Source organism: Pseudomonas sp. FBCC-B545, from assembly GCF_059134095.1.
This window is the reverse complement of sequence record NZ_CP101441.1, coordinates 2,627,303-2,857,988: the sequence shown is the minus strand read 5'-3', so window position 1 is coordinate 2,857,988 and position 230,686 is coordinate 2,627,303. Positions and strand designations below refer to the sequence as shown.

General features: G+C 60.7%; 198 protein-coding genes and 1 pseudogene (2 of these 199 cut by a window edge). 97 read left to right on the top strand and 102 right to left on the bottom strand.

The annotated features are described in order from the left end of the window. Positions 1 to 241, top strand: the 3' end of a protein-coding gene (locus tag NMB39_RS13230) for an NAD(P)/FAD-dependent oxidoreductase (RefSeq protein WP_494339093.1). It extends 812 nt beyond the left edge of the window; the window shows 241 of its 1,053 coding nt (coding positions 813–1,053); its start codon lies off the left edge, out of view; its stop codon occupies positions 239 to 241. Here the strand turns inward: NMB39_RS13230 and NMB39_RS13225 are convergent. From NMB39_RS13225 to NMB39_RS13215, 3 genes are read right to left on the bottom strand one after another with little or no spacing between them, the layout of a single operon-like run. Beyond that, positions 238 to 687, bottom strand: a complete 450-nt coding sequence (locus NMB39_RS13225; protein ID WP_494339094.1) for an NUDIX hydrolase — start codon at positions 685 to 687, stop codon at positions 238 to 240. The two genes, NMB39_RS13230 and NMB39_RS13225, sit on opposite strands and share 4 nt — an antisense overlap. Continuing rightward, the gene (locus NMB39_RS13220) at positions 680 to 1,477 is read right to left on the bottom strand and encodes a nucleotidyltransferase domain-containing protein (RefSeq protein ID WP_494339095.1); all 798 of its coding nucleotides are present in this window, start codon (positions 1,475 to 1,477) and stop codon (positions 680 to 682) included. The genes NMB39_RS13225 and NMB39_RS13220 overlap by 8 nt, the downstream gene beginning before the upstream one ends. Beyond that, positions 1,474 to 1,953 carry a P-loop nucleotide/nucleoside kinase family protein gene (locus tag NMB39_RS13215; RefSeq protein WP_464006834.1) on the bottom strand — a complete coding sequence of 160 codons (480 nt, stop codon included), beginning with the start codon at positions 1,951 to 1,953 and terminating at the stop codon, positions 1,474 to 1,476. Before NMB39_RS13215 ends, NMB39_RS13220 begins: the two co-directional genes overlap by 4 nt. 223 nt (positions 1,954 to 2,176) lie before the next feature. Here NMB39_RS13215 and NMB39_RS13210 point away from each other — a divergent pair, with 223 nt between their 5' ends. From NMB39_RS13210 to NMB39_RS13200, 3 genes are all read left to right on the top strand, one after another. After that, a complete protein-coding gene (locus tag NMB39_RS13210; protein WP_057024085.1) occupies positions 2,177 to 2,500 on the top strand; it encodes a hypothetical protein in 324 nt (107 codons plus the stop codon). A gap of 88 nt (positions 2,501 to 2,588) precedes the next feature. Next, positions 2,589 to 3,014: a DUF2231 domain-containing protein gene (locus NMB39_RS13205; protein ID WP_494339096.1), complete on the top strand. Its 426-nt coding sequence runs from the start codon at positions 2,589 to 2,591 to the stop codon at positions 3,012 to 3,014. Further along, positions 3,011 to 4,303, top strand: a complete 1,293-nt coding sequence (locus NMB39_RS13200; protein ID WP_494339097.1) for a PQQ-dependent sugar dehydrogenase — start codon at positions 3,011 to 3,013, stop codon at positions 4,301 to 4,303. Before NMB39_RS13205 ends, NMB39_RS13200 begins: the two co-directional genes overlap by 4 nt. 30 nt (positions 4,304 to 4,333) lie before the next feature. Here the strand turns inward: NMB39_RS13200 and NMB39_RS13195 are convergent, their stop codons facing one another. Next, positions 4,334 to 5,242 (bottom strand): LysR substrate-binding domain-containing protein, encoded by a 909-nt coding sequence (locus tag NMB39_RS13195; RefSeq protein ID WP_198720707.1) that lies wholly within the window; start codon positions 5,240 to 5,242, stop codon positions 4,334 to 4,336. A gap of 92 nt (positions 5,243 to 5,334) precedes the next feature. On the opposite strand from NMB39_RS13195, the gene NMB39_RS13190 reads away from it, so the two are divergent. Both NMB39_RS13190 and NMB39_RS13185 read left to right on the top strand, forming a co-directional pair. Then, positions 5,335 to 6,321: a DMT family transporter gene (locus NMB39_RS13190; protein ID WP_494339098.1), complete on the top strand. Its 987-nt coding sequence runs from the start codon at positions 5,335 to 5,337 to the stop codon at positions 6,319 to 6,321. A 58-nt stretch (positions 6,322 to 6,379) separates the two neighbouring features. Next, positions 6,380 to 6,703, top strand: a pseudogene (locus tag NMB39_RS13185) (alpha/beta fold hydrolase); the annotation flags it as partial. Here NMB39_RS13185 and NMB39_RS13180 read toward each other — a convergent pair. Next, on the bottom strand, positions 6,690 to 8,093 hold the full coding sequence (locus NMB39_RS13180) for an MFS transporter (protein ID WP_494339099.1): 1,404 nt from the start codon (positions 8,091 to 8,093) through the stop codon (positions 6,690 to 6,692). The pseudogene NMB39_RS13185 and the gene NMB39_RS13180 overlap by 14 nt on opposite strands. A gap of 143 nt (positions 8,094 to 8,236) precedes the next feature. Next, complete coding sequence (locus NMB39_RS13175) at positions 8,237 to 8,767, bottom strand: GNAT family N-acetyltransferase (RefSeq protein WP_494339100.1); 531 nt, start codon at positions 8,765 to 8,767, stop codon at positions 8,237 to 8,239. 384 nt (positions 8,768 to 9,151) lie between these two features. Between NMB39_RS13175 and proP the strand changes: the two genes are divergently transcribed. Further along, positions 9,152 to 10,654, top strand: coding sequence for a glycine betaine/L-proline transporter ProP (gene proP / locus NMB39_RS13170; protein ID WP_043051797.1), 1,503 nt, complete (start codon positions 9,152 to 9,154; stop codon positions 10,652 to 10,654). 52 nt (positions 10,655 to 10,706) lie between these two features. After that, positions 10,707 to 11,210: a GAF domain-containing protein gene (locus NMB39_RS13165; RefSeq protein ID WP_057024091.1), complete on the top strand. Its 504-nt coding sequence runs from the start codon at positions 10,707 to 10,709 to the stop codon at positions 11,208 to 11,210. A 186-nt stretch (positions 11,211 to 11,396) separates the two neighbouring features. Here the strand turns inward: NMB39_RS13165 and NMB39_RS13160 are convergent, their stop codons facing one another. Both NMB39_RS13160 and NMB39_RS13155 read right to left on the bottom strand, forming a co-directional pair. Beyond that, complete coding sequence (locus NMB39_RS13160) at positions 11,397 to 11,750, bottom strand: hypothetical protein (protein WP_057024092.1); 354 nt, start codon at positions 11,748 to 11,750, stop codon at positions 11,397 to 11,399. 514 nt (positions 11,751 to 12,264) lie between these two features. After that, positions 12,265 to 13,038: an AraC family transcriptional regulator gene (locus tag NMB39_RS13155; RefSeq protein ID WP_046068351.1), complete on the bottom strand. Its 774-nt coding sequence runs from the start codon at positions 13,036 to 13,038 to the stop codon at positions 12,265 to 12,267. 144 nt (positions 13,039 to 13,182) lie between these two features. Here NMB39_RS13155 and NMB39_RS13150 point away from each other — a divergent pair, with 144 nt between their 5' ends. Next, positions 13,183 to 14,394, top strand: coding sequence for an MFS transporter (locus NMB39_RS13150; protein ID WP_046068352.1), 1,212 nt, complete (start codon positions 13,183 to 13,185; stop codon positions 14,392 to 14,394). A 502-nt stretch (positions 14,395 to 14,896) separates the two neighbouring features. On the opposite strand, the gene NMB39_RS13145 is transcribed toward NMB39_RS13150, so the two are convergent. Next, positions 14,897 to 15,211: a DUF2834 domain-containing protein gene (locus NMB39_RS13145; RefSeq protein ID WP_057025302.1), complete on the bottom strand. Its 315-nt coding sequence runs from the start codon at positions 15,209 to 15,211 to the stop codon at positions 14,897 to 14,899. Between the two features lie 192 nt (positions 15,212 to 15,403). Between NMB39_RS13145 and NMB39_RS13140 the strand changes: the two genes are divergently transcribed. After that, on the top strand, positions 15,404 to 17,113 hold the full coding sequence (locus NMB39_RS13140) for an amidase (RefSeq protein WP_494340593.1): 1,710 nt from the start codon (positions 15,404 to 15,406) through the stop codon (positions 17,111 to 17,113). A gap of 134 nt (positions 17,114 to 17,247) precedes the next feature. On the opposite strand, the gene NMB39_RS13135 is transcribed toward NMB39_RS13140, so the two are convergent. After that, a complete protein-coding gene (locus tag NMB39_RS13135; RefSeq protein WP_494339101.1) occupies positions 17,248 to 17,463 on the bottom strand; it encodes a DUF6434 domain-containing protein in 216 nt (71 codons plus the stop codon). Positions 17,464 to 17,620: 157 nt separating this feature from the next. Between NMB39_RS13135 and NMB39_RS13130 the strand changes: the two genes are divergently transcribed. Continuing rightward, the gene (locus tag NMB39_RS13130; RefSeq protein ID WP_046068361.1) at positions 17,621 to 18,052 is read left to right on the top strand and encodes a nuclear transport factor 2 family protein; all 432 of its coding nucleotides are present in this window, start codon (positions 17,621 to 17,623) and stop codon (positions 18,050 to 18,052) included. 7 nt (positions 18,053 to 18,059) lie between these two features. Here NMB39_RS13130 and NMB39_RS13125 read toward each other — a convergent pair whose 3' ends face one another. After that, positions 18,060 to 19,385 (bottom strand): aminotransferase-like domain-containing protein, encoded by a 1,326-nt coding sequence (locus NMB39_RS13125; protein WP_494339102.1) that lies wholly within the window; start codon positions 19,383 to 19,385, stop codon positions 18,060 to 18,062. 89 nt (positions 19,386 to 19,474) lie between these two features. Here NMB39_RS13125 and NMB39_RS13120 point away from each other — a divergent pair, with 89 nt between their 5' ends. Further along, positions 19,475 to 20,365 (top strand): DMT family transporter, encoded by an 891-nt coding sequence (locus NMB39_RS13120; protein ID WP_494339103.1) that lies wholly within the window; start codon positions 19,475 to 19,477, stop codon positions 20,363 to 20,365. A 51-nt stretch (positions 20,366 to 20,416) separates the two neighbouring features. Beyond that, on the top strand, positions 20,417 to 20,911 hold the full coding sequence (locus tag NMB39_RS13115) for a PaaI family thioesterase (RefSeq protein ID WP_494339104.1): 495 nt from the start codon (positions 20,417 to 20,419) through the stop codon (positions 20,909 to 20,911). A 345-nt stretch (positions 20,912 to 21,256) separates the two neighbouring features. Here NMB39_RS13115 and NMB39_RS13110 read toward each other — a convergent pair whose 3' ends face one another. Continuing rightward, the gene (locus NMB39_RS13110) at positions 21,257 to 22,168 is read right to left on the bottom strand and encodes a LysR family transcriptional regulator (protein ID WP_494339105.1); all 912 of its coding nucleotides are present in this window, start codon (positions 22,166 to 22,168) and stop codon (positions 21,257 to 21,259) included. A 131-nt stretch (positions 22,169 to 22,299) separates the two neighbouring features. On the opposite strand from NMB39_RS13110, the gene ampC reads away from it, so the two are divergent. Then, positions 22,300 to 23,442, top strand: a complete 1,143-nt coding sequence (gene ampC / locus NMB39_RS13105) for a class C beta-lactamase (RefSeq protein ID WP_494339106.1) — start codon at positions 22,300 to 22,302, stop codon at positions 23,440 to 23,442. 122 nt (positions 23,443 to 23,564) lie between these two features. Here the strand turns inward: ampC and dctM are convergent, their stop codons facing one another. The 8 genes from dctM to NMB39_RS13065 form a co-directional block, all read right to left on the bottom strand. Beyond that, positions 23,565 to 24,845 carry a C4-dicarboxylate TRAP transporter large permease protein DctM gene (dctM, locus tag NMB39_RS13100; RefSeq protein WP_043051820.1) on the bottom strand — a complete coding sequence of 427 codons (1,281 nt, stop codon included), beginning with the start codon at positions 24,843 to 24,845 and terminating at the stop codon, positions 23,565 to 23,567. Then, positions 24,845 to 25,477: a TRAP transporter small permease gene (locus tag NMB39_RS13095; RefSeq protein ID WP_057025294.1), complete on the bottom strand. Its 633-nt coding sequence runs from the start codon at positions 25,475 to 25,477 to the stop codon at positions 24,845 to 24,847. The genes dctM and NMB39_RS13095 overlap by 1 nt, the downstream gene beginning before the upstream one ends. Positions 25,478 to 25,641: 164 nt before the next feature. After that, complete coding sequence (locus tag NMB39_RS13090; protein WP_056846166.1) at positions 25,642 to 26,625, bottom strand: TRAP transporter substrate-binding protein; 984 nt, start codon at positions 26,623 to 26,625, stop codon at positions 25,642 to 25,644. A gap of 155 nt (positions 26,626 to 26,780) precedes the next feature. Next, positions 26,781 to 27,596: an HpcH/HpaI aldolase/citrate lyase family protein gene (locus NMB39_RS13085; RefSeq protein WP_057025293.1), complete on the bottom strand. Its 816-nt coding sequence runs from the start codon at positions 27,594 to 27,596 to the stop codon at positions 26,781 to 26,783. Positions 27,597 to 27,611: 15 nt separating this feature from the next. After that, complete coding sequence (locus NMB39_RS13080) at positions 27,612 to 28,805, bottom strand: CaiB/BaiF CoA transferase family protein (protein ID WP_494339107.1); 1,194 nt, start codon at positions 28,803 to 28,805, stop codon at positions 27,612 to 27,614. A gap of 10 nt (positions 28,806 to 28,815) precedes the next feature. Next, positions 28,816 to 30,165, bottom strand: coding sequence for an MmgE/PrpD family protein (locus NMB39_RS13075; protein ID WP_494339108.1), 1,350 nt, complete (start codon positions 30,163 to 30,165; stop codon positions 28,816 to 28,818). 10 nt (positions 30,166 to 30,175) lie between these two features. Then, positions 30,176 to 31,339: an acyl-CoA dehydrogenase family protein gene (locus NMB39_RS13070; protein WP_057025290.1), complete on the bottom strand. Its 1,164-nt coding sequence runs from the start codon at positions 31,337 to 31,339 to the stop codon at positions 30,176 to 30,178. A 28-nt stretch (positions 31,340 to 31,367) separates the two neighbouring features. Beyond that, entirely contained in the window at positions 31,368 to 32,186 is an 819-nt protein-coding gene (locus NMB39_RS13065; RefSeq protein WP_494339109.1) for an HTD2 family dehydratase, read from the bottom strand. 214 nt (positions 32,187 to 32,400) lie between these two features. Between NMB39_RS13065 and NMB39_RS13060 the strand changes: the two genes are divergently transcribed. From NMB39_RS13060 to NMB39_RS13045, 4 genes are all read left to right on the top strand, one after another. Further along, positions 32,401 to 33,291, top strand: a complete 891-nt coding sequence (locus tag NMB39_RS13060; RefSeq protein ID WP_046068375.1) for a LysR family transcriptional regulator — start codon at positions 32,401 to 32,403, stop codon at positions 33,289 to 33,291. 33 nt (positions 33,292 to 33,324) lie between these two features. Beyond that, entirely contained in the window at positions 33,325 to 33,813 is a 489-nt protein-coding gene (locus tag NMB39_RS13055; protein ID WP_494339110.1) for a GFA family protein, read from the top strand. 177 nt (positions 33,814 to 33,990) lie between these two features. Next, a complete protein-coding gene (locus tag NMB39_RS13050; RefSeq protein WP_494339111.1) occupies positions 33,991 to 35,814 on the top strand; it encodes a serine hydrolase domain-containing protein in 1,824 nt (607 codons plus the stop codon). 16 nt (positions 35,815 to 35,830) lie between these two features. Further along, positions 35,831 to 36,622 (top strand): MipA/OmpV family protein, encoded by a 792-nt coding sequence (locus NMB39_RS13045; protein ID WP_059397856.1) that lies wholly within the window; start codon positions 35,831 to 35,833, stop codon positions 36,620 to 36,622. Positions 36,623 to 36,701: 79 nt separating this feature from the next. Here NMB39_RS13045 and NMB39_RS13040 read toward each other — a convergent pair whose 3' ends face one another. Both NMB39_RS13040 and NMB39_RS13035 read right to left on the bottom strand, forming a co-directional pair. Beyond that, positions 36,702 to 37,979, bottom strand: a complete 1,278-nt coding sequence (locus tag NMB39_RS13040; protein ID WP_057025285.1) for an ATP-binding protein — start codon at positions 37,977 to 37,979, stop codon at positions 36,702 to 36,704. Then, entirely contained in the window at positions 37,980 to 38,687 is a 708-nt protein-coding gene (locus tag NMB39_RS13035; protein ID WP_043050936.1) for a response regulator, read from the bottom strand. A 157-nt stretch (positions 38,688 to 38,844) separates the two neighbouring features. On the opposite strand from NMB39_RS13035, the gene NMB39_RS13030 reads away from it, so the two are divergent. Then, positions 38,845 to 40,044, top strand: coding sequence for an MFS transporter (locus NMB39_RS13030; RefSeq protein WP_494339112.1), 1,200 nt, complete (start codon positions 38,845 to 38,847; stop codon positions 40,042 to 40,044). On the opposite strand, the gene NMB39_RS13025 is transcribed toward NMB39_RS13030, so the two are convergent. Beyond that, positions 40,000 to 40,602 carry a MiaE family protein gene (locus NMB39_RS13025; protein WP_056846174.1) on the bottom strand — a complete coding sequence of 201 codons (603 nt, stop codon included), beginning with the start codon at positions 40,600 to 40,602 and terminating at the stop codon, positions 40,000 to 40,002. The two genes, NMB39_RS13030 and NMB39_RS13025, sit on opposite strands and share 45 nt — an antisense overlap. Positions 40,603 to 40,749: 147 nt before the next feature. Between NMB39_RS13025 and NMB39_RS13020 the strand changes: the two genes are divergently transcribed. Next, positions 40,750 to 41,613 (top strand): universal stress protein, encoded by an 864-nt coding sequence (locus NMB39_RS13020; protein WP_043050938.1) that lies wholly within the window; start codon positions 40,750 to 40,752, stop codon positions 41,611 to 41,613. Between the two features lie 123 nt (positions 41,614 to 41,736). Here the strand turns inward: NMB39_RS13020 and NMB39_RS13015 are convergent, their stop codons facing one another. Beyond that, complete coding sequence (locus NMB39_RS13015; protein ID WP_057025283.1) at positions 41,737 to 42,207, bottom strand: DUF1289 domain-containing protein; 471 nt, start codon at positions 42,205 to 42,207, stop codon at positions 41,737 to 41,739. Between the two features lie 396 nt (positions 42,208 to 42,603). On the opposite strand from NMB39_RS13015, the gene acnB reads away from it, so the two are divergent. Further along, the gene (acnB, locus tag NMB39_RS13010) at positions 42,604 to 45,213 is read left to right on the top strand and encodes a bifunctional aconitate hydratase 2/2-methylisocitrate dehydratase (RefSeq protein ID WP_034119870.1); all 2,610 of its coding nucleotides are present in this window, start codon (positions 42,604 to 42,606) and stop codon (positions 45,211 to 45,213) included. Positions 45,214 to 47,288: 2,075 nt separating this feature from the next. On the opposite strand, the gene NMB39_RS13005 is transcribed toward acnB, so the two are convergent. Beyond that, positions 47,289 to 48,566: a serine/threonine transporter gene (locus NMB39_RS13005; RefSeq protein ID WP_494339113.1), complete on the bottom strand. Its 1,278-nt coding sequence runs from the start codon at positions 48,564 to 48,566 to the stop codon at positions 47,289 to 47,291. 479 nt (positions 48,567 to 49,045) lie between these two features. Between NMB39_RS13005 and NMB39_RS13000 the strand changes: the two genes are divergently transcribed. The 7 genes from NMB39_RS13000 to NMB39_RS12970 all read left to right on the top strand — a co-directional run bounded on the left by NMB39_RS13000 (position 49,046) and on the right by NMB39_RS12970 (position 55,172). After that, positions 49,046 to 49,564 (top strand): DUF4822 domain-containing protein, encoded by a 519-nt coding sequence (locus NMB39_RS13000; protein ID WP_494340594.1) that lies wholly within the window; start codon positions 49,046 to 49,048, stop codon positions 49,562 to 49,564. A 73-nt stretch (positions 49,565 to 49,637) separates the two neighbouring features. Then, on the top strand, positions 49,638 to 50,069 hold the full coding sequence (locus tag NMB39_RS12995; protein WP_306958067.1) for a hypothetical protein: 432 nt from the start codon (positions 49,638 to 49,640) through the stop codon (positions 50,067 to 50,069). A gap of 173 nt (positions 50,070 to 50,242) precedes the next feature. Beyond that, complete coding sequence (locus NMB39_RS12990) at positions 50,243 to 51,196, top strand: 2-hydroxyacid dehydrogenase (protein ID WP_494339114.1); 954 nt, start codon at positions 50,243 to 50,245, stop codon at positions 51,194 to 51,196. A gap of 129 nt (positions 51,197 to 51,325) precedes the next feature. Further along, positions 51,326 to 52,393 (top strand): phosphotransferase family protein, encoded by a 1,068-nt coding sequence (locus NMB39_RS12985; protein ID WP_494339115.1) that lies wholly within the window; start codon positions 51,326 to 51,328, stop codon positions 52,391 to 52,393. 21 nt (positions 52,394 to 52,414) lie between these two features. After that, the gene (locus NMB39_RS12980; protein WP_043050946.1) at positions 52,415 to 53,182 is read left to right on the top strand and encodes an SDR family oxidoreductase; all 768 of its coding nucleotides are present in this window, start codon (positions 52,415 to 52,417) and stop codon (positions 53,180 to 53,182) included. 70 nt (positions 53,183 to 53,252) lie between these two features. Next, positions 53,253 to 54,686: a MocR-like pyridoxine biosynthesis transcription factor PdxR gene (gene pdxR / locus NMB39_RS12975; RefSeq protein WP_198720667.1), complete on the top strand. Its 1,434-nt coding sequence runs from the start codon at positions 53,253 to 53,255 to the stop codon at positions 54,684 to 54,686. An 84-nt stretch (positions 54,687 to 54,770) separates the two neighbouring features. Beyond that, a complete protein-coding gene (locus NMB39_RS12970; RefSeq protein ID WP_057025275.1) occupies positions 54,771 to 55,172 on the top strand; it encodes a cupin domain-containing protein in 402 nt (133 codons plus the stop codon). A 539-nt stretch (positions 55,173 to 55,711) separates the two neighbouring features. On the opposite strand, the gene NMB39_RS12965 is transcribed toward NMB39_RS12970, so the two are convergent. Next, on the bottom strand, positions 55,712 to 56,341 hold the full coding sequence (locus NMB39_RS12965; RefSeq protein ID WP_057025274.1) for a DNA-3-methyladenine glycosylase I: 630 nt from the start codon (positions 56,339 to 56,341) through the stop codon (positions 55,712 to 55,714). 232 nt (positions 56,342 to 56,573) lie between these two features. Between NMB39_RS12965 and NMB39_RS12960 the strand changes: the two genes are divergently transcribed. The 4 genes from NMB39_RS12960 (at position 56,574) to NMB39_RS12945 (ending at position 60,524) form a co-directional block, all read left to right on the top strand. Next, positions 56,574 to 57,884, top strand: a complete 1,311-nt coding sequence (locus NMB39_RS12960; protein WP_043051317.1) for a C4-dicarboxylate transporter DctA — start codon at positions 56,574 to 56,576, stop codon at positions 57,882 to 57,884. A gap of 80 nt (positions 57,885 to 57,964) precedes the next feature. Then, complete coding sequence (locus tag NMB39_RS12955; RefSeq protein ID WP_494339116.1) at positions 57,965 to 58,666, top strand: FadR/GntR family transcriptional regulator; 702 nt, start codon at positions 57,965 to 57,967, stop codon at positions 58,664 to 58,666. A 16-nt stretch (positions 58,667 to 58,682) separates the two neighbouring features. Beyond that, positions 58,683 to 59,375, top strand: coding sequence for a GntR family transcriptional regulator (locus NMB39_RS12950; protein WP_494339117.1), 693 nt, complete (start codon positions 58,683 to 58,685; stop codon positions 59,373 to 59,375). A gap of 102 nt (positions 59,376 to 59,477) precedes the next feature. After that, complete coding sequence (locus NMB39_RS12945; protein WP_494339118.1) at positions 59,478 to 60,524, top strand: SEL1-like repeat protein; 1,047 nt, start codon at positions 59,478 to 59,480, stop codon at positions 60,522 to 60,524. 100 nt (positions 60,525 to 60,624) lie between these two features. Here the strand turns inward: NMB39_RS12945 and NMB39_RS12940 are convergent, their stop codons facing one another. Continuing rightward, positions 60,625 to 65,484, bottom strand: a complete 4,860-nt coding sequence (locus NMB39_RS12940; protein ID WP_057025270.1) for an NAD-glutamate dehydrogenase — start codon at positions 65,482 to 65,484, stop codon at positions 60,625 to 60,627. A 480-nt stretch (positions 65,485 to 65,964) separates the two neighbouring features. Between NMB39_RS12940 and NMB39_RS12935 the strand changes: the two genes are divergently transcribed. The 11 genes from NMB39_RS12935 to NMB39_RS12885 all read left to right on the top strand — a co-directional run bounded on the left by NMB39_RS12935 (position 65,965) and on the right by NMB39_RS12885 (position 81,038). Next, the gene (locus NMB39_RS12935; protein ID WP_494339119.1) at positions 65,965 to 67,656 is read left to right on the top strand and encodes a dermonecrotic toxin domain-containing protein; all 1,692 of its coding nucleotides are present in this window, start codon (positions 65,965 to 65,967) and stop codon (positions 67,654 to 67,656) included. Between the two features lie 126 nt (positions 67,657 to 67,782). Further along, positions 67,783 to 68,133 carry a hypothetical protein gene (locus NMB39_RS12930; protein ID WP_057025268.1) on the top strand — a complete coding sequence of 117 codons (351 nt, stop codon included), beginning with the start codon at positions 67,783 to 67,785 and terminating at the stop codon, positions 68,131 to 68,133. A 252-nt stretch (positions 68,134 to 68,385) separates the two neighbouring features. Then, positions 68,386 to 69,345: an AAA family ATPase gene (locus tag NMB39_RS12925; protein WP_494339120.1), complete on the top strand. Its 960-nt coding sequence runs from the start codon at positions 68,386 to 68,388 to the stop codon at positions 69,343 to 69,345. A 5-nt stretch (positions 69,346 to 69,350) separates the two neighbouring features. Further along, positions 69,351 to 70,280 carry a DUF58 domain-containing protein gene (locus NMB39_RS12920; RefSeq protein ID WP_057014814.1) on the top strand — a complete coding sequence of 310 codons (930 nt, stop codon included), beginning with the start codon at positions 69,351 to 69,353 and terminating at the stop codon, positions 70,278 to 70,280. Beyond that, on the top strand, positions 70,280 to 70,774 hold the full coding sequence (locus NMB39_RS12915) for a DUF4381 domain-containing protein (protein WP_057025267.1): 495 nt from the start codon (positions 70,280 to 70,282) through the stop codon (positions 70,772 to 70,774). Before NMB39_RS12920 ends, NMB39_RS12915 begins: the two co-directional genes overlap by 1 nt. Beyond that, the gene (locus tag NMB39_RS12910) at positions 70,767 to 71,855 is read left to right on the top strand and encodes a vWA domain-containing protein (RefSeq protein ID WP_057025266.1); all 1,089 of its coding nucleotides are present in this window, start codon (positions 70,767 to 70,769) and stop codon (positions 71,853 to 71,855) included. The genes NMB39_RS12915 and NMB39_RS12910 overlap by 8 nt, the downstream gene beginning before the upstream one ends. Further along, entirely contained in the window at positions 71,852 to 73,591 is a 1,740-nt protein-coding gene (locus NMB39_RS12905) for a tetratricopeptide repeat protein (RefSeq protein ID WP_198720674.1), read from the top strand. The genes NMB39_RS12910 and NMB39_RS12905 overlap by 4 nt, the downstream gene beginning before the upstream one ends. Next, positions 73,588 to 75,228 (top strand): BatD family protein, encoded by a 1,641-nt coding sequence (locus NMB39_RS12900; protein WP_306958079.1) that lies wholly within the window; start codon positions 73,588 to 73,590, stop codon positions 75,226 to 75,228. The genes NMB39_RS12905 and NMB39_RS12900 overlap by 4 nt, the downstream gene beginning before the upstream one ends. Positions 75,229 to 75,571: 343 nt before the next feature. Further along, positions 75,572 to 76,813: an exonuclease SbcCD subunit D C-terminal domain-containing protein gene (locus tag NMB39_RS12895; RefSeq protein ID WP_306958080.1), complete on the top strand. Its 1,242-nt coding sequence runs from the start codon at positions 75,572 to 75,574 to the stop codon at positions 76,811 to 76,813. After that, positions 76,810 to 80,448: an SbcC/MukB-like Walker B domain-containing protein gene (locus tag NMB39_RS12890; RefSeq protein ID WP_494339121.1), complete on the top strand. Its 3,639-nt coding sequence runs from the start codon at positions 76,810 to 76,812 to the stop codon at positions 80,446 to 80,448. The genes NMB39_RS12895 and NMB39_RS12890 overlap by 4 nt, the downstream gene beginning before the upstream one ends. Beyond that, a complete protein-coding gene (locus NMB39_RS12885; RefSeq protein ID WP_057025261.1) occupies positions 80,445 to 81,038 on the top strand; it encodes a glutathione S-transferase in 594 nt (197 codons plus the stop codon). Before NMB39_RS12890 ends, NMB39_RS12885 begins: the two co-directional genes overlap by 4 nt. Before the next feature lie 56 nt (positions 81,039 to 81,094). Here NMB39_RS12885 and NMB39_RS12880 read toward each other — a convergent pair whose 3' ends face one another. The 3 genes from NMB39_RS12880 to NMB39_RS12870 form a co-directional block, all read right to left on the bottom strand. After that, positions 81,095 to 81,274, bottom strand: a complete 180-nt coding sequence (locus tag NMB39_RS12880) for a hypothetical protein (RefSeq protein ID WP_043050891.1) — start codon at positions 81,272 to 81,274, stop codon at positions 81,095 to 81,097. Positions 81,275 to 81,430: 156 nt separating this feature from the next. Beyond that, the gene (locus NMB39_RS12875; protein WP_494339122.1) at positions 81,431 to 82,606 is read right to left on the bottom strand and encodes a lactonase family protein; all 1,176 of its coding nucleotides are present in this window, start codon (positions 82,604 to 82,606) and stop codon (positions 81,431 to 81,433) included. After that, a complete protein-coding gene (locus NMB39_RS12870; RefSeq protein WP_057025259.1) occupies positions 82,593 to 82,889 on the bottom strand; it encodes a DUF5629 family protein in 297 nt (98 codons plus the stop codon). Before NMB39_RS12870 ends, NMB39_RS12875 begins: the two co-directional genes overlap by 14 nt. A 290-nt stretch (positions 82,890 to 83,179) precedes the next feature. On the opposite strand from NMB39_RS12870, the gene NMB39_RS12865 reads away from it, so the two are divergent. Next, positions 83,180 to 88,288: a dermonecrotic toxin domain-containing protein gene (locus NMB39_RS12865; protein WP_231989026.1), complete on the top strand. Its 5,109-nt coding sequence runs from the start codon at positions 83,180 to 83,182 to the stop codon at positions 88,286 to 88,288. Between the two features lie 55 nt (positions 88,289 to 88,343). Here NMB39_RS12865 and NMB39_RS12860 read toward each other — a convergent pair whose 3' ends face one another. Beyond that, a complete protein-coding gene (locus NMB39_RS12860; RefSeq protein WP_057025257.1) occupies positions 88,344 to 90,719 on the bottom strand; it encodes an efflux RND transporter permease subunit in 2,376 nt (791 codons plus the stop codon). A gap of 16 nt (positions 90,720 to 90,735) precedes the next feature. Further along, on the bottom strand, positions 90,736 to 91,776 hold the full coding sequence (locus tag NMB39_RS12855) for a WD40/YVTN/BNR-like repeat-containing protein (RefSeq protein ID WP_494340595.1): 1,041 nt from the start codon (positions 91,774 to 91,776) through the stop codon (positions 90,736 to 90,738). Positions 91,777 to 92,107: 331 nt separating this feature from the next. Here NMB39_RS12855 and NMB39_RS12850 point away from each other — a divergent pair, with 331 nt between their 5' ends. Together NMB39_RS12850 and NMB39_RS12845 are read left to right on the top strand one after the other, a co-directional pair. Further along, positions 92,108 to 93,223, top strand: a complete 1,116-nt coding sequence (locus NMB39_RS12850; protein WP_057025255.1) for a Gfo/Idh/MocA family protein — start codon at positions 92,108 to 92,110, stop codon at positions 93,221 to 93,223. A gap of 383 nt (positions 93,224 to 93,606) precedes the next feature. Beyond that, complete coding sequence (locus tag NMB39_RS12845; RefSeq protein WP_232923738.1) at positions 93,607 to 95,694, top strand: M10 family metallopeptidase C-terminal domain-containing protein; 2,088 nt, start codon at positions 93,607 to 93,609, stop codon at positions 95,692 to 95,694. 24 nt (positions 95,695 to 95,718) lie between these two features. Here NMB39_RS12845 and NMB39_RS12840 read toward each other — a convergent pair whose 3' ends face one another. From NMB39_RS12840 to NMB39_RS12795, 10 genes are all read right to left on the bottom strand, one after another. Further along, positions 95,719 to 97,422 (bottom strand): AMP-binding protein, encoded by a 1,704-nt coding sequence (locus NMB39_RS12840; RefSeq protein WP_494339123.1) that lies wholly within the window; start codon positions 97,420 to 97,422, stop codon positions 95,719 to 95,721. A gap of 32 nt (positions 97,423 to 97,454) precedes the next feature. Then, on the bottom strand, positions 97,455 to 98,753 hold the full coding sequence (locus tag NMB39_RS12835) for an acetyl-CoA C-acetyltransferase (protein WP_494339124.1): 1,299 nt from the start codon (positions 98,751 to 98,753) through the stop codon (positions 97,455 to 97,457). Beyond that, positions 98,750 to 99,640: a MaoC/PaaZ C-terminal domain-containing protein gene (locus NMB39_RS12830; RefSeq protein ID WP_494339125.1), complete on the bottom strand. Its 891-nt coding sequence runs from the start codon at positions 99,638 to 99,640 to the stop codon at positions 98,750 to 98,752. The genes NMB39_RS12835 and NMB39_RS12830 overlap by 4 nt, the downstream gene beginning before the upstream one ends. A gap of 4 nt (positions 99,641 to 99,644) precedes the next feature. After that, a complete protein-coding gene (locus NMB39_RS12825; RefSeq protein ID WP_198720684.1) occupies positions 99,645 to 100,988 on the bottom strand; it encodes a 3-oxoacyl-ACP reductase in 1,344 nt (447 codons plus the stop codon). 95 nt (positions 100,989 to 101,083) lie between these two features. Next, positions 101,084 to 103,609, bottom strand: coding sequence for an acyl-CoA dehydrogenase (locus tag NMB39_RS12820; RefSeq protein WP_494339126.1), 2,526 nt, complete (start codon positions 103,607 to 103,609; stop codon positions 101,084 to 101,086). Positions 103,610 to 103,862: 253 nt separating this feature from the next. Beyond that, positions 103,863 to 105,320 (bottom strand): outer membrane protein transport protein, encoded by a 1,458-nt coding sequence (locus NMB39_RS12815; protein WP_057025136.1) that lies wholly within the window; start codon positions 105,318 to 105,320, stop codon positions 103,863 to 103,865. A gap of 134 nt (positions 105,321 to 105,454) precedes the next feature. Further along, positions 105,455 to 105,949 (bottom strand): alkane oxidation protein activator PraB, encoded by a 495-nt coding sequence (gene praB / locus NMB39_RS12810; protein ID WP_057025135.1) that lies wholly within the window; start codon positions 105,947 to 105,949, stop codon positions 105,455 to 105,457. 134 nt (positions 105,950 to 106,083) lie between these two features. Beyond that, a complete protein-coding gene (gene praA, locus NMB39_RS12805; protein WP_057025134.1) occupies positions 106,084 to 106,578 on the bottom strand; it encodes an alkane oxidation protein activator PraA in 495 nt (164 codons plus the stop codon). A 124-nt stretch (positions 106,579 to 106,702) separates the two neighbouring features. Beyond that, positions 106,703 to 107,983, bottom strand: coding sequence for an alkane 1-monooxygenase (locus NMB39_RS12800; protein ID WP_198721056.1), 1,281 nt, complete (start codon positions 107,981 to 107,983; stop codon positions 106,703 to 106,705). A gap of 308 nt (positions 107,984 to 108,291) precedes the next feature. After that, a complete protein-coding gene (locus NMB39_RS12795) occupies positions 108,292 to 109,290 on the bottom strand; it encodes an alpha/beta fold hydrolase (protein ID WP_494340596.1) in 999 nt (332 codons plus the stop codon). A 285-nt stretch (positions 109,291 to 109,575) separates the two neighbouring features. On the opposite strand from NMB39_RS12795, the gene NMB39_RS12790 reads away from it, so the two are divergent. Genes NMB39_RS12790 through NMB39_RS12780 form a run of 3 tightly spaced genes read left to right on the top strand, consistent with a single transcriptional unit; the run spans position 109,576 to position 112,859 of the window. Continuing rightward, a complete protein-coding gene (locus NMB39_RS12790; RefSeq protein ID WP_494339127.1) occupies positions 109,576 to 111,114 on the top strand; it encodes a flavin-containing monooxygenase in 1,539 nt (512 codons plus the stop codon). After that, positions 111,111 to 112,001, top strand: coding sequence for an SDR family NAD(P)-dependent oxidoreductase (locus NMB39_RS12785; protein WP_057025130.1), 891 nt, complete (start codon positions 111,111 to 111,113; stop codon positions 111,999 to 112,001). Before NMB39_RS12790 ends, NMB39_RS12785 begins: the two co-directional genes overlap by 4 nt. 15 nt (positions 112,002 to 112,016) lie before the next feature. After that, positions 112,017 to 112,859 (top strand): metal-dependent hydrolase, encoded by an 843-nt coding sequence (locus NMB39_RS12780; RefSeq protein ID WP_057025129.1) that lies wholly within the window; start codon positions 112,017 to 112,019, stop codon positions 112,857 to 112,859. Between the two features lie 441 nt (positions 112,860 to 113,300). Here the strand turns inward: NMB39_RS12780 and NMB39_RS12775 are convergent, their stop codons facing one another. Next, on the bottom strand, positions 113,301 to 115,370 hold the full coding sequence (locus tag NMB39_RS12775; RefSeq protein WP_494339128.1) for an EAL domain-containing protein: 2,070 nt from the start codon (positions 115,368 to 115,370) through the stop codon (positions 113,301 to 113,303). A gap of 315 nt (positions 115,371 to 115,685) precedes the next feature. Here NMB39_RS12775 and NMB39_RS12770 point away from each other — a divergent pair, with 315 nt between their 5' ends. Both NMB39_RS12770 and NMB39_RS12765 read left to right on the top strand, forming a co-directional pair. Continuing rightward, the gene (locus NMB39_RS12770; protein WP_057025127.1) at positions 115,686 to 115,964 is read left to right on the top strand and encodes a hypothetical protein; all 279 of its coding nucleotides are present in this window, start codon (positions 115,686 to 115,688) and stop codon (positions 115,962 to 115,964) included. Between the two features lie 11 nt (positions 115,965 to 115,975). Beyond that, the gene (locus tag NMB39_RS12765; RefSeq protein WP_057025126.1) at positions 115,976 to 116,305 is read left to right on the top strand and encodes a DUF6388 family protein; all 330 of its coding nucleotides are present in this window, start codon (positions 115,976 to 115,978) and stop codon (positions 116,303 to 116,305) included. 8 nt (positions 116,306 to 116,313) lie between these two features. On the opposite strand, the gene NMB39_RS12760 is transcribed toward NMB39_RS12765, so the two are convergent. Genes NMB39_RS12760 through tssA form a run of 15 tightly spaced genes read right to left on the bottom strand, consistent with a single transcriptional unit; the run spans position 116,314 to position 133,590 of the window. Next, the gene (locus tag NMB39_RS12760) at positions 116,314 to 117,153 is read right to left on the bottom strand and encodes a serine/threonine-protein kinase (RefSeq protein ID WP_494339129.1); all 840 of its coding nucleotides are present in this window, start codon (positions 117,151 to 117,153) and stop codon (positions 116,314 to 116,316) included. Then, positions 117,150 to 117,881 (bottom strand): PP2C family protein-serine/threonine phosphatase, encoded by a 732-nt coding sequence (locus tag NMB39_RS12755; RefSeq protein WP_494339130.1) that lies wholly within the window; start codon positions 117,879 to 117,881, stop codon positions 117,150 to 117,152. Before NMB39_RS12755 ends, NMB39_RS12760 begins: the two co-directional genes overlap by 4 nt. Then, a complete protein-coding gene (gene tssM / locus NMB39_RS12750; RefSeq protein WP_494339131.1) occupies positions 117,878 to 121,228 on the bottom strand; it encodes a type VI secretion system membrane subunit TssM in 3,351 nt (1,116 codons plus the stop codon). Before tssM ends, NMB39_RS12755 begins: the two co-directional genes overlap by 4 nt. Before the next feature lie 15 nt (positions 121,229 to 121,243). Then, positions 121,244 to 122,104, bottom strand: a complete 861-nt coding sequence (gene icmH / locus NMB39_RS12745) for a type IVB secretion system protein IcmH/DotU (protein WP_057025122.1) — start codon at positions 122,102 to 122,104, stop codon at positions 121,244 to 121,246. Between the two features lie 5 nt (positions 122,105 to 122,109). After that, positions 122,110 to 123,438, bottom strand: a complete 1,329-nt coding sequence (gene tssK / locus NMB39_RS12740) for a type VI secretion system baseplate subunit TssK (protein WP_494339132.1) — start codon at positions 123,436 to 123,438, stop codon at positions 122,110 to 122,112. A 1-nt stretch (position 123,439) separates the two neighbouring features. Next, positions 123,440 to 123,925 carry a type VI secretion system lipoprotein TssJ gene (gene tssJ / locus NMB39_RS12735; protein ID WP_198720718.1) on the bottom strand — a complete coding sequence of 162 codons (486 nt, stop codon included), beginning with the start codon at positions 123,923 to 123,925 and terminating at the stop codon, positions 123,440 to 123,442. Positions 123,926 to 123,930: 5 nt separating this feature from the next. Beyond that, the gene (gene tagH, locus NMB39_RS12730; RefSeq protein ID WP_494339133.1) at positions 123,931 to 125,121 is read right to left on the bottom strand and encodes a type VI secretion system-associated FHA domain protein TagH; all 1,191 of its coding nucleotides are present in this window, start codon (positions 125,119 to 125,121) and stop codon (positions 123,931 to 123,933) included. 17 nt (positions 125,122 to 125,138) lie between these two features. After that, positions 125,139 to 125,270: a hypothetical protein gene (locus NMB39_RS12725; RefSeq protein ID WP_043050517.1), complete on the bottom strand. Its 132-nt coding sequence runs from the start codon at positions 125,268 to 125,270 to the stop codon at positions 125,139 to 125,141. A gap of 35 nt (positions 125,271 to 125,305) precedes the next feature. Continuing rightward, entirely contained in the window at positions 125,306 to 126,835 is a 1,530-nt protein-coding gene (locus NMB39_RS12720) for a sigma-54 interaction domain-containing protein (RefSeq protein ID WP_367236518.1), read from the bottom strand. A gap of 12 nt (positions 126,836 to 126,847) precedes the next feature. Then, the gene (gene tssG / locus NMB39_RS12715) at positions 126,848 to 127,855 is read right to left on the bottom strand and encodes a type VI secretion system baseplate subunit TssG (protein ID WP_494339134.1); all 1,008 of its coding nucleotides are present in this window, start codon (positions 127,853 to 127,855) and stop codon (positions 126,848 to 126,850) included. Continuing rightward, positions 127,819 to 129,606 carry a type VI secretion system baseplate subunit TssF gene (gene tssF / locus NMB39_RS12710; protein ID WP_494339135.1) on the bottom strand — a complete coding sequence of 596 codons (1,788 nt, stop codon included), beginning with the start codon at positions 129,604 to 129,606 and terminating at the stop codon, positions 127,819 to 127,821. The genes tssG and tssF overlap by 37 nt, the downstream gene beginning before the upstream one ends. After that, the gene (gene tssE, locus NMB39_RS12705; RefSeq protein ID WP_367236523.1) at positions 129,596 to 129,997 is read right to left on the bottom strand and encodes a type VI secretion system baseplate subunit TssE; all 402 of its coding nucleotides are present in this window, start codon (positions 129,995 to 129,997) and stop codon (positions 129,596 to 129,598) included. Before tssE ends, tssF begins: the two co-directional genes overlap by 11 nt. 14 nt (positions 129,998 to 130,011) lie before the next feature. Further along, positions 130,012 to 131,490: a type VI secretion system contractile sheath large subunit gene (gene tssC, locus NMB39_RS12700; protein WP_494339136.1), complete on the bottom strand. Its 1,479-nt coding sequence runs from the start codon at positions 131,488 to 131,490 to the stop codon at positions 130,012 to 130,014. Between the two features lie 15 nt (positions 131,491 to 131,505). Then, positions 131,506 to 132,015, bottom strand: a complete 510-nt coding sequence (gene tssB / locus NMB39_RS12695; RefSeq protein ID WP_057025113.1) for a type VI secretion system contractile sheath small subunit — start codon at positions 132,013 to 132,015, stop codon at positions 131,506 to 131,508. A 24-nt stretch (positions 132,016 to 132,039) separates the two neighbouring features. Then, positions 132,040 to 133,590 carry a type VI secretion system protein TssA gene (gene tssA / locus NMB39_RS12690; protein WP_494339137.1) on the bottom strand — a complete coding sequence of 517 codons (1,551 nt, stop codon included), beginning with the start codon at positions 133,588 to 133,590 and terminating at the stop codon, positions 132,040 to 132,042. 466 nt (positions 133,591 to 134,056) lie between these two features. Between tssA and NMB39_RS12685 the strand changes: the two genes are divergently transcribed. Beyond that, positions 134,057 to 134,572, top strand: coding sequence for an Hcp family type VI secretion system effector (locus NMB39_RS12685; RefSeq protein ID WP_494339138.1), 516 nt, complete (start codon positions 134,057 to 134,059; stop codon positions 134,570 to 134,572). Between the two features lie 53 nt (positions 134,573 to 134,625). Here the strand turns inward: NMB39_RS12685 and NMB39_RS12680 are convergent, their stop codons facing one another. Then, on the bottom strand, positions 134,626 to 135,447 hold the full coding sequence (locus NMB39_RS12680; protein WP_494339139.1) for an aldo/keto reductase: 822 nt from the start codon (positions 135,445 to 135,447) through the stop codon (positions 134,626 to 134,628). A 106-nt stretch (positions 135,448 to 135,553) separates the two neighbouring features. Between NMB39_RS12680 and NMB39_RS12675 the strand changes: the two genes are divergently transcribed. The 12 genes from NMB39_RS12675 (at position 135,554) to NMB39_RS12620 (ending at position 151,019) form a co-directional block, all read left to right on the top strand. Next, complete coding sequence (locus NMB39_RS12675; RefSeq protein ID WP_198721169.1) at positions 135,554 to 136,048, top strand: DUF1543 domain-containing protein; 495 nt, start codon at positions 135,554 to 135,556, stop codon at positions 136,046 to 136,048. A gap of 108 nt (positions 136,049 to 136,156) precedes the next feature. Next, positions 136,157 to 136,438: a peptidylprolyl isomerase gene (locus NMB39_RS12670; protein ID WP_044274278.1), complete on the top strand. Its 282-nt coding sequence runs from the start codon at positions 136,157 to 136,159 to the stop codon at positions 136,436 to 136,438. Positions 136,439 to 136,567: 129 nt separating this feature from the next. Then, positions 136,568 to 138,427 (top strand): extracellular solute-binding protein, encoded by a 1,860-nt coding sequence (locus tag NMB39_RS12665; RefSeq protein WP_367236522.1) that lies wholly within the window; start codon positions 136,568 to 136,570, stop codon positions 138,425 to 138,427. Beyond that, the gene (locus NMB39_RS12660) at positions 138,427 to 139,485 is read left to right on the top strand and encodes a microcin C ABC transporter permease YejB (protein WP_057025108.1); all 1,059 of its coding nucleotides are present in this window, start codon (positions 138,427 to 138,429) and stop codon (positions 139,483 to 139,485) included. Before NMB39_RS12665 ends, NMB39_RS12660 begins: the two co-directional genes overlap by 1 nt. Next, positions 139,485 to 140,507 (top strand): ABC transporter permease, encoded by a 1,023-nt coding sequence (locus NMB39_RS12655; protein WP_043050504.1) that lies wholly within the window; start codon positions 139,485 to 139,487, stop codon positions 140,505 to 140,507. The genes NMB39_RS12660 and NMB39_RS12655 overlap by 1 nt, the downstream gene beginning before the upstream one ends. Before the next feature lie 10 nt (positions 140,508 to 140,517). After that, a complete protein-coding gene (locus NMB39_RS12650; RefSeq protein ID WP_494339140.1) occupies positions 140,518 to 142,089 on the top strand; it encodes an ABC transporter ATP-binding protein in 1,572 nt (523 codons plus the stop codon). Between the two features lie 22 nt (positions 142,090 to 142,111). After that, on the top strand, positions 142,112 to 143,521 hold the full coding sequence (locus NMB39_RS12645) for a sigma-54 interaction domain-containing protein (RefSeq protein WP_494339141.1): 1,410 nt from the start codon (positions 142,112 to 142,114) through the stop codon (positions 143,519 to 143,521). A gap of 275 nt (positions 143,522 to 143,796) precedes the next feature. Next, complete coding sequence (locus tag NMB39_RS12640) at positions 143,797 to 145,188, top strand: GntP family permease (RefSeq protein WP_057025105.1); 1,392 nt, start codon at positions 143,797 to 143,799, stop codon at positions 145,186 to 145,188. A 7-nt stretch (positions 145,189 to 145,195) separates the two neighbouring features. After that, positions 145,196 to 145,969: a 3-hydroxybutyrate dehydrogenase gene (locus NMB39_RS12635; RefSeq protein WP_367236510.1), complete on the top strand. Its 774-nt coding sequence runs from the start codon at positions 145,196 to 145,198 to the stop codon at positions 145,967 to 145,969. 97 nt (positions 145,970 to 146,066) lie between these two features. Then, a complete protein-coding gene (locus NMB39_RS12630; protein WP_494339142.1) occupies positions 146,067 to 148,022 on the top strand; it encodes an acetoacetate--CoA ligase in 1,956 nt (651 codons plus the stop codon). A 140-nt stretch (positions 148,023 to 148,162) separates the two neighbouring features. Beyond that, a complete protein-coding gene (locus NMB39_RS12625; protein ID WP_306958116.1) occupies positions 148,163 to 150,700 on the top strand; it encodes a PAS domain-containing hybrid sensor histidine kinase/response regulator in 2,538 nt (845 codons plus the stop codon). Between the two features lie 43 nt (positions 150,701 to 150,743). After that, a complete protein-coding gene (locus NMB39_RS12620; RefSeq protein ID WP_003174397.1) occupies positions 150,744 to 151,019 on the top strand; it encodes a peptidylprolyl isomerase in 276 nt (91 codons plus the stop codon). 120 nt (positions 151,020 to 151,139) lie between these two features. On the opposite strand, the gene NMB39_RS12615 is transcribed toward NMB39_RS12620, so the two are convergent. The 8 genes from NMB39_RS12615 to NMB39_RS12580 all read right to left on the bottom strand — a co-directional run bounded on the left by NMB39_RS12615 (position 151,140) and on the right by NMB39_RS12580 (position 157,704). After that, positions 151,140 to 152,045, bottom strand: a complete 906-nt coding sequence (locus NMB39_RS12615) for a sugar kinase (RefSeq protein WP_494339143.1) — start codon at positions 152,043 to 152,045, stop codon at positions 151,140 to 151,142. Between the two features lie 109 nt (positions 152,046 to 152,154). Beyond that, positions 152,155 to 153,363 (bottom strand): amino acid deaminase, encoded by a 1,209-nt coding sequence (locus tag NMB39_RS12610; protein ID WP_494339144.1) that lies wholly within the window; start codon positions 153,361 to 153,363, stop codon positions 152,155 to 152,157. Between the two features lie 9 nt (positions 153,364 to 153,372). Further along, positions 153,373 to 154,137: an IclR family transcriptional regulator gene (locus NMB39_RS12605; RefSeq protein WP_046072489.1), complete on the bottom strand. Its 765-nt coding sequence runs from the start codon at positions 154,135 to 154,137 to the stop codon at positions 153,373 to 153,375. Between the two features lie 145 nt (positions 154,138 to 154,282). Then, positions 154,283 to 154,672, bottom strand: coding sequence for a RidA family protein (locus tag NMB39_RS12600; RefSeq protein ID WP_057025099.1), 390 nt, complete (start codon positions 154,670 to 154,672; stop codon positions 154,283 to 154,285). A 15-nt stretch (positions 154,673 to 154,687) separates the two neighbouring features. After that, the gene (locus NMB39_RS12595; protein ID WP_043051427.1) at positions 154,688 to 155,470 is read right to left on the bottom strand and encodes an amino acid ABC transporter ATP-binding protein; all 783 of its coding nucleotides are present in this window, start codon (positions 155,468 to 155,470) and stop codon (positions 154,688 to 154,690) included. Further along, the gene (locus NMB39_RS12590; RefSeq protein ID WP_046068496.1) at positions 155,467 to 156,129 is read right to left on the bottom strand and encodes an amino acid ABC transporter permease; all 663 of its coding nucleotides are present in this window, start codon (positions 156,127 to 156,129) and stop codon (positions 155,467 to 155,469) included. The genes NMB39_RS12595 and NMB39_RS12590 overlap by 4 nt, the downstream gene beginning before the upstream one ends. Positions 156,130 to 156,140: 11 nt before the next feature. Continuing rightward, positions 156,141 to 156,803, bottom strand: coding sequence for an amino acid ABC transporter permease (locus NMB39_RS12585; RefSeq protein WP_494339145.1), 663 nt, complete (start codon positions 156,801 to 156,803; stop codon positions 156,141 to 156,143). A gap of 52 nt (positions 156,804 to 156,855) precedes the next feature. After that, positions 156,856 to 157,704, bottom strand: a complete 849-nt coding sequence (locus tag NMB39_RS12580) for a transporter substrate-binding protein (protein WP_057025097.1) — start codon at positions 157,702 to 157,704, stop codon at positions 156,856 to 156,858. Positions 157,705 to 158,044: 340 nt separating this feature from the next. Between NMB39_RS12580 and NMB39_RS12575 the strand changes: the two genes are divergently transcribed. After that, on the top strand, positions 158,045 to 158,380 hold the full coding sequence (locus NMB39_RS12575) for a thioredoxin family protein (protein ID WP_057025096.1): 336 nt from the start codon (positions 158,045 to 158,047) through the stop codon (positions 158,378 to 158,380). Here the strand turns inward: NMB39_RS12575 and NMB39_RS12570 are convergent. The 3 genes from NMB39_RS12570 to rpiB form a co-directional block, all read right to left on the bottom strand. After that, on the bottom strand, positions 158,367 to 159,929 hold the full coding sequence (locus NMB39_RS12570; RefSeq protein ID WP_494339146.1) for a TerC family protein: 1,563 nt from the start codon (positions 159,927 to 159,929) through the stop codon (positions 158,367 to 158,369). The genes NMB39_RS12575 and NMB39_RS12570 overlap by 14 nt on opposite strands. A 392-nt stretch (positions 159,930 to 160,321) precedes the next feature. Further along, entirely contained in the window at positions 160,322 to 161,302 is a 981-nt protein-coding gene (locus NMB39_RS12565) for a sugar-binding transcriptional regulator (RefSeq protein WP_005788844.1), read from the bottom strand. Positions 161,303 to 161,365: 63 nt separating this feature from the next. After that, positions 161,366 to 161,827 carry a ribose 5-phosphate isomerase B gene (rpiB, locus tag NMB39_RS12560; RefSeq protein WP_057025093.1) on the bottom strand — a complete coding sequence of 154 codons (462 nt, stop codon included), beginning with the start codon at positions 161,825 to 161,827 and terminating at the stop codon, positions 161,366 to 161,368. A gap of 283 nt (positions 161,828 to 162,110) precedes the next feature. On the opposite strand from rpiB, the gene NMB39_RS12555 reads away from it, so the two are divergent. From NMB39_RS12555 to dhaL, 7 genes are all read left to right on the top strand, one after another. Then, entirely contained in the window at positions 162,111 to 163,598 is a 1,488-nt protein-coding gene (locus NMB39_RS12555) for a sugar ABC transporter ATP-binding protein (protein ID WP_198721088.1), read from the top strand. Beyond that, a complete protein-coding gene (locus NMB39_RS12550) occupies positions 163,595 to 164,572 on the top strand; it encodes an ABC transporter permease (RefSeq protein WP_494339147.1) in 978 nt (325 codons plus the stop codon). Before NMB39_RS12555 ends, NMB39_RS12550 begins: the two co-directional genes overlap by 4 nt. Positions 164,573 to 164,606: 34 nt before the next feature. Further along, a complete protein-coding gene (locus tag NMB39_RS12545) occupies positions 164,607 to 165,614 on the top strand; it encodes a substrate-binding domain-containing protein (RefSeq protein WP_124400928.1) in 1,008 nt (335 codons plus the stop codon). 149 nt (positions 165,615 to 165,763) lie between these two features. Then, the gene (locus NMB39_RS12540) at positions 165,764 to 166,519 is read left to right on the top strand and encodes an SDR family oxidoreductase (RefSeq protein ID WP_057025090.1); all 756 of its coding nucleotides are present in this window, start codon (positions 165,764 to 165,766) and stop codon (positions 166,517 to 166,519) included. Positions 166,520 to 166,547: 28 nt separating this feature from the next. Further along, positions 166,548 to 167,663: an MDR/zinc-dependent alcohol dehydrogenase-like family protein gene (locus NMB39_RS12535; RefSeq protein ID WP_056846222.1), complete on the top strand. Its 1,116-nt coding sequence runs from the start codon at positions 166,548 to 166,550 to the stop codon at positions 167,661 to 167,663. 168 nt (positions 167,664 to 167,831) lie between these two features. Then, positions 167,832 to 168,833, top strand: a complete 1,002-nt coding sequence (locus NMB39_RS12530) for a dihydroxyacetone kinase subunit DhaK (RefSeq protein ID WP_217882791.1) — start codon at positions 167,832 to 167,834, stop codon at positions 168,831 to 168,833. Between the two features lie 2 nt (positions 168,834 to 168,835). Beyond that, on the top strand, positions 168,836 to 169,483 hold the full coding sequence (dhaL, locus tag NMB39_RS12525) for a dihydroxyacetone kinase subunit DhaL (protein WP_057025087.1): 648 nt from the start codon (positions 168,836 to 168,838) through the stop codon (positions 169,481 to 169,483). On the opposite strand, the gene NMB39_RS12520 is transcribed toward dhaL, so the two are convergent. After that, positions 169,440 to 170,336: a LysR family transcriptional regulator gene (locus tag NMB39_RS12520; RefSeq protein WP_046068505.1), complete on the bottom strand. Its 897-nt coding sequence runs from the start codon at positions 170,334 to 170,336 to the stop codon at positions 169,440 to 169,442. The genes dhaL and NMB39_RS12520 overlap by 44 nt on opposite strands. Before the next feature lie 150 nt (positions 170,337 to 170,486). Between NMB39_RS12520 and NMB39_RS12515 the strand changes: the two genes are divergently transcribed. After that, complete coding sequence (locus NMB39_RS12515; protein ID WP_367236505.1) at positions 170,487 to 171,995, top strand: MFS transporter; 1,509 nt, start codon at positions 170,487 to 170,489, stop codon at positions 171,993 to 171,995. 462 nt (positions 171,996 to 172,457) lie between these two features. On the opposite strand, the gene sohB is transcribed toward NMB39_RS12515, so the two are convergent. Beyond that, positions 172,458 to 173,483 carry a protease SohB gene (sohB, locus tag NMB39_RS12510; RefSeq protein ID WP_046068507.1) on the bottom strand — a complete coding sequence of 342 codons (1,026 nt, stop codon included), beginning with the start codon at positions 173,481 to 173,483 and terminating at the stop codon, positions 172,458 to 172,460. Positions 173,484 to 173,676: 193 nt separating this feature from the next. Between sohB and NMB39_RS12505 the strand changes: the two genes are divergently transcribed. Both NMB39_RS12505 and NMB39_RS12500 read left to right on the top strand, forming a co-directional pair. After that, positions 173,677 to 174,387 carry a histidine phosphatase family protein gene (locus NMB39_RS12505; RefSeq protein ID WP_198721092.1) on the top strand — a complete coding sequence of 237 codons (711 nt, stop codon included), beginning with the start codon at positions 173,677 to 173,679 and terminating at the stop codon, positions 174,385 to 174,387. Between the two features lie 56 nt (positions 174,388 to 174,443). Next, positions 174,444 to 174,758 carry an SCP2 sterol-binding domain-containing protein gene (locus NMB39_RS12500; RefSeq protein WP_124412483.1) on the top strand — a complete coding sequence of 105 codons (315 nt, stop codon included), beginning with the start codon at positions 174,444 to 174,446 and terminating at the stop codon, positions 174,756 to 174,758. Between the two features lie 66 nt (positions 174,759 to 174,824). Here NMB39_RS12500 and NMB39_RS12495 read toward each other — a convergent pair whose 3' ends face one another. Together NMB39_RS12495 and NMB39_RS12490 are read right to left on the bottom strand one after the other, a co-directional pair. Beyond that, positions 174,825 to 175,454 (bottom strand): hypothetical protein, encoded by a 630-nt coding sequence (locus NMB39_RS12495; protein ID WP_494339148.1) that lies wholly within the window; start codon positions 175,452 to 175,454, stop codon positions 174,825 to 174,827. A gap of 126 nt (positions 175,455 to 175,580) precedes the next feature. Further along, entirely contained in the window at positions 175,581 to 178,217 is a 2,637-nt protein-coding gene (locus NMB39_RS12490; RefSeq protein WP_494339149.1) for an MGH1-like glycoside hydrolase domain-containing protein, read from the bottom strand. Positions 178,218 to 178,454: 237 nt separating this feature from the next. On the opposite strand from NMB39_RS12490, the gene hglS reads away from it, so the two are divergent. After that, positions 178,455 to 179,831, top strand: coding sequence for a 2-oxoadipate dioxygenase/decarboxylase HglS (gene hglS / locus NMB39_RS12485; protein WP_057025079.1), 1,377 nt, complete (start codon positions 178,455 to 178,457; stop codon positions 179,829 to 179,831). Positions 179,832 to 179,970: 139 nt separating this feature from the next. Here hglS and NMB39_RS12480 read toward each other — a convergent pair whose 3' ends face one another. Then, complete coding sequence (locus NMB39_RS12480) at positions 179,971 to 180,195, bottom strand: HP1242/YdcH family protein (protein ID WP_057025078.1); 225 nt, start codon at positions 180,193 to 180,195, stop codon at positions 179,971 to 179,973. 175 nt (positions 180,196 to 180,370) lie between these two features. Here NMB39_RS12480 and tkt point away from each other — a divergent pair, with 175 nt between their 5' ends. Continuing rightward, a complete protein-coding gene (tkt, locus tag NMB39_RS12475; RefSeq protein WP_494339150.1) occupies positions 180,371 to 182,425 on the top strand; it encodes a transketolase in 2,055 nt (684 codons plus the stop codon). A 935-nt stretch (positions 182,426 to 183,360) separates the two neighbouring features. On the opposite strand, the gene uvrA is transcribed toward tkt, so the two are convergent. From uvrA to NMB39_RS12440, 7 genes are all read right to left on the bottom strand, one after another. Beyond that, positions 183,361 to 185,880 (bottom strand): excinuclease ABC subunit UvrA, encoded by a 2,520-nt coding sequence (uvrA, locus tag NMB39_RS12470; RefSeq protein WP_198720316.1) that lies wholly within the window; start codon positions 185,878 to 185,880, stop codon positions 183,361 to 183,363. Next, complete coding sequence (locus NMB39_RS12465) at positions 185,877 to 187,589, bottom strand: ATP-binding protein (protein WP_057025075.1); 1,713 nt, start codon at positions 187,587 to 187,589, stop codon at positions 185,877 to 185,879. Before NMB39_RS12465 ends, uvrA begins: the two co-directional genes overlap by 4 nt. Positions 187,590 to 187,696: 107 nt before the next feature. Further along, positions 187,697 to 190,789 carry an error-prone DNA polymerase gene (locus tag NMB39_RS12460; protein WP_494339151.1) on the bottom strand — a complete coding sequence of 1,031 codons (3,093 nt, stop codon included), beginning with the start codon at positions 190,787 to 190,789 and terminating at the stop codon, positions 187,697 to 187,699. After that, positions 190,765 to 192,180, bottom strand: a complete 1,416-nt coding sequence (locus NMB39_RS12455) for a Y-family DNA polymerase (protein ID WP_494339152.1) — start codon at positions 192,178 to 192,180, stop codon at positions 190,765 to 190,767. The genes NMB39_RS12460 and NMB39_RS12455 overlap by 25 nt, the downstream gene beginning before the upstream one ends. 7 nt (positions 192,181 to 192,187) lie before the next feature. Next, positions 192,188 to 192,802 (bottom strand): translesion DNA synthesis-associated protein ImuA, encoded by a 615-nt coding sequence (imuA, locus tag NMB39_RS12450; RefSeq protein ID WP_057014782.1) that lies wholly within the window; start codon positions 192,800 to 192,802, stop codon positions 192,188 to 192,190. Next, positions 192,802 to 193,419 carry a transcriptional repressor LexA gene (gene lexA, locus NMB39_RS12445; protein ID WP_124400944.1) on the bottom strand — a complete coding sequence of 206 codons (618 nt, stop codon included), beginning with the start codon at positions 193,417 to 193,419 and terminating at the stop codon, positions 192,802 to 192,804. The genes imuA and lexA overlap by 1 nt, the downstream gene beginning before the upstream one ends. A 279-nt stretch (positions 193,420 to 193,698) precedes the next feature. After that, positions 193,699 to 194,286 (bottom strand): NUDIX domain-containing protein, encoded by a 588-nt coding sequence (locus tag NMB39_RS12440; protein WP_057025071.1) that lies wholly within the window; start codon positions 194,284 to 194,286, stop codon positions 193,699 to 193,701. A 184-nt stretch (positions 194,287 to 194,470) separates the two neighbouring features. On the opposite strand from NMB39_RS12440, the gene NMB39_RS12435 reads away from it, so the two are divergent. After that, entirely contained in the window at positions 194,471 to 195,397 is a 927-nt protein-coding gene (locus NMB39_RS12435) for an alpha/beta hydrolase (protein ID WP_494339153.1), read from the top strand. Positions 195,398 to 195,589: 192 nt separating this feature from the next. Here the strand turns inward: NMB39_RS12435 and NMB39_RS12430 are convergent, their stop codons facing one another. The 4 genes from NMB39_RS12430 to NMB39_RS12415 form a co-directional block, all read right to left on the bottom strand. Continuing rightward, positions 195,590 to 196,750, bottom strand: a complete 1,161-nt coding sequence (locus NMB39_RS12430; protein WP_494339154.1) for an alpha-hydroxy acid oxidase — start codon at positions 196,748 to 196,750, stop codon at positions 195,590 to 195,592. An 81-nt stretch (positions 196,751 to 196,831) separates the two neighbouring features. Beyond that, on the bottom strand, positions 196,832 to 197,578 hold the full coding sequence (locus tag NMB39_RS12425; RefSeq protein ID WP_231989024.1) for a DUF72 domain-containing protein: 747 nt from the start codon (positions 197,576 to 197,578) through the stop codon (positions 196,832 to 196,834). After that, entirely contained in the window at positions 197,575 to 198,006 is a 432-nt protein-coding gene (locus tag NMB39_RS12420; RefSeq protein WP_057025068.1) for a hypothetical protein, read from the bottom strand. The genes NMB39_RS12425 and NMB39_RS12420 overlap by 4 nt, the downstream gene beginning before the upstream one ends. A 1-nt stretch (position 198,007) precedes the next feature. After that, positions 198,008 to 198,232 carry a hypothetical protein gene (locus NMB39_RS12415; protein ID WP_057025067.1) on the bottom strand — a complete coding sequence of 75 codons (225 nt, stop codon included), beginning with the start codon at positions 198,230 to 198,232 and terminating at the stop codon, positions 198,008 to 198,010. A gap of 196 nt (positions 198,233 to 198,428) precedes the next feature. Here NMB39_RS12415 and NMB39_RS12410 point away from each other — a divergent pair, with 196 nt between their 5' ends. The 3 genes from NMB39_RS12410 (at position 198,429) to NMB39_RS12400 (ending at position 200,322) form a co-directional block, all read left to right on the top strand. Then, positions 198,429 to 198,932: a DUF4142 domain-containing protein gene (locus NMB39_RS12410; protein WP_043050416.1), complete on the top strand. Its 504-nt coding sequence runs from the start codon at positions 198,429 to 198,431 to the stop codon at positions 198,930 to 198,932. A 30-nt stretch (positions 198,933 to 198,962) separates the two neighbouring features. Continuing rightward, positions 198,963 to 199,523 carry a type 1 glutamine amidotransferase domain-containing protein gene (locus tag NMB39_RS12405; protein ID WP_057025066.1) on the top strand — a complete coding sequence of 187 codons (561 nt, stop codon included), beginning with the start codon at positions 198,963 to 198,965 and terminating at the stop codon, positions 199,521 to 199,523. 322 nt (positions 199,524 to 199,845) lie between these two features. Further along, entirely contained in the window at positions 199,846 to 200,322 is a 477-nt protein-coding gene (locus NMB39_RS12400) for a PA2171 family ribosome-binding persister protein (RefSeq protein ID WP_043050414.1), read from the top strand. Between the two features lie 158 nt (positions 200,323 to 200,480). Here the strand turns inward: NMB39_RS12400 and NMB39_RS12395 are convergent, their stop codons facing one another. The 3 genes from NMB39_RS12395 to NMB39_RS12385 all read right to left on the bottom strand — a co-directional run bounded on the left by NMB39_RS12395 (position 200,481) and on the right by NMB39_RS12385 (position 201,752). Then, positions 200,481 to 200,687: a PLDc N-terminal domain-containing protein gene (locus NMB39_RS12395; protein ID WP_043050413.1), complete on the bottom strand. Its 207-nt coding sequence runs from the start codon at positions 200,685 to 200,687 to the stop codon at positions 200,481 to 200,483. 73 nt (positions 200,688 to 200,760) lie between these two features. Next, the gene (locus NMB39_RS12390; protein ID WP_367236493.1) at positions 200,761 to 201,306 is read right to left on the bottom strand and encodes a putative natural product biosynthesis protein; all 546 of its coding nucleotides are present in this window, start codon (positions 201,304 to 201,306) and stop codon (positions 200,761 to 200,763) included. A gap of 62 nt (positions 201,307 to 201,368) precedes the next feature. Beyond that, positions 201,369 to 201,752, bottom strand: coding sequence for a DUF2946 domain-containing protein (locus NMB39_RS12385; RefSeq protein ID WP_494339155.1), 384 nt, complete (start codon positions 201,750 to 201,752; stop codon positions 201,369 to 201,371). A gap of 194 nt (positions 201,753 to 201,946) precedes the next feature. Between NMB39_RS12385 and NMB39_RS12380 the strand changes: the two genes are divergently transcribed. Together NMB39_RS12380 and NMB39_RS12375 are read left to right on the top strand one after the other, a co-directional pair. Continuing rightward, the gene (locus tag NMB39_RS12380; RefSeq protein WP_494339156.1) at positions 201,947 to 202,555 is read left to right on the top strand and encodes an SCO family protein; all 609 of its coding nucleotides are present in this window, start codon (positions 201,947 to 201,949) and stop codon (positions 202,553 to 202,555) included. Further along, on the top strand, positions 202,555 to 203,037 hold the full coding sequence (locus NMB39_RS12375; protein WP_306958136.1) for a copper chaperone PCu(A)C: 483 nt from the start codon (positions 202,555 to 202,557) through the stop codon (positions 203,035 to 203,037). The genes NMB39_RS12380 and NMB39_RS12375 overlap by 1 nt, the downstream gene beginning before the upstream one ends. A 244-nt stretch (positions 203,038 to 203,281) precedes the next feature. Here the strand turns inward: NMB39_RS12375 and NMB39_RS12370 are convergent. Next, positions 203,282 to 204,813 (bottom strand): IS3 family transposase gene (locus tag NMB39_RS12370; protein WP_494339157.1). Its coding sequence is split into 2 segments (ribosomal slippage): positions 203,282 to 204,372 and positions 204,372 to 204,813, totalling 1,533 coding nucleotides; the frame shifts between segments, so codons are not numbered across the junction. A gap of 421 nt (positions 204,814 to 205,234) precedes the next feature. Then, positions 205,235 to 205,717, bottom strand: coding sequence for a GNAT family N-acetyltransferase (locus tag NMB39_RS12365; RefSeq protein WP_494339158.1), 483 nt, complete (start codon positions 205,715 to 205,717; stop codon positions 205,235 to 205,237). A gap of 175 nt (positions 205,718 to 205,892) precedes the next feature. Here NMB39_RS12365 and NMB39_RS12360 point away from each other — a divergent pair, with 175 nt between their 5' ends. After that, the gene (locus NMB39_RS12360) at positions 205,893 to 206,228 is read left to right on the top strand and encodes a hypothetical protein (RefSeq protein WP_046068533.1); all 336 of its coding nucleotides are present in this window, start codon (positions 205,893 to 205,895) and stop codon (positions 206,226 to 206,228) included. Here NMB39_RS12360 and NMB39_RS12355 read toward each other — a convergent pair. Then, positions 206,218 to 207,831, bottom strand: coding sequence for an ATP-binding response regulator (locus NMB39_RS12355; protein ID WP_057025639.1), 1,614 nt, complete (start codon positions 207,829 to 207,831; stop codon positions 206,218 to 206,220). The two genes, NMB39_RS12360 and NMB39_RS12355, sit on opposite strands and share 11 nt — an antisense overlap. Before the next feature lie 101 nt (positions 207,832 to 207,932). Between NMB39_RS12355 and NMB39_RS12350 the strand changes: the two genes are divergently transcribed. The 5 genes from NMB39_RS12350 (at position 207,933) to argE (ending at position 212,334) form a co-directional block, all read left to right on the top strand. Then, entirely contained in the window at positions 207,933 to 208,535 is a 603-nt protein-coding gene (locus NMB39_RS12350; protein WP_057025638.1) for a LuxR C-terminal-related transcriptional regulator, read from the top strand. Between the two features lie 202 nt (positions 208,536 to 208,737). Continuing rightward, positions 208,738 to 210,069: a flavin-containing monooxygenase gene (locus NMB39_RS12345; RefSeq protein WP_494339159.1), complete on the top strand. Its 1,332-nt coding sequence runs from the start codon at positions 208,738 to 208,740 to the stop codon at positions 210,067 to 210,069. A 23-nt stretch (positions 210,070 to 210,092) separates the two neighbouring features. After that, positions 210,093 to 210,503: a RidA family protein gene (locus NMB39_RS12340; RefSeq protein WP_057025636.1), complete on the top strand. Its 411-nt coding sequence runs from the start codon at positions 210,093 to 210,095 to the stop codon at positions 210,501 to 210,503. 11 nt (positions 210,504 to 210,514) lie between these two features. Further along, a complete protein-coding gene (locus tag NMB39_RS12335) occupies positions 210,515 to 211,192 on the top strand; it encodes a DUF1028 domain-containing protein (RefSeq protein ID WP_057025635.1) in 678 nt (225 codons plus the stop codon). Beyond that, positions 211,189 to 212,334 carry an acetylornithine deacetylase gene (argE, locus tag NMB39_RS12330; protein WP_494339160.1) on the top strand — a complete coding sequence of 382 codons (1,146 nt, stop codon included), beginning with the start codon at positions 211,189 to 211,191 and terminating at the stop codon, positions 212,332 to 212,334. The genes NMB39_RS12335 and argE overlap by 4 nt, the downstream gene beginning before the upstream one ends. A gap of 119 nt (positions 212,335 to 212,453) precedes the next feature. Here argE and NMB39_RS12325 read toward each other — a convergent pair whose 3' ends face one another. Next, on the bottom strand, positions 212,454 to 213,365 hold the full coding sequence (locus NMB39_RS12325; RefSeq protein ID WP_046068540.1) for a LysR substrate-binding domain-containing protein: 912 nt from the start codon (positions 213,363 to 213,365) through the stop codon (positions 212,454 to 212,456). A gap of 251 nt (positions 213,366 to 213,616) precedes the next feature. On the opposite strand from NMB39_RS12325, the gene NMB39_RS12320 reads away from it, so the two are divergent. The 3 genes from NMB39_RS12320 (at position 213,617) to NMB39_RS12310 (ending at position 216,984) form a co-directional block, all read left to right on the top strand. Then, on the top strand, positions 213,617 to 215,032 hold the full coding sequence (locus NMB39_RS12320; RefSeq protein WP_057025633.1) for a purine-cytosine permease family protein: 1,416 nt from the start codon (positions 213,617 to 213,619) through the stop codon (positions 215,030 to 215,032). Positions 215,033 to 215,827: 795 nt separating this feature from the next. Beyond that, complete coding sequence (locus NMB39_RS12315) at positions 215,828 to 216,319, top strand: GNAT family N-acetyltransferase (protein ID WP_198731002.1); 492 nt, start codon at positions 215,828 to 215,830, stop codon at positions 216,317 to 216,319. A gap of 419 nt (positions 216,320 to 216,738) precedes the next feature. Beyond that, positions 216,739 to 216,984: a hypothetical protein gene (locus NMB39_RS12310; RefSeq protein ID WP_057025631.1), complete on the top strand. Its 246-nt coding sequence runs from the start codon at positions 216,739 to 216,741 to the stop codon at positions 216,982 to 216,984. Positions 216,985 to 217,097: 113 nt separating this feature from the next. Here the strand turns inward: NMB39_RS12310 and NMB39_RS12305 are convergent, their stop codons facing one another. Further along, complete coding sequence (locus NMB39_RS12305; protein WP_494339161.1) at positions 217,098 to 218,339, bottom strand: TPM domain-containing protein; 1,242 nt, start codon at positions 218,337 to 218,339, stop codon at positions 217,098 to 217,100. Between the two features lie 131 nt (positions 218,340 to 218,470). Between NMB39_RS12305 and NMB39_RS12300 the strand changes: the two genes are divergently transcribed. Continuing rightward, the gene (locus tag NMB39_RS12300) at positions 218,471 to 219,283 is read left to right on the top strand and encodes an alpha/beta fold hydrolase (RefSeq protein WP_494339162.1); all 813 of its coding nucleotides are present in this window, start codon (positions 218,471 to 218,473) and stop codon (positions 219,281 to 219,283) included. Then, complete coding sequence (locus NMB39_RS12295; RefSeq protein WP_494339163.1) at positions 219,276 to 220,409, top strand: PAS domain-containing sensor histidine kinase; 1,134 nt, start codon at positions 219,276 to 219,278, stop codon at positions 220,407 to 220,409. Before NMB39_RS12300 ends, NMB39_RS12295 begins: the two co-directional genes overlap by 8 nt. Here the strand turns inward: NMB39_RS12295 and dapF are convergent. Next, complete coding sequence (dapF, locus tag NMB39_RS12290; RefSeq protein ID WP_494339164.1) at positions 220,406 to 221,209, bottom strand: diaminopimelate epimerase; 804 nt, start codon at positions 221,207 to 221,209, stop codon at positions 220,406 to 220,408. The two genes, NMB39_RS12295 and dapF, sit on opposite strands and share 4 nt — an antisense overlap. A 157-nt stretch (positions 221,210 to 221,366) precedes the next feature. Here dapF and NMB39_RS12285 point away from each other — a divergent pair, with 157 nt between their 5' ends. After that, positions 221,367 to 221,885, top strand: a complete 519-nt coding sequence (locus NMB39_RS12285; RefSeq protein WP_494339165.1) for a P-loop nucleotide/nucleoside kinase family protein — start codon at positions 221,367 to 221,369, stop codon at positions 221,883 to 221,885. Between the two features lie 6 nt (positions 221,886 to 221,891). Here NMB39_RS12285 and NMB39_RS12280 read toward each other — a convergent pair whose 3' ends face one another. The 3 genes from NMB39_RS12280 to NMB39_RS12270 are packed head-to-tail and all read right to left on the bottom strand — an operon-like array spanning position 221,892 to position 224,156. After that, positions 221,892 to 222,308 carry an SRPBCC family protein gene (locus NMB39_RS12280; protein WP_057025625.1) on the bottom strand — a complete coding sequence of 139 codons (417 nt, stop codon included), beginning with the start codon at positions 222,306 to 222,308 and terminating at the stop codon, positions 221,892 to 221,894. Positions 222,309 to 222,335: 27 nt separating this feature from the next. Next, positions 222,336 to 223,133 (bottom strand): SDR family NAD(P)-dependent oxidoreductase, encoded by a 798-nt coding sequence (locus NMB39_RS12275; RefSeq protein ID WP_494339166.1) that lies wholly within the window; start codon positions 223,131 to 223,133, stop codon positions 222,336 to 222,338. An 18-nt stretch (positions 223,134 to 223,151) separates the two neighbouring features. Next, positions 223,152 to 224,156, bottom strand: coding sequence for an aldo/keto reductase (locus NMB39_RS12270; protein ID WP_494339167.1), 1,005 nt, complete (start codon positions 224,154 to 224,156; stop codon positions 223,152 to 223,154). Positions 224,157 to 224,267: 111 nt separating this feature from the next. Between NMB39_RS12270 and NMB39_RS12265 the strand changes: the two genes are divergently transcribed. Then, on the top strand, positions 224,268 to 225,164 hold the full coding sequence (locus tag NMB39_RS12265; protein ID WP_057025622.1) for a LysR substrate-binding domain-containing protein: 897 nt from the start codon (positions 224,268 to 224,270) through the stop codon (positions 225,162 to 225,164). 221 nt (positions 225,165 to 225,385) lie between these two features. Here the strand turns inward: NMB39_RS12265 and NMB39_RS12260 are convergent, their stop codons facing one another. The 4 genes from NMB39_RS12260 to NMB39_RS12245 form a co-directional block, all read right to left on the bottom strand. Beyond that, a complete protein-coding gene (locus NMB39_RS12260; RefSeq protein WP_494339168.1) occupies positions 225,386 to 226,270 on the bottom strand; it encodes an EamA family transporter in 885 nt (294 codons plus the stop codon). A 215-nt stretch (positions 226,271 to 226,485) separates the two neighbouring features. Further along, the gene (locus NMB39_RS12255) at positions 226,486 to 227,778 is read right to left on the bottom strand and encodes an NAD(P)/FAD-dependent oxidoreductase (protein ID WP_494339169.1); all 1,293 of its coding nucleotides are present in this window, start codon (positions 227,776 to 227,778) and stop codon (positions 226,486 to 226,488) included. Then, entirely contained in the window at positions 227,775 to 228,863 is a 1,089-nt protein-coding gene (locus NMB39_RS12250; protein WP_057025619.1) for a polyamine ABC transporter substrate-binding protein, read from the bottom strand. Before NMB39_RS12250 ends, NMB39_RS12255 begins: the two co-directional genes overlap by 4 nt. A gap of 25 nt (positions 228,864 to 228,888) precedes the next feature. Next, positions 228,889 to 230,247: a glutamine synthetase family protein gene (locus tag NMB39_RS12245; protein WP_306958153.1), complete on the bottom strand. Its 1,359-nt coding sequence runs from the start codon at positions 230,245 to 230,247 to the stop codon at positions 228,889 to 228,891. Positions 230,248 to 230,385: 138 nt separating this feature from the next. Between NMB39_RS12245 and NMB39_RS12240 the strand changes: the two genes are divergently transcribed. Further along, positions 230,386 to 230,686 carry the beginning of a helix-turn-helix domain-containing protein gene (locus NMB39_RS12240; protein ID WP_198720542.1) on the top strand. The gene runs 596 nt beyond the window's last position, so 301 of the gene's 897 nt are visible here — the first part of the coding sequence; it begins with the start codon at positions 230,386 to 230,388; the stop codon falls past the right edge of the window.

Sequence of the window (230,686 nt, the reverse complement as noted above, 5' to 3'; positions counted from 1 at the left end):
GGTCACGTTCATCGAACCACAATTGGCCTGCGTCGGGCTGCGGCCCATCCCGGCCGATGGCATTCCGATCATTGGCCAATTGCCAGGCATCAGCGGTGTGTACGTCTGCGCGATGCATCCTGGCGTGACGCTGGCAGCCATCGTGGGGCGTCTTGCCAGCGAAGAGATCATGGAGGATAGGGTCTGCCCTGCCCTGGCGCCTTGCCGGCCCGAGCGGTTCTTCCAAGCTGAAAACGGTTAGAAGGCGCCGGCCTCCTCGAGCATTTCCACCAGCCCCTGCGGCCACACCGTGTCCGTCGTAGTGCGCAGCTCCTCTGCCGACCACCAACGATGATCCGCCATCACCTGGGTCTCTTCCGCCGTCCACTCGGCCCTGGACAGCGCCTCGCTGGGCGCCTGCACCACGAAATAGCGCTCGATCGCCAACACGGTTTCGCCGCTGGGCAGCATCAATGGGAAACTGCGTTCTGCCACGGATTCGCCAACGCTGCTGACAGTGATGCCAGTCTCTTCGCGCAGTTCACGGATTGCGGCGCTGTGATAGGTTTCCCCGGCTTCAACACCACCGCCCGGCGTAGCCCAGTAATTCCTGCCAGCCAATGCGCCGTCTTTATGCACGAAGCGGAACAGCAGCACCTGCTTTGCAGGACTTATCACCAATAGTCGTGCGGCTTTGCGTTCACGCATTTGATTGATTCCTTTCCCTGAGCACCGAAACCATCCAACTCAAAAACGCCCGTAGCCGCGTGGAAAACACCTCGCACTCAGCGCTGGGGTTACGCGCTTCAAACAGGAAGTACGCGATTTGCACGCGCATCGAGGGGTACTGCTGAACAAACAGCGCGACGTACTCTTCCAGGGTATGCGGCCACATGTGCGCATCGTCTGCGCGCAAGGTGTGAGTGGCCCGGATCAAGGCTCGCGATGCTTCACGCTGCAGGCGATGACGTGCGTGTTCAGTGCGGGCCTGTTCGATACGCACGAGATACGCCGTGAGCGCTTGCTCGAAGTCACCATTGACCGCCATGGCGATGGCGCGGGACGGGCAAAACGGGTCGAAGTGCCGTGCAAGGTCTTCGCCCCATACACAGCGGCAATGATGCTTGAGCCAGAAGCCCCAACTGTTGCGATTTTCCGGCGCCAACACTTGAGCGTGATGACCGATATCGAAGTCGATCTTGGTCACTTGCGGATGCCGTTGTTCCAAGGCAATTCGGGTCGTTTCAATTTGCTCGAGCACCGAGGCATCCGGGGGATCGTTGAGTATCAACGAGAGGTCGAGATCAGAAAACCCGACCTCGGCCTGGCCTCGTGCGACGCTGCCATACATATAAATCCCATGCAGCCCGAACGCCGCCTGGGACAGGGTTGCGCAGACATCCGCCAGCACGGGCTGGAACTCGATTTGTACGGGAACATCGGCGACGGTGAGGATAAACCCGTCGGCATCGACGCCCGTGGTTTGCAGGAGGGTCACGGGCGATGCACCTCAATCACCAGGCCTTCCTCTTCACTCGGCACACTAAAGTGGCGAGTGATCAGGTCAAATTCGACGTCAGTCGCAGCAAAGTCATGCTCGCCCTGGGCGTTGCGCGCATGCAGGCGGGCACGACAGGTCGCATCGTCCAGTTCCAGATAATGCAGGCGGTGGGGCACTTTGGCCGTTTGGGCCAGGCCGAGCAACCACTCACGGTTGGCCAGGGTGTTGGCCGGGAAATCCAGGACCACATTCACGCCGGATTCCAACAGATTGACCACCAGCGGCCCAAGTACACCGCGCACCCGCTGGGCACAGCGCAGGTAGTCGGCGATGGCCTGGATTTCACCGGGGTAAAGACTGGCCAGCCAGTGGTCTTCGCTGAGCACAATGGCTCGGTGCTTGGCGCCCAGGGTCTTGGCGAGCGTGGACTTGCCGGAGGCGATCTTGCCGCACAGCAGATGCAGGGTTGGCATAAGGCGTTTCCTCTTGTCGGCCCGGCAGGATGAATCATGCGGCCGCGGCCGTAAACACATCCAGTTGAATCCTGGTTTGCAAGCGAGGTCACCTATAAAGAGACGACAACGCAATGGGAGACCGTGATGAACCTTGCAATGACACTCTTCAGCCTGTTTGCCGGTTGGATGGCAATTGTAATGTCGATGCTGTGGGGTGTGCTGCGGGTGCTACATCGGCACCATGCTTAGCACACCGGACGGCCGCTATTTTGTGGTCAAGGGGCAACTGTGGCGCTGCACCAATCCGGCCTTGGACGAGGCAACCCGGCTACATTGGGTCAATGCACTGATGGATGCACGCCGGGCGGTCAAGGCGGCCAAGGGCGCCGCTGACGCCCAGGCATTGAAAGCCGCTCGGCAGCAGGTGCAGCATGCCAAGGTCGCATTGGGCGAGCGTGGGCCGGCGTGGTGGCACGATGGCGCTCCGGATTACAACCGTTGCAAAGTCAGCAATACCCCTTATGCGGCATGGTTCGAAAAACATCTCGACACGACCTCTCAGTGAACTTTCTTACAAATGCCACGCTCCTTTCCTATGCGAAGTCAGTGCGCCCTGACCCCAGGGTGCAGAACGATAAGGAGCCGCCACCCCCATGACTACCCTCCCCACTTACCCCGCCGTCAGACCTGGCCCATTGCATGGGACCTTGCTGGCAGGCACCGTGCCACTGTTCCTCGGGACTTTGCTCAGTGATATCGCCTACGGCCAGACCTACCAGATCCAATGGGCCAACTTCGCCTCTTGGCTGATCGCCGGGGCGCTGGTGTTCTGCGGTCTCGCCCTGCTGTTTGCGCTGGTCAATCTGGTGCGCGCCGAGCACAAGGGCGGGCGCCCTGTGGCTTACTTCCTGCTGTTGCTGGGCACCTGGGTGCTTGGGCTGGTCAATGCGTTCCAGCATGCCAAGGACGCCTACGCCATGATGCCCACCGGCTTGATACTGTCAGCGATTGTCACGGTGCTGGCGATCATCGCGACTTGGATCGGCTTGACCAACCTGCGCTCAGGAGCTGCCCGATGAAACCACTCAATACACTGACCTTACTCAGCGCAGCCCTGCTGCTCAGTGCCTGTGGTGGCGAAGGCGACAAGACCCAGGCCCGCGGCCCTGACCCTAAACTGCCTGAACAACAAAGCAGCCTGTTGCCGAGCATGAAGATTGCGCAGCCCACCCCGTGGGGCGAGCAAAAGCCCAGGGTGCCCGAAGGCTACAGCGTGACCGCCATCGCCACCGACCTGGCGATCCCGCGCCAGACCCTGGTGCTGCCCAACGGTGACATCCTGGTGGCCGAAGGCCGTGGCGGCAGTGCGGCCAAGCTCAAGCCCAAGGATGTGATCGCCAGCGTGATCAAGGCCCAGGGCAATACCAAGGTCAAGGGCGGCAACCGCATTACCCTGCTGCGCGACGCCGACGGTGACGGCACCTATGAGCTCAAGACGGTGTTCGCCGATAACCTCAACGCGCCCTATGGGCTTGCGTTCGCCGACGGCAAACTCTATGTAGCCAACCAGGACGCACTGGTGCGCTTCGACTATGCCGACGGCCAGACCAAGGCCAGTGCGCCGCCGGTCAAAGTCACCGACCTGCCAGCGCAGATCAACCACCACTGGACCAAGTCATTGGCCGTGAGTGACGACGGACGCCAGCTGTATGTGGGCATCGGCTCCAACAGCAACATCACCGAACGCGGCATGGAAGTGGAGATTGACCGCGCCATGGTCTGGCAGATCGACGCGACTACCGGGGCTCACAGGCCCTACGCAACCGGCTTGCGCAACCCCACGGCGCTGACCATTCAACCTGGCTCCGGGCAACTGTGGACGGTGGTCAACGAACGCGATGAACTCGGCCCCGACCTGGTGCCGGACTACCTGACGTCGGTGCAGGAAGGCGCCTTCTACGGCTGGCCGTACAGCTACTGGGGCCAGAACGTCGACCCACGCGCGCAACCGCAGAACCCAGCCAAGGTGGCCGCGGCGATCAAGCCCGATTACAGCCTGGGCTCCCATGTGGCTGCATTGGGCGTGGATTTTTCCATCCCGGCCATGGGTGAAAAATTTGCCGATGGCGTGTTTGTCGGCGAACACGGCAGCTGGAACCGCGATAATCCGGTGGGCTACAAGGTGATCTTCGTGCCGTTCAGCAATGGCAAGCCTGCTGGCGAACCCATCGACTTCGCCACCGGATTTCGGGGTGACGATGGCAAGACCCGTGGGCGCCCGGTGGGCGTGACGGTGGACCCCAAAGGTGCGCTGATCATTGCCGATGACCTGGCCAATACGGTTTGGCGAGTCACCCGTAACCGTTAACCGGATATGACAGGGGTGGCGACGCCCCTGTCAGCCGTCACTGTGCAATTGCGCTTGCAGCCACGCCAGCAGCGCTTCGACCTCGTCCCGACTGCCCGCCCCTTGCTGCCTGTAGACCGAAATTGCCTCAGGCAAAAATACGCTTTCAGCACAGGGCCGGACCAACGCCCCACTGTCAATCAGCCGGCTTGCGGTACGACGCCAGCCCATGGCGACACCGTGCCCTTCCACCGCGGCCTGCAACATCAACGGGTAGCTGTCGAAAGTGGCACTGCGCGCATCCCTGGCCAACACCCGACCGAACACCTGCAGCCACTCATCCCACTCCATCAGGTGCGGAGGTTCGGAGCTGTGGTGCAAAAACGTGCAGGACTGTAATTGCGTCAGCGGTAACGGCTGTTCCGGGCAAAGGTAGGCCGGGCTGCACACCGGGAACACCTCGTCGGAGGCGGTGAACATCAGCCTATGGGCGCCACTGGCGCGCCGGGTACTTTGCAGGGCCACATCGAAATGGCCATCGAACTGGGTGATAGGCCGCGTGCAGGTCACTACCTGGATTTCAATCTGCGGGTATTGCTGGTGAAACGTCGACAAACGCGGCATCAGCCAATAGAACGCCTCGCACAACTGGCACAACAACACCACCCGGTTGCGTTGCGGGGAGGCGCGCAGGTTAGCCGCGCCATCACTGATGCTTCGCAACGCAAGGCTGACCACCCGCCCCAGCTCACGCCCCTCTTGCGTGAGGAACACCGCACGGTTGCGCCGGATGAACAGCTTCACCCCCAGGTTGTCTTCCAGCCCCCGAATTTGCCGGCTCACAGCCGCCTGGGTGATGTGCAGCTCATCGGCCGCCCTGGAGAAACTCTCCAGGCGCGCCGCCGCTTCAAACGGCAACAAACTGGCAAGGGGCGGTAGGGTTTTGCCGAGTAGATTCATAATCTGAGGTTATGCATTCAAGACCGAGAACTCGTTTGTAGCACACCCATGTGGCTGGGCACCATGGATGCATTACTTCATGGATCAGCCTGATGAGCACTTCCCCAGCCTCAGTTTCTATCGGCGTGATATTCGCGGTGGTCGCCACCCTCGGCTGGGCGCTGAATTTTATTGCGCCCTACGTCACCGGGGCTTACAGCCTCTACGACCTGATGGCCGTGCGCTTCTTGATAGCCGGTGGGCTCGGTGTCGTCTGGATGATCCTGTGCCGGGCGCAACTGCGTGTGCTAAGCCCAGGCCAGCGGCTGTTCGCGGCGGTACTGGGCGCATTGGGGTGCCTGGGCTATGGCGTCTGTATTGCCGCCGGCGTGATATTCGGCGGCCCGGTATTGGCGCCAGCCTGCGTCGGCATGGTCCCGGTGCTACTGGCGCTGGTAGGCAACGCCAGCCATAAGACCCTGCGCTGGCGCCAGTTGGTGATGCCGCTGTCTTGCCTCACGGTGGGGCTGTTGCTGGCCAACATCAGCAGCCTGCACCAGCCCTCGCTGGGTGCTGGTTCCTGGCTGGCCGGGCTGTGCTTCTCGTTGGGTGCGGTGGCTTTATGGCTGGGGTTCAGCGTGATCAACCAAAAGCAGCTGGCGCGCTTGCCGGCCAGCGCAACCGGCCTGTGGACGGCCCTGATGCTGGTGGGTGCAGGCGTCGCGGCGCTGTGCCTGCTGCCCTGGATATACGCGCTAGGCTTATTGCAGTTGCCAACCCTTGGCGCTGGCTGGAGCCAGGCATGGCCGTTGTATGCCTGGAGCCTGGTGATCGCGGTGATGTCCACCGTCGTCGGCGCGTGGGCCTGGAACGCAGCGACGCGGCGCCTGCCCATGGTGCTGAGCGGTCAATTGATTGCCCTTGAATCCTTGTTCGCCACCCTGCTCGGCCTTTGGTTTCACCAGCGCTGGCCGACGCCCCTGGAAGTCGCGGGCCTGGCCGCCGTGCTGATTGGCGTGGTGATGGCGGTGCGTATCATCCTGGCGCAGGCAAAACCTGCGGCAACCCACCCAACCTTGGGGGAATTCCAACATGACTGACTCAAGTGACGCCCTGGCACTGCCCGAAACCTTTGATTTTCATGGCCACGCCGAGGTGCTGCACGCCTATGTCACGCCATGGACAGGCGAGAGTGGCCAGGCAGCCTTTTACCGTCAGATTGCACAAATGGATCAGCGTTATACCGACGCCATTGAAGTGCAGCTTGCCAGTATCCGCTGCCCGGTGCAGCTGCTCTGGGGTGAGGAGGATCAGTAGATCCCGGTGGCGCAAGGCGATGCACTGGCTGGCAGATTGGCTGGGGCACGCTACCTGCGTGTCCCCCATGCCGGGCATCTGGTGCAAGAAGATGCTCCAGAGTCCATAGTTGCCGCGCTGATGGCGTTTCTACACTTGCCCGCAGTGGTCACTAGAGATCAGTGATTTCCTTGTGGCGCGGCACCAATGCCTTCATCACGCTCCAGGCCACCAGATAGGCCAGGGCGCAGATGGCAAACATGATCATGTAGCCGGTGTGGATGTCGTTGATCGACTTGTAGTAGTCGAACACCCAGCCGCCGATCTTGGTCATGACTACACCGCCCAGGCCACCGGCCATGCCACCGATGCCGACCACCGAGGCCACGGTTTTCTGCGGGAACATGTCGGACACGGTGGTGAAGATATTGCACGACCATGCCTGGTGCGCCGAGGCGCCCACGCCGATGAGCAGCACTGGCACCCAGAAGCTCAGGTAGCCCAACGGCTGCGCCAGCAACACCACCAGCGGGAACAGCGCAATCACCAGCATGGCTTTCATGCGTCCGTCATAGGGTGCATCGCCACGCGCCATGAAATAGCTGGGGAACCAGCCGCCACCGATGCTGCCGACCATGGTCATGCTGTACAGCACCGCCAGCGGCATGACGATATCGGCGCCTTTCATGCCGTACTGTGCCGACAGGTAGGTGGGCAGCCAGAACAGAAAGAACCACCACACGCCATCGGTCATGAACTTGCCAAAGGCGAACGCCCAGGTCTGGCGGTAAGTCAGCAGCTTGAACCAGGAGATTTTCTTTGCGGTGGTGCCTGTAGGCACTGGGGTGAAAGGTTGTACGGTCTGGTCGCTGCGGATATAGGCCAGTTCTTCGGCCGACAGGCGTTTTTGCTGTTCCGGTTTTTCGTACACCGCAGCCCAGACCGCGACCCACAAGAACCCCAGCATGCCGATGACCATGAAGGCCGCTTCCCAGCCCCAAAGGCCGGCAAGCAGTGGCACGCAGATCGGTGCCAGGATCGCACCGACGTTGGCACCGGAGTTGAAAATGCCGGTGGCCAGTGAGCGTTCTTTCTTGGGGAAATATTCGGCAGTCGCCTTGATCGCAATGGGAAAGTTGCCTGCTTCGCCAATCGCCAATACAGCGCGGGACAGCATGAAACCGGCAATCGACACCGGGATCACCGCCAGGCCGATTGCCCCGCTGATCGCGGCGATGCCCTCGCCCATCGGCACCGAAAACGCATGCATGATCGCCCCGGTGGACCAGATCCCAATCGCCACTACATACGCGGCCTTGGTTCCGATCTTGTCGACGAAGCGCCCGGCAAACAGCATGGAGATGGCATAGACAAACTGGAACACCGCCGCGATGTTGGCGTAATCGGTGTTGCTCCAGCCAAATTGTGTCGAGAGTTGCGGTGCCAACAGGCTGAGCACCTGGCGGTCGAGGTAGTTGACCGTGGTGGCGAAAAACAGCATCGCGCAGATCGTCCAGCGATAGCTGCCGACTGCCTGGCCGACACGATGGGCACTGATGGGCTCGTTCAGATTCATGGCATCACTTTTTATTTTTGTTAGGTAGGACATATGTAACGTCATATGTCGTCGTACAACTGCGACTTTTATATCGGGACGCCCACGCAGTGTCAATCGGAAAGAGTGCCGCTTATCGAGGAGTTAGAGCGATATGAAAAAAGTCAGCTTTGTGCAGTTGTAGGATGACAAACCCGCATCACCAAGCTAGGTGCCTGGCCTGGCACGTCGTCCAACAGGCCGAAAGGTTGCATGCCGATCTTTTCCAGCACACGGATCGACGCAACATGGTCGGGTCGTACCAGGCCGAAGACTTCCGGCAGACCGAAGGTTTCAAACGCCAGCACCAACGCATCACGCCCCACCTCGGTGGCGTAGCCCTGCCCCCAGGCTTCGACGGCAAAGCGATAGCCGAGGTTGACGCGTCGTTGTGTCAGATAGTTGAGCTGCGCAATGCCGCCAAACCCGATGATGTGTCCGGGCGCTTCTTTGCGGGCAATCGCCCACCAGCCGTAGCCATGAGTAGCCCATTGTTCCATCCAATGGGCCAGCAAGCGCTGGGCCGCCGCGAGATCCGGCATGGGCCCGGCCGGGTTGAACAAATTGGTCTGCGGGTCGCCGAAGATCGCGAGCAATCGCTGAACATCAGCCGGCTGCGGTTGGCGGTAGCTGAGGCGTGAATGGCGGTTTGGCATACAAATGGCGTTCCTGTTTGCGGCATAGGCCTGCGAGCCGAGTTTAGCCAATATCGCCATCGTCGCCGCAGTCAGTTAAGCGAACGAAATGCTCAAAACAGCGACGACCCAATGTGGGAGGGGGCTTGCCCTCGATAGCGGTGTGCCAGACGCCTATTTGTTAACTGACCCACCGCCATCGGGGGCAAGCCCCCTCCCACATTTAAATTTGGTTAAGCCGTGGATTCGCACGCCGGCGCGAGGGCACTGATAACGATATTTTCGCAAACGCGAGAAAAAGTACCCGACGGGGTGAATTATTTCGTGTCCTCTTGTATCTGAACTGACAGAGTGGTGCCATCGTAGCGATGGCACCTCCCCTGTTCAGCTTTAAGAGTGGCCCGCATGAAACTACGGAAAAAACGCGTCAAACCCATCGGTTTGAAAGACATCACCATTGTCGACGACAGCAAGATGCGCAAAGCGATCACTGCCGCCGCACTGGGCAATGCCATGGAATGGTTCGACTTTGGCGTGTATGGCTTTGTCGCCTATGTGCTGGGCAAGGTGTTCTTCCCCGACGCGTCCCCCAGCGTGCAAATGATCGCTGCACTGGGTACCTTCTCTGTGCCCTTCCTGATTCGTCCACTGGGCGGTCTGTTCTTTGGCGCATTGGGCGATAAGTACGGGCGGCAAAAAGTCCTCGCCGCCACCATCGTGATCATGTCCTTGAGCACCTTCGCCATTGGCTTGATTCCCGGCTATGCCTCCATCGGCATCTGGGCGCCGATTTTGCTGCTGTTGTGCAAAATGGCCCAAGGCTTCTCGGTGGGTGGCGAGTACACCGGCGCGTCGATCTTCGTCGCCGAGTACGCTCCGGACCGCAAGCGCGGTTTCCTCGGCAGTTGGCTGGACTTTGGTTCGATTGCCGGTTTCGTGCTTGGCGCTGGTGTGGTGGTATTGATCTCCACCGTGCTCGGCGAAGCGGAATTCGAATCCTGGGGCTGGCGCCTGCCGTTCTTCCTCGCCCTGCCCCTGGGCATGATCGGTCTGTACCTGCGCCATGCGCTGGAAGAGACCCCGGCGTTCCAGCAACACGTCGACAAGCTCGAACAGGGCGACCGCGAAGGCCTGACCCACGGCCCTCGAGTGTCGTTCAAGGAGATCGCCACCAAGCACTGGCGCAGCCTGTTGACCTGCATCGGTATCGTCGCGGCCACCAACGTGACCTACTACATGCTGCTCACCTACATGCCGAGCTACCTGTCCCACAACCTGCACTACGCCGAAAACAGCGGCGTGTTGATCATCATCGCAATCATGGTCGGCATGTTGTTCGTGCAGCCGTTCATTGGCTTTGTCAGCGACAAAATCGGCCGCAAGCCGTTCATCATCGCCGGCAGCATTGGCCTGCTGTTCCTGTCGATCCCGGCGTTCATGCTGATCACCAGCGGCAAGACCGGGCTGATTTTCAGCGGCCTGCTGATCCTGGCCATTGTGCTGAACTTCTTTATCGGCGTGATGGCCTCCACCTTACCGGCGATGTTCCCTACTCACCTGCGCTACAGCGCCCTGGCCAGTGCATTCAACGTCTCGGTGCTGATCGCCGGCGTCACGCCAACCGTCGTCGCCTGGCTGGTGGAAAGCACCAACGACCTGTACATGCCCGCCTACTACCTGATGGTGTTCGCCGTAGTCGGCCTGGTCACTGGCCTGACCATGAAGGAAACCGCCAACAAGCCCCTACGCGGTGCGGCCCCTGCGGCGTCCGACATGGCAGAAGCCAAGGAGCTGCTGCAGGAACATCACGACAATATCGAGCAGAAAATCGAAGACATCGACGCCGAGATTGCCGCGCTGCAAGCCAAGCGTGAAAACCTGGTGCAGCAGCATCCACGGATTAACTAAGACCTGACTGTGCATGGCCGCTGCGAGCGGCCATGCCACTGGAGTGTTCAGCATGATTCCAAGCGTCACTGCACAATCGTTACTCAGCGCAGATGAACGCGCTGCTATCGCCGAAATCGAAGCCACAACCAACATTCTCAAGCTGGTCACACGCTTGACCGGCATGAGATTCGCCGGCATCGCCAAATTTACCGACCTGGAATGGGTGGTGTGTTCGGCCTACGACCCTCTGCAAATGGGCATCAACGTCGACGACGTGCTCGACCTGGAAACCACCCTGTGCAGTGAGTTCTGCATCGACCCTCAAGTCTTGTTCATCCCGCAGATCAGCCAGAACGGCCGCTTTGCGGCGCGCCCGGTGGTCAAGCAATACGCCATCGAAAGCTATGCCGGCGCGCCGATCTTTCTGCCCGATGGGCGTCTGTTTGGAGCGCTATGTGCGCTGGATTCGCGGGCGATGCTGTTCGACGACCCCAATCTGCCCGAGACCCTGAGCCTGTTTGCGCGGCTTATCGGCTGCATTTTCTATGCTAACTTGAACCCGGCAGATCAGTAACGCCCCATTGGCTTCGTAACAATCAGCTCACCGGTTTTGCAGAACATCAGCCTGACTGAGTCTCAACGCTTGGCCTATGGTTTTTTGAAAAGAAAAGGCTGCAAGAAAAATGTCGCTCAGCAGCCTCTTTGCAATCGAGATCAAACGAATTCGACAAGCCATTCAACCGGTGGAATTCAAAAGCTATTACTCGCGTTTATTTTCACTGGTCGCTTCGATATGGTACTGCGCACCAGGGGGACTGAACGTCAAATCCATCGCCTCATCCCTACCTAAAACTTTAGTCTCTGCCCCCCTGATGTTGAGCTCAAAACCACTCAAGTTCAAAATCGTTACCTTCTGGGCCTCTTTCAGATCAACGAAACACCCCTTCATCACCAAGTATTGCCCATTGGGCCCATGCTCTACTTCACGCCAGATGGAATAATCTACCGTCCGGCCTGAAAATGTCACAAGTTTCACAACATTTCCCAAATCCTCATAAAAAAGCTCCAAAGCTTCAGAGGTATTGAAAGTGAATTTCAGGTTTATTATAGACATAAAAAATCTCCTTTCATTCTTTACTTTCACTTACAGCAAAAAACCATGAATAGATAATATTTAATCGATCTTTCTCTTTTTGATTAAAAGCTTTGCAACCTGACAAAAGCGAGTCCGTCGGGGCTGCCATTCTTCAAGGACCTTAAGCACACATGGGCATTCGCTGATAGCGTACAAGTCAACATTACAGACTGCGGATCAACCAAGTTGAATAACAGTTCTATAGGCAGATTTAATCTGCGCACTATCAAGCACAAACTTTAAACATTAATGACATCAGGAAATCGTGTCGCCGTGATTAAAGTATCTTTTTTATGATGCTTACCCAAATATTGCATTTCGAATTTCTCATTGATCGTCAAATCTTTTTACGCTTACCCTTAGCTAACAGCTGCACTTCATGCGAAATATCGGCTATCCAAAGTTTATGCATATCCTTAGTATTTGGCACCTGTCAACATTCACAGTTCTCTAGACATTTTTGAAATAATGGAGATGCAATTTCAGGTTAGCGCTACCTGAAAAACTGACTCGGCGTGCGCCCAAACTGCTTCTTGAACATACTGGTAAACGCACTCGGGCTTTCATACCCCAGCTCAAACGCCACATCGATAATCTTCTCCCCCACCGCAATGCGCTCCAGCGCCAGCAGCAGCCGCGCCTGCTGGCGCCATTGGCCGAAGGTCATGCCGGTTTCCTTGCGGAACAGGCGCTGGATGGTGGTTTGGTCCAGCCCCAGGCGCGCACTCCAGTGCGCGACGGTGGAGGCATCTCCCGGTTCGTTCTGCAACGCCAGGCAGATCTGGCTCAGGCGCGGGTCGGCAGGCTGTGGCAAGGACAGTGGCAAGGCGGGTAGGTTGGCCAGCTCGTCGAGGATCAGGTGCATGATCCGGGCATCGCGTGAGTCCTCGGCATAGGGCGGTTTCAGGCTGACCGAGGCCTTGATCAGCTCGCTCAACAATGGGGAAACCGTCACCGTCTTCGGCTCGGCCGGCAGGTTCGGGAAGCTGTCCGGGCGCACGAACACACTGCGCATCTTCAACGTGCCTACGCAGCGCAATGAGTGAACTTGACCACAGGGCATCCAAAAGCCACGATTGGGCGGTACCGTCCATTGCCGCAGGGCCGAATACACCACCATGACGCCGCCGATGGCGTACAGCAGTTGATGCTTGTTGTGGCTGTGTTCAGGGATCACCCAGTTTTCCGGATAATCGGTGGCCGAGCTGATGACAGCCCAGTCGCCCTCGTCAATATCCCGAAGAAATTTATCCAGTGATCTGATCATTTTGCCCTTTTTGCGATGGTTTCTGCCCGAATTGCGCGAGACAGGCTTTTTCTTCGAATTTAGCATAGCTTTCGAAACAATTAGAAATGGCTGCCAGCTAAAGTACTGTCTGCCCCTGTTTGCTGCCTTGTATGGAATGCCTGCATGTCGAGCCTTACTGCGACACCCGCCGCTGCCACAACCACGCCCCAGATAAGCCCCCTGGTGATGCGCGTCCTCGGCGCCTGTGCCCTGGCGCATATGATCAATGACCTGATCCAGGCCGTGCTGCCGTCGGTCTACCCGATGCTCAAGGCCAACTACGGCCTGAGCTTCACCCAGGTCGGCCTGATCACCCTGACCTTCCAGTTGACCGCCTCCTTGCTGCAACCCTGGATCGGCTATCACACCGACCGTCATCCCAAGCCGTGGCTGCTGCCAGCGGGCATGGTGTGCACCTTGGTCGGTATTTTGATGCTGGCGTTTGTCGGCAGCTTCCCGGCGATTCTGCTCGCGGCGGGGTTGGTGGGCGTTGGCTCGTCGACCTTCCACCCAGAAACCTCCCGCGTCGCCCGCCTGGCCTCCGGTGGCCGCTATGGCCTGGCGCAATCGACCTTCCAGGTCGGTGGCAACACCGGCAGCGCCTTCGGCCCGTTGCTGGCGGCGGCCATCATCATTCCCTACGGCCAAAGCCATATCGCCTGGTTCGGCCTGTTCGCGGTGTTCGCGATCCTGGTGCTGTACGGCCTGAGTCGCTGGTACCGCCACCACCTCAACCTGTTCAAGCTCAAGCAAGGCAGCCAGGCAACCCATGGCCTGTCCAAGGGCCGCGTGACCTTTGCCCTGGTGGTCCTGGCCGTGCTGGTGTTCTCCAAATACTGGTACATGACCAGCCTGACCAGCTACTTCACCTTCTACCTGATTGAGAAGTTCCAGCTGTCGGTTGCCAGCTCGCAGATGTACCTGTTCCTGTTCCTCGGCGCGGTGGCGGTCGGCACCTTCGCCGGTGGCCCGATCGGCGACAAGATCGGCCGCAAGAAAGTCATCTGGTTCTCGATCCTCGGTGCCGCGCCGTTCACCCTCGCCCTGCCCTACGTCGACCTGTTCTGGACCGCCGTGCTCAGCGTGATCATCGGCTTTGTCATCGCCTCGGCGTTCTCGGCCATCGTGGTATTTGCCCAGGAGCTGGTGCCAGGCAATGTGGGCATGATCGCCGGGATATTCTTCGGCCTGATGTTCGGTTTCAGCGGGATCGGTGCGGCGCTGCTCGGCATGCTCGCCGACCATCATGGCATCGAGTACGTCTACAAATTGTGCTCTTTCCTGCCGTTGGTGGGCATCCTGACAATATTGCTGCCGTCGACCAAGGGGGTTTGATTGCTGGGTGCACCCAATCCAAATGTGGGAGAGGGCTTGCCCCCGAAGAGCATGGGTATCTACACAACTTTTCAGCAGTCAACGGTAACCACGATGCGCAGCGAGCCGCTCTTGATCTTGATCTGCTTTTGATCTTAGGCGCCCCGTTAAACCACGCTGGCCGAACGCAGGCTTGAAGCCGTGGGTAACCCGGCAGGACGCCGGGTTAGCCGTCCTGGGCCAGGGATGGCCCATGACGGCGGCCCACGGATTCAAGCCGGAGTGAGGGCACACCGAGCCTGGGCGAGGTGCCGAGTGGTGGGGCAAGAGCCTTTTGCTTACTTTTGGGCTTTTCAAAAGTGAGCCGCTGTAAGAGCGGAACCATAAGAGGCCGTTGCCCAAATAACGGATATGTACTCGATCAAAGCCCAACATCCTGGTCGGCTATCAGGCCGCCATCGGGAGCAAGCCCCCTCCCACATAATAAGTCCCACCACAGGTCATAACGAACCACCACATCAGCTCAGTTACGTGCTCGCCGGGAAAACCCATTGACCACGATGTAAAGCAGCGGCCCCACCGACACAAACACCGCCGTCAACAAAAAGTACGGCAACACCGACGCCAGTGACCGCCCTCGCCCACGCGCATCGCGGTACATCCACACACACGCCAGCACCGCCATCAAATACAGGTCGATCACCACCTGCGCCGTATCGGGCCGCGACATCAGTTCCCGTCCAAACGCCAACAGCGATTGCTCAGCCGTGAGCATCGTCCCCACCGTGTAGAGGGTAAATCCCAGCAAGGCAGCCAGGGCGATATAGGGTCTGTGCATGGTCTCTTCCTTGAAGTGCAATGGTAGTCATCGCGCCCACCATAGCGACAAAGCTCTATCGCTCGCAATCGCGCTGACGTGTTCATCTGGCCGATCATGCACGCCGCCTACCCAGTGCATGCCACGCTGGTTTTGTGAAATATCTGTACGTAGACTGCCGCCATACCCCCACTTGAAGGCGGCGAAAAAAACCTGATGCAAGTTACTGAAGTCTCCATTGCCCAATTGCGCGCTGCGCTGGAAGCCGGTCAGACCACGGCAGTTGAACTGGTCCAGGCCTACCTGGCGCGGATCGATGCCTACGATGGCCCGCACACCGCCACCGCATTGAATGCCGTGGTGGTACGCAACCTCGACGCCCTCAAGGAAGCCGAAGCCTCTGACGCGCGCCGTGCCAAGGGCCAGACCCTGGGGCCGCTGGATGGCATTCCCTACACCGCCAAGGACAGCTATCTGGTCAAGGGCCTGACTGCTGCATCCGGCAGCCCGGCGTTTGCCAAGCTGGTCGCCCAGCGTGACGCCTTCACCATTGAACGCCTGCGTGCGGGCGGCGCCATCTGCCTGGGCAAGACCAACATGCCGCCGATGGCCAATGGCGGCATGCAGCGTGGCGTGTATGGCCGCGCCGAAAGCCCCTACAACGCCGACTACCTCACCGCGCCGTTTGCCTCTGGCTCCTCCAATGGTGCCGGTACCGCCACTGCCGCCAGCTTTGCAGCGTTTGGCCTGGCCGAGGAAACCTGGTCGAGCGGTCGCGGCCCGGCCTCCAATAACGGTCTGTGTGCCTACACCCCTTCCCGTGGCGTGATTTCGGTACGCGGCAACTGGCCGTTGACCCCGACCATGGACGTCGTGGTGCCCTATGCGCGCACCATGGCTGACCTGCTCGAAGTGCTCGATGTGGTGGTGGCCGAAGACCCCGACAAGCGTGGCGACCTGTGGCGCCTGCAGCCCTGGGTGCCGATCCCCAGCGTCACGTCGGTGCGCCCGGCGTCGTACGCCGCCCTGGCGGCCGGCAGCGCAAGCCTGGCCGGCAAACGCTTTGGCGTGCCGCGCATGTACATCAATGCCGACCCTGAAGCCGGCACCAGCGAAAAACCCGGTATCGGCGGGCCGACCGGGCAAAAGATCCACACCCGTGGCACGGTGATCGAGTTATGGCAAGCCGCGCGCCAGGCCCTGGAAGCTGCCGGGGCCGAAGTGATCGAGGTGGACTTCCCGCTGGTATCCAACTGCGAAGGCGACCGTCCCGGCGCGCCGACGGTGTTCACCCGTGGCCTGGTGTCCAAGGAGTTTCTTCACGATGAGTTGTGGGAGCTGTCCGCGTGGGCGTTCGACGACTTCCTGCGCGCTAACGGCGACCCGAGCCTGAATCGCCTGGCCGACGTGGATGGGCCGAAGATCTTCCCCCACGACCCTGGCACCCTGCCCAACCGCGAAGACGACCTGGCCGCCGGCATGGACGAATACGTGCGCATGGCCCAACGCGGCATCACTCCATGGGACCAGATCAGCGCCCTGCCCGATGGCCTGCGTGGCCTTGAGCAAACCCGGCGTATCGACCTGGAAGACTGGATGGACAACCTCGGCCTCGACGCCGTGCTGTTCCCGACCGTGGCCGATGTGGGCCCGGCGGATGCCGATGTGAACGAAGCGTCTGCCGACATCGCCTGGAGCAACGGCGTATGGGTAGCCAACGGCAACCTCGCGATTCGCCACCTGGGCGTGCCCACCGTCACCGTGCCGATGGGTGTGATGGCGGATATCGGCATGCCGGTGGGGCTGACGTTTGCCGGGCGTGCCTATGACGATTCGGCGCTGCTGCGCTTTGCCTCGGCGTTCGAAGCCACCGGCAGTAAACGGATGATCCCGCCGCGTACGCCACCATTGGCGGCCAGCTAAACGCAATTCAACTGTGGGAGGGGGCTTGCTCCCGATAGCGGCAGTTCAGTCAGCACATCGGGTACTGACACACCGCTATCGGGAGCAAGCCCCCTCCCACATTTTGAGCGTATTTTCACATCAAGCACCCTGGCTCAGGAGCGCGGAGCCTCGCGACGCCGCCACTCGTCCACCACATCCCCCAAGGTCTTGGGTGCGCCATTACGAATCCACGCCATGAATGGACGGTTGAACTTGAATGTCGGGCCGCACTGTTCAAGCATGAAGCGGCGGACGTTCTGTGTGTTTTTGTAGTTCGCAGTCACGGGTGTAGCGCGGGTGAGACGGTCGCTGTGCCAATCAAAATCCATTTTGCACCTTGGCTTATGGAGGGGGGTTTACCCACCCTAACCTCTAATCACTTCACACCGCTGCAAAATTTCACTTTCCTTCCACGCCGAAACTATTGCATGGTTGTACGACGACACACCTCGTCGTATCCACCCCAACAAAAACAAGGAAACACCCATGCCCAAGCTCAAAGTGCTGATCGGTTTTCTGTGCCTGTTCTGCGGCTATGTCGCCGCCGCGCCTGCTACCGCAGAAAAGGATGTGGCCCAGGCAGTCGATCAATTGACCCAAGCCATGCTGCACCTGGACCTCAAACAGCTTCACGCATTGACGTCCGACAAGCTCACCTACGGCCACTCCAGCGGCAAGGTGCAGAACAAGGCGCAATTCATCGCCGACCTGGAAACACACACCAGCGCCTTCAAAACCCTGGAAATGCAGAACCAGACCATCACTCTCAATGGCGATACCGCCCTGGTGCGCAACCACTTCCATGCCCTGGCGGTGAACAGCGGTGTGGACACGCCAACCGATATCGATAACTTCCAGGTCTGGCAGAAGCAACATGGAAAATGGCTGCTGATCGGGCGCCAGGCTTACAAATACTGAGGACTGCTCACCACGCCACCACCTTGCGCACCTTCATCAGGGCTTCACGCAACTGCGCCATTGTCACCGAGCCCAGGGCCAGGCGCAGTGCGTGGGGCACCTGGGCCGAGACCGCGAAAGGCTCGGCGGTGGAGACGCAAACGCCGTCGCGCTGCAAGGTCATGGCGACTTGATCGGCGCGCGCATCCTCCGCCAGTGGCAACCACAAAAAATACGATGACGGATGGCTGATATACCTCACCCCCGTCAGCACCTGCGCCGCCAACACCTGGCGGGCCTGGGCATCCTCGCGCTTTTGCGCTTCCAGTTGCGCCACCGTACCGTCTTCGAGCCAGGCCACCGCAATCGCACTCATCACCCCCGGTACGTTCCAGGTGGTGGCCATGATCACGCGTTCCAACGTGTTCACCCAAGCCGACGGCGCAGCGATAAAACCCACGCGCAAACCGGTGGCGACGCTCTTGGACAGCCCGCCGATATACACCGTGCGCTCCGGGGCCAGCGTCGCCAACGGCGCGGGCGCTTCGTCGGCGAGAAACGCATAGGCGCCATCTTCGATGATCATCAGGTTGTGCTGCCGGGCAATCGCCACCAAGCGCTCGCGCTGTTCCAGGCTCAGCACCCAGCCCAGCGGGTTATGCAGGGTCGGCATGCTGTACACCGCACGTACCGGGCGCCTGCGACACAGGTTGTGCAGGTGGTCCAGGTCCGGGCCGCTGGCCGTGACCGGGATGGCGACGATTTCCAGGTGCAGGGTTTCAGCCAGCACCTTGAAGCCTGAGTAGGTCAGCGCATCCACCGCGATCACATCCCCAGGCTTGAGCAATGCCATCAGGGCCACCGCCAGACCATGCTGGGCGCCGCTGACCACCAGTACTTGATCGGTATCCATCGTCAGCCCTCGGTTCAACAAGTGTCGCGCCACAGCGGCGCGCTCATGCACACGCCCGGCATGGGGCTGGTAACGCAGCAGCGCCTCCAGGTCGCCGGACAGTGCCAGTTGACGCAACGCCGTGCGCAACAGTTCGGCCTGGCCCGGCAAGGACGGGTAGTTGAAGTTCAGATCCAGCAGGCCCGCCGCCACCGTCATCTGCCCACTGCCCTGCCCCGGCGGCAACGCAATCTCGCGCACGAAGGTGCCGCGCCCGGTCTCGCCACTGACCAGGCCCATGGCTTCCAACTCGCTGTACACCCGGCTGGCAGTGACCAGCGCCAAGCCATGCTCGGCGGCCAATTGCCGATGGGTGGGCAGGCGCGTACCGGGTGGCATCTGGCCGCTGCGAATGGCCTCGGCGAAGGTATCGACCAGCGACTTGTAGCGGGCACGGGGCATAGGGCTGTATCCATGACAATTTTTTGATTGCCCTAATCTTCGACCCTAGGATAGCCGACACGCAACCTCCCTTTTTTGGACAGGCCCTCATGGAACGTACCTTCCCTCTCCGCACCCTGGACAGCAGTACCCAGGGCTGGATCAACGGTTTTATCGGCGTGGTGATTTTCAGCGGCTCGCTGCCGGCCACGCGCCTGGCGGTGATGGAATTCGACCCGGTATTCCTGACCATGCTCCGCGCGACCCTCGCCGCCTTGCTGGGCATAGGCCTGTTGTGGCTGTTCAAGGAGCAACGCCCGGCCCGCCAGCAATGGGCACCGCTGATCATCGTCGCCCTCGGCGTAGTGATCGGCTTCCCACTACTGACGGCCCTGGCCCTGCAATACGTGAGCTCGGCCCACTCCATCGTCTTCATCGGCCTGCTGCCACTGGCCACGGCGGTGTTCGGCGTGCTGCGCGGCGGTGAGCGGCCCAGGCCGGTGTTCTGGTTGTTTTCGACCCTGGGCAGCCTGTTGGTGATGGGTTATGCCTTGGCCCAAGGCTTGAGCGCCGCTCCTGCGGGCGACTTATTGATGCTGTTGGCAGTGCTGGTATGCGGCCTGGGTTATGCCGAAGGCGCCAAACTGTCGCGCAGCCTCGGCGGCTGGCAGGTGATCTGCTGGGCGTTGGCGGTGTCGCTGCCGGTGGTGGTGCCACTGAGCCTGCTGCTGGCGCCTTCGTCCTTCAATGGCATCAGCCTGCCGGCGTGGCTGAGCCTGGGGTACGTGTCGCTGTTCAGCATGTTGATCGGCTTTGTGTTCTGGTACCGCGGCCTGGCCCAGGGCGGTATTGCTGCAGTCGGCCAGTTGCAGTTGCTGCAACCTTTCTTCGGCCTGGCGCTGGCGGCGGGCCTGCTGCACGAACAGGTCAGCCTGGGCATGGTGCTGGTGACGGTGGCGGTGATCGGCTGCGTGGCCGGGGCGAAGAAGTTTGCTCGCTGACGCGCAGCCTGCTAAACAGAGGCGTCGCCCCAAGAACAACAAGGACTCTACATGCACAGCGCATCTCTGCAGGACACTACCGCGCCTGAAGGCATCTGCTATGGCTGCGGCAGCAGCAACCCCCACGGCCTGCACATCAAGAGCCGCTGGGCCAACGATGGCGTGCACGTCATCGCCGAGCATCAGCCCGAGGCTAAATACAGCGGCTGGCCGGACTTGGTCTACGGTGGCCTGATCGCCATGCTGGTGGACTGCCATTCCAACTGGACCGCCATGGCCTACCACTACCGTGCCGAGCAACGTGAACCCGGCAGCCTGCCACGCATTGACTGCGTCACCGGTAACCTCGGTATCAAGTTCATCAAGCCCACCCCCATGGGTGTGCCCCTGACCCTGCGTGCGCGGGTCGAAGGCGAGGTCGGACGCAAAAGCCGCGTAGTCTGCGAGGTGTATGCCGGCGACGTACTCACCGCCATCGGTGACTCGGTGTTCGTGCGCGTCGACACCGGCCAACTGGCCGCGTCCGCCCATGGTCGCGAGGTGTGATCCAGGACTGAGTTGATCAGAAATGCCCTACTTGCTTTTGCTGCGGGCACAGCCATGATCTGACACCCTGCATTGAAGAGCATTTAGAGATGACATGTGAGATTTGTCTGGGGCTCAATGAGCAATTTTCCGAGGGTCATAACCTGACCTGGCTGAACTTCGGCCTCCAGATCACGAGCGTGCCTTACGCCGAGATCAGCCTGCAGGAACAGTGTTTCTATCGGTTCCTCTTCGAGAGCGGCCTGGTATGGAAAATCGACCACGTCGATGCTTATGGTGATTACTGGCTGTGCGTGCAACATGACGAACGCAGCTATGAAATGCTCGCACCCGTTGCGGGCAGCTTCAAAAAAGTCCCCTGTGACCGCCCCTACCCAGTGACCGCACACTCGCCTCTTCACGCAACCACCCCTTGAACGCCAACATCGCCGGTGTCTCATTGCGCGACTGCAAACGCGTCAACCAATAGCTGCCGGTGGTGATCCCCACCGCGAACGGCTGGCGGAACACATTGCTCTCTAACTGTCGCGAAAACATCAGCGCCGGCGCCAGCGCCACGCCGCTGCCTTGCAGGGCGGCTTCCATCATCGCCAGCGAGGAGTCGAACACGATACTGCGCGGCACCCGCGTGTCAAAGGGCAAGCCGGCGGCCTGGAACCACAGGTTCCACTCATCGACACGGTAGGAGCGCAGCAAGGTGTGCTTCAACACGTCCGCCGGACTGTGCAGTTGCTCGGCAATCTGCGGTACACACAACACCGTCAACGGCGCCTCCAGCAATGGGCAGGCGTCGGTGCCGTGCCAGGCACCGGCGCCAAAGCGGATCGCATAATCCAAGCCTTCAGCGGCCACATCCACGCGGTTGTTGTGGGTGGACAGGCGCAAATCAATAAACGGAAAGCGACTATGGAAATCCGCCAGACGTGGCAACAGCCAGCCCACCGCAAAGGTGCCGACCGCCCCCACCGTCAGCACTTCACGGTAATGCCCGCCCTCGAACTGGCCCAACGTCAGGGCAATGCGATCAAAGGCATCACGCAGCACCGGCAGCAGGGTTTCGCCTTCGCTGGTGAGCATCAGGCCCCGAGGCAAGCGCTTGAACAACGTAACATTGAGTTGGGCTTCGAGGCTTTTGACCTGGTGGCTGACGGCCGCCTGGGTCACGCACAGCTCAATGGCCGCACGGGTAAAGCTCAAATGGCGCGCCGAGGCTTCGAAGGCACGCAGGGCATTGAGCGGCAGGTGGGAACGCAGCAAGGCTTACCCCAAATTTTTCTAATGGCTGGTGCGAGATATCATCGTTTGCCCGCGTCCTGAAATCCACCTAGATTTGCCACGCCTGCGCAGGTTCTGATCGTCATCACTCTTTTACATGGAAGCGAGTCACCATGAAGCGTAACTTACAAACACTGCTGGTTTCCGCGTTATTACTGGGGTCTGGCAGTTGCATGGCCGCCGCCGATATACGCCAGGTCGTGGACAGCAACGTCAAAGCCTTGATGCAGCAGCAAGCTATCCCGGGCTTGTCGGTGGCCGTCGTCAACCAAGGCAAGGTGCAATACTTTAACTACGGCGTCGCTGCCAAGGACACCCAGGCCCCAGTCACCGAAGACACCCTGTTCGAAATCGGCTCGGTGAGTAAAACCTTCACCGCCACCCTCGGCGGGTATGCCCAGGCCATCGGCAAGCTCAAGCTGTCGGACATGGCCAGTCAACACCTGCCCGCCCTGGCCGGCAGCGCGTTCGATCACATCAGCCTGCTGCAATTGGCGACCTATACACCAGGCGGCCTGCCCCTGCAGTTCCCGAAAAAAGCCGACAGTGCCAACACCATGCTCGGCTACTTCCAACACTGGAAGCCCACTTATGCGCCGGGCGAACAACGCCTGTACTCCAACCCCAGCATCGGCCTGTTCGGCTACCTGGCGGCGCAAAGTCTGGGCCAGCCGTTCAACCTGGCTATGGAGGAAACCCTGCTGCCCAAGCTGGGCTTGCACAACACCTACATCAGCGTGCGCACCGACAAAGCCGGCCTATATGCCCAAGGCTATGACAAGCAGCAAAATCCCGTACGCGTTAGCCCCGGCGCCCTGGACAGCGAAGCCTACGGCATCAAGACCAGCAGCCAGGACCTGGCCCGCTACGTGATCGCCAACATGCACCCGCAGACTCTGGAACAGCCGTTACAACAGGCCATTGCCGCCACTCACGCCGGCTACTACACCGTCAACGGCATGACCCAGGGCCTGGGCTGGGAACGCTACCCCTACCCCATCACCCTGAAAGCCTTGATCGACGGCAACTCCACGCCGATGGCGATGGAGCCGCATAAGGTCAACTGGCTGAGCCCGGCCCAGGCGCAACCTGCCAACGTGCTGTACAACAAGACCGGCTCCACTGGCGGCTTTGGTGCGTATGTGGCGTATGTGCCGAGCAAGGACATGGGCGTGGTGATCCTGGCGAACCGCAACTACCCGAATGCCGAGCGGGTGAAGGTGGCGCACGCGATCTTGAGTGCGTTGGGCCAATAAGGCCGAACACAGTACATAAAATGTGGGAGGGGGCTTGCCCCCGATGAGGGCGTGTCAGTAATGCATCTGTAACTGACCCACCGCCATCGGGAGCAAGCCCCCTCCCACATTTTTGACTGCGTTTACATTCCGAGCCACTGCGGCAGTGCGAGGGAAATGAACGGTAAATAAGTGACCATGATCAGGAACACCAACAGAATCATCAACCACGGCATCGCCGCGCGGATGGTTTGCCCCAGCGTCAACCCGGTCACCGCCGAGGTCACGAACAGGTTCAACCCCACAGGTGGATGCACCAGGCCGATTTCCATATTCACCACCATCACGATGCCCAGGTGAATCGGATCAATGCCCAGCTTCATCGCAATCGGGAAGAAGATCGGCGCCAGGATCAGCACGATGGCCGACGGTTCCATGAAGCTGCCGGCAATCAGCAGCACCACGTTGACCATGATCAGGAAACCAATCGGCGTCAGCCCTTCGGAGATTACCCACGCAGTGATTTCCTGGGGGATCTGCTCAGTGGTCAGCACATGGGCAAACAGCATGGCGTTGGCAATGATGAACATCAGCATGATCGACAGCCGCCCGGATTCCAGCAGCACCTTGGGGCAATCGCGCAGCTTCATGTCCTTGTAGATGAACAGCGCGACAAACGCCGAATACACCGCCGCCACCGCCGCCGCTTCGGTGGGGGTGAACATGCCGCTGTAGATGCCGCCGAGGATGATCACCAACAACAACAGGCCCCAGAAAGCCCGGCGTGCGCAACTGAGCCACTCGCGGAACGTCGCCCGTGGTTGCGCCGGTAATTTCTTGATGCGTGCGACGATATAGATCGCGATCATCAGCATCAGGCCCAGCAACAGTCCGGGGATCACCCCGGCCATGAACAGCTTGCCCACCGAGGTTTCGGTCGCCGCCGAATACACCACCATCACGATCGACGGCGGAATCAGGATACCCAAGGTCCCGGCGTTGCAGATGATCCCCGCACCAAACTCCTTCGGATAACCGGAACGCACCATGCCTGCCACGGCAATCGAGCCCACCGCCGCCACCGTGGCTGGTGACGAGCCGGACAGCGCCGCAAACAACATGCAGGCCAGCACCGCCGCAATCGCCAGGCCGCCACGAATGTGGCCCACACAGGCATTGGCAAAGTCGATCAGCCGCTGGGCTACGCCGCCGGTGGTCATGAACGCGCCGGACAGCAGGAAGAACGGAATCGCCAGGAAGGTGTAGGCGTCGGAGGTTTCAAACAGCTTGATCGCCAGGGAACTCACCGAGTCCTGGCTGAACATCAGGATCGACACCGCACCGGACAGCCCCAGGGAAATCGCAATCGGCACGCCGAGGAACATGAACACAAACAACAGCAGAAACAGACAGAGCACGGCCATCAGTGACGCTCCTCATGGCTGCCGGCCAACTTGCTGGCCTCACCGGCCTCGTCGGCCAGCCCCAACCCCACTTGGCGGTGGGTAAAGATGCGGTAGAAAATTTCCAGGTAGCGGATGAATACCAAGGCAAAGCCGATGGGCACGATCACCACGATGTCGCCCACATCGACGCCGAACTGGTCGAGGTCTTCGGCGCCGATATGTGCGGTCATCACTGCACTCACCCACTTGTAGCTGGCCACCATGAACAACCCGGCATAGGCCAGGCAGCACAAGCAAGCGAGCATGCCGAGCAGGCGTTGCACCGGGCGCTTGGTCAGTCTGACCAACGCGTCCACGCCGAGGTGGCCGGCGGTGCGTACACCGTAGGAAATACCGAAGAAAATCAGCCAGCCGAACATGGCCTTGGTCAGCGCCACGCTCCAGGTCATGTCCTGGGCCCAGGTCATGGTGCCGTCGCCCAGGACGGTGAAGAAATTGCTGCTCCACGCCCATTTATCCGCCAGGGCGAAGAACAGGGTGTAGATGTTGTTGAGCATGACGTAGACGAATGTCACCAGAGTCATGGCGGCGAGCAGGAAGGCAATAAAGCCTTCCTCCAAGTGCTCCCAGACGCGCCTTAGCGTTTGCATGGCAAAACCTCGCGAGGCAAATGAAATACCAGGGTGGAACTTGCCCGAAATGTGGGAGGGGGCTTGCTCCCGATAGCAGTGTGTCAGCTTGCAGATCTGTCTCTGATCCACCGCTATCGGGAGCAAGCCCCCTCTCACATTGGATCTCAGTACACCCTGGGGGATTACTGGTTGGAGGCGTCCGCCGCCTTGATCAGGTCAGCCCCGATCGCACCTTCGAACTTCTGCCACACCGGGCGCATGGCTTCGCGCCAGAGCGTGCGTTGCTCAGGAGTCAGTTCGATGATTTCGCTGGTCTTGGCGTCGATGATCTTCTGCTTGGCCGACTGGTTCAGCGCTTCGGCCTGTTTGTTCACCTCGACGGTGACCTCGGCCATGATCTGCTCAAGGGTACTGCGGGTATCCGGTGGCAGGCCATTCCAGAACTTGGCGTTGGTGATCACCATGTAGTCGATCAAGCCATGGTTGGATTCGGTGAAGTACTTCTGCACCTCGTTGACCTTCTGGCTTTCATAGTTCGACCAGGTGTTCTCGGTACCATTCACGGTGCCGGTCTGCAGCCCTTGATAGACCTCGGCGAAGCTCATCTTGCGCGGGTTGGCACGGATCGCCTTGAACTGTTCTTCGAGCACGCTGGAGGCTTGCACGCGGAACTTCAGGCCACGGGCGTCCTTGGGTTCATGCAGGGCCTTGTTGGCGGAGAGCTGCTTGAGGCCGTTGTGCCAATAGGCCAGGCCGAGGATGTTCTTGTCCTGCATCGAGGTCAGCAGTTGCTTGCCCTCGGCGGCCTGGAAACGGTCGACGGCGGCCAAGTCGTTGAACAGGAACGGCAGGTCGTAGATCTGCACTTGCTTGGTGTACTGCTCGAACTTGGCCAGGGACGGCGCCAGCATCTGCACATCGCCCAGCAACAGCGCTTCCATTTCCTTGCCATCGCCGAACAGCGACGAGTTCGGGTACACCTCGACCTTGACCTTGCCGGGCAGGCGTTCTTCGGCGAGTTTCTTGAACAGCAACGCGCCCTGGCCCTTGGGGGTGTTTTCGGCGACCACGTGGGCAAACTTGATCACAATCGGGTCGGCCGCCTGGGCCAGGCCTGCGGCAAACAAGGTGGCGGCGCACAGCAGCGCCCGAGAAAACTTGAGCATGGGAAATCACCTTCTTATTGTTGTGTTGTAAGGCAAGGTGCCTGATGTGACGCGTGTTGAGAATTTCGAAATCTAGATACCTGCGTTCGGCCTGGCCGAACACCAATCTCAAGAACAATGGAGAACCCTGTGGGGGCTTGCTCCGGGTTATCCAGTCAAAGTTGGGCAGCCAGCAGTCTTTGTGCCCGTAACAGCACCGGCGCATCCACCATCTGCCCATCAATCTGATACGCCCCTGCCCCATGGGCTCCGGCCTCCACCACGCGCTTGGCCCAGGCCAGGTCTTCGGCGCTGGGCGCCAGCGCCTGGTGAATCACCGGAACCTGCTTGGGATGGATACACAGCGCCCCGGCAAAGCCCATTTCATAAGCATGCCGGATCGAGCAGCGCAGGCCCTCGGGGTCGTCGATGGCGGGGTGTACGCCGTCCAGCGGTGCGACCAGCCCGGCGGCGCGCGAATGCACGATCAGCGCCAGGCGCGCCTGGTCAAGGGCAAACTCAGCGGCGCGGGAATGGCTGCTCAGGTTGAGGTCCAGGGCCAGGTCCAAGCCACCGAACGACAGCCGCTCCACCAGCGGAGCGTGGGCAATGTCGGCCACCGCCAACAAGCCGCGAGCGCTTTCGATGATCGGCCAGATGGGTTTGCCGGTGGCAGCTACTACGGCGACCTGGGCTGCGCTCTCAACCTTGGGTAGCAGCACACCCGCGACATTTGCATGGGCCTTGCAGAACGCCACATCCTCAAAATGCTCGGCGTGCTCCGGCGCATTGATACGCACCCACACCTGGGCCCTGGGATGGGCGTGCAAGAACTCCCCCAGGTTGTCCCGGGCCTGGCGCTTGAGCGGTTCTTCCACTGCGTCTTCAAAATCCACGATTACCGCGTCGGCGCCACTGGCCAGGGCTTTGGCAAACCGCTCCGGGCGGCTGCCCGGCACAAATAACGCTGAACGTACTAAGGGCTTTGGCATCGCTGAAATTCCTGGTTAGATAACGCCGCGTGCACGCAGGCTGTCAATGGTGTCGGCGCAATAACCCAGCTGGTCGAGGATACCCTGGCTGTGTTGTCCCAAGGCCGGCACGCCATCCATGCGCGGGGTAAACGCGGCATTGCGTGCCGGTGGTATCAGCGACGGCAACGGCCCGGCCGGGCTATCGACTTCGCGCCAGCTGTCACGGGCCTTGAGTTGCGGGTGGTCCCACACGCCTTGCATATCGTTGACCCGGGCGCTGGCGATCTGCGCGTCCTCCAGGCGCTGGATCACCGCCTCGGCGTCCAACTGGGCAAAGCTTGCGACAATGATCTGGCGCAGCGCGTCGCGATTGGCCGAACGCTTGAAATTGGCGCTGAAACGTTCGTCCGTCGCCAGCGCTGGGGTGAGCAATACCTTGTCGCAGAACGCCGCCCACTCACGCTCGTTCTGCAACCCGAGCATCACCGTACCGCCGTCACCGGTGGGAAACGGCCCATACGGGTAAATTGTCGAATGCGCCGCGCCGGCACGCGGTGGCGGTGGCGCGCCGTCGAAGGCGTAGTACATCGGGTAACCCATCCACTCCACCAGGCTTTCGAGCATGCTCACGTCGATGCGGCTGCCCTTGCCGGTCTTGCCACGCAGCAGCAGCGCCGAAAGGATGCCGCTGTAGGCGTACATGCCAGCGGAGATATCGGCGATGGAGCAACCGGCCTTGGCCATTTGCTCGTCACCCGGGCCACCGGTCACCGAGAGAAAGCCGCCTTCACTCTGGATCAGCAGGTCGTAGGCTTTCTTTTTCTCGTAGGGCCCGCCTTCGCCGTAGCCGGAAATATCACAGACGATCAGCCGCGGGAAACGCTCATGCAGCGCCTCGAACGACAAGCCCATGCGCGCCGCCGCACCCGGGGCCAGGTTCTGCACCAGCACATCGGCATCGGCGAGCAGCGCCTCGAGAATGGCGCCCGCCTCGTCCTGCTTGAGGTCCAGGGTCAGGCTTTCCTTGGAACGGTTGGTCCAAACGAAATGCGACGCCAGGCCGCGCACGCGCTCGTCATAGCCCCGGGCAAAGTCACCGGCACCGGGGCGCTCGACCTTGATCACCCGGGCGCCGAGATCGGCCAGTTGGCGGGTGCAGAATGGCGCGGCAATCGCGTGTTCCAGGCTGACGACGGTAATGCCGTCCAGCGGTCGTTGATTACTCATGACAAATCCCTCAAAGCCAATGGGCCATGGACGCGGTGTGACGCAGGTTCCACACCTGCTCGATCAGGTCGGTGGCCTGGGCCGGTGTGCGGGCAGCGCTGAAGTGGGTCAGGCGCTGGAACTTATCCGCCAGTTCGGCGCGACTCAGGGTGTTGCCCGGGTCGCCCTTGGGCTCGTCGATGGCGCCGTGCAACGTGCGGCCATCGGTGGTGGTGACGGTGACGCGGCCCAGCCAGCGCTGCGGGTAGGCAGCATCGACCTCGGGGTCGAGAGTCATGCTGACCTTGTCGCGAAAGGCCGCGACAGCAGGATCGCTCAACGCCAGTTCATGGAATTCAGGCAGCCCAGCCTTGCCATGCACGGCGATCAGGCCGAGCACGGTGCCCATGGAGAATTTGGCCTGGTGCACCGTGGTCGGCACCGTCACTCGACCGAGCACATCGATGGCGCCTTGATGCACGCGGGTCTGTACCCGAGCAATCTGTACCGCGCTCAAACCTTCGCGCTGCATCACCGCCAGCAGCGCATCGGCGGCTGGATGGGTGTGGCGACAGGAAGCGTAGAATTTGAACGAGGTTTCCACAAGCGCCCAACGGCTGCCCAGGCCGGCGGATAATTTGCCTGGCTCGGCATCAGTAGACATGCCCGCCGCCAGCCCCTGGTCGCCTTCCAGGATATTGCGTGCGCCGGTCAAGCCATCGGCGGTGAGATAGGCCGCCAGCAAGCCGTCCGCCGCCGCCTTGGCCGTATGCAGTTGCTTGGAGTCGGCGGCATCGCGCAAGAACTCCCACAGCCCGGCCGCCTGGGTGCCGGCGCTGCCGAGCAGATTGATGAACTGTTCCTGGTTGAAATCGAGCAACTTGCCCACCGCGACCGCCGCCGCCAGTGTGCCGACCGTGGCCGTGGTGTGGAAGATGCGATAGTGGGAGCGACCCATGAATTCACCGATGCGAATCCCAGCCTCATAACCGGCCACCGAGGCCAACAACAACTCGCGGCCTGACTTGTTGAGGTCCTGGGCGGCGGCCAAAGCGGCAGGAAACACCACCGTGGCCGGGTGCAGCACCGAGCTGTTGTGCAGGTCATCCTGCTCCACCAGATGGGATGAGGCCGCGTTGACCAACGCGGCAAAATACGCGCTGGTGCCGGTGCCGTTGACGATCACCTGGGCCGGGCCGCTGCTCGGGCCCATCTTCTGCGCATAGCGTTCGAACAGTGGAATCGGGTGTGCGCCCCGGCTGGCCAACGCCGAAGCGAGCCAATCCAGATACAGCTCTTCGATGCGCGCCAGTACCGGCTCGGGCACCTGTTGGTACGTCAGATCGGCGAGGAAACGGCACAGGGCCTGGGTATCACGCATGCTCAGGCCCTCAGAAGCTACGTGGCAGTTCGAGCAAATGCTCGGCCACGTAGGACAGGATCAGGTTGGTGGAGATCGGCGCCACCTGGTACAGGCGGGTCTCGCGGAATTTGCGCTCCACGTCGTATTCGCAGGCAAAGCCAAAACCGCCGTGGGTTTGCAGACAGGCGTTGGCCGCTTCCCAGGACGCCTTGGCCGCCAGGTACTTGGCCATGTTGGCGCTGGCCCCGGCGTGCTTGCCGCTGTCGTATTCCTCACAGGCGCGCCAGCGCATCAGGTCGGCCGCTTCGATCTCGATATGGGCCTCGGCAATCGGGAATTGCACGCCCTGGTTCTGCCCGATGGGCCGGCCAAACACCACGCGGTCGCGCGCGTAGGCGCTGGCCTTTTCAATAAACCAGCGACCATCACCGATGCATTCGGCGGCGATCAGGGTGCGCTCGGCATTCAGGCCATCGAGAATGTACTTGAAGCCCTTGCCCTCCTCGCCAATCAGACTGTCAGCGGGCAACTCGAGGTTGTCGAAGAACAGCTCGTTGGTCTCGTGGTTGACCATATTGGCGATGGGTTGCACGGTCAGGCCGTTACCGATGGCGTCACGCAGGTCAACCAGGAAGATCGACATGCCTTCGGACTTTTTCTTCACCTCGGCCAAGGGCGTGGTGCGCGCCAGCAGGATCATCAGGTCGGAATGCTGCACCCGCGAGATCCAGACTTTCTGACCGTTGATCACGTACTTGTCGCCACGCTTGATCGCGGTGGTCTTGATCTTGGTGGTGTCGGTGCCGGTGGTCGGCTCGGTGACGCCCATCGATTGCAGGCGCAGCTCACCGCTGGCCAGCTTGGGCAGGTAGAAGCGTTTCTGCGCCTCACTGCCGTGACGCAACAGCGTGAACATGTTGTACATCTGGCCGTGCACGGTGCCGGAGTTGCCGCCGCAGCGGTTGACTTCCTCGAGGATCACCGAGGCTTCGGCCAGCCCCAGGCCGGAGCCGCCGTACGCCTCGGGAATCATCGCCGACAGCCAACCGGCGTCGGTCAGCGCCTTGACGAAGGCTTCGGGGAAGCCCTTTTGTTCATCGATGCTGCGCCAATAGGCGGCATCGAACTGCGCGCACAAGGCACGCACGCCTTCGCGGATGGCAGTGAGTTCTTCGTTGTCATTGGGGTTCATTAACGGCTCTCCGCCTATTGTTCTTGGATTATTCGAAATGCACCTGGGCGGTCTGCGCCAGGCCTTCGGCATTGCCGGCCCAGAGTTCTGCGACCCCGGTTGCGGTGAGGCGCCCGCCCACCTCAAATGGCTGCGGCGCGATCAACGGGCGTATGCCGCGATAGCTGAAACGACGCAGCGTCGCGTCGGGATGCGCCCGGCAGAACGCCCGCAGGTTCAAGGTGGCGATCAGCGGGCCATGCACCACCAGGCCGGCATAACCTTCGGTACCGGTGACATAGGGGTAGTCGTAGTGGATGCGGTGGCCGTTGAAGGTCACGGCGCTGTAACGGAACAACAAAGTTGGCGTCGGCTCGACCGTCTCCGTCCATTCGCCCTGGGCCGGGGCATCGCCGCTGCCGGGCTTGGGCGGTGTCGGTTCGCGGTAAACGATGTCCTGTTCCTCGCGGATCGCCAGGTGGCCGTCCTGGGAGTAGTCATGGCGCACAGTGACAAACAGCAACGAGCCGGTGCGCCCGGCCTTTTCTTCGACCTGGGTGATGGTCGACACACGGGTGGCCGCCTCGCCGGCACGCAGTGGCTGCAGGAATTCGATACGCCCACCGGCCCACATGCGATTGCGATTATCGGCCGGCGGCAGGAAGCCGCCGCGGGCCGGGTGACCGTCGCTACCCAAGGCCGATTCCGGCAGCGCGTCCTGGAAAAAGCACCATTGCCACAGTGGCGCAACGGCTTCGCCCTCGGCGGGCACAGTTTCTCCGAACGTAGCGGCGATACGCTTGAGCAGGTTATGGCTCAGGTGGTCGTGGGCGGTTTCACTTCGGCCGATCCAATCAGTGGCACTCATCGGGTGCAGATCCTCAGGCAGTGGGTGTCTGCTGCCGATCATGCAAGGGCCTGGCCGTTCTGAGAATTTGCATTTCAATAAACCAGCGTTCGGTTATGCTGAACGCCAACTTACAAAAAAACGCCGCATCTCCAATGTGGGAGGGGGCTGGCTCCCGATGGCGGTGTATCAGCTAGCACATTGGGTACTGACCCACTGCTATCGGGAGTTTTTTATGCATTTTGATCTCGCCGACCTGCGCCTGTTTATCCATATCGCCGAATCCCCCAGCCTGACCCAGGGCGCCAAGCGGGCGTTCCTCTCGCCGGCCGCCGCCAGTGCGCGAATCAAGGCCCTGGAAGGCCAGCTCGACACCCGCCTGTTGTACCGCGACAGCCGTGGGGTGGAGATCACACCGGCAGGCGAGCGCCTGCTGCACCATGCGCGGTTGATCATGCGCCAGGTGGATTACCTGAAAAGCGAGTTCACCCAATACGGCGTGGACTCGGCCGGGCATATCCGCATCTTCGCCAACACCACGGCGGTCACCGAGTTCTTGCCGGAAGTGCTGGCGGGCTTTTTGTCCCAGCGGCCGGGGGTGACCGTTGACCTGCAGGAGCGCCTGTCCCGGGATATCGTGCGCGGCGTGCTCGATGGCACCAGTGACATGGGTATCATTGCCGGTCCCGTAGAAGCATCGGGTTTGCAAGTGCTGCATTTCAGCACCGATGAACTGGTGCTGATGGTGCCGGTCGGGCATCCCCTGGCAGACCAGCCGTCGGTCACCCTGGAGCAGACCCTGGCGTACCAGCATATCGGCCTGCATGAAGGCAGCACGCTGTTGAGCTTTTTGCGTGAACACGTTGAGCGCCTGGGCAAGCAGTTGTCGCTGCGCATCCAGGTCTCGAGCTTCGAAGCGATCTGCCGGATGGTCGAGGCCGGGGTGGGCATTGGCATCATTCCCGAGTCCGCTGCCCTGCGCCACAGCCGCACCATGCAGTTGGTGACCGTGAAGCTGGACGAGCCCTGGGCGATTCGCGAGCGCAGCATCCTGGTGCGCGAATTGGAGGCGCTGCCGGGGACCATTCGCGCACTGATCGCTACCTTGATGCCGGAAAACGCCTAAGCTTGAACGTCACCTTGCCAGAGGAGATGCCCCATGCAACTCGAAGGATCCTGCCATTGTGGCGCTGTGACATTCAGCCTGACCAGCGCCCACCCCTACCCTTACCAGCGCTGCTACTGCTCGATCTGCCGCAAGACCCAGGGCGGCGGCGGTTATGCGATCAACCTTGGTGGTGATGCCAAGAGCTTGAAGGTACGCGGGCGCAAGCAGATTTCCATCTACCACGCCGAGCTCAAGCCCGAGGGCGCCAGCCGTGCCCATGCGAGCAGCGCCGAGCGGCATTTCTGCTCCCGGTGCGGCAGCGGCCTGTGGCTGTTCAGCCCGCAGTGGCCGGAGCTGACCCACCCGTTTGCCTCGGCCATCGACACGCCGCTGCCGGTGCCGCCGGAACACACGCACCTGATGCTGGGCTCCAAGGCGCCGTGGGTGGAGGTCAGTGTGCGCAAGGGTGACTTGCGGTTCGATGAATACCCTGAGGAATCGATTGCCGATTGGCATGAGCGTTTGGGACTTGTGGGTTAACAGAGGCTTGAAAGGTGGGAGGGGGCTTGCCCCCTCCCACAGTGTTGCGCCGTACTTAAGTAGTGTGGAGCGGTAGCCGTTAACAGTCTTTGACAGTTTCTCGACAAAGCACTCAAAGATTGTTGGCCCCCGCAGCCCTAGCATTCGAGCATCCAAATACCAATCGGGTGCTCTTCCATGTTTCGCAGATTGCGCGGTATTCCGCTGTTGGGTTGCCTGTTGGGCAGTATCGGTTGCCACTCGCAGCCGCCTGCCCCGCCGGCGATTCAAAAAGGCGATTACGGCGCGATCATCCGTTACCTGCAAGCCCGCATTCCCAAGGACATGGCGAGGGAAAATGTAGCGGGCTTGTCGATTGCCCTGGTCAACGGCCAGGAACTGATCTGGGCCCGTGGCTTTGGCTTGGCCGATAAGGCCCAAGGGGTACCGGTCACTGCCAATACGGCGTTTCGTGCCGGCGGCATCTCCAAACTGATCACCGCCGCCGCGGCGTTGCAACTGGTAGAGCAACAACGCCTGGCACTGGATGCGCCGATCCAGCAAACCCTGCGCGAATTCTACGTACGCTCACGTTTTCATAGCGACCAGGCCGAGGCTGATCGTGCGATCACTTTGCGGCGTTTGCTCAGCCATCAATCCGGTTTACCCAGCGAACACTTGCGCGACCTGCACAGCACCTACGCCATGGGGCAGATGCCGATGCGCGTATCGGGCGTGTGGCTGAGCAGCCTGCCAGGTTCCCAGGTGGCTTATTCCAACCTCGGTTATTCACTGGTGGGCGCCGCCATCGAACGCAGCAGCGGCAAAAGTTTCGAAGCGCAATTGCAAAGCAGCCTGTTCAAACCCTTGCAGATGAATCAGTCCAGTTTCCTCGGCACCGGCGCGCACTTGAGCTTTCGCGCCCTGGGCTATGAGGACGGCAACGCGAGCACCGACGCGCAGGTGCGCGACCTCGCCGCCGGCGGCCTGTGGGCCAGCCCCAAGGACCTCAGCCACTATGTGCAGATGCTGTTCGCCAAAGGCCGCTACAAAGGCAACCAGGTGCTGGACAGCACATCGATTGACGCGATGTTCACCCAGCAAAACACCGGCAACGCCCTGGACTTCGACTGCCAGATGGGCCTGGGCTGGTTCCTGGCGCCCTGCGGTGACGAGCCGATTGGTCCAGGCGTGCGCACCTATCAGCACAGCGGTGGCGGTGACGATTTCGCCGCGCAATTGACCCTGCTGCCGGACCAGCAACTGGCCGTGATCATCATGGCCAACGACAGCAATGCCGAAGAGATGGTGGTGTCGCTGTCCACCGACAGCCTGCGCCTGATGCTTGAGGCCCAGACCGGCAAACCCGTCTGCGCCGACGACTGCCAGGCCCCCAGCCACGGCCTCAAGCTGCGTCATGTACCGGCAGCCATTGATCGCAAGCGCCTGGCCGGATTCTACGCGACCGCCTGGGGCGTGTTCCGCATTAAGGATGACCATGAACGCCTGGCCGGTGAACTGGCCGGCTATGACTTCGAGTTATTGCGCGATGACCAAGGCTGGTTGCGCGCGCAGAAAAAGGTCCTCGGTTTCTGGCTCAAGGACCTGGGCGACCTGGGCCGCATCCAGCTTGATGTAGTGAAAGTACAAGGCCGGCAGATACTCACTGCACGCAGTCACGGCCAGCGCATCGCCATTGGCGAGCGCATCGAGGCACCGCCCTTGCCCACGGCCTGGGCCGACACTATCGGCACCTACCAAGTGCTTAACACCCATGAACCCGACGCGCCATTGAGCGGCATCAGCGTGCGCCTGGAAGAGGGGTTCCTGGTGATTCGCGGCCAATTGCATGACGAGCCGCTGACCGACTACATCCTGCTGCCCGTGGACAACGCCCATGCGGTGTTGGCCGGCAGCGGCTACGGCCTGGGAGACACCGTCAGCCGCCAGATCAATGGCCTGAGTGCCTCGGGCTACTCCTTCAAACGTACGCATTCCCCCAACACCCCCCTGAATTTCTAACCAGGAGCATCCCCTGATGTACCCAAAGAACCTGTGCCTGTCATTCACCTCCTTGTGCCTGCTGGCCACTGCCGGCACGGCCCTGGCCGAAGACTGGCAATACAGCCTCAAGGCCGGCGTAGCCAATGCGCCGCGCTACAGCGGTAGTGACGAACGCATGACAGCCCCCGTGCTGGGCGGCAAAATCATCAGCCCCTGGGGCATCTTCCTCGACACCGACACGGGGCTGGGCTGGGGCTATGAAGGCAATGCCTTGAGCCTCAGCGCCTACGTCGGCGCAAGCGATTCTCGTAAAGATAAAAACCAAAGCATGCACGCCGGCTCCAAACGCCTCAAAGGCATGGGCGAGATCAAATCACGCCCGCAACTGGGAGTGAGCGCGGCCTATAACCTCGGTGGCGTGATCATCGGCGCCAGCCTGGAACACGCGCTCAAGGAAGATGACCACAAAGATACCGGCAAGGCCTACACCCACCTGGAGCTGAGCCTGGGCACCAACCTGTATGAAGGCCGCTTCGGTTCCGTCGATGCCAGCCTCAATAGCCATTTCGGCGACCGCGACTACCTGCAGACCTGGTACGGCGTGACCACTGGCCAGGCCGCCCGCAGCCGCTTCAAGGAATATAAGGCCACAGGCGGCAATATCAGCAATGGTATGAACCTGGTGTGGAGCTTACCGATCAACGAGCACACTCAGTTCTCCACCTTGCTGGATGTGCAGTACCTGGCGGATAAAGCGGGCAAGAGCCCGATTGTAGAGCGGCGCTTGCAGACGTCGGTGATGGGGATGGTGGAATACACCTTCTGATTCAAGTTGGTAACCCAATCAAAATGTGGGAGGGGGCTTGCTCCCTCCCACATTTGAGCCGCGCAGTATTCAAAAGGTGTTACTCGGCATACGCCCAGGTCATCCGGAATGACGCCCCGCCCCACTCCGAGTCCAGCACTTGCACCTGCCCGCCATGCCATTGGCTTACGCGCTTGACCAGCGCCAGCCCCAGGCCAAAGCCGCCGGTGCGGCGGTCGCGGCTGGTGTCGAGGCGCAGGAAGGGTTCGAAGATCTTGGTGCGGCCCTCCAGCGGTACGCCTGGGCCGTCGTCATTGACCCGCACTTCGTAACCGCTGCCGAACTTGACCAGCGACACTTCCACACGGCGGTCGGCATAACGAATGGCGTTGCGCAACAGGTTGATCACTGCGCGCGCCATAAAGCGTGGCTCGATCCGGATAAAGTCGACCTCACAGGTGCGCAGTGACAACTGCACCCCTTCCGCCTCGGCCTCCAGGGCCACGCTGCCGATGACGCTGTCGAGCCAGCTGTGGGCCTCGATATTCTCGCGGGTCACCTGGGTGGCGCCGCGCTCCAGGCTGGCATAGGTCAACAGCTCGGAGACCATTTCCTCCAGCTCGCCCAGGTCGGAATACATATCGCTGATCAGCTCACGGCTCTGGCGTGGATCACTTTGTTGCCTGAGCTGATCGAGCTCGAACGACAAACGCGCAATGGGTGTGCGCAATTCATGGGACACGGCATTAGTCAGTTCGCGCTGGTTGGCGATCAGGCTTTCGATGCGCTCGGCCATCTGGTTGAAGTGCCCCGCCAGTTCGCGCACGGTGGAACGACGCGGCAGCAGGATGCGCGAACCGAGGTCGTTGTCACCAAAGCGTTGCGCGGCCAGGCGGATGTGCTCCAGGTCGCGCCAGTGCGGGCGCACCCAGAAATACAGGACAACGGCCAGGCTCACGCCCAGAAAGCCATAGGCCCACAAGTACAGCCATTTGGGCTCTTCCGGCAGTTGGATCTCAAGCAATTGCGGGCCGTCGTCGATAGGTGCCAGGAACTTCATGAAGTCCTCGCGCACCACCACTTGGTCATTGGCCAGGAGCTTCTGTTCGCGCTCGCTCAGGTGCTGTGCGTCGCGCGGCACCAGTTGCAGGCGCAAGCCATAATGCGGTTGCAGCTCATCCAGGCGTGCCTGGCGCGCTTCACCCCGCACCGGCCGCAGTTGCTCCACCAAAGCCCAGGCCGGGCCGCGCAGGGCTTCACGGTTATAGGTCTCGTTGGACTCTGGCATGTACGCGTCCAGGCCGTAGTTGACCAGCCAGATCGACCCGGCCAGGCCGAGCGCGAGGATGACGTAGAGGCGCAGATACAATCTCAGCATCTAGGCCTCCCACGCGAACGGATTGAACAGGTAACCCTTGCCCCAGATGGTCTTGATGCACACCGGCTCGCGGGGGTTGTCGTTGAGCTTGCCGCGCAATTTGCTGATATAGACGTCGACGCTGCGATTGAGGCCGTCGAAGGCAATGCCGCGCATGCGATTGAGGATGTCATCGCGCGAAAGAATCTTGCCCGAGCTGCTGGCCAGCAACCACAGCAGCTCGAACTCCATGGTGGTGAGGTCAATGTTCTCGCCACCCAGGCTGACCACCCGGCAACTGCGATCGATCGACAAGCGGCCGAACTCCAGGGCACCGCGCACCGTGGGTTCGGGCACTTGACGGCGTTGCAAGGCGCGCAGGCGAGCCAGCAGTACCGGTGGCTTGATCGGCTTGATCACGTAATCGTCAGCGCCGGACTCAAGGCCGAGGATATGGTCCAGGTCATCTTCCTTGGCGGTGAGGATCACGATGGGCGTATCCGACACATTGCGAATCTCGCGGCATACATGCAACCCGCTCTGGCCCGGCAGCATCAAGTCGAGCACGACAATCTTCGGCTTGAACTCAATGAACGCCGCCAAGGCTTTATCGCCCCGGTGGACCACCCGTACCTCAAAACCATGTTGCGATAGAAAATGTGCGATCAGCCCTGCCAGCTTCTCATCGTCCTCAACGAGCAGGACCTTGCCCAGACCCAGGTTTTCCATAAGTTCTCAGTGTGGATAGGCGGATTGAAGTGTGGGCATTATAGGTGGCAAGCTGGCCAACAGAAGCCGCTGGCCAGTACGCACCGACGAAGCTTCATGCTTTTAAGAGTTTTTAACAAATAACCTGCAATCTTTTACGCCATTCACAGGGAGTTCCATGCGCAAGGATTACCTGGCGTTCTTCGTTTCGCTGTTCCTGTCTCGGCTGGCCGACCAGATCCTGCTGTTCATCGTGCCGCTGATCGTGTTCCAGACCACCAATAGCGTGTCATGGGCGGGCCTGGCATTCTTTGTCGAGTCGCTGCCGCGCTACCTGGCGTTTCCGGTGTGCGGAGCGCTCTGCGACAGGTTTTCACCGGTGCGCATCCTGCACATCAGCCAGGTGTACCGGGCATTGGCCTGTGTGGCGGCGGTGGCGCTTTACGGGCTGTTCGAGGGTATCTATTGGCTGGTGATCCTGTCCGCGTTGTGCGGAGTATTGACCACCCAGGGCATCATGGCGCGGGAAGTGGTGATGCCGCATATCTTCCAGCATTACACCTACGCCAAGACCTTGTCCTACTCACAGATCGCCGATCAAAGCGGCCTGGTGCTCGGGCCGTTGCTGGCAGCGCTGATGCTGGAAGTCTGGGCGTGGCCCTGGGTAGTGCTCGGTGTCGCCGCACTGTTCGTGCTGGCAGACCTGGCAATGCTGACCTGGCAGCGCAACACCACGGCGAACCTGCAGATCCATGAGCAGCACCCGGGTATCTGGCTGCAACCCCTGCGCACCGCGTTCGGCCACATCCGCAGCCGGGTGGAGTTGAAACGCATCATCACCCTGGCGGTCGGCGTGAATCTGATTGTCGGGGTGACGCTGGCCACTTCGGTCGCGATGGTCACCGGCCATTACGCCGCCGACAAAGATGCCTACGCCCTGCTGCAAGCCGCCGGGGCGCTGGTCACCATCGTGATTCTGTTTTATCTGGCGCGCTCAGCGTTGCCGCTGAAGGTGATGGGCGGGCTGTCGTATTCGATGATTGCCGTCGGCGCGCTGATCACTGCGATCAGCCCCGGCGTGTGGACCTACGCCGTGGGCTTCCTGCTGGTGACCGGCTTCGACAAGATGTTCAACGTATACCTGCGCAGCACCCGCCAACGGGTCATTCCAGTACAGGATTTCGGCAAGACGGTGGGTGTGATCACCTTGCTCAACAACCTGGCCCAGCCATTGGCGGGCCTGATGATTGCCGTGCTGGCAGCGCCCCTGGGCATGCGAACGGTGATCCTGCTGCTGGCCGGCATCACCGCCTTGCTCGGTGTGGCCGTGGCCTCAGGCTGGCACGCCACTGTGAAAGCGGAACTCGATGTCGGGTGATTCGATCAGTTCCTGCTCGGCCGCCCTCACCCGCTCGATCACCTGGGCGATGTCCTTGGCATCGCCATACTGGTACGCCAGCTTCAAGTACCCCTGGAAGTGCCGCGCCTCGCTTTTCAACAGGCCGAAGTAGAACTTGCCGAGTTCTTCGTCCAGGTGCGGCACCAACGCTTCGAAACGCTCGCAACTGCGTGCTTCGATAAAAGCGCCGACCACCAGGGTATCCACCAGCTTGACCGGCTCATGGCTGCGCACCACCTTGCGCAAGCCCGAGGCATAACGGCCGGCGTGCAGTTGGCGCAGCTCGACCTTGCGCTTTTTCATCAGGCGCATGACTTGCTCATGGTGCACCAGCTCTTCGCGGGCCAGGCGCGACATCATGTTGATCAGGTCAACGTGGGCGTGATACTTGGCCATTAGGCTCAGGGCGGTGCTGGCCGCTTTGAATTCGCAGTTCTTGTGGTCGATCAGCAGGGTGTCCTGATCGGCCAGGGCAGCCTGCACCCAGGCGTCAGGGGTGCGGCAGCCGAGGAATTCATGGATTTCGGGCAGGTTCATCGGGCTCACGGGCAAAGGATCACAAAAGGCCGCCGATTATACCGACCCCGTCGAAGACCACCAGCCACCGGCCTTGATGTGTATCAACATGACGTCTGGCGGGCAGCAACTATAGTTGTTGCATGCCCCTTCCTGGAGATCCTGATCATGCAAGCCATCCGCAGCATTCTGGTGGTCATCGAGCCCGAGCATTCGGAAAGCCTGGCCCTCAAGCGCGCCAAGCTGATCGCCGGGGTGACCGACGCACACCTGCACCTGCTGGTCTGCGACAAGAACCATGAGCATTCGGCGCTGTTGAGCGTGCTCAAGGAAGGTTTAAGGAACGACGGCTACAGCGTCTCCACCGAACAGGCGTGGAACGACAGCCTGCATGAAACCATCATCGATGTGCAGCAAGCCGAGGGCTGCGGCCTGGTGATCAAGCAACACTTTCCCGACAGCCCGCTGAAAAAGGCCCTGCTGACGCCGGCGGACTGGAAACTGCTGCGCTATTGCCCGACGCCGGTGCTGCTGGTCAAGACCGCCACGCCATGGGCCGGCGGGGTGATTCTGGCGGCCATCGATGTGGGCAACACCGACGGCGAACACCGCTCGCTGCACAATTCGATCATCGACCACGGGTTTGATATCGCCAGCCTGGCCAAGGCGCAGCTGCATGTGATCAGCGCCCACCCGTCGCCAATGCTGTCGGCGGCGGATCCTACCTTCCAGCTCAAGGAAACCATCGAGGCGCGCTATCGCGAGCAGTGCCGGGCGTTCCAGGCTGAGTTCGACGTGGACGAAAGGCACCTGCATATCAAGGAAGGCCCGGCCGATGTGCTGATCCCGCACATCGCCCATCAGTTGCAAGCGGCAGTGACCATCATCGGCACCGTGGCGCGCACCGGGATTTCCGGGGCGTTGATTGGCAATACGGCGGAGGTGGTGCTGGATGCGGTGCAAAGCGATGTGCTGGTGCTCAAGCCGCAGGAGTTGATGGATCATCTGCAAGAACTGGCAACCAAGCCCTGAAGAACAATAGAGGGCAAAATGTGGGAGGGGACTTGCTCCCGATTGCAGTGGGTCAGTGAAGGATGGGCTGACTGACACACTGCTATCGGGAGCAAGCCCCCTCCCACATTTGGATGCATGCTGTCAGGTAGACAGCGCATCTCTCAGGAACCCCGGCGCGATATAGCGCTGGTAATGCGCCTCGGACAAGATAAAGAACTCCCGATCAATGGCATCGCGCAGGTCCGGCAAGGGCCAATCGCGAAACTCCGGCAACAGCACCATTCCATACGCCTCCAGGTTGTTGATCACCCGCGCCCCGCGCGCAATCAGTTGGTAGGCCCAGCAGTACTCGGATTGGTGCGGCACAAAGCGAATCTTGCGTTGCTCCAACTGCCCGCGCAGGGTCTTGGGGTCGAAGACCTCCACTTTGCCGGCCATGACCTGCACCAGCAGTTGCTCAAGCCTGCGCCAGACTGCGCGTTTTTCCTCTTCGTTATAGCCGTTCCACTGGATCACTTCGTGGTGGAAGCGCTTGCAGCCGCGGCACACGAGATCGCCGTAGACCGTGGAGCACAGGCCGACGCAGGGGGTCTTGATGGTTTGGTTGGGCATGGTCAACAACACGCAAATCAGCGAAACAGTGCGCCATGTTAGCCCTTTGTCTAAGGTTGATCACCCAGCAAACTTGGACAGGCAACTTACCTTTAGATTTTTTTTGCCGTAGAATCACCCGGCCTTGTAAGGCGCCAATAATCCGCTGGAAGCTGTTTTCAAAGCGTCACGAGCACAGTCGTTCCTTCAGAACGGTGTTGGCGTGGGCTCGACCCGGTAGGTCAGAACCCGCGCCAACCCTCATCAGCTCCGTTCTGCAGGCGTAAAACTTTGAAAGCAGCTTCTGTAAAGGAATGACGGCAGCGCTGGCTTTGCGGCTCAAAAAGCCCCCGAGCGCATGCGTGCCGTTCATGCCTGGATGAGCGTCCCGTGGGACCACTGATGAGGGTAATAACTGTGCTTGAAGCCTACCGCAAACATATCGAAGAGCGTGCCGCCCTGGGTATCGTTCCCCAGCCGCTTAACGCCGAACAAACCGCAGGCCTGGTCGAGCTGCTGAAAAATCCTCCGGCTGGCGAAGAAGAATTCCTCGTTGACCTGATCACCAACCGCATTCCACCGGGCGTTGACGAAGCTGCCTACGTCAAGGCCGGCTTCCTGTCTGCCCTGGCCAAGGGCGAAGCCACTTCCCCCCTGATTGACAAAAAACGCGCTGTTGAACTGCTCGGCACCATGCAAGGCGGCTACAACATCGTGACGTTGGTCGAGCTGCTGGACGACGCCACCCTGGCGCCCGTCGCGGCCGCCCAGCTCAAGCACACCCTGCTGATGTTCGATGCGTTCCACGACGTGGCTGAAAAAGCCCGCAATGGCAACGAGCATGCCAAAGGCGTGATCCAGTCCTGGGCTGACGGCGAGTGGTTCCGTAACCGCCCTACCCTGGCCGACAAGATCAGCCTGCGCGTGTTCAAGGTCACCGGCGAGACCAACACCGACGACCTGTCCCCTGCGCCTGACGCCTGGTCCCGCCCTGACATCCCGCTGCACGCCCTGGCTATGCTGAAAATGGCTCGCGAAGGCATCGTGCCGGACGAGCAAGGCAAGACCGGCCCGATGAAGCAGATCGAAGAGATGCGCGGCCAAGGCTTCCCGATCGCCTACGTCGGTGACGTGGTCGGTACCGGTTCGTCGCGTAAGTCGGCAACCAACTCGGTACTGTGGTTCTTCGGCGACGACGTGCCTTACGTGCCGAACAAGCGTGCCGGCGGTTTCTGCTTCGGCAGCAAGATCGCTCCGATCTTCTACAACACCATGGAAGATGCGGGCGCACTGCCGATCGAATTCGACGTGACCAACATGAACATGGGCGACGTGATCGACCTGTACCCTCATGCTGGCAAAGTCTGCAAGCACGGCACCGATGAAGTCCTGACCACCTTCGAAATGAAGACCCCGGTGCTGTTGGACGAAGTTCGCGCCGGCGGCCGTATCCCGCTGATCATCGGTCGTGGCCTGACCGACAAGGCCCGTGCCGAACTGGGCTTGGGCCCTACCGACCTGTTCAAGCTGCCTGAAGCGCCTGTCGACACCGGCAAGGGCTTCACCCTGGCACAGAAAATGGTCGGCAAGGCCTGCGGCCTGCCAGAAGGCAAAGGCGTTCGTCCTGGCACCTACTGCGAGCCGAAGATGACCACCGTGGGCTCCCAGGACACCACAGGTCCGATGACCCGTGATGAACTCAAGGACCTGGCGTGCCTGGGCTTCTCGACCGACCTGGTGATGCAGTCCTTCTGCCACACCGCGGCCTATCCAAAGCCGATCGACGTGACCACCCACCACACCCTGCCTGACTTCATCATGACCCGTGGCGGTGTATCGCTGCGTCCAGGCGACGGCATCATCCACAGCTGGCTGAACCGCATGCTGCTGCCGGACACCGTCGGTACCGGTGGCGACTCCCACACTCGTTTCCCGATGGGCATCTCGTTCCCCGCAGGTTCCGGCCTGGTCGCGTTTGCCGCAGCCACTGGCGTGATGCCACTGGACATGCCGGAATCGATCCTGGTGCGCTTCAAAGGCAAGATGAAGCCTGGCATCACCTTGCGTGATCTGGTGCATGCCATTCCTTACTACGCGATCCAGGCTGGCCTGCTGACCGTAGAGAAGAAAGGCAAGAAGAACGCCTTCTCCGGGCGCATCCTGGAAATCGAAGGCCTGAACGACCTGACGCTGGAACAGGCTTTCGAGCTGTCCGACGCCTCGGCCGAACGTTCGGCTGCCGGCTGCACCATCAAGCTGTCCAAGGACTCCGTCACCGAGTACCTGAACTCCAACATCACCCTGCTGCGCTGGATGATCGGTGAAGGCTACGGTGATGCGCGTACCCTGGAACGCCGCGCCCAGGCGATGGAAGCCTGGGTTGCCAACCCGGAACTGATGGAAGCCGATGCCGACGCCGAATACGCCGAAATCATCGAGATCGACCTGGCCGAGATCAACGAGCCGATCCTCTGCGCGCCAAACGACCCGGACGACGCCCGTCTGCTGTCCAGCGTTGCCGGCGAGAAGATCGACGAAGTGTTCATCGGTTCGTGCATGACCAACATCGGTCACTTCCGCGCTGCCGGTAAGCTGCTGGAACAGGTCAAGGGCCAGCTGCCAACCCGCCTGTGGCTGTCGCCACCGACCAAGATGGACGCGCATCAGCTGACCGAAGAAGGCTACTACGGCATCTACGGCAAGGCTGGCGCACGCATGGAAATGCCGGGCTGCTCGCTGTGCATGGGTAACCAGGCACGGGTAGAGCCGAATTCGACCGTGGTGTCGACCTCGACCCGTAACTTCCCGAATCGCCTGGGTGATGGTGCCAACGTCTACCTGGCTTCGGCTGAGTTGGCGGCAGTCGCTTCCACTCTGGGTCGCCTGCCGACCGTCGAAGAGTACATGGGCTACGCAGCGAAACTGGACACCATGGCCAGCGACGTCTATCGCTACCTGAACTTCGACCAGATCGCTGAGTTCCGCAAGATCGCTGCAAGCGCCAACATCCCGGTGATTCAAGCTTAACGGTGTGTTGATGTGAAAGACGCTGCGTATCGCAAGATACGCGGCGTTTTTTATGCCCGTAATACTGTGGGAGGAGGCTTGCCCCCGATGGCAGTGGCTCAGTCAATTGATGGGTGACTGATACACCGCTATCGGGGGCAAGCCCCTCCCACATTTGGATCTGTGTAGTCCTTGCAGGCTGTGTCAGGCCTTGAGCAATCAGCGAATACACCAACCAGGCTGTAATTCGGCATCAGCAACACCACCAAACAACTGTGGGAGGGGGCTTGCTCCCGATAGCAGTGGCTCAGTCAATTGATGGGCGACTGATATACCGCTATCGGGGGCAAGCCCCCTCCCACATTGGATCTGCTTAACCCTTGCAGGCTATGTCAGGCCTTGAGTAATCAGCGAATACACCAACCAGGCTGTAATTCGGCATCATCAACACCACCAAACAACTGTGGGAGGGAGCTTGCTCCCGATAGCAGTGGCTCAGTCAATTGATGGGTGACTGATACACCGCTATCGGGGGCAAGCCCCCTCCCACATTTGGATCTGTGTAGTCCTTGCAGGCTGTGTCAGGCCTTGAGCAATCAGCGAATACACCAACCAGGCTGTACTTCGGCGTCAACACCACCACCAAACAACTGTGGGAGGGGGCTTGCTCCCGATGGCAGTGGCTCAGTCAATTGATGGGCGACTGATACACCGCTATCGGGGGCAAGCCCCCTCCCACATTGGATCTGCTTAGCCCTTGCAGGCTATGTCAGGCCTTGAGCAATCAGCGAATACACCAACCAGGCTGTAATTCGGCATCAGCAACACCACCAAACAACTGTGGGAAGGGGCTTGCTCCCGATGGCAGTGGCTCAGTCAATTGATGGGTGACTGATATACCGCTATCGGGAGCAAGCCCCCTCCCACATTTGGATCTGTGTAGTCCCTGCAGGCTGTGTCAGACCTTGAGCAATCAGCGAATACACCAACCAGGCTGTAATTCGGCATTAGCAACACCACCAAACAACTGTGGGAAGGGGCTTGCCCCCGATAGCAGTGGCTCAGTCAATTGATGGGCGACTGATACACCGCTATCGGGAGCAAGCCCCCTCCCACATTTGGATCTGTGTAGTCCCTGCAGGCTGTGTCAGACCTTGAGCAATCAGCGAATACACCAACCAGGCTGTAATTCGGCATCAGCAACACCACCAAACAACTGTGGGAGGGGGCTTGCTCCCGATGGCAGTGGCTCAGTCAATTGATGGGCGACTGATACACCGCTATCGAGGGCAAGCCCCCTCCCACATTGGATCTGCTTAGTCCTTGCAGGCTGTGTCAGGCCTTGAGCAATCAGCGAATACACCAACCAGGCTGTAATTCGGCATCATCAACACCACCAAACAACTGTGGGAGGGGGCTTGCCCCCGATAGCAGTGGCTCAGTCAATTGATGGGTGACTGATACACCGCTATCGGGGGCAAGCCCCCTCCCACATTTGGATCTGTGTAGTCCTTGCAGGCTGTGTCAGACCTTGAGCAATCAGCTGATACACCAACCAGGCTGTACTTCGGCGTCAACACCACCACCAAACAACTGTGGGAGGGGGCTTGCCCCCGATAGCAGTGGCTCAGTCAATTGATGGGCGACTGATACACCGCTATCGGGGGCAAGCCCCCTCCCACATTGGATCTGCTTAGCCCTTGCAGGCTGTGTCAGGCCTTGAGCAATCAGCGAATACACTAACCAGGCTGTAATTCGGCATCAGCAACACCACCAAACAACTGTGGGAGGGGGCTTGCCCCCGATAGCAGTGGCTCAGTCAATTGATGGGCGACTGATACACCGCTATCGGGGGCAAGCCCCCTCCCACATTTGGATCTGCTTAGCCCTTGCAGGCGGTGTCAGGCCTTGAGCAAGCAGCGGATACACCAACCAGGCTGTACTTCGGCGTCAACACCACCACCAAACAACTGTGGGAGGGGGCTTGCCCCCGATAGCAGTGGCTCAGTCAATTGATGGGTGACTGATACACCGCTATCGGGGGCAAGCCCCTCCCACATTTGGATCTGTGTAGTCCTTGCAGGCTGTGTCAGGCCTTAGGCAATCAGCGAATAGACCAATGCCGTAATGGCAATCAAGCCGACTGCCGTAACAAACACATTCGAAGCCTGCCCGCGGTACTTGGCCATGGCCGGCACCTTGCGGATCGCGTACATCGGCATCAGGAACAGGATCGACGCAATCACCGGCCCACCCAGGGTCTCGATCATGCCGAGGATACTCGGGTTGAGCGTGGCGACGATCCAGCACACCACCAGCATGAAGGCGGCGGTCATGCGGTCCAGGGTCTTCGGTGCCGGGCGGCGACCGGTCTTGACCACCAGGCCCTTGAGGCCCTCGCTGGCACCGATGTAGTGGCCCAGGAACGACTTGGCAATCGCCACGAACGCAATCAATGGCGCAGCGAAGGCGATAGTCGGGTTGTCAAAGTGGTTGGCCAGGTACGACAGGATCGACAAGTTCTGCGCCTTCGCCTCGGCCAACTGCGCGGGCGACAGGGTCAGCACGCAACTGAACACGAAGAACAGCACCATCGCCACCATCAACAGGTGCGCGCGGGACAGGATCTGCGAGCTGCGCTCCTCGGCATGTGCGCCGTACTGGCGCTTCTGGTCCACCGCAAAGGCCGAGATGATCGGCGAGTGGTTGAACGAGAACACCATCACCGGAATCGCGAGCCACAGCGTGTTAAGCAATGCCGACGGAGCCGGCACTTCGCTGGCGGTGCTGAGAATGCCACCGTTCCAGTGCGGCACCAGGTACACGGCCAGGAACAGCAAGGCGACGATAAACGGATACACCATCAGGCTCATGGCCTTGACGATCACCTGCTCGCCGCAACGCACCACGGCCAGCAAGCCGAGGATCAGCACGAACGCCAGGATCGCCCGGGGCGGCGGCATGATGTGCAGCTGATGCTCCATGAAACTGCTGACGGTATTGGTCAGGGCCACGCTGTAGATCAGCAGGATCGGGAAGATCGCGAAGAAGTACAGCAACGTGATCAGCGCACCGGCCTTGATGCCGAAATGCTCTTCGACCACATCGGTGATATCGGAGCCTTCACGGCCCGACAGCACGAAACGGGTCAACCCACGGTGGGCAAAGAATGTCATCGGGAAGGCCAGCAGCGCCAGGATCACCAGTGGCCAGAAGCCCCCCAGGCCCGCGTTGATCGGCAAGAACAAAGTACCGGCGCCAATGGCGGTACCGAACAGCCCAAGCATCCAGGTCGTGTCCTGGCGGCTCCAGCTTGTGAGGGTTGCAGGTGTCGTTGCATAGCGTTCGTCGACGCTATTGGCCTGATCATTCATCCGGTCGGATCTCCGCATTCACACGGCCAGGACGAGTCAGAAAAACCTGACAGGCAGCGCCCTGACCATAACAAGGCCCGGATTGTCCGGGATTCTCTTGAATAAGCAAAGACTTAGCTGAGCAATGGTCAGGCTGCCCGCGCGCATGGGACAGATGCGCAGTGCCCTCGACAGCGACCATTAGCCGCAATTGAGCAGCTGCCAGCACAGACATTGGCCTGGTTGACTCTATTAACCAGATTCTGATCGACGCGAAGTTACAGAAAAAATAGTTAAGCTTTAATCAGATATAAAAACCTGTAAGAAAAAACCTACTTACAGCGCTTTGAAATAATATTTTTTAATGTGGTTTTCATTATTAACCGCAGCTTTTGTTACAAGGATTTTCGCGAGCATTGAGCGGCCAAGTTATCACGCTTATATTGCAAACCAACAAGCCACCAACACCACAATATCCATACTTCGCAAGGTCTATTGGTATGCAAAAGCGCAGATTGCTCTTCACTGCTGTACTTTTCGCCGGACTCCTTAATCCACTCGTGAGTCAGGCACGACAAACAACCGAACATGCTGACAGCCACGCACTGGGCACATCGCCCCAATGGCTGACCACAAAAGTTTATATAGAAGGCGCCCCTGATGTAGACGTCAAGGACAAGTACCCGGGTGTGGTCGGCATCTCGATGTGGGATCCCGAACGCAACCGTTATGAATTCTTTAATACCGACACCGGGCGATCAAAATATGAACAGGGCGGTGGTGGGTACTTCCTGGTCACAGGCGACAGGAAAACCCATATCCTCGTGCCTGATAAAGGCCCGCACAGGTCCATCGTCAGACGCCTGGAAGCACTCAACACCGAGGAATTCACTTATTCCCGGGAAGTACCTCGCGACATGGTCGAGACCAACGAAAACGTACGTATCTATGTCGTTCACGCACCTTACAAAGGGCCGATAAAAACCACCACGACCCACTCGCTACATCCGCATTATTAAAGCAATCGACGTTGTCCCGCGCCAATCATTAACGTGCGCCCTTTATAAACTACTAACAAGAAGATACGTCCCCATGAAAAACCCACTCAAATCGTTGCTGATATCCACAGTCGTTGCATCAGCTTTAATTTCAACCAGTGTTGTTGCACAAGCCAAGGCACCTGCTGCTGTTAAAGAGTCTGCTGCCACTCCCGACAATGCATTGATGCTGACTGTATTCCTGAAACATGATCAATCACGCCCACTGGGTGAACTAAGGGCCCAACTCGAAAAGCAGGATTTTTTCAAGACATTTCCTCCAGCAGGCGTAGAGATCGTCAGCTGGAATATCACCATGGGTATCGGCCACGTTATCGTTCTGCGCTTGCCGGCATCGCGGTTGGCGGCTGTAAACCTGGCGCTGGAAAATACCGCCTGGGGTCCTTACAAAACGGAATTCTTTCCTAGCTATGATTACCGGGAAATCTTCCAGGCGGCACAACAGAAGGCTCGAGAAAGCAAATAACCCTGTCAGCGTCTCCTGGGCACCGAGGCGCTATTACCTTGTGCTGCCAGCCGGCTCGGCGTCAGCGGCACGCCCCCCATTCAACCAGGCAAACATTCTTTTGGCCCCCCGGTTTTAGTGCCACAAAAATCCCGCATAATCCCAGGATCGAACCCCACAGTAAGAGCTGCCCCATGCCCAACACTGTCCTGGTCCTGGTTGAAACCATCAACGAATACCTGCAAATCATCGAGAGCAACGACTTTCACGTGATCCTGGCGCCGACGCCCGCAGAGCGGGCCCAGGCGATCAAGGCCCACGCAGGGCAGATCAAGGCCGTGCTGACCCGCGGGCCGCTGGGGCTATACGCTGAGGAAATCGCCGCGTTGCCGTTGCTGGAGATCATCTGCGTGATCGGTGCCGGCTACGAGCATGTAGACCTGCAGGCGGCGAGTAACCGTGGGATCGTGGTGACCAACGGCGCCGGGGTGAACGCGCCCTCGGTGGCCGACCACGCCATGGCATTGCTGCTGTCACTGGTGCGCGGCATTCCTCAAACCGATGCGGCCGTGCGGCGCAGCGAATGGCCGAAGGTCATGCGCCCTTCCCTCGCGGGCAAGCAATTGGGGATTCTCGGGCTTGGCGCCGTGGGCATGGAGATCGCCAAGCGTGCCGCCCTCGGCTTCGGCATGGAGGTCAGTTACCACAACCGCCAACCCCGCGATGACGTGGAGTACACCTACTGTGCAACCGCCGTGGAGCTGGCCCGCAACTCCGACTTCCTGATGTTGGCGACACCCGGCGGCGCCAGCACCCGCCACCTGATCGACCGCCATGCCTTGGACGCACTGGGGCCGCACGGCTTCCTGGTGAATATCGGCCGTGGCAGCGTGGTGGTGACCGCCGACCTGGTGGCCGCGCTGGAACAACGGCGTATCGGCGGCGCCGCGCTGGATGTATTCGACGATGAGCCCAAGGTGCCGGACGCCCTCAAGCGCCTGAACAATACCGTGCTCACCTCCCACGTGGCCGGCCTGTCACCGGAAGCTACCCACGATACGGTGCAACGGGTGGCGGACAACCTGGTGGAATACTTTGCCGGCCGCCCCGTACTGACCCCGGTCACGTTGCCAGCGCCCGCAAAATGACCAATCAGGCACGCTGATCACCCTTCAACACGCTAACCTATTAAACCGCCCCGACCTTGTCGCTGGGCGGTGGTGCGCATTAGATTAGGAAATAGTCCAAGGCCTTTAGAATAAGCAGAAGGGATAAGCATGGCGCTGAACGACCAATCGACCCAGATTCGCCCCGGCGAAGAGCTTGATGCCAGCCTGATTGATCCCTACCTCAAGGCTCATATCCCAGGCTTGCAGGGAACGCTCAAGATCAGCCAATTCCCCGGTGGCGCCTCGAACCTGACTTACCTGCTGGAATACCCGGGCCAGGAGTTCGTGCTACGCCGCCCACCGTTTGGCCACAAGGCCAAGTCCGCCCACGACATGGGCCGCGAATACCGCATTCTCAATCAACTCAAGGATGGCTTCCCGTACTGCCCCAAGGCCTACGTGCACTGCACCGATGAGTCAGTAATCGGCGCCGAGTTCTATGTGATGGAACGGGTCAACGGCATCATCCTGCGTTCCGACCTGCCGACCGAACTGGGGCTGGACGCGACCAAGACTGAAGCCTTGTGCAAAAGCTTCATCGACAAGTTCGTCGAGTTGCATCAGGTCGACTATGCGGCCTGCGGCCTGGCCGACCTGGGCAAGCCCGAAGGCTACGTGGCAAGGCAGATTCGCGGTTGGAGCGACCGCTACGAAAAGGCCCTGACCCCCGACGCGCCAAAATGGGAAGCAGTGTGCACCTGGCTCAATGACAAAATGCCCGCCGACCACCCGACCTCCAGCATCGTGCACAACGACTACCGCTTCGATAACGTGATCCTCGACCCACACAACCCGATGCAGATCATCGGCGTGCTGGACTGGGAACTGACCACCCTGGGCGACCCGCTGATGGACCTGGGCAATACCCTCGCCTACTGGATCGAAGCCGCCGACCCGGCGCCGGTGCAACTGATGCGACGCCAGCCGAGCAACGCCCCGGGCATGCTCACCCGCCGCCAGTTCGTCGACTACTACGCCGAACGCTCCGGCATCCAGATCGATAATTTCGATTTCTATTACACCTACGGCCTGTTCCGCCTGGCCGGCATCGTGCAGCAGATTTACTACCGCTTCTTCCACGGCCAGACCCAGGACAAACGCTTTGCGCAGTTCATCCATATGAACACATTGCTTGAGCAGATGAGCCTGAATGTCATCGGCAAATCCGCGCTCTGATTGCAACCACAAGGAACCCTCATGTCCAAGACCAACCTGTTCGACCTTGACGGCAAGATTGCTTTCGTTTCCGGCGCCAGCCGTGGCATCGGCGAAGCCATCGCCAAGTTGCTGGCCCAGCAAGGCGCCCATGTGATTGTTTCCAGCCGCAAACTGGAAGGTTGCCAGCACGTGGCCGATGCAATCATCGCCGACGGCGGCAAGGCCACCGCCATTGCCTGCCACATTGGGGAAATGGAGCAGATCGCCCAGGTGTTTGCCGGCATCCGCGAGCAGTTCGGGCGCCTGGATATCCTGGTCAACAATGCCGCGACCAACCCACAGTTCTGCAACGTGCTGGACACGGACCTCGGTGCATTCCAGAAGACCGTTGACGTCAACATTCGCGGCTACTTCTTCATGTCGGTGGAGGCCGGCAAGCTGATGCGCGAAAACGGCGGCGGCAGCATCATCAACGTGGCTTCGATCAACGGCATCTCGCCGGGTGTGTTCCAGGGCATCTATTCGGTGACCAAGGCCGCCGTGATCAACATGACCAAGGTGTTTGCCAAGGAATGTGCGGCGTTCGGCATCCGTTGTAACGCACTGCTGCCGGGCCTGACCGACACCAAGTTCGCCTCGGCGCTGGTCAAGAACGACTCGATCCTGAAAACTGCCCTGGCCCAGATCCCGCTCAAGCGCGTGGCCGCCCCCAGCGAAATGGCCGGCGCGGTGTTGTACCTGGCCAGTGATGCGTCGAGCTACACCACCGGCGTGTCGCTGAATGTGGATGGCGGCTTCCTGTCCTGACATCGCCTGGGTTTCTTCGGATCGGTTTGCGCGTAACCTTGGCGCAGATCGATCTGTCCCAGGATGAAACATGGAACTGCACCTCGTCATCACCGGCCGCAAGGACCTGGCTGCCCAGCTTTACCAGCAGTTGCGCGAAGCCATCGCCACCGGGCGACTCTCGGCCGGTGCACAACTGCCTCCCAGCCGGCTGCTCGCCGAGCAACTGGGCATATCGCGCAAAACTGTCTCCGACACCTACGCCACCTTGACTTACGAAGGCCTGCTGGTCGGCAAGATTGGCCGGGGCACCTTCGTCAATGCGTGGGCGCCACAGCCCGACCGCGTGCAGAGCGCCACCGACCTGGCCTGCGCCGCCAACCTGAGCAAGTGGGCGGCACTGCCCTCGCCCATGCGCCACCCCACCGACGACGATATCCTGCGCTACGAATTTATCGGCGGCGCCACCACGCGCAATCAATTCCCCCAGGAGGAATGGCGGCGCTGCACCCAGCATGCCCTGCGCCGTATCGCCCAGCACAGCGGTTTCTACAGCCAGCCCGAGGGCCTGCCCGCCCTGCGCAGTGCCATCGCCGGGCACATCGCGTTTTCCCGCGGGGTCAAATGCCTCGACCACGACATCGTGGTCACCAATGGCGCCCAGCAGGCCCTCGACCTGATCGCCCGTGTGGTGCTGGAGCCGGGCAGTATCGTGGCCATGGAAGACCCAGGCTACAGCCCCGCACGCCAACTGTTCATGGCCATGGGCGCGAGCGTCGCCAGTGTGCCGGTGGACGACCAGGGCATCCGGGTCAAGGACATTCCCGAGGGAACCCGGCTCATCTACGTGACCCCGTCCCACCAGTTCCCCCTCGGCATGCCCATGAGCCAGCCACGCCGCGAAGCCCTGCTGGAACGGGCCATCGAGCTTGGCGCGATCATCATCGAAGACGACTACGACAGCGAGTTTCGCTACGCAGGCCGCCCCACCGACTCCCTGCAAAGCATGGACACCCGTGGCGTGGTGGCCTATGTCGGGACCTTCTCGAAAACCTTGCTGCCGCAGTTGCGCCTGGGCTACGCGGTGCTGCCGCCGGCGATTTATGCCGCGGTGCTCAAGGCCAAGCAACTGACCGACCAGCACTGTTCGACCCTGCCGCAATGGGCACTGGCCAAGTTCATCAGCGAGGGCTATTTGCTCAAGCATATCCGCCGTTGTCATAGCGTCTATGCTGGGCGCCGCGAACGCATCCTGCAGCGCCTGGCCGGTGATCTGTCACCCTGGTTTGAAGCAGTACCCACGGTGGCCGGCTTTCATATGGCAGCGTTGTGCAAAGTGCCGGTGGATATCACGCTGCTGATAGAAATGGCACGCCAGGCTGGAGTGGGCTTGTATCCGCTGGACGTGTTCTACCACGACGCACCTGCTCGCCCGGGCCTGATCATCGGTTTCGGTGCCATTGAAACCCTGGACATCGACCCGGCGCTGGACAAGGTCCGCGACATCCTCCAGCAGATTGGCTAAGGTTTTTTCCGGCGCATTGGTCATTGGTGGCGTGTAGGCTACGGCGTAGGGTGAAGAGGTCTCGAACTACCTGGAACCCTCACCATGAAACGACTGCTCGTCACTACGCTGATGCTCGCGTCCCTCAGCGCCCACGCCCACGACCCGGTCTATAACAAAGAAACGCTCAAGGTGTTGCACGAGCATGCCTTGAGCAACGTACCCGGCAAGAAAGTCCTCATGCTGACCGTGGATTACGCCCCCGGCCAGGCCACCGTACCTCACAGCCACACCGGTACTGCCGTAGCCTATGTGCTTGAAGGCCAGATCACGTCGCGGGTCAACGAGGAAAAGGCGATCACCTACAAAGCCGGGGAATCGTTCTACGAACCGGCGGGCTCACGGCACTTTGAGTCGAGCAATGCCAGCCAGACCCAACCGGCGAAACTGCTGGTGGTGATGGTGATGGATGACAAGGCTGAAGTGCTCACACCCCTGCCACAGTAAGCCGCCGCACCACTGAACCAATGTAGGGGCTCGCCGCCGATGAGCACGGGTATCTACACAACTTTGTAGCAGCCGACCGTAACCACGATGCGCAGCGAGTCGCTCTTGATCTTGATCTTGATCTGCTTTTGATCTTAGGCGCCCCGTTAAACCACGCTGGCCGGAATTCGACAGGGATTTGGGGGGTAAACCGGCAGGGATGCCGGTTTAGCCGCCCAAATCCCTGGCGGATTACGGGTACACCGAGCCTAAGCGAGGTGCCGAGTGGTGGGGCGAGGACCTTTTGCTTACTTTTGGCTGGGCCGGCATTCCGGTCCTTCCAAAAGTGAGCCGCTGTCAGAGCGGACCCCTAAGTGGCCGTTACCGCAGCAATGGATATGTACTCGATCTGATCCAACATCCTGGTCGGCCCCAAGGCCACCATCGGGGGCAAGCCCCCTCCCACATTTGGATCGCGGCGCATCAGTCAGATAGCTATAAGCTGTCAGGCAGCAAACGGGAGCAAGTCGGATCGTCGCACCGCCCCTTTACACGCCGATTCAAGGGCGCTTGAACGTGCACCGTAGCGCTTCGATGCGCGGGCGGCAAACGCAGCCTTCCAGATGATCATTGACCATCCCCATCGCCTGCATCAGCGCGTACATGGTGGTCGGACCGACAAAGGTCCAGCCGCGCTTCTTCAGGGCCTTGGACAAGCGCACCGACGCCGGCGAGGTCGGATTGGCGGCCCAGTAAGCCATATCTACCCGCGTCGGGCGCTCATCTTCGGCAGGCTCAAATGCCCACAGCCAACGTGCCAATGATCCAGTCTCATCCACCAACTCACAGGCCCGCCGCGCATTATTGATTGCGGAAATAATCTTGGCCCGATTGCGCACGATGCCCGGGTCACGCATCAAGCGCTCGACATCCGCCTCGCCATACTGCGCCACCCGGCGAAAATCAAAGCCCTCGAACGCCTGCCGAAAGCTTTCACGCTTGCGCAGGATGGTGATCCACGCCATCCCCGCCTGAAAGCCCTCCAGGCAGATCTTCTCGTACAACTGGATGTCATCGGCCACCGGCACGCCCCACTCGTGGTCGTGGTAATGCGGGTATTCGGGGGCGGCGTTGCGCCAGGTGCAATGGCGAAGCCCTGCTGCGTCGGTGGTCAGCCCTGATTGGTCCATCCATCACCTCGTGTGCCGAGGGCGGATGATACGCAAAAAAATTCAAACCCCGCCAACCGCTCAAGCACCGGACTTACCGACCCACTGGTCAGACCGGGACCCGCCGACCGTCGAATATTTACTTGTGATTTGAAAAAAGCCAAGCGTAGACTGGCCGCGCACTGGACTTACCGGTAAGACCACAACAATTAAGCCCTGGACCCACCAGGGCACCCGAATAGAGATCCTTCCCATGCTCAGATGGTGCTCGCGTTCGATTTTCCTGCAAGTCGTGATTGGCCTGATCCTGGGCATAGTCTGCGGCCTGGCCCTTCCCGAATTCTCCTCGCAACTCAAACCCCTGGGCGACGGCTTTATCAAGCTGATCAAAATGCTGATTGGCCTGATCGTCTTCTGCGTGGTGGTCAGCGGTATTTCCGGCGCCGGCGATTTGAAGAAAGTCGGACGCATCGGCCTCAAGTCGGTGATCTACTTTGAAGTACTCACCACCGTCGCCCTGGTGCTCGGGCTGATCATGGCGTTCAGCACCGGCATTGGTAGCGGCGCCAATATTCACTTGGAGCAACTGTCGTCTGCTGGCTTGAACGAATTGGCCGACAAGGGCCAGCACATCAAGGGCACCAGCCAGTTCCTGATGGACCTGATCCCCAACTCGGTGATCGGCGCATTCGCCGACAACAACGTGCTGCAAGTGCTGCTGTTCTCGGTGCTGTTCGGTAGTGCGCTGAACCTGGTGGGCGAAGCGGCCAGCGGCATCTCCCGGCTGATCAACGAGCTGAGCCATGTGATCTTCCGCATCATGGGCATGATCGTGCGCCTGGCGCCAATTGGTGTATTCGGCGCGATCGCGTTCACCACCAGCACTTATGGCCTGGACTCCCTGCAACACCTGGGCAGCCTGGTGGGGCTGTTCTACCTGACCTGCTTTGCTTTCGTCGCACTGATCCTCGGCCTGGTGATGCGCCTGTCGGGCCTGCGCATGCTGCCCCTGCTCAAGTACCTGCGTGAAGAGCTGCTGATCGTGATGGGCACCGCCTCCTCTGATGCAGTGCTGCCGCAGATCATGCGTAAGCTGGAACACCTGGGTATTGGCAGTTCCACCGTGGGCCTGGTGATTCCGACAGGGTATTCGTTCAACCTCGACGGTTTTTCCATCTACCTGACCCTCGCCATCGTGTTTATCGCCAATGCCACCGGCACACCCTTGTCGATGACCGACTTGCTGACGATCCTGCTGGTATCGTTGATCACCTCCAAAGGTGCCCATGGTATTCCGGGTTCGGCGCTGGTAATCCTGGCGGCGACGCTCACGGCGATCCCGGCCATTCCGGTGGTCGGCCTGGTGTTGGTGCTGGCGGTGGACTGGTTCATGGGCATTGGCCGTGCATTGACTAACCTGATCGGCAACTGCGTGGCTACCGTGGCGATTGCGCGCTGGGAGAAAGACATTGATATCCAACGCGCCAACAAGGTGCTGGACGGCCAGCAAGGGTATGCCTTCCAGGCCAAGAAACCGGTACTGCCGGCGCATCAGGAATTTTAATGTGGGAGGGGCTTGCCCCTCTCACACTTTGATCTTCAACAGTTTGAACCTCGTATTTGCAACTTCAAGGAGCACACGACGTGATCAGCACTTCAACCGTCGTCAATTCAGTTGTAGAGAAACTGCGCGCCGCACTTAAGCGCGGCCAGTGGCGGCGCGGGGAAATGCTGCCCGGCCAGCGTGAATTGGCTGAACAGTTGGGCATCAGCCGCCCGAGCCTGCGTGAAGCCGTGATCGTGCTGGAAACACTCGGCCTGGTGCGTTCCATGCCCGGCAAAGGCGTCGTTGTGCTGGAAACCAGCGTCAGCGAGCCGCAATCGAGCGACGCCGTGGCCGATGCCAGCCTCGAAGACATCCTGCAACTGCGCTACACCCTCGAACCTTTTATCGTCGGCCTGGTGGCCCAATCCATCAGCAGCAAGGAAGTCGGCCAATTGCGCCTGACCTTGATGGACATGCGCGAAGCCCTGGATGCTGGTGATGCCGAAGCCGGCATGAACGCCTATATCGATTTCCACGAAGAACTGTTCGCCCTCACCTCCAACCCGATTTTCCAGAATGTGGTGCAGCAAACCAGCACCGCACTCAAGCAAAGCGCACAAGTGCTGCGCAACTCGCCTGAACACCTGGCTGAGCGCCTGCGGGAAAACGACGCCGTGGTGCGCGCCATCCGCAACAAGAACAGCGCCCTGGCCAGTGCCGAAATGCGTCGGCACATCCTTCAGGAAGGCTTGCGCATGGGCATTCGCCTGAATATCCCGGACGACCATCTGGGCAGCTGATTTTTGGAGACTGGCCATGAACGCTCACGCCCTGCGATACGACCCTATACTCCCTGCCCTTCGCCTGGTCGCCGGTGAAAAACCGTCGGTGGACGACATCTATCCACAGCTATTCGACGCCATCCTCGAGCAACGCATCGTCCCGTCCAGCCGCTTTACCGAAGAAGGCCTGGGCGAGACCTTCGGTGTGAGTCGCAGCGTTATTCGCCGCGTGTTGGCCAGGCTCTCCCTGCAGCGCGTGATCATCCTGCGTCCCAACAAGCGGGCCGAGGTCGCGGTACCGGACAGACAACAAGCGCAGCAGATCCTGGAAGCCCGGCGCCTGACAGAAATGACCGTGGTGCAACTGGCCTGCGCCAACGCCACCCTGGAACACCTGCGCCAGTTGCGCGAACTCATCCTGCGGGAACAGGAAAGCCTTGCACGCGACCAACACGCGGCAGCCATTCGGCTGTCCGGCGAGTTTCATCTGCGGTTGGCGGTCATCGCGGGCAACAAGCCATTGGAGCAATTCCTCAACAGCCTGGTGCCGTTGACCTCACTGATGATTGCGCACTGTGAAACGCAGCCGCGCAACGGGTGTGCATGGGAAGAACACTTGGGCATTGTCGACGCTCTGGCGCGCAATGACATTGCTCACGCGCAGGCGCTGATGGCTCGGCACTTGAAGCACCTGGAGCATCATTTGGCGCGTCACTTGCAGCATTGATACGGCCTGCCATGACCAATGATAGATATGTAGCGACAGTGAGGGACCGCGGTTCCATAACCTGAATTCGCACAATTTCAGTGCTTATTACAGGTATAGATCATGTCCGCCGAATCAAATGTGAGGCCCGCACTGTTCAATGTGCTGTCCCAACTGAATGCTCAAAAAGAGACTTTGTCACTGCCGATGACAACAGCACTGGATGAGCTGAACCAAAGTGCGGCGCAGGCCGGAATGAAGATGCTCGGGCTCAATAAAATAGAAGAGGCCGAACATTTTCTGACCATAGCCTCGGCCGCCCAGTTTCCCGAGTGTCAGTTCGGCATGGCCACGTGTAACGTTTACCGAGACGGCATCTGGCACAGCGAGCAAGGAAAACTGTCCTCTCACGCCAGTGAAGAAACCAAGAAATGGCTGAAACTCGCCGCAGCGCTGAACTACATTCCGGCACTTATACAGTTGGGGGATACCGAGTCGCTGGAAACAGCCAAGACACTGGTGAGCAAGTTCCCCGCGCATAAAGAGCCCGAAGGTATGTACTACCAGTACCTCATCACCGATGACTTCAGCTGGCTGGAAAAATCCGCCGCCGCAGGCTTCAGCCTGGCCCAGTTCAAACTCGCCGAACAGTATCAACGCAACCCGAAATTGATTGCTAACGACGCGCTGCGCCTGGCGCGAATCGAAGAGCTGTATCAAGAATCTGCCGACGCAGGCCTGCCATTGGCGTTGTACGCACGGGTCTTCTTCGAGGACTCCACCGCCAGCGTGGCGGAAAAGCGCACTCGGCTTGCTCGGCTGGCTAACATGGGCCACGTGGAGGCGATGATGGAATATGGATATGCACTCGCCAACATGCCCTACCGTGAGCGTTTCGCGCCGAAGGAGGACGGTAGCGCACCGCCCTTTACAAACCCATACGGGTTGGCAAAAAACATCCCCCTCGCCTACGCCCTGTTGAAGTATGTCCAGAAAAGCATGCCGGCCCCTATCCCACCAAGGCTTCCAGCGGACGTCCATATGATCGAAATGCGCATGAGCCTGGAAGATCACGAACAGGCGAAACTGGCGTTGACCGCCGTTGAAAACAACACTCCAAACCTGTTCGCTCGCCTGGAGGAGTTGATTATCCCCGGCACCGCGAAATAACGACCCACCTGCCGTATTGGCCGATTGATCTTGCGCCCAATAAAAATCCCCGAATCTTTCGATCCGGGGACTTTTTAAGCGCTAACGTTCAGTCGCGTCGTTACAGCACCGACTGACCGCTCAACGCCAGGTCCAGCAACTCACGGTTGGCCACTGCATACATGGCGTAGTCCGTGCCCACGGCAGCACGGATTTCCACCATCATCGCGCGCCAGCGATCAGCCATGTCCTGGTGTTGCTCAAGCCACAGGGCCACGCGGGCTTCCATGTCTTGGGGCGCGTCGGCCATTTGCAGGACCGCGATGGTGATCGCCCGTTGCTGCCAGTCCACATCGTCGCGGAAGGCTTCGCGGGCCTGGGCCTGCCAGTTGTTGGCTACCGGCAGATCGCTGATCTGCTGCAGGTACCACGGCAGGTCCAGTGCGCTGCCAACCGCAAAGTAGGCCTTGGCCACTTCGGCGGCGTCATGCCCGGTCACGTCGGCAGCTTCGATGATCGGCAGCAAGGTGTACAGGTGAGTCGTACCGGCCACCATGCGCGCCAGCAACTCCGGCACACCAGCTTCGGTGTAGGCCTGGTAGCGGGTCTGCCAACCTTCGCGGGTCGGACCTTCCAGCAACTCGTCGAGCTTGAGACCCAACGCGGCCAGGTGTGGTCCGAAGTGCGCGGTGTCACGCCCGGCGTCCTGCTCGTTGCGACGGCTGCGCAGGAACCAGCGCGTAGCGCGACGGCCCAGGCGCATCAGCTCGTCCATCAGTTCCAGTTGCACGTCGGCAGAGACCTGGTGGTCCAAGGCCTCAATCTGACGGAACCAGTGCGGGAGGTGGAAGATGTCGCGCACGATCACATAGGCGCCGGCCACGTTCGCCGGGCTCATGCCGGTCGACTCCTTGAGGCGCTGCACGAAGGTGATGCCCATGTGGTTGACCAGGTCGTTGGCGATCTGGGTGCTGACGATCTCGCGCTTGAGACGGTGACGACGCATGGCCTCACCGAACTTGGCCACCAGGCTCGGCGGGAACGCGGTCTCCATGTCACGGGTCAGGTACTCGTCATCCGGCACCAGCGACTTGAGCAGCGCTTCCTTGAGGTCGATCTTGCTGTACGAGATCAGCACCGACAGCTCCGGACGGGTCAGGCCCTTGCCGGCAGAAGCGCGCTCGCTGAGCTGCTCTTCGGTGGGCAAGTACTCAATGGCGCGATCCAGCTTGCCACGGCCTTCCAGGTCGCTCATCAGACGCTTGTACTCGGCGGCGCGCTCGTAGGCACGGCGCGCCGCCAGGGATAGGGCCTGGGTCTGCTTGTAGTTGTTGCCCAACACCAGGTGGCCGACTTCGTCGGTCATGCTCGCCAGCAACTGGTTGCGTTGCTTGTCGGTCATGTCACCGGCCTGCACCACTTCGTTAAGCAGGATCTTGATGTTCACTTCGTGGTCGGAGCAATCCACACCACCGGCGTTATCGATGAAGTCGGTGTTGGAACCGCCGCCATTGAGGCCGAATTCCACACGACCCAGCTGGGTCATGCCGAGGTTGCCGCCCTCGCCCACCACCTTGCAGCGCAGCTCGTTGCCGTTGACGCGCAGCGCGTCGTTGGCCTTGTCGCCCACGTCGGCATGGCTCTCGGTGCTGGCCTTGACGTAGGTGCCGATGCCGCCGTTCCACAACAGGTCCACCGGCGCCTTGAGCAAGGCGTTGAGCAGTTCGGTCGGGGTCAGCTTGTCGGCCTGGATGTCGAAGCGTTCCTTCATCTGTGGCGAGATGGCGATGCTCTTGGCGCTGCGCGAGAAGATACCGCCGCCTTCGGACATGATGCTGGTGTCGTAGTCGGTCCACGACGAACGCGGCAGCTCGAACAAACGCTTGCGCTCGACGAAGCTGGTGGCCGGGTTAGGGTTCGGGTCGATGAAGATGTGCATGTGGTTGAAGGCTGCAACCAATTGCAGCTTGTCGGACATCAGCAAGCCGTTACCGAACACGTCACCGGCCATATCGCCGACGCCCACCACAGTGATGCTGTCTTCCTGCACGTTGATGCCGCGCTCACGGAAATGACGCTGCACACCGACCCACGCGCCCTTGGCGGTGATGCCCATTTTCTTGTGGTCGTAACCGGCCGAACCGCCGGAAGCAAATGCATCACCCAGCCAGAAGCCGTAGTCGATGGCAATGCCGTTGGCGATGTCGGAGAAGGTCGCAGTACCCTTGTCCGCCGCCACCACCAGGTACGGGTCATCATTGTCATGACGCACGACGTTGGCCGGTGGCACCAGGGCGCCATCCTTCAGGTTGTCGGTAATGTCCAGCAGGCCGGAAATGAAGATGCGGTAGCAGGCGATACCCTCGGCCGCGATCTCGTCACGGCTGCCACCCAATGGCAGGCGACGCGGCAGGAAGCCGCCCTTGGCACCCACCGGCACGATCACCGAGTTCTTCACCTGCTGGGCTTTTACCAGGCCCAATACTTCGGTACGGAAGTCTTCTTCACGGTCGGACCAGCGCAGGCCGCCACGGGCGACATTACCAAAGCGCAGGTGCACACCTTCGACACGCGGCGAGTACACGAAGATTTCGAACTTCGGTACCGGCTTTGGCAGCTCAGGAATCGCATGCGGATTGAACTTGAAGCTGAAGTACGACTTGTTCTGGCCGTTGGCGTCGGTCTGGTAGAAGTTGGTACGCAGCGTGGCCTTGATCAGGTCCAGGTAGCGACGCAGGATGCGATCTTCGTTGAGCACCTGGACGTCGTCCAGGGCAGTGAGAATCGCTTGTTCCAGGCGCTGCTGCTTGTCTTCCAGGTCGTCGGCGGTGAGCTTGCGCGCCAGGTAGAAGCGGGTCTTGAACAGCCGGGTCAACTCGCGGGCGATGTCGGTGTGGTTGTTCAGGGTGCTGGCGATGTAACCCAGGTCGAAGCCCAGGCGGATCTGCTTGAGGTAGCGAGCATAAGCACGCAGCAGCGCAACGTCGCGCCAAGGCAGGCCAGCGGTCAGTACCAGACGGTTGAATGCATCGTTCTCGGCATCGCCGTGGACGATATGCACGAACGCGTCCTGCAGGGTGTCGTTGAGCTGCTGGATATCCAGGTTCACGCCTTCGGCGGCGATGAACGCAAAGTCATGGATCCAGAATTCACGGCCATTGGCGTGGCGCAGGCGATACGGGAACTCACCCAGCACGCGCAGGCCGAGGTTTTCCAGGATCGGCAGCACGTCGGACAGTGCCAGCGGGGTATCGGCGTGGTAAAGCTTGCAATGCAGCTCACGCTGGCCGGAAACCTGGCCCAGGGGCTGATAGAAGCTCATCACCAGCGGGTTGGCTTCGGTGAGGCTGTTTAGGTGCTGCATGTCGACCACGGCCGAATGCGCGGCAAAACGCTCGCGGTAGCCGGCCGGGAAGCCTTTCGGGAAGTCCGCCAGCACGTTGGTGCCATGGGCTTCGCCGAAGCTTTCCACCACCAGGCTGGCGTAGTCGTCCTGCCAGCTGCGGCAGGCTTGCACCACTTCTTTTTCCAGTTGCAGCGGGTCGATGTCCAGGCGGTTCTTCGGGTCGACCCGCAGGATCAGTTGCACACGGGCCAGTACCGACTCGGAGAAGAAGGTCCAGAACTCGCAGTCCGACGCTTTCAGGCGATCCATCAGCACTTGCTGGATCTTCTGGCGCACTTCGGTGGAGTAGATGTCACGCGGTACGTAGGCCAGGCAGTAGCAGAACCGACCGTACGGGTCTTTGCGCAGGAACACGCGGATCTTGTTGCGTTCCTGGATCTGCACGATTGACATCACTGTGCTGAACAGCTCGTCCACCGGGGTCTGGAACAGGTCGTCACGGGGCAGCACTTCAACCACCTGGGCCAGCTCCTTGCCCAGGTGCGCCTTGGCCTGGAAGCCCGAACGACGTTCGATCTCAGCGACCTTGCGGCGGATGTAAGGAATCACCCGCACGCTTTCGCCATACACCGAAGAGGTGTACAGGCCCATGAAGCGGTGTTCCTTGATAACCTTGCCGTCGGCGCTGATTTCACGGATCGACACATAGTCCGGGTAAGCCGGGCGGTGTACGCGGCTTGGATGTGCAGCCTTGGCGAACGACAGCACGGTCGGTTCGCGCAGATAGGCTACCGCGTAGTCTTCGATGCGCAGATCTTCGGCGGTGAGGCCGGCGCGCAGCAGTTTGGTCAGACCGAGGAAGGAGCTGGCGTCATATTCGATATGACCGCCGTCCGCCTCGTCACGTACCACGAACTCTTCGTAGCCGAGGAAGGTGAAGTGGTTGCCCACCAGCCATTCGAGGAAGTTCTTGATCTCGGCTTTTTCTTCGCCGTCGATGGCAAATGGGCTGGCATCGATACCAGCCAGCAGGTCCTGGACCTTGGCTTTCATCGGCTCGAAATCGGCAACGGCCACGCGCACTTCGCCCAGCACCTGCTCAAGCTCTTTGCTCAGCACGTTCAATTCGGCGGCGTTGGCGCAACGGTCGATTTCCAGGTACATCAGCGATTCTTGCAGGATGCCGTCGCCCTGGGTGCCCTTTGGCAGGACTTCCAGCAGCTCGCCCTTGCTGCCACGACGCACGCTGAGCACGGTGGTTTGCAGGGTGTGGATACTGTAGCCGCGGCGGTTCAGCTCGGTGCGTACCGAGTCCACCAAAAAAGGCAGGTCATGGTGCAGCACTTCGACCGCGGTGTGGGTCGATTGCCAGCCATGACGTTCGTAATCGGGGTTGTAGACCCGCACTTGCGGTTGGGTGTGATCAAAGCGCTCAAGCAGGCGCCAGGCAGACAGGGTGCAACCGGCCAGGTCGGAAAGGCGACGCTGGGTCAGTTCATCCAGGGAAATGATGCCGAAGAATTGCTCAGCGAACAGCGCCACTTGTGGCAGTGCCTGTTCACTGATGTGCTGGGCCAGTGCCGCTTGCAGTTGGTGCTGGAAGTCGGCCTTGCTGGCTGCGGTGAAAAACGCCATCTGTGGTACTCCGCTTGGGCTTGTTATTGATGGAAGCGTCGCGTGTTACCCCCTTGCGGGGAGACCGTCGGCTCTGTTCGTGGGTCACGATAAACGAATCAGGGCGACAGGTGGGTGAAGCTGGACAAGACAGTCAGGTCACATACAACTTCCATAAGGCACACACCTGGCCGGGGCGACGGTATGACAGGCAGGTCGGGCTCCCGGCACAGGGCACATCCTGTGCGCAGCTTAACGAGTGTGGCGAGACCCCTGCTTGCCGCACGGCGACATATTCGGTCAAGAGCCGGTATGCAAGGACCGGGATTGAATATGCCCCCTGCGCACCTTCGATAGCCCATGCCTATTGCGCCAATGTCTATTTTCAATGGCGTCTCAAGGGGGCTGACTCACCAATCAATACATAACTGTGCCCAGTTACAACATCGATGAATGATTACCCTGGCGCAACCGCTTAATATATAAGATCGAGACTCGTCTATGGCAATTTCCCCCACAGCTTCCGCCCCTCCGATAACCTCAGCGCAGTTACCTGAGAACAATGCGCCAGCTGAAAACAGCCCGCCTGTACCCGAAGGCTATCGGCGGTGGCATTTTCCGGGCTTTACGTTCGATGAAAAGGTGAGGCAATACAAAAAAAAGCTGACGCCCGAAGGCGCTACGCCAGAATACTTCAACGAACCACTGCCAAGAAATAACGCGCTCGACAGTGCGGCACAAGACAACTACAAACCCATTAAGTCTCCCAACCAACATACTGCCGTACACATTAAAGGTCAGATCAAACATAAATGGGGAATTGACCTCGACCCGGAAAAGACCTACTTAGTGACCATTGCCTATGACAACTCCCAAAAACCTTACAAAGGTTCCATCGTACAAAAAATATCATTGGCCGACGCTGCGCGTTCAAACGTTCAAGGCAACCCAATGAGCATGAAGGTGCCCAAGCTTCCCGAAGGCGCAGCTCCTCCCTCTATTGAGATAGAACCGATTTCGCGTCACAACGAACCCCCAGGCGCCGATGGCACCTTCCCATTACCCCCTGAGAAGGGCTACCGAACGCACTATCAAGGGATTTACACCGAGCCTTCATCCGAGTCTGCCAATAAATACAGCGCTGACAATCATGTTCCGATTCCGGCTGCCGACTTCCAGCAAATGGTATGGGATCATTCGTACAAAAAGCCTTACGACAATTATTTGGACTTCTACTGGTCACATAACAATACGCGCGACGCTTACACAACACTTAGTAAAATCTCCTTCCTCAAAGCAGCACATAAGCAGCATCACGAACAGTCGCTGGATGAAGAGAGCCGGAAAATCGCTATGCGCCTGGGCGGTATACCTAAAAATGAAACGTATATGGACGCCTCTGCCCAGACATTGAATAAACCTTATGTACCCGATCCCGACCTGGAAACAAAGGTCCTGACGTTTAATGGCTTCAAGTCCATCGACATTTTCTATACCCGAGACACTAAAACCAACAAAACGCTCTTGTATATTCCGGGAAATTCCTCCCCCCTTCATGCTTTTGACTCGCCCGCAGCGATGAATGAATGGCTGGGTGAACAGTTAAAAGACAAGGAAAAAGCCGAGGCATTCAGAAAGCATTTCTCGCAGTCGATTCAGGGTTCGTCTTTATTCAAAGCCGGATTCGAAAAGAGCCTTGAGTTATTTCACCAGCGACTACAGCAACCAGGCCATGTGGCCTTTCACAAACAACGTGGAGACTGGGAGGAGGGCGAAATATTCGGCGGTGATAAAATTGAGGGGGACCCTTTCAAGGAGCTTCAGCGAAATACAGAATCCGCGATGAAAGAGAGTACCAGCCAGCAATTCGTTCTTAATAGCGACCACACAAAAAACCAGATTCTCAAGGCCGGCAAGTACCTAGACATCATGCTCTTATTCGCGACCCCTCTGGGGATTGCGCTCCCTCCCGTCGGCATATTGCTCACTGGCCTGAACATTGCCTCGGGCGTACTGAAGCTAGGCGTCGGTATAGATGACAAAGTCCACAACCGCCCAGACGCCGATAACCGAATAACCTACGGTGTGTTCAATGCCATCAAACCTGTAGTTACAGCAGGGCTGGGTAATGCCATAAAGCCAGTTGTCGCACCCGCCATCCCGCTTTTGAAACAGATGGTCTTGAATTCATGACCCCCGACCGGGCTGATCTTTCATTGAGACCCAGACAGATCCAGCAACTTAATTCGGCATAATCACCAACGGACTGGCAAAATCGAGGTTTTAGCACCCACGCGTGCTGTTTCTAGAGGACCGCCCATGCAATTGACCACCGAGCGCCTGCTCGTCAACCCCTGTGACGACGAAGAAGACAACATGGCCATGCTTTGCTGCCATGGCAGGAACGGCGAAATGTTCATGCTGACCCGCTATCCAGACGAAGATGAAGTGGAACTGACCTGGGATTACGAGCCGTCTACGCTGGATGGGCTGAAAGTCACCTTGAGTGATAAAACCCTGCTTATTGAACTGGCTGCCGGTGATGCCGATGCGCTGGGGGGCAAGGATCAGTTGGAGATCATTCACACCACTGCGGCGGCTGATATGGCCGACGTGCAAGAGACTCTGCAGAACATCCTCAAAAACACCGGCACTTTCAGCCGGATCTGAGCAGAATACCCGTTGCACTGCTGATCAAATGTGGGAGGGGGCTTGCGCGCGAAGGCGTCGGCCCAGTAAACATTGATGCTGGCTGACCCGGCATTAGGGCAAGCCCCCTCCCCATTGATATTCTTCCTACAATTTTTGCCAAAAATACTCGTTACGTCGTTAGTCGCCACCCTTTCGATGCATTAAAGTAGACGCCCCAGGGCCTTGGCATGTTTTACACCCCCAGGCTCATCTTTCCAGGAACCGTCATCGATGGAACATCGTGAAGCGCTGCTTGCGCTGCGAACCTTTCTTTCTACGCAGATTCTCGGCCAGGAAAAACTCATCGATCGCCTGCTGATCGCCCTTCTCGCCGATGGCCACATGCTGGTCGAAGGCGCACCCGGGCTGGCCAAGACCAAGGCGATCAAGGAGTTGGCCGAAGGCATCGAAGCGCAGTTCCATCGTATCCAGTTCACCCCCGACCTGTTGCCGGCCGACATCACCGGCACCGAGATCTATCGCCCGGAAACCGGCAGTTTCGTATTTCAACAAGGGCCGATCTTCCACAACCTGGTATTGGCCGACGAAATCAACCGCGCCCCGGCCAAGGTCCAGTCGGCCTTGCTCGAAGCCATGGCCGAACGCCAGGTCAGCGTGGGCCGCAGCACCTATGAGCTGTCGCCGCTGTTCCTGGTGATGGCCACCCAGAACCCCATCGAGCAGGAAGGCACTTACCCACTGCCCGAAGCCCAGCTCGACCGCTTCCTGATGCACGTCAAGATTGGCTTTCCGGACGCAACCGTGGAGCGGCGCATCCTGCAACAGGCCCGTGGCGAAGCACTCAATGGCGAAACCAAGCCCGAGCGCCGCGTCAGCCAGCAAGCGATCTTCGCCGCGCGCAAGGAAATCCTCGGCCTGTACATGGCCGATGCGGTGGAGGAATACCTGGTGCAACTGGTGATGGCCACGCGCACCCCGGCCAAGTTCGATGCGGAAATGGCCGAGTGGATCGCCTATGGCGCCAGCCCGCGTGGCTCCATCGCCCTGGATCGTTGTGCTCGCGCCCACGCCTGGCTGGCCGGTCGCGACTTCGTGAGCCCGGAAGATATCCAGGCGGTGTTGTTCGACGTACTGCGTCACCGCATCATCCTGTCGTTCGAGGCCGAAGCCGCCGGGGTTGACCAGGACCGCGTGGTGCAACGCATTCTTGACGTTGTTGCCGTCGCTTGAAGTCGATGAACGCAGGCGATGGTATCCGCGTAACCCTCAGTGAACTGATTGAGATGCGCCACCACGTGCGTGAAGTACAGCTGTTTTCCACGCCGGGCCAGCGCAGCCCATTGATCGGCCTGCACCACTCCAAGCTGCGCGGGCGCGGTGTCGATTTTGACCAGGTGCGCGTGTACCAGGCCGGCGACGACGTGCGCACCATCGACTGGCGCGTCACGGCGCGCACCCAGGAGCCGCACACCAAGTTGTTCCATGAAGAACGCGAGCGGCCGATCTTCATCATGGTCGAACAAAGCTGCCGGCTGTTTTTCGGCTCGGGGCAGATGTTCAAGTCGGTGCTCGCCGCCCAGGCCGCCAGCCTGATCGGCTGGGCGGCGCTGGGGCACAACGATCGGGTCGGCGGCCTGGTATTCGGTGACAGCGAGCACTACGAGATCAAGCCGCGGCGCAGCAAGCAAAGCCTGCTGCAGCTACTCAACCGCCTGGTGCGGGTCAACCAGAGCCTGAACACCGAAAGCCGCCCGGAGGCCGACGCCCTGGGCATGGCCCTGCGCCGTGGTCGCGAGGTGTTGCGCCCGGGCAGCCTGGGGATTGTGATCTGCGATGAACGCGCATTGACCGAAGGCGCCGAGCAACAGCTGAGCCTGCTGTCGCGCCATTGCGACTTGCTGCTGCTGCCGATCTCCGACCCACTGGACCACGCCCTGCCCGCCGCCGGGCTGCTGCGTTTTGCCGAACGTGGCGCGCAATTGGAGCTGGACACGCTGAACATCGACTTGCGCCAAGCCTACAAGGCCCAGGCCGAGGCGCGTATCGCCCGCTGGGAGCGGCTCGCGCAGAAATTGCGCGTGCTGCTGATGCCCTTGAGCACCCAGAGTGAAATGGTCGAGCAACTGCGCGAATACCTCAACCCGCAACGCCCGGTTAAAAAATAATGAGCAGCCTGGACCAATTGCAACCGCTGATTGCCCCGCCAACCATTGGTTTCTGGCCACCTGCGCCGGGCTGGTGGCTGTTGCTGCTGGTGATCCCACTGCTCGGTTGGGGCCTGTGGTCGTTGCGTCACTTGCTGCCGACCCGCCACCCCGTGGCCCGCGCCGAACAACCGCTGGACCCGTTGCGCATCGCCGCCCTGGCCGAGTTGGCGCTGATGCCCAAGCCTTACGACGGCGCCCCCGCCGGCGCTTGGCTGCAACAACTCAACGGCCTGCTCAAGCGCCTGTGTCGCAACGACTACCCTTACAGCCAGAGCCACACCCTCAACGGGCGCAAATGGCTGGCCTTCCTGGATAACCGCTGCCCCGCGGCCGGCCTGACGCGCTGGATGGTGCTGGTGGAAGGCGCCTACAAACCCGAATGCAAACTCGATGACAAAGCCATCGCCGGCCTGACCCAGGCCGTCGACACCTGGATCCGCAAACATGTTTGAGTTCGCCTGGCCGTGGATCTTCGCCCTGTTGCCTTTGCCCTGGTTGATGCGCCTGGTGCTGCCGGTGGCCGACAGCGGCGAGCCGGCGTTGAAAGTCAGTTACCTCAGCGACCTCGAAGGCCTGGCCCGCCGTCGCGCCCGCGCCAACCTGCCCGGCTGGCGCCAGCAAGCCCCTTTCGTGGTGCTGTGGCTGTTGCTGCTGACCGCCGCCGCCCGCCCGCAATGGCTTGGCGAACCCTTGCCAATTGCTGCCAGTGGCCGGGATCTGCTGGTGGCGGTCGACGTGTCCGGCTCGATGGACTTCCCCGACATGCACTGGCAGGGCGAAGACGTGAGTCGCTTGTCCCTGGTCAAGCACCTGCTCGGGGACTTTCTGCAGGAGCGTGAAGGTGACCGCGTGGGCCTGATCCTCTTCGGCAGCCAAGCCTATCTGCAAGCACCGCTGACCTTCGACCGGCGCACGGTGCGCACCTGGCTGGACGAAGCGCGCATCGGCATTGCCGGCAAGAACACCGCTATCGGCGATGCCATCGGCCTGGCCCTCAAGCGTCTGCGCCAGCGTCCGGCGCAAAGTCGTGTGCTGATCCTGATCACTGATGGCGCCAATAACGCCGGGCAGATCGATCCGTTGACGGCGGCGCGCCTGGCGGCCGAAGAAGGGGTAAAAATCTACCCGATCGGCATCGGTGCCGACCCCGAGCAAACCGGTTCATTGGGCATCCTCGGCGTGAACCCGAGTCTGGACCTCGACGAGCCGGCGCTCAAAGCCTTGGCCGAAGCCACTGGCGGTCAATATTTCCGCGCCCATGACGGCGAGGAGCTGCAGCAAGTCAAGGAGACGCTCGACACCCTGGAGCCCGTCGAACAACAACCGACCCAAGCGCGCCCGGCCCACGCGTTGTACAGCGCCCCGTTGGCCCTGGCGCTGATCTTGAGCCTGTTGCTGGTGATCCAGGAGCGTTGGCCGAACAACGTTTTACAACGCTGGTTCAACAAGCTGTCGAGCAAGGGGATTTTTCTGCAACAACATCCTGAATGGCGCCAGCGCCTTCAGCGCCTGCGTTTGCGGAGGCGCCGATGATCGTCCTGTGGCCGCATTGGTTGCGCCCGTGGTGGCTGTTGCTGTTGCCGCTGCTTGGCTGGTTACTGTGGCAGTTGTGGCACCGGCAAAAACGCGCCGGGCGCTGGCAGATGATCCTGCCGCCGGCCTTCCATGCCGTATTGCTCAGTGGTGGCAACGGTCGCGAGAGCAAATCGCCCTGGGTGGTGCTCGGCATAGCCTGGCTGTTGGCCGTACTGGCGCTGCTTGGCCCTAGCTGGCAACGGGTGGAACAGTCCAGCCAGAAACCCTCCGATCCGTTGGTGGTACTGCTGGAACTGACCCCGGAAATGCTCGCCACCGACAGCCCGCCCAACCGCCTGGAGCAGGCGCGGCGCAAGCTGTATGACTTGTTGCAAGCGCGCAGCGATGCGCAAACCGCGATCGTCGTATATGCCGGCAGCGCCCACACCCTGGTGCCGCTCTCGGATGACCTGGCCACCAGCCGCAACCTGCTCGAAGCCCTGCGCCCCTCGATCATGCCCGAGCCCGGCCACCGTGCCGACCTGGCGGTTGAAAAGGCCATGGGCCTGCTCAAGCAAGGCGGCCTGGGCCAGGGGCGCCTGCTGCTCGTCGGCTCCTCGCTGTCGAAACAGGAACGCCAAGGCATCCGCCTGCAACTGCAAAGTGCCCAGGCACCGCCCTTGTCGATCCTCGGCATCGGCAGCCGCGAAGGCACGCCAGTGACCCAAGAAAGCGGCGAGTTCCTCAAGGACGACCAGGGCGCGATCCTGGTGCCGCGCCTCGACAGCCCGACCCTCAAGGCCTTCGCCAGTGAAATGGGTGGCCGCTACCGGGCGGCGCGCCTGGATGACAAGGACCTGCGCCAGCTCGGCCTGCTCGACAACGCACAGGCCCTGCGCAACGATGGCCAGTTGCTGCTCCTGGATACCTGGGCCGACCAGGGTTACTGGCTGCTCCTGCCGCTGCTGCTGCTGGCGGCCTGCGCCGGGCGGCGCGGCTGGCTGTTCTGCTTGCCGTTACTGCTGTTGGGCGCCCCGCAGCCCAGCTATGCCTTTGAACTGCAAGACCTGTGGCTGCGCCCCGACCAGCAAGGCCAGTACCTGCTCAAGCACAAGCGCCCGGCCGAAGCCGCCGAACGCTTCCAGGACCCGCAATGGCAAGGCGTGGCGCTGTACGAAGCGGGCAACTACGCCGAGGCCATTAAACGTTTTGCCCAGGGCAGCGACGCCTATTCCCACTACAATCGTGGCAATGCCCTGGCCAAGGCCGGTGAACTGGAAGCCGCCATTGACGCTTATGAACAGGCCCTGGAAGCCCAGCCCGACCTGCAACCGGCGCTGAAAAACAAAGCCCTGGTTGAAACGCTGATGCAGGCGCAAGCGCAGCCCGAGCCGGACCAGCCGACAAAAAACGCAGATGACGAAACCGCCCAACCCGGCCAAACTGCGCAACCGGGCGCCAGCGGGCAAACGGCTCAGGGCGGCGAACAGTCGTCCCAAGGCCAGGGCGAAGCCGGCACTGGTGAGACCCAGGCCGGCGCCACTCCACAGCCAGGCGGTAATGAAGTGCCGCGCAGCGAACTGGGCGACGAGCGCACCACCACGCCGCCCCTGCGCCCAGCCGATACCCGCCTTGAAGGCGAGCGCCGCCAGGCCCTGGAGCAATGGCTGCAAGAGATCCCGGACAACCCCGGCGAGCTGCTGCGGCGCAAATTCTGGTACGAACAGCAACAACATCAGGACACGACTCGATGAGCCGCCGCACCACCCTTCTGCTTCTGCTCGCGATGTCGACAGGCCACGCCCAGGCCGCGAACCTGGTCGCCAGTGTTGACCGCAGCCGCCTCAACTCCGGGGAAACGGTGGAGCTGACGGTGGAATCCAGTGACGTGACCCAGTTCGGCAAGCCGGACCTTTCGCCCCTGGATGCGCAGTTCGAAGTCAGCGGCACTCGCCAGATCAACCAGCTCACCACCCTGGGCGGCGATAACCACGCCACCACCCGCTGGATCATCACCCTGCTGCCCAAGGAAAACGGCACGGTGATCATTCCGCCGCTGCAAGTCGGCGCACTCAAGACCCAGCCGATCACCCTGCAAGTGGTGGAAACCGCCAGCCAGAACACCAGCGCCGAACTGGCCCCGGTGTTTATCGAAGCCAACCTCGACCAGACCAGCGTGTACGTCCAGGCCCAGGCGCTGTTGACCGTGCGCGTATACCACTCGGTATCGCTGTATGACGACAGCAGCCTGACGCCATTGCAGATTCCCGATGCCCGTGTCGAGCAACTGGGCGAGTCGCGCACCTATGAAAAGGTCATCAACAGCATCCGCCATGGCGTGATCGAGACCCGCTACGCCCTCTACCCGCAACACAGCGGCACCGTGATGATTCCGGCGCAGACCTTCAGCGCCACGCTGGTGGAGTCGCGCCCGGCCCAGGAAAACACGCTGCAGGGCACCAAGCCGGGCAAGATGATTCACGTCAGCTCCGCGGCCCTGCCCTTGACCATCAAGCCCAAGCCGGACCTCTACCCCGCCGACGCGCCTTGGCTGCCGGCACGCAATCTGACCCTGAGCGAAGGCTGGAACCCCACGCCGGACCATGTACAAGTCGGCGACTCACTGACACGCAGCCTCACCGTCGAGGCCGAAGGCCTGTCCAGCGCGCAGTTGCCGGCGCTGCCCAGCACTGAAGTCAATGGCCTGCGCCGCTATCCCGATCAACCGGTACTCGGTAACCAGACCAGCGACCGCGGCCTGACCGGCAGCCGTGAAGACCGCGAAGCCCTGGTCCCAACCCGCGCCGGCGCCCTGGAACTGCCGCCGGTTGAAGTGGTGTGGTGGAACACCCACGAAGACCACCTGGAGCACACCAGCCTGCCGGCGCGCACCGTGCAAGTGGCGGTTAACCCAAGCCTGTTGGTGGATACACCTGCCACACCGACCATCATCACCGCCCCCGACGATGAGCGCCTGTGGCAGTGGCAACTGAGCACGCTGCTCCTGGCCTGCACCACCCTGCTGGGCTTCGGTCTCTGGTGGCGTGCCCGCCGGCAACCAGCCGTGCAGCGCGCCGCGCAAACCGGCCCGAGCCCACGCACCTTGCTCGACGACCTCAAGCGTGCCACCCAGGCCAACGACCCCCACGCCACCCGCCAGGCTCTAGACGCCTGGGCCAGGCAACAGCCAGAAACCCTGGCCGACATGGCGGCGCGGTTTGTACCATTGTCAGATGCACTGGATGGCTTAAATGGTGCGCTGTACAGCGAAAGCGGCCAGTACTGGCTGGGTGACGACCTGTGGCGGGCGATCAAGGCCATCCCCGTGGCCGAGCGCGACCAAGACCCGGCGACCGACACCACCAGCTTGCCGCCGCTTTATCCGAAATAATCCAAGGCCCCTGACACTACTCAAATCAACTGTGGGAGGGGCCCCCCCGATGACGGTGGATCAGCCAGACTATCCGTCACTGCCCCACCGTCATCGGGAGCAAGCCCCCTCCCACATTTGCCCTGCGTCGCCTGATCAATATGGTCTCACCGCGCGCTGGATTGTCTGTATCCAAATCCACTAACACCCCATAACCCCTGTGGGAGGGGGCTTGCCCCCGATGGCGGTGTCAGCGACCGGTAAGCTGAGTGACCTCTCACATCAGATCTGGGTCACTCGCAGGCATCCCGTGTGCATTTACAGGTAAACTCCCCTCCTTTTCATCTTCTCCACGGAGTTCGCCTTGCGTCTGTTCCACACCTCCGACTGGCACCTGGGCCAAAACCTCCACGGCCAGGAACGCGACTTCGAACACGCCTGTTTCCTTGAGTGGCTGCTGGGCCAACTCAACGCCCAGCGCCCGGATGTGCTGTTGATCGCCGGGGATATCTTCGACACGGTCAACCCGCCGCTCAAGGCCCAGGAGCGTCTGTATGACTTCATCATCAGCGCCCACGAACAAAACCCGAAACTGACCATCGTGATGATCGCCGGTAACCACGACTCCGGTTCGCGTATCGAATTGCCCGCACCGCTGATGCGCCGCCTGCGCACCCATGCCCTGGGCCGGGTGTTGTGGCTGGACGACGGCCAACTGGATGCCGAACGCCTGCTGATTCCACTGCCCGATGCCAAAGGCAAGATTGCCGCCTGGTGCCTGGCATTGCCCTTCCTGCGCCCGGCGGAAGTCACCGGTGCACAGCTGGGTGATGACTACCTGCGCGGTATCGGCCAGGTGCATGAATGGCTGATCACCGCCGCCAACGCCAAACGCAAGAAAGGCCAGGCGCTGATAGCCATCAGCCATGCGCATATGGCCGGCGGTTCGGTGTCGGAAGACTCCGAGCGCAGCCTGATCATCGGCAACGCCGAGGCGCTGCCGGCCAGCCTTTTCGATAAAAGCGTCGGCTATGTTGCCCTCGGCCATTTGCACAAGCCGCAAAAGGTCAATGGCGAAGAGCGCATTCGCTATAGCGGCTCGCCGATTCCGCTGTCGTTTTCCGAAATCGGCTACAAGCACCAGGTACTCGACGTGATGTTTCAAGGCGAACGGCTGGTCAGCGTCGAGCCGTTGCTGATTCCACGCTCGGTCAACCTGCAACGCCTGGAAGCCGCGCCCCTGGCCGAGATTCTCACGCAACTGGCCGCGCTGCCGGACATCGACCTGCTGGCCGAAACCCAGCGCCACCCCTGGCTGGAAGTGCGCGTGCGCCTCGACGAGCCGCAACCCGACCTGCGCCAGCAGATCGAAACCGCCCTGCAAGGCAAGGCCGTGCGCCTGGTGCGCATCGCCGCCGAATACGCCGGCCAGCGCGGCAACATCGAAACCGACGACGAGCGCTTGATCGAACTCGACCAGCTCACGCCCCAGGAACTGTTCAGCCGTGCCTGGCAGGACAGCTATGGCAGCGAAGTGGATGAACAGACCTTGAAAGACTTCGCCGTGCTGCTCCAGGAAGTACAACAAGCGGGTGAACAACCATGAAGATCCTTGCCATCCGCCTGAAAAACCTTGCCTCCCTGGCCGGCCCGTTCGAAATCGACTTTACCGCCGAGCCCCTGGCCAGTGCGGGCCTGTTTGCCATCACCGGGCCGACCGGTGCCGGTAAAAGTACCCTGCTCGATGCATTGTGCCTGGCGCTGTTTGGCGCGGTGCCGCGTCTGGGCGATACCGGCCAGGCGAAGATGCCGGATGCCGACTCCGATATCTCCATCGGTGACCCGCGCACCCTGATTCGCCGCGGTACCGGTGGCGGCTACGCCGAGGTGGATTTCGTCGGCGTCAGCGGCCGTCGCTATCGCGCGCGCTGGGAAGCCAACCGAGCCCGCGACAAAGCCAGCGGCAAGTTGCAGAACAGCCGGCAAAGCCTGATCGACCTGGACAGCGAGCAACTGCTGGCCAGTCAGAAAACCGAATACAAGACCCAGCTGGAACTGGCCTTGGGCCTGAACTTCGAGCAGTTCACCCGTGCGGTGTTGCTGGCGCAAAGCGAGTTCAGCGCCTTTCTCAAGGCCAATGACAATGAGCGCAGCGAACTGCTGGAAAAGCTCACCGACACCGCGCTGTACACCCAGCTTGGCCGCCGTGCCTTCGACAAGGCCAAGGACGCCAAGGACGCCCACAAACAGTTGCAAGACCAGGCCACCGGCGTAGTGCCCCTGGCCGCCGAAGCCCGTGCCGAGCTGGATCAACAGCTGAACGAAGCCCAGCAACAGCTCAAGACCCGCCAGGCCCAGCTCAAGCAACTGGAGTTGCAGCACACCTGGCTCAAGGAGCTGCATGAATGGCAGGAGCGCCAGCTCAGCGCCGTCGAACAGTTGCAACAAGCCCAACAGCACTGGGACAGCCAAGGCCCGCAACGCCAGGACCTGAGTCGCCTCGACCAGCTGGCGCCGCAACGCCATCAATTCCTGCGCCAGGCAGAACTCGACACCTTGCTGACGCCGCTCGCCGCGCAGATTCAGCAGCACCTCGATCAGCAAGTCGCCCTGCATAGCCGCCAGGAACAGGCGCAACAGCAGCAACTGGCCGCCCACGCGGCATTGGCCGAGGCCCTGAAAAACCAGGCCGACGCCGCGCCCTTGCTGCGCCAGGCCGTGGAAGAACAAAACACCCTCGCCCACTTGACCAGGGAACTGGCCAAGCGCACCGAGGAAAAACAGCAGCACGCAAACGCCTGCACCGAAGGCCAGGCCCTGCTCGATGGTTTGCAAGACAAGCAGGCCCAAGTCGCCGAGCGCCTGCAACGCCTGGCCACCGAGCTTGAGCACAGCGCCGCCCTCGCCCCCTTGAGTGAGGCCTGGAACGCCTACCGCGACCGCCTGCAACAGCTGATGTTGGTCGGCAATCGCCTCAACAAAGGCCAGACCGAACTGCCGCAGCTCGAACAGCGTGCCAACACCGCCGACGCACAGTTCACCCAACAACGTGAAACCCTGGACCTGCTCTACCAGGAAGCCGGTGCTGAACCCCATGCGGTGGCCGAACAGATCCAGTTGCTGGCCAGCCTGCTGCAGGACAATCGCAAGCAACAGCGCGCCTTCGAAGACCTGGCACGCTTGTGGGACAGCCAGCAACAGCTGGATCAACAGGCTGCCACGCTGACGCAGAAACTGACCGACGCTGCGCAACGACGTGAGCAGATGAACCAGGCTGGCCTGCAAACCAAGGCCGAACTCAGTGTTGCCGAGCAAGCCTTGTCGGTGACCAAGCAACTGTTGGAGCGCCAGCGCCTGGCCCGCAGTGCCAGCGTCGAGGAACTACGCGGGCAGTTGCAGGATGACCAACCCTGCCCGGTATGCGGCAGCCACGAGCATCCGTTTCACCAGCCCGAAGCCCTGCTGCAAAGCCTCGGTCGCCACGATGAAAACGAAGAAGCCACGGCACAGAAGGCCGTCGACAGCCTCAAGGAAAAACTCACCGAGTTGCGCGGTGAGGTCGGCGGCCTGATCGCCGAACAAAAGGAATTCCTGCGCCAACAGGAACAGCTGGCTACACAGCAACAGGGCCTGGCACTAAGTCTGCAAGCCCATTCGCTGTCCGCTTCGCTGTTCAATCAGGACGTCGCCCAACGCAGCACCTGGCTGGCCCAACAATTGGCACAGCTGACCCAAAGCATCAGCCAGGACGAACAGCGCCAAAGCGCCCTGCTCAACCTGCAACAAAATGCCGGTCGCTTGCAGCAACAACTGCAAGCGGCCCAGGACGCCAGCCAGCAAGCCCGGCAATTGCTGCTGGACCAGCAGCGCGAACTGGCCAATGACCGCGAACGCCTCGGCGCAGAACTCAACGCCTTCGCCGGCCTGTTGCCCGCCGATACCCTGGAAGGCTTGCGCAGCGACCCCGCGACGACCTTCATGCGCCTCGACCAACAGGTCAGCCAGCGCCTGGAACAGTTGAGCCATCAGCGTGATGAACTGGCCGAGCAGCAAGAGCGCCAACAAGCCATCGAGAAACAACAGACCCACCAGCAACACCGTCAGCAGCAACTCGACACCCTGAATCTGCAGGTCAACGAGTTGGCGGCGCAGCAACAGGTGATCCAGGAAAAACTCAGCGCCTTACTAGGTGACCACCCCAGCGCCGAACACTGGCAGCAACAGCTGGAGCAGAGCATCGAGCAGTCACGCCAGGCAGAGAACGATGCCAACCAGCAACTGCACGCCATGCACACGGCCCTGGTGCAGGTGGCGGCGGACCTCAAGGCCCTGCAGGAACGCCAGCAAGCACTGCAAGCTGAGCAACACAACCTGGCCACGCGCGTCACCGAGTGGCGCGCCCTGCACCCTGAACTGGATGACGACGGCCTGACACGCTTGCTGGCCTTCGATGAAGCCCAGGTCACGCAACTGCGCCAGCAGCTGCACAACAGCGAAAAAGCCGTCGAGCAGGCCAAGGTATTGCTGCAAGAGCGTGAACAACGCCTGGCCGAACACCAGGCATTGCACAACGGTAATCTGGACGCCGAGCAATTGGACAACAGCCTGGCGACGCTGAATCAGCAACTGGCCGACGGCGAGAAACACTGCGCGGAACTGCGCGCACGTCAATCTGAAGACCAGCGCCGCCAGGACGCCAACCAGGCCCTCACCGAACAGATCACCAAGGCTTACGAAGAGTGGCAACGCTGGGCGCGCCTGAATGCGCTGATCGGCTCGGCCACCGGCGATACCTTCCGCAAGATCGCCCAGGCCTATAACCTCGATTTGCTGGTGCACCACGCCAACGTACAACTGCGCCAACTGGTGCGCCGCTACCGGCTTAAACGTGGCGGCAGCATGCTCGGCCTGCTCGTGATGGACACCGAGATGGGCGACGAACTGCGCTCGGTGCACTCGCTCTCGGGTGGCGAAACCTTCCTGGTGTCGTTGGCGCTGGCCCTGGGCCTGGCGTCCATGGCGTCGAGTACCTTGAAGATCGAATCGCTGTTTATCGACGAAGGTTTCGGCAGCCTCGACCCCGAGTCGCTGCAATTGGCCATGGACGCCCTGGACGGCTTGCAGGCCCAGGGCCGCAAGGTCGCGGTGATCTCCCACGTGCAGGAAATGCACGAACGCATCCCGGTGCAGATCCAGGTCAAGCGCCAGGGTAATGGCTTGAGTACTTTGGAGGTCAAGTGAGCGAGGCGCTGCTGTATTCGTTCCGGCGTTGCCCCTATGCGATGCGGGCACGCCTGGCGTTGCGTTATTCAGGCGTGGCGGTGCGCATTGTCGAAGTCAGCCTGAAAGCCAAGCCGGCCGAGATGCTGGCGCTGTCGCCCAAGGGTACGGTGCCAGTGTTGAGCGTGCAGGGTCGAGTGCTCGAAGAAAGCCTGGACATCATGCAATGGGCCCTGGCGCAGCACGATCCTGATGATTGGGCGCTCAAGGGCAACCCTGCGGTATTGGCGCTGATAGCCGAGAATGATCAGGCGTTCAAACATCAATTGAATCGATACAAGTATGCCGAGCGCTACCCGGGGCAGCCGATGGAACATTATCGGGCCGAGGGCGAGGTGTTCTTGCAGAAGCTGGAGGATTTGCTGGCGAGTCGGGAGTATTTGCTCGCCGATCACCTGAGCCTGGCGGATGTGGCGCTGGCGCCATTTGTACGGCAGTTTGCTCATGTGGATCGAGAGTGGTTTGCGGCTACGCCCTATCGGCGATTGCAGGCTTGGTTGCAGCGGTTTCTTGAGTCGCCGCTATTTGTTGCAGTAATGGCAAAATCTTAAAACCAACACAATCAAACTGTGGGAGGGGGCTTACCCCTCCCACAGTTTGATCTTCATTAAGCCTGGGTTTTATGATCCAGCGCCGCGTAGAAGTTGGCGCTCTGTTGCAGGTATTTCTGGGTATAGGCGGTAACGCTGGATTTTTTGCCGGTGACTTCCACGCTGGCAGCGGCTGGCAATGCTACGGTGGCGGAAACAGCGGAAGCAGCGATGATGGAGAAGAGATTCAAGTTCATGGCGGTAACCCTTGTGTTCGTTTGGTTGAGTGGCCGGTGGAGGCCTTGGAACTCAACTTACGCCCGAGGGTTTGACCTTAGAAATGCTTTGAAACAGTAGCTGCTATCAATGCAATTAATACAAAGGCTCAGGCCCCGCAATGCGGGGCCTGTGGCTTATTGACGCACCAGGAACTTGATGTCGCTGGGCGCATCGATCGGCAACTTCTGCACGGTTTTACCCAGCAGGCCAGTCTCGGGGTCGCGTTCTATCACCACGATTTCATTGCTTTTCTGGTTGGCGGTCAGCAGGAACTTGCCGCTGGGGTCGAGGCTGAACTCGCGTGGGTGATCACCTTCGACGGAGCGGCGCTGGACTTCCTTGAGGTGCGCGGTGGCCGGATCGATGCTGAACACCAGCAACTGATTGGCCGTGCCACGGTTGCTTACATAGAGGAACTTGCCATCGCTTGAAGCATGCAACGCAGCACCGGCCTTGTCGGATACCGGTTGGCCGGCGGCATAGTCCAGCAACTGGGTTTGCGTCAGCTTGCCGTCGTTATAGTCGAACACGGCGACTTGGGCGCTCATCTCGGTAGTCAACCAGGCGTGTTTGCCGTCAGCGCTGAACAGCAAGTGGCGCGGGCCACTGCCCGGCGGCAACTGCACCGAAGGCGGGTTCGCGGGGGTCAGCGGCAGTTCGTGATTGGCCTTGGGGTCATATTGGTAGACAAACACCTTGTCCGCCCCCAGGTCCTGTACGAATACATACTTGCCATCCGGCGACGACACCACCGAATGCACATGGTTGGAGGCCTGGCGCTCAGGGTTCACCCGGCTGGCCGGGTGCCCGCTCAACTGCACCGGGGCCGAGAGCTTGCCCTCGCCGTCTACCGGCAGGATCGCCAGGCTGCCGCCCGGGTCTTCCAGCACCGAATAATTGGCGACGAACAGGTGGCGGCCATCGGCGGCGACGCTGGAATGGGTAGGCTCATTGCCCAGGCTCTGAACCTGGTTGATCAGGGTGAGCTGATAGTTCTTTGGGTCGATGCGGTAGCTGCTGACACGGCCGACCGGGTCTTTCTGGCCCGGGCCGTTCTCGTTGACCACAAACAGGTACTTCTGGTCCTGGGAAACCGTCAACCACGAGGGGTTGGCCGTCTTGGCAGCCAGTACGGGCTGGCCGCTGAACTGGCCGGTTCGGCTGTCAAACTGCAGCCGGTAGATCCCTTCGCTGGTACCGGCGGTGTAGCTGCCCACCAACAGTTCATAGGTGTCAGCCGGTGCAGCCTGCACCGACATGGCACCGACGCTGCCCGCCATCAACAGGGGCCAGAATTTACGCATCAACATCGGCTTGATCCTCATCGTTATTGTTGCCGGTGAAGGCGCTCATGCAGATCAGGCGGTGCTCGCCTGAATCACCGGTCAGGGTCCAGCTTTGCAGGGTGTCGTCAAACCTGGCCGCCTGGACCTGGGCCAGGTTGAATGCCCAGCGTTTTTCAGCACGGCCGTCCATGGCGGTGATCAGCAGCTTTGCGGCGTCAAGCGTGAAGTCAAAGGCGTGCAGGCCATCGATTTCAAGCATGTCGCAGGTGGCAAGGACGGTCGTGAGGGTCGCAGTTTCGGCAGTCATAACATCAGTCGTTCAGAGGAAAGACCTCATGATAGGTCAAATTGTTGCATCAACCTAAAACCCTGCTTTCAACCCTTCAGGCCATTTACATGCTGCGATAATTGCCGCACCCCGCTTGAGCCCGCGCAGCATCGGCATTTGCCGGCGATACATCACTTTCGGAAACAGTTGATTATCCGCTGTCCATTTCATGGTTAAGCGCTGGTCGGTAGTTTCCGCTCACCTGTTGCCTCAATGCGCCCAGGGTTAAATCGCTACGCCGAGCACGATCTCAACGACAAGGAAGCTATATGATGATCCATGGAAATCACCCTAACCGCCTTTTTGACCACACCTTGAGCCCTTTACCGCTTGCGCCCGTTACCCGTAAGCCGGGTGAAGTGTCCGAAACAACCCTTGGCAGCCACTCCGACGCCTCACCCCAAACAGGCCACGACCAATCACTGCGCAGACGCCGGCGCGATACCACCGTTCATTACGATGTATCGGCGGGGTCGTCATCGCTCAGGTCCGGCTTGACCTTTGTGCCGCTGAACCCGTCGCCTGCCGTTACGATTTCAACACCGCAGCCCGCTACCGACGTCACTGCCAACACGGTCGCACACCAATTCGCTGGCCGGCCCACGCTTCGCTCAGTGGTGTCGAACTTACTCAGCGACGCCATCACAAACCTGTACCCCACCTTGGCGTTTGACCCTGAATACACAGCGCTGGCCGAACCCATTTCCAACAACCCCCCCCAATACTGCTTGACCCCTTTGCTGGACCTGGCCCTGGAATACCTGACCCGCGACGGCGAGCTGGACTTTACCGATAGACACTCACTAGCTTGCACGCTGATTGATCAAGCCACGGGCCATACGCTCAAGCCGGGGCCCTTGGCGGGAGCGCTGGTGCCAGGCATCGATATGCAGGCCGTTGAACTGATCATCCGCAGCCTGCGAACTACGCTCAAGAGCGGGTTCGAACAAGCGCTGGTTCGCCATTTCACCGGCAACGCCTATTCCGCCCAAAACACCCTCGGCGCTGAGACAAGCCGTTGGCTATGGCTCAGTGACACACTCAGGGACACCCTCAGAACCGCTGCGTTGAAACAGCCAGGGCTCACTGAATTGCAACGCCAAACCCTCGATCAGGTCGCAACCTACCCGGATCGTGCGCAACGCCAAGCTGCACATGGAAACGCTGCGGCCAAGGTGTTTATCCTCGATACCACCATAAGCCACGGCGCCACTCAATACGCTCAGTTCAGCCCTGACCTGTTAATCACACGAGAGGTCGCCGGTCGTACGCAGGTGTTGCATACAACCCCTGCTGGGGTCGTGACACCGTATGACTCATTACAGGCATTCGGCCAAGCCTGGGGGCGAAACCAGGAGAAAGCATTTGTCTTCGATAGCCTTGACTGGAAGCGCCAGGAGCCCGACGCGAACATTTTTGATACACAAGCGGCACTCATCCTCAATGCCATGGTGGAAAACGTGGCGTCCATTGATCTTCCGACGTCGGGTACGCTTGATCAGCTGGAACAGGCATTTTCCCAGGCAAGCGACCCGAGCCCCTGGTTTACCGGCGCCTATGCTGCGAATGCTGCCGAGGTTGGGCGACTGCTTGATAATTTGCCAGCCTGGCTCAAAAACGCCAACGAAGCGGAGCGCGACACCTATCGGCATCATTCACTGGCACTGGCCAGTAGCGTCAAGCGCAACGACGGCCGTACATTCCTCGACGGTATCCCCGATATCCGCAGCTATACCGAGCAACAGCTGGACGAGCAATTGTCCGGCAAGGGCTACACGGCGAAGGATGTGGAAGTGGTGTTCAAGGTTGCCGTAGGTAACCTGGGCAGCGGCTACATCGAACGGGTGAAGATGAGCCTGGTCGACATGGCCCTGGAAAACCTAGCAGGCTTGCCCAAAGGGCAGATGGAGGTTCATCTGCGAGGGCAACCGGTCAGCGACCCGCAAATGCCGCAAATGCTCAAGAACCTGATCAACCGCGTTGATATCGGTCAGCACTACCCACAACTGTTGAAGCGCGAACTTCTCAGCGACACCGAGCTATCTCGGGATCGGACCGCGCGTTTTGTCGAACAGGTGCCGATCCAGCTCGCCATGCAGGCGCTGGAACTCAAACTCAAGGGCGAGGCCGGCATCAGCACCCAGGGTTATCGTTTTATTGAGGCGATCATCCAGCCTGGCGCGGGCAGCAAACAGGTAGACGGACAAGAGATCACCGTGCGCCCCCTGGCATTTGTACGCAAGCAGGGGGCCACACCGGACCAGGTCGACAATATGTTTTTGATCGAACCGCTGAACGCCACCAGCGGCCCGCATCTGCTCTATCGTCCGCAGATGAAGCCTGCCTTGCTCGAATTTGCCAGCCGCGAGGCACTGCTGGAGGCCATCCGCAAGCCTGGCCCGTTGCAAGAAAGCGTTCTGGCCTGGTTGAAGGATGACCGGGTCCGAGCGGTCTATGGCAATGGCGGTTTTCGCACGCCGAATATTTCACGCTACTCCGTATTCAATGAGTTCGACCCGCCCACCACGCCCAAGCCCACGACCCTTGCGGTCGACGGTTATGCGGGCGCCACCGCGCTACGCCAAGACCTGCTCAACGGCGACCTGATGAAGCATTGGTTCCACTCCAACGCGAATAGCCTGATCACCCTGGCAGAAGGCCAATCTTCCTCCGACGCTGAAAGCCGCTGGGCCTCGCACAAGGAACTCGGCTGGCTGTTGTTCAACACATTGCTGCCGGTATTGCGTGGGCCCGGGGCGATGGCAGGTTGGTTATTGCAATTGGCCAACAGCGAAGAAGACATCAAGCGGCTCTCCACACCAAACGACCCGGACCCGACTTCAGCGGTGATCGACCTGCTGATCAATTTGGGCATGACGCTGACCCATGCTCCGACCGGCGAGCCTGGCAAGCCAGCGCGGTCCTTTGAACACTTCAAGCAGGACGCCCATTCCGACAGCCTCGGTCCGCGCCCTCGCGACAGCAATCAGCCAATAACACGCCAGGCTGTGATCCATCAGGACCCAACGCCTCCCTCCTCCGGCAATTTTGGCGGCGACGGTACGGCCATCGATATCCGCTTATCCAGCCCGCGAGGCTTGACGCCAAGCCTGCTTGCGCACATCGACTCGTTCAAAGTAACGGCACCGACCGCCCCTGGCTCGCCCATCGCCGAAGGTATCAAGAAAGGCCTGTACCAAGTGAACGACAAGTTGTACGCCAATATCGACAATCACTGGTATCGCGTAGCGATCGACCTGGACGGCCCTTTCGTTATTGATGAACAGAACAAGGCACGTACGGCGCCGCCCATACAACGCGATGCCCAGGGTCGTTGGTATTTTGACGTCGCCCCCAAGCTCAAGGGCGGAATGCTGAAAAACAAGAGCCCGCAGGAGACGGTCATAGCAGACCTGCAAGCGCAGAAACAAGTAAAAACGACCTACAAGCGCAGCTTCCGGGAAGCGACCAAATTGGCAGAGTCCCATGCAACCAAAATCGATAAGATCAAAACCAGCCTCTCCGAGTACGAGACCGCTCGAAAAAAGCTCAAGACGCTTCGCAACCTATCCAGTAGTGAGGATGCAGCACAGCGATTTCTTGCGCCCTATCTGGAACAGTGCCAGGTCACCAAGGCGCTCAAGAGTAATCTGGACCAGCAACTCCAGGCGCTCAAGCCGCTGACACAAGCCCTCAAGGCGGCCAGCGAAAAAACCATTGAAATTATTGCGCCAAAAAAAATCGGCGGGATCGACGACTCGTCCCAATTCAAACAGGACCGCTCTGCCATATACCAAGGCATCCTGCACGCCCTGATTGAAATAGATAATATTTACACGGCTCTGTTCAACGACGCCCGCTACATTGGAGTGGACGGCGCCTCGCTGGAGGAGTTGATGCAGCAGTCCAATAACGGCTCCAGGATCGCTTACGATGAGTCAATGGAGGTGTCCGAAGTGGCCTATCACGCTACTGAGAATCTATTGGCGTCGAGGCAGGCGGTCAGTGATGCATTTGATCAGTGGAAGAAAGACTCCCCCTTTGGTAATAAAAAGGCCGAGGAGTACATCAAAGAGCGCTACACCGCCCCTCCCGCCGCCAGAATACTGACATCAAAACTGAACAGGATGTCGTTCCTCAAGCTAATGACCACAACATGGCCAGCCCGCAGCGCAGAGGCAACCAATCGCCTGCAAATGAAACGTTTCCTGACAGAATCCCTGAAAAGCGAAATGGCCGCTTTTAACGATCTGCGCCAATACACCGGCTACACCTTAAGCGAGCGCAATGCCACACTGACTACCATTATCACTAAATACAAACAGGTATTAAGCGATAGCGTTCTTATGCAGGAGGAGTATCCGGAGCTCTTTCGGGCGCAATACCACCAGCGTTTCACCGAGGTGCTCAATGAGCTCATCGCCGAAGCGGAGGCCGAGTTGGTCCAGGTCGTCGAAGAAGAGCAGTTTCTGATTCCAGCAGCGCCCGCACGCAGCGACCAACAGACCAGACCGCGTAATCAACGCGTGTTCAAGACCGAACACAAGGAGACCTTGCTCGGCACCCTACGCGCCCCGGAACCCGGTCAGACTTTTGATATTGTCGATGTGCTCGACCCACAAAGCGGCCAACCCGTGGCGAGCTACAGCGACCACTCGGATGTGGATGGTCGTGGATGGGTAAGAATCATCCCTGCTGAGCCCGTACAAACGACCCATGAGTCTTCCCCCACGAAGTCCTTGGCGAGCTACAAGAGAGAGGTACAAGCGCTGATAGATGGCACAGTCAATATCGAACGTTCAATTCGCTTCCAGAAGACGAAGCTTGCCGATCCGCTGCGACGCGACAACCTTTCCCCCAAGGATTGGTACGACATGCTGCAGGCACCGGCCAGCCAACTCAAGGTAATGGCGGAGCAAGCCGAAGCCAGCCATCACGCCAAGCCTGAAACGGCCGAATTGGTTGCACGATGGCGAGCCACCGCTGAAGAGTTGCTGCACAAAGCCCGCCAACATGCGGCGGACGGCTATCTGGTTCAGCCGCCGACTGCGGAAAATGTAGACTTCTTGTGGCGCAATGGTTTTGTCGATATCAACTTGGTGAAGCGGGACACGCCTACAGAGAGTGGTGATTTCTTCACCGAATACTCCGTTCGCCAAAAAGGCCAAGAAAAACCGATATGGTATGCCCACTTTCACTACCCAAAGGCAAACTGGCCACACGCCGATTACACAGCTGCGCATCTGAAAATCGCATCCCAGCAGCTCAAAACCCAAAAGGACTTGATTCGCGAAGCGGGAAAAAATGGCACCGTGGAGAAAATAATCAGAGCCAGGATCACAGCGCCTCTGGATGAGAAGTTGTTCCTGAGATTGTGAGCCTAAGCCTTAGGCGCAGTAAAAAGCCGCACTCAGTGCGGCTTTTTTCGTTGGCTCAGTGGGCAAACAACGAATTACCCTTCTGCCCCGCCAGCTTCTCCGGCTTGATCAGGAACCGCGCCAGGGCCGGCAGCAGCCACAGTGCGCCAAACATGTTCCACAGCAACATAAAGGTCAGCATCAGGCCCATGTCGGCCTGGAACTTGATGGCCGAGAAGATCCAGGTGCACACGCCGATGGCCAGGCACAGGCCGGTGAACAGCACGGCCTTGCCGGTGGATTTCAACGTCTGGTAGTACGCCTCCTGCAGCGGCAGGCCGGCGCGCAGGAAGCTTTCCAGGCGGCTGTAGATGTAGATGCCGTAGTCCACGCCAATCCCCACGCCCAGGGCCACTACCGGCAAGGTCGCAACCTTGACGCCGATCCCCATGAACGCCATCAGTGCGTTGCCCAGTACCGAGGTCAATACCAGCGGCAGCACGATGCACAGGGTCGCCGCCCAGGAGCGGAAGGTGATCATGCACATGGTCGCTACGCACAGGTACACCAGGATCAGGATGATCAGCTCCGACTCCTTGATCACCTCATTGGTGGCCGCTTCGATCCCGGCATTGCCGGCGGCGAGGATGAATTCAAGGCCGTCCTTGTTGTTCTCCTTGGCGAAGTCCTGCACCGCATGCACGGCGCGGTCGAGGGTTTCGGCCTTGTGATCGTTGAGGAACACCAGCACCGGCGCCAGGGAGCAATTGTTGTTGTACAGACCATCGGCGCGGGCGATGGAGTTATTGAGCACGTCCGGGTTACGCGACAGGGTTTCCCATTTCAGGTTGCCTTCGTTCATGCCCTTGATCATCTGCTTGGACACGGTCACCAACGAGATTGCCGACTGCACGCCCTCGGTGTTCTGCATCTTCCACATCAACTGGTCGATAGGCGCCATGGCTTCGTAGCGCGAGCATCCTTCGGACTTGGTCTTGACCATCACCACCAGTACGTCGGAACTGGTGGAATAATTGCTGATGATGAAGTTGTTGTCTTTGTTGTAGCGCGAGTCCGGGCGTAGTTCCGGGGCGCCTTGGTCAAGGTCGCCGATCTTCAGGTTCTGGCTGTACCAGAGACCGCCGCCAAAGGCGATCAGCGCCAGGAAAATCGAAACCGGCGCGACCTTCGGACTGGCAAATTTGGACAGCAGCCGCCAGAAACGGTGTTCGCGATGCGCATCCTTTTTACTGCGCTCAATCGCGCGCTTGCTGATACCCACGTAGGAGATCGCCACCGGCAGCAGGATCAGGTTGGTAAACACGATCACTGCCACACCGATGGAAGCACCGATGGCCAGCTCGCGGATCACGCCGATGTCGATGATCAGCAGCGTGATAAAACCCACCGCGTCGGCGAGGATCGCGATCATCCCCGGCAGGAACAACTGGCGGAAGGTACGCCGTGCGGCGGTCAGGGCGTTATCGGCGTCACTGGATTGCAGGGCGATGCCGTTGATCTTCTGTACGCCATGGGAAATACCGATGGCGAAGATCAGGAACGGCACCAGCATTGAGTATGGGTCCAACCCGAAGCCGACCGCGTGCATCAAGCCCAACTGCCAGACTACCGCCACCAGGGTGGTGATCAATACGGCGATGGTGCTGCGGATGCACCAAGTGAACCAGTAGAGCAGCACCAGGGTAATCATGAAGGCGATGCCAAAGAACAGCACCACCATGATCAAGCCATCGATCAGGTCGCCGACTTTCTTGGCGAAACCGACGATGTGGATTTTCACATTAGGGTTTTGCGCCTCGAACTTGTTGCGGATCTTGTCCTCAAGTTCATGGGAAAACTTCTGGTAGTCCAAGGCCAGCAATTTGCCTTGGTCCTGCGGGTCTGGATAGGACTCCAGCAGCGGGATATCGACGATACTCGACTTGAAGTCGTTGGCCACCAGACGCCCGACCTGGCCGGACTTGAGCACGTTGTTACGCAGCTGGTCGAGGCTTTGCGGCGAGCCGTTGTAGCTCTGCGGGATGACTTCGCCACCGGCAAAGCCTTCTTCGGTCACTTCGGTCCAGCGTACGCTGGGGCTCCACAATGATTTGAGGCCCGAGCGATCGACGCCGGAGATGTAGAACACCTCGTCGTTGATCTGCCGCAGGGTCTCCATGTACTCCTTCGTGAAGATGTCGCCGTCCTTGGCCTCCACCGAGATACGCACGGTATTGCCCAGGTTGGCCAGGTCGTTGCGGTGCTCCATCATCTTTTCGATGAAGGGGTGCTTGAGGGGGATCATCTTTTCAAAGCTGGTGGACGGGCGAATCAAGGTCGCCTGCCAGAACAGGAACACGCTCACCAGCAGGCAGATGATGATCACCGCCGGGCGATTGTTGAAGATCAGGCGCTCAAGAAAGGTCGCTTTATCGTTGTGATGACTGCTCATGCTTTCCCCGCCCTTATTATTGTTTTACGAGTTCGGCGCCAGCGGGCGTGGCGACACGAACGCCGCCCTGCCCGACCAGAATCAAGTTGCCATTGCCTGCGGCCGTGACCGCCGAGAGTGAAATCCGGTCCGGGCGATTGAATACGCTGAACGTCTGGCCGTCGTCATGACTGACCACCACGCTGCCGCCATTGCCGACGACGACGATGGAGCCATCATCGAGCAACGTCGCCCCAGACAAGCCGAACTCCAACGCACCGCGTGTGGCATTGAGCTCGACCTGATCCCAGGTGCTGCCAAAATCGGTGGAGCGATACAGGTTGCCGCGCAAACCGTAGGCCAACAGGGTCTGCGGCTGCGCCGTGCTGATCACGCCAAACAGCGAGCCTTCATAGGGGCCTTCGAGTTTTTCCCAGCTCTGGCCGTCGTCGCTGGAGCGGAACATGCTGCCTTGCTCACCGACGATAAACAGGCCGGCGCCCTTGATCGAGGCGATGGCGTTGAGGTGGAACTGGTCTTCATTGTCGAGGCGGTCGCTGACGTCGTTCCAGGACGTGCCGCCGTCGGTGGTTTCGATCAGCGCACCATAGGCGCCCACGGCGAGGCCATGGTTGGCATCGTTGAACCATACATCGAGCAACGGGGCTTCGCGCTTGAGGTCTTGATATTGCTGGGTCCAGGTAGCGCCGCCATCGGCACTGGCAAGGATTTGCGCATCATGGCCGACGGCCCAACCGTGCTTGTCATCGGCGAAAAACACCGCCGTGAGCAGTTGCCGGGTAGGTACCTTGGCTTGGGTCCAGGTGTTGCCCTGATCATCGGAATAGAGGATATGCCCGCGATCGCCGACCGCCACCAGGCGCTTGCCTGCGTGGACTACATCGATCATCAGGCCTTTGGCAGCCTTGGGCGATTCAATCGCAAACACCACGGCGGCGGTGGAATCGCTGGCAGCCAGTACCGGCGTCGACAACACGGCCCCGGCAAGCAGCGAGAGCGCTGTGGCCAGCAACGCAACCCTGCGTGCGGCACGTGGGCGGCAAACAACCCAACCCATGACAGGCTCACTCATAGACCTTTCTCCCATTTATTATTGTTAGGTCGTCTCATCTTCCAGGGCCGTGAAACCTGCAATCTAGAGCGCCTGGAGTAAGCAGGGGCCATCCTATCGGGCTTTGGAATCGTCTGACAATCGGCGCTGCGTTATCTTTTGTTAACTGGCGGCATTTGGCCAGGGGTGAATATGGCTTTATCAGCAGAAATGATGAGCCTATGGCGCGTAGCGCACTTGCTGAAGAGCAATGAATTTTTATTCCACCTATTGAATTAAACGAATATTTATTCCATTAATAGCCTTCCTGAAAACAATAATCCAAAGGACCACGGCTATGCGTGAACTCGGAATCGGCTTGATCGGCACAGGCTTCATGGGCCGCGCCCACGCGCTGGCGTTCAATAACGCGCGGGCGGTGTTTGAACTGCCGGTGCACCTCAAGCTGGCCGCCTTGGCCGATGCCGACACCGAGCGCGCCCAGCGCTGTGCCTCGACTTGGGGCTTTGCCCAGGCTCATGGCAACTGGCAAACACTGATCGACGACCCCAAGGTCGACGTTGTTGCCATCACGACGCCCAATCATCTGCACTATCCCATGGCCATGGCCGCAATCGCGGCAGGCAAGGCGGTGTATTGCGAGAAACCCCTGGCCGTCAGCCTCGAGCAGGCCGACGCCATGCGCCGCGCCGCCAGTGCTGCCGGGGTGGTGACACGGGTCGGCTACAACTACCAGCACAACCCGATGATCGTGCTGGCAAAGCAGATGATTGCCAACGGCGACCTCGGCGAGATCATCAGCTTCCAGGGTGAATTCAGCGAGGACTTCATGGCCGACCCGAGCTCCCCCTGGTCGTGGCGTTGTGAAGTCGAACACGCCGGTGGTGCCCTGGCCGACCTGGGTAGTCATCTGCTGTCAATGGCGCGCTATTTGGTCGGTGATGTAGTCAGTGTGTGTGCCGATACCCAGACCGTCCACGCTCAACGGCCCGTCACCCAGGGCAGCAGCGCTTTGAAACCGATTGCCGTGGATGACCAGGTGCATGCCCTGCTGCGCTTTGCCAACGGTGCCAGCGGCACGATAAGCAGCAGCTGGCTCAAGCACGGCTACAAAAATCACCTGGGCTTTGAGATCAGCGGGACCCAGGGAACCTTGGCGTTCGACCAGGAACGTTTGAATGAACTGCGCCTGTATCGCATCGGCCAGGATGGTTTTCAACGCGTACTGGCAGGCCCCGCCCTGCCCGGCTATGCCGCATTCAGCCCGGCGGCGGGGCACCAGTTGGGCTACAACGAGCTGAAGACGCTGGAGGTGCAGGAGTTGATCATGGCCCTGGCCGGCCAGGGCGCCGATGGAACGGACTTCGAGGCCGCGTGGGAAGTTGAGCGGTTAGCGGCGGCGATTCGCGTGGCGGCTCGCGAAGAACGCTGGGTCAAGGTCAGCGAACTATAGAGCACACAGGTCTATCCGATCAGACGGTCCAACGCCGCCCTTGCCTACGGGGTCGGCGTGCACCGTCCTGCTTATCCATCAGTATGTAACCATCATTCAACTCAGTAAAAAAATGTTTGATCGCACTGCAACGAGTAACTTTTCCTAACTTAAAATCGCTATATCTGCGCTCTGAAAAAAACACACTTCATACACCGCTACGCAAATACGCAACACTTTAAAGCACTTCCAACTTGTTATCACACACCGACATAAATACCCCACTACCCTTCTGTTAAAAAACAAGCCACCTTACGCACGCCAGACACTCAAATATCTTTGCGCCTCATAAAAATCAACATTTGCGGAATACAATCATGCTAAGTACTGGAACTCACGCGCCAATGCACCTGCGCCAGCAAATCCAATCCCCCACTGTCGACACGCCATCACCCGCCGCTTCCTCCTCTCTATCGGACAAAGTCGCCCAGCAACTTACTCGCGAAAACTTGAAACTAAAGGATAAGAATGGCGATGGCCAAGTATCGGTTTCTTACAAGTTCTTCAATCCCGCGGACCCGGACACAGCCTGGCTCAAGGGCGGTGGTGCGCTTGAATTCAGCCAGGCCAGAAAGAAAGCGTTCAGAAGCGCAATCAAGGCTTGGGAGGATGTGGTCAAGGTCAAGTTCACCGAAAACGCCAAGCATGCAGACGCATTTTTTGTACTTCATGCCAACAATGGGGTCGGCGGGTATGCAGTCATGCCCAATGATCAGGGAGAAGCCAATATAGGCATCGGCGTGGGTGACAAGAATTTCCCACCCCATTCATCGATGATTCATGAACTTGGCCATAGCTTGGGATTACAACATCCAAACGGGAACTATCCGGAAAACAGCCACACGCATACAGCCATGAGTTACAACAACAAGTGGTGGCGCCCAGCCGATGAGCGCGGCGTGAGTGTTTCGGATAGCAACTTGACCCCGGCCATGCACGATATCGCAGCCGCCCACCTTTTATACGAACCCAATTACGAAACTCGAAAAGGTAATACAACTTATGGTTTCAACTCCAATACTGAGCGTGACCACTATACGTTGACTTCCGCCGACGAGTTGACCAACTTTTGTGTCTGGGACGGCGGCGGCGAAGACACCTTGGATTTTTCCGGCTTCAGGCAGAATCAAAAGATCAACCTGGGTGCCGAGACACTCTCGGATGTGGGCGGCCGCATGGGCAACGTATCCATCGCCAAGGGCGTTGTCATGGAAAATGCTATCGGCGGCTCCGGGCACGATGTGTTGATTGGCAATCACGTCAACAACCGCATGACGGGAGGGGCAGGAGGCGACACGCTGACCGGGGGTGCAGGCGCAGATACCTTTGTCTATAACCGGGCCAGCGACTCACCAGCTAAAAACCCGGATACGCTCGCGGACTTCACGAGCGGTATCGACAAGATCGATCTATCTGGACTATTGAAAGAGGCGGGCCTCCAGAATCTCGAATTCGTTGATCAACACACGGGGCGCAAAGGTGAACTGACGCTGGACTACGATGCAAACATCAAGCTGCACAGGCTGGTCCTGAATGTGAATGGCGACCCTGCATCCGCGCTGGTGATCCTGAGCAAAGGCCCGATAAAACCTGGAGATATCTTGACGGGGGCTACGCCTGACACACCCGTTACGCCAGATGTGCCAGATGTGCCGGTTACACCTGTCGTGCCGCCAAAACCAAATCCAGAACCAGAACCAGAACCAGAACGTACGCCCATTCCCGTACCCAAGCCGGCCCCCGCTCCGCCGCTTCCGGTCACGCCTGCACGCTCAGAATGCGATGCGACCGACACCGTCTACGGTTTCAATGCCAATACCGGCCAGCGTGAAACGAGCCTTTCGTCTCCCACTGACAAACCCGGTTTCAGCGTGCATGACCTAAAGGGTAATGACACGCTGGACTTTTCCGGTTTCGCGCAAGCCCAGCGAATCAACCTGGCGCCGAATTCGCGCTCCAGCGTCGGTGGTTTGGCTGACAACGTGTACATCGCACCCGACACCCTCATCGAAAATGCCGTCGGCGGCCAAGGCAACGACCGTATTGTCGGAAACAGCGGCGATAACGTGTTGACCGGCGGGGGCGGAGCCGACCACCTGGCCGGTAATGGTGGCTTCAACACGTTCACCTACCAGGCCGCCAGTGACTCCACGCGCAACAACCCGGACTTGCTCACGGACTTCACCACAGGCCAGGACAAGATCGACTTGAGCAGCCTGAGTAGAAACACACAGGTCACGCTCAACCACGTCAGTCAATACAGCGGACGACCGGGCGATACCCTCCTGACCTTCAACCCGAACACCCAGCGGTACTTCCTCGCCGTTGATCTGACGGGTGATCGCAAGACTGACTTTCTGATCAAAAGCACTCGGCCGATCTACAGCGAGGATGTCATTGGCCTCAACATTCAGGATGATGGTTACCTCTGACCGTTGCTGACAACGTCCAGAGTGTCAGCGCAACGCCCGCCGCAGTACCTTGCCGACCGTCGTCTTGGGCAGTTCGGTACTGCGAAACTCTACATACCGCGGCACCTTGTACCCCGTCAGGTATTCCCGGCAATGCGCGAGGATCTGCTCCTGGGTCAGGTCCGGGTCCTTGCGCACCACGATGATCTTGACCTTCTCCCCCGTCACCGCATCTTCCACACCAATGGCCGCCACTTCACCGACACCCGGGTGCATCGCCACCACATCCTCGATTTCATTGGGGTACACGTTGAAACCCGAGACCAGGATCATGTCCTTCTTGCGGTCCACCAGGCGGATATAGCCGCTGGCGTCCATCACCCCGATATCACCGGTGGACAGCCAGCCCTCGGCGTCCAGCACCTCGGCGGTTTCCTTAGGGCGCTGCCAGTAGCCCTGCATCACTTGCGGGCCGCGTACTTGCAGTTCGCCTTGCTCGCCGATATCCGCCAGCTCGCCATCTTCGCGAACAAAGCGCACCCAGGTCGATGGCAACGGCACGCCAATGCTGCCGGTGAATTCCATCTCGCGCATGCGGGAAATATCGATGGGGCTGATGCTCACCACCGGCGAACATTCGGTCAGCCCGTAACCTTCGACGATCGGCAGCCCAGTGACTTCTTTCCAGCGCTTGGCCACGGCGGTGTGGGTGGCCATGCCACCGGCGATCACCAGGCGCAGGTCAGAAAAGTCCCTTGCGCAGAACTCCTTGTTCTCCAGCAAGCCGTTGAACAACGTGTTCACCCCGGCAATCCCGTTGAAGCGCTCTTTGCGCAGGATCATCTGCACGCGCTTCACGTCCCGCGGGTTGGCGATCAGGATATTGCGCCCGCCCAGGCACATGAACATCAGGCAGTTCACCGTCAGGGAAAAGATGTGATACAGCGGCAACAGGGTCACGTTGGTTTCCTGCTTGTGCTGGTCCAGTTGGTCGCCGACCCAGGCCTTGGCTTGCAATAGGTTGGCGATGATATTGCGATGGCTGAGCATCACTCCCTTGGCATCGCCGGTGGTGCCGCCGGTATATTGCAAAAAGGCGAGTTCGTCGCGATCCAGGGTGACCGGCAGATGATTCAGCGCCCTGCCCTGTTTCATCACCTGATTGAAACGCAGCGCGCCGGGCAGCTTGAAGGCTGGTACCTGCTTCTGCACACGGCGCAGGATGAAGTTCATCGCCGCGCCCTTGAAGGTGCCCAACAAATCACCGATCGCCGCGACTATCACGCGCTTGACGCTGCTGCCTGCCATGGCTTTTTCCAGGGTGCGGGCAAAATTCTCGAAGATCACCACGGTCTCTGCGCCGCTGTCCTTGAGCAAATGCTTGAGTTCATGGGCGGTGTACAACGGGTTGACGTTGACCACCACTGCCCCGGCCAGGATCGTACCCAACAGGCAGATCGGGTACTGCAAGCAGTTGGGCATCATCAGCGCCACGCGGTCGCCCTTCTTCACACCCTGGCCCTGCAGCCAGGCCGCAAACGCAATGCCCTGGACCTGCCAGTCGGCGTAAGTCATTTCGGTGCCGATGCTGACGTAGGCGACCCGCTCGCGGAATTTTTCCAGGTGTTCCAGGAACACTTCGCGCAATGACGGGTAGTCCTCGATCCCGGCATCGATGTCGGCCGGAACGCCGGGCAGGTAAGCGTTCAACCAGATACGTTCGCTGTGTTCCAGGCTGATAGCGTTCATGGCAGTGTCCTTATTGTTGTTTTTTGACAGCATTATTTTTCGACGATGGCGGTGATGCCCAACCCGCCCGCTGCACAGATCGAGATCAGGCCGCGACCACCACCGCGTTCATGGATCGCCTTGGCCAGTGCCGCCAGTTGCCGGCCACCGGTGGCGGCAAAGGGGTGGCCACAGCCCAGTGAGCCGCCGTTGACATTCATCTTGCTGCGGTCAATGGCCCCCAAGGGCGCGTCCAAGCCCAGGCGCTCGCGGCAATACTCGGGGTCTTCCCAGGCCTTGAGCGTACACAGCACCTGGGCGGCAAAGGCTTCGTGGATCTCGAACAAATCGAAGTCGGCAAAACTCAAGCCCTCGCGCTCAAGCATGCGCGGTACGGCGTACGCTGGCGCCATCAGCAGGCCCTCGGTGCCGTCGACAAAATTCACCGCCGCCGTCTCACCCGTGCGCAAATAAGCCAGCACCGGCCAGCCGTTGGCGCTGGCCCATTCTTCACTGGCGAGCAGCACCACCGAGGCGCCGTCGGTCAGCGGCGTGGAATTACCGGCAGTGAGTGTGCCGTTGTGCCGGTCGAATGCCGGCGATAGGCTCGCGAGTTTTTCCAGACTGATATCGGCGCGCAGGTTGTTGTCCCGGGCCAGGCCGCGATGGGGGCTGATCAGGTCGTCGAAGAAGCCGCGGTTATAGGCCGCATCCAGGCGCTGGTGGCTGGTGAGGGTCAGTTCGTCCTGGGCCAGGCGCTTGATCTGCCAGCGCTTGGCCATTGCTTCGCAGTGCTCGCCCATGGACAGCCCGGTGCGCGGCTCGCCATTGCGCGGCAATAATGGTTTGAAGAACATCGACGGACGCACTTTCAGCAAGGTCTTGAGCTTGTCGCCCATGCCCTTGGCCCGATTGGCGGCGAGCAAAGTGTGGCGCAACGTTTCGTTGATACCTATGGGCGCATCGGAGGTGGTGTCGGCGCCGCCGGCAATGCCGACCTCGATCTGGCCGAGGGCGATTTTATTCGCCACCAACAGCGCGGCTTCAAGCCCGGTGCCGCAGGCTTGTTGTACATCATAGGCCGGGGTCTGTGGCGACAGCGTGGTGGACAATAAAGACTCACGGGCCAGGTTGAAATCCCGTGAATGCTTGACCACCGCCCCGGCGGCAAACTCGCCCAGGCGCTGGCCGTGCAGGTTGTAGCGGTCTACCAGACCTTGCAGGGCGGCGACCAAAAGATCTTGGTTGCTGTCGTGGGCGTACACCGTGTTGGAGCGCGCAAACGGGATGCGGTTGCCGCCGATGATCGCCACGCGGCGGGTCGGGGCCGGGTTGAAGCTGTAGTCACTCATGCCTGGCTCTCTTTCCAAATGAATAGCCCGCGCATATGGGGTTTGTCCCCAGCAAAATTGCGCACTTCGAACTCACGCCGTGGGCCGGTCACCGGGTGGTTCCACAGGGCGACCTGGCCGGGCAGGAAGATCGGCAACTTGAAGTCGCAATGGGCCTGGGCCTGGTCCAGGCCACCGGGTGGTTGTTGCGCCGCCAATGCGCGCCCGAGGGTCCACATGCCATGGGCGATGGCACGCCGGAAACCGAAGAGCCTGGCGCCGATGACCGAGGTGTGAATCGGATTGAAGTCCCCCGAGACCTTGGCAAAGCGTCGCCCCAGATCAGCCGGCAATACCCAGCGCTGGGTGCGCAACAAACCATCTTCCTGAAGGGGCAAAGGGTCACTCCAGGGTTCACCCACGGGGTTGTCGACGTCACGACGCAGGTACAGGCTGTCGCTTTCCCACACCAGGGCCTCAGCACCGTAGGCGCGGGTGGCGATACTCAGCGCCTGCCCCTTTGGATGGGCGACCCAACGCTCGCAATACACCTCCAGGCGCAGCGCCTGGCCCTCGTGCAGGCGTTGGTGCTGGCGAATGCGATTGGCCAGGTGCACCATGCCGCTGGCCGGGTACGGGAAGCTTGGCCGGGTCAGCAGCATCAAATGCAGTGGGAATGCCAACACATGGGGGTAGGACATTGGCACGCCCTGTTCACGCCGAAAGCCACAGGCTCGGGCGTAAGCGGCGATGCCTGCGGGCGACAGCTCCACCGCCGAGCGCACAAGTCGCGCCGTAGGCAACGGCGGTGCGCCGTCGAGCTTGGGCTTGCGCAAGGCGCGCATGCCATCGAGCAACAACTGGGCGCGCGAGGGCGCTGGGTCGATAATCTGCGTGACGTAATCCATCGACTCAGGCTCCCAACAGGCTTTGGCCACACACCCGCACAACCTGGCCATTGACCCCGCCGGACGCGGGATGGGCCAGCCAGGCGATGGTCTCGGCCACGTCAATCGGCTGCCCGCCCTGGGACAACGAGTTCATGCGTCGCCCCGCTTCGCGGATCATCAGCGGGATTTTTGCGGTCATCTGGGTTTCGATAAACCCGGGGGCCACCGCATTCACCGTGACCTGGCGAGCCGCTGCACGCGGCGCCAGGCCCTGCACCAGGCCGATCACCCCGGCCTTGGAGGTGGCGTAGTTGCTTTGCCCGAGGTTGCCGGCGATACCGGAAATCGACGACACGCACACGATGCGCCCACCCGGGTTCAGGCCCTGGCTGTCGAGCAAGGCCTCACTGAGCTGCAACGGTGCCTCGAGATTGACTGCCAATACACTGCGCCAAGCGGCTTCGGTCATCTTGGCGATGGTCTTGTCACGGGTGATACCGGCATTGTGTACCACCACATCGAAGGCACCGTACTGGCTGACGTGGGCTTGCAATAGCCCAGCGGTGTCGGCGGCAGTGATGTCCAGGGGCAAGGCCGAACCTGCGACACTGGCGGCGGCCTGCTGCAACGCATCCTGGGCCTGGGGCACATCCACGCACACCACATGGGCGCCGTCCCGCGCCAGCACTTGGGCGATGGCCAGGCCAATGCCCCGGGAGGCGCCGGTGACCAAGGCACGTCGACCGGCGAAGGGTTTGTCCCAATTGACGGCAGTGTTGCCATCGACCGGTGTTTGCAGGCGCACCACCTGCCCCGATACATAGGCCGAACGGCGCGACAGGAAGAAGCGCAGGCTGCTGTCCAATGCCTCCTCGGCACCTGGCGCCACATAGAGCAACTGCACGGTGATCGCCCGGCGCAGTTCCTTGGCCAGCGAGCGCACCAAGCCCTCGAGGGCCCGCTGGGCGACGGCCTGGGGCAAGTCCTTGCAGTGTTCCGGCGCGGTGCCGAGCACCACCACCCGGCCATGTTGGCCGAGGCGCTTGGCATTGGCATGGAAGAACACGTAGAGCTCGTCCAGCTGCTGCAGATCGGCGATGCCACTGGCATCGAACACCGCGCCTTGCACCTTGACGGTGGACGGCGCCTTGAGGGTCGCCGGGGTGGCGGCAACGGTGTCGGTGGCGCTGAAGATGCGCTGCACCGATGCCACCAGGCGCCCTGCCCCGGCAATGATCACCGGGTTGGCCAGCCCGGCCTGGCCACTGCGATGGCGTTGCAGCGGCAAAGGCTGCGGCAGGCCGACAGCCTGGGCCAGGCGACGGCCCCAAGGTGAATTGACGAATGAAAGGTAGTTGTCACTCATAGAGGGTTCCACTCACAACACAAATCCTGCCTTGTAAACCCGGTCAAACATGTGGGAGGGGGCAAGCCCCCTCCCACATTTGCACCGCGTTTTTCTTAGTTGACCGGGGCGTTTTCGCTTTGGTTGCTGCGACGCTTGGCGGTCGGCTCCAACGCCTGCTTACGCTGCTGCAAGGCCTCCAACAAGCCAAAGTCCTGGGGGAAGTCGTCCACCTGGATGCCGTGGTCGGCGTACTCCACATAGCGCGCCAGCAAGGTGTCTTCGTCATCGCTGATCAAGTCCAGTGCCCGCGCCTTGACGCGCCAGACGGTGAAAGCCATGGCCGAGATCGGCAGCGGCTCGAGCAGGCCTTGCTTGATGGCGGGCTTGAGCCGAGCCTCGATCAATTCCACTTGGGGCAACAGACGGAAACCCAGTTCGCCATAGGCCAGCTTGTCGATTTCCGGGCGCGGGATGTAGGAATTGGCCAGCAAACGATCGCGGGTTTCCCCTGGGGTCTGCACCACATCCGCCACCTGGGCCAACAGCCGATCCGAGGGTTTGCGCAGTGGAATGCCCAACGGGAAACTCAAGCCCCGCATCACCGCCGCAGCGGGTTTCGAGGGATAGTTGTCGAGCACTTCGGCCAAGGCTTCATGGGCGCGCAGCAATGCATCCTGAGCCGCCCAATGCACCAGCGGCAAGTCGGCCTGGGGCTGGCCATCGTCCTCGAAACGCTTGAGCACGCAGGACAGGATGTACAGCTGCGAGAGGATATCTCCCAGGCGCCCGGTGATACTTTCCTTACGCTTGAGGGCACCGCCCAACACGCCCATGGAAATGTCCGAGATCAACGCCAGCACCACCGACAGCCGATTGGCCTGACGGTAGTAGGACGCCAGCGCCGGGTCGGTCTTGGCCGGTGCCGAAATCAGCCGCCCGCCGGTCAGGGCATGCACCGCTGCGCGCACCGTGTTGGCCAGTACAAAACTCACATGGCCGAACATCGCGCTGTCGAAGTCTTCCAGCGCCTTGCGCCGATCCGGGTTGCGCGCCGCTTCCATCTCGCGGAACACATAAGGATGGCAACGAATCAGACCCTGGCCAAAGATGATCAGGCAGCGGGTCATGATGTTTGCACCTTCCACTGTAATGGCGATGGGGCTTTGCTGGTAGGCACGGGCAAGGAAGTTATTGGGCCCCATGCAGATGCCTTTGCCGGCGACGATATCCATACCGTCGTTGACGATGATCCGCGCACGCTCAGTGACGTGGTACTTGGCGATGGCCGAGATTACCGACGGTTTCTCGCCGGCGTCCAGGGACGCCACCGACACCTTGCGCACCGCATCGCAGGCATACAAATGCCCGGCCATACGCGCCAACGGTGCCTGCACCCCTTCGAACTTGCCGATGGGCAAGCCGAACTGCTTGCGCATCGCCGCATAGGCGGTGGTACCACGCACCGCGACTTTACCCAGGCCGACGTTGGCCGATGGCAGGGAAATCGCCCGTCCCGCCGCCAGGCATTCCATCAACATGCGCCAGCCGTTGCCAATTTGCTCGCGACCGCCGATCACCCATTCCAACGGAATGAAAACATCCTTGCCGGTGGTAGGACCGTTCTGGAACACCGCGTTCAACGGCCAGTGGCGGCGACCGCTGTTCACACCTGGGTGGGACGTGGGGATCAGCGCGCAGGTAATGCCCAGTGAACCGGGCGCGCCGAGCAGGCCGTCCGGGTCTTCGGCGCGGAACGCCAGGCCCAGCACCGTGGCAATCGGGCCGAGGGTGATGTAGCGCTTGTCCCAGGTCACTTTGAAACCCAGCACTTGCTCGCCTTCGTGCGAGCCTTTGCAGACGATGCCCAGGTCTGGGATCGCGCCCGCATCGGAGCCGGCATACGGGCTGGTGAGGGCAAAACACGGGATGTCTTCGCCCCGGGCCAGGCGCGGCAGGTAGTAATTGCGCTGGGCGTCGGTGCCGTAATGCAGCAACAGCTCGGCCGGGCCCAGGGAGTTGGGCACCATTACCGAAATCGCCGCCGCCGAGCAGCGGGTCGACAGCTTCATCACCACCTGGGAGTGGGCGTAGTGGGAGAAACCTTTACCGCCGTACTGCTTGGGGATGATCATGCCAAGGAACCCGGCATCCTTGGTGTACTGCCAGCATTCAGGGGACATGTCTTGCCAGACCTGGGTGGTTTCCCAGTCATTGGCAATGTCGCACAGGTTTTCCACCTCGTTGTCGAGGAAGGCTTGCTCCTCGGCACTCAGGCTGGCCGGGGCGGCTTGCAGCAGGCGTTGCCAGTTGGGCTTGCCGCTGAACAGCTCGGCATCCCACCACACAGTGCCAGACTCGATGGCCGCACGCTCGGTATCAGACATCGCCGGCATGATCGTACGAAACAGGCCCAGGGCCTTGCTGGTCAGCAGGGCGCGGCGCAGGGGCTTGATCGACAACAGCAAGGCCGGCAACACCACCAGCACGGCTGCAACAGCAGTGCCCAGGCCGGCCACTGCATTGAACAGGTAGCCAACCGCCAGCCAGATTAGCCCAGCGCCGAGCCACAGGGTGGCGGCGGCTTGTCGATACGCCAGGGCAATCGCTGCGGCGAAACCCACCAATAACCAGATAAGCATGGGGATACCTCTACTTTATTCGGGTGTGGCCAAAACACAGGCAGGTCGAAATGAGCTGCGGCGTAAAGCCACACTACAAACTTGAAAGACTAGATTCAAATTTTGTTTTGAAATTTTTATTTAATCTCTAGGCGAAAAAAACGGCTGACTAAATCAGCCTGTTCGTTCACCTGTCAGATCAATCACAGCACTGTTGCGGGACGAATCTGGGGAAGGCAGCAAGATGCGCTTGCCACCCTCCTCCTATGCCTCGTTAGAACGCATAGGTCGCCGACACACTCACCACGTCTCCTGAAGACTCGGCCTTGCCATCCAGGCTCGCGCCGCCCAGGCGATCGACGTTCTTGGTCTTGAGATTGACCTTCTGCACAAACTGGTGGGAATAGGCCACATCCAGGCTCAAGCCCTTGACCGCTTTCACGTCGTAGCCAGCCCCCAGGGAAAGGAACGTGCGGTCACCGTCCGGGATCCGTGGATCGCGGGTGGAGTTGCGCGTCGGTGTCTGGTCAATCGCGACACCTGCACGCAGGGTCAGCTCATCGGTCGCCCGGTAATCACCGCCGAGGGAGTACATCCAGGTGTTCTTGTAGTTGTAGGGAATGGAGACAATGCGCATGTCTCCGGAATCGAGCGTCAGGTCCTTGAACGATGACCATTCGGTCCAGGTCACGCTTGCGCCCATGGTGAAACGATCATTGAACTGATGCACCCAATCCAGGCCGGCGGTGGCGGGAATGTCCAGCTGAACACTGGCATGGGCGCCGTCCGGGGCCAGATTCAGGCCAGGATAGGCCGTGTTGACCAGCGTACCATTGCCGCCGAATGGGCTTGGTTGCGTCATGAGGTTGTAGGAAAACTGATCGGCATACAGGTTGTATTTACCGGTCATCTTGTTTTTGATCTTGGCGTGGTAATTCAGGCCCAAGGTGTCTCGTTCAGTGGGCTTCCACACCACGCCGGCAAACCAGCCGGTGGAAATATTGTCGACCTTGACGCGCATCAAGGCGTGCCCCACATCGGATGGGAAATTGATACCGCCCAGTTCGGAATCGGACACCGCCGCCGCGGACAGCAAGTCAACGTTCTGGCTGACGAAGCCTTTGCTGTGTTGCACGATCAAGCCGCCACCGACGGAGAACTGGTCGTTGACTTTGAAAGACAACGAGCCCGTCAAGCCGACAGTTTCGATTTTCGTATCCACGGCAAAGTCGCGCACTTTAGAGTCTTCATCCCAGGTGGAGCGCATGCCCTGGGGAACCACCTGGCTCAAGCCGAAGGCGAACCGGTCGCCCAATGGCATTACCATGAAGCCGGTCGGTAGCCAGGCGGTGAAGCCACCCTGGCCACCATCGTTGTTATTGACAGTGGTCGCGGCACCATCGGGAAAACCATTCTCGTCCAATGGCGTACTGGAAATCGGGTTGCCTGCATAATCGGAGGCGTTGCCCTTGTACTTGATCTTGATCCGCGCATAGTCGACGGTGAATTGCGCGACATTGTGTTCGACAAACGCCATGGCCGCCGGGTTGTTATACGCCGAACTCGGGTCGTTCTTGAACAACGAACCACCGGCAAAGGCCCGGCCCCAACCGGGCGCACCGTAGGTAGGGGTAGAAAAACCGCCAGCCTGCACAGGCGCTATGACGCCGGTCATGCCCCCCATCAACGCCAGCCCCAGCAAAACCTGCACATGTGGTTTCTTATTATTCATGCGGCACTCCTTTTTGTTATCCCTGTGAACCGGCCCCGCCAGTTCGTCTTGCTGCCTGGCACTGCATGAACTGGCGCCTGGTACACAGGCGCCAGTCTTTCAGCAGGTGATCAACGCGGTGCTCCGACCTGCCATCAAGGCACGATGGTGAAGGTAGGGCTTGGGGTCACACTCAGGCTCACGACGGTGCAGTTGCCGCTGAGGGTCTGGTTGGTCGCCGTCAGTACACCGCCGCTGTAGCCCACCGCAATGGTCGAAGGGCCGCAGTTGGAGGCTGGGTACAGAACCGAAGCAGCGATGTTGTAGCCGACGTTGGTGACCGACCCTGTGGCCGGGCCGGTTGCACTCAATGCCCATGGCAAGCCGCTGATTTTTGGCAAGGCGCACAGACCGCCGCCGGTCACCGATACGCCGGTGATTTGCGCCACGCCGCTAGCATCGACGTTCCCGGTAAAGGTCGCGCCGCAGTTAACGGTGGCCTGGAAGGAGGATGGAGACTTGACTGAAATGGTGCCTGGTGCAGTGAAGCTCGAGTTAACCGGACTGATGCTATAGGCATTGGCCATGGAAGCAGCACCCATGCAAACAGCCAAGGCAGAGAGCGACACGAGAGTTTTCAAGCTTTTCATTGTTTTTCCTCACATGTTATGGCGATTCATTTCGCCAGGGGTAATGGCCATGATCGAGAGGTCACGGTGAAACTGCAGAACTTCCCTTTCCAGCCAAATTTCAATGCATCTACCGCTACAACAGTCGAAACGCTTTATTCGACAACTTTGAAGTTGGCCGGCATCTTGATCGACACCGTCTTGATCTTGCAGTCTTCGCCAATAGGAACATCGGCAGCTTCCAACTTGCCGGTGGCGTTATCCCAAGTACCATCGGCCGTCGAAGGCCCGCACTTACCGCCCAGGCCAAAGGCATGCACGTCCACGCTGATCTTCGACATCGAGCCACTTTTGGTATCTTTGGCGACCAGCACCCAGGGCAGGTTGATTGCTTCAACGCGGCTGCACTTGAGGCCACCGTCGAATTCAACTTTGTCGACATTCACCGATGAACCATCGGCCGCGACCTTGCCGGCCACCTTGATGGTGCAGTCGGCGCTGATCAGCTTGCCCTTGGAAAAACTGATAGGCCCCTGGGCAGTGAAGGCACTGCCGGCGGGTTCGATCCGGGCTGCCTGGGCCTGGTGATAGACAATCAGGCCTATCGCAGCCAACAGGATATGTGTGGTGAACTTGGCAGTGCTTTGCATGGTGTACGTCCTTCCCTTTAAATTATTGTTGTAGGGTCAAACCACGTTGTTTCGCTAAATACCTGGGCAATAAGAACCTGCGCGATACACAGATCCCGAGTACGCCGATACTGTTTAATTCATATCAAAACGGCTTGGCATTGCCGCTGTATTTCTCCAGGTACTTCAAGCGTTGTGACGGTTGAAGATTGGTCAAGGTGATATCCCCGGCATAATGATTGAGTACACGATGATCCATGCGCCGCCGCCACAAGTACGGCACATAGGCCCAGACAATCATGCTCGCGTAACCATAGGGAAGTTGCGGTGATTCATCGAAGTGGCGCAACGACTGATAACTGCGCGTCGGGTTGGCATGGTGATCGGAGTGCCGTTGAAGTTGAAACAGAAAGATATTGGTTACAATCCGATTACTGTTCCACGAGTGGCGCGGCGAGCAGCGCTCATAACGACCGTTGGGCAACTTCTGGCGCTTGAGGCCGTAGTGCTCGACGTAGTTCACCACTTCCAGCAACGAGAACCCGTAGATGCCCTGGATGATCAGGAACGGAATCACCGCCGCGCCCAGCCAGGCAATCATCGCGCCCCACAACACCACGCTGTACATCCAGGCGCTGAGTACGGCGTTTTTCCAGTGCAGGGCCGGCAGGCCGAGTTTGCGCAGGCGTTCGCGTTCCAGGTTCCAGGCCGACATGGCGCTGAACCATACCGAGCGCGGCAGGAATGCCCAGAAACTCTCGCCCAGCCGCGAGCTGGCGGGGTCTTCCGGGGTGGCCACACGGACGTGATGGCCGCGGTTGTGTTCGGTGTAGAAGTGCCCGTAGAACGTCGGCGCCAGGGTAACCTTGGCCAGGAACACTTCCAGGGGCTTGGGCTTGTGCCCCAGTTCATGGGCGGTGTTGATTGCGATGCCGGTGGCGGCGCCGGTGGACATCGCCATACCCAGGTAGGTGAACACACTGATTTCGCCGTGCAACTCGATGCGCGCGGTGATAAATGCAGCGGTCCTTGCAAGCCAGCTTGACGGTTCCAGCGCAGCAGTAGCGTGCAGCAGGCCGCCGTTGATGATCCAGTCGATGCCGCCAGCGGCCAGCCAGCCGGTGATGACCACTGAGGCGATCACAAACAGCACGCCGGTGTAGACGATCCAGCGGTAGTAACTTTGGGATTCGAGGTTGCTGACGGCCGACTCAGGTGGGTTGCTGACGTCTTCGCCGAGCAGGCCGTCGATCAAGGGGATCAAGCCGAAGATCACCAGCACGCCGACCCACCAGAGTTGCTGCACACCGGCGCCGATCGCCAGGGCGCCGGAAAGTAACGGAGTTGCGAGGGGCATGATGCCCAGCCACCACAGGTGGCGCTTGCCGTCGGTCCAGACTTGCGAGGTTGCCAGGGTCTGATTCATGGCAACCTCCACACACATGCACTGCACGCTTGGGCAGCTGAGAGGTTCTCGAAGCGCTGACAGCTCCGAGGCATTGACCATGCGATAAAAGGCGTTTTTTTCATTATTTTATTCGCTCTTAGGCATTTCAAAAATAATTTCAAATTACACATTGAAATAATTTTTTTAAATAAATAGCGCGGAATCGTTAGGTCGTCAACTAGTTTCTCCAGCCCTTTTTTCCGTGACCGTACAGTCTCTTTTCAGCCGCCTGGTCAGGTGTCTAGGGCAGGCATCAACGCCGTTGAACCGCGAGTCGGGTCGCACATTTATTTGCTCGTCAGGGCCACAGGTGGATGTAACTGCGTGACGCTTTCGCCGGGTCGAACGCGCTTGGCAATCTGCTCCACCAGCGCCGCCACTCGCTGCGTCGCGGTGATCGGCAACATGTGTCCACGGCCTTCCACGACCTGCATTTTCAACCCTGGCACCTTGCTCGCCAGGGCCTGGCCGTGTTTCTGGAAGTCGAGCACCTTGTCTTGCGCGCCATAGATCAGCCCGATGGGCAGGGTCAGTTGCGGGTAGCGCTTGACCATGTCCGGCAGGTGATCGTTGACGCGGTTGATCTCGGTAGAGGCCGCGTAGAAATTGTCGGGGCGCATGCCCAGCAACCCGCCGCCACGGGTGGCGAAGTCCGAAGGCGCAGCATCGGGGGCGAACACACCCTTGACCACCGCGTCCTTGGTCAGCAGGCCAACGGGCATGGTCAGGGTGTGGGCCATCCAGCGGCGCAACCAGGCCGGACGGATCGCCAGAGACAGAAATACCAGCGGCAGCATGCGTTGGGGATGGGTCAAGGGCGCCACCAGCACCAGTCCGGACACTGCGTGGGGATGGTCCAGGGCCAGCGCCAAGGCAATCGCGCCGCCCAACGAGTGCCCCAGGACCAGCGGCTTACCCAAGTCGAGCGTGTTGATAAAGGCGGCAATTTGTCGGGCCTGGGCCGGCAGGTCTGGCGCCGTGCCACGGCGCCGGGTGGAATAGCCCGAACCCGGCCGGTCGAGGGTGATCACGCGAAAATGTTCACGCAGTTGGCCGGACAATGCATACGTCAGGTTGCGACTGCTGCCCATCAGCCCGTGGATCATCACCAGCGGCGGGCCCTTGCCCTCTTCGACATAATGAAAGCGCTCGCCCTGTACCTCGACGAAGCGCCCGTTGATCGGAACAGCCGCTTCAATGCGCCGCGTCATCCAGGCACTCAAGCCCCATAACGCCGCGCTGGCGCCCACCAGCACACCCGCAGCCACTACCCATTCGACAGCCATAGCTCGGTCCTCTGCTTCCCTGCGGCTGGCGACCCGACCGGAATTGATCAGGGCCTCAGCCATCGTCCACACCCTGGACCTAGACTTAATGCATGGCGTATTAGCCCGTCGGACAAATGGCACATGCGGAACCTAGCGTAGGCGATTTTTTCAGGTAGATTATTTAAAATCTTTTTTAAAATAAATAATTCAATTTTCCTTTGCAATGGTGTTCTATCTAAAAGACAAAACAAAAACAGGAGCAGATTCGATGCCCAAGCGCGTTCTACGGATGAGGCAGCCTTTATGAATGCCTACAGTGATTCAATCGACATCGCCATCATCGGCTCGGGGTTCGCGGGCCTATGCATGGCGATCAAACTCAAGGAAGCCGGGCTCACCGACTTCTTTATCGCTGAGCAGGCCGAGACCCTCGGCGGTACTTGGCGCGATAACCATTACCCAGGGTGCGCCTGTGACGTGCAGTCCCATGTGTATTCGTTTTCCTTTGCGCCCAACCCGGATTGGACGCGGCAGTTCGCGGCGCAGCCTGAGATCCGCGCCTACCTGGAACAATGCGCCACGCGCTTCGAGCTGGCGCCCTACCTGCGTTTCGGCATGGGCCTGCAACGCGCGGTGTTCGATGAGCAGCAGCAACGCTGGCATCTGACCTTCAGCAATGGCCGCCAGGTCAGTGCACGGGTGCTGGTATCGGGCATGGGCGGCTTGTCGCGCCCGGCGATGCCGGACATCCCAGGCCTGGACAGCTTCAAGGGCAAGCGCTTCCACTCCCAGCACTGGGACCACGACTACGCCTTGAAAGGCAAGCGCGTGGCGGTGATCGGCACCGGCGCCAGCGCCATTCAGTTCGTGCCGCAGATCGCGCCGCAAGTGGCGCACCTGGACCTGTTCCAGCGCACACCACCGTGGATCATGCCCAAGCCCGACCGGCCGATTTCACCCCTCGAGCGCTGGCTGTTCAAGCACCTGCCGTTCACCCAAAAGCTGGTGCGCGGCGCCCTCTACTGGGCGCTCGAAGGCCGTGTGGTGGGTTTCGCCTTGCACCCACGGCTGATGAAGATGGTGCAGAAAATCGCCCTGCGTCACCTGCGCAGACAAGTGGCACGCCCTTCCTTGCGCAAGAAGCTGACGCCGGACTACACCATTGGCTGCAAGCGCGTGCTGATCTCCAACGACTACTACCCGGCCCTCTCGCGCAGCAATGTCGAGGTGGTCACCGATAGCGTGCTGCGCATCGAAGCCGACGGCGTGATCACCGCCGACGGCATCAAGCATCCCGCTGACTGCCTGATCTTCGGCACGGGTTTCCAGGCCAGCGACCCCTTGCCCCGCGGCTGCATCATCGGCCGCGACGGCATCGACCTGATGGATGCCTGGGGCGATGGCGCCCATGCCTACAAAGGCACCACCGTGCCGGGCTATCCCAACCTCTTCCTGATCGTGGGGCCCAACACCGGCCTGGGGCATAACTCGATGATCCTGATGATCGAAGCCCAGGTCACCTACATCTTCGATGCATTGCGACAAATGCAGCGCCAGCGCATCGCCACGCTAGAGGTCAAGCCCGCCGTGGAGCAGGCTTACAACCGCCAGTTGCAGGACAAGCTCAAGCGCACCATCTGGAACACCGGCGGCTGCCAGAGCTGGTACCTGGACCCACGCACCGGCAAGAACACCACGCTGTGGCCCGGCTCGACCTGGCGCTTCAAGCAGGTCACCCGGCATTTTGCCCTCAAGGACTACCTCGCCAGCCCGCTGCCGACGCCCGCCACACCGCGCCCGCTACCCGCGCCCCACTCCGCCACAGAAGGCAGTCTGTCATGAAGTCATTTAACGGCCGCGTCGCGGCGATCACCGGTGCGGCCTCCGGCATGGGCCGCGCACTGGCCTTGGCCCTGGCACGGGAAGGTTGCCACTTGGCCTTGGCAGACAAGAACAGCCAGGGACTGGAGCAGACCCTGACACTGGTCCGTGCTTCGACCTTGGCACCCGTGACCGTCACCACCCAGGTGCTGGACGTCTCCGACCGCCAAGCCATGCAGGATTGGGCGGCCCGTTGTGCCGCCGAACATGGCCAAGTCAACCTGGTCTTCAATAATGCCGGGGTGGCGTTGTCTAGCACCGTGGAAGGCGTGGATTACGCCGACCTGGAATGGATCGTCGGCATCAACTTCTGGGGCGTAGTGCATGGCACCAAGGCATTCCTGCCCTACCTCAAGGCCAGCGGCGACGGGCATGTGGTCAACACCTCCAGCGTGTTCGGCCTGTTTGCCCAGCCCGGCATGAGCGGCTACAACGCCACCAAGTTTGCCGTGCGCGGCTTTACCGAAGCCCTGCGCCAGGAACTCGACCTGCAACGCTGCGGCGTCTCGGCCACCTGTGTACACCCCGGCGGCATTCGCACCGATATCTGCCGCAGCAGCCGCATCGACGCGAATATGACCGGGTTCCTCATCCACAGCGAGCAACAAGCCCGCGCCGATTTTGAAAAGCTGTTCATCACCGATGCCGACCAGGCCGCCAAGGTGATCCTGCAAGGCGTGCGCAAAAACAAGCGCCGCGTGCTGATCGGCCGCGACGCCTATTTTCTCGACCTGCTCGCCCGTTGCCTGCCATCGGCCTATCAAGCGCTGGTGGTGCTGGCCAGCAAGCGCATGGCGCCCAAGCCACGCAGGCCGGTATTTGAAACCAACGACGAGTCCCGTCTCTGAACAGGAGGACGCACCATGTTGCCGATCCGTCGCGATATTCGTTTTTCCTTGCCTGCCGAGCGCATCAAGGACTGGCATGAACAAGGACCAGTCATCAGTCATTTCTTCAATGCCCTGTCGCTGTTGTTTCCCCAGGGCGAGCTGTTTTTCATGGACAGCGTGCGCCACTACCGTGGGCAGATCGACGATCCAGAACTGAAAAAAGAAATCCAGGGGTTTATCGGCCAAGAGGCCATGCACAGTCGCGAACATGTGGTCTACAACGACCTGCTGCAAGCGGCCGGGCTGCCGGCGCACACCCTCGACCGGCGCCTGAAATTCTTCCTCGACCTGCAGAAAAAGCACCTGCCGCCAGCGTTCAACCTGGCAGTGACCATTGCCCTTGAGCATTACACCGCTATGCTCGCGGAAATCCTGCTGAGCGACCCGTCGCGCTTTGGCGACTCGCTCAAGGGTTACCAGCAAATGTGGTACTGGCATGCCCTGGAAGAAACCGAACATAAAGCCGTGGCGTTCGATGTCTGGAACCGCGTAATCACGCCCGGCCCTGCACGCTATCTGCTGCGCACCGGAACCATGCTGACCACCACCCTGATGTTCTGGCTGGTGGTACTGGATTTCCACGTACGCCTGTTGATTGCCGACCGCACCTCGGGCGGCAAGCTCAAGGGGCTGTGGCGCATGGTCAAGTATTTGTATGGGCCCAAGGGCGTGTTCCCGCGCATGCTGCGGCCGTGGCTGCATTATTTCAAACCGGGGTTTCATCCTTGGGATCATGACAACCGGGCACGCCTGGCGGGGATAGACGGGTTGATAGAAGAGATTGAGCGGACGCGCCGCGGGTATGAGTCGGCGTAGGAGCCGAACGTAACCACGATGGTAACCACGATGCGCAGCGAGCCGCTCTTGATCTTGATCTTGATCTGCTTTTGATCTCAGGCGCCCCGTTAAACCACGCTGGCCGGAATTCGACAGGGATTTGGGGGGTAAACCGGCAAGGATGCCGGTTTAGCCGCCCCGCGCCATGGATGGCGCGTGGCGGCGGCCCCCCAAATCCCTGTCGGATTACGGGCACACCGAGCCTGGGCGAGGTGCCAAGTGGTGGGGCGAAGCGTTTTTGGTTACTTTTGGCGCTCTCGGTACGTGTCAATGGATATGTACTTGGTCTGATCCAACATTCTGGTCGGCTGGCAGGCCGCCATCGGGGGCAAGCCCCCTCCCACATTGGATCAGGGGGCGTCAATTAGATAGCGGTCAGCTGTCAGGGCCCAGAGGAGGCAGGTCCCCCTCACATATGGATCAAGCCAACGCCGCCCGCTCACGCACAAACCCCGGCAACTGATCCCCCGGCAGTGCCTTACTGAAATACCACCCCTGAATAAACACCTCGGGCCCCGTACTCAGAAAGCCCAACTGCTCGGCAGTTTCCACCCCCTCCACCACCACCCCCAGCTTCAAGGCCTCGCAAAAACGCAACATGCCGGTCAGCACCTGGGCGCCCTTGGGGTCGCGCTGGGCAATCACAAAACTGCGGTCAATCTTGATAAAGTCCACGGGAAACTGGTGCAGGTAACTCAATGCAGAAAATCCAGTGCCAAAATCATCGAGGTACACCTTGGCCCCCATGGCCTGCAATTTCTCGATGGTCTGGCGCGTAGCCGGGATATCGCTGACCAGTGCGTCCTCAGTGATCTCCACCGAGACCCAGCCATGGGCCTGGGCAAGAATGTCCACCAGACGATCGCCATAGGCTGCGTCCTTCAGGGTGGCGCTGGAAATATTAATGGTCATCGGCAAGTGAAAACCGCCCTTCTGCCACTTCTGATACTGGCGCACAGCCTGGGACGCCACCCACACGTCCACATCCGGCATAAGCCTGGCCTGCGCCAGCCATTGCAGGAACTCCCAAGGAGAATGCACCGTGCCTTGGCTGTCCCGGGCACGCATCAACGCCTCGCACCCGGTGCACAGGCCAGTAAGGGTGGATACCTGGGGTTGGAATTCAAGGTAGAACTCGTAATCGCTGATTTGCTGAATGCGGCTCAACTCAACGGCCTGCCGCGCCGAAGTCCTGTGGGAGGCCAGCACCGGGTCGAACTCCAGCAGGCGGCCTTTTTCTTCGAGACCGCGAAAGGTCATGTCCAGGGACTTCAGGTAAACCGTGCCACCCTCGGCGGTTTGGCGATGGATTGCCCGCACGTAGGGCGCATACACCAGCGTGCCCACACCTAGCAGCGCCAGTTGCAGCAGCACCGCCGCCAGATCACCGTGGGTACTGAGGTAGGCATTGAGCAGTACCGGCGCGGTAAATGGCACGCTGGCCACCGCCGGTGAGACCCAGCCCAACTGCACTGCCGTCAGCGCTACCACCGTGTTGAACGCCGGCACCAGCACAAAGGGGATGAACAAACGCGGGTTGAGAATGATCGGCAACCCGAACAACAGCACCTCGCTGACGTTGAATAACGACAGCGGCAAACTGGCAATAGCCAGCAACCGCATGGACTGGCTCCTGGAAAACAGCAGGATCGCCAGCAGCAGACACAATGTGGCGCCGGAACCGCCGATAAACGCAAAACTACCCAGCAGGCCGCTGTTGAGCAGGTACAGGACTGGCTCCCCCGCGGCCTGCGCCGCGCCGTTGAGCACCACGGCCTTGTCCAGCACGTCGAACAGCGGCTGCATGGCATACACGCCGTGAATGCCGAAGAACCACAGCAGCGAATTCATCAGCGTTACAAAGAGTCCGCTGCCGTAGGGCGCTTGCAATGCATCGAGCACCTGGGGCCCCTGCAATTGCGCCACACAAGGGATCAGCAGCAGCAACGACAGCAGCACCACCAACGACACCGCCGTGATCGCACCGGGGAGTACCATATTGATGGTGCCCTTGAGGTTATGCCCGACCAGGTTTTCGTTGACCAGTCGCGTCCAACGAAAGCGGTGCAGCCAGGCGATGGCGGGCACATTGACCAAGGGTGAGGCGATAGCTATAAACAGCAAGAAAGTGGCCGAAGCCCTGGGGTATTCGCGCAGCACAAAGGTGGCAACCACCACATGGGCGAGGCACAGGAATGCGACCGGCAACTGTGGAAGGCGGTGCTGGATCGCCAACATGTAACCGATGGAGGCCGCGACCAGCAGGGGAATCACCGAACTGATCTGATTGTGCAACCCTGCCAGGAACGCTACCACCTGCGGGCTGAGCCCTAGCACCCGGGCGCATTCGGAAAGGATCAGGAAACCAGCGGATACCAGCAGGCAAGGCAGGATCCATAGCAGTCCTTCACGAATCGCACGCAACGATTCGGCGCTGGCCAAGACTGCCAGGCGCTGGGTAAGGAAAAGTCTGAACAGCGTTTGTGCCATGAGCCATCCTCTGCCCGTCACCTTACTGCCGCTGGAAACCAGGGCCGGAGACCCTCGCTAACGCTACACGTCCTGATGGTGGGAGTGAAAGCCTTTTGCCCACGGTTCTCAGGCTTTTTCGGCACTATCTGCTGGGTTACTACACGAATTCTCCAATGAATTATCGAACTTTCTGACTTGAGTCATCCCCTAAGGCTGTCTGAGTCGGTATCATCCGCGCCTTTCTGCGTGTCAAAGGATGTTACAACCTGCGTAACAGCGGGCGCGCTCAGGGAATCTAGCCTGGAACGACAACAGGCACAAAGGAGCCTTACTATGCAAGACAAGCGACCAAGCACCATGCGTCCCTTATTTGTCACCATCCTGCTGTGGTTGTGCAGCGTGGTGCTGCTGTTCGTGATCAAAAACGTCATCGAATTGTTTACCGGACCCGTTGCCGAGACCTGGGTAGACTTGGCATTGGTGCTGGTCGCCTACCTGACGTTCTTTCTGCTCGCGCCGTTGCAGAACTGGATGCAGCGCAGGGCGCGCAAACGTGTTCGGCGCCAAGTCAGCAGCCATACGTCCGATGCCGAGACCCGGCCCTCCAATTAAGGTGCATAGCGTTGTCAACACCCAGTGATACCTACCAGCTTGCACTGGACAGATTCCTGCGCGAACACCCGCACATCGCCAGTGAGCTGGACAACCTCAATCCGCTGGCGGCTCAGGCCAGGGGCGAGACCCTGGCGCAATATCGCGCCGAACGCCTGCACGCAGCGTTCGAAGCACAAGCTGAACAACAGCATCTGTTCGCCTGGGAGCTGACGCTCAAGCTGACGGCCGAGTCCAGCGAAGCCTTCGAGGCGCAACGCCGCGAGGTGCATAAAGAAGTCGCACAGATGGCCGGCATGGACTGGGTCGAATACTGCCAGTTGCATGACTTGATGGTTTGACCCTCGCCCTACAGATACCAACGCGACTGTTTGCAACCCATCACCTTGCCTAATTCGGCGACCGTAATGGTTCGCTGTTGCGGGTCTGTTGCCAGCGCCACACGCAACGCAGACCAACAGCGCCTGGGCAGTTGCCTCGGGCAGGTCAATCTATCCATTGGCGCGTGCTTGCCAAGACGCTTGCCATGGGCCAATTCGTAGATGATGCAGGCCACGCCATACACGTCGGCGGCAGCGCTCAACGCACCGCCCTCGCGCAACTCCGGCGCTGCATAAGCGGGCGTCCAGGCATTGAACCGGCTGCGACTCAGGCTCGACAGGCTCGCCACCTGCGCTTGTGCGTACCCCAGGCCAAAATCGAACAAGCACACCCCCTCCTGTCCCACCATGACATTGGCCGGCTTAACGTCGCCGTGCAGCACATTCTGCTGATGGGTGTAGGCCAGGGCATCCAGCAACTGCAGGGCCATGGGTTGCAGCTCCCGCCAGGGCAAGCCGTCGGGGCACTCCAGGAGCAGCCGGTCCAGGGTCACGCCTTGCAGCCACTCCATGGTGAAAAACGCGATCTGGCTCTGGGTATCGACCTCAAACGAAAACATCCGCACCACACGCGGGTGCCGCAGGCTGCGCGCCAATGCGAATTCACTGAACAACAACACATGTGCATCCGGGCACTGGGCAAAAGGCTCGGCCAATAGCTTGAGTGCCATAGGCGAACCCGCCTCGCCTAATTGTTCGTGCAACAAGTCACGCGCACGATACACCACACCCATCCCACCTTTGCCCAGTACGGACTCAAGGTGATAGCGCCCGCCCAGCAACCGAGGGGGCTCGCCCGTCGAGCTCAAGGCTGCACCACTACGGCGGTCAGGTCATCCCGTGCCGCCCCACGCAACGCCCCGGCAAACAGCCGCTCCACCGCCTGCTGCGGCGCGCCCAGGCGCAACGCTCGTCCCAGGTCTGCATGGCTGAGCGCCTGGTAGAGGCCATCACTACACAGCAAAAACACATCGCCTGGACGGGTACTGAGTTCCAGTACCTCCAGATGCAGTGGCGAGTGTGCACCAATGGCCCGGGTCAGGGCCCGGGCGCCAGGATAAGCCCGGGCTTGGGTCGCACTGACTTGCCCCTCGTTCATGAGGCCTTGCAGCAGCGAATGATCTCTCGACAACTGGTAAAGGCGCTGCCCACGCCATAGATAGCAGCGACTATCCCCCGCCCATAGACAGGCCGCACGCCCGTTCTCAAGCAACAAGGCCACCACCGTACTGCCCATGGTGGTATCAGCGCTTGTGTCAGGCCCGGCGCGGCAACTTCTCAAGCGCTGATTGACGCTTTGCAAGCTCTTGCGGACCGCGTCGATGCGTTGATCGAGGTTGCCCCGGGCCGACACTGAAGCAAGGCTGCTGACCACCCAGCGGCTGGCGACATCTCCATGTCGATGCCCGCCCATCCCGTCGGCCACTGCCCAGCAGCCATGTTGCGGGCAGTCCAGGAACGCGTCTTCGTTGCGCAACCGAGCCTGCCCGCGCTGGGTGCGCCCGGCACTGCGCCACCGACCAAGCCCCTGGCTCACAGTTGCTGCGCCAGTCGGAAGGCGCGCCAGGTGCCGATGTCAAACGGGCCAGGTGTACGCTGGCTTGTCAGCAGGTAATTGGCACGCAGGCCGGCGAGGTTCGCCTTGAAAATCTGGGTGTTTCGCCCGTTTGCGGGCTCTTTTTGCAGCAGATCCAAAAAGCGGAACAACGACCACGCGCCTGCGTTCTTCTCGATTCCCAGTGGCCGCTGGTCCACCCCTCTCTCCAGGACAAGGCTGCTGCGCCCATTATCTGCATCGGTTGGCCAATGGAACGCCATGGGCACGATCGGGCCGTGGCGATACTCCAACTGCTGGTCGCCAAACCGCAGGATCGCCCGGCTGACTGACTGATCCAGGCTATAGGGCGCCAAGGTAAACCGAACCGACAGGTCACCCTGGTCCGGGGTGAAGAAGCCACGGCGAATAATCTGGGCCTTCAGCAGTTGATCCAGCAGCGAGCGCGACACTGGCAAGCTCTGACCATCCAGGCCACGCAGCCGATAGCGGGCACCGTCGACACTGACGAATGGCCGCAGATACCCGTCGTAAAAGCGTGCCATGACCCCATTCGGTTTGAAAAACTCATGAAAGTCATTAAGGGCAACTTCGCTGGCCGCATGGGCATGGAATGGGTATCGCTGGCGAATCGCCTTGGCGTACAGGCTATAAACCTCGCTCTGGTAACGCTGGTTGACGTGCACATAAGCCTGCTCCAACAAATGCCGCCAACTGACATCTGCCACCCCTTCAAACCACCCCGCAAGTGGCAACGGTAAGCGCACGGCAGCATCACGCAGGTTCCCTATCACATCCTGCTGCCCCTCCATACGACCCTTTACCCTCAGGAACGCTGCCTGCTCCGGTGCGCTATCACGGTTCAATGCCGTCAGTTGCAGGTGTAGCTCATCCAGCAGCCGCAACGCCTGGGACAGCGCCGCACCGGGCTCCTGCCGCTCGTCCAGCAACTGGTGCAAGGGTTCAAAACGCCGTTGCAACGCTCGCCGTCCGGCGTCGGGAATGCCCGCCTGCACCAGCGCCCCCTTGGCTATCACCCCAAGCTCAGCCGAGCGCTGGGCCACCTGATCCAAAAGTTCGTGACCCGGTAGCAGGCGGGTGTTTTCACGCAGTTGCTGCAATAGCTGGATCAGGGGTGACTGGGCCGATGTCAGGGCCGTGAGTTGTTCGGCATCTTCGCGCAGGTTGTCAGTTTGCCGCAGCCTGACCCGGCCGAGCGCCGCACTCCAGGCATCGGCATATTCACCGAAGTAACGCTGCTGCAATTGGATCATCAGCCGGCGCAAATCCTCGGAGCCCAAGTCGGTGGCCTCCCCCAGCACCCAGTTGTCCTGGGCGATGGCATTCACCAGCCTCGGGCCTTGAGTATCAAGGAACTGCACATAGCGCTTGGTATAGAAACCGGGAATCGGTGGGTCGAGCGCAGCAAATACCTTGCCTTCGGCCAGGCGCAAGGGCTCCAGGTCGCGTGCCTGCTCGCGCAGCACCCGATACACCACATCGGCCAATGACTCCCCCCTCAGGGCTTCCCGGGCCTGGGCCACAAGGTCGTCATCAAGGGGGGTTACGAATGGCCGTTCAAGCAACCGCGCCAAGTGTTGGCCCAGGCGTTTGCGGGTCGACATGTCTGCGGCAAATCGTACTGCCCAATTGTTCGTCAGGTGTTGTGCCAACCAACTGTTATCGCGACGCTCACGTGCATTGAGCATCAGATATGCGCGCAGGTGATCCAACAACTGCTCGCGGTCTCCAAGGCTGGCATGCACCTGCTCTTCCAGCTGGGCCGTTATCCATGCCAGCATGTGCTGTCGCAGCGCCTGATCATAAGCCTGGGTGACCCATGGGCGGCTCGGTTCCCCTTGGTACAAGCCGGCGCGTTCAATCAGGCGCACCTCTGCCGACGCAGGAAAAACCTGGGTCGCCGCCAGGCGTGCATCCAATAGCTGCAATAGCGACGACGCATCATCATGGCCCTGCGGGACCGGCAAGACGGCGGTTGTCAGCGCCGCCATTTGCGTCAGCCGTTGATGGTTGACGGCATAACTGTGCATCCATAGCGCTGCGGCACAACCGAGTACCAGCGCCACAGCCATTGCCAGCAGCCCCTGGCGTCGCCGGATACGCTGCTGCTCCGGAGCCTGCAAACCTGCAAGGTCGGCCTCGGCAAAGATCACCCGGCTGAACAGCCCCTGGACAAAACGAGCCTGCTGGTCACCGGCACAGGTCAGGTAGAAGCCGCGCAGACCGCTGACGCGCTGGTAGCGATGAGCCGAAAAAGCCGACTCAATGAACAGGCAAATACGCTCACCTATCCGCGCAGCCTGTTGCGGGAATTCAAGCATCAAGCCGCGGCGCTCGACATTGCGCTCCTGGTGCAGGCGACTGATCAGTTCAGCGTTCAAACGCCGCAAAAATTGCTCGACGGCTTGGCGAACCTGCGTGACGTCAGTCGCGCAGCTGCCATCGAGGGGTTGGCCCAGCACATCATCGGGCGCCTCCCTGAGCGGCACGTCGAAAAACTCGGTGAAGCCCGGCAGTCGGTCAGCCTGAGTCAGCACCAGGTAGATCGGTACGTCCACATGCAATGACTGCTGAATGTCCTGCATGCGCGACTGTACATGCCGCGCATGCTGATCCAAGTCGTACTCGGTGGTGGCCAGCAACGCATCCACCGAGAGCGTCACAACCACGCCACTGAGCGGGCGCACGCTGCGCCGCCACCGGAGCCTGTCGAGCAACGTCGCCCACCCTGCTGCATCCACGGCACTGTCGGGTTGGCTCAGGTAGCGTCCAGGGGCATCGATCAACACGCCGGCATCGGCGAAGTACCAGTCACAGTGGTTGCCCTGTGCCCGCGTGTCGAGGTGATCGAGAGGCCACTGCAAGCCGCCTGCTGCCAGCAGTTGCGTCTTGCCACTGCCCTGGTCGCCGATCATCAGGTACCAGGGCAGATCATGGCGCCAGCGTGCGTTGTGCATCCCATAACGGCGGGAAGTCTTGAGCACCTGGAGCGCTTCCTTGAACCGACTGCGCAGGTGTTTCTGCTCGTCCTCCACCCATTTCAAGGCTTGAGGGGCCGCCAGGCGTTCAGGTCGTTCGCGCCCACCGGCCCGTCGTCCGCCGACCACCACCATCGCCAACCCCCACAGCAGGAATAACGCGCTGATGCTGGCCAGGCGGGCAGTCGGTCCTTGCCAGAAGCGATGGTCAGCCACCGCCAGCAGCGGCCCGAAACACCACACCGATACAGCGCTGCAAAGCACCAACAGAAGGCTCCAGACCCAAACCCGACCCAGCACGGCGCCAACGCCCTTGAAAAATGCGCTCATTGATTGCTCCAGCGTTTACAAGGGCGTGGGGATCAGGTCCGACGCCAGGAATTGAAGGGGTCGCAACGCATCAGTACGCTCCTGGCTCAGCAGCCAGGCGAACCCCGTATACATCGCCAGCAGACAGGCCAACGTGGAGGCCACCCACCAGGCTGTCGGGATCACACACAACCGTCTGCGCCTCGACTGTCCAAGGGGAGTCGGTAATACGGGCCCTGTCGGCGCATCCCCACGCACATGCCTGATCTGCCGATATAAGGCATCGCGAACGGCTTCGACTTGCAACACACCTCGCTCCATGACCCGGTATTTCCCTTCGAAACCCAAGGACAGGCACAGGTACATCAGCTCGAGCATGGCCAGGTGCTTGAGCGGATCACGGGACAGTCGCTCCAGCAGCTGGAAAACCTTCTCGCCCCCGAAGGTCTCGTTATGGAAGCGGCTCAACAAGCTCATCTTCGACCAGTCGCTCTGCGCGCCCCAAGGGGTGGTGACGACCGCCTCATCAAGGACACTGCACAACACATAGCGCGCGGACATGACCTGGTTGTTTTCAATACCACCCTGCAAGGCACGGGTTTCGAATTGAGTCATCGCCAATGTCAACCGGTCGTTGAGCATGCCCAGGTCTTCACGCTCGGCGCTGACTTTGAGTCGCACAATTTCCGACAATAACTCTCCGGCTGCGGCGACCACCGGGTTGAGCCCCGCGTCGAAACTCTGCGCTTCAAGCAGATGGCCCGCGTAGATCATGCGGTCCTCAAGTTGCTCGTAGCGCGGCGGCGACGGGAAATCCGTCAGCGGTCCCTGTACAGGCCCATGGCTCTCTCGGTCGAGCAGGACGGTTTTTTCATCTTGTGAGTAGTCGCTGTCCATGTCATTCAGTTCCTGATAGCCCAAAAATCGAGTTCAAGCCCGACGAACTCACCTCCCACATGGAAAGCGAAACCACCGGACTGCTCCAGCTGCGCGATATCGCGGGTGCTCATGTCGAGCATGAAATAGGTTTTGGCGGCATGAAACGGAATCTGCCGCGGCGCCACCGGCAGCGGTTTGACCTTGATCCCGGCAAGGTGCAGGTTGACCAACTCCCGTATGCGCTCTACCGGCCCAATCTTCAGATGAGCCGGCAGGCGCTGGCGCAGTTCCTCTGCGTCACACTGCGCCGTGGCGGCCAGGATGAATGTGGCCGCACCGAGCAATTTCAATTCGCTCACCGGACATACCAGCACGCCGTACTGGCGTTGCTGCAGGGTCAATTCGATAGCATGCTGCTCCAGCACCACCGACAACACCGCTCGCACCGGCTCCATCAGCCCACGAAAACTCGCGCCCTGGTCGCCATGCCGGTAATGCACCTCCAGTTGCGCACGCTTGCTGTCGCTGGCGAAGGTTGATAACTCGCCCAACATCGACACCAACGCACGGAACACCGTTTCCGGACGCACCTGGGGCTGGCTCAGGCGGTGACGCAGTTCCAGCTCCGTGCGATTGATCACTTGCAGCATCAACAAGTCACCGATTTGCGCGCCAGCGCCGGTGCCTCCGGCGCGGATCCGCGCCGCAATGGCGTCGCCTCGGCTGGCAAGCAGGCCGATCACTTCCTTGAGACACGACGCCACATAGCCATGCGCCTGCACAAAAATGAACGACGGGAGAAAGTCCGTATCCAGGCTCAGGCCTCCCTCAGCGCTGGAATTGAGCACCTGCGCAATCTTGAGTTTGACAAAGCGCTGGTCGCTCTGGCGCTCGCCCAGCAGCAGACGCAAATCGGGGCGTGCGCAGTGCACCTGGCAACGCGAATCCACCCCCACGTTGCTGTCCCCAACTTCCACTTCACAGCTCAGGTAACGCGCCAGGACATCGCTGTGCTGCGGTTGGCGCACTTCGACCTGATTGCCGGTCGCCAGGGGCAGCGCCAAGTAAATCCCTTGCTGTTCCGTATTCGGCGGCACCTGCAATACCAAGGGTTCCATGGCTGCGCTCAACTCAAACAGGCTGCCGTCCGGCAAGACGCCGCTGGCCTGATTGACCACCAGTTTGCCCAGGTTCAGGTACTGCACGTTGAGGTCCAGCGTCAGGAAACCCCAGGCGTCACTGCCCAGCAGGCGCGTCTGGTCAAGTTGCTGGTGGTAATAACGGTCGTTGTGCTGCAAGTGCTGTGGGCGCAACAACATGCCTTCCTGCCAGATGACTTTATGAATAGGCATATCAGCGCATCTCCAGGTCAGGCAAATGGCCGGCCACCCGAATGCCGGCCTGGTCCAGCACCAGCTCGGCCCGTGTCACTTTCTGGGCGGTGACGGGCACCAGCATCCGCCAGCGTACATGGGGCAAGTCTCGATAAGCCGCGAGCACCCCCACGAAGCGACTATCAGGGCCGATCCTGAGTTTGAGCGCCAGGCGGTCACCGGGGCGCAGTTCAACTTCCTCACTGCTCACCCAGTCCTTCGGCAGCACCTGCTCAGCATGACCATACAGGCTGAAGAAGTCGGCGTTCTCGAAGGCTACGCCATGGCGCAATTCAATCAGGTGGACCACCACTGGAGAGGGTCGACCGTGCAAGTCAGGGTTGACCTGTTCGCTGGCGGTCAGCACCAGGTCCAACTTGGTCAACGTCGAAAAAGGCGAAATCGCGCTGCAGCCAGCCAACAGGCCGAGCAGGAGCAGCAGGGCTGCAAGGGTAATTCGATACATGACTCTCATCCTGGGAAATCCCTATGCAAGGCGCCGATCAAGCGAACCTGCTCCTCGTAGGCCTTGGCAAAATCACCTTCCAGCGCACGCCGACTCAACTGTTCATCCGCCGCCAACCACTGGTAGTAACGCTGGTAAGCCCGCCAATGCCACGCATCCGCGAAAAACCTGGGCGGCCTGCCCTGGGACTCAAAGCACCCCAGCAGGTAGCTGGGCTCGAAGGCGGCCCTGGCGTTACGCAGCGCGCTTCGGCATGCAGCCAGCAGGGCGGCTTGACGCACTTGCAGGTCCCGATGGGCCTGGATGATCGCCCGTTCAGCGGACAGCTGGCCCAGTACCTGCGAACCCAGCATTGCGGCTATTGCAGCCCCTGTATCGGGGCACATTTTCAAAGGGTTCTGGGCCAGGTCCAGGCTGGCGCCTGGTGCCGAGGCCAACTCGCTGTTCAGGTCGTCAAAGGTGCGCAGCGTCTGTTGCAGGCCGTTCACTCCCAGGTGGAACAGGCGCGCCACCTTGATTGCCAGGGCCTGCAGGTCAGACCTCTCGAGGGTATTCGGGTCGATGCCCAACGCTGTTGCAAACTGCCCCCAGAACAGCTCATCGGAAGGCGCCGCCACCGCTATCGGGTCCACTGCGCCAGACGCCACCACGGGATCGACCGGGCCAGGCACTATGAGGTGTTCCCGCTCGGCACCCTGGCTGTCAACCCACGTGCCGGGTTCATCGACTATCTCGCTCAATGCCTCCAGGTCCTCCGAGCGGGCTTGTCGCGGGTGCTCATGGTCCAGCACATGCAGAGGATCCAAAGACAGGAACGCATCATCTGGAATCGGCACCCCCGTGATAACGCGCTGCTCGCTGCCGTGGCGCGGCGCTTCCAGCAATTGCGCCCGTATCGTCACTGGCCCAAGGTCAAATACATCGCCATCACTGATCAAGCGCGCCTGCCCTTTGCGCAGGCGTTCGGCACTGCCCGATACCCCGGTCCCATTGCGGCTGATATCTGTCAGGAAATAGCGGCCTTCACGATAGCCGACCAAGCCGTGATGGCTGGAGAGCACGCGGCTCGGATCGGGTATTACCCAGTCACACCCGGAGCCGCGGCCGATCACACCGCCTCTACCGTCAAATACTTTGCGGGCCGGGGCTACGTTTTGCGCACCCTCGACCGCACAGGCCTCAAACACCAGTTGCATCCTTTGGCTCCCTCTATTCATCGGCCACGGGTGACCGCCTGCGGGTCGCCCAAAGGACGATACTCGGCATCGTCAAAGACGGTGTTGGCGTTGCAGCCGCCCAACAAACACAACACCAGCAAGACGGCTTGCCACGAACGATCAGGCATCAGGTTTCTCCCTCAGTGAACATCAAGTACGCCATTCAGCGCTCTTCCCTGGCCTTGCCAACGGGAATATTCAAGCGCGCCAGCCGGTAGAGCAGCGTGCGTCGCGCAACCCCCAACTCCCGTGCGGTACGGGTGCGGTTGCCCTGGTTCTTGTGCAGGCAATCGAGCAGAAATATCCGCTCTACCCGTTCCATACGCTGGCGTAGCGTCACGTCGTCAGCAGTCGGTGCCGGCGCCAGTGGCATCGACAGGTGCACCGGTAGAATCAGATTGTCGTCACACAGCAGCACGGCGCGTTCGACCAGGCATTTGAGCTCGCGCACATTGCCGGGAAAGTTGTGGCTCGACAGCTGATCGAGGGCAGCGTTCGACCACTCAACCGGCGCCCTGCCCAACTGCGCGCAGGCCTGGTCGGTGAAATGCCGGGCCAGTAGCAGCACATCGCCGTCGCGCTCACGCAGGGCGGGCAATTGGAGGGGGAACTGCGCAAGCCGGTAATACAGGTCCTCGCGAAAGCGCCCCTCGGCGACCATGGCCGCCAGGTCGCGATGAGTCGCGGCGATGATGCGCACATCGACCTTGTGCGCGGCACTGGCGCCCAGCGGACGAATCTCGCCTTCCTGCAGAACCCGCAACAACTTGGCTTGCAATAGCAGCGGCATGTCACCGATTTCATCAAGCAGCAACGTACCGCCGTCGGCAGCGTCAAACAGCCCAGCATGATTGCGGTCCGCACCGGTAAACGCGCCTTTGCGATAGCCGAACAGCTCACTCTCCAGCAACCCTTCGGCAAATGCCGCGCAGTTCTGCACGACGAAGGCCTTGGCACTGCGCGGGCCAGCTGCGTGAATGGCCCGGGCCACCACCTCCTTGCCGGTGCCGGTCTCGCCGAACAGCAGGACGGTGTAAGGGGTACGCAGTACTTTGCTGATCAACTGGCGCGTCTGCGCCATGGCTGCACTGTTGCCGATCAAGCCATATGCCCCGGCCAACGGCACAGCCTGCCTCGGCGGCGCGCCAACCCTGGTGTGCCTGCCGCGCAGCACGTGCAGCCGGTGCACGGCAAAACTGCCCAGTTGGCCCAGGGATTTTGCATAGCTGTGTAACTGGATCGGACGTTGACTGGCACACAACAACACGCCGGTAAGCCGTTCAGACCCACTGAACAGCGGCACGCTCAGCAGTGCACGCCACGGTGCCGGCGACACAGGCAGGAAGCGGGTGTCATAGCAACTGCCTTGTACCTCATCGAGGCTGAGGGCGGCGCGCTGGTTCAAGGTGTAGTGCAGCAGTTGTTGATTGCGCAGGTCGGCGTGCGAGCCTGCCGAGTCCAGTGAAGGGCCGTCGGGAAAATGTTGGGCGACAAGCTCCAGTCGATCCGTCGTTTCATCGAACAGATACAACTGGCTGAGCTCGCACTGGGTCAGTTGCGCGACGTCCGCAACGCATTTCCCAGGCAGCACGTGTTCATCATGTTCAAACCCCAGGCGGGTGAAGCAGGCGGACAGCGCATCGACAGTGAATGCACACGTGCCGATCAGCACTTGCACGTCTTCATTAAGCATGGTCATCAGTTCCTAATAAAGATTGCCGGCGAGCGTCACCACGCCATCGGCTCGCTCATGTTCCAGCCAACTGGTCCAACCCAGGCGGCAAACGTTGTCCTGGCCAATGTGCAGCGCCTTGATTTCGCTGCGCGCCATCACCAGGCGCAGGTCATAGTCCAAAGGACTGCCAGTAGCCAGGCGCACCAGTGCACACAGCGGCTGATGGGCCTTTCCTGTCGGCAGGAAGTCGTGAAACCGTTGCCAGCCCAGCGCTTGCAACTGCACCCTGAACTTGCCGCAGCGGTCCGCAACCTGCTGCCCCAGGACCAGATCCTCACCGAGTGCGCAGTTGGCGCGACCCAGGCCGTTGCGCTGCACAGGGTTGATATCAACCCTGCGCTCGACCCATTGCTCGATAAACAACGCGTCGTGCTTGAAGTAGTGGCGCAGCACGGACTCGATCACAGCAGCCGAGCGCGCCCGCAGGCTCAACAGCCCCAGGTAAGGCAGCAGGCGTTTGCAGTCCAGTTGGGATGCCCGTCGTATCGCGTTGCCGCCCAGGCCGATCAGCGCAAACATCTGTGCGGAGAACGCATCGTTGGCACCCGTCTGGAAACACGCCCAATAGCGATACTTACGCCAGATCGGCAGCATCAGACGGTGCAGGCGGTGGTGAAACATATCCAGGAAGTCGCGGGTAGGATTACCTCCTGGCTGTTCGGCAAGCGCCTGCTCAACATAAAACGCCGGCAGTGGTGACCCTGCACCAAATAGCCCCAGCACGTTGAGGCGCAGGCGGGCACGCAAACCCCCGTGGTCCATGAAGAACTCCACCCGGTCAATATCATGTGCTGCAAACCCCAGGCTCGGGTTGGCCTGGAATTCCAGTTGGTCGTACAACGCATCTTCGTCCAGCAGCGGATGCGCTTCGCGCAACCGTTCGGTCACCTGCAAGACCGCCTGGAACAGCGTGTACTCGCGGATAACACGGCAAAGCCGGGTCAGAGCAGGGGTTGCTGGCCCGTCCGGGATGGCCATAGATACACGTCTCCTTGTGTGCTGAGGACCCGCAACTCGTGATACGAATTGAGGTTGGCATAGAGTGCAAAGAACTGATTGATGACAGAGGCGAATAGAAACAGGTCGCCCTGGCCGACGAAGCCTTGGGAATCGACGGTCAGGTCGACGCGCAGCCCCCGGATGGGCAGCCCACGGTGCAGCCGGTCCACCGCCTCGTGGCGGATGGAACGCAACGCGCCCAGCCTTTTCTGGCTGACCTTGAGTGCCTGCCGATCGTGATAGCGCGGCAGGTCGTAGGTTTCGAGAACCACTTTCAAGGCGTTGATATCGGTCAACGACAGGTAGTTGAGCGACATGTTGCTGACCAGCCTCCACAGGAAGTCCTGTTCCAAGGGCGGCGTGAAGCTCGCGGTAGGCGTCGTGATGTTGTGAAACGTCAACGACTCCGGTGCCTGCTCGCCGGGCTGGTTGATTTCGCCTAGACGGACCTGTTGCGCCAGGTTGCTATTGGTACAGGTCAGTTCGATCGACAACGTTTCCTGGCCCTGTGCGCGCCGAGTGCCAAAGCCCATCCAGGTGTCCAGCCCCCCATGCTGCACCGACGAGCGTTGGCGAATGCTGTAGCTGGGGGGCGCAGCCAGCGATTCGTGGCGTGCATCATGTTCAAAGGACTCGAACGGCACGTAGGTTTGGTGACCCAACCCACCAGGGCGCCACCCGGTGACCCGGTCCACGGAGAACACGCTGGCGTGCCCCGGCGCATATCCACCGGGCATCACCAGGTACTCATCCTGCTTGGCGTCCAGGCGAATGGGAATCGCGTCTTGATTGAACAGGTTGGCGATAGGCGTGCAGTACAGCTTCACGTTATCCAGGCTTGGGCGCAGGTCATCGCGCCCCTGCGTGTGCAATTGGAAGCGCACGACCATCCCGTGCGCCTGCTTGAGCAGCTCGCAAGGCAGTGTGTGCAGTACATTAAGCCCTTCAACATCGACAAACAGGTACTTCTCGGGAAAGGCAAAGTACTCCTGCAGGTGGCGATAACCACCGAACGTATTTTGCGGGTAAGGCATCAGCGCCTGTTCCGGGGCAAAACCCACGGGCTGAACCTGGCTGGCACTGAGGCGTAGCGTCACGGGATGTCCATCGGCGGTGTTGAGCGGCAAGCCGTCGTGGCCCGACAGCAACACCTGGATACCGTCAAGATGGCGCAGCAGGCCAAGGTACAAGCCCTGGCTGACGTAGTGGTCGCCGGCCAGGTGCAACCGCAACGAATCAAACGCCAGGTCATTGAAGCTGCCTTCGGTGCTCATGGTCACGCACAGGTCCAGCCACGCGTCTTCGCCTTGGCACCGGTACTCCAGGCCGCTGAGTTGCAGGGGCATTACGTCGGTGGCATAGCAGGTGCGAAAGCGGCAACGCTCACCTTGGATCGGCGTACTTTCCACCGCAGTGTCCCGCGCCACGCGGACGCTGGGGCCTGCACGCTTCAAGGGGTCAAACTGCAGGATGCTGAAGGCCGGGATTGGCCGCATATAATTGGGCCACAGCAAGTGCATCAACGAATGCGTCAACTCCGGCAGTTCATCATCGAGCTTCTGGCGCAGGCGCCCGGTCAGAAACGCAAAGCCCTCCAGCAAACGCTCGACGTCCGGGTCCTGGCCGGCCTCTGCGAGAAACGGCGCCAGGGCAGGATTGCGCTCGGCAAAGCGCCGCCCGAGTTGGCGCAGGGCACTGAGCTCGTGCTGAAAATAACGGTTAATGGTCATCGACACAGACCTTGATTTGTCCGGCATCCGTCAGGCGCGCCTGGAACACGACCGGCTGGGTAGTACCGTCGATGACCATCCCGGCATCGATGGCAAATGCCAAGGCTAAAGGCCCGCTGGCGACGGGCAACAGCCTCACACGTACATTCGCCAGCCGCGGCTCGTAGGCCTGGATGAACCGTTCGATGAGCAGGCGTGACTGGGTCAGGGACTCATGCAGGCTCAGCTGCATATCATTGAAGTCAGGCAAACCATAATCTGGCAGCGCCTGGACACTGCCTGCGCGAGTACTGAGCATCCTGCCCAAATGTGCGGCGACGGACGCAACGGGGCACGCGTGGGTCGACGCATCGGGGTCAAGGCGTTCGAACAGGCTGTTGTGGTGGGGCATCCCCTGGCCTCTGCTCATGCTTTATCGAGCTTACCGACCAGGGACAAGGTGAAGTCCGCCCCCATGTACTTGAAATGCGGGCGCACGCTCAGGTTGACCCGATACCAGCCAGGCTCGCCCTCGACATCGCTGACGACGATACGCGCTGCGCGCAATGGGCGCCGCCCGCGCACTTCGGCACTGGGGTTTTCCTGGTCCGCCACGTACTGGCGAATCCATTTATTGAGCTCCAGCTCCAGGTCCGTGCGCTCCTTCCACGCACCCAATTGCTCGCGTTGCAGCACCTTGAGGTAATGGGCCAGGCGATTGACCACCATCATGTAAGGCAACTGGGTACCCAGCCGATAATTCAACTCTGCAGCCCTGCCCTCTTCACTGGTACCAAAGGACTTGGGTTTCTGCACCGAGCTGGCGGAGAAGAACGCGGCGTTATCGCTACCCTTGCGCATGGTCAGGGCGATGAAGCCTTCTTGTGCCAACTCATACTCGCGCCGGTCCGACACCAGTACCTCGGTAGGAATCTTGGTTTCTATCTCTCCCATGCTCTGGAAATGGTGCAGCGGCAGATCCTCGACGGCGCCTCCGCTTTGCGGACCGATGACATTCGGGCACCAGCGAAAACGCGCGAAGCTGTCGGTCAGGCGCGTAGCAAAGGCATAGGCGGTATTGCCCCACAGGTAGTGCTCGTGGCTGTTGACCACGTTCTCCTGATAGGTAAAGGTCTTGACCGGACACTCAAGGGGGTCGTACGGGGTGCGTAGCAGAAAGCGCGGTACGGTGAGACCGATGTAGCGGGCGTCTTCGCTCTGGCGAAAACTTTGCCACTTGGCAAACTGCGGCCCTTCGAAATGATCCCGCAGGTCTTTCAGGTCTGGCAGCCCCGTGAAGCTTTCGAGGCCAAAGAAACTCGGCCCCGCGGCAGCGATAAAGGGCGCGTGGGCCATGCTGGCGACACTGGATGCGTATCGCATCAGCTTCACATCGGGGGCACTGGGAGAAAGAAAGTAGTCGGCAATGATCGCGCCCACCGGCTGGCCGCCGAACTGTCCGTATTCGGCGCTGTACACATGCTTGTAGAGTCCCGACTGGGTAATTTCCGAGGAGTCCTCGAAATCGTCCAGCAGGTCCTGGCGCGAGACATTCAGCAGCTCGATCTTGATGTTTTCGCGAAAGTTCGTGCGCTCGACCAGCAACTGCAGCCCTCGCCAGGAAGCCTCCAGTGCCTGGAAGTCGGGGTGGTGCAGGATCTCATCCATCTGCTGGCTAAGCTTGGTATCGATCTCGGCAATCATCCGGTCAACCAGGCGTTTCTTCACCGGTTCGTCGCGGTTATGCGGCTTGAGCAGCTCTGCGATAAACGCCGACACACCGCGCCTGGCAATGCCATAGGCCTCGTCGTCAGCGCTCAGCAATGTCTGGGCAATGATGTTATCGAGGATGCTGCCGGCTTCTGGGGCCTGTACCGTTTGCAGTTCGTGTTGGATCGTGGTCATGCTCTCAGTGTCCTTTTACTGAATATGTCCGGCGTGAGGGCTGGGAAGCCCCAGCTCGGCCAGGACCCGGGCGCGGCAATCGCCGTTGGCCAAGGCCTGTTCAATGGCTTTGCGAAAGTTCGGCGTGTTGCCCAGCGGGCCCTTGAGCGCTACCAGTGCTTCACGCAACGCCATCAGTTTTTGCAACTCGGGGATCTGCTCGATCAGGTTCGCGGGATTGAAGTCCTTCATCGCGTTGATCCGAACCTGGATCGTCAACTCCTCCACGCTGGCTTGCTCCTGGAGGCGATTGGGCACGCTCAGCGTCAAGCCGAGCGCTTGTTTGGCCAGCACGTCGTCGAAGGTGTGCTTGTCGATGCCAATGGGCTTGCGATCCTCGAGCTTGCGCAGATCTTCACGCTGAGTGAAATTACCCAGCACCAGCAACTTCAACGGCAGTTCAACGTCCTCTTGTGCGCCGCCGATGGCCGGTTTGAAGGTGATATTGATCCGTTCCTTGGGGGCTACCGAACCGTCTTTGGCCATGGTGCTACTCCTTTTGATAGGGCTTTATTCAAGTACTGCTTCGAGATCGAGTTGGCATAACCGTCGATGGAGAGACTCCTTGCACTCGCGTATGCCGTGGCCTTGCGGCAACAGGTCATAACACCGGTACAGGCGCTGGCCCACTTGCACGGCCAGTTCCGGCTCCCAGCGCTCCAAGCCGTTACGCTGCAATTGCTCCTGCAGCTGCTCCAGCTGGACCCTTGCCAGGTCGTGCTTGCCCGCTTTCGCACACAACCTGGCCAGTGCCAGGCGCCAGTGAAAACGCGCGCGCTCGCCGGGCGCGGCGTGCAAGCCCTGCTTGAGCACTGCGACCGCAGCCTTGAGCCCCTTCTTTCGCAGGCAAGGCAGCACCGCTTCCAGGGCGACCTCCCAGGGTTCGCACGGGGGGGCTGCCACAACGGCCAAAGACTCGCTCCGTTGCAAATGAGGCCTTACATGGAGCGCAATCCACTCACAGGTGAGAGGGTCGGCAAAGGGTGTGCCATCGTCGAACCGGTACTCCGGCAGGTCCGGCAGGCGTTGCAGCAGCAGCGCGAAATGCATTTCCAGCTCGGTCATGGCCAGGTCTGCGTGCACGGCCTCAAGGCATTCCCAGGCCATGCGTAAACCGTCGAACCAGAACATTGCGCCCGTCAGGCTGACTTCAAGCTCAAGCAACAGCTCGGCAAATTGGCCTTGGCCCAGGCGTTCCTGGTAGCGCTTGAGCTTGTCGGCGGCCAGTGGACGCAGCGCCGTGACCCGCTCACCGTCGGCATCGGGATAATGGATAAGTGTCATCCACGCCAAGGTCCGGCCCAGGCGCAAGGCACGCGGATCCCTGGTGTCCTGACGCAACCACCAGGCACACAAAGGGCGGGCCTGCTCTTGCAATGAACGCAGCAGCCTGTGCGCGTCCTTTTCGTTGTCAATGGGTTGCCCGGGTTGGGGCAACTGGGTGGTTGCCGGCTTGACGGGAGCGATGCCCACGACGACCTCAGGTTTGGCACCCTCTTGTTCGGTGCAGGCCAGGCGTTCCGACAGTTGCCTGCGGATCGACAACAGCTGGGGCGCCTCATTGCCAAGCTTTTGACCCCACAGCTGATCAAGCCGCACGAGGTGCTCAAGCAGGGCGTGGAACACAGGCAACTGCCCCGCAACACAGAGGTTCTGCGCAAACAGTGGCTCAATGCGCAACACCAGCCAACCCAATGCGGCCACGCGTGTACGCAACTTGCTTGGGTAGACCTGTGCCCAATGCCGCTCACAGAGATCGCGCAGCAACCCGAGACCGGCCAGTAACCCGGTGAATGAATGACATTGATACAGGGCCCAGGCCAACCAGACAGCAACCCGCAGATCCTTGGAGTGCTCGCGCAATAGAGACTCGCTTAGCTGGCAGACCTTCTGCCAGTCTGGTGGCCCTTCCGTATGAATCGATCGAGTCTTGCCCAGCTCGTCCTCGAGGGCTTCAAACTCCCCGGAGAAACGCATGTCGCTGCCGGCAAAACTTTCAGGACGACAAGGTACTGTCGCAACTTCCTGATAATAATCGAACAGCCTTTCTGAATATTCCATTTTGTCGAACACATCACCTTCCAGGGCAAGACAAATAATTTTTAATATTATTAAACAATATATCAGGGCGGCTTTAACCTTCATCGAAGCCACCGAAGCCTGTGAACCTTAGTCATGAAAAAAGCGATCGGCAAGCGACTGAATGCTACTTAAGAATAGTCCTACGCCCGCCACAAAACAGTGGGCTGCGCAGTTAGTTGCGCAGTGCAGCCGAGGGAAAAACTGCTCGCACCCTGTACTTGCCGGCCCATTGCGCGAGCAAATAACTGCACACTCCTGCGCAACTATCTTCGCAAAGAAGCCTATCATTTTCGGGCAACTTCCCGACCGGGTTACTTATTATTCTTGCAGCCTGCAGCTTCATTGAGATTCACACTTTCAGGCACGCTTCTTGTAATAGGGCAGTTGCCGATTTGGCAACTTAACCGTTCGGCAACACCTACTCAACCAGGCAAGGAAACCAATCATGCCAACACCCGCGTACCTCTCCATTACCGGCGTCAAACAAGGTTTGATCACGGCAGGTACATTCACCCAGGACTCGGTAGGCAACATTTATCAGGAAGGTCACGAAGACCAGATACTGGTGCAGGCATTCGCCCACCAAGTGATCATTCCACGCGACCCGCAATCGGGCCAGCCAACCGGGCAACGCGTGCATAAACCCATGATGATCAGCAAGGTCTTCGACAAATCATCACCGTTGCTGTTCAGCGCGCTGACCACCGGTGAAGAAGTTTCATGCCGCCTGGAATGGCTGCGCACTTCTTCGGCCGGCACCCAGGAGCACTACTTCACCATTGAACTGGAAGGCGCGACCATCGTGGACATCCAGTCGCGCATGCCCAGTTGCCAGGACCCGGAGAACGCCAATTTCACCCATCTGGAGGAGGTATATTTCACCTATCGCAAGATCACCTGGACCCACGAAGTAGCCGGTACTTCGGGCTCGGACGACTGGCGTAGCCCGGTAGCCGGCTAACGGCGCTTGAAGCAGGAAGGGCTGCCAGGGAGGGCGCCCTTCCTGTTGACGGCCTAGACCATCGCCAGCGGGTGCTTACGCTTGGGCGCGCCAAACACACGATCAATCGCGTCAAGGTCGTGCTCATCCAGCACCAGGGTGGCCGCCCTGGCATTGAGCCGTATGTGTTCGGGGTTGACCGCCTTGGGGATAGCGATCACGCCATCCTGGCGCAGGACCCAGGCCAGGCACACCTGGGCCGGTGTCACCTCATGGCGATGGGCGATCTGCTTGAGGGTTGGGCTGGACAGCAGCTCACCGCCCTGGGCGATCGGACAGTAAGCCATCAGCGGCAAATGATGCTGTTGCCACCATGGCAGCAGGTCGAATTCGATCCCGCGTTCTTCGATGTTATAGAGCACCTGGTTGGTCGCACACGCCGGGGACGCGAGCTCCTGCAGGTCCGCCACATCGAAGTTGGATACACCCCACCGGCCGATCTTGCCCGCCTCGCGCAAACGCTCGAAGGCTTCGACGGTTTCTTCCAGTGGGTACTGGCCGCGCCAGTGCAGCAGGTACAGGTCAATGTAATCGGTGCCCAGGCGCTGAAGGCTGGCTTCACAGGCGCGAGGCACGCCGTTGCGGCTGGCGTTATGGGGGTAGACTTTGCTGACCAGGAACACCTGGTCGCGCTTGCCGCGGATGGCCTCGCCGACCACCTCTTCGGCGCCGCCTTCGCCATACATCTCGGCGGTATCGATGAGGGTCAGGCCCTCGTCCATACCCAGTTGCAGCGCGGCGACTTCGGCGCGGCGCCGGCTCGGGTCTTCGCCCATGCGCCAGGTCCCCTGGCCGATGACAGGGACGGGAACGCCGGCCAGATCAATGGTACGCATGACAACCTCCTGGTGAGTTCGCGGATTAACACTGTGGCACTGAGCGGACAAAAGGGTTCAATCCCAGTATGGTTGCCCTCTCGCCAGTCGCCAGGAATCACCCGCAATGCTGTTTGTCGTCATGCTCGGGGGCAAGCACCCACGGGCCAAAATCGAGGTGCACGATGTGGTGTTCGCAGTGGCAGACACCTTGCAGGCCACCTACCCGCAATTGCGCGATGCCTGGTTCGGCAGCTCCAAGGGCGTGCACATCGATTCATGGATGGCGGTGGATGGCGTCGACGGATGGAAGGTCGAACTCAGCCCACTGGCGCCCCACGGCGATGCCCATCACCTGTACTTTATCAACCTCGGCGGCTACGAGGCCAAGCGCTTCGGAGAAGATCACCACTACCTGCTGGTGGTCGCCCGCAACAAACGCGAAGCGATGAGCATGGGCAAACGGCAGATGTTGCGCCAATGGTCCCAGGCCCACACCGACGCGGTCATGGATATCGACGATTGCCTGCCCATCGATCTGGTGGACGGACGTTATGTCCATCTCGTACAAGGCCCGCACGCCCCTATTGTCCAGCGCAATGACTACATCGTGTTGCCCTGAGCCCTGGAACGCTTTTGGAGCGACTCAAGCAAGTGATGGGAACTTTGCCAGGAAATAACCGACTGAATCCGGTAGGCTCACCGTTTTTTACTCTAGGAGTTATTCCCCATGGCCAAAGCCACCGCCCGTCACATCCTCGTTGCCACTGAAGACAAGTGCAATGAGCTCAAGGCCCAGATCGAAGGCGGCGCTGATTTCGCAGAAATCGCCAAAGCCAATTCCAGCTGCCCATCCAGCCGCCAAGGCGGTGACCTGGGTTCGTTCGGCCCGGGCCAAATGGTCAAGGAATTCGACACCGTAGTCTTCAGCGCGCCGGTCAACACCGTGCAAGGCCCGGTGAAAACCCAGTTCGGTTATCACCTGCTGGAAGTCACCAGCCGCCAGGATTGATTCAATCCGCGCTGATGCTATAAACAACGGCCCACCCTTTGGTGGGCCGTTGTGCATCTGATGACTGGCGATGCCCAGGCCGTTAGCGTACAAATCCTTATTCTTCTTCACCCGGCGTTCAAGGCTGTTATGCGATTGGCTTTTTCATCTCTACTCTCTTCTACTTTGGCCCTGCTGCTGACCAGCACTGCGGTGATCGCGGCCCCGCAAACCTACCTGACGGTCTATGGCGAGCCGGCCAAATACCCTGCCGGTTTCAGCCATTTCGACTATGCCAACCCCGATGCGCCCAAGGGCGGCAGCCTGCGGCGTTCGGCGCTGGAGGTCGGGCGGTTCGACCATGTGCTGCCGTATATCGACAAAGGCATCGGCGTGTCCCAGGTCGACGGCTGGGTGTATGCGCCCCTGGCCCTGCGCTCGCTGGATGAGCCCTACACCGTCTACGGCCTGGTGGCAGAAAAGATGGAGCGCGCCGACGACGGCCTGTCGCTGCGCTTTTACCTGAACCCCAAGGCACGTTTTGCCGACGGCACGCCAATTACCGCCGAAGACGTGCGCTACAGCTTCGACTTGCTGATGACCCAAGGCAGCCTGCGCTTTCGCACATTGTTCGCCGACGTCAAGCAGGTCGAAGTCGAAGGCGAGCGCCAGGTGCGCTTCGATTTTTCCAGCAACGAGAACCGCACCCTGCCCCTGGATATCGCCACCTTGCCGGTGTTCCCCGAGCACTGGTGGAAGACCCGTGACTTTGCCAATGGTGGCGGCTACGAAGCCCCACTGGGCAGCGGCCCGTACAAGGTCAGCAAGATCGATTCCGGCAGCACCATCACCTTTACTCGTGATCCCGACTGGTGGGGCAAGGACTTGCCGGTCAGCCGTGGCCTGTACAACTTCGATCACCTGAGCCTGGAATACTTCGGCGACACCGAGGTGGCGCGCCAGGTGCTGCGCGGCGGCGCCTACGATTTCAACCGTGAGTTTTCCGCCACCGGTTACTCCATCGGCTACAACGGCCCGGCGCTGGACGATGGCCGCCTGCAACGTGCGCACCTGGCCAAGGAAATGCCGCAACCGGCCCAGGGCTATGTGTTCAACGTGCAAAAACCGATATTCAAGGATCGCCGTGTGCGCCAGGCCCTGGCGATGCTGTGGGATTTCGAATGGGCCAACCGGCAGATGATGCGCAACCTGTACATCCGCCAGCAGAGCTACTTCTCCAACAGCCCGTTGGCGGCCACTCAGTTGCCGACCCAGGAAGAACTGGCGATCCTCGAGCCATTGCGCGGGCAGATCCCCGACGAAGTGTTTAGCCAGGTGTTCAAGGCCCCGGTCACCGACGGCAGCGGTATGATCCGCGATAAACAACTGCAAGCCCTGGCCCTGCTGGAACAGGCCGGCTGGAAACCGCTTGGCGACAAGCTCGTCAATGCCGAGGGCGAACCGCTGGAGTTCACCTTCCTCAATGTCCAGAACGGCCTGGAGCGCCTGTTGCTGCCCTACAAACGCAACCTGGCGCAGATCGGCATCACCCTCAATATCCGCCGCATCGACTCCTCGCAATACGTCAACCGCCTGATGGCCCGGGACTACGACATGATTGTCACCGGTTTTCCGGTCACCACTTCGCCGGGCATGGAGCTATACAACTATTTCGGTTCCGCCGCCGCATTCGATTCGGGCGCCAACAACTACATCGTGCTCAAGGATCCCGCCGTCGATACGCTGATCAATGGGCTGGTCAAGGCCAATACCCAGGCGCAGATGCTCACCTACGCCCATGCACTGGACCGTGTGCTGCAATGGAATTACCTGTGGATCCCCAACTACTACCCGCCTGGCACCTCCGCCGCGTGGTGGAACCGTTTCGGCCGCCCGGCCATCGAGGCGAAGAACGACGAAGCCCTGGAAACCTGGTGGGAAGTCAGCCCTACCCCGTTGACCAATGAACAAATGCAAGCCGAGCTGAAAAAACGTAGAGGGGCCCGCTGATGCTTGCCTATATCCTGCGGCGCCTGCTGCTGATCATCCCGACGCTGGTGATCATCCTGCTGGTGAACTTCGTGATCGTGCAGGCCGCCCCTGGCGGGCCGGTAGAACAGGCCATCGCCCATCTGCAAGGCATTGGCGGCGGTGGTGTCGCCGGCGCATCCGGCGAAGGCATCAGCGGCTCGCGGGCCAGCCGCGGCCTGGACCCGAAGCTGATCAAGGACATCGAAAAACAATACGGTTTCGACAAGTCTGCACCGGAACGCCTGTGGTTGATGCTCAAGAACTACGCCCAGCTGGATTTCGGCAACAGCTTCTTTCGCGGCGCGACGGTGACCGACCTGATCCTGGAAAAAATGCCGGTCACGATTTCCCTTGGCCTGTGGGCGACGCTGATCACTTACCTGGTGTCGATCCCCCTGGGCATACGCAAGGCCGTGCGCCATGGCAGCAGCTTTGATATGTGGAGCAGCACCGCCATTGTGATCGGTTATGCGATGCCGGCGTTCCTGTTTGCGATGTTCCTGATCGTGGTGTTCGCCGGCGGCACCTCGCTGAACTGGTTCCCGGTGCGTGGGCTGGTCTCGGAAAACTTTGCCGAGCTGAGTACGGTGGGCAAGATTGCCGACTATTTCTGGCACCTGGTGCTGCCGGTGACGGCGCTGGTGATCGGTGGGTTTGCCACCTTGACCATCCTCACCAAGAACTCTTTCCTCAATGAAATCACGCGCCAGTACGTGGTCACCGCCCGCGCCAAGGGTTTGAGCGAACACCGGGTGTTGTACGGGCACGTGTTCCGCAACGCCATGTTGCTGGTGATCTCGGGCATTCCCCAGGCGTTCATCAGCGTGTTCTTTGCCGGCTCGCTGCTGATCGAGGTGATTTTCTCCCTCGATGGCCTGGGCCGCATGAGCTACGAAGCGGCGGTGTCCCGCGACTACCCGGTGGTGTTCGGTTCGCTGTTTATCTTCACCTTGTTCGGCCTCCTGATAAAACTCATCGGTGACCTCTGCTACACCCTGGTGGACCCGCGTATCGACTTCGCCGCGAGGAACGCCTGATGCTTAACCTGTCTCCCGTAGCCCGTCGGCGTTTCGAGCGTTTCAAGAAAAACCGTCGCGGCTGGTGGTCGCTGTGGTTGTTTATCGGTCTGTTTATCCTGACCCTGGGCGGCGAGTTGATCGCCAACGACAAACCGCTGGTGCTCAGTTTCAAGAACGAGCTGTACTTCCCGGTGTTCAAGCGCTACACCGAGCAACAGTTCGGCGGGCAACTGCCCTTCCAGGCCGACTACCGCAGTGACTACGTGCAAAAGCTGATCAAGCAGGACGGCGGCTGGATGCTGTTCCCGCCGATTCCATTCAGCGATGACACGCCCAACTACGAATTGACCCGCCCTGCCCCGAGCCCACCTTCGGCGGTGAACTGGCTGGGCACCGATGACCAATCCCGCGATGTGTTGGCACGGGTGATATTTGGCGCGCGAGTGTCGATCCTGTTTGCCTTGGCCTTGACCGCCATCAGCGCCGCCATCGGCATCGCCGCCGGAGCCTTGCAGGGTTACTACGGCGGTTGGGTGGACTTGCTCGGACAGCGCATTCTCGAGGTGTGGTCCGGTCTGCCAGTGCTGTACCTGCTGATTATCCTGTCCGGATTTGTGGAGCCGAATTTCTGGTGGTTGCTGGGGATCATGGCGCTGTTTTCCTGGCTGGCCCTGGTCGACGTAGTGCGTGCCGAGTTCCTGCGCGGGCGCAACCTGGAATACGTCAAGGCGGCACGGGCACTGGGTCTGGGCGACGGCAAGATCATTCGCCGGCATATCCTGCCCAATGCCATGACCGCCACCTTGAGCTATTTGCCGTTCATCCTGACCGGGGCGATATCCACCTTGAGCGCCCTGGACTTCCTCGGCTTCGGTATGCCTGCCGGCAGTGCTTCGCTGGGTGAGCTGATCGCCCAGGGCAAGCAGAACCTGCAAGCGCCGTGGCTGGGCCTCACGGCGTTTTTTACCCTGGCGCTGATCCTGTCGCTGCTGGTGTTTATCGGCGAGGCGTTGCGTGACGCCTTCGACCCTCGCTCATGAGTAATTGCCTATGAACCTGATCGAAATCCGCGACCTGTGCGTCGCGTTCAGCGGCCAGACCGTGGTGCGCAACCTGAGCCTGGACGTGCGCCCAGGCGAGTGCCTGGCGCTGGTGGGGGAATCGGGCTCGGGCAAGTCGGTGACGGCCCATTCGATCCTGCAACTGCTGCCCGAAGCCGGCACATTGAGCACCGGCTCGGTGAAGTATCGCGGCCAGGAGCTGATGGGCGCGTCGCCGGCCACCCTGCAAAAGCTGCGCGGCAACCGCATTGCGATGATCTTCCAGGAGCCGATGACCTCCTTGAACCCGCTGCACAGCATCGAAAAGCAGATCGGCGAAACCCTGCTGCTGCACAAGGGCATGGGCGGCAAGGCGGCGCAGGCGCGCATCCTCGAACTGTTGGAACTGGTGGGCATCCAGAAGCCCCAGGAACGGCTCAAGGCCTACCCGCACCAGCTGTCCGGTGGCCAGCGCCAGCGGGTGATGATCGCCATGGCCCTGGCCTGCGAGCCGGAGCTGCTGATTGCCGACGAACCCACCACGGCGCTGGATGTGACCGTGCAGCGCAAGATCCTGCTGCTGCTCAAGTCCTTGCAGCAACGCCTGGGCATGTCACTGCTGCTGATCAGCCATGACCTCAACCTGGTACGCAGCATTGCCCAGCGTGTCTGCGTGATGCATGCCGGCGAAATCGTTGAGCAGGCCGACTGCCAGACACTGTTTACGGCCCCGCAGCACCCCTACAGCCGCTTGCTGCTGGACGCCGAGCCGGCGGGCGATGCGCTGTGCGGCGATGAGCGCGAGACGGTGTTGCAGGTGGATGACCTGAGCGTGAAATTCCCCCTCGGCGGCGGATTGTTTCGGCGCAAGACCTACCTGCATGCGGTGGACGGCATCAGCCTCAGCGTGCAACGCGGCAAGACCCTGGGGATTGTTGGCGAGTCCGGTTCGGGCAAGTCCACCCTGGGCCAGGCGATCCTGCGCTTGCTCGACTCCAACGGCAGCATCCGCTTCCAGGGCGAGGCCCTCGACCCACTTAACCATCAGCAGATGCGCCCATGGCGCAAGCAGATGCAGGTGGTGTTCCAGGACCCCTATGGCAGCCTCAGCCCACGCATGTCGGTGCAGCAGATCATCAGCGAAGGCCTGGAAGTGCATGCACCCTGCAGCCTGGCCGAGCGCGATGCGCAGGTGATCCAGGTGCTCAAGGATGTGGGCCTCGACCCCGCCAGCCGGCATCGCTACCCCCATGAATTCTCCGGCGGCCAGCGCCAGCGCATCGCCATCGCCCGCGCCCTGGTGCTCAAGCCGGCGTTGATGCTGCTCGACGAGCCCACATCGGCCCTGGACCGTACGGTGCAGAAACAAGTGGTGGCGCTGCTGCGTGAACTACAGGACAAATACGGCCTGACCTACCTGTTTATCAGCCATGACCTGGCCGTGGTCCGCGCCATGGCCCATGACCTGATCGTGGTCAAGGATGGCAAGGTGGTGGAGCGCGGTGCCAGCCATGCTGTGTTTGAATCGCCCCAGCACCCCTATACCAAGGAGCTGTTGGCTGCAGCGCACATCCCTTTGTGATGATCAACAGGATTCTGCCTCCATGAGCACCAGCCTCAAGGACTACCAACACGTTCGCGGCCTGGCCATCCAGTCGCTGTTCGAGATCATCGAGCAGTCCAGCGAAGGCACGGTCATCGTCGACCGCGATGCGAACATCGTATGGATGAACGAGCGCTACGCCAGGCGTTTCGGCCTGCACAGCGCCGATGAGGCCATCGGCCAGCCCTGCGAGCAGGTGATTTCCAACAGCCTGTTGCGCCAGGTGGTGCGCAACGACCGGCCGATCCTGCTGGATATCCAGGACACCCCCAAGGGCCCGTTGGTGGTGATGCGCCTGCCGATCCACGACGATGCCGGCGCGGTCATCGGCGCTATTGGCTTTGCGCTGTTCGATGAGCTGCGCAACCTGTCGCCGCTGATCGAGCGCTACCTGAGCATGCAGCAGGAGCTGGCTTCGACGCGCTCGCTGCTGCGTTCGCGGCAAAGCAAATACAACTTCGCGCACTTTATCGGCACCAGCGCCGCCAGCCTCGAGGTCAAGCGCCGGGCGCGGCGCAGTGCGAGCGCCGAGTCACCGGTGTTGCTGCTGGGGGAGACCGGCACCGGCAAGGAACTGCTCGCCCAGGCCATCCACGGCGCGTCACCTCGGGCGCACAAAGCCTTTGTGAGTATCAACAGCGCGGCGATTCCCCATGACCTGCTCGAGGCCGAGTTCTTCGGCACCGCCCCCGGCGCGTTTACCGGCGCCGACCGCAAGGGCCGCCCCGGCAAGTTCCAGATCGCCCAGGGCGGCACACTGTTCCTCGACGAAATCGGCGACATGCCACTGCCGCTGCAAAGCAAACTGCTGCGGGTATTGCAGGAAAAGGAATTCGAACCGGTGGGTTCCAACGAGATGCTGCACAGCGATGTGCGGGTGATTGCTGCCACGTCCATGGACCTGGAAGCCGCGATCAAGCGCGGCGAGTTTCGTGCGGATTTGTACTACCGCCTCAATGTACTGCCTATTCAAGTGCCGCCTTTGCGAGAGCGCCTGGAAGATATACCGGCCCTGAGCGAGGCGATTCTCGAAGAGCTGCGCAGCCAGCATGAGCTTGACCGTGATGCCTTGGCGTTGTTGGCCCAGCATGCGTGGCCGGGGAATATCCGCGAACTGCGCAATGTGTTGGAGCGTGCAGCTTTGTTGAGTGACGACCTGGTACTGAACGCCAGTGAGATTCGCGCAGCGATTGGCACGTTCAGCCCGGTGGCCCGTGGCGCGGTGGCGGCGGTCGAGGATGAAACGTTCGCCGCGGCGCGGGAGCGGTTTGATCGGCAGGTGATTGGTACAGCGTTGCAGGCGTGCGCGGGGAATGTGGTGGAGGCTGCCAAGCGGTTGGGGCTGGGGCGGTCGACGCTGTACAAGAAAATGGTAGCGTTGGGCCTGACCACGTCTCCAAATGGAGACTAAATTCTCCATACAAAGACAACCCCATGTGGGAGGGGGCTTGCTCCCGATAGCAGTGGTCAGGTACAGATGCTCAGCCTGACACAATGCTATCGGGAGCAACCCCCCCTCCCACATTAGGTAATTGTTTGTCTCTAAATAGAGATAAAATTTCAAAGCGCTATTGAAATCCCTGAAAATATTGTTGTTTTTCAATAAGTTAATAACATGGCACACATCTAGCTATAGCCTCTCCCACCGCTTCACCCACAACAATAACAATCCGATGGAGACACACCATGAGTGTGATCATTGCCCTGGCCGCGCTCGCGCTGCTGATGCTGGCGGCCTACCGTGGCTATAGCGTCATCCTGTTTGCCCCCATCGCCGCCCTTGGCGCGGTGTTGCTCACCGACCCGTCCGCCGTCGCCCCTGCTTTCACCGGGGTGTTCATGGAAAAGATGGTGGGCTTTATCAAGCTGTATTTCCCGGTGTTCCTGCTTGGCGCGGTGTTCGGCAAGCTGATCGAGTTGTCGGGTTTCTCACGTTCCATCGTCGCCGCTGCGATCCGCTTGCTCGGCACGCGCCAGGCGATGCTGGTCATCGTGTTGGTCTGCGCCCTGCTCACCTACGGCGGCGTATCGCTGTTCGTGGTGGTGTTTGCGGTGTACCCGTTCGCGGCGGAGATGTTCCGCCAAAGCGATATCCCCAAGCGCCTGATCCCGGCGACCATCGCCCTTGGCGCGTTCTCGTTCACCATGGACGCACTGCCCGGCACGCCGCAGATCCAGAACATCATCCCCAGCACCTTCTTCAACACTACCGCCTGGGCCGCACCGTGGCTGGGGTTGATCGGCACGATCTTCGTGTTCTGCGCCGGCATGCTCTACCTGGCGCGCCAGCGCAACAAGGCCCAGCGAGCCGGCGAAGGCTATGGCACCGAGCTGCGTAACGAGCCGGAGACGGCTGAAAACCTCACCCTGCCCAACCCCTGGCTCGCGCTGTCGCCGCTGATCCTGGTGGGGGTGATGAACCTGCTGTTTACCCACTGGATCCCACAGTGGTACGGCAAGACCCACAGCCTCAGCCTGCCGGGCATGAGCACGCCGGTGACCACCGAAATTGCCAAGCTCACCGCAATCTGGGCGGTGCAGGCGGCGTTGCTGGTGGGGATTATCGTGGTGTTGGTGTTCGGCTTTTCTGCAATCAAAAGCAAGCTGGCCGAAGGCAGCAAGAGCGCGGTGAGCGGTGCCTTGCTCGCTGCCATGAACACCGCATCGGAATACGGCTTTGGTGCGGTGATTGCCTCATTGCCAGGCTTTCTGGTGCTGGCGGACTGGCTCAAGGGCATCCCCAACCCGTTGGTCAACGAAGCGATTACCGTGACCTTGCTGGCCGGTATCACCGGTTCCGCTTCCGGCGGCATGAGCATCGCCCTGGCGGCGATGTCCGAGAGCTTTATCTCGGCGGCCCACGCGGCCAATATCCCCCTTGAAGTGCTGCACCGGGTCGCGGCCATGGCCAGCGGCGGCATGGACACCCTGCCCCACAACGGCGCGGTGATCACCCTGCTGGCGGTCACCGGGCTGACCCACCGCGAGGCCTACAAGGACATTTTCGGCATCACCATCATCAAGACCCTCGCGGTGTTCGTGGTGATCGGTACTTTCTACGCCACTGGCATTGTGTGAGGTTCTCATGACGACTTTGAATGGCAAGACCGCCCTGGTCACCGGCTCCACCAGCGGCATCGGCTTAGGCATCGCCCTGAGCCTGGCCAAGGCCGGTGCCAGCCTGATCCTCAATGGCTTTGGCGACGCCAGCGCGGTGATCGCCCAGGTGCAGGGGTTTGGCGGCAAGGTCGGGCACCACCCGGCAGACGTCAGCGACCCGGCGCAGATTGCCGACATGTTCGCCTACGCCGAGCGCGAATTCGGCGGCGTCGACATCCTGGTCAACAACGCCGGCATCCAGCATGTGGCGGCGGTGGAAGACTTTCCAGTGGAACGCTGGGACTCGATCATTGCCATCAACCTGTCCTCGGTGTTCCACAGCACACGCCTGGGCTTGCCGGGCATGAAGGCCAAGGGCTGGGGGCGCATCGTCAACATCGCCTCGGTGCACGGCCAGGTCGGCTCAGTGGGCAAGGCCGCGTATGTGGCGGCCAAGCATGGGGTGATTGGCCTGACCAAGGTGGTGGGTTTGGAGACTGCCACCAGCAACGTGACCTGCAACGCCATCTGCCCGGGCTGGGTGCTGACGCCGTTGGTGCAGAAGCAGATTGACGATCGGGTGGCCACGGGGGTCGACCCGCAGCAGGCGCAGCAGGATTTGCTCGCGGAGAAACAGCCGTCCCTGGAGTTCGTCACGCCGTCGCAGTTGGGCGAGCTGGTGTTGTTTTTGTGCAGCGAGGCTGGCAGCCAGGTGCGTGGCGCCGCGTGGAATATCGACGGCGGCTGGCTGGCCCAGTAACCCCAGACACTGGAAATCAAATGTGGGGGGGACAAGCCCCCTCCCACATTGGAACTCTATTGTTTGGAAGACCGATACAAGAACAAGAGATTTCGCTATGTCCGACATCCTCTGGCAACCCTCCCCCGAACGCATCGCCAACACGCGGATGGACCAGTTCCGGCGCTTTATCAATGATCGCCACAGCCTGCAGCTCAGCGACTACCCCGCCCTGCACCAATGGAGCATCGACCAGCGCCCGGACTTCTGGCAGGCGATTGTCGCGTTCTTCGACGTGCAATTTCGCAGCCCACCCACCACGGCCCTGGTCGAGGGCGCTGAAATGCCCAGCGCCCAGTGGTTCCCCGGCGCCACCCTGAACTTTGCCGAACACCTGTTGCGCCGCCGCGACGATCACCCCGCCGTGGTGGCCATCAGCGAGGACGGCCAGCGCGAACAACTGAGCTATGCCGAACTGGCCGCCCACGTCGCCGGCCTGCAACGCAGCCTGCGGGCGGCAGGTGTGGGCATCGGCGATCGGGTCGCGGCATGTATGCCCAACACCTGGCAAACCCTGGTGGGCATGCTGGCTACCACCAGCCTCGGTGCGATCTGGTCATGCTCCTCGCCGGACTTCGGCACCCAGGGCGTGATCGATCGATTCGGCCAGATCGGACCCAAGGTGCTGATCACTTGCGCCGGCTACCGCTATGCCGGCAAGGCCATCGACCAGAGCGCCAAGCTCAATGACATCCTCGAACGCCTGCCGTCCCTGCAACAGTTGATCATCGTGCCCTACGCCCAGCCCCAGGCGCAGGTCGGGGACTACCGCACCCAAGCCCGGGTCGCGCTGTGGAACGACTTCTACCAAGCCGGTGGCGAGCCCGAATTTGTCGCGGTACCGTTCGATCACCCGCTGTATATCCTCTATTCCAGCGGCACTACCGGCGTGCCCAAGTGCATTATCCACGGCACCGGCGGCGTACTGCTCACCCACCTCAAGGAACACGGCCTGCACGCCGACCTCGGCCGCGAGGACTGCCTGTTCTACTACACCACCTGCGGCTGGATGATGTGGAACTGGCTGGTGTCGGTGCTGGCGCTCGGTGCCACCGCGGTGCTGTACGACGGCTCACCGTTTCATCCCGGCCCTGAGCGCTTGATCGACCTGATCGATGCGGAAAAAATCAGTGTGTTCGGCACCAGCCCCAAGTTCCTTGCGACCCTGGAGAAAGCCGGGTTGCAACCGCGCCTGAGCCACGACCTGGGCAGCCTCAAGGGTCTGATTTCCACCGGCTCGCCGCTGTCGCCCCAGAGTTATGACTATGTGTACCGCGAGATCAAGGCTGAGCTGTGCCTGTCGTCGATGTCCGGCGGCACCGATATCGTCTCCTGCTTTGTGATTGGCAATCCGGTACTGCCGGTGCGGCGCGGTGAGATGCAGTGCAAGAGCCTGGCCATGGCCATTGAAGTATGGGACGACCAGGGCCGGCCCTTGGTCGCAGAGAAAGGCGAACTGGTGTGCACCCGGCACTTCCCCGCCATGCCCATCGGATTGTGGAACGACCCGCAACAGACCAAGCTGCGCGCCTCGTATTTCAGCCAGTATCCCGGCGTATGGGCCCAGGGGGACTATGCCGAACAAAGGCCCAATGGCAGTCTGTTGATTCATGGGCGTTCGGACGCTGTGCTCAACCCCGGCGGCGTGCGCATCGGCACCGCCGAGATTTATCGCCAGGTGGAAAAACTACCTCAGGTGCTGGAAAGCCTCGCCATCGGTCAAAGCTGGCAGGACGATGTGCGCGTGGTGCTGTTTGTGCGTCTCGATGACGGAGTCGAACTGGATGAGGCGCTGCAACAGCAGATCCGCCAGGTGATCCGCGCCAACACCACGCCGCGCCACGTACCGGCCAAAATCCTCGCTGTCACGGATATCCCTCGCACCATCAGCGGCAAGATCGTTGAATTGGCCGTGCGCAACGTGGTGCACGGGGAGCCGGTGAAGAACACCGATGCCCTGGCCAACCCCCAGGCGCTGGAGCAATTTCGCAATCGAGCTGAACTGGATTATTAGATGAAAGGTTTCAGCGCTGACGCAGCGTTTTGAAGAAAAACCCTCAAGGCATGCTATTTTTCGGGGGTAGTCACCCGCTGTTATCCCTTGGGACAATGGGTGTTGTCATTTTTTCAAAGCGTCATGCTCAGGGCTTTTTCATGAATGGAACATCCACCGGTAGCGAAGCCGCTGCATTGATCAAGCGGCTGGACTGGGCGCAAAGCCCACTCGGTGAGGCCACTGATTGGCCGCAAAGCCTGCGCACCGCCGTCGATATCGTCGTGCATTCGCCGATGCCGATGGTGCTGCTATGGGGGCCGCAACTCACGCAACTCTACAACGATGCCTTTGCAATGCTGGTGGGCAACAAGCACCCCGGCGCCCTTGGCCAGCCGGCACATCATACCTGGCCGGAGCTGGAGAGCTTCGCCGGGCCGGTCTACGACGCGGTCCTCAGCGGTCAGGTGCGCACCTTCAGCGAGCAGCGCTTCATGGTGCAACGCCAGGGCCGCGACACCGACATCTGGCTCGACCTGACCTACAGCCCGGTGCGCGATGAAAGCGGCCTGGTGGCCGGTATCCTGGTCACCGCCATCGAAACCAACGAACGGCGCAGCAAAGCCCTCGAACTGCAGCAGCGCTCCGAAGAGAGCCTCAAGGCCCAACGCAGCACCGAGCAGCGCCTGCAACTGGCCCTGGCAGCCACCGATGCGGTAGGCACCTGGGATTGGGATATCGGGGAAGACCGCTTTATCGCCGACGCCCATTTCGCCCACCTGCATGGCGTCGACCCCAATGATGCCGGCCTGTTGCCCATCAGCGCCTACCTGCAAGGCGTGCACCCCGAAGACCGTGGCATGGTGGCGCGCAGCATCAAGCATTGCATCACCTTCGGCACCGAATACGCCGAGGAATACCGCCTGTTGCAAGCCGACGGCCAAGTGCGCTGGGTGTTCGCTCGTGGCCGCTGCTACAAGGATCAGCAGGGCCGCCCTGCGCGGTTCCTCGGCGCGGCGCTGGACCTCACCGAGCGCAAGCATACCGAACAGGCCCTGCGCCAAAGCCAGACCGAGCTGCAACTGATCATCAACGCCATGCCGGTACTGATCGGTTATGTCGACCATGAGCAGCGCTTTCGCCTCAACAACAGCGCCTATCTCGACTGGTACGGCATGACCCCCCAGGAGCTGTACGGCAAGACCATCCGCGAAGTCCTCGGCGACGAGGTGTATGCCGGGCGCGCAGACAAGATTGAAGCCGCCCTCAACGGCAAGGCGTGCAGCTTCATGACCATTACGCCTCATCGTGACGGCCGCCCGCGCCACGCGCTGATGAAGTACCTGCCGCGCTTCAGCAACGACGGCTCGGTCAATGGCTTCTACATCTTCGTGATCGATGAGACCGAACGCAAACTCACCGAAGAAGCCCTGCGCCATCTCAACGAGAACCTCGAAGAACGCGTGGCCCAGCGCACCCAGGCCCTGGCCGAAGCCAACCAGCGCCTGCAAAACGAGATGTTCGAGCGCGAGCGCGCCGAAGATGCCTTGCGTCATGCGCAAAAGATGGAAGCGGTGGGCCAGCTCACTGGCGGCATCGCCCATGACTTCAACAATATGCTCACCGGCATCATCGGCAGCCTCGACCTGATGCAACGTTACATCGCCGCCGGACGCAGCGACGATATCGGCCGCTTTGCCGACGCCGCCGTCGCCTCCGCCCACCGTGCCGCGGCCCTCACCCACCGCCTGTTGGCGTTCTCGCGACGCCAGTCGCTGGACCGGCGCCCCACCGATCCCAACCAGTTGGTGGCGTCCCTGGAAGAGCTGTTCCAGCGCACCAAGGGCGCGCATATCACACTCAATGTGCAATTGGGCAAGGACATCTGGCCAGTGAACACCGACGCCAGCCAACTGGAAAACGCCCTGCTCAACCTGGTGATCAACGCCCGCGATGCCATGCCCGATGGTGGCGAGTTGCTGATCGAAACCGCCAACAGCTACCTGGACGGCACCGACATCACCACCCTGGAGCCGGTCAAGGCCGGCGACTATGTGATGCTCGGCGTGAGCGACAATGGCAGCGGCATGGCGCCGAAAATCCTCGCCAAGGCCTTCGATCCATTCTTCACCACCAAGCCCATCGGCCAAGGCACCGGCCTGGGGTTGTCGATGATCTATGGCTTTGCCCAGCAGTCCGGAGGCCATGTGACCATCCAGAGCGAACCGGGCCAGGGCACCTGTGTGCGCCTGTACCTGCCACGCCTGTATGGCACCGCGCTGGAAAGCAACCTGCCCGCCAGCCTGGCCGAAGCCCCCGTGGCCCAGGCCGGTGAAGCCGTGGTGGTGGTCGAGGACGACCCGGCGGTGCGCATGCTGGTGGTCAACGTGCTCAACGAGCTGGGCTATACCGCCCACCAGGCGGCGGATGCCCGCGCGGCGCTGCCGCTGCTGGAGTCGGATCTGCGCGTCGACCTGCTGGTGACCGACGTCGGCCTGCCGGGCATGAACGGCCGGCAACTGGCGGAAATCGCCCGCCAGCATCGCCCGGGCCTGAGGGTGTTGTTCATGACGGGCTACGCCGAGAAAGCCGCCGAACGCCAAGGTTTCCTGGAAGACGGCATGGACATGGTGGCCAAGCCGTTTTCCATCGACCTGCTGGCCACTAAAATCCGCAGCATGCTCGGCGTCGAGACATGAGTTCAGGCATAATCGCGCGCCGTCGCACAGCTGGTAGAGACCAATGAAAGCCCAAGCCCGTCATATTCTGGTGAAAACCAGCGAAGAAGCCGAACAGCTCAAACAGCGCATTGCCAAGGGCGAAGCCTTTGATGTGCTGGCCAAGAAGTACTCCACCTGCCCGTCGGGCAAGCGTGGCGGCGACCTGGGTGAAGTGCGGCCAGGGCAGATGGTGGGGGCAATCGACGCGGTGATCTTCAAGAAGCCGGTGAAGGTGGTGCACGGGCCGATCAAGAGCAAGTTCGGGTATCACCTGGTGCAGGTGTTTTACCGGGACTGATGGGTTGCCTTTTAGCCCTCATCGGGGGCAAGCCCCCTCCCACATTAGACTGCATTGCTTCAGTTGGAACAGGGTCAACTGTGGGAGGGGGCTTGCCCCCGATCCGCCACAGGCGGCCATTCACCTCGGTATCAAAGCCCCCGACACCTGGATCACCCGACTCGCCAACCGATGCCCCGCCATGGCAGCCTCTTGCGGCGACTCACCTTTAAGTCGACCGGCCAGATACGCCGCACTGAACGAATCCCCCGCCGCCGTGGTATCCACCACCTTCTCCACCTTCAGTGCCGGCACTGCAAAGCGCTGCCCCGCACAACGAATCAGACAGGCATCCGCCCCACGCTTGAGCACCACTTCTGCAATTGATGGATACGCCGCAAACACCTGCTCGCTGTCTTGATAGCCAAACAAGGCGCGCTCGTCGTCCTCGGTCAACAGGGCGATATCCACTTCGGCCAGCACCTTGCTATAAGCCTCACGGGCCGCTGCGGCATCAGCCCACAGCCGTGGCCGGTAATTGTTGTCGAACACCACCCTGCCACCCCGACGGCGGGTTTGCACCAGGGTTTGCAGCAGGCGCCCGCGCCCCACCGCTCCCAGCACCGCCAGGGTAATGCCGCTGAAATACACCACGTCATAATCCGGCAGCGCCGCCAGTATCGGCTCGGCCGCTGGCGTGGTGAAGCAGTCGCGCACCGCCGCTTCGTTGCGCCAATACAGAAATTTGCGTTCGCCATTGGCATCGGTCTGGATGCAATACAAGCCCGGCAGGCGTCCGGGCAGACGCTGGACCATGCCCAGGCCAACGCCCTCTTCGTGCCATTGCTGGCACATGGCATCGCTGAAACTGTCATCGCCCAGGGCGGTGACATAGTCGACGCTGCCGACCTCGCCCAGTTCGCGGCGCAGGTACACCGCCGTGTTCAGGGTGTCGCCACCGAAGCTCTGATGCAGGCTACCGTCGGCGCGGTGTTGCAGTTCGATCATGCATTCGCCGATAAGGGCGATGCGGGGTTGGGTGGTCATGGCTGCGGTCTCGGTGGGGCTGATGGCCTCATCGGGGGCAAGCCCCCTCCCACAGGGGAATGCATTCCAAATGTGGGAGGGGGCTTGCCCCCGATAGGAGCGACTCGGTCTAGAAGCGGGTACACAAGCTTTCGACCACCTGCAACTGCTCATCCACCAGGCAACCCACCTGCCATTTGTCGAAGGTCAGGCAAGGGTGGGAAGTACCAAACGAAATGATGTCGCCGATGCGCAAGTCAACCCCCGGTGCCACGGTCATGAACGCATGCTGGTCCATCACCGCCGTGACCTTGCAGGCACTCACATCATCGCCTTGGGCCGGCACAATCCCGGCCTTGTAGCGCTTGAGCGGCACCGGCAAACCGGCGTCATAAGCCACGTCGCGCTTGCCCAGGGCAACCACCGCAAAGCCCGGCTCCGGCAGCGACTGCACATGGGCCCAGACTTCCAGCGCCGGGCGCAGGCCTTCGTCGAGGTCGCTGCGGCGCTCGAGCACACAGCACTGGGCTTGTTTGTAGATACCATGGTCGTGGGCCACATAACTGCCGGGGCGCAACACACTGAGGAAACGCCCCGCGGCATTCTGCGCTTCGAACGACTCGGCGATCAGGTCGTACCAGGCCGAGCCCGAGGCCGTGACGATCGGCTTGGGCAGGTCGAACAGGCCGCTGTCTTGCAAGTCCACCGCCAGGCGCACCAGGCTGGCGGCGAAGTCACGAATGCCGCTGATGGCATGTTCACCGTGGATCACCCCTTCGTAGCCCTCGATACCGGTCAGGGCCAGCGCGGGCTGGGCCTTGATTGCCTTGGCCAGCTCGCGCACCTCGTGCTCGCTGCGGCAACCGCAACGGCCGCCGACCACGCCGTATTCGATCATCACGTTCAGGCGCAGGCCACGGGCGGCGAAGAACAGTCCCAGGCCGGCGACGTTATCCGGGTGATCGACCATGCAGTGGAAGTCGAAATCCTTGTCGGCCAGCAGCTCGGCGATCAACGCCATGTTCGGCGCGCCCACCAGTTGGTTGGCCATCAGCACGCGACGCACGCCACCGGCGTAGGCAGCGCGGGTCTGCACGGCGCTGGCCAGGGTGATGCCCCAGGCGCCGGCGCTGATCTGGCGCTGGAACAGCGCGGGCATCATGCTGGTCTTGCCGTGGGGCGCCAGCTCAGCGCCGCTGCGGCTGACAAAGTCCTGCATCCAGCGAATGTTGTGTTCCAGGGCGTCGCGGTGCAGCACCAGGGCCGGCAGGCTGACGTCGCGGACCAAGTGGGCACCGATAGCGGCGGCGCCTTTTTCAACGGCATTGAGGGCAGACATGGAAAACTCCTATTCGTTGATACGCCGGGCCAGGCTGTTGGCGCTGTCGATCAGCACCCGGCGATAGTCGTGGTAGTTTTTGCTGGCATCGGCCCGGGGGGCGACGATGCACAGGGTCGCAATGCTGACGCCCTGGGCGTCCCGCACCGGGGCGGCAAAGCAATGGGTAAAGGTATCGGCCACACTGTCGAAGGAAAAAAAGCCATCAAGGGTGGCCTGGCGGATCTGCGCCAGGAAGATGTGCAACGGCAGGCGCTGGCCGTCCGGCAGGATGAAATCGTCGGGGTCGATCAGGTCAATGATCTGCTGGTCGCTCAAATGCCCGAGCAGCAGGCGCCCGGAAGCGGTCCACGGGATCGGTGCGTTTTCACCGATATCCGAAGAAATCCTGAAATGCCGCTGGCCCTCGCGCATCAGCGCCACCGTATATTTGCGCCCGTTGAGCAGGCACATCTGCGCGGTTTCGTGGGTCTGGCTGACGATGTCCTGCAAGGCGTGGTCGGCCTCGCGGGTCAGGTCGAAGTGGCGCAGGTGCGCCTGGCCGAGAAAATACAACTGGCGCCCCAGATACACGTGACCGTCCTTGCCCACGGTTTCCAGGATGCGCCGCTCCAGCAGAGACGCGACCAGCTCGTAGACCGTGGACTTGGGGCTGCCGATGCCGCTGGCAATGTCATTCGGGCGCAGGGGCTGGCCGATCTCCTTGAGAAAATCGAGGATATCGAACGCACGGTCAAGGCCTTTGGCGCGGCGCTTGATGAGGTCTTCGGTCATAGTGGACTCGGTCCCGAGTGGTATGAAGTCTTCTGTAGGAGCGAGCTTGCTCGCGAAAAACTTCAGGACAACGCGTTCATACAGAATACCCGCGTTATCATTGACGATCTTCGCGAGCAAGCTCGCTCCTACAGGGTTTGAATATTCAGCCCTTTTTCTTGTAGGCCACGCAGTCGATCTCAACCTTGCAATCAACCATCATATTGGCCTGCACACAGGCCCGCGCCGGGGCGTGTTCCGGGCTGAAGTATTCGCCGAAGACCTTGTTGAAACTCCAGAAGTCCCGTGGGTCTTCCAGCCACACACCCACGCGCACCACATCCTTGAGTTCGTAGCCGGCCTCTTCGAGGATCGCCACCACGTTGCGCATGGTCTGCCGGGTTTGCTCAACGATGCCGCCACTGATGATTTCGCCGTCCACGGCGGGCACCTGGCCTGACACATACAGCCAGCCATCGGCCTCTACCGCACGGGCGAAGGGACGTGGCTGGCCGCCACCTGCGGTGCTGCCGGTACCGTAACGAGTAATGCTCATGCAAGTTGCTCCTTGTTAAAAACGAATGTTCTTGAGAAATTCCGCCAGGCGCGGCGACTGCGGCCGTTCGAAAATGTCTTTGGCGGTACCCTGCTCTTCAATGCGGCCCTGGTTCATGAAGACGATCTGGTCCGAGACTTCATAGGCAAAGCGCATTTCGTGGGTGACCAGCAACATGGTCATGCCCTCTTCCGCCAGCCCCTTGATCACGCTGAGCACTTCGCCCACCAGCTCCGGGTCCAGGGCCGAGGTAACTTCGTCGAACAGCATCAGGCTGGGGTTCATGGCAATAGCGCGGGCAATCGCCACGCGCTGTTGCTGGCCACCGGACAATTGACCCGGGAAGTGGTTACGGCGCTCCAGCAGGCCGACGCGGTCCAGCCATTTCTCGGCCAGCGCCACGGCTTCATCCTTGCCCATCTTCTTGACCTTGAGCAAGCCGAGGGTGACGTTTTGCAGCGCGGTCAGATGCGGGAACAGGTTGAATTGCTGGAACGCCATGCCGGTCATTGCGCGGTGCTGGGCAATCACACGCTCCGGATGGCGCACGCGCTTGCCGCCGACCTCGCGGTAGCCGATGGACTCGCCATCCAGGGTGATCTGCCCGCCCTGGAACTCTTCCAGCAAGTTCACGCAGCGCAGCAAGGTAGTCTTGCCCGAGCCGCTGGAGCCGATCAAGGTCACCACGTTGCCGCGCTGCATGGACAGGTCCACGCCCTTGAGCACCTCCACTTCGCCGTACTGTTTACGCAGCCCGCGAATGTCCAGCAACGCTGGGTTGGTTTGAGCTTGGTTCATGGCAAGGCCACCCGCTTTTCAATGTAGCGCCCGAATAATTCAATGGCGTAGTTGATGACAAAGAACAGAAACCCGGCGAACAGGTAGAACTCCAGGGTCATGAAGGTGCGTGCGATCACCTGCTGGGTACTGAGCAGCAACTCAGCCACGCCGATCACCGACAGCAAGGTCGAGGCCTTGACGATCTCCGTGGAGGAATTGACCCAGGTCGGCAGGATCTGCCGCAGCGCCTGGGGCAACAGCACGTAGCCCAGGGACTGGTAAAACGTCAGGCCAATGGCCTTGCCTGCTTCCAGCTGCCCACGGGGAATGGCTTGCAGCGCGCCGCGCACGATTTCCGACACATGGGAGCCACAGAACAACGTGAGCCCAACCGCACCGGCCTGGAATGCGCTGATGTGCCAGCCGAGCGCCGGCAGCATGTAGAAACACGCCAGTACCAGCACAAACACCGGTGTGCCCCGGATCAAATCGACGTACAGGCGAAACGGCGCGCGCATCCAGAACTTGCCGTAGGTCAGGATCAAGCCGGCGACGATGCCGATCAGGGTGCCAAAGATAATCGCCAGGGCCGACACGTACACACTGGCCTGGAAGCCGGCCCAGAGCGTATCGCGGGCGACCCATAATTCATGCAGCCAACTGGGGGATTCGTACATGGAAACCCTCCTTAACGACGGATCGCCAGACGCTGCTCGAGGTAACGCAGCAGCATGGCAATGAGGTAGCAGGCAGCCACGTAGAGCGCAGTCGTGACCAGCCAGGTTTCAATCACCCGGTAGCTTTCGACGTTGATCTTGCGGGCGTAATAGGTCAGCTCCGGCACCGCAATCGCGGCGGCCAGGGAGGTGTCCTTGAACAGCGAGATAAAGTTGTTCGACAGCGCTGGCAACACGTTGCGCAACATCACCGGCACGGTGATATAGGCGCGGATTCGCCACTCGCCAAGTCCGATGGCCAACCCGGCTTCGCGCAGGCCCTTGGGAATATTCAGCAGCCCGGCGCGGAACACTTCGGTCAGGTAGGCACCGGCGTATAGCGACAGGGTGATGATGAACGAGGGGATCTTGTCCAGGCGGATCCCCAGGGACGGCAAGGCAAAGTAGATCAACAGGATCAGCACCAGGATCGGCGTATTGCGCACCACCGTCACGTACACCGAGGCCAGGATGCGCAACGCGCGGTGCCGGGACAGCATGGCAAACGCCATCAGCAGGCCGATCACGCAGCCGATGGCAATCGACAGCAAGGCCAGCTGCAGGCCCAGGCCGAGCCCCGTCAGCAAGGTGTCGAAATCACGCCAGACGGCGGCAAAATTCAACTGATAGTTCATGGTCAGCAGTACCTGAGTGGGGCGTGTTCAGGCACGCCCCTATAGTTGCGGATCACTTGAATTCCACAGGAAAACCAATCGCCGGTTCTGGCAGGTCCACGCCAAACCACTGCTTGAATGAAGCTTTGTAGGTGGGGAATTCCACACCGGTCATGGCTTCGTGAAGCGCGGTGTTGACGAAGTTCAGCCAGTCCTGATCGCCGCGCTTGACCGCGCACGCATAGGTTTGCGGGCTCCAGGCGTACGTGGGGCTGCGGTAGCGGCCAGGGTTCTGCACCATCAGGTATTTGACCGAAGACTGGTCGGTGGCGGCGGCATCGGCGCGACCGGAGTTCACAGCCTGGTACATCAGGTCGACGCTGTCGTACTGGTCGACCTTGGCCTTGGGCAGCGCCTGGTGCACCAGCTCTTCGGCATACACGTTTTGCAGCACAGCCACGGTGACGTCATCGCCCGCCGCCTGCAGGTCTTCGATTTCCTTGTACTTGCTGTTGTTCGGCAGCAACAGGCCAACACCTTCGCGGTAGTACGGCAGGGTGAAGGCCACTTGCTGCGCACGGCTGGCGGTGACGGTGATGAACTGGCAGCTCATATCAACCTTGTCGGTGAGCAGGTTGGGAATGCGTGCATCGGACGACTGCACCACAAACTCGACCTTGCTCGGGTCATTGAACAAACCCTTGGCCACCATGCGACCGATGTCGATATCGAAGCCCTGCAACTTGCCATCCGCTCCCTGGAAGTGCCACGGCGCATTGGTACTGCCTGTACCCACAATAAGGTGCCCGCGCTTGAGCACGTCATCGAGCTTGCTGTCCGCCGCCTGCACCATGCTTGTGAAGGAAGCCGATGCGACAACAAGAAAAACACACGCTTTGAATACGGAAGGTCGGTGATGCATGACAAGCACTCCAGGGATTGTGTATTCCGCTATACCGGAACTTGGTATGTAACAACGGAATAGACAGCAGAAAGTGTGCCACAGCCACGGGAGGAAAAATATGCTGTCGGGAAACTCTTTATGGTTCAGTAAGATAGGTATTAAAGCGCTTAACGGCGTTGCGCCGAAGGCGTAGGGTTTTGCTACGCAACGCCCCACAACGGTGTTACTGCGCACCTATCTGGGTGCCTGGATGACGCCCCAGATGCAAGGCGCGTGAAAACAGACCTGTGAAGGTTGACAGTAGACCTGGACGATTTTCCGACTTAGCGTAAGCCAAGGAGTGACAGGGAGATGCCCGATGGATTACGTCAATGCGGTGATCGCAGATAAGGCGCAATTTGACCGCGAACTCGATACGAAGCAGCCCGTATTCGTTGTATTCATTTCCCATGGTTGCGCGGCATGCACTGATGCGATGCCACGCTTCATGCGGATAAGCCAGAGGTACGAAGGCCAGGTCAAGATCATGATCCTTGATTGCGCCGAAACACCGCGCCATCCAAGCGTGGATCGGATTCCAATGCTGCTGATCTACCAGGATCAACAGCTTCAGGAAACCGTTCCCGGACTCGGCGAGCAAGCGCTTGAAGACGCGTTCAAGCGGTTCGCTCGCCTTCAGATCAAGGGCCCGTAAGCGGCGACAAACAAACCTGCGTCACCCTCCGCTCTTCCACCGCGGCCACAGTCAGGCGCCACCCCTCGTATTCAAGACTATCACCCACAACCGGCAAGCGATCCAACAGGCTCATCACCAGGCCGGCCAGGGTCTGGTAATCTTCCGTCGCCACAGCCTTGAAGCCGGTGCGTCGGCTCACCTGATTAAGATTCAAGGCACCATTGGCACGAAAGCCCGCGCCCTCCTCGACAATGTCCGGGCCTTCGATTTCACTGGCATCGGGCAATTCACCGGCGATGGATTCCAGAATATCGGTCATGCTCAACACACCCATGAAATCCCCGAACTCGTTGATCACGAAGGCGATGTGAGTGGATTCCTGACGCATCTGTTCCAAGGCATTGAGGATCGAAAAGCTCTCCAGCAGATTGATCGCCCGGCGCGCCAGGTGTTCCAGGTTCGGCTCGTTACCGGCCAGGTATTCCTTGAGCAACTCCTTCTTGTGCACAAAGCCCAAGGGCTCATCCACCGCGCCATTGCGGATCAGCGGCAGGCGCGAGTAGGACGAATGCATCAACTTCAGGCGGATAGCCTCGGGATCATCCGCCAGGTCGATGCAGTCAACCTTGGCCCGAGGCGTCATCAAGGAGCGAATCGGCCGCTCGGCCAGTTGCAGCACACCGCTGATCATCACCCGCTCGCGTCGATCAAACAGCGGACCTTGGGCGGCATCCGGCTCGCCCAGCAGGTCGGCAACCTCTTCGCCCACCTCTTCCACCGCCAGGCTGCGGCCACCCAACAAGCGCATCACCGCATGGGCGGTACGCTCACGCACCGGCAGCACACCCTGCGCCGACTTCTTGCGCCGCGACCGGGCGATCTGGTTGAACAGCTCGATCAGAATCGAGAAGCCAATGGCCGCGTACAGGTAGCCCTTCGGAATATGGAAGCCCAAGCCTTCGGCGGTCAGGGCGAAACCGATCATCATCAAGAAGCCCAGGCACAGCATGATCACCGTGGGGTGGGCGTTAACGAAGCGGGTCAACGGCTTACTCGCCACGATCATCAGGCCGATGGAGACGATCACCGCGATCATCATCACCGCCAGTTCGTCCACCATGCCCACGGCGGTAATCACCGCGTCGAGGGAGAACACCGCATCCAGCACCACGATCTGCGCCACGATCGGCCAGAACATGGCGTAGGCCACACTGCCCTTGTGCTGGGCCACATGGCCTTCCAGGCGCTCATGCAATTCCATGGTGGCCTTGAACAACAGGAACACACCACCAAACAGCATGATCAGGTCGCGACCGGAGAAGCTCTTGTCGAACACCTCGAACAGCGGCTGGGTGAGGGTCACCAACCAGGAAATACTCGCCAACAGGCCCAGGCGCATCAGCAACGCCAGGGACAAACCGATCAACCGCGCACGGTCACGCTGCTCCGGCGGCAACTTGTCCGCCAGGATCGCGATAAACACCAGGTTGTCGATACCCAGCACCAGTTCCAGCACAATCAAGGTCGCAAGGCCGAGCCAGGCCGTTGGATCCGCTAACCATTCCATTTACAAAGTCTCTGTATTCAGTTTTTTAGAATGCTGGGCACGGCAATGCCCGGTCAGTGGACCGGGACAAGGTTAGCAGTCGGAATATGGTGTGCTTCAGGGGGAACAGCGACAGTAAGTGTCTTGGGGAAAGACGACTGGGAGGCTCCGAGAGGGTGTTCATGCAAGTCCTGACATAACAAAAGGACTTGAATCCTACAGCCCAAACACACAACTCCCACAGAGCAAAACTATTACAAAACCTGTCTTCCAGCCTATGCAGAACCAATGTGGGAGGGGGCTTGCTCCCGATGGCGGTGTGTCAGTCAATATATAAGCTGGCTGACACACCGCTATCGGGAGCAAGCCCCCTCCCACACAAGCCCCCATTCCACATTTGGAACGGTGTGGTATCAGGACTTTCGGGTGGCATCATCCAGTGCCAGGATGGTGTGGGCATTGGTGACCGTCGTCGCCAGCGTATTGATCACCCCCGAGCGCAACGCCCCCAGCGTCGCTGCCGCCTTGGTGTTTTCACTGGCAATCGCCACCACATCCGGGATACGGAACAGCTCCTGCACGGTCAACCCGATCACCCGGCCCTGGATGGCGTTGACTGCGGGCTGGCCGTGAATGTCGATAAAGTCATAGCCCATCATGTCCCCCACGGTGCCGGATAACCGCGCCTGGGCGATTTCCTGGGGCGAGAACCAGCCCATGCGCACCATGTTGCTGTTCTCGCTCATGTCACCGATGCCGATCAGGGCAATGTCGGCTCGCCGTGCACGGTCGAGGGTGGAGCGCACCGTGTCGTTATTGATCAGCACGCCGCGCAGTTCCGGATTGGCCACCAGCGCCGGGGCGTACAGGCTTTCGCTCTCGCCGCCAAAGCGCAGGGCCAGGCGCCGGCAGATATGGTCGGGGTTCATGTACTCGCCGGCCTTGAGCGAACCGCCAATGGCACACACAAACGTGCAGTTGCGCGTCACCGGCAGAAAGACGTTGTCGGCCACCGCGCCGACGTTACGCCCCATGCCGACGGCGACGATCATGCCGTCACCGAGGGTCTTGTTCAGGTAGTTGGCCACCAGGCTGGCGACCGCCGAGCGCTGGGTGTCAGGGTCGCTATGGTCGACGGCGATCAAGGCGCGGTCAAGCTTGAAGCGCTCCACCAGCGCCCTCTCCAGCTCGTTGTTCATCGCCGGGTGCTGCAACACGCGCACCTCGACAATACCTTCATCCCGGGCCCGCTTGAGCAGGCGACTGACTTTTGCCCGCGACAGATCGAAGCGTTTGGCGATGGCCTCCTGAGTGACGTTCTCAAGGTAATAGAGCATCGCCACTTCGGTCATCTGATCGATATCACTGGCCATGCGCTGGGTACTGTCACTCATGGGGACGGGCTTCCGTTTCGGCGTCAAAGGCGCATTCTCCCGACTCTTGCCCCGTGCCGTCCACTACTGATGCCCATCGCGTTCGATCGCGTTGATGCGCTCGACCTTGGCCCCCGAACGCGCCACCTCGAACTCCGAGGCCAGGAACGCAGTGACGATGCTCTTGGCCAGTTCTGCACCGATCACCCGTGCACCGATGGACAGGATCTGAGCATCGTTGCTCTTGCGCGCACGCTCCGCCGAATAGGTGTCATGGGCCTGGGCCGCACGAATACCCATGACCTTGTTGGCCGAAATGGCCATGCCGATCCCGGTGCCGCACACCAGCACGCCCAGGCGCTGCTGCCCGGCATTGATGGCATTGGCCACAGCCAGGGCGATGTCCGGGTAAAGCACCGGCGCGGTGGAGTGAGTGCCGAAGTCGGTCACCGGGTAACCCAGCGCTTCGATATGGCGCCTCAACAGCTCTTTAAGCTCAAAACCCGCTTCATCACATCCGATAGCCACCGGGAAAGGTGCGTTCATAGCGTCTGGCTCCGCTGCCGTAATCCTGTTTGGGACCGATCATATGATCAGTCATTGAAATTTCGCTCAGTCATTTCGCGGGCAATCTGCCCTTTCTGTCAAGCGCCATTTAACTGACCTTCCAATCAATGCGGCTTTAAAAGCCAATATTGCCGCTAAACATGAGAATCATCGCTTTTAAGTGAAAGAGATTGACTGATCAGAATTTCATTTGATACACATATGCTCACAGCGAAACATGACTGTGCGACCTAATAAGAATTCACAGCACGAGGACACGCCGATGGCCACGCCATTACTGCTCCAGGCTGAACACGTCGCCAAGGCTTACGCCGGGGTGCCCGCCCTGCGTGACGGGCGCCTTTCTCTGCGGGCCGGCAGCGTCCACGCCCTGTGCGGCGGCAATGGCGCCGGCAAGTCGACCTTCCTGAGCATCCTGATGGGCATCACCCAGCGTGACGCCGGCAGCATCTTGCTCAACGGTGCGCCGGTACAGTTCAACCGCCCGAGCGAAGCCCTGGCGGCGGGGATCGCGATGATCACCCAGGAGCTGGAACCCATCCCCTACATGACCGTCGCCGAAAATATCTGGCTGGGCCGCGAACCACGCCGCGCCGGCTGCATCGTCGACAGCAAAACCCTCAATCGGCGTACCCGCGAACTGCTGGAAAGCCTGGAATTCGAGGTCGACGCTACCAGCCCCATGCACCGCTTGAGCGTGGCGCAGATCCAATTGGTGGAAATCGCCAAGGCGTTCAGCCATGACTGCCAGGTGATGATCATGGATGAGCCCACCTCGGCCATCGGCGAGCGCGAGGCCGAAACGTTGTTCAAGGCCATTCGCCGCCTCACCGCCCGCGGCGCCGGCATCGTGTATGTGTCCCATCGCCTGAGCGAACTGGCGCAGATCGCCGATGAGTACAGCATCTTCCGCGATGGCGCGTTTGTGGAAAGCGGGCGCATGGCCGATATCGACCGCGACCACCTGGTGCGCGGCATCGTCGGCCAGGAGCTGACGCGCATCGACCACAAGGTGGGGCGCGAATGCGCCGCCGACACCTGCCTGCAAGTCGACAGCCTGAGCCGCAACGGCGAGTTCCACGACATCAGCCTGCAACTGCGCCAAGGCGAAATCCTCGGCATCTATGGGCTGATGGGCTCCGGGCGCAGTGAGTTCCTCAATTGCATCTACGGCCTGACCGTGGCGGACTCCGGCAGCGTCACCCTGCAAGGCAAGCCCATGCCGATCGGCATGCCCAAGGCCACCATCGACGCGGGCATGTCCCTGGTCACCGAAGACCGCAAGGACAGTGGCCTGGTACTGACCGGCAGCATCCTCTCGAACATTGCGCTGTCGGCCTACAAGCGTTTGTCGAGCTGGTCGCTGATCAACGCACGCAAGGAAACCCAGCTGGCCGAGGACATGGTCAAGCGCCTGCAGATCAAGACCAGCTCCCTGGATTTGCCGGTGGCATCCATGAGCGGCGGCAACCAGCAGAAAGTGGTGCTCGCCAAATGCCTGTCCACCGAGCCGGTGTGCCTGCTCTGCGACGAACCGACCCGCGGCATCGACGAAGGCGCCAAGCAGGAGATCTACCGCCTGCTCGACCAGTTCGTACGGGCTGGCGGCGCGGCCATCGTGGTGTCGTCGGAAGCCCCGGAACTGCTGCACCTGAGCGATCGCATCGCCGTATTCAAGGGTGGCCGGCTGGTGACCATCAGCACCGACACCGCCCTTTCCCAGGAAGCCTTGTTGAGTCTTGCCTCATGAATGCCAAAACCATCGCCGCACCTATTACTACCGTCCCACGCAGCCGCCTGCGCCTGTCCCTCGACCGCTTCGGCCTGCCGCTGGTGTTTATCCTGCTCTGCGTGGTGATGGCGTTTTCCAGCGAATACTTCATGACCTGGCGCAACTGGATGGACATCCTGCGCCAGACTTCCATCAACGGCATCCTGGCCGTGGGCATGACCTATGTGATCCTGACCAAGGGCATCGACCTCTCTGTGGGTTCGATCCTGGCGTTTGCCGGGCTGTGCAGCGCCATGGTCGCCACCCAGGGTTACGGCCTGCTGGCGGCGGTCAGCGCCGGGATGTTTGCCGGGGCGATGCTCGGCGTGGTCAATGGCTTTATGGTGGCCAACCTGTCGATCCCGCCGTTCGTGGCGACCCTGGGCATGCTCAGCATCGCCCGGGGCATGACCTTTATCCTCAACGACGGCAGCCCCATCACCGACCTGCCCGACGCCTACCTGGCCCTGGGTATCGGCAAGATCGGCCCGATAGGCGTGCCGATCATTATCTTCGCAGTGGTCGCACTGATCTTCTGGATGGTGCTGCGCTACACCACTTACGGGCGCTATGTGTACGCGGTGGGCGGCAATGAAAAGAGCGCACGCACCTCCGGCATCGGTGTGCGCAAGGTGATGTTCTCGGTGTACGTGGTCTCGGGCCTGCTCGCCGGATTGGCCGGCGTGGTGCTGTCGGCACGTACCACCTCTGCCCTGCCCCAGGCCGGGGTTTCCTACGAGCTGGACGCAATTGCTGCGGTGGTGATCGGCGGTACCAGCCTGTCGGGTGGCACCGGCAGCATCGTCGGCACCTTGTTCGGTGCGCTGTTGATCGGCGTGATCAACAACGGCCTGAACCTGCTCGGTGTGTCCTCCTATTACCAACAGGTCGCCAAGGGCCTGATCATCGTGTTCGCAGTACTGATCGACGTGTGGCGCAAGAAAAAACGCTAGAGAACGACCCACAACAATAACCGGAGTTCTACTCATGAAACTTGGTACCACTTTGGCCGCTGCGGCGACCCTCACCTTGCTTGCCAGCAGCATCGCCCTGGCTGCCGATGGCAAGACCTACAAGATCGGCGCAGCCGTCTACGGCCTCAAGGGCCAGTTCATGCAGAACTGGGTGCGTGAGCTCAAGGAACATCCGGCGGTCAAGGATGGCACCGTGCAGTTGACCGTGTTCGACGGCAACTACGACGCCCTGACCCAGAACAACCAGATCGAAAACATGGTGACCCAACGCTACGACGCGATCCTGTTCGTGCCGATCGATACCAAGGCCGGTGTCGGCACCGTCAAGGCCGCCATGAGCAACGACGTGGTGGTCATCGCCTCCAATACGAAAGTAGCCGATGCCAACGTGCCATATGTCGGTAACGACGACGTGGAAGGCGGCCGCCTGCAGGCCCAGGCCATGGTCGACAAGCTCAACGGCAAGGGCAACGTGGTGATCATCCAGGGCCCGATTGGCCAGTCAGCACAGATCGACCGGGAAAAAGGCGAGCTGGAAGTGCTGGGCAAACACCCGGATATCAAGATCATCGAGAAGAAAACCGCCAACTGGGACCGCGCCCAGGCGCTGACCCTTACCGAAGACTGGCTGAACGCTCACCCCAAGGGCATCAACGGTGTGATCGCACAGAACGATGACATGGCCCTGGGCGCCGTGCAGGCCCTGAAGTCCCACGGCCTTACAGCCAAGGACGTGCCCGTGACCTCCATTGACGGCATGCCGGATGCGATCCAGGCAGCGAAAAAAGATGAAGTCACCACCTTCCTCCAGGACGCCCAGGCCCAGTCCCAAGGCGCGCTGGACGTGGCCCTGCGCGCCCTAGCCGGCAAGGACTACAAGCCGCAGTCGGTGATCTGGGAGCGCTATGCCAAGGATGTGAAATGGGGCGACGGCACGGCCAAGAACTACATCCTGCCATGGGTGCCGGTGACCAATGCCAATGCGGATGCGCTGTACAAGCAAGTCAGCGGCGGCAAGTAGTCAGTGGCTTGAAACACAGTCAACTGTGGGAGGGGGCTTGCTCCCGATAGCGGTGTATCAGCCACCTGATTTATCACTGTTACACCGCTATCGGGGGCAAGCCCCCTCCCACATTTTGATCTTCACCGTTTTCGAAAATGGAGTTATTCATGTCTGGTTTCTGGAACCAAGCCTTCGACCTCAGTGGCCGTTGTGCGGTGATCACCGGCGGTGCCGCCGGCATCGGCCTGGCCTGTGCCACCCTGCTGGTGGAACGCGGTGCCCGCGTGGCGTTGCTGGATCGCGACCCGGCGGTGGTTGAAGTTGCCGCCAGCCTGGGTAGCGGGCACCTGGGCATCGCCGTGGACCTCGGCCAGACCGGCCAGATACAACCCGCCATCGACCGCGTATTCGCACACTTCCAACGCCTGGACTACCTGATCAACAGCGCCGGCGTGGTGCTGCTGGACAAGGCTATCGAGGTCAGTGAAAGCGCCTGGGACACCACCCTGGATATTAATCTCAAAGCCAGCTTCTTCGTGGCCCAGGCGTGCGCCAAGCACATGTTGGCCCAGGGCAGCGGGCGCATCGTCAACCTTGCGTCCCAGGCCGCCGTCATCGGCCTGGACCGTCACGTCGCCTATTGCGCCAGCAAGGCGGCCATCGTCGGCATGACGAAGGTCCTGGCCATGGAATGGGCGCCGCAGATCAACGTCAACGCCATCTCCCCGACCATCGTCGAAACCGCCCTGGGCAAAAAAGCCTGGGCTGGTGAAGTGGGCGAGCGGGCCAAATTGCAGATCCCGGCGGGGCGCTTTGCATTGCCTGAAGAAATCGCCGGGCTGGCGTTGTACCTGCTCAGCGATGCCGCGCAGATGATCACCGGCGCCAACATGGTGATCGATGGCGGCTACAGCATTCAGTAATTCCATCTTTATGTCGTGAGGTCCTGTCATGTCCACCGTCACCGAACGCACACCGCAACAACTCGCCCCGAGCATCCCGAAAACCATGCAGGCCGTGGTCTGCCATGGCCCGGAAGACTATCGCCTGGAAACCGTCGACGTGCCCACGCCCGGCCCCGACGAGATCCTCACCAAGGTCGAGCTGTGCGGCATCTGCATGGGCGATATCAAGACCTATCGCGGCGCGCCGTCGTTCTGGGGCGATGCCGAGCAACCGCGCTATGTGAAGCCGCCGATGATTCCCGGACATGAGTTCGTGTGCCGTGTAGTCGCCCTAGGCCCCGGTGCCGAAAAGCGTGGCGTGGCGGTCGGCGACCGGGTGATTTCCGAACAGATCGTGCCATGCTGGGGTTGCCGCTTCTGCAACCACGGCCAGTACTGGATGTGCCAGAAGCACGACCTGTATGGCTTCCAGAATAATGTGCAGGGCGCCATGGCCCAGTACATGATCTTCACCAAGGAAGGCATCATCCACAAAGTGCCGGAATCCATCGCGCCCGACGAAGCGATCCTGATCGAGCCGCTGGCCTGCTCGCTGCACGCGGCGGAGCGCGCCAACGTCGACCATGACGACATCGTAGTGGTCGCAGGCGCCGGCACTTTGGGCCTGGGCATCATTGGCGCGGTGCGATTGCGCAACCCGAAAAAGCTCATTGTGCTGGACATGAAACCCGAACGCGCCGCCCTCGCCCTGCGCATGGGCGCCGACGAAGTCTGGAACCCGGCCGAGGTGGATGTGCTGGCGAAAATCCGCGAGATCACGGATGGCTACGGTTGCGACATCTACATCGAAGCCACCGGGCACCACAAGGCGGTCAACCAGGGCCTGGCGATGCTGCGCAAGCTGGGGCGCTTCGTCGAATTCAGCGTGTTCAACGACGAAGCCACGGTGGACTGGTCGATCATCGGCGACCGCAAGGAGCTGGACATCCTCGGCTCGCACCTGGGGCCCTACATGTACCCGCGAGCCATCGACTTTATCGGCAACCGCAAAATCGACATGCGCGATGTGGTGACCCACAAGTTTGCCCTGGCGGATTTCAAGGAGGCGTTTGCGGTGATGGAGCGCGGCGATAAATCGCTCAAAGTTGTACTCGAGCCCTAAGCACACCACAGGTCCAAATGTGGGAGGGGGCTTGCTCCCGATAGCGGTGTGTCAACCAACTGATTTTTCACTGTTGTACCGCCATCGGGGGCAAGTCGAATCGTCGCACCGCCCCTCCCACACTGAACTGCGTTGAACCAACAGAACAAGAACACAGGAACCCGCGTTATGAATCGAGTCATCAACGATCCCGACCAAGTGGTCGAGGACATGCTGCGCGGCATCCTGGTCGCGCACCCCGAACTGCGCCAGTACGAGACCAACCCACGGGTCATCGTCAAGGCCAGGCCGTCCGCCCAGGGTCGTGTCGGCATCGTCACCGGTGGCGGCTCCGGGCATGAGCCGGCGTTCCTCGGCTATGTTGGCCCGGGCCTGGTAGACGCCGTGGCCGTCGGCGAGATTTTCTCCTCGCCCACCGCCAAGAGTTTTTTCGACGCCTTCCGCGCCGCCGACCATGGCGCGGGCGTGGCCTGCCTGTATGGCAACTACGCCGGCGACAATATGAACGTCAAGCTGGCGATGAAGATGGCCGCCAGCAAAGACATGCGCATCCGCACGGTGGTTGCCAACGACGACGTGGCCTCGGCGCCCAAGGCCGATATCGCCAAGCGTCGCGGGGTGGCCGGGGAAATTTTCATGTGGAAGATCGGCGGTGCCGCCGCCGCCCAGCATTACGACCTGGACGGGGTGATTCGCGTCGCGCAGAAAACCGTCGACCAGTGCCGCTCCATTGGCATCGGCCTCACGCCGTGCACCATCGCCGCCGTGGGCAAGCCGAACTTCCAGATCCCTGACGGCCAGATGGAACTGGGCATCGGCCATCATGGCGAGCCGGGCATCGAAGTCATCCCGATTGAGCCGGCCGCCGCCATGGCCGAGCGCATGCTGGCGCCGATCCTCGCCGACCGCGATTTCAGCCAGGACGACAGCGTAGTGGTGCTGGTCTCGGGCCTTGGCGCCACGCCGGTGATGGAGCTTTACATTTTCTACGCCGAGGTGGAAAAACAGCTCAAGGCCAAGGGCTTGAAAATTCACCGTTGCTACGTCGGCAACTACTTCACCTCCCTGGAAATGATGGGCGTGACCTTGACCCTGCTCGGCCTCGACGCCGAGCTGAAAACCCTGATCGACCAACCCTGCCGTTCCATCGGCATGACCCAGGCGGAGTAAACATGAGCCAGCATTTTTCTACCCGCGACGGCAGCGCCATCGTTGCCGACCTGGTCAGCGTCATCGTGGCCAATCGCGAATACCTCAGCGCAGTCGACGGCGCCATTGGCGACGGTGACCACGGCATCAACATGGCCAAGGGCTTCGCCCACTGCGGTCGCACTATCGAAGGCCGCCAACTGAGCCTGGCCCAAGCCCTGGATGAACTGACCCTGAGCCTGATGGAAGGCATCGGCGGCTCCATGGGCCCGCTGTATGGCAGCCTGTTTATTGGCATGGCCGACGAAGTGCGCAACTGTGAAGACATCGACGCCGCGACCTTCGCCCATCTGTTGCGCGGCGGCTTGACTTCATTGCAGGACATCACCGAGGCGGGCGTGGGCGACAAGTGCCTGATGGATACCCTTATTCCTGCAGTAGAGGCGTTTGAACAGGCACATGCATCCGGGGCGTCTTTCAACGATGCGCTGGAGGCGATGAAAACCGCCGCCTCCCAGGGGCGCGATTCGACCAAGGACCTGGTGGCCAAGATCGGCCGCGCCAGTCGCCTGGGCGAGCGCTCTCTCGGGGTGCTGGACGCCGGGGCGGTGTCGTGCTGCCTGATTCTTACGCGCCTGGCCGACTCGGTGCAGCCGCGACTGACTGCTTGACCTGCTGGATATACCGCGCCACCGCCGGCGCTTTTTCAAAGCGCCGGTAAATCAACGACAACCACGACGACGCCTCATTGCCCTGGATATTGCGATACACCACGCCGGGCAGGCTCACATGCCCGACCATCGATGCCGGCACTACCGCAACCCCCTGCCCCAACGACACCAAGGCCACCACCGCCACCAACCCGCCCGGCTGCGCGCCCAGACGCGGTGCGTAGCCGCCCTGGGCGGCGACATGCAAGGTGCCGCTGATTTGTTCCGGCAGGATAAACGTCTCGTTTTCTAGGTGCTCGCAGGTGATTGCCTTGAGTCCCAGCAGCCATGAGTCATGAGCCAGCGCCAGCACAAAGCCTTCGCTGTCCAGGCGCACCGCCTCAACGCCGTCCGGCAGGGTCATCGGCGAACGGATATAACCGATATCGCAGCGCCCATCGGCCACCGCGCCCGGTAGCGCAGCCATGGCCCATTCGCGCAGGTTCACGTTCACATCGGCAAACGCCTGGCTGAACCCTCGCACCTGGCGCTGCAACAGCCCGCAGTACAGCGCCGAGGCCACGTAACCCAACTCGATATGCCCGATCTCGCCACGCCCGGCGCGCTGGGCACTGCGCTGGGCGAACTCGAATTGGCGCACGGCGGCTTCAGCCTCGCTCAGCAGCGCGGCACCCGCTTCGGTGAGGCTGACTTCGCGCTGCCGGCGGATAAACAAGCGCGTGCCCAGGCTGGTTTCCATGTCCTGGATTTGCCGGCTCAGGGTCGGCGGCGCAATACCCAATTGCTCGGCGGCGCGGGTGAAATTGCGCTGCCGGGCCACGGCCAGAAAGTAACGAAAATGGCGGATTTCCATGGCAGCATTAGCTCAAAGGTAATGAAGTACTTCCTGGCGCCTAACAAAAATTTGATCAGCCAGGGATAAGCTCGTAGCTCCTGAACACTAAAGAGCCCTTGCGATGCAAGTCAACCGAGATTTCCGTATTGCCTACCAGGTAATTTGCTTGTGAGCCGGGTCAGTCCACGCCTGACGCTGGTAACCGCCTCCGCTGTCTGCTCGTTGATCGTGCTGGATACCAACATCGTTGCCGTCACGCTGCCGAGCATCGCCCGCGACCTGGGCGCCAACTTTGCCGATATCGAGTGGGTAGTCAGCGCTTATATGCTGGCATTCGCCGCCTTGTTGTTGCCGGCCGGGAGTATCGCCGACCGCTTTGGCCGCAAGAAAACCCTGGTCTGGGGCCTGGGTATTTTCATCCTCGCCTCCCTGGGCTGCGGCGCAGCACCCACCGCGCTGTGGCTGGACATCGCCCGGGCCGTGAAGGGGGTGGGTGCGGCGCTGCTGCTGACCTCGGCACTGGCATCTATCGGGCATACCTTCCACGATGAAATAGAACGCGCCAAGGCCTGGGCGTTCTGGGGCGCGTGCATGGGCGTGGCGATGACCGCCGCGCCGACCCTGGGCGGCTTGATCACCGAGTACCTGGGCTGGCGCTGGATTTTCTATCTCAACCTGCCGGTGGGGCTGGTACTGATGGCCTTGGTGCTGCGGGCGATTCCCGAGTCCCGCGATACCCGATCGGCGCGCCTGGATCCCTGGGGCAGCCTGGCGTTCAGTGGCAGCTTGCTGTGCCTGATCTGGGGGCTGATCGAGGCCAATCGCATCGGTTGGGATAGCCCGCTGACCTACGCCCGCCTCATCGGTGGCGGGCTGTTGATGGGCGTATTTGTGCTGGCCGAGCACCTGCAGCAGCGACCGATGGTGGACTTACAGCTGTTTCGGCACCCGCGCTTTATCGGCGCCTTGCTCGGCATGTTTGCCTATGCCGGGTGCGCCCAGGTGATGATGACGCTTCTGCCGTTCTACCTGCAGAACGGCCTGGGTTTTTCCGCGATTGCCTCGGGCCTGGGCATGTTGCCGTTTGCCTTGACCATGCTGGTCTGCCCACGCATCGGTGCACGCCTGGCGGGTCGCTTCACACCGGCGACCATGATGGCGAGCGGCTTGACCCTGGTGGGCTGCGGCAATCTGTTGAGTGCGTGGGCCGTGCAGGCTGGCGGGTATCTGCCCTTTGCCCTGGCGATCGCCGTCACCGGTGCAGGCGCGGGGTTACTCAATGGCGACACGCAGAAAAACATCATGGCCTGCGTGCCACGGGATCGCGCAGGCATGGCGTCGGGCATGAGCACCACCATGCGCTTCAGCGCGATCATGTTGGCAATCGGCGTGTATGGCGCGTTGCTGGGCAGCCACAGCGAGCAGTTGCTGAGCGCGAGTATCGACCCGCAGTGGCAGGCGCAGGTGGCGGGTATTGCTTCGCGGGTAGTAGCCGGTGATATGCCCGCGGCGCTGGATCTGGTGCCCGAAGCAGCGCGAGTAACAGTGCAACCGCTGGCGCGGCAGGCGTTTGTGGGTGGGTTCAGCGGGGTGTTGTGGGTGGCGGGTTTATTGGGGTTGCTGGGCGCGCTGGTGGTGGGGAGCCTGATGCGCAAGCCGATACCCACACACAGCTGAATGTGGGAGGGGGCTTGCTCCCGATGACCATCGGCACCTACACAACTTCGTAGCAGCTAAAGGTAACCACGATGCGAAGCGAGCCGCTCTTGATCTTGATCTGCTTTTGATCTGAGGCGCCCCGTCAAACCACGCTGGCCGGAATTCGACAGGGATTTGGGGGGTAAACCGGCAGGGATGCCGGTTTAGCCGCCCCGCGCCATGGATGGCGCGTGGCGGCGGCCCCCCAAATCCCTGTCGGATTACGGGCACACCGAGCCTAAGCGAGGTGCCGAGTGGTGGGGCAAGAGCGTTTGGTTACTTTGCGCTTTTCAAAGTGACCCGCTGTAAAAGCGGAACCAATAGTGGTCGTTGCCCAAATAACGGATATGTACCCGGTCTGATCCAACATCTAGTCGGCTGTCAGGCCGCCATCGGGGGCAAGCCCCCTCCCACAGGGGACCGCCTACAACCTGAGGATGGTTACCAGAACCGCTGCTGGGTCAGCCGGCTCCACCAGGTCAGCAACACCCGGTCTACCGAACCGCTGGCCGCCAGGCCCACGCGTTCTTGCAGGCTTTTACGCTCGGCATAGTGCAGGTGGAACACTTCGGCAGTCTTGGCCTTGGTGGCCAGGTATTCATCGCTGGTTTGCAGCTCGTCGACCAACTGTTTGTCGAGGGCGGCCACACCCAGCCACACTTCACCGGTCGCTACATCGTCAATCGCCAATTGCGGGCGGTACCGCGAGACGAAGTTCTTGAACAACTGGTGAGTGATATCCAGGTCTTCCTGGAACTTCTCCCGGCCCTTCTCGGTATTTTCGCCAAACACCGTGAGGGTGCGTTTGTATTCGCCGGCAGTCAGCACTTCGAAGTCGATATCGTGCTTTTTCAGCAAGCGATTGACGTTGGGCAACTGCGCGACCACGCCGATGGAGCCGAGGATAGCGAACGGTGCGCTGATGATCTTCTCGCCGATGCACGCCATCATGTAGCCGCCGCTGGCCGCCACCTTGTCGATGCACACGGTCAATGGCACACCGGCCTGGCGGATGCGCGCCAGTTGCGACGAAGCCAGGCCATAGCTGTGCACCATGCCGCCGCCGCTTTCCAGGCGCAGTACCACTTCATCCTTGGGTGTGGCCAGGCTCAGCAGCGCGGTGATTTCATGGCGCAGGCTCTCAGTGGCCGAGGCCTTGATGTCGCCGTCGAAATCCAGCACGAACACTCGCGGCTTGGGCTCGGGTTTCTTCTTGCCCTTTTTCTTTTCAGTCTTGCTTTCGGATTTGCGCAAGGCCTTGAGCTGGTCCTTGTCGAGCAGGCTCGACTCCAGGCGCTCGCGCAGGCCCTTGTAGAAATCATTCAGCTTGCTGACCTGCAATTGGCCGGCGGATTTACGACGACCTTTGCTGCGCAGGGCTGCGAAGCTGATCAGTACCACCAGAATAGCGACCACCAGGGTGACGGTTTTCGCCAGAAAGCTCGCGTATTCGGCCAAAAAATCCATATGTCTCCTTAAGAATGCACTGCGCCAGGCGCGGATGGCCCCAGCATACCGACGCCATCGCGCCGGAGCCAGTGATCAAACCGCCAGCAGGCGGGCTCCAACGAGGTTTTAAAACAAGCGTATGTTTTTTCATTGACAGCTTGCAGGCATCCTCATAACCTCGCCAGACTTTCAACGTACCGGGAAAACGGACGTGGGCAGCATTTATCTGATTCGACATGGCCAGGCCTCCTTCGGTGCAGACGACTATGACGTCCTGTCGCCCGTCGGCGTGGAACAGGCGCAAGTGCTCGGTCGCCACCTGGTCGACCTGGGCCTGAGCTTCGACCGCTGCATCGCCGGTGACCTGCGCCGCCAGCAGCACACCGCCAGCGCCACGTTCGATCAATACAGCGCCCTTGGCCTGCCGGTTCCGACGTTGGAGACCGACAGCGCGTTCAACGAATTCGACGGCGAAGCGATCATCCGCGGCCTGTTGCCCGACCTGCTCGGCAGCGAACCCGATGCCGTGCACATCCTGCGTAACGGCCCGCAGAACCGCAGCGAGTTCCAGCGTATCTTCGCGCTGATTGTCGAGCGCTGGCTGGCCGGCACTTATGACCCACCGGGGCTGGAAAGCTGGCTGGGGTTTGTCGAACGCGTCCAGGGCGGCTTGCAGCGTATCCTCGAAGCCGCCGACAACGCCGACAAGATCGCCGTATTCACCTCCGGCGGCACCATCACCGCCCTGCTCCACCTGATTACCCGAATGCCCGCCGCCCAGGCGTTCGAAATGAACTGGCAAATTGTTAACACCTCGCTCAACCAGCTGAAATTCCGCGGTCGCGAGGTGGCACTGGCTTCCTTCAACAACCATGCCCACTTGCAACTGTTGAAGGCGCCGCAGCTCATCACTTTCCGATGAGCTGTGGCCAACCGTGACCCCAAGGTCACTGGACTCACCATAAAAGGATCGAAACCATGACTGACGTAGCCAAAGCAGTAGAAGCAATGAAAGCCAAATTCAACCCAAGCGCTGCCGAAGGCTTGGACCTGGTATTCGGTTTCCGCATCGACGACACCAAGAACTTTTCGCTGGTGGTCAAGGACAAGACCTGCGAACTGCTGGAAGGCGAAAACCCTGACGCCCAAGTGACCCTGGTCATGGACAGCGACACCCTGGAAGGCATCGTCGACGGTTCCACCGACGGCATGCAGGCCTTCATGGGCGGCAAACTGCGCACCGAAGGCGACATGATGCTGGCGATGAAGCTGAGCGAGCTGTTCCCGGCCTGATAACGCCGCGCTCAAAAAAATCCCGCCTTCCGGCGGGATTTTTCATTTCTGGCCCAAGCCTCGTTATTAACGCCCAGCAGCGGCTTCGACTTTTTTAAACTGCGCCACTTCTTCTGGCGAACCCGGGTTGCCGTATTCATTGAGGAACCGCCAATGGCCCGGTCTCATCTTGAATTCGCCGCTCTCCACGTCCCGGCCAACCGTCACCATGTATTGATTGCGACCTACCCGCACATAGACTTTATAAAAGTCTACAGGTTGATCTTCAGCCATAAAAAGACTGTACGCGTACCGCGCACGACGAGTCAGGTCGGGCCACTGCTGCTCCAACACAGTGCTATCGCGTCCGGAATTACCCATGGCATCGATTGCGTCTACGCTTGCCTGAACCAACGCATCATTTTCATCAATGCCCAGAACCAAAGGTTTGATCCGGGTCATTTTGCGTTTCTCGTCGGCTTCTGCACCCATCTCCTTTTCGTCATCCGTCAGCGTCACTGCGTCAAGACGGTACATGCCGTTCTTGACCCATTTAGTCGCATCGGTCGCAAAGCCGACATCGCATGACAGGCACATTGCCCTCAGCTCCTGCGCACCGGCGCTGCCAACCGGCAGGCAGGCGAGCAACGCAGCGGCACTGACCAGCAATGCGCCCAGCAGGTTGGCAGGGCTTGAAACGATGGCGCGGTTTGCCATGATCTACATCCTTGTAAGGGTAAGGCCGGCGAATCTACCTGATTCAAGCCTTTTGGTGGCGGGATTTTTTGCCTGCAATGTCGCAAGCAATGCAGCTCCCACAGAAAAGCAAGTCAGTGGTGCGGCTTAGCTTTTCGGCTGCAGCAACAACGCCACCAACGCACTCCACCCCGTCTGATGCGACGCCCCCAGGCCACGCCCGGTTTCGCCGTGGAAATACTCATGGAACAACACCAGATCGCGACTGGCCGGGTCCGCTTCCAATTGCGCATACCCCGCCATCGAAGGGCGCAGGCCATTTTCATCGCGTAGAAACAAGCGCGTGAGGCGCTGGCTGAGGCTGTTTGCCACTTCCTCAAGGGACGCCAGATAACCGCTGCCCGTGGGGTACTCCACCGAGAAGTTATCCGCGTAGTAGCGGTGAAACTCGCGCAGCGATTCGATCAGCATGTAGTTAACCGGCATCCACAGCGGCCCGCGCCAGTTGGAATTGCCGCCATACAAACGCGAGTCGGACTCGCCCGGCTGGTAACTGGCGCACAGCGTGTCGCCATTCATCTGCAGCGCCAGGGGTTGCTCTGCGAACGCCTTGGACAAGGAGCGCACGCCGAAGGCCGACAGGAACTCGTTTTCATCCAGCATGCGGCGCAGCAGATCCTTGGTGCGCTCGCCGCGCAGCAACGCCAGCAACAGGCGATTGCCCTGCCCCGGTTCGTTCCAGCGTGAGACCAGTTTGGCCAAGTCCGGTCGGTGATGCATAAACCCCAGCAGACGCTCGCGCAATCCTTCCAGCCCCTCATGCTCGCGCTGCTCCAGCACCAGCACCGCGAACAACGGCATCAGGCCGACGATCGAACGCAGGCGCACCGGTTCATTCTGGCCGTCGGGGCGATGCAGTACGTCGTAGAAGAACAGATCCTGCTCATCCCATAGGCCTTCGGCGCTGTCGTCGACGCGGTTGATGGCGCCGGCGATATACAGGAAATGCTCGAAAAACTTCACGGCGATGTCCACGTACACAACATTGCGCTTGGCCAGTTCCAGCCCGATACGCATCAGGTCCAGGGCATAGGCCGCGACCCAGGCGGTGCCGTCGGCTTGATCCAACTGGTAACCCGGTGGCAGCGCGGCGGAGCGATCGAACAAGGCGATATTGTCCAGGCCAAGAAACCCACCCTGGAACAGGTTGCGGCCCTCGGCATCCTTGCGGTTGACCCACCAGGAAAAATTCAGCAGCAGCTTGTGGAAGATCCGCTCGAGGAAGTCCATGTCGCCCACCCCGGTCAACGCCTTGTCCTGCTGATACACACGCCAGCTGGCCCAGGCGTGCACGGGTGGGTTGGCGTCGTCGAAGCGCCATTCATAGGCGGGCAGCTGGCCGTTGGGGTGCATGAAGCGGTCCTTTACCAGCAACAACAGCTGCTGTTTGGCGTAGCCCGGGTCGATCAGCGCGATGGCCACCGCCTGGAAGCCCTGGTCCCAGGAGGCGTACCACGGGTATTCCCATGTGTCGGGCATGGACAGGATGTCGAAATTGGACAGGTGCCGCCAATGGGTATTGCGGATATGTAAACGCTCGGGCGGCGGCGCAGGCTGGGCCGGGTCGCCGTCGAGCCACTGGTTGACGTCGAAATAGTACAGTTGCTTGGACCACAGCAAGCCGGCCAGGGCCTGGCGCTGTACATTGCGCGCATCGTCATCGGCGATGCCTTGTTGCAAGGCTGCGTAGAAGTCATCGGCCTCCTGGCGGCGCTGTTCGAACAACTTGCGTGCGTTGACCTCGGGGGCGTCCAGAGGGGCAAAGCGCAGATAGAGGCTTTTGCTCTCCAGGCCCGCCAGTTCAAGACTGAATCGCGCCGCCACCTTGGTGCCCGCGTCACCGCGAATGGCCCCTTGATCACCCTCTACCACGTAATCGTTGATGCCGTCCTTGAACGGCCCGGGCGTCGGCTGCCCGCCCAGTTTGGCGAAGTTGCTCTCGTTTTCGCAAAACAACCATTGCACGCCGTCCTGGCCCCAGGCGCTGAGATGACGATCGTCCACTTCATGATGACGGGCCAGCACGCGGTCGCCCTCCAGGGTCAAGCTGGGCTTGGGCGCATCGAAGGTCCAGCTCCAGTCGTTGCGCGCCCACAGCTGGGGCAGCACCTGCAGGCGCGTTGGTTGGTCCGAGCGGTTGTGCACGGTGACGCGCATGAAAATATCGTCGGGCTGGTGCTTGGCGTATTCGACACTGACGTCGCAGTAGTGGTTGTCTTCAAACACACCGGTGTCGAGGATTTCATACTCGGCATCGCCCAGCCCGCGGCGGGCGTTTTCGGCGATCAGGTCGGCATAGGGAAAGGCGGCATGGGGGTATTTGTACAGCATGCGCATGTAAGCATGGCTCGGTACGCCATCGACGAAGAAGTACAACTCCTTGACGTCTTCACCGTGGTTGCCCTCGGCGTTGTTGAGGCCGAACAGACGCTCCTTGATAATCGCGTCGCGCTCATTCCATAGCGCCACGCCCAGGCACCAGCGTTGCGCTTTATCGCTGAAACCGGCCAATCCGTCCTCGCCCCAGCGATAGGCGCGACTGCGTGCCTGTTCATGGGGAAAGTAGGCCCAGGCGTCTCCATCGGCGCTGTAGTCTTCGCGCACCGTGCCCCATTGGCGCTCACTCAGGTACGGGCCCCACTCGCGCCAACGCTCGGCGTCCTGCGTGAGCAGGCGCTGGCCTTCAATCGTGTCCAGCAGGCGGGTTGCGGGTACGGCCGTCATTGAGTCCTCCATCACCTACACAGTGAGGGGCAGTGTAAAACCCAATGACGCCCGGTTGCACATGAAGACTTGAGAAGTGGGTGTAGTTGAAGACCGGGCGAGTTGGTTCTCGCATGTTCAGGTCATCATTCATTTGCAGAATGAAGTCCTGAGGAATCTTCGTTTGCAAGCCGGGCTGCGGCTCAACAAAATCAGGCAAAGGCCACTTTCATCGCCATAGCCATCAGGAATTTTTCTATGCACGCCACTGCACATGTCAGCCCCGATGAGATCCGCAAGGGCTTTTCCAAGGCCATGTCCGACATGTACCGCGATGAAGTTCCGCTGTACGGCGCGCTGCTGGAACTGGTGGCCGAGACCAATGCCGGCGTGCTCGACCGCGAACCGCGCCTGGCGCAGCAGCTGCAACGCACCGGGGAAATCCAGCGCCTGGACAGGGAGCGCCACGGCGCCATCCGCCTGGGCACCGCTGCGGAACTGGCGACCATCAGCCGCTTGTTCGCGGTCATGGGCATGCAACCGGTGGGCTACTACGACCTCACCCCCGCCGGGGTGCCGGTGCATTCCACCGCCTTTCGCGCCGTGCATGAACACGCACTGCAAACCAGCCCGTTTCGCGTGTTCACCTCATTGTTGCGCCTGGAACTGATCGAAAACCCAACGCTGCGCACGTTCGCCGAAAGCGCCCTGGCCAAGCGCTCGATCTTCACCCCCGGCGCCTTGGCGTTGATCGAACAAGCTGAAACACAAGGTGGCCTGAATGCCAGTGACGCCGAGGTTTTTATCTGCCAAGCCCTGGAGACTTTCCGCTGGCACCACACCGCCACGGTGACGCGCGCGCAGTACCAGCAACTCAGCGACCAGCATCGCCTGATCGCCGACGTGGTGGCGTTCAAGGGCCCGCATATCAACCACCTTACCCCACGCACTCTGGACATTGACCAGGTGCAAGCCGCCATGCCCGGCAAAGGCATCACGCCCAAGGCGGTGATCGAAGGCCCACCGCGGCGCCAATGCCCGATCCTGCTGCGCCAGACCAGCTTCAAGGCCCTCGACGAACCCATCGCCTTCACCGATGCCCACGGCAGCCACAGCGCACGCTTCGGCGAAATCGAACAACGCGGTGTCGCACTGACGCCCAAGGGCCGTGCGCTGTACGACCAACTGCTGAACGCCGCCCGCGATGAACTCGGCGCATTTCCCACTGAGGCCAATGCCCAACGCTATGTGCAATTGCTGGAACAGCACTTTCAGGCGTTCCCCGATGATCATGGGCAGATGCGGGAACAGGGCCTGGCGTACTATCGCTACTTCGTCACCGACAAAGGCCTGGCAGCCCGCGGCCAGGCCGACCAGCCGCGTGAGTTGCAAGCGCTGGTCAACGCCGGTCACGTGACGGTGGAGCCATTGGTGTACGAGGATTTCCTGCCGGTGAGTGCGGCGGGAATCTTCCAGTCAAACCTGGGGGATGCGGCGCAGAGTCATTACGCGGCCAACTCCAACCAGGCGCAATTCGAACAGGCGCTGGGGCGCAAGACGATCGATGAGTTGCAGCTTTACGGCCAGACGCAGCAGCGTTCCATTGATGAATGTTTGGGCACACTGCTGGCATGAAATAGGGCGTCCTCCCCGGCTCAGCAGCACAATCCTTGCGCCACAACAGTCCCCAGAGCCGGGTGGACGGGGCGCATCATAAAGACTGAGTCCTACAATGTCCCGCTGGTAAATCTGAACAAATATTGCCGCGTTGCTGTTAACCCAAGCGCCCTGCAATCTCGTCTTTGATCAGCAGCCGTTTCTTCTTCAGGATTTCCACATCCTCATCGCTGGCACTGGCTTTTTCTGCCTTGAGCACCTCCCCGTCCGCAACGTCATATTGCGTGAGCAACGCGTCCAGCCGCTTGTCACTCGCCCTGCGTTCGTGAACGGCTTCCTTGCTAAAACCCAAGTCCTGATACAGGTCGTGTTTCACTGGCATGGCGTACCTCCACAAGTTATTCAATGGCCTACGCCCTTGAAACTAGCCCATTCCAACCGGTCTTGTCATGTGCCAGGTCAATACGCGTCCGTTCGTCGTAACCCTGGCGATGGGATCAAACCTTTGCCGTGCCCTGCCCTCCACTATAGATCGCCACCCGAGGGAGAACGTTTTTATGAATCACGTTGCCACTGCTGCCGACACCCAATGCATCAACACTATTCGCACCCTGGCCATGGATGCCGTGCAGAAGGCCAACTCGGGCCACCCGGGTACGCCCATGGGCCTGGCGCCGGTGGGATACACATTGTGGAGTCGCTTCCTGCGCTATCACCCTGAGCATCCGGACTGGCCAAACCGCGATCGTTTTGTGCTGTCGGTGGGGCATGCGTCGATGTTGCTGTATTCGCTGTTGCATCTGGCCGGTGTGGTGGAGATTGACGCCCACGGCAAGCGTTCCGGCCAGCCGGCCATCAGCCTCGACGATATCAAGCAGTTCCGGCAGATGGGTTCCAAGACCCCGGGCCATCCCGAGTACCGCATGACCACCGGCGTAGAAACCACCACCGGCCCGCTGGGCCAGGGCTGCGCCAACAGCGTCGGCATGGCCATGGCCGAACGCTGGCTGGCCGAGCGTTTCAACCGCGACGGCCAGGTGCTGTTCGACTACGACGTGTACACCCTGTGCGGTGACGGCGACATGATGGAAGGCATCAGCAGCGAAGCGGCGTCGATGGCCGGCCACTTGAAGCTGGATAACCTGTGCTGGATCTACGACAACAACACCATCAGCATCGAGGGCCACACTGAGCTTGCGTTCAGCGAAGACGTGATCAAGCGCTTCCAGGCCTACGGCTGGCACACCGTGCACGTCACCGATGCCAATGACTTGCAGGCCTTGAGCGTGGCCCTGGAAACTTTCAAGGCCAACACCGGTGCACCGACCCTGATCGTGGTCGACAGCGTGATCGGATACGGTTCGCCACACAAACACAACACCGCCGCCGCCCATGGCGAGCCATTGGGCGAAGACGAAATTCGCCTGACCAAGGCTGCCTATGGCTGGCCGCAGGATTCGAGTTTCCTGGTGCCCGAAGAGGCCCGTGCTGTATTGCGCGATGCCCTGTACGAACGCGCAGAACCGCTGTACGCCGAGTGGAACCAGACCCTGGCGTCCCTCGACCCGCAACAGGCCGATGAACTGCAGCGCATGCGCGCCGGGGAAATGCCCGAGCAGTGGCAAGCGCACCTGCCGAGCTTCGCCGCCGATGCCAAAGGCGTCGCCAGTCGTGCCTCGGGTGGCGAAGTGCTGAATGCCTTTGCCCAACAGATCCCGTGGCTGCTGGGCGGCTCGGCGGATTTGTCGCCCTCGACCAAGACCAACCTCACCTTCGACGGTGCCGGACGTTTCAGCGCCGACGACTACAGTGGGCGCAACCTGCACTTCGGTATCCGCGAACATGCCATGGGCGCAATTGCCAACGGCATGGCGCTGTCCTACCTACGCCCGTACACCTCGACCTTCCTGGTGTTCAGCGACTACATGAAACCGCCGATCCGCCTGGCGGCGATCATGGAACTGCCGGTGATCTTCGTATTCACCCATGATTCCATCGGCGTAGGCGAGGATGGGCCAACGCATCAACCTATCGAACACCTGACCCAACTGCGCGCCACCCCGGGGCTACTGACCCTGCGCCCGGGTGACGCGAATGAAACCCTGGAACTGTGGAAAGTGGCCCTGGCCCAAACCCATCGGCCGAGCTGTGTGGTGCTGTCGCGCCAGGCGCTGCCCACGTTGGATCGCAATAAGTATGCGCCAGCCTCCGGGGCAGCCAAGGGTGCGTATGTGCTGGCCGGTGCGGATCAACCCGAGGTTATTCTGATCGCCACAGGCAGTGAGGTCAGTCTCGCAGTGGCTGCCTATGAACAGCTCAAGGGCGAAGGCGTTGCCGCGCAAGTGGTATCGATGCCGAGCTGGGAGTTGTTTGAAGATCAAGACCAGGCTTACCGCGACAGCGTCTTGCCGCCGGCAGTAAAAGCCCGGGTCGTGGTGGAGCAGGCAGGTCCCTTGGGTTGGGACCGTTATGTCGGGCAGACCGGCGCCAAAATAGTGATGAACAGCTTCGGCGCCTCGGCACCGCTGGCCAAGTTGCAGGAGAAGTTCGGGTTCACCGTGGAGAATGTGGTGAAGCTGGCCAGGCAACAAATTCAACTGACCAAGCACTGATCAAAAAAGTGGGAGGGGGCTTGCTCCCGATGAGGGAGTGTCAGTGATACATCTGTGACTGACCCCCCGCCATCGGGGGCAAGCCCCCTCCCACATTTGAACATCATCACCTTTAGATCAGCTCTCCAGGCCGGCGCCAAGGTAGTGATGAACAGCGCGCCTCGGCGGCGTTGGCCAAGCAACAAATCCAACTGACAGAACATTGATCTAAATGTGGGAGGGGGCTTGCCCCAGATGAGGGAGTGTCAGTAATACATCTGTGACTGACCCGCCGTCATCGGGGGCAAGCCCCCTCCCACATTTGAACATCATCACCTTTAGATCAGCTCTCCAGGCCGGCGCCAAGGTAGTGATGAACAGCGCGCCTCGGCGGCGTTGGCCAAGCAACAAATCCAACTGACAGAACATTGATCTAAATGTGGGAGGGGGCTTGCTCCCGATGAGGGCGTGTCAGTGATACATCTGTGACTGACCCGCCGCCATCGGGGGCAAGCACCCTCCCACATTTGAACATCATCAACCTTTAGATCAGCTCTCCAGGCCGGCGCCAAGGTAGTGATGAACAGCGCGCCTCGGCGGCGTTGGCCAAGCAACAAATCCAACTGACAGAACATTGATCTAAATGTGGGAGGGGGCATGCCCCCGATGAGGGCGTGTCAGTGATACATCTGTGACTGACCCGCAGCTATCGGGGGCAAGCCCCCTCCCACATTTGAACATCATCAACCTTTAGATCAGCTCTCCAGGCCGGCGCCAAGGTAGTGATGAACAGCGCGCCTCGGCGGCGTTGGCCAAGCAACAAATCCAACTGACAGAACATTGATCTAAATGTGGGAGGGGGCTTGCCCCCGATGAGGGAGTGTCAGTGATACATCTGTGACTGACCCGCCGCCATCGGGGGCAAGCCCCCTCCCACATTTGAACATCATCACGCTTTAGACCAGCTCTCTGGCCAGATAGGGCGCCGTGCGGCTGTTCTTGCTTTTGGCAACCTTCTGCGGTGTGCCACACGCCACTACCTTCCCACCCAGGTCCCCTGCCCCCGGGCCGATATCGATTACCCAGTCACTCTGGGCCACTACGCGCATTTCATGCTCCACTACAACCACTGTATGCCCCGCATCCACCAACTGATTCAACTGGATGAGCAAGCGGTCGACGTCCTTGGGGTGCAGTCCGGTTGTGGGTTCGTCGAGCACATACAACGTAGCGCCACGGGCATTGCGTTGCAGCTCGGTAGCGAGCTTGATGCGTTGCGCTTCACCACCGGACAACTCGGTGGCCGGCTGGCCGAGGCGCAGGTAACCCAGGCCGATATCGCGCAGCACTTGCAATGAACGCAACACCCCAGGCTGTTCTGCAAACACGTCCACCGCCTGCTCCACCGTCAGTCCCAATACCTGAGCGATATTCAAGCCCTGCCATTTGATCCCCAGGGTTTCAGGGTTATAGCGCGCACCATGGCAGGTCGGACATGGCGCATACACGCTGGGCATGAACAACAGTTCAACGCTGACAAAGCCTTCGCCTTCGCAGTTCGGGCAACGGCCCTTGGCGACGTTGAAGGAGAATTGCCCGGCGTCGTAATCGCGCTTCTTGGCCGCTGGCGTGGCAGCGAAGAGTTTGCGCACGTTGTCGAACAGCCCGGTGTAGGTCGCCAGGTTGGAGCGCGGGGTGCGGCCGATGGGTTTCTGGTCCACCTGTACCAGGCGGCGGATGTGTTCCAGCCCGGCGCTGATATGCCCGCCACTGGCTTGGGGGGCAGCGTCTTCCAGGCTCGGCTCGTCGTCACTTTCCAGTACACGCCCCAGGCCCTGGCCCACCAGTTCCAGCAGCGCCTGGCTGACCAGGCTGGATTTACCCGAGCCGGAAATACCGGTTACTGCTGTAAAGCAGCCCAGCGGGAAATCCACTTTCAGCCCGTTGAGGTTATTACGCGTCACACCTTCCAGCTTCAGCCAGGCACTGGGTTCGCGGCGCAGCGGATTCGAAGGGCGCTGTTCGGCGAACAGGTATTCGCGGGTCTGCGATGCCTCGACCTGCGCCAACCCCGCAGGCGGGCCGCTGTACAGCACTTGCCCGCCATGTTCACCGGCGGCGGGGCCGACGTCGATCAGCCAGTCGGCGCGGCGCATGGTTTCCAGGTCATGTTCCACCACAAACAACGAATTACCCGCGGCCTTCAAGCGCTCCAGCGCGGTGAACAACGCTTCGCCATCCGCCGGGTGCAGGCCTGCCGAGGGCTCGTCCAGCACATAGATGACGCCGAACAACTGCGAGCCCAATTGGGTCGCCAGGCGCAGGCGCTGCAATTCCCCGGACGACAAGGTCGGCGTGCTGCGCTCCAGGGACAGGTAGCCCAGGCCCAGGTCGATCAAGGTACTGACCCGCTCGAGCAGGTCCTGGGCGATGCGCTGGGCCGCCAGGCGTTTTTCCACCGACAGCTTCATCTTGTCCTGCCCGGCCGCTACCGGGCGCAGCAACTCGGCCAGTTGCGCCAGGGACAGTTGCGACAATTCACCGATATCCACCCCGGCAAACTTCACCGACAGCGCTGCTTGGGTGAGGCGTTTACCGTGGCACAACGGGCAGGCACTGCCTTGCATGAATTGCGACACGCGCTTTTTCATCAGCGCGCTCTGGGTATGGGCGAAGGTGTGCAGGATATAGCGCCGGGCCCCGCTGAACGTACCCTGGTAACTGGGCTCGAGCTTGCGCTTCAACGCATCGCGGGTCTGCTCTGGGGTGAAGCCGGCGTACACCGGCACGGTAGGAGTTTCTTCGGTGAACAGGATCCAGTCGCGTTGTTTTTTCGGCAGCTCGCGCCACGGGATATCCACGTTGTAGCCCAGGGTTACAAGGATGTCGCGCAGGTTCTGGCCCTGCCACGCCAACGGCCAGGCCGCCACTGCACGCTGGCGGATGGTCAGGGACGGGTCGGGCACCATCAGCGCTTCGGTCACTTCATACACCCGGCCCAGGCCATGGCATTGCGGGCACGCGCCCTGGGGCAGGTTCGGCGAGAAGTCCTCGGCATACAGCATGGCCTGCCCCGGCGGGTAACTGCCGGCGCGGGAGTACAGCATGCGGATCAAGCTCGACAAGGTGGTGACACTGCCCACCGAGGAGCGCGCACTCGGCGTGCCACGTTGCTGTTGCAGGGCCACGGCCGGCGGCAAACCTTCGATGCTGTCCACATCCGGCACGCCGACCTGGTCGATCAAGCGTCGCGCATAGGGCGCCACCGATTCAAAATAGCGACGCTGGGCCTCGGCATACAGGGTAGAAAACGCCAGGGACGACTTGCCGGAGCCGGACACGCCGGTAAATACCACCAGGGCATCCCGGGGAATGTCCACATCGACGTTACGCAAATTATGTTCGCGGGCGCCACGCACCCGCACGAAGCCCGACTGCTGGGCGGTGAGCGAAGGGATGTTGCGCTGTGAAGTCATGGGCAACCTTGTCTTGCGGTGAGCACCGTGCGTACGCGCTGCGTCAGGGCATCGGGGCTATAGGGTTTGCTCAGCAGATGGATATCGGCGCTGAGCAGATGATTGGACGACAGAATGTCGCGGGTATGGCCGGAGGTGAACAACACCGCCACCGGCGGGTTCTGCGCCCGGGCCCAGTCGGCCAGGTCGGTACTCTTGACCCGGCCGGGCATGACCACATCAGTGAAGATCAGGTCAGGCGCCAAGCCGTCGTGCAACGCTTGCATGGCGTGATCGCCATCCTCGGCGGTGAGTACGGTGTAGCCCGACTGCTCCAGCAACTCGACCACGGTCAGGCGCACGCCTTCATTGTCCTCGACCACCAGGATGGTTTCCTGGCCGCCGCTCTGCAGGTCCAGCTCACCCTGCGCGTCGAGGCATTCGGGCTCCAGGCTGTGGGGGAAATACATCTGCACCACCGAGCCCTTGCCCTCCTCGCTCCACATGTCCACATGCCCGCCACTCTGGCGCACGAAGCCGAACACCATGCTCAGCCCCAGGCCGGTGCCCTGGCCTTCGCGCTTGGTGGTAAAGAAGGGTTCGAACGCACGCTTGAGGGTCGCCTCGGACATGCCCACGCCGGTGTCGGCCACCGCCAGGCGCACATACTCGCCGGGCTTGATGCTTTTACCGATGCAATCGGCGGGGTTGAGGATGATGTTTTCGCCGGTGATACGAATCACGCCTTCGCCCTGCATGGCATCGCGGGCGTTGATCGCCAGGTTGAGCAGCGCGTTCTCCAACTGGTTACGGTCAACGTTGATGCACCAGGAATCCTGGGGCAACTGCACATCGATATGGATGGTTTCCCCCAACGCCCTTTGCAGCAGCTCGCCCAGGCCGGCGTAGATGCGTTGCGGGTTGTACACCGCCGGCGACAAGGGTTGGCGCCGGGCAAACGCCAACAGTTGCGAGGACAGCTTGGCGCCACGTTCCACCGCGGCAATCGCGGCGTTGACGCGACGTTGCACCTGGGGGTTGTCCGGCTCATGGCGGGCGAGCAAATGCAGGTTGCCGGCGATCACTTGCAGCAGGTTATTGAAGTCATGGGCCACGCCGCCGGTGAGGCCGCCAATCGCCTCCAGCTTCTGGGACTGGCGCAACTGGTCTTCGGCAGAAGAACGCGCCTGCACTTCGGCGGCCACCCGCTGTTCAAGGTTGTGGGTGAGTTCCTGGCGCACGTGCTCGGACTTCACCAGCTCAGTGGTCTCGACCACGATCGCCAGCACCCCGGCCGGTTGCTGGTCATCGCCGGCAACCGGACTGTAATAGAGGTCCAGCCACACGGTTTCCGGCTTGCCGTTACGCGACAGCACCAGGTCCTTGTTATTGAAAGACAGGGTGCCGCCCGCCAGGCAGGTGTCCACCACATGGCGGTTGAACTCGGCCACTTCCGGCCAGCCCAATTCCACCGGCGTGCCGAGCAGGTATGGGTGACGGCCGCCGGCAAAGGCCGAATAGCTGTCGTTGTAGATCATGTAGCCGGCGCGCCCCCACAGCATCACCATCGGCACCGGCGAAGCCAGCATCATCTGTACGGTACAGGCCAGGCTGGTGGACCAAGAGCCGATGGGTCCAAGGTCGGTGGCCGACCAGTCAAACGCGCGAATACGCTGGGCCATTTCGCCGGCCCAGCCGTCACAGCCGTGAGGGTTGGATAAAAATGGCATGGTTCAACTCTGCGCAAAGAGGACAATCGCAACTTTTGGAGCGCACCGGCGCGAGATGGTTTCATCTTGTACAAATTAGGCGATCGTAAGCGCAGAAACCAGCGGCCTCAATGAAAATCCCGGCTGCGCACAGTGATCCCTGCCAGCAGCGGCGTCAGGTCAGTCAGGCGCCCGGCGATCAAGTGCCGCACCTCGCCCACCGCCTCCCAGCGGCCGTCCACCTTGAGCAACCGCGAGCCCACCAGCGCCTGGCGCTGGCGCTCGGCCAGGTCACGCCAGACCACCACGTTGAGGTTGCCGAATTCATCTTCCAGGGTGACAAAGGTCACGCCACTGGCCGTACCAGGACGCTGGCGACCGGTGACCAGCCCGGCAATGCTGACGTTGCGTCCATGTTCCACGGCCAGCAGCTCCTGGGAACTGCGGCAGCGTCGCTTGCGCAACTCGCTGCGCAGCAGAGCCAAGGGATGCGGGCCAAGGGTGGTGCCGAGCGTGGCGTAATCGGCCTGCAGGTCCTCACCTACGCTGGGCGCGGGTAACGCCACCACCGCTTCATCGGGACTCGGCAGGCCGGCAAACAATCCAAGCTGCTGGTGCACGCCGGCCACATCCCAGCGCGCCTGATGACGGTTACCGGCCAGGGCGCGCAAGGCACCGGCATCCGCCAGCAGCGCCTGGGCCCGGGCATCCAGGCCGGCGCGTGCATCCAGATCGGCGATGTCGCTGAAGCGTTGCCGCTGGCGGACGGCTTCGATACGCCGTGCGTCTTCCTCGCGAAACCCCGAGATCATGCGCAAGCCCAAGCGAATCGCCGGCTGCTGGCCGTCGATGGGTTCCAGGCTGCAATCCCAGTCACTGGCCTGTACATCCACCGGGCGAATCTGCAAGCGATGGCGCCGGGCGTCCTGCAGAATCTGGTCCGGGCTGTAGAAGCCCATGGGCCAGCTGTTGATCAGGGCGCAGGCGAAAGCTGCCGGCTCATGGCACTTGAGCCAGCAACTGGCGTAGGTCAACAAGGCAAAACTGGCCGCGTGGGACTCAGGGAAGCCATAGCTGCCAAAGCCCTTGATCTGCTCGAAAATCTGCGCGGCAAAGGCTTCGGTGTAGCCGTTCCTGAGCATGCCGTCGCGCAAGCGTTGCTGGTGCGGCTCCAGCCCGCCATGACGCTTCCAGGCGGCCATGGAGCGGCGCAACTGGTCGGCCTCGCCGGGGCTGTAGTCGGCGGCGACCATGGCGATCTGCATCACCTGTTCCTGGAACAGCGGGATGCCCAGGGTCCGCTCCAGCACCACTTTCAATGCCGGCGAGGGATAGCTCGTGGGCTCTTCCTTGTTCCGTCGGCGCAAATACGGATGCACCATGCCGCCCTGGATCGGCCCCGGACGCACGATGGCGACTTCGATCACCAGGTCATAGAACGTCTGCGGCTTGAGCCTGGGCAACATCGACATTTGCGCCCGCGATTCAATCTGGAACACACCGATGGTGTCGGCCTTGCTGATCATCGCGTAGGTCGCCGGGTCTTCCTTGGGAATGCTTGCCAGGCTCAAGTCCTGATTGCGATGACGGCGCAGCAGGTCGAAACAGCGGCGAATTGCGCTGAGCATGCCCAGGGCGAGGATATCCACCTTGAGCAGGCCCACCGCGTCGAGGTCGTCCTTGTCCCACTGGATGATGGTGCGCTCGGCCATGGCGGCGTTTTCCACCGGCACCAGGGTATCCAGTGGGTATTCGGAAATCACGAAGCCGCCGGGATGCTGGGACAGGTGCCGAGGAAAGCCGATCAATTGCTGGGTCAGCGTCAGCACACGGCGCAACAGTGGGCTGTCCGGGTCGAAGCCGCTTTCACGCAGGCGCTCCAGGGGCGGCGCGTCGTCACTCCAGCGCCCACAGCAGTCAGCCAGCGCATTGATCTGGTCTGGCGGCAACCCCAGGGCCTTGGCCACATCCCGCACCGCGCCGGTCGCGTGGTAGCTGCTGACCACCGCCGTCAACGCCGCGCGGTGGCGACCATAGCGCTGGAAGACGTATTGCAGCACTTCTTCGCGGCGTTCGTGTTCGAAGTCGACGTCGATATCCGGCGGCTCGTTGCGCTCCTTGGACAAGAAGCGCTCGAACAACAGGCTGGTCAGGCTCGGGTTGATCTCGGTGATGCCCAGGGCAAAGCACACCGCCGAATTGGCCGCCGAACCTCGGCCCTGGCACAGGATCGAACGGCTGCGGGCAAAGCGCACAATGTCGTGCACCGTGAGGAAATAGCTTTCGTAGCCCAGCTCGCTGATCAGCTTCAACTCTTTATCGATCTGTTCCAGGGTCTTGGCATCGACGCCCTTGGGCCAGCGCCGGGCGATGCCTTCTTCGGTGACCGCACGCAGCCAGGAGGCGGCGTCATGGCCGCTGGGCACCAGTTCCCGCGGATAGTGGTAACGCAGCTGGCTCAGGTCGAAGGTGCAACGCCGGGCTATCGCCAGGGTTTCGTCCAGCAGTGCTTGCGGGTAGAGCCCGCCCAGGGCATCCAGGCTACGCAGGTGCCGCTCGCCATTGGGGTGCAACAGCGTGCCGGCGTCGGCCACCGCTACGTGGTGGCGGATGGCGGTCATGGTGTCTTGCAGGGCGCGACGCCCGCGTGCATGCATATGCACATCGCCGCAGGCCACGGCGGGGATGTGCAGGCTGGCGGCCAATTGCAGGCGCTGTTCCAAGTGGCGTTCGTCGTCCTGGCCGCAATGCAACTGCACCGCCAGCCACAGGCGCTCGGCGAAGGTACGGCGCAACCATTGGATCGAGGCTTGGGTGTCCTCGTCTTGTGCCACCCATAGTGCCAGCAGGCCGGGCAACGGTTGCTCGAAGTCTTCCTGCAGCAGGCGATAACGGCCTTTTTCGGCGCGACGCCGGGCCAGGGTGATCAAACGGCACAGGTGCTGATAGCCGCTGAGGTCTTCCACCAGCAGCACCAGTTTCAGGCCGTTTTCGAGGCGCATCTCGCTGCCGATAATCAGCGGCAGGTCTACCGCCTTCGCCGCTTGCCAGGCTCGCACAACGCCCGACAGCGTGCATTCGTCAGTGATCGCCAAAGCGCTGTAGCCTTGGGCTTTGGCCCGCTCGAACAGTTCCAGGGCGCTGGAGGCACCGCGTTGGAAGCTGAAGTTGGACAGGCAGTGCAGCTCGGCGTAACTCATGCAAACCAGCCTTGCAGCCACAGCCCATCGCTGTTCCCGACGTTGCGGTAGGCCCAGCCTTGCTGGCCGGCACGGGTCTGGATCAGGTAATAGTCGCGGCGCACATCGGCGCCATCCCACCAGCCGGACTCGATGCGCTCCGGCCCCATCAGAATGCGCACGCCCTGCTCTGCCAGCAAGGTCGGTTCGAGTAATAGCCAGCCGGGCCGCCGGACCTTGCTCAAGCTCGGGCATGGTCGGCTGTCGGTCGCGGCTTGCCAGGCGCATTCGGGGCGGTGGTCGGCGTGAAAACGCAAGCCCTGCACGGCGTCATCCCCCAGGCGCGCACGCAGGCGTTCGCGCAGTTGTTCCCATGGCAGGGTTTGTTGCGGGCGGTCGTCGAACAGGTCCTGGCGCTGCGGCACGAACACCGGCAAGTCCTCGGCCACCAGGCGCAAGCCGCGCACCGGCGAGGTGACCTGGACCTGCTCCAGGCGCCCGCGGGCCAGCTCGAACAGCATCAAGGGCTCGCGTTCGGCGCTGAGCAGGCCGACCTTGATCACACTGTCCGGTGCCTGGGCATGTTCCAGATGCAGGTCGAAGCGCTGCACGCCACTGTCGCGCCCGCAAAGGAAGGCCGACAAGTCGCCGGTCAAGCGGCGCAAGGGAAACAGCAGCGCCTGGTGGGATTGCACATCGAAGTTCAACTCGATGCGCGCATCGAACTGGTCCGGCGGCTGATAGAACCCCAAGGCCAAGGGCCGTTGCCCGCTCAAGGCGTCGAGGTGCTTGAGCAGGCTGGCGTCAAAGCGCCGCGCCAGGGTGTGCCGGGGCAGTACCTGTACCTGGGCCAGGGTGCGCAGGCCCATGCGTGACAAAGCCGTGGCGGCCTGCGGCTCGAGGCCGGCGCGGTCGATGGGCAGCAGCGCCAGGGCCTGCATCAAGGCGCTGTCATCGGCCACGGCCAGGCCATCGTAAAGGTTCGCCAACACCCTTGCCGCCGCAGGATTGGGCGCAGCGACGATGCGGTGACGAAAGCCAAGCTCGGTCAATTCCTTGCGCAAACGCGCCTCGAACTGCGGCCAGGGCCCGAACAGGCCCAGGCTCGACTCGATCTCGAACAACAAGGCCCGCGGGTAATACAGGCTGACCTGGGAGCTGAAACGGTAGGCCCAGGCGGCGAGCAACTGCTGCAGGCGCTCGATCTCCAAGGGGTCGTATTCGACGCAGGCAAAGCTTTTGGCCAGGGCATGGGCCGCCGTCAAGGATTGGCCGGGGCGCAGGCCCAAGGCACGGGCGGCGGCATTGACGGTTTGCAGCACCCGCCGCTGCGACGTGCCGGCCAGCAGTGCCAGGGGTTGGTCGGGCTCGGGATGCACACGCTGCGCCCCGTCCAGCGCCAATTGCGGGAAGACAATACACACCCAACGCATGGCAACCTCAATGCCCCGTCAGGGCGATCGGCGCCGGGTGGGCCAACCCGCCGCGGCACTTGAGCACCCGCACTTGTGCCGGCCGGGCCTCGACCGCCAGACGCAATGCCGCGGGCGATGCATTGACCGCCTCACTCAAGGAGCGCCAGGCAAACGCCAGGGTCTGGCCGGTTTCCGCCGCCACCTGCAAACGCCGCAAGGCCCGGTCATCGGCCTTGCGCGGCCAGCACAACACCGCGCCGCAACTGCCGGAACGCAGGCACTGCTCCACCGCCCACAGCGCGTCGCGCTCCTCGGCCTGGATGATGGAAAGCTTGCGCACATCCACCCCGGCGTTCTGCCAGGCATGGGGGTACGGCGTATAAGGCGGCGCCACCAGCACAATGCGCTCGCCCTGGGCCGACAAGCGCGCCAGGGTCGGCAGTACCAGCTGCAACTCGCCCACACCGTCCTTGGCCATCAGGATTTCACTCAAGGCAGCTTCCGGCCAGCCGCCACTGGGCAGCACCGCATCCAGCGCCGCCAGCCCCGTGGGGTGCACGCTGGCCGGTGGTGCGGCAGGCCGGCCCTTCCAGACTCGCCCGCCATTGAACAGCGAGTCCAGGGCAACCACGGCGCCCATCAGCCTTGCCTCACCAGGCCACAGAACACCCCTTCAATGGCCAGGTCCTGATCGGGTCCGACCACGATGGGTTGATACGCCGGATTGCGTGGCAACAGGCGAACCCGGTCGCCGCTGCGCTCGAAACGCTTGATGGTGACTTCACCGTCCAGGCGCGCCACTACAATCTGTCCGTTCAAGGCTTCGACGCTGCGACGCACGCCCACCAGGTCGCCGTCGAGAATGCCGTCTTCGATCATCGAATCGCCCTGCACCCGCAGCAGGTAGTCGGGGGTTTTCGCGAAGGTGGCAGGGTCCAGTTGCAAGCGGCTGTGCACTTCGGCATCGGCGCCGATGGGCCGGCCGGCCGCCACACGGCCAAGCACCGGGACATCCAGCCACTCGGCACGCGCGGGTTGATTGAGCAGGCGAATACCACGGGCCTGGTTGGGGTTGACCTCGATAAAGCCAGCTTCAGTCAGGGCCACCACATGCTTGCGGGCGACGCTGCGCGAGGCGAAGCCGAACGCCTCGGCGATCTCGGCGAGGCTGGGGGGCTGGCCTTGTTGCGCGATGCGGTCACGGATGAAGGTCAGGATGGCGGTACGGCGGGGGGTCAGGTTCGTCATGGAGTACATTTGTACTCCTCTGGGAAATTTCTGACAATTACCGTCAGTCGGGGTTGAGGTTAGCGAGGTGGTTGCGCGACTCTGATCCGGGAGCTTGATTTCATAACGGTCTGATTGACTGCACCCGGTAAAAAATGTGGGAGGGGGCTTGCTCTCGATGGCGGTGGGTCAGTCCTAGATGCGTTGCCTGATACTCCCTCATCGGGAGCAAGCCCCCTCCCACATTGGATCGCAGGTGCGTCAGTGGGATCATCGGCGGCTGTCGGGCCGCTGCGCGAGCAAGCTCCCTCACCAGCCTTCTTTCAGCATCTTCAGTTCAAGGTGCAGCAACAACATGATTGTCTTGCCATCCACAATATCCCCACTCTGCACCATCTCCAGTGCCTGCTCGAAGCCTAGTTCGAGCACCTCGATATCCTCGCCCTCCTCTTCCAGGCCGCCGCCCGCACCCACCCGATCCCCCGGCTGATACTCGCCCATGAAAAAGTGAATCCGCTCAGTCACCGAGCCTGGGCTCATGAACGCCGCGTAGATTTGCTCCACATGCCCCACGCGATACCCGGTCTCTTCCTCGGCTTCCAGGCGGATGCGTTCTTCAGGGCTGGCGTTATCCAGCAAGCCGGCCGCCGCTTCGATCAGGTAGCCGGGATAGTCGTTGACGAAGGTGGGCATGCGGAACTGGCGGATCAACAGCACCGTGCGTTGCCCGCGGTTGTACAGCAGGATCGTCGCGCCGTTGCCACGGTCGTACACCTCGCGGGTCTGGGCTTGCCAGCTGCCATCCCGGCGACGCAGGTCGAAGCTGTATTTTTTCAAGAGGTACCAGCTGTCCGAGAGGGTTTCTTCGGCGGTGATGCGAACGGGGCTGTTGTCCATAGTGGGCCTATGCAGGTGGGAACAGGTTCAGTGGCGATGGCTGCCGTTGAGCCGACCACCCTAACAACCTGCGCCTGGATTGTTCAATGCTGTAACACTTTGCTCTGCTACAACCGTCGCATTAATGCCTGCGCGCTCGGGCCATCTGGTAAAACCCGTGCTTCGCTTTTGTCCTGGAGCTTTCATGTCTTCTCGCTTTATCGCCCGCCTGGGCCTGCGCTGGCTGCCCTTGCTGTGCATGGCTGCGCTGATCGTCGGCCTGCCCGTCGGCTGCGCCGTGCTGCAACACAAGGAACGCGAGCTGGTGTTTCGCATCGAGCCGGGGACTGCCGGCTGGTACACCGGCCTGCCCAAGGCGGTGCAGGAATTCGAACTCAGGCCCGCCAATTTCAAATCGGGGCAGAACATTCATGGCTGGTGGTACCCGGCTGCGACGAAGGAGGCGCCGGCCATCCTCTACCTGCACGGGGTGCGCTGGAATCTCACAGGCCAGCTGTTTCGCATCGAGCAATTGCATGCCCTGGGCTTCTCGGTATTGGCCATCGACTATCGCGGCTTCGGCCAAAGCCACGGCGACCTGCCTTCGGAAACCACGGTGTACGAAGACGCACGCATCGCCTGGGAGCGCTTCCAGACCCTGCAACCGGACCCGGGCAAGCGCCTGATCTACGGGCATTCCCTGGGTGGCGCGGTGGCAATCGACCTGGCCGCCGAACTGGGCAAGCAGGTGCCGCTGCCGGTACGTGGGCTGGTGATCGAATCCACCTTCACCTCCCTCGCGGATGTGGCCACGGCTGTCAGCAATACCTCTTTGCCGGTGCGCTGGTTGCTGTCGCAGAAGTTCGATTCCATTGACAAGATTGCCGATATCCACATGCCGTTGCTGGTGGTCCACGGCCTCGACGACCGCTACGTGCCACCGCGTTTCAGCCAGCAGTTGTTTGAAGCCGCCCAGGAGCCCAAGCATCTGTTGCTGGTACCGGGCGCCAGCCATAACAACAGCATGAGCCTGGCCGGGCGCAGCTATGGCCAGGCACTGGACAGGCTGATGCGTATCAGGATGCCCGACCCGGTGGTGACTCACTCCACAGCGCGCGACAACGCATCATAAACAGGCTTTTCGGCACTGGGTTCGCGCTTGGCTGTCAAGCGCAAACCCTGCCCATGCTGGCCCGAAACAGAAGTTGATCAAATAATGACCTGCATTGAAATCGCCAACGCTGCCGGGCCTTCGTAAAGTTATCCACAGAGATACCCACGGTTTTCGTGGACAACTCTTTTTATTTTTTTACGATTTTTTTGCTCAGGCAACACATTCAGGAAAGCTCCCGGGCAGCAAAATCTCGCGGTTCACATCACGTATATCGTTATAGCCACACAGCGCCATCGACACGTCCAACTCTCGGGCGATGATGTCCAGCGCCTTGGTCACGCCCGCCTCGCCCATCGCACCCAGGCCATACAGGTGCGGGCGACCGATCATGGTGCCCTTGGCCCCCAGGGCGATGGCCTTGAGTACGTCCTGGCCGGAGCGAATCCCCCCATCGAGCCACACTTCGATGCACTTGCCCACGGCCTCGACAATCGCCGGCAGTTGGCTGATGCTCGACGGCGCGCCATCCAGCTGACGACCGCCGTGGTTGCTTACCACCAGCGCATCGGCGCCGGAATCGGCCGCCAGCCGCGCATCTTCCACGTCGAGGATGCCCTTGATGATCAACTTGCCGCCCCAGCATTTCTTGATCCACGCCACATCGTCCCAACTCAGGCGCGGGTCGAATTGCTGGGCGGTCCAGGACGACAGCGAACTCATGTCGGCCACGCCCTTCACATGCCCGACGATATTGCCGAAACCACGGCGCTGGGTGCCGAGCATGCCCATTACCCAGCGCGGCTTGGTCATCATGTTGAGGATATTCGGCAGGGTCAGCTTGGGTGGTGCCGACAGGCCATTGATCAAGTCCTTGTGGCGTTGCCCGAGTATCTGCAGGTCAAGGGTCAGCACCAACGCATCCACCCCGGCAGCCTTGGCGCGCTCGATCAACCGCTCGATAAACTCGCGGTCGCGCATCACATACAGCTGGAACCAGAACGGCTGGCCGACATGCTCGGCGATGTCTTCCAGGGAGCAGATGCTCATGGTCGACAAGGTATAACGCAACCCGAATGCGGCAGCGGCACGGGCGGTAAGAATCTCGCCATCGGCATGCTGCATGCCCGCCAGGCCGGTGGGCGCCAGGGCCACGGGCATGGCCATGTCCTGGCCGATCATCGTGGCGCGGATTGAACGCTCATCGATATTACGCGCCACCCTTTGGCGGAATTGGATGCGCGCAAAATCACTCTCATTGGCGCGATAGGTGCTCTCAGTCCAGGAACCGGAATCAGCGTAGTCGTAGAACATCCGTGGCACACGTTTCTGCGCCAGCTTGCGTAAGTCTTCGATGGTTGTGATCAACGACATCGGGTCACCTCTCCCTGAACTGAGGGAAGAGATTAACCGGCGATCGGCTGTGCAGCCAACCACTGGCTCGCAACCAACGTTTTATTGGCTAGGAGGTGCAGCGTGCGGCATAACCAGATGTTCGCTGTTCACCATCAAAAGAGCGTCCATCACCGCATGGCCGCTGGCCGTATTATCGAAGATGCACCAAGTGGGAACACCCGCCGCAGCCGACGGCTCCAGCAGCCGTGCATAGGCCTGCACACGCTGCAAGCCGTAGGCGCTGTGATAAATGCGCGGCGAGCCGTGCAAGCGCCAATACTGCACGCCTTGCCAGCCGGCGCCTGGGTCGATGACGGCCGGGTCGGCGTTTACCCGGCCTATCTGCATGTCCAGCAACATGGCCTCGGCGTCAAGCCAACTGGGGTGACGCGGCTCCAGCACCACGGCGCCGGCAAAACGCTGGCGCAGTGCAGTGAAAAAACCTGTGGCCAACGCCGGTTCATAGCGCAACGAAGGCGGCAGTTGCACCAGCAGGCAGCCCAGCTTCTGCTCCAGATGCAGGCACTGCTCAAGGAACTCATCCAGCGCGGTAGCGCACCCTTGCAAGCGCAGTTCATGGGTAATGCGCTTAGGCACCTTGACCGAGAAACGAAATGCCGATGGCACCGATTGCGCCCAGCGTGTATAGGTCTTGGGCAGGTGCGGACGGTAAAACGAACTGTTGATTTCCACCGCGTTGAAACGCGAGGCATAGCGCTGCAGATGAGTGCCCTCTTCGACAAACGCCGCCCAGTGTTCGCGCGGCAGGCTCCACCCCGCACATCCCACATACACAGGTGCCGTCAAAACAGCACCTTGGCTGCATCGCGCATGAAAATCTCGATGGTCTTGGGCCCGACCCCGTCAAACTCGCCGAGGCGCTGTTCGAAAGCGTGACGGTCCTCGCTGGCGTATTTGATCTGGGTGATCTTGCCCGCGTACTCGGCATTCAATTTGGCACTCAGGTCCAACAGGCGCTGGGCGGTGGTTTCGTCGTAGCGTACGTAGTGGGCACGCCCCAACATCGAAACCAGCTCACGGGAGGTGCAATGCTGCAGCTTGCGCGCAGTATCGCGGCCCTCCTCTTCGATAATCACCCGATACGCCTGGGCCGCAATCGGCGCCTGGATACGCTTGCCCATCAGAAAGCTGGCGATAAACCATTTAAACAGGCTGGCGTCATCATCGGGCTTGAGTTCGATGCCGAGTTCAGACGCCGTGATCGACTTGGCCATCTCAATGACCCAGCTTGCGCTCAGCCTTGTCGGCCTGCTCATTGATGGCGTCAGTCTGGCGCTCGGTATCCTTGATCGACGTCGGGGTCAGGACCTTGTCGACGGTTTCTGTCTTTGGGTCCGGATGCCCGAGGGTCTGTCCCTTGACGGGTTTTTCGGCACCTGTCTGGGCGTCTTCGGAGCTGATGGGGTTGGGGGTTTTGTCGGCAGTCTTGGCGTCAGTCACGGTGTATCTCCTGGCAGATGCGAGCCTGCGAAAATCGGCAGGCACTTATGCAGCAGAGCCCGCCGTAATTCGATAGTTCAAGGAAATTGCCCTCGTCACCGCTGGCGAAAAAACGCAAAAAAAATTTAAACCTTTTGCGCGGCCGCCGGCTCAACACTCAGGTAACGACATCACGTCATCCATAAGGAGATTCACCATGACTAGCAAGCTGATGAAACAGATGGGCCTGACCTTCGCACTGGCTGCGGGTTCGATTTCCGTTGCCATGGCGGCGACCTCCAATGACTTCGTCGACAAGGCCGCGCAGAGTGGTATCACCGAAGTCGAGGCCGGCAAGCTCGCCCTGCAAAAAAGCAGTTCGGCTGACGTGAAGACCTTCGCCCAGCACATGGTCGACGACCACACCAAGGCCAACCAGGAACTGATGGCACTGGCCAAGAAACATGATCTTGAAGTGCCGGATGATGCCGCGCTCATGGACAAGGCCAAGAAAGCCATTCTCGAGATGCGCGACGAATCCTTCGACAAGGCCTATGCCAACAACCAGGTCAATGCCCATGAAGAAGCCGTCGAACTGTTCAAGAAAGAATCGACTTCCTCGGACAACGCCGAGCTGAAGGCTTTTGCCAGCGAGAAGCTGCCGACCCTGGAAAAACACCTGAAAATGGCCAAGGAGCTGCAAAGCAAATACGCCAAGTAACCCACTCACCCACACAGGAGATATCCGCTCATGAGTGCACAACTCAACGGTAAGAAAATCCTGATCATCACCTCCAATACCGGCATCGAGCGCGACGAGCTGCTCAAACCCTTGGAAGCCCTGCGGGGCTACGGCGCCACCGTGACCCACGCTTCCAGCAAAGGCGGCACCACCCAGACCTTCGTCGGCGATACCGAAAAGGACGGGACCGTGGAGTCCGACGTGCAACTGTCGGATGTGGTCAGCGGCAACTTCGATGCGCTGGTCATCCCGGGCGGCACGGTGAATGCCGATACCTTGCGCCAGGATGCCGCAGCGCTGCGCCTGATCAAGGACTTCGCCGAAGCCGGCAAAACCATCGCGGCCATCTGCCACGGGCCATGGGCGCTGATTGATGCCGGCGTGGTCAAGGGCAAGACCCTGACTGCCTATAAAAGCGTGCGCATCGACCTTGAAAACGCAGGTGCCGCGGGTGTGGTCGATGCCCAGGTCAAGGAGTGCAAGGCCAACGGCTGGACCTTGATCACCTCACGTACGCCGGACGACTTGCCAGCGTTCAACGAGGCGATTGCCAAGGCTGTTGCCGGCTGATCACGAGATAAAAATCTCCAGGACGCTGGAGCTGAAAATGTGGGAGGGGGCTTGCTCCCGATAGCGGTGGGTCAGTGAAGCATAGGCTAGCTGACCTACCGCTATCGGGAGCAAGCCCCCTCCCACATTTTGACCTGGGCAGCATTGTGCAATCCTGCGGGAGGCCGACCATGCAAGCTGCACGAAAGCCAATCATTACTTAACTTATATCTACTTGATTTTAAACATAAATCTACCGAAGCAAAAGTTGGTACGCCTGATGCAATAGCCTGACTACGCGGCGTGCATTTCGACACGCCCGTCCACTACCGTGAGGTTCTACATGAATGCCATCGACCTTCTCAAAGCCGACCACGAACGCGTAAAGACCCTGCTGACCCAACTGAGCGAATCCACCGAGCGCGGGGTTAAAAAGCGTACCGAGTTGCTGGCCAAGCTCGAGATGGAAATCACCCTGCATACCCAGCTCGAAGAGGAAATCCTCTACCCCGCTTTCCGCAAAGCTGGCGGCAAGGAGCAGGACATCATGTACCACGAAGCCAAGGAAGAGCACCGCACCGTCGACTCGCTGGTGCTGCCCGACCTGAAGCAGACCGACCCGTCATCCACCGAGTTTTCCGGGCGGGTCAAAGTGGTCAAGGAGTTGCTTGAGCACCACATCGAAGAGGAAGAAACGGAAATGTTCCCCCAGGCCAGGAAATTGCTCGGCAAGGCGGTGCTTGACGAACTGGGCGCTGAAATGGAAGCGATGAAAGCGGCCTATAAAAAGGCCCACGCCAGCAAACCGCTGGCGGCCTGAGGTTCAAAACACAGTGTTCAGTCATGGCGCCAAGTCACTCTAGAGACCCCCAGCCCAGTAGCGACTGCGCGCTGGGGTTTTCCTGCCGCTATTACAACAATGCCCCGTATCGTCCAATACGGGGCATTGTCAAACACAGTCTGTAGCCAAGCTGCGCCTCAGTCTTTACGCGCTGAAGCCATCTCGCGCTTGGGCCCGAACAGCGCCCACACAATCAAGCCCAGCAACGGCACGAAGATCAGGATCACCAGCCACAGCCCCTTGCTCTCCCAACCACCGGTGCTGCGCAATACGACGTTGATTGCCCACAATTCCGCCAGCAGCAGAATCACCGCCAATACGATCCAGATATAGTCTACTTGCATGAATCACCTCCTGAGGTCTATGCATTAGGTCAAGTATCTGGCCTCAGGGTTCCATTCGATTTCGCGCAGCGTCTCAAGGCACGGGCAACCAACCACCGAAACGCGCCTGGCGAGTCAATGGACACCAGGCAAAGTCCCCTGCCGGGTCGGGCAACGCCTGGCGTTCGGCACCCAGTAATGGTGCGCCCTTCCAATCGAAAACCCTTGTACCTTGCCAGGCCAGCACTATGCCCAGGGCCTGGCTTTGATCGGTATTGACCCAACACGCCGCCGAGGCTGCCATAAAGGCTTCGATAGGCTCGTCGTCGATCTGCGCCCGGTAAGTCGAGCCCAGCAGCCAGCGGCACACGCTCAGGTGGTAGGTCCAATCCAGCGCCGGCTGATTGCGGTAGGCCCAGGTCATGAAACTGCGGAACAGGTTCAGCCCCTCCGGCGGGTCGAGCTTGAGCAGTGCCGGGCAGATATCAAACAACGTGTGCCAATGGGGCAGCAAGCGTGCATCCAGGTGCACGAAACAGCGGGAATTACTCGGGTAGTCGGGCAGCGCCGGCTCGCTGCGCAGGCGGCGGGACGCCTTGCTGACCAGGCGGTTGGCGCCTGCAGGCAATTGATGATTCATGGGTCGCACTCACAGTCGTGACGATAGAACGCCCCCTGGTCACAGGGGGCCCAAGGCACACGTCAGAAGTCTGGGGAAGCGCGGGGGTTGGCCGAGGGCCAGGAGTAACGCGGTGGCGCCTTATTGCGCCGTTCATGGGCTGGACGCGGGGATTGCGCCAGGCCCAACAGCCAGGCCAGGCCGATCAGGAAGACGATGGCGACGGTAACGGCGCTGCACACCGGGCAGGCAAAGTAGTTCGAGATGTTGCTGGAATTCGGGTTAGCCAACCCTTTATCGGAAATGGGCGACTGGCCGCCGTCGGCTGAACAGAACAGGCCACCGATGCCATTGAGTTGCTGGCCCATCATCTGGCCATGCCCCAAACCGCAGGCGAACAGGTTCATCAGCACGGAGAAGTACAGGGCCCAGGCGATCAGCGAACGGTCACAATGGCGCAATTTCATGGCGGCGACTCTACCACCGAAGCCGCAAAAGGTTGAAGTGCGGCGCGCCCCTGTGGCAGAACGTCGCAGATTACGCCGGTCAGCCAGGGTTGCTAGACTGTGGGCCCTCCTCGTTTCTACGTTTCAAAGCCTGGCTTTCAAAGCCTGATGTGTAGATCCAGAGCAATGCAGGCGTTTCACAGGATGCACAGTTAATGAGTACGTTATTCACCCGCCGCAAAGTGCTGACCGGCATGGGCCTGTTGGGCCTGGGCAGCCTGCTGGGCGGCTGTGACTACAGCCCCAAGCTGAATTTCAAATACGGCAAGGACCTCAGTGACAAGATCATGGGCCGCACCTTCAAGCTCAAGAATACCGACGGCAAAACCGTCACCTTGAGTTCGTACCGAGGCCTGATGCCGGTGGTGTTCTTCGGCTTCACCCAGTGCCCGGCGGTCTGCCCGACGACCCTGGCCCGCGCCGCCCAGGCCAAGAAGCTGATGGGCCGCGACGGTGAGATCATGCAGGTGGTGTTCATCACCCTGGACCCCGAGCGCGACACCCCTGAAATCCTCGACAAATACGTCAAGGCCTTCGACCCCAGCTTCGAAGCGCTCTACGGCACCCAGGAAGAAATCGCCGTGGCCGCCAAGGAATTCGGGATCTTTTATGAAAAGATCCCCGCCGGCGATACCTACACCCTGTCCCACACCGCCACCAGTTTCGTGTTCGACACCCGTGGCAACCTGCGCCTTGGCTTGCAGGCATCCCTTACCGCTCAAGAGTGTGCAGAAGACCTGCTCACCGTCATGGAGGTCTGCTAATGACTGCCGTTCAACATCTCAAGCGCCTGACCCTCGGCCTCACCCTGCTGGGCCTCGCCGCCCACGCCAGCGCCCAGGTACTGGTCGAAGACGCCTGGGTGCGCGCTTCCGTGCCGGGCCAACCGTCCAGCGGTGCGTTCATGACCGTGACCGCCGACAGCGACAGCCGGCTGCTCAGCGTGGCCTCGCCGGTGGCCAAGGACGTGCAGATCCATGAAATGAGCATGAAGGACGACGTGATGCGCATGGGCCCGGTGGACTCGGTGGCCCTGCCTGCTGGCAAAGCCGTCAAGCTCGACCCGAACGGCTACCACGTGATGCTGATGGGCCTGACCGGCCAGATCAAGGAAGGCGACCAGGTGCCGCTGACCCTTACGGTGCAGGATGCCAAGGGTGAAAAGCAGACGGTTGAAGTAAAGGCTGCCGCCCGTGGCCTGGATGGCATGGACCACAGCAAGATGGACCATAGCAAGATGCATTGATTGGGCTGTGGGAGCGAACTTGATCCAGTGGTGGCCTCAAAGCCGACCAGTTCGAAACGTCAAACTCGGTCAAAATGTGGGAGGGGGCTTGCCCCCGATGGCGGCCTGACAGCCGACCAGAATGTTGGATCAGACCGAGTACATATCCGTTATTTGGGCAACGGCCACTATTGGTTCCGCTTTTACAGCGGGTCACTTTTGAAAAGACGGTACGTGTCAATGTATCTGTCGCCTTACTACTGTTTTAGCAACCCATTGCGGCCTTAGCATCCGGTCGCTCCGGGTTCAGATAAACAGCTTCTGCAAGCTGCCAGTTACGTGTGTCCCCGCTCCAGCGGCTGGGATTAGCCGCTTTAGCGGACTTGTACAGATCATTGCGGGCTAGCAGCAAAGCCGGCGCCTTACCCTCGTGGCGCTCGTTCGGCGTCACGTACTTCAAGGCGCTGTGGCGGTGTTCTTCGTTGTACCACTCAACAAATTTCTGCACCCAGAGCCTCGCTTGAGTCAGGTCGTCGAACGGCTGGTCTGGCCACAGCGGGCAATATTTGGCTGTGCGGAAAAGCGCTTCGGCGTATGCGTTATCGTTGCTAACCCGAGGGCGGCTGAAGGACGGTTCAACACCCAGCGAGATCATGCTTTCACGCAGCAGCGAGCCCTTCATCACATGCCCGTTGTCCGAGTGCAGAATCAACGGCCGACCCGCGGTATGCTCCCGTAAACATCCCTTTTCAAGTAGTGCACAAGCATGTTCTGAACATTCGGACTCATGTACTTCGTTGGTCACCAACTTGCGGCTGTAGATGTCCTTGACCATGTACCAGTAGTAAAAACGGCCCTTGATGGTGGTGGGTAACCAAGTGATATCCCAACACCACACCTGATTAGGGCCGTCGGCACGATGTGTGGTCAAAACTCTGCGCTTGGGCGCCTTCGCTCGACCACGGCGTGTGTTCTGATTCGCTTCTCTCATCACCCGATAAAACGTGGACTCCGATGCCAAATAAATGCCTTCGTCCGCTAGTTTTGGGACGATTTGATGCGGTGTCAGGCTCGCATAACCAGGTTGATTGGCGGCATCCAAAACAGCCTGACGCTCTAGAGCGCTAAGTTTGTTTGGCGGCGCTTCGCGCTGGACTGTCTGGCGTCTGTCTACTGCGCAGGTTCGCCAGCGCTGGACTGTCCGCAGACAAAGCCCAAGTTCATTACACGCCCGAAATCGGCGCGCCCCACTGGCTACTGCTTCGGCGATCAGCCCTAAAACCTGTATACGATCGGAGGCGCTGATCAGTCTTCCTCGTCCTTGCCCCAAATCGCATTGGCTTTTTTTCTGAGCTCCAGCAAAGCCACCGCCTCCTTGCGATTAGCGTCGGAGCGAAGCAGTTGCCGCTCAAGCTCCTTAATTGTTGTTTGCTCGACGGATTGCTTCTTAGAGGGCTGAGGATCAAGTGTGTCGTTGGCGTTCTGGCACGCTAGGCGCCATTGTTGAATCTGCTCAGGATAAATGCCTTTGATTCGGCAGTATTGAGAAAGCTCAACCTCGCTCAACGGTGCGGTTTCCATAACGGCATTAAACTTATCGGTACTGGACCACTGATCACTTGTCTTGTTATTGCCTGGAACGACCAAACCTTTATCTCTAGCCATTTGTCTCCAATCTCGTAGTGACTGTGGGGTGACGCCGATTGCAACGGCGAGTTCTGCCACCGCTCGATTAAGGGGCGGCATCATTTGCAGAACCGCCCAATCTTTGAAGTCATTGTCATAACATTTCGGCATTGCCAAACACCTTCGCCCCCTTGAATGATTGAGTCAAACATCAGAGGTGACAGATAGGCTGACACGGGGGGAAGAGCCCAAAAGTAACCAAAAGGCTCTTGCCCCACCACTCGGCACCTCGCCCAGGCTCGGTGTGCCCGTAATCCGCCATGGATTTGGGAGGCCGCCGCCACGCGCCATCCATGGCGCGGGGCGGCTAAACCGGCATCCCTGCCGGTTTACCCCCCAAATCCCTGTCGAATTCCGGCCAGCGTGGTTTAACGGGGCGCCTAGGATCAAAAGCAGATCAAGATCAAGAGCGGCTCGCTTCGCATCGTGGTTACTGACGGTCGCTACGTCAGAGCTGTGTAGATACCCATGGCTATCGGGAGCAAGCCCACTCCCACATTTGGATCTCCATAAATCAGTTTGAGCAACTGCGCTATGTCAGAGTCATGACACGCAGCCGCTTCACCATCGGAATACACGCCAGCACCAGCCCCGACGGCGAGTGATACACCGCCTGCTCATCGCCCACATAACCACACGCCCGATAGAAACTCACCGCATTCAAGGTTGCATCGAGCATCACCTCTTCAATGGCCCTCAGTCGCGCAACGTCCTCCAAATGATCAAGCATCGCCTTGCCATATCCACGTCCGGTGAACCCAGGCCGCACGAACAACGCCCCCACTTCATTGTTATCAAGATCGAGCATGCCGGTTGCGACGGCCTCGCCGTTCACCCACCCCAGGTAAAACAATTTGTCCATCAGCGTGTCATAGCCATCGGCGGCTTTGCCCCGCGTCCAAAGCGCCATCTGCTCGGCACTGTAGGCGCCAATGCACTGGCCAAGGATGGCGTCGCGGCGGATGTCAAACGCGCAGTTGGCGTCCTCGGGTGTCGCACGGGTTATCTCCAGCATTGCGATGTCCTTGTGTGACCTCAATTTGCCATTAGCCCATTTGTGCTAATCGACCCTTCCCACCTGCGGCGCTATATTCCCCGGCACTTCCAACGCTCCTTCGGCACCGCGCATCCATTGCGCGCGGGTTCGTTGTGCGTCGGAAAAACCAAAACAACCCCAAGGAAGAAGCACCATGAAACTCCACTCCCCCGTTACTCGCCTTGCCCTGCTGGGCGCCCTGATCATCGGCGTAGCCGGTTGCAGCAATATCAAGCCCACCGAAGACCATCTCAAGACGCTGTCGGAGACCAACCTGGGCGAGCCGGTAAAACGTATCTCCAATGTGCGCAGCGACTCCATGACCACCTACTATGTGGCCAACACCGCATCCGGCGAATACAACTGCTCCGTACCCAGCGGTGCCAGCGGCGGTGCGTTCGCAATCGCCAGCTTTGGCCTGATGAAACCTGCCGCCTACTGCCAGCCCAAAGGCGCACGTGGCAACGGACTGACGCCATTCATGCAGTAATGTTTTCCCGTCTGAGGTCGCGCAACCTGCCGCGCAGTTCCGCAGGGCGCACCGGCTTGGAGAGTATTGCGATCTGACGATCGTGCAACGCAGCCTGGATTTTCTCCACGTCATGACCGGTGAGGATCAACGCCGGCACCGCCCAGCCACGTTGCTGGCGTAGCTGATCGATGCATTCGATACCGGTGGCGTGGTTGCCCAGGTCATAGTCGGCGACGATGATGTCGCAGTCGCTGACCAGGCCCTGCCCACTGGACTCGGCCTGCACCTCGCAACCCCAGCGCTCCAGCAGGGCCTGGGTGGCGAGCAGTACGTTGTGGTCATCTTCCACCAGGCACACTTTCAAACCCGTGAGCAGGCCGGCCTGGCGCGCATCGGCGCGCAATGCCGGTTGAACCGGCGCAGTGGCGAGTGCCAGGCCATGCAGGCTTACTGAGGTGCCACGGCCCACCCGCGAACGCAGGCTCACGCGCAACCCCATCAATTGCCCCAGGCGCTTGACGATGGACAGCCCCAGGCCAACGCCTTCGACGTCCTTGTCACGCAGTTGACGCACGCGGTAGAACTCCTCGAAGACCTGTGACAGATGTTCCCTGGCAATCCCCCGCCCCTGGTCATGCACCTCCACCACCAGGCCGTCATCGCGAATACGCACGCCGACCAGCACTGGCCGTTGTGCAGCGTATTTGAAGCAATTGGAGAGCAGGTTCTGCACCATGGTCGCCAACATACCCGGGTCCACCAGTACCCAGTGGGTGCAAGGCCGCAAGCGCAGCTCAACGCCGGCCCAGCGTGCGGCTTCAGCGTTCTGGCGCATCAGGTCGGCGAGGAAGTCGCCCAGGTGGATCACTTGGTATTTGGGCAGCAGCCGGCCATTGTCGAGGGTATAGAGATCAAGAATCGAACGGAACAGTTGCGACACGTTGAGCAGCGAACGGTCGATGTTATCCACCAGCCGCCGCTCGTCATCCCCCAGCCGGGCTTCGCGCAGGCAGGCGGTGAACAGGCCGATGGAGTGGATCGGCTGGCGCAGGTCATGGCTGGCCTGGGCGAGAAAACGGGATTTTTCCAGGTTGGCGGCGATGGCTTCTTCGGAAGCCTTGCGCGTACGCTCCAGCAGGATATGGGCGTACACCGGGATCACCGTGCTGGTGATCATCAGCATCAGCACCATGAACGGCTGCGCCTGCCACAGCGGCGTGAGCTGGTACACCACCAACAGCGCCAGCAACGCCAGCCCCGTGGCAATCGCCAGGTAGCGCGAACCGTAGCGCATGCCGTTGCCCAGGTTCACCCAAACCATCACCGCATACAGCGGCAACGCCGCTTCACCGCCCACCACCAGGCCGAACGAAGTACCGGTGTAGTCGTGGAGCATGCCGAAGATGCGCCGCGCCGGGTAATGCCCGGGCCAGCGTGCGATGACCTGGCGCAACACGATGGACGCCAGCAGGAACAGGAAGATATACAGGATCACCGGCAGGTAGGTGTCCAGCGAGTGCCCGGGTAGGAAACCCAATAGGCTGATATACACAATGGCGATGGTGGCCACCACAATGCGCAGGTTAGCCTGGTCGAGTTCAGAGTTGGTCTCGAGACCCATAGTCATATCCTTGACATATCATCAGTAGAAGCAAGGGGCCCTTGGCCCCGCAGGTAAAGTAACATGCCTCAGCACACCCTTGCCCCAGGAAGGAGCACACCATGACCGGCCGGATCATCATCGCCGACGACCACCCGATGTTTCGCGAAGGCATGGCGCGTACCGTGCAACGCCTGTTGCCCGATGCCCAGGTGAAAGAGGCCGGCGACCTGGCCACGGTAAATGCGCTGCTGCGCGAGGCCGGCGAAGTCGACACCCTGATCCTCGACCTGCGCTTCCCTGGCCTGACCTGCATCAGCCAGCTGGCCGACCTGCGCCAGCAACTGCGGCGCACTACCCTGGTGGTGGTGTCGATGGTCGACGACGCCGCGCTGATCGAACAGGTCATGGCCCTGGGCATGGACGGCTTTATCGGCAAGAACATCTCCCCTGACGAGATCGGCCAGGCGTTGCTGGCGATCCGCGACGGCGAAGTGCTGGTCAAGTTCGCGCCTTCGGGCCTGCTGCCGCTGGGCACCCACACCCTCACCACCCGCCAGCGGGAAGTGCTGCGCCTGATTGCCCAGGGCAAGACCAACAAGGAAATTGCCAAGGCCCTGGATATCTCGCCGTTTACCGTGCGTATCCATGTGTCATCGCTGCTGCGCACGCTGGACGTGCCGTCACGGGCGGCAGCAGCAGTGAAGTATTCCGGAGAGTTGTAGGTCAAATGCGGGAGGGGGCTTGCTCCCGATGGAGGAGTCTCAGTAAATGCATCTGGGACTGACCCACCGCCATCGGGAGCAAGCCCCCTCCCGCATTAAACCGAGTCGCATCAGTCAGGCGCCGCTCTGCATCCGATATTTATGCTCACTTCCCAGCTTAATAATATTTTATTAATCACCGCCCGCCCCCTAACTTGACGTCATGCCCAAGCTGAATCCAACTGCATTACGCAAGGACAGACACATGACTCAAGCAATAACAAAAATAGACACGCTGGTAGTGGGAGCGGGTCAAGCTGGCGTAGCCATGAGCGAGCACCTGAGCAAGCAAGGCGTGCCGCACCTGGTGCTGGAGCGCAGCCGCATCGCCGAGCGCTGGCGCACCGGGCGCTGGGATTCGTTGGTCGCCAACGGCCCGGCCTGGCATGACCGTTTCCCTGGCCTGGAATTCGATGATGTGCCCGCCGATGGCTTCGCGCCCAAAGAGACGGTGGCGGATTATTTTGAAACCTATGCACGCAAGTTCAATGCACCGATCCGCACCGGGGTGGACGTCACCTCAGTGGTACGCAACGTCGGCCGCCCCGGTTTTACCGTGCACACCAGTGAAGGTGTGATCGAAGCCAACCGCGTCGTGGCTGCCACCGGGCCGTTCCAGAAGCCGGTGATTCCGGCCATCGCGCCGAAAGACATCGCGCTGCACCAGATCCATTCCGCCGACTATCGCAACCCCGGGCAACTGCCGGCGGGCGCGGTATTGGTGGTGGGCGCCGGCTCTTCCGGGGTGCAGATTGCCGATGAATTGCAGCGCGCCGGGCGCCAGGTGTACCTGTCGGTCGGCGCCCATGACCGCCCGCCACGCGCCTATCGCAACCGCGACTTCTGCTGGTGGCTGGGGGTGCTGGGTGAATGGGACCAGGTGGCGATGAAGCCCGGCCGCGAGCACGTGACCATCGCGGTCAGCGGCGCCCACGGCGGCAAGACCATCGACTTCCGTGAACTGGCCCAGCAAGGCATGACCCTGGTCGGCCTGACCCAAGCCTTTGACGGCAACGTGGCCAGCTTCCAGCCCAATCTGGTGGAAAACCTGGCACGCGGCGACGAAAACTACCTGGCCCTGCTGGATGCGGCTGACGCCTATATCGAGCGCAACGGCCTCGACCTGCCGCTGGAGCCCGAAGCGCGTCGCGTGTTTCCCGATGCCGAATGCATCAAGAACCCGATCCTGCAACTGGACCTGGCCGAGGCCGGCATCACCACGATCATCTGGGCTACCGGGTTTGCCACGGATTACAGCTGGTTGAAAGTCGACGCCTTCGACGCCGCCGGCAAGCCCCAGCACCAGCGCGGGGTCTCCAGTGAAGCGGGCATCTACTTCCTCGGCTTGCCGTGGCAATCGCGGCGTGGTTCGTCATTCATCTGGGGTGTGTGGCACGACGCCAAATACGTGGCCGACCACATTGCCATCCAGCGTCAGTACCTTGAGTACCGCGAACCCGCACCGGTTGCCCACCAGACCCCTGTCAGCGCCTGAGCACTTTTTCCTGGAGTTTTTTGATGCCTACCCACACTCGTATCCGCATGTTCAACACCAAAGAAACCTACCCCAACCAGAGCCTGGACAATGATCTGTGCCAGGCAGTGCGCGCCGGCAACACCGTGTATGTACGCGGCCAGGTGGGTACCGATTTCGACGGCAACCTGGTGGGCCTTGGCGATGCCCGCGCCCAGGCCGAGCAGGCGATGAAAAACGTCAAGCAACTGCTCGAGGAAGCCGGCAGCGACCTCAGCCATATCGTCAAGACCACCACTTATTTGATCGACCCACGCTACCGCGAGCCGGTATATCAGGAAGTCGGCAAGTGGCTCAAGGGCGTGTTCCCGATTTCCACCGGGCTGGTGGTCTCGGCCCTGGGCCAGGCGCAGTGGCTGATGGAAATCGACGTGATCGCGGTTATTCCAGAATAAGGAGGCTAGCCATGACCTTTTCCATCGTCGGCCGTTGCGCGGAAACCGGCCAGCTGGGCATCGCCATCAGCTCATCGAGCATCGCCGTGGGCGCCCGCTGCCCGTGGCTGCGGCCCGGTGTGGGCGCAGTGTCGACCCAGAACATCACCCTGCCTGCCCTCGGCCCGGACGTGCTCGACCTGCTGGAACAGGGCCTGGCCCCGGCCGAGGCCCTCGACCAAGCCCTCACGCGCAACGGCTACAGCCAATACCGGCAAGTGACGGCGATTGACCACCTGGGCCGCAGCGTGCATTTCAGCGGCAGCCAGACCCTGGGCACCCATCATGCGGTATCGGGCGAGCAATGCGTGGCGGCGGGCAATATGCTTGCCGACCGCGAAGTCATCACGGCGATGGTCACAGCCTTCGAACAGGGTGAAGGGCAACTGGCAGACCGGCTGCTGGCGGCCATGCATGCCGCCATCGCCGCCGGTGGCGAAGCCGGTCCGGTGCACTCTGCCGCGCTGGTGGTGGTGGGCGAGCTGACCTGGCCGATCATCAATCTGCGTGTGGACTGGGCCGATGAAAACCCCATTGGCGAACTTCAATCACTCTGGGACGCCTACCGCCCGCAAGTGCAGGACTATATCGACCGCGCCCTCGCCCCCGACCGCTCCCCCGGCTACGGCGTGGCCGGAGACGACCGATGAGCCGCAGCCGCGAATTGCTGCGCATGCTGGTGGGGTTCGACACCACCAGCCGCGAATCCAACCTGCAGTTGATCGAGTTTGTGCGCGATTACCTCGCCGGGTTTGGTGTAGCCAGTGAACTCGTCTGCAACGCGCAGCGCAGCAAGGCCAACCTGTTTGCCAGCGTCGGCCCGGTGGAGTTGCCGGGTATCGTGCTGTCGGGGCATACCGACGTGGTGCCGGTGGACGGGCAACCCTGGACGCTGCCGCCGTTCGAGTTGACCGAACGCGACGGCAAACTGTTCGGGCGCGGCACTGCCGACATGAAGGGGTATATCGCCTGTGTGCTGGCGTTGGTGCCGGAGCTGGTCAAGACGCCTTTGCGCCTGCCGGTGCATATCGCCCTGTCCTATGACGAGGAAGTCGGCTGCCTCGGTGTGCGCTCGCTGCTTGCGGTATTGGAGCAGCGCCCGGTAAAACCGATGCTGTGCATCATCGGTGAACCGACTGAGCTCAAACCCGTGCTCGGCCACAAGGGCAAGTTGGCGATGCGTTGCGACGTGCATGGCGAGGCATGCCACTCGGCGTATGCGCCCTCGGGAGTGAATGCGATTGAACACGCTGCCGAGTTGATCGGCGAGCTGGGGCGCATTGGCCAGCGCTTGCGTTCGCGCCAGGACCCAAGGTTCGATCCGCCGTTCAGCACGGTACAGACCGGCATGATCAGCGGTGGCAAGGCGTTGAACATCGTGCCCGCCGATTGCCGCTTCGATTTCGAAGTACGCGCCCTACCCGCCATGGACCCGGGCGAAGTGGCCGAGGAGTTGCAGGCGTATGCGATGCAGCAGGTGTTGCCGCGCATGCAGGCGGTGAGCAAGCAGAGTTCGATCAGGTTTACCGAGTTGTCGGCCTACCCCGGCTTAGTTACCGACGAGCGTAGCCAGGCGGCGGAGTTGATCGCGGCGTTTTCGGGCTCGCGGGACTTTGGCACCGTTGCGTTTGGTACCGAAGGCGGGCTGTTCGATGCCGTGGGCATACCCACCGTGGTGTGCGGGCCGGGAAGCATGGACCAGGGGCATAAGCCGGATGAGTTTGTGAATGTGGAACAGCTCGACGGCTGCGATGCCATGCTGCGAAGGATGCTGGACTCGATTCAGATTTGAAGAAAATACAGATCCAATGTGGGAGGGGGCTTGCTCCCGATGAGGGAGTGGCAGTGAAAGCAGCTGTGACTGACACACCGCCATCGGGAGCAAGCCCCCTCCCACATTGGGTCCTGCGTTCAGCCGAGTAACCGTGCGAGCTCTTCACGGCAGTAATCCACAAACAACTGCACCGGCTTGGTCAGCGGGGCCCGCCTCAGCCACACCGCCGACAACCCCGACCCCGTCACCGTTTCCGCCAACGGAATACACACCACCTTCTGCCCATCATAGGTGTACTCACTGAACGGCTTGGTCACCAGGATCGAGAACCCGAACCCGCGCCCCACCATGCCGCGCACCATCTCGATGGACGGCGAGCTGAACACGATATTCGGCGTCAGCCCGCGCTCTTCAAAGATGCTCACGAAATAGGTCCGGCTGGGCAGCACATCGAGCAAGATCATCGGCTCCAGCACCAGGTCGGCCAGGGACACCTTGGCCTGTTGTGCAAAACGGTGATCGGCCGGCAGCAACGCATAAGGCTGTTGCGGCGGCATCAGTGGCGTGGTCTCGATGGTGCCGCCCAGGTCGTGTTCGAACAGCATCGCCACATCGATACTGCCTGCCGTCAGCGCCTGCACCAGCTCCTGCTGCTCGCCGTCGCGAATACGGATCTCAACCCCCGGCCAGCGCGCCTTGAAACCGGCGATCAAACGCGGCAGGTACAGCGGCGCTACGGTTTCAAAGCAGCCAATATCGATCTGCCCCGCCACTACATCATTGTCCGCCAGGGCGTTCTGCTCGAACTCATGGGCCACCCGCAACAGCTCCAGGGCCTTGCGATAAAAACGCGCGCCACTGGGGGTGAGCGAAACGCCCTGGGCGTGATGGCGGATAAACAGCTGCACGCCAAAACTCTCCTCCAGGTGCTTGATCGCCGTGGACACCGACGGTTGGGCGATATACAGCTTGCGCGACGCCTCGGCGACGCTGCCGCATTCGGCCGTGGTCACAAAATATCTGAGCTGGCGCAGGTTATAGGCAGCCATCGGCACCTCCATAAACGTGGGATTTCGCCCCAAACAAGTGCGAAAAAATCGCGCTTTTTTCATCGATTCGAGCCCATGCAACATACCGGAGCAAAAATCTGCGCGAGATACTTTTTTTAAGGTCTATAGCAACAAACTTACTAATTTACCTCCCCGCGCCCATTGCAGATGATCACTCCAACAACAAAGCGCCGCCCCGTGCAGCGCACAGCGAAGTACGTCAACGTACTCACCTTGCCTTGGAGCTCGTCATGGTTACCACTGCAACATCCAGCGCCCCGCTTATCGAAAAACACACGATTGGATACGTGCCCCCGGAAGATCGCCATGGAAAGGTAAGAGACCTGTTCACCCTGTGGTTCGGCGGCAACATCGCGCCGTTGCCGATCGTCACCGGCGCACTGGGTGTGCAACTGTTCCACCTCAACCTGATGTGGGGCATTGTCGCCATCCTCGTCGGCCACCTGGTCGGCGGTGTGTTGATGGCGTTGCACTCGGCCCAGGGCCCGCAGATGGGCATCCCGCAGATGATCCAGAGCCGCGCTCAGTTCGGCTCGCTCGGTGCGCTGCTGGTGGTGGTGATCGCCGGGGTGATGTACATCGGGTTCTTCGCGTCCAACATCGTGCTCGCCGGTAAATCCCTGCACGGCGTGGTCGACGCGGTGCCCGTGCCGGTGGGCATTGTGATCGGCGCCATCGGCTCCGGCATCATTGGCATCATCGGCTATCGCTTCATCCACGTGCTCAACCGTATCGGCACCTGGGTGCTGGGCGCCGGCATCGTGCTGGGCTTCGGCTACATCTTCACCCACGTGCAGACCACCGACTTCCTGACCCGCGGCAGCTTCAACATCTCCGGTTGGCTGGCGACGGTTTCCCTGGCAGCGCTGTGGCAGATCGCCTTTGCGCCGTACGTATCGGACTATTCCCGCTACCTGCCGGCCGACGTCCCCGTCGCCGCCACCTTCTGGACCACCTACCTGGGCTCGGCCCTGGGTTCGAGCCTGGCCTTCATCTTCGGCGCCGTCGCCGTGCTCGCCACCCCGGTAGGCATGGACACCATGGACGCGGTCAAACTCGCCACAGGCGCCATCGGCCCGTTGATGCTGGTGCTGTTTTTGCTCAGCGTGATCAGCCACAACGCCCTCAACCTGTACGGCGCGGTACTGTCGATCATCACCCTGGTGCAGACCTTCGCCTACCGCTGGATCCCCACGGCCAAAAGCCGCGCCGTGATCTCCATCATCGTGCTGGCCGCCTGTTCGATTGCGGCAGTGTTCGCCTCCAAGGACTTTATCGGCCACTTCGTCGACATGGTGCTGGTGCTGCTGGTGGTGCTGGTGCCGTGGACGGCGATCAACCTGATCGACTTCTATGCGATCCACAAAGGCAAGTACGACATCGCCTCGATCTTTCGCGTGGATGGCGGCATCTACGGCAAGTACAACCCCCAGGCGTTGCTGGCGTATGCGGTGGGGATTGCGGTGCAGATTCCGTTTATGAACACGCCGCTGTACGTGGGGCCGATTTCCGAGCACATCAACGGTGCGGACCTGTCCTGGGTGGTGGGGTTGGTGGTGACGTCGCCGTTGTACTTCTGGTTGGCGAGTCGCGACAGTGCGTATAAGCGCCGCATGGATGGGGGCAAGTTGGTGGGTGGGGTCTGATTTACGGCGGCTGTGCGTGAGAGACCTTCGGGTCTGCCGGGGGTGATTCTTCCTGGCCTGCGAACCCGCGCACAGTTGCCACCCAGTCTGTTTCGCAGCAGCAAGGCTGTGAGGAAACCCGCCTTGGCGGGTTTTCTGGTTTTTGAAGAACTCAAACCTACCGCCAGGATATGTCGAACTCGGTCAAAACTGTGGAAGGGGGCTTGCCCCCGATACGTAACCACGATGCGAAGCGAGCCGCTCTTGATCTTGCTTTTGATCTGAGGCGCCCCGTTAAACCACGCTGGCCGGAATTCGACAGGGATTTGGGGGGTAAACCGGCAGGGATGCCGGTTTAGCCGCCCCGCGCCATGGATGGCGCGTGGCGGCGGCCCCCAAATCCCTGTCGGATTACGGGCACACCGAGCCTGAGCGAGGTGCCGAGTGGTGGGGCGAGGACCTTTTGCTTACTTTTGGCTGGGCCGGCATTCCGGTCCTTCCAAAAGTGAGCCGCTGTAAGAGCGGAACCCTAAGTGGCCGTTACCTAAATAACGGATATGTACTCGGTCTAATCCAACATGCTGGTCGGCTGTCAGGCCGCCATCGGGGGCAAGCCCCCTCCCACATTTGGCTCGCGGGGTATCAGTTAGTTAGCGGTCGGCTGTCAGGCCGCCATTGGAGCACCCCTCCCACATTTGGATCTGCATGGGTCAGTTAAACCTCACTTCTTCCCCTCGAAGCGAATGGCCTCCCGGTGCCATACGCCCAATATTTATCTATGATATGGCCTTTCGCTCAACGCCCCAGGAAACACCCATGCCCACCCTCACCTTGCGCAACGCCCTCCCCGCCGACGCCCACCGCTGCTTTGAAATCGAAACCAGCGCCTACGAAGGCGACGAAGCCGCCACCCTGGAAAAGATCGCCACGCGCATCGCGCAGTATCCCCAGGGCTTTCTGATCCTGGAAGCAGACGGCGATGTGGTCGGGTTTATCAACTCAGGCTGCGCCCACGAGGTGGTAATGTCAGACGAAGCCTTCAAGGAGTTAGTCGGTCATTCATCCGAGGCGCCGAACGTGGTGATCATGTCGGTGGTGGTAGACCCGGCGCATCAGGGCAAAGGCTACGCAACAACCCTGATGACTGAGTTCGTGCAACACATGCGTACGCTGGGCAAGCAGACCATTCACCTGATGTGCAAGGAGCAGCATGTGCCGTTGTACACCCGCATGGGCTACACCTATGTGCGCCCTTCGCCTTCGGATCACGGTGGGATGGCGTGGCATGAGATGGTGATGGTGTTTTAAGAGCCCCCTTACACAGCGATCGCATCTATGTTGCAAAACGTAAAACCGCCAACAACCGCGCGGCGAAAAAATGCATTTCAACGAGCAAAACCCCTGAGTTCATCTGCACTCCCTGACGTCAAGCCGGGCATTGCAAATGATCTTCCAGACTGTGCCTACAGCCACTCCTGCACCTCAGCAACCTGAACGCTCAGTGGTTTCACGTCGTTACAATCACCCCGAACAGGTCTGATTGAGCCCCCCTTCATGGCGCTGTAGTCTGCGAAACGCCTAGCCGTGAACTGATCCTGGCAGGTCCATTTCCTAGCTATCACAGAGGTGCAATTATGTCTTCAATCAATACTCCCACCCCCTCCATCCCTGCGTACCAACCGGTTGACACAACCAGGATCGGTAACGACACACCCAAGTCAAACGCCTTGGAACAAAACGAGTTTGGTGAGGATGCAGAAGTATCCGACGGCAAGGGCGGCTGGATAAGCGCCAGCGACCAATATCGGGCCCACGCCAACCGCCAGCGACTCGAACAGGAAGCCAACCATGAACCTATTGATTTCGAGATCAAATCCGACGGCAACGACGGTTGGGTCAAGGCCGATGACAGTCAGGAACCCATCGACTTCGAAATCAAATCCGACGGCAACGGCGGTTGGGTAAAAGCCTAACCCAGGCTTTAAAGGTTGGGCGGGCTACAAACCACGCCAGGTCGAATCCCAGTCTGAATGTGGGTGTGGGCTTGCTCGCTCCCACTTCTGAATTAGAGGCATCAGCCAAATCGTTACCAACTGCCAGAAGCCCCACCGCCGCCACTGGAGCCCCCTCTACCGGAACCACCGCTGCTGGAATTACCGCTGCTGGAATTACCCGCGCTGGAGGAACGGCCGCTGGAGGGGTGACTGCTTGAGCTCGAACGGAGGAAACCACCACCCGAACTTGAACCAGCCCCACTGCCGTTGTAGATGAAGATAAACAACGATAGAACGAATGCGCCCGGAAGCGTCTCCTGCCAGCCGTCACCGTCGGCAATCAATACTGCGGTCAGATACACCATCATCGCCAGGAAAAGCCGCACGATAAAACCCATCCGACTCTTGCCCCAAGCGTCTTTCATGAACACCAGCAACAGCAGATGCAGCCACAGTAAAAAACATGCTCCCACCAGAAACATCAACCAATCGAAGAAGTTGACCTCAGTGTATTGATTCACCACCACCAGCCCGACGATGTAAATCAAAAACAGCAATGCGCAGTAAAATATCGTGCGTGCCCTCCACAGCGCACCGAAAATGGCAGCGCCGATCAGCATATTCAGCGGGAATACCAAGAGGTACAGCGGCCATTGCGCACCGCCGACAAAAACTACCACCAGCACCGTGAGCACAACCGTGGCAATCAAGGCGTGGCGCCAGTCCAGCTTGCGAGTCACTATCAGCACGCCGCCGACAGCGCCGAAAACGAACGCCAGCAACACCGCAGTGGCTCCGAGTGGCAACCTCGGTTCAGCGACCTTGGGCAGATCGCCGCCATCCACCAACACGGTCAAGGCGTTTACGCCCTGTTGAATACCGCCCGCAAAGTCCCCCTGGCGAAACGCCGGGGTGATGCGCTCTTCGATAATGCGATGGGCCAGCAGGTCGGTGACGATACCTTCCAGGCCGTAGCCCACCTCGATGCGCACTTTGCGATCGTCTTTGGCCACCACCAGCAGGATGCCGTCGTTGATGTCCTTGCGCCCCAGCTTCCAGGCGCGGAACAATTGGTTGGCATAGTCCTCGATGCCGTCGCTGCCGGTAGTCGGTACCAGTAACACGGCGACTTGCGCACCCTTTCGCTGTTCAAGCTCGGCGAGTTGGTTTTTCAAGCGTTGGGTGGTAGTGGAGTCGAGAGTGTTGGTGAGGTCGATCACCCGTTGGTCCAGGGCCACCCCGATGGGCGAAGTGTCAGCCCGGGCCAGGCTCATCACGCCGACAAGCAACAGAGCCAGCAGGCTCAACACCGATTGCCGTAGAATCATCACCATGCTTTGTTACCTGAAGTTTCTTCCTGAAGGCATCGACTCTACCTGATCGACGTATAACACGTGACCCTAAGCGTGCGACTATCTAAACTGCTGCCACGCCCACATAGCTATTTGCCATCTACGAGACGCCCATGGATCTACGTCACCGCAACCACGTCAGTGTGAAGGGCCATGGGCCTTCGACCCTGGTGTTTTCCCACGGCTTTGGCTGTAACCAGGCGATGTGGAATTATCTGGCGCCGCACTTTCTCGAGCGCTTTCACGTGGTGCTGTATGACTTGGTCGGCGCCGGCCTGTCGGACCTGAGTGCGTTCGACAAAACCAAATACAGCAGCCTGGACGGCTATGCCCGCGACCTCAACGAGATTGTCGACGCCTACGCCAAAGGCCCGGTGATTCTGGTGGGCCACTCGGTCAGCGCGATGATCGGCACCCTCGCCGACCGTTTCGCCCCCGGGCGCATTGCCGCACATGTGATGATCGGCCCGTCACCCCGGTATATCGACAGCGAGGACTATGTCGGCGGCTTCAAGCACGACGATATCGACGACCTGCTAGATACCCTGGACAGCAACTACCTGGGCTGGTCCAGCGCCATGGCCCCAGTGATCATGGGCGCCCCGACGCAACCGGCATTGAGCAACGAACTCACCGAAAGCTTCTGCCGCACCGAGCCGGACATCGCCAAGCAGTTCGCCCGCGTGACCTTCCTCTCGGATAACCGCCACGACGTGCAGGGCCTGGCCACTCCGGTACTGATCCTGCAATCGAGCGACGACTTGATCGCCCCCGTGGCCGTGGGTGAATACCTGCATGCTGTGATGCCCAACAGCACCTATTGCCTGGTGGACAATGTCGGCCATTGCCCACACATGAGCGCGCCCCAGGCGTGCGCGGCGGCGATGGACTCGTTCCTGGCGCCATGGGCAGTTGCCAATGCCTGACTCGCTGTTTGACAGCGCCGCCTGCGCCCTGGCCGTGACCCAGGAGGACGGCAGCATCCTGCACGTCAACCCGCGCCTGAGCGACTGGCTCGGGTTCAGCGCGGCCGAGTTGCAGGGGCGCAGGTTCCAGGACCTGCTGACCATGGGCGGACGGATCTTCTACCAGACCCACCTGGCACCGATGCTGCGCATGCATGGCAGCGTCACCGAGGTGAAGCTCGACATCCGCCATTGCGCCGGGCACAAATTCACCGTCTTGCTCAACGCCAGCCAGCGCCAGCAGCCCGACGGCGTGGTGTATGACCTGGCGCTGTTCGGCACCACCGACCGTGACAAGTACGAGCGCGAACTGCTCAATGCGCGCAAGTTGGCCGAAGCCCTGCTCCAGGAAAAAACCGCCACCGAACTGGCCTTGCACCAGGCCCAGGCCGAATTGAGCAAGGCCTATGCCATCGCCCAGCGCCGGGCGTTGTTCGCCGAGCAGATGGTGGCGATTGTCAGCCACGATTTGAAAAACCCGCTCACCGCGATCCGCATGGCTTCGGACTTTCTCCAGCGCGGCGAGCGCACAGCCAAGGAGCGCCAGTTGCTGGGGCACATCGGCCAGTCGTCGGAACGCGCTCAACGCATGATCGCCGACTTGCTGGACTTCACCCAGGCCCGAGTCGGCCAAGGCATCACCATCAAGGCGGTACCGCTGGATCTGCACAATGTGATCCAGCATGCGGTGGACGAACTGCGCGTGGCCTTCCCTGCCGCCACGCTGGTGCATCACGCCGAGGGCCTTGGCCAAGCGTGCCTGGATGCCGACCGGGTGCAGCAGATCATCGGCAACCTCGTCGCCAACAGCGTGGCCTATGGCGACCTGCTGCAACCGATCACGGTCACCTCGCGCCTGGGCGACAATGCCTGTGCCGTCGCCGTGCACAACCATGGCCCGGCAATTCCCGAATCACTGCTGGCGGGGCTGTTCGAACCCATGACCCGTGGCACCGACCAGGGCAGCGACGTGCGCAGCGTCGGCCTGGGCCTGTATATCGTGCGCGAACTGGCCAAGGTGCATGGCGGCGATGTGGCGGTGAGTTCCTGTGCGATGGCCGGCACCACCTTTACCGTGATGTTCTAGTACAGGTATGCGGCGCCCTGCATGATCGGTTCTACATGGCCGGTCAGTATCACCCCGCCCTGCCCGTCCCATTGCACCGTGACCGTACCGCCGTCGCACTCGACCGCCACGGTGTCATCGAGCAGCCCGCGCCGAATTCCATTGACCACCGCCCCGCAACAACACGAACCGGACCCCAACGGCACAGCGCCGCCACGCTCCCAGATGCGCAGGCGGATATGGCTGCGGCTCAGCACTTGTACGAAATGTACATTGGTCTTGGCCGGGAACAGTGGGTGAACTTCCAGTGCCGGGCCGACCGTCGCGACGTTGATGGCGGCGATGTCCTCCACGAAAAACGTACAGTGCGGGTTGCCCATGCTGCAAGCCGCCGGGCTGCCATCGATGGGCAGCACGCGGGTGTCGATCGCCTTGGCCAGGGGCACCGCTGCCCAGTCCAGCAACGGCGCGCCCATGTCCACCGACACCTGCTGCCCGTCGACGCGGGTACACGTCAGTAACCCACGCTCGGTACGCAGCACGATGGCCCGGGTGCCGGCCTCGTGCATCAGGCGGTCAGCCACGCCACGGGTAGCGCTGCCGCAAGTGTGCAGGCGCGTGCCGTCGGGGTTCCAGAATTGAATACGCGCGGCGGCATCCTCACAGTCGAGCACCACAGCCAGTTGATTGAAACCGATGCCCGTGTGGCGATTACCCAGGCGACGGGTAACCTGCGCAGTGATGGGGTTGTCCTGGCCACGGCGGTCGATGATGATGAAGTCGTCGCCATGGGCGTGCATTTTCACGAACGGCAAGGTCATGGGTGCAGGTCCTGTTGTCGAAGTGAAGCAGTTCTAATAACACTGTAGGAGCGAGCTTGCTCGCGAAAATCGTGAAGACGACACGTTTTACCTGCAAGTACGCGTTATCGTTGACGTTCTTCGCGAGCAAGCTCGCGCCTACAAAGGGTTGATGGTCATGCTTATCGTATTCAGCGGCCTGCCCGGCAGCGGCAAGACCACGATTGCCAGGCAACTGGCGCGACAGACCGGCGCGGTTTACCTGCGCATCGATGTGATCGAACAGGCACTGCGGGACGCAGCGGTATTGATGGGCGATGTGGGTGCCAGCGGCTACGGCGTGGCGAATGCGCTGGCGCTGAGTAATTTGCGCTTAGGGCAGCGGGTCATTGCCGATTGCGTGAACCCGGTCAGGGAGAGCCGCCAAGCCTGGCAGGCGGTGGCGACGACAGCGGGGGTAGAACTGATCAATATCCAGGTGGTGTGTTCTGATCAGCAGGAGCACCGGCGCCGTGTGGAAAGCCGGGTGGGCGATGTTCCCGGGCTGGTGCCGCCGACCTGGCAGTCGGTGCTGGTGCATGAGTACGAACCCTGGGATGAACCAGCGTTCAGGCTTGATACCGCGCGGATGACGCCGGCACAGGCAGTCGCGACAGCCCACGCACACCTATTCAATGTGGGAGCTGTCGAGCTTTAGCCGGATTCAGTCGGGGAAATTACCGCGCAACGCCTCGAGTCCACCGCTGTAGACGCCGGCAAACAGTTCTTCCACTGCCGCATCCGTAGTGCCTGCTGCCGGGGTGAACACGCCGGACCAAGTCACTTTCGCCGACGTCTCAGTCAGCGCTTCAACCTGCAAGGTCGCCAGATAAGCACTCACCGGAAACGGCGAGGCCTCAATGGTGTAGCTGTAGGTGCGCGCCACGTTGTCGAAGCTCTGCAAGCGCTCGACGATCTGGCCGCCGTCAGCCGTGGTCAGGTGACGCACACGACCACCTTCGCCTGGCTCGCTCTTGGCGATAAAGGGCAGCCAGTCGGGCAGGCTGTTGAAGCCGCCGATCAGTTGCCAGACCTGGTCGGCCGATGCCGGGATTTCAATCACAGAAGATGCTGTTGCCACGAGAAATACTCCAAAACAGGAAAAAAATCAGATCGCCATGCTGTCGACAACGCCGCCGTCAACCCGCAACGCGGCACCGGTGGTGGCAGACGACAGCGGTGAAGCAATGTACGCCACCAGGTTCGCCACTTCATCCACATTGGCGGCGCGCTGGATGATCGAGGTAGGCCGCGCATTACGCACGAACACATCGGCCTCTTCCCGTGCACTGCGCCCGGACTGGGCCGTAGCGTCCTTGAGCATCTGCTCCAGGCCGTCGGTGAAGGTCGGCCCCGGCAGGATCGCATTCACCGTGACGCCGGTGCCCGCCAAGCGCTTGGCCAAACCGTGGGACACCGCCAGGTTGGCGCTTTTGGTCACGCCGTAGTTGATCATGTCGGCCGGCGTAGCCACGCCGGACTCCGACGACACAAAGATCATCCGGCCCCAGCCCTGCTCGACCATGCCTGGCGCATAATGGCGCGCCAGGCGCACGCCGGAGATCACATTGACCTCATAGAAGCGCGTCCACTCGCTGTCCGGCGCCTCGAAGAAATCCACATCGTTAAAGATGCCGAGGTTGTTGACCAGGATATCGGCGCGAGGTTCGGCAGCGAATAGTTTCTCGGCGCCCTCGAGGGTGCCAAGGTCGGCCACCAGCCCACGCAGGTCAGCGCCGGGCACCGCCTGACGGATGCTGGCCAAGGCGTCGTCGACCTTGCCCGCGTCCCGACCGATCACCACTACCGTGGCCCCGGATTGCGCCAGGGCCTGGCTGATGCCCAGGCCGATACCAGCGGTGCTGCCGCTGACGATGGCCACTTTGCCGCTCACATCGATGTTCATACTTAAACTCCTTGGGAATTAGAGAGGCAAAGGCGCACGGTCCGATATCAATCGAGCCTCGCGCAACGCTTGCCAGAAGGCTGCTGGAATCTTCTCTGACAACGCCGCGACATCTTCGGCAATCCGTCCCGGACGACTGGCACCGGGTATCACCGCCGCCACTGCCGGGTGCGCCAGGGAGAACTGCAGCGCCGCGGCTTTCACGCTAACGCCAAACACCTGGGCGATCGCCTTGATCTGCTCGACCTTGCTGATGATCGCCGGGCTGGCTGGTTGGTATTCGAAGTGCGTGCCGCCGGCAAGAATGCCGGAGCTGTAGGGGCCACCAACGACAATTTCGACGTGCTGGGCCAAGGCCGAATCCATCAAGCGTTGCAGGGCGCGCTCGTGGTCCAGCAGGGTGTAGCGGCCGGCCAAAAGGAAACCGTCGGGCTGGGCCTCAGCCAGGTCCAGGGTCAGTTCGCAAGGCTCGACGCGATTGACGCCCAGGCCCCAGGCCTTGATCACGCCCTCTTCACGCAAGCGGGTCAGTACTTTGAACGCGCCGGTACGGGCCTGGTTGAAGTACTCCAGCCATTGGTCGCCGTAGAAGTCCTGGGCGATGTCGTGAACCCACACGATGTCCAGGCGATCGGTCTGCAGGCGTTCGAGGCTGTCTTCAATGGAGCGCAGAGTGGCGTCGGCGCTATAGTCATTGAGCATTTTGTTCGGACGACCGTGTTCGAACACGCCGCTTTTTTCGCCGAGGTCGCGGGAGCCGGCTTCGACTTCATCCAGAATCACCCGACCGACCTTGGTGCTGAGCACGTAGTCATCGCGATTGTAGTTAGACAGGGCCTGGCCCAGGCGGATTTCCGACAGGCCCGAGCCGTAGAAGGGCGCCGTGTCGAAGTAACGCACGCCGTGGTTCCAGGCGGCCTCGACGGTGGCCTGGGCTTCATCTTCAGGAATGGCGCGGAACATATTGCCCAGGGGCGCGGTGCCAAAGCCCAGTACGCCGGGCAGTTTGTCTTTCAAGCTCATGGTGGAATCCTCAATCGGTTCAAGGGGGGTGACCGTTGAGCAGATCCTAGATTGCGTTAGTCAGACCGTCCAAGACATACTGCGACCAACTTGAGTCCCCAGAGGTCTTAGATGATCGATCTACGCCAACTGCGCTACTTCGAAGTGGTCGCCGAAGAAGAACACGTCGGCCGCGCCGCCGAGCGCCTGCACATCTCTCAATCGCCCCTGAGCCGCCAGATTGCTCAGCTTGAGGAACGCCTGGGCCTGACCCTGTTCGAACGCAGCCAGCAACGCATCCGCCTGACCCGCGACGGCCAGACCTTCCTGGCCGAAACCAAGGCGCTGCTGACCCACGCCAATCGCCTGGAGTCCCTGGGCAAGCGCCTGGGCCGTGGGGAAGAAGGCGGCTTGTGCATCGGCTATATCGAAAATGCCATGCATGCCGGCGTACTGCCCAATGCCCTGCGCATCCTGCGCGATGACCGGCCCACCGTGCACATCAAACTGTACAACCTGCCCTCCCTTGAGCAATTGGAGGGCTTGCGCCAACGCAGCCTGGACATCGCCCTGGTAGGCGAACCGCCTGCCGCCGACGACCCGGACCTGACCGCCTTGCAAGTGCTCGACGACCCGATGCTGCTGGCCCTGCCCGAACAGCATCCGCTGACCAGGCAAAGCGAATTGTTGCCTGAACACCTGGCCGAACAACAATGGATCGGCGTGCAGCGCAAAACCGGCGCCAACCCCGCCGATGATTTCGTCGCCGCCTGTATCCGTGCCGGGTTCACCCCGCAGATTCCCATGGAAGCCAGCGAACCCTTTACCGCATTGGGCCTGGTGGCCTCGGGGCTTGGAGTGGCGATGGTGCAGAAGGGCCTGAGCCGCAACGCACCGCCCGGCGTGGTGTTGCGCGAGCTGCCATGGCTGAGCTACACCACACCGCTGTGGGCGGCATGGCACCGGGTCAACCTGCGACCATTGGTGGAAACCTTTCGCAAGGTGCTGACTGAACCTACCGCTATCTAACTATGTGGGAGGAGGTTTGCAGCGATATAGGTGGGTCAGTCAACATCCCTGTCTCTGAACCACCGCTATCGGGAGCAAGCCCCCTCCTACATTTCAACCGCGTTTTGCCTGAATAAATGCGATCAACTGTGGGAGGGGGCTTGCCCCCGATGAGGGAGTGTCAGCAAACAGATCTGTGACCGACCCACCGCCATCGAATCATCACACCAGCCCCACATTTTCTAGCGCGCCAACCTCGCCATGATCCCCGCCGAATTGACGAAAATCGCAACCCCCACAAACACCAGCCCAATCGCAACCCCCTGCCCCAGGCTCAGCTGTTCGCCGAAGAACACATACGAAGTGAGCAGCCCCGACACCGGTACCATCAACAACAACGGCGCCACCCGCGAAGCCGGGTATTTCTTCATCAGATTGTTCCATACCCGGTACCCGACGATGGTAGTGATATAGCACTGGAACACAATCGAGAACCCCGCTCCCCAGGTCAGGTCGGTGACCAGGTGCGTCAGCGGCTCGGCACCCTCGAACCACAAGGTCATCAGCAACAAGACCGGAATCGAAAACAGGCTGGACCAGACGATAAAGGCCACCATGTCCTCAGGCTTGTTGACCTTGACGATCAAGTTGCACAACGACCACGACAACGCCGCCAGCAACACCAGCAAAATGCCCAGAGTGGTGGACGCGTGTTCCGACAGGTGCAGGATCATGAACAGCCCCAGCGCAGACAACAGCATTCCCGCCCCGTGGACCCTGCTTATGGGTTCCTTGAGAAACAACCGGCTCATGATGAGGGTGAAGAACGCACTGAACTGCAGGAACACCGAAGACATCCCCGCCGACAGCCCGTTGTGCATCGCCACGTTGACCACGCCCCACAGCCCGGCACCGAACAGCACGCCATAGGCAGCCAACAAGACATAGGAAACACCCTGTGGCTTAGGAATGAACATCACCAGGGGCAGCGCACAGAAGGTGAACCGCAACAGGGTCAGCACAAACGGGTCCAAATCCTCCAGACCCAGGCCGATGACCGAGAAGTTGGCGCCCCAGATTATCGTTACCGCCAGCCCTGCCAATAGATCGGATTTACTCAGGCGCATGGCCCTTCCCCCCGTTATGCCAGCGTCTTGGGCGGCACGGGGGCTGTCTATAAGCTCCTCCCTGGACCGCAGCTTGTGCGGGGCGCAATTTACGCAAAGATTTGCACGCGGGTAACTAACCGTACGGTCAGTAGGCAAGGGACGGAAAAAGTGTCTTGAAAAAAGCCCTTCCGCTTTTCGCCACACTGCCCCGCCCCTTTAAACACCGCCTGGGGTCAGAGCATCTCGCGCAACCGATACCACAACATGCCCAGCGCCAGCAGCGGCGAGCGCAGTGCCTTGCCGCCCGGGAAGGTCATGTGCGGCACCTGGCTGAAGATATCCAGGCCACGGCTGCCGCCGGCGTGAATTGCTTCGGCCAGCAGCCGTGCGCACCAGTGCGTGACGTTGAGGCCATGGCCGGAATAGCCCTGGGCATAGAACACATTCGGGTACTGCTGCAACCGTCCGACCTGGGGAAAGCGGTTGGCGGTGATGCCGATCTTGCCGCCCCACTGGAACTCGATGGTGGTGTTGGCCAGTTGCGGGAACACCTTGAGCATTTTCGGGCGCATATACGCGGCGATGTCCTGGGGATCGCGCCCCGAGTAATGGCAGGCGCCGCCGAACAACAGGCGTCGGTCAGCGGAAAGCCGGTAGTAATCCAGGCCGACTTTCTGGTCGCACAGCGCCAGGTTCTGTGGGATCAACTGTTGCGCCACGCGTTCAGGCAGCGGCTCGGTAGCAATGATGTAACTGCCGGCCGGCAGCACCTTGCCGCTCAAACGCGGTTCCAGGTCTTCCAGGTGCGCATTACACGCCAGCACCAGCCGGGCGGCGCGCACAGTGCCCGTGGCGCAGCGTACCTGCACGGTGTCGCCATGGATCAGTTCCAGCACTTGCGTGTGCTCGAAGATCTTTACGCCGAGGGCCTCGGCCACCCGGGCCTCCCCCTGCACCAGGTTGAGCGGGTGCAGATGCCCTGAGCCCATGTCGACCAGGCCACCGGCATACACCTTCGAGCCCACCACCTGCGCCATGTCCTGCGCACCGACCAGTCGGGTTTCAGGGGCATAGCCAAGGGCCGCCAGGTGCGCCTGTTCGCCCCTGAACGCGGCAAACTGCGCCGGGGTGTTGGCCAGCTCACAGAAGCCCCAGCGCAGGTCGCAATCGATGCCATGCTCGACAATGCGCTGGCCCACCAACGCCACCGAGTCGATGCCGGCCCGCTCCAGGTAACGCACGCCCTCCTCACCCACGTATTTGGCAAACCCCGAGACATCATGGCCGATGCCACGGATCAACTGCCCGCCGTTGCGCCCACTGGCACCCCAGCCAATGCGCCGAGCTTCCAGCAGGATCACCGAGAGCCCGCGCTGGGCCAGTTCGATGGCGGTGTTGACGCCGGTAAAACCGCCGCCGATCACACACACATCGGCGCTCAGGTCTGTACCCAGGGCGGCACGCTCAGGCAATGTGTGGGCCGAGGCGCGATAATAGGACTGGGCGTGGTCATGGGACAGCATCATTTGTTGGTCTTCACTTTGCTCCAGGCGCGGGTCATCAGGCGCATGGTTGCCGGGGTCGGCGTGGTGGAAATATAGAGTTTGTCGAGCACTGCCTGGGGCGGGTACACCTCGGGGTTGTCCACCAGTTCCGGGGCCATGAACGGCTTCGCCGCCGGGTTGGCGTTGGCGTAGCCCACCGAGGCGCTGACCTTGGCGATCACTTCGGGGTCGAGCAGGTAGTTGATAAAGGCGTGGGCCTGCTTGGGGTTGGTGGCGTCTGCCGGGATCGCCAGCAGGTCGAACCACAGGTTGGAGCCTTCCTTGGGAATCGAGTAGGCAATGTTCACCCCGTTCTTGGCTTCCTTGGCGCGGTTGGCGGCCTGGAATACATCGCCGGAATAGCCGAACGCGACGCAAATATCGCCGTTGGCCAGGTCCGAAATGTATTTGGAGGAATGGAAATAGGTAACGTACGGCCGCAACGTCAGCAACTTGGCCTCGGCTTGCTTGTAGTCCTCGGGGTTCTCGCTGCGTGGGTCCTTGCCCATGTAGTTAAGGATCGCCGGGAACAGTTCGTCCGCCGAGTCGAGGAAGGCCACGCCGCACTGGTTGAGCTTCTTGATGTTCTCGGGTTCGAACAGCACCGCCCACGAATCGATATGGTCGATGCCCAGCACCTGCTTGACCTTGTCGACGTTGTAGCCGATGCCATTGGTGCCCCACAGGTACGGCACCGAGTGGGCGTTACCCGGGTCGTTCTGCTCCAGCAACTTGAGCAGTTTGGGGTCGAGGTTCTTGAAGTTGGGCAACTGCGCACGGTCGAGCTTGAGGAACGCGCCGGCCTTCACCTGGCGCGCCAGGAAATGGTTGGACGGCACCACCACGTCATAACCGGTACGCCCGGCAAGCAACTTGCCCTCCAGGGTTTCATTGGAGTCGAACACATCGTAGATCACCTTGATCCCGGTTTTCGCCTGGAAATCCGCCAAGGTAGTCTCGCCAATGTAATCAGTCCAGTTATAGACGCTGACCGTCGGCGCGGCCTGACCGGCACTGCTGAATGCCGCCACCAGGGCCAGCGGGAGAAGCTTGTTCACAAGACGCATATCGACACCCCTTTTATGATTGTTTTTAGACACTCAATAGCAGGAACTCACGCTCCCAGGAACTGATCACCCGCTTGAAGTTCTCGTGCTCGGCGCGCTTGACCGCGACGTAGCCGCGCACGAATTTCTCTCCCAGGTACTGCTTGACCGTGTCGCAGTCCTCCATACGTGCCAGCGCATCCTCAAGGGTGAACGGCAAGCGCAGGTTGCGCCGTTCATAGGCGCGGCCTTCCACCGGCGCACTGGGTTCGATCTGCTCGATCATGCCCAGGTAGCCACACAACAGGCTGGCGGCAATCGCCAGGTACGGGTTGGCATCGGCGCCCGGCAAGCGGTTTTCCACACGCATCGCCTCCGGGCTGGAGGTGGGCACACGCAGGCCAACGGTGCGGTTCTCTTCGCCCCACTCGACGTTGACCGGCGCCGAAGTGTCCGGCAGGAAGCGGCGGAACGAGTTGACGTTGGGCGCAAACATCGGCAGCAGCTTGGGGATGTACTTCTGCAAGCCGCCGATGTGATGCAAAAACAAGGGGGTCATGCGGCCGTCGGCATCGACGAACACTGGCTTGCCGGTGGCGATCTCCACCACGCTCTGGTGCAGGTGCATGGCACTGCCCGGTTCATCGGCCACCGGCTTGGCCATGAAGGTCGCGGCGACGTTGTGCTTGAGCGCGGCCTCACGCAGGGTGCGCTTGAATACGGTGATCTGGTCGGCGAGGTCCAGGGCATCGCCGTGGCGAAAGTTGATTTCCATCTGCGCCGGGCCGTCTTCGTGGATCAGCGTGTCGAGGTCCAGGCCCTGGGCTTCGCACCAGTCATAGACGTCTTCGAACAGCGGGTCGAATTCGTTGGCGGCGTCGATGGAAAACGATTGGCGCCCGGTTTCGGCACGCCCGGAGCGGCCGATAGGCGTCTTCAACGGCAGGTCCGGGTCTTCGCAGCGCTGGGTCAGGTAGAACTCCATTTCCGGCGCGACAATCGGCTGCCAGCCCTGGTCGGTGTAGAGCTGCAAGACTTTCTTGAGCACGTTGCGCGGCGACAGTTCGATGGGGTTGCCCTGTTTGTCGAAGGTGTCGTGAATCACGATGGCCGTGGGCTCGATGGCCCAGGGCACCATGTAGGTGGCGTTGGCCACCGGGCGGCAGATCATGTCGATATCGGCCGGGTCGAGCAGGTCGTAGTAGATATCGTCGTCGACAAAGTCCCCGGTTACCGTTTGCAGCAACACACTTTCCGGCAGGCGCATGCCTCGCTCATGCAGGAACTTGTTGGTGGGTGCAATCTTGCCGCGCGCGATGCCAGTCAAATCACTGATCACGCATTCGACTTCGGTAATCTTGTGTTCTTTCAGCCAGGTGGAGAGCTGATCGAAGGGGGCGTTCATAAGGACCTCGTCTTGGGTGGGATGCGACGCCGGCTTGTACTTGCGGCGCATTGAGGTCTATCTTGGGCCAGCCTTCAAACCGCATCTATCCACTTTGCACGCAGCACAACGCACCAATAGAGTGCGCACGGATCACCCATGACACAGGCAACCGCTTTGCGCGTACAGGCCTTCGCTACCGGCGATGTAGCCGCCCAATGCAGTGCGACACCCGGTTGGGTGCAGCAGTACCAGCAGATGTCCCCCGGGCATTTTGCCGGGCGGGTACGCTACCTCGACCTGCAAGGCGTGCAGGTATACGAGGAGTGCATGAACACCCGCGTGGAACAGCATTTCAATGCACCACCCGGGGCCCTGGCGTTCTGTTTCGACGGCAGCGACAACAGCCTGTATATGCTCAATGGCGAAAGCCGCAACACCTGGATCACCCCGGAAAACT

What these genes read in the sequence shown, in the direction of transcription:
- NMB39_RS13160 (WP_057024092.1), bottom strand. Translation starts at nt 11,750, where the DNA reads ATGTCTATAATAAACCTGAAATTCACTTTCAATACCTCTGAAGCTTTG.
- NMB39_RS12620 (WP_003174397.1), top strand. Translation starts at nt 150,744, where the DNA reads ATGAAAGCCCAAGCCCGTCATATTCTGGTGAAAACCAGCGAAGAAGCC.
- NMB39_RS13075 (WP_494339108.1), bottom strand. Translation starts at nt 30,165, where the DNA reads ATGCGTGATACCCAGGCCCTGTGCCGTTTCCTCGCCGATCTGACGTAC.
- tssF (WP_494339135.1), bottom strand. Translation starts at nt 129,606, where the DNA reads ATGACCATTAACCGTTATTTTCAGCACGAGCTCAGTGCCCTGCGCCAA.
- tssK (WP_494339132.1), bottom strand. Translation starts at nt 123,438, where the DNA reads ATGCCTATTCATAAAGTCATCTGGCAGGAAGGCATGTTGTTGCGCCCA.
- hglS (WP_057025079.1), top strand. Translation starts at nt 178,455, where the DNA reads ATGCACGCCACTGCACATGTCAGCCCCGATGAGATCCGCAAGGGCTTT.
- NMB39_RS12645 (WP_494339141.1), top strand. Translation starts at nt 142,112, where the DNA reads ATGAGCACCAGCCTCAAGGACTACCAACACGTTCGCGGCCTGGCCATC.
- NMB39_RS12360 (WP_046068533.1), top strand. Translation starts at nt 205,893, where the DNA reads ATGAAACTCCACTCCCCCGTTACTCGCCTTGCCCTGCTGGGCGCCCTG.
- NMB39_RS12770 (WP_057025127.1), top strand. Translation starts at nt 115,686, where the DNA reads ATGCAAGACAAGCGACCAAGCACCATGCGTCCCTTATTTGTCACCATC.
- NMB39_RS12940 (WP_057025270.1), bottom strand. Translation starts at nt 65,484, where the DNA reads ATGGCGTTTTTCACCGCAGCCAGCAAGGCCGACTTCCAGCACCAACTG.
- NMB39_RS13150 (WP_046068352.1), top strand. Translation starts at nt 13,183, where the DNA reads ATGTCGAGCCTTACTGCGACACCCGCCGCTGCCACAACCACGCCCCAG.
- NMB39_RS13035 (WP_043050936.1), bottom strand. Translation starts at nt 38,687, where the DNA reads ATGGAAAACCTGGGTCTGGGCAAGGTCCTGCTCGTTGAGGACGATGAG.
- NMB39_RS12835 (WP_494339124.1), bottom strand. Translation starts at nt 98,753, where the DNA reads ATGAGTGACTACAGCTTCAACCCGGCCCCGACCCGCCGCGTGGCGATC.
- NMB39_RS12610 (WP_494339144.1), bottom strand. Translation starts at nt 153,363, where the DNA reads ATGTCTGCCCTCAATGCCGTTGAAAAAGGCGCCGCCGCTATCGGTGCC.
- NMB39_RS13080 (WP_494339107.1), bottom strand. Translation starts at nt 28,805, where the DNA reads ATGAGTAATCAACGACCGCTGGACGGCATTACCGTCGTCAGCCTGGAA.
- dhaL (WP_057025087.1), top strand. Translation starts at nt 168,836, where the DNA reads ATGAGCCAGCATTTTTCTACCCGCGACGGCAGCGCCATCGTTGCCGAC.
- tssJ (WP_198720718.1), bottom strand. Translation starts at nt 123,925, where the DNA reads ATGTATCGAATTACCCTTGCAGCCCTGCTGCTCCTGCTCGGCCTGTTG.
- NMB39_RS12260 (WP_494339168.1), bottom strand. Translation starts at nt 226,270, where the DNA reads ATGCGCCTGAGTAAATCCGATCTATTGGCAGGGCTGGCGGTAACGATA.
- NMB39_RS13210 (WP_057024085.1), top strand. Translation starts at nt 2,177, where the DNA reads ATGCTTAGCACACCGGACGGCCGCTATTTTGTGGTCAAGGGGCAACTG.
- NMB39_RS12655 (WP_043050504.1), top strand. Translation starts at nt 139,485, where the DNA reads ATGCTTAACCTGTCTCCCGTAGCCCGTCGGCGTTTCGAGCGTTTCAAG.
- NMB39_RS12945 (WP_494339118.1), top strand. Translation starts at nt 59,478, where the DNA reads ATGTCCGCCGAATCAAATGTGAGGCCCGCACTGTTCAATGTGCTGTCC.
- NMB39_RS12990 (WP_494339114.1), top strand. Translation starts at nt 50,243, where the DNA reads ATGCCCAACACTGTCCTGGTCCTGGTTGAAACCATCAACGAATACCTG.
- NMB39_RS12935 (WP_494339119.1), top strand. Translation starts at nt 65,965, where the DNA reads ATGGCAATTTCCCCCACAGCTTCCGCCCCTCCGATAACCTCAGCGCAG.
- tssG (WP_494339134.1), bottom strand. Translation starts at nt 127,855, where the DNA reads ATGGCCATCCCGGACGGGCCAGCAACCCCTGCTCTGACCCGGCTTTGC.
- NMB39_RS12380 (WP_494339156.1), top strand. Translation starts at nt 201,947, where the DNA reads ATGAGTACGTTATTCACCCGCCGCAAAGTGCTGACCGGCATGGGCCTG.
- NMB39_RS12795 (WP_494340596.1), bottom strand. Translation starts at nt 109,290, where the DNA reads ATGGCTGTCGAATGGGTAGTGGCTGCGGGTGTGCTGGTGGGCGCCAGC.
- NMB39_RS13155 (WP_046068351.1), bottom strand. Translation starts at nt 13,038, where the DNA reads ATGATCAGATCACTGGATAAATTTCTTCGGGATATTGACGAGGGCGAC.
- NMB39_RS12245 (WP_306958153.1), bottom strand. Translation starts at nt 230,247, where the DNA reads ATGAACGCCCCCTTCGATCAGCTCTCCACCTGGCTGAAAGAACACAAG.
- dapF (WP_494339164.1), bottom strand. Translation starts at nt 221,209, where the DNA reads ATGACCTTGCCGTTCGTGAAAATGCACGCCCATGGCGACGACTTCATC.
- NMB39_RS12490 (WP_494339149.1), bottom strand. Translation starts at nt 178,217, where the DNA reads ATGACGGCCGTACCCGCAACCCGCCTGCTGGACACGATTGAAGGCCAG.
- NMB39_RS12815 (WP_057025136.1), bottom strand. Translation starts at nt 105,320, where the DNA reads ATGAATAATAAGAAACCACATGTGCAGGTTTTGCTGGGGCTGGCGTTG.
- NMB39_RS12865 (WP_231989026.1), top strand. Translation starts at nt 83,180, where the DNA reads ATGATGATCCATGGAAATCACCCTAACCGCCTTTTTGACCACACCTTG.
- NMB39_RS12775 (WP_494339128.1), bottom strand. Translation starts at nt 115,370, where the DNA reads ATGGCACAAACGCTGTTCAGACTTTTCCTTACCCAGCGCCTGGCAGTC.
- NMB39_RS13225 (WP_494339094.1), bottom strand. Translation starts at nt 687, where the DNA reads ATGCGTGAACGCAAAGCCGCACGACTATTGGTGATAAGTCCTGCAAAG.
- NMB39_RS12540 (WP_057025090.1), top strand. Translation starts at nt 165,764, where the DNA reads ATGTCTGGTTTCTGGAACCAAGCCTTCGACCTCAGTGGCCGTTGTGCG.
- NMB39_RS12890 (WP_494339121.1), top strand. Translation starts at nt 76,810, where the DNA reads ATGAAGATCCTTGCCATCCGCCTGAAAAACCTTGCCTCCCTGGCCGGC.
- NMB39_RS12870 (WP_057025259.1), bottom strand. Translation starts at nt 82,889, where the DNA reads ATGACTGCCGAAACTGCGACCCTCACGACCGTCCTTGCCACCTGCGAC.
- NMB39_RS12665 (WP_367236522.1), top strand. Translation starts at nt 136,568, where the DNA reads ATGCGATTGGCTTTTTCATCTCTACTCTCTTCTACTTTGGCCCTGCTG.
- NMB39_RS12365 (WP_494339158.1), bottom strand. Translation starts at nt 205,717, where the DNA reads ATGCTGGAGATAACCCGTGCGACACCCGAGGACGCCAACTGCGCGTTT.
- NMB39_RS12830 (WP_494339125.1), bottom strand. Translation starts at nt 99,640, where the DNA reads ATGGATTACGTCACGCAGATTATCGACCCAGCGCCCTCGCGCGCCCAG.
- NMB39_RS12595 (WP_043051427.1), bottom strand. Translation starts at nt 155,470, where the DNA reads ATGAACCAAGCTCAAACCAACCCAGCGTTGCTGGACATTCGCGGGCTG.
- NMB39_RS13115 (WP_494339104.1), top strand. Translation starts at nt 20,417, where the DNA reads ATGCACAGCGCATCTCTGCAGGACACTACCGCGCCTGAAGGCATCTGC.
- tagH (WP_494339133.1), bottom strand. Translation starts at nt 125,121, where the DNA reads ATGCAACTGGTGTTTGAGGCCTGTGCGGTCGAGGGTGCGCAAAACGTA.
- NMB39_RS12675 (WP_198721169.1), top strand. Translation starts at nt 135,554, where the DNA reads ATGCTGTTTGTCGTCATGCTCGGGGGCAAGCACCCACGGGCCAAAATC.
- NMB39_RS12605 (WP_046072489.1), bottom strand. Translation starts at nt 154,137, where the DNA reads ATGACCGAAGACCTCATCAAGCGCCGCGCCAAAGGCCTTGACCGTGCG.
- NMB39_RS12435 (WP_494339153.1), top strand. Translation starts at nt 194,471, where the DNA reads ATGTCTTCTCGCTTTATCGCCCGCCTGGGCCTGCGCTGGCTGCCCTTG.
- NMB39_RS13200 (WP_494339097.1), top strand. Translation starts at nt 3,011, where the DNA reads ATGAAACCACTCAATACACTGACCTTACTCAGCGCAGCCCTGCTGCTC.
- NMB39_RS12960 (WP_043051317.1), top strand. Translation starts at nt 56,574, where the DNA reads ATGCTCAGATGGTGCTCGCGTTCGATTTTCCTGCAAGTCGTGATTGGC.
- icmH (WP_057025122.1), bottom strand. Translation starts at nt 122,104, where the DNA reads ATGGACAGCGACTACTCACAAGATGAAAAAACCGTCCTGCTCGACCGA.
- NMB39_RS12615 (WP_494339143.1), bottom strand. Translation starts at nt 152,045, where the DNA reads ATGACCACCCAACCCCGCATCGCCCTTATCGGCGAATGCATGATCGAA.
- NMB39_RS13125 (WP_494339102.1), bottom strand. Translation starts at nt 19,385, where the DNA reads ATGCCCCGTGCCCGCTACAAGTCGCTGGTCGATACCTTCGCCGAGGCC.
- NMB39_RS12345 (WP_494339159.1), top strand. Translation starts at nt 208,738, where the DNA reads ATGCCCAAGCTGAATCCAACTGCATTACGCAAGGACAGACACATGACT.
- NMB39_RS12565 (WP_005788844.1), bottom strand. Translation starts at nt 161,302, where the DNA reads ATGAGTGACAGTACCCAGCGCATGGCCAGTGATATCGATCAGATGACC.
- NMB39_RS12405 (WP_057025066.1), top strand. Translation starts at nt 198,963, where the DNA reads ATGAGTGCACAACTCAACGGTAAGAAAATCCTGATCATCACCTCCAAT.
- NMB39_RS12920 (WP_057014814.1), top strand. Translation starts at nt 69,351, where the DNA reads ATGAACGCAGGCGATGGTATCCGCGTAACCCTCAGTGAACTGATTGAG.
- NMB39_RS12550 (WP_494339147.1), top strand. Translation starts at nt 163,595, where the DNA reads ATGAATGCCAAAACCATCGCCGCACCTATTACTACCGTCCCACGCAGC.
- NMB39_RS12580 (WP_057025097.1), bottom strand. Translation starts at nt 157,704, where the DNA reads ATGCATCACCGACCTTCCGTATTCAAAGCGTGTGTTTTTCTTGTTGTC.
- NMB39_RS12800 (WP_198721056.1), bottom strand. Translation starts at nt 107,983, where the DNA reads ATGAATCAGACCCTGGCAACCTCGCAAGTCTGGACCGACGGCAAGCGC.
- NMB39_RS13060 (WP_046068375.1), top strand. Translation starts at nt 32,401, where the DNA reads ATGCATTTTGATCTCGCCGACCTGCGCCTGTTTATCCATATCGCCGAA.
- argE (WP_494339160.1), top strand. Translation starts at nt 211,189, where the DNA reads ATGAGCCGCAGCCGCGAATTGCTGCGCATGCTGGTGGGGTTCGACACC.
- NMB39_RS12535 (WP_056846222.1), top strand. Translation starts at nt 166,548, where the DNA reads ATGTCCACCGTCACCGAACGCACACCGCAACAACTCGCCCCGAGCATC.
- NMB39_RS12825 (WP_198720684.1), bottom strand. Translation starts at nt 100,988, where the DNA reads ATGAGTGACAACTACCTTTCATTCGTCAATTCACCTTGGGGCCGTCGC.
- praB (WP_057025135.1), bottom strand. Translation starts at nt 105,949, where the DNA reads ATGAAAAGCTTGAAAACTCTCGTGTCGCTCTCTGCCTTGGCTGTTTGC.
- NMB39_RS12440 (WP_057025071.1), bottom strand. Translation starts at nt 194,286, where the DNA reads ATGGACAACAGCCCCGTTCGCATCACCGCCGAAGAAACCCTCTCGGAC.
- NMB39_RS12275 (WP_494339166.1), bottom strand. Translation starts at nt 223,133, where the DNA reads ATGAACATCGATGTGAGCGGCAAAGTGGCCATCGTCAGCGGCAGCACC.
- NMB39_RS13025 (WP_056846174.1), bottom strand. Translation starts at nt 40,602, where the DNA reads ATGAACCTGCCCGAAATCCATGAATTCCTCGGCTGCCGCACCCCTGAC.
- NMB39_RS12900 (WP_306958079.1), top strand. Translation starts at nt 73,588, where the DNA reads ATGAGCCGCCGCACCACCCTTCTGCTTCTGCTCGCGATGTCGACAGGC.
- tssB (WP_057025113.1), bottom strand. Translation starts at nt 132,015, where the DNA reads ATGGCCAAAGACGGTTCGGTAGCCCCCAAGGAACGGATCAATATCACC.
- NMB39_RS12355 (WP_057025639.1), bottom strand. Translation starts at nt 207,831, where the DNA reads ATGGGTCTCGAGACCAACTCTGAACTCGACCAGGCTAACCTGCGCATT.
- NMB39_RS12790 (WP_494339127.1), top strand. Translation starts at nt 109,576, where the DNA reads ATGAATGCCTACAGTGATTCAATCGACATCGCCATCATCGGCTCGGGG.
- imuA (WP_057014782.1), bottom strand. Translation starts at nt 192,802, where the DNA reads ATGGGCGCCGTGGTTGCCCTGGACTCGCTGTTCAATGGCGGGCGAGTC.
- NMB39_RS12300 (WP_494339162.1), top strand. Translation starts at nt 218,471, where the DNA reads ATGGATCTACGTCACCGCAACCACGTCAGTGTGAAGGGCCATGGGCCT.
- NMB39_RS12285 (WP_494339165.1), top strand. Translation starts at nt 221,367, where the DNA reads ATGCTTATCGTATTCAGCGGCCTGCCCGGCAGCGGCAAGACCACGATT.
- NMB39_RS13020 (WP_043050938.1), top strand. Translation starts at nt 40,750, where the DNA reads ATGCAAGCCATCCGCAGCATTCTGGTGGTCATCGAGCCCGAGCATTCG.
- NMB39_RS12430 (WP_494339154.1), bottom strand. Translation starts at nt 196,750, where the DNA reads ATGTCGTTGATCACAACCATCGAAGACTTACGCAAGCTGGCGCAGAAA.
- NMB39_RS12910 (WP_057025266.1), top strand. Translation starts at nt 70,767, where the DNA reads ATGTTTGAGTTCGCCTGGCCGTGGATCTTCGCCCTGTTGCCTTTGCCC.
- NMB39_RS12670 (WP_044274278.1), top strand. Translation starts at nt 136,157, where the DNA reads ATGGCCAAAGCCACCGCCCGTCACATCCTCGTTGCCACTGAAGACAAG.
- tkt (WP_494339150.1), top strand. Translation starts at nt 180,371, where the DNA reads ATGAATCACGTTGCCACTGCTGCCGACACCCAATGCATCAACACTATT.
- NMB39_RS12650 (WP_494339140.1), top strand. Translation starts at nt 140,518, where the DNA reads ATGAACCTGATCGAAATCCGCGACCTGTGCGTCGCGTTCAGCGGCCAG.
- NMB39_RS13050 (WP_494339111.1), top strand. Translation starts at nt 33,991, where the DNA reads ATGTTTCGCAGATTGCGCGGTATTCCGCTGTTGGGTTGCCTGTTGGGC.
- NMB39_RS12410 (WP_043050416.1), top strand. Translation starts at nt 198,429, where the DNA reads ATGACTAGCAAGCTGATGAAACAGATGGGCCTGACCTTCGCACTGGCT.
- NMB39_RS13070 (WP_057025290.1), bottom strand. Translation starts at nt 31,339, where the DNA reads ATGAACCCCAATGACAACGAAGAACTCACTGCCATCCGCGAAGGCGTG.
- dctM (WP_043051820.1), bottom strand. Translation starts at nt 24,845, where the DNA reads ATGGCCGTGCTCTGTCTGTTTCTGCTGTTGTTTGTGTTCATGTTCCTC.
- NMB39_RS13065 (WP_494339109.1), bottom strand. Translation starts at nt 32,186, where the DNA reads ATGAGTGCCACTGATTGGATCGGCCGAAGTGAAACCGCCCACGACCAC.
- NMB39_RS12660 (WP_057025108.1), top strand. Translation starts at nt 138,427, where the DNA reads ATGCTTGCCTATATCCTGCGGCGCCTGCTGCTGATCATCCCGACGCTG.
- NMB39_RS12265 (WP_057025622.1), top strand. Translation starts at nt 224,268, where the DNA reads ATGATCGATCTACGCCAACTGCGCTACTTCGAAGTGGTCGCCGAAGAA.
- NMB39_RS12350 (WP_057025638.1), top strand. Translation starts at nt 207,933, where the DNA reads ATGACCGGCCGGATCATCATCGCCGACGACCACCCGATGTTTCGCGAA.
- NMB39_RS13190 (WP_494339098.1), top strand. Translation starts at nt 5,335, where the DNA reads ATGAGCACTTCCCCAGCCTCAGTTTCTATCGGCGTGATATTCGCGGTG.
- NMB39_RS12250 (WP_057025619.1), bottom strand. Translation starts at nt 228,863, where the DNA reads ATGCGTCTTGTGAACAAGCTTCTCCCGCTGGCCCTGGTGGCGGCATTC.
- praA (WP_057025134.1), bottom strand. Translation starts at nt 106,578, where the DNA reads ATGCAAAGCACTGCCAAGTTCACCACACATATCCTGTTGGCTGCGATA.
- NMB39_RS12840 (WP_494339123.1), bottom strand. Translation starts at nt 97,422, where the DNA reads ATGAACGCTATCAGCCTGGAACACAGCGAACGTATCTGGTTGAACGCT.
- NMB39_RS12680 (WP_494339139.1), bottom strand. Translation starts at nt 135,447, where the DNA reads ATGCGTACCATTGATCTGGCCGGCGTTCCCGTCCCTGTCATCGGCCAG.
- NMB39_RS13180 (WP_494339099.1), bottom strand. Translation starts at nt 8,093, where the DNA reads ATGAATCTGAACGAGCCCATCAGTGCCCATCGTGTCGGCCAGGCAGTC.
- tssA (WP_494339137.1), bottom strand. Translation starts at nt 133,590, where the DNA reads ATGGAATATTCAGAAAGGCTGTTCGATTATTATCAGGAAGTTGCGACA.
- NMB39_RS12880 (WP_043050891.1), bottom strand. Translation starts at nt 81,274, where the DNA reads ATGAACTTGAATCTCTTCTCCATCATCGCTGCTTCCGCTGTTTCCGCC.
- tssM (WP_494339131.1), bottom strand. Translation starts at nt 121,228, where the DNA reads ATGAGCGCATTTTTCAAGGGCGTTGGCGCCGTGCTGGGTCGGGTTTGG.
- NMB39_RS13055 (WP_494339110.1), top strand. Translation starts at nt 33,325, where the DNA reads ATGCAACTCGAAGGATCCTGCCATTGTGGCGCTGTGACATTCAGCCTG.
- NMB39_RS12985 (WP_494339115.1), top strand. Translation starts at nt 51,326, where the DNA reads ATGGCGCTGAACGACCAATCGACCCAGATTCGCCCCGGCGAAGAGCTT.
- NMB39_RS12950 (WP_494339117.1), top strand. Translation starts at nt 58,683, where the DNA reads ATGAACGCTCACGCCCTGCGATACGACCCTATACTCCCTGCCCTTCGC.
- NMB39_RS12400 (WP_043050414.1), top strand. Translation starts at nt 199,846, where the DNA reads ATGAATGCCATCGACCTTCTCAAAGCCGACCACGAACGCGTAAAGACC.
- NMB39_RS12465 (WP_057025075.1), bottom strand. Translation starts at nt 187,589, where the DNA reads ATGCCATTTTTATCCAACCCTCACGGCTGTGACGGCTGGGCCGGCGAA.
- pdxR (WP_198720667.1), top strand. Translation starts at nt 53,253, where the DNA reads ATGGAACTGCACCTCGTCATCACCGGCCGCAAGGACCTGGCTGCCCAG.
- NMB39_RS12930 (WP_057025268.1), top strand. Translation starts at nt 67,783, where the DNA reads ATGCAATTGACCACCGAGCGCCTGCTCGTCAACCCCTGTGACGACGAA.
- NMB39_RS12570 (WP_494339146.1), bottom strand. Translation starts at nt 159,929, where the DNA reads ATGGAATGGTTAGCGGATCCAACGGCCTGGCTCGGCCTTGCGACCTTG.
- NMB39_RS12385 (WP_494339155.1), bottom strand. Translation starts at nt 201,752, where the DNA reads ATGAAATTGCGCCATTGTGACCGTTCGCTGATCGCCTGGGCCCTGTAC.
- NMB39_RS13005 (WP_494339113.1), bottom strand. Translation starts at nt 48,566, where the DNA reads ATGAATGATCAGGCCAATAGCGTCGACGAACGCTATGCAACGACACCT.
- NMB39_RS13215 (WP_464006834.1), bottom strand. Translation starts at nt 1,953, where the DNA reads ATGCCAACCCTGCATCTGCTGTGCGGCAAGATCGCCTCCGGCAAGTCC.
- NMB39_RS13085 (WP_057025293.1), bottom strand. Translation starts at nt 27,596, where the DNA reads ATGCCAAAGCCCTTAGTACGTTCAGCGTTATTTGTGCCGGGCAGCCGC.
- NMB39_RS13015 (WP_057025283.1), bottom strand. Translation starts at nt 42,207, where the DNA reads ATGCCCAACCAAACCATCAAGACCCCCTGCGTCGGCCTGTGCTCCACG.
- NMB39_RS12860 (WP_057025257.1), bottom strand. Translation starts at nt 90,719, where the DNA reads ATGAGCAGTCATCACAACGATAAAGCGACCTTTCTTGAGCGCCTGATC.
- NMB39_RS12850 (WP_057025255.1), top strand. Translation starts at nt 92,108, where the DNA reads ATGCGTGAACTCGGAATCGGCTTGATCGGCACAGGCTTCATGGGCCGC.
- tssE (WP_367236523.1), bottom strand. Translation starts at nt 129,997, where the DNA reads ATGCCCCACCACAACAGCCTGTTCGAACGCCTTGACCCCGATGCGTCG.
- NMB39_RS12340 (WP_057025636.1), top strand. Translation starts at nt 210,093, where the DNA reads ATGCCTACCCACACTCGTATCCGCATGTTCAACACCAAAGAAACCTAC.
- NMB39_RS12995 (WP_306958067.1), top strand. Translation starts at nt 49,638, where the DNA reads ATGAAAAACCCACTCAAATCGTTGCTGATATCCACAGTCGTTGCATCA.
- NMB39_RS13165 (WP_057024091.1), top strand. Translation starts at nt 10,707, where the DNA reads ATGATTCCAAGCGTCACTGCACAATCGTTACTCAGCGCAGATGAACGC.
- NMB39_RS12335 (WP_057025635.1), top strand. Translation starts at nt 210,515, where the DNA reads ATGACCTTTTCCATCGTCGGCCGTTGCGCGGAAACCGGCCAGCTGGGC.
- NMB39_RS12305 (WP_494339161.1), bottom strand. Translation starts at nt 218,339, where the DNA reads ATGGTGATGATTCTACGGCAATCGGTGTTGAGCCTGCTGGCTCTGTTG.
- NMB39_RS13090 (WP_056846166.1), bottom strand. Translation starts at nt 26,625, where the DNA reads ATGCTCAAGTTTTCTCGGGCGCTGCTGTGCGCCGCCACCTTGTTTGCC.
- NMB39_RS12390 (WP_367236493.1), bottom strand. Translation starts at nt 201,306, where the DNA reads ATGAATCATCAATTGCCTGCAGGCGCCAACCGCCTGGTCAGCAAGGCG.
- NMB39_RS12725 (WP_043050517.1), bottom strand. Translation starts at nt 125,270, where the DNA reads ATGCCTGATCGTTCGTGGCAAGCCGTCTTGCTGGTGTTGTGTTTGTTG.
- NMB39_RS12685 (WP_494339138.1), top strand. Translation starts at nt 134,057, where the DNA reads ATGCCAACACCCGCGTACCTCTCCATTACCGGCGTCAAACAAGGTTTG.
- NMB39_RS13145 (WP_057025302.1), bottom strand. Translation starts at nt 15,211, where the DNA reads ATGCACAGACCCTATATCGCCCTGGCTGCCTTGCTGGGATTTACCCTC.
- NMB39_RS12295 (WP_494339163.1), top strand. Translation starts at nt 219,276, where the DNA reads ATGCCTGACTCGCTGTTTGACAGCGCCGCCTGCGCCCTGGCCGTGACC.
- NMB39_RS12545 (WP_124400928.1), top strand. Translation starts at nt 164,607, where the DNA reads ATGAAACTTGGTACCACTTTGGCCGCTGCGGCGACCCTCACCTTGCTT.
- NMB39_RS13205 (WP_494339096.1), top strand. Translation starts at nt 2,589, where the DNA reads ATGACTACCCTCCCCACTTACCCCGCCGTCAGACCTGGCCCATTGCAT.
- NMB39_RS12315 (WP_198731002.1), top strand. Translation starts at nt 215,828, where the DNA reads ATGCCCACCCTCACCTTGCGCAACGCCCTCCCCGCCGACGCCCACCGC.
- NMB39_RS12925 (WP_494339120.1), top strand. Translation starts at nt 68,386, where the DNA reads ATGGAACATCGTGAAGCGCTGCTTGCGCTGCGAACCTTTCTTTCTACG.
- NMB39_RS12970 (WP_057025275.1), top strand. Translation starts at nt 54,771, where the DNA reads ATGAAACGACTGCTCGTCACTACGCTGATGCTCGCGTCCCTCAGCGCC.
- NMB39_RS12395 (WP_043050413.1), bottom strand. Translation starts at nt 200,687, where the DNA reads ATGCAAGTAGACTATATCTGGATCGTATTGGCGGTGATTCTGCTGCTG.
- tssC (WP_494339136.1), bottom strand. Translation starts at nt 131,490, where the DNA reads ATGACCACGATCCAACACGAACTGCAAACGGTACAGGCCCCAGAAGCC.
- NMB39_RS12555 (WP_198721088.1), top strand. Translation starts at nt 162,111, where the DNA reads ATGGCCACGCCATTACTGCTCCAGGCTGAACACGTCGCCAAGGCTTAC.
- NMB39_RS13135 (WP_494339101.1), bottom strand. Translation starts at nt 17,463, where the DNA reads ATGGATTTTGATTGGCACAGCGACCGTCTCACCCGCGCTACACCCGTG.
- NMB39_RS12855 (WP_494340595.1), bottom strand. Translation starts at nt 91,776, where the DNA reads ATGGGTTGGGTTGTTTGCCGCCCACGTGCCGCACGCAGGGTTGCGTTG.
- NMB39_RS13120 (WP_494339103.1), top strand. Translation starts at nt 19,475, where the DNA reads ATGGAACGTACCTTCCCTCTCCGCACCCTGGACAGCAGTACCCAGGGC.
- NMB39_RS12600 (WP_057025099.1), bottom strand. Translation starts at nt 154,672, where the DNA reads ATGAGCATTACTCGTTACGGTACCGGCAGCACCGCAGGTGGCGGCCAG.
- NMB39_RS12640 (WP_057025105.1), top strand. Translation starts at nt 143,797, where the DNA reads ATGAGTGTGATCATTGCCCTGGCCGCGCTCGCGCTGCTGATGCTGGCG.
- NMB39_RS12375 (WP_306958136.1), top strand. Translation starts at nt 202,555, where the DNA reads ATGACTGCCGTTCAACATCTCAAGCGCCTGACCCTCGGCCTCACCCTG.
- NMB39_RS12585 (WP_494339145.1), bottom strand. Translation starts at nt 156,803, where the DNA reads ATGAACTATCAGTTGAATTTTGCCGCCGTCTGGCGTGATTTCGACACC.
- NMB39_RS12325 (WP_046068540.1), bottom strand. Translation starts at nt 213,365, where the DNA reads ATGGCTGCCTATAACCTGCGCCAGCTCAGATATTTTGTGACCACGGCC.
- NMB39_RS12875 (WP_494339122.1), bottom strand. Translation starts at nt 82,606, where the DNA reads ATGTTGATGCGTAAATTCTGGCCCCTGTTGATGGCGGGCAGCGTCGGT.
- NMB39_RS13000 (WP_494340594.1), top strand. Translation starts at nt 49,046, where the DNA reads ATGCAAAAGCGCAGATTGCTCTTCACTGCTGTACTTTTCGCCGGACTC.
- NMB39_RS12455 (WP_494339152.1), bottom strand. Translation starts at nt 192,180, where the DNA reads ATGCGTTGGGTGTGTATTGTCTTCCCGCAATTGGCGCTGGACGGGGCG.
- NMB39_RS12590 (WP_046068496.1), bottom strand. Translation starts at nt 156,129, where the DNA reads ATGTACGAATCCCCCAGTTGGCTGCATGAATTATGGGTCGCCCGCGAT.
- sohB (WP_046068507.1), bottom strand. Translation starts at nt 173,483, where the DNA reads ATGGATTTTTTGGCCGAATACGCGAGCTTTCTGGCGAAAACCGTCACC.
- NMB39_RS12720 (WP_367236518.1), bottom strand. Translation starts at nt 126,835, where the DNA reads ATGCTTAATGAAGACGTGCAAGTGCTGATCGGCACGTGTGCATTCACT.
- NMB39_RS12500 (WP_124412483.1), top strand. Translation starts at nt 174,444, where the DNA reads ATGACTGACGTAGCCAAAGCAGTAGAAGCAATGAAAGCCAAATTCAAC.
- NMB39_RS13195 (WP_198720707.1), bottom strand. Translation starts at nt 5,242, where the DNA reads ATGAATCTACTCGGCAAAACCCTACCGCCCCTTGCCAGTTTGTTGCCG.
- NMB39_RS12965 (WP_057025274.1), bottom strand. Translation starts at nt 56,341, where the DNA reads ATGGACCAATCAGGGCTGACCACCGACGCAGCAGGGCTTCGCCATTGC.
- NMB39_RS13130 (WP_046068361.1), top strand. Translation starts at nt 17,621, where the DNA reads ATGCCCAAGCTCAAAGTGCTGATCGGTTTTCTGTGCCTGTTCTGCGGC.
- NMB39_RS13045 (WP_059397856.1), top strand. Translation starts at nt 35,831, where the DNA reads ATGTACCCAAAGAACCTGTGCCTGTCATTCACCTCCTTGTGCCTGCTG.
- NMB39_RS12495 (WP_494339148.1), bottom strand. Translation starts at nt 175,454, where the DNA reads ATGGCAAACCGCGCCATCGTTTCAAGCCCTGCCAACCTGCTGGGCGCA.
- NMB39_RS12915 (WP_057025267.1), top strand. Translation starts at nt 70,280, where the DNA reads ATGAGCAGCCTGGACCAATTGCAACCGCTGATTGCCCCGCCAACCATT.
- lexA (WP_124400944.1), bottom strand. Translation starts at nt 193,419, where the DNA reads ATGTACTCCATGACGAACCTGACCCCCCGCCGTACCGCCATCCTGACC.
- NMB39_RS12625 (WP_306958116.1), top strand. Translation starts at nt 148,163, where the DNA reads ATGAATGGAACATCCACCGGTAGCGAAGCCGCTGCATTGATCAAGCGG.
- NMB39_RS12630 (WP_494339142.1), top strand. Translation starts at nt 146,067, where the DNA reads ATGTCCGACATCCTCTGGCAACCCTCCCCCGAACGCATCGCCAACACG.
- rpiB (WP_057025093.1), bottom strand. Translation starts at nt 161,827, where the DNA reads ATGAACGCACCTTTCCCGGTGGCTATCGGATGTGATGAAGCGGGTTTT.
- NMB39_RS12905 (WP_198720674.1), top strand. Translation starts at nt 71,852, where the DNA reads ATGATCGTCCTGTGGCCGCATTGGTTGCGCCCGTGGTGGCTGTTGCTG.
- NMB39_RS13095 (WP_057025294.1), bottom strand. Translation starts at nt 25,477, where the DNA reads ATGCAAACGCTAAGGCGCGTCTGGGAGCACTTGGAGGAAGGCTTTATT.
- NMB39_RS12575 (WP_057025096.1), top strand. Translation starts at nt 158,045, where the DNA reads ATGGATTACGTCAATGCGGTGATCGCAGATAAGGCGCAATTTGACCGC.
- NMB39_RS12980 (WP_043050946.1), top strand. Translation starts at nt 52,415, where the DNA reads ATGTCCAAGACCAACCTGTTCGACCTTGACGGCAAGATTGCTTTCGTT.
- uvrA (WP_198720316.1), bottom strand. Translation starts at nt 185,880, where the DNA reads ATGACTTCACAGCGCAACATCCCTTCGCTCACCGCCCAGCAGTCGGGC.
- NMB39_RS12320 (WP_057025633.1), top strand. Translation starts at nt 213,617, where the DNA reads ATGGTTACCACTGCAACATCCAGCGCCCCGCTTATCGAAAAACACACG.
- NMB39_RS12420 (WP_057025068.1), bottom strand. Translation starts at nt 198,006, where the DNA reads ATGGCCAAGTCGATCACGGCGTCTGAACTCGGCATCGAACTCAAGCCC.
- NMB39_RS12255 (WP_494339169.1), bottom strand. Translation starts at nt 227,778, where the DNA reads ATGATGCTGTCCCATGACCACGCCCAGTCCTATTATCGCGCCTCGGCC.
- NMB39_RS13175 (WP_494339100.1), bottom strand. Translation starts at nt 8,767, where the DNA reads ATGCCAAACCGCCATTCACGCCTCAGCTACCGCCAACCGCAGCCGGCT.
- NMB39_RS12845 (WP_232923738.1), top strand. Translation starts at nt 93,607, where the DNA reads ATGCACCTGCGCCAGCAAATCCAATCCCCCACTGTCGACACGCCATCA.
- NMB39_RS13030 (WP_494339112.1), top strand. Translation starts at nt 38,845, where the DNA reads ATGCGCAAGGATTACCTGGCGTTCTTCGTTTCGCTGTTCCTGTCTCGG.
- NMB39_RS12520 (WP_046068505.1), bottom strand. Translation starts at nt 170,336, where the DNA reads ATGGAAATCCGCCATTTTCGTTACTTTCTGGCCGTGGCCCGGCAGCGC.
- NMB39_RS12635 (WP_367236510.1), top strand. Translation starts at nt 145,196, where the DNA reads ATGACGACTTTGAATGGCAAGACCGCCCTGGTCACCGGCTCCACCAGC.
- NMB39_RS12785 (WP_057025130.1), top strand. Translation starts at nt 111,111, where the DNA reads ATGAAGTCATTTAACGGCCGCGTCGCGGCGATCACCGGTGCGGCCTCC.
- NMB39_RS12820 (WP_494339126.1), bottom strand. Translation starts at nt 103,609, where the DNA reads ATGCTTATCTGGTTATTGGTGGGTTTCGCCGCAGCGATTGCCCTGGCG.
- ampC (WP_494339106.1), top strand. Translation starts at nt 22,300, where the DNA reads ATGAAGCGTAACTTACAAACACTGCTGGTTTCCGCGTTATTACTGGGG.
- NMB39_RS12530 (WP_217882791.1), top strand. Translation starts at nt 167,832, where the DNA reads ATGAATCGAGTCATCAACGATCCCGACCAAGTGGTCGAGGACATGCTG.
- NMB39_RS12480 (WP_057025078.1), bottom strand. Translation starts at nt 180,195, where the DNA reads ATGCCAGTGAAACACGACCTGTATCAGGACTTGGGTTTTAGCAAGGAA.
- NMB39_RS12270 (WP_494339167.1), bottom strand. Translation starts at nt 224,156, where the DNA reads ATGAGCTTGAAAGACAAACTGCCCGGCGTACTGGGCTTTGGCACCGCG.
- NMB39_RS13040 (WP_057025285.1), bottom strand. Translation starts at nt 37,979, where the DNA reads ATGCTGAGATTGTATCTGCGCCTCTACGTCATCCTCGCGCTCGGCCTG.
- NMB39_RS12780 (WP_057025129.1), top strand. Translation starts at nt 112,017, where the DNA reads ATGTTGCCGATCCGTCGCGATATTCGTTTTTCCTTGCCTGCCGAGCGC.
- proP (WP_043051797.1), top strand. Translation starts at nt 9,152, where the DNA reads ATGAAACTACGGAAAAAACGCGTCAAACCCATCGGTTTGAAAGACATC.